The organism is Micromonospora sp. NPDC005194, from assembly GCF_040608335.1.
GTDB lineage: Bacteria > Actinomycetota > Actinomycetes > Mycobacteriales > Micromonosporaceae > Micromonospora.
Genome location: NZ_JBEXIA010000004.1, coordinates 1 through 228,659 on the forward strand (window position 1 = coordinate 1; position 228,659 = coordinate 228,659).

General features: G+C 72.0%; 209 protein-coding genes, 6 tRNA genes and 1 pseudogene (1 of these 216 running past the window's edge). 101 read left to right on the forward strand and 115 right to left on the reverse strand.

Annotated elements, in window-relative coordinates:
* Nucleotides 1-124: 124 nt before the first annotated feature.
* Complete coding sequence (locus ABZU53_RS04365; protein WP_355063804.1) at nt 125-1,180, reverse strand: IS110 family transposase; 1,056 nt, start codon at nt 1,178-1,180, stop codon at nt 125-127.
* Between the two features lie 1,293 nt (nt 1,181-2,473).
* On the opposite strand from ABZU53_RS04365, the gene ABZU53_RS04370 reads away from it, so the two are divergent.
* The 3 genes and pseudogenes from ABZU53_RS04370 (at nt 2,474) to ABZU53_RS04380 (ending at nt 5,454) form a co-directional block, all read left to right on the forward strand.
* Complete coding sequence (locus ABZU53_RS04370) at nt 2,474-4,042, forward strand: replication initiator (RefSeq protein WP_355063806.1); 1,569 nt, start codon at nt 2,474-2,476, stop codon at nt 4,040-4,042.
* Nucleotides 4,039-4,236: an excisionase family DNA-binding protein gene (locus ABZU53_RS04375; protein ID WP_355063808.1), complete on the forward strand. Its 198-nt coding sequence runs from the start codon at nt 4,039-4,041 to the stop codon at nt 4,234-4,236. The genes ABZU53_RS04370 and ABZU53_RS04375 overlap by 4 nt, the downstream gene beginning before the upstream one ends.
* Nucleotides 4,236-5,454, forward strand: a pseudogene (locus ABZU53_RS04380) (tyrosine-type recombinase/integrase). The gene ABZU53_RS04375 and the pseudogene ABZU53_RS04380 overlap by 1 nt, the downstream one beginning before the upstream one ends.
* Before the next feature lie 88 nt (nt 5,455-5,542).
* Here ABZU53_RS04380 and ABZU53_RS04385 read toward each other — a convergent pair.
* Together ABZU53_RS04385 and ABZU53_RS04390 are read right to left on the reverse strand one after the other, a co-directional pair.
* Nucleotides 5,543-5,614, reverse strand: a tRNA-Val gene (locus ABZU53_RS04385).
* A 50-nt stretch (nt 5,615-5,664) separates the two neighbouring features.
* Entirely contained in the window at nt 5,665-6,243 is a 579-nt protein-coding gene (locus ABZU53_RS04390; RefSeq protein ID WP_354863053.1) for a PGPGW domain-containing protein, read from the reverse strand.
* A gap of 273 nt (nt 6,244-6,516) precedes the next feature.
* Between ABZU53_RS04390 and ABZU53_RS04395 the strand changes: the two genes are divergently transcribed.
* Complete coding sequence (locus ABZU53_RS04395; RefSeq protein WP_007457244.1) at nt 6,517-6,948, forward strand: SsgA family sporulation/cell division regulator; 432 nt, start codon at nt 6,517-6,519, stop codon at nt 6,946-6,948.
* Nucleotides 6,949-7,061: 113 nt separating this feature from the next.
* On the opposite strand, the gene ABZU53_RS04400 is transcribed toward ABZU53_RS04395, so the two are convergent.
* On the reverse strand, nt 7,062-7,838 hold the full coding sequence (locus tag ABZU53_RS04400) for an SDR family oxidoreductase (RefSeq protein ID WP_355063810.1): 777 nt from the start codon (nt 7,836-7,838) through the stop codon (nt 7,062-7,064).
* Nucleotides 7,839-8,027: 189 nt separating this feature from the next.
* Here ABZU53_RS04400 and ABZU53_RS04405 point away from each other — a divergent pair, with 189 nt between their 5' ends.
* Nucleotides 8,028-9,020 (forward strand): AraC family transcriptional regulator, encoded by a 993-nt coding sequence (locus ABZU53_RS04405; RefSeq protein WP_354863050.1) that lies wholly within the window; start codon nt 8,028-8,030, stop codon nt 9,018-9,020.
* Between the two features lie 7 nt (nt 9,021-9,027).
* Nucleotides 9,028-9,483: an Rrf2 family transcriptional regulator gene (locus tag ABZU53_RS04410; RefSeq protein WP_007457237.1), complete on the forward strand. Its 456-nt coding sequence runs from the start codon at nt 9,028-9,030 to the stop codon at nt 9,481-9,483.
* A 6-nt stretch (nt 9,484-9,489) separates the two neighbouring features.
* Here ABZU53_RS04410 and ABZU53_RS04415 read toward each other — a convergent pair whose 3' ends face one another.
* Nucleotides 9,490-9,645: a hypothetical protein gene (locus ABZU53_RS04415; protein WP_355063812.1), complete on the reverse strand. Its 156-nt coding sequence runs from the start codon at nt 9,643-9,645 to the stop codon at nt 9,490-9,492.
* A gap of 141 nt (nt 9,646-9,786) precedes the next feature.
* Here ABZU53_RS04415 and ABZU53_RS04420 point away from each other — a divergent pair, with 141 nt between their 5' ends.
* On the forward strand, nt 9,787-9,966 hold the full coding sequence (locus tag ABZU53_RS04420; protein ID WP_030333600.1) for a DUF4236 domain-containing protein: 180 nt from the start codon (nt 9,787-9,789) through the stop codon (nt 9,964-9,966).
* Nucleotides 9,967-10,110: 144 nt separating this feature from the next.
* Here ABZU53_RS04420 and ABZU53_RS04425 read toward each other — a convergent pair whose 3' ends face one another.
* Both ABZU53_RS04425 and ABZU53_RS04430 read right to left on the reverse strand, forming a co-directional pair.
* Complete coding sequence (locus ABZU53_RS04425) at nt 10,111-11,001, reverse strand: hypothetical protein (protein WP_355063814.1); 891 nt, start codon at nt 10,999-11,001, stop codon at nt 10,111-10,113.
* A gap of 25 nt (nt 11,002-11,026) precedes the next feature.
* A complete protein-coding gene (locus ABZU53_RS04430) occupies nt 11,027-11,548 on the reverse strand; it encodes a VOC family protein (protein WP_355063816.1) in 522 nt (173 codons plus the stop codon).
* A 49-nt stretch (nt 11,549-11,597) separates the two neighbouring features.
* Between ABZU53_RS04430 and ABZU53_RS04435 the strand changes: the two genes are divergently transcribed.
* A complete protein-coding gene (locus ABZU53_RS04435) occupies nt 11,598-12,059 on the forward strand; it encodes a MarR family transcriptional regulator (RefSeq protein WP_354855453.1) in 462 nt (153 codons plus the stop codon).
* A 57-nt stretch (nt 12,060-12,116) separates the two neighbouring features.
* Nucleotides 12,117-13,748 carry a tetratricopeptide repeat protein gene (locus ABZU53_RS04440; protein WP_355063818.1) on the forward strand — a complete coding sequence of 544 codons (1,632 nt, stop codon included), beginning with the start codon at nt 12,117-12,119 and terminating at the stop codon, nt 13,746-13,748.
* Nucleotides 13,749-13,773: 25 nt separating this feature from the next.
* On the opposite strand, the gene ABZU53_RS04445 is transcribed toward ABZU53_RS04440, so the two are convergent.
* Both ABZU53_RS04445 and ABZU53_RS04450 read right to left on the reverse strand, forming a co-directional pair.
* A complete protein-coding gene (locus tag ABZU53_RS04445) occupies nt 13,774-15,165 on the reverse strand; it encodes an ATP-binding protein (RefSeq protein ID WP_355064036.1) in 1,392 nt (463 codons plus the stop codon).
* Nucleotides 15,166-15,218: 53 nt separating this feature from the next.
* Complete coding sequence (locus ABZU53_RS04450) at nt 15,219-15,875, reverse strand: response regulator transcription factor (RefSeq protein ID WP_234581645.1); 657 nt, start codon at nt 15,873-15,875, stop codon at nt 15,219-15,221.
* Between the two features lie 95 nt (nt 15,876-15,970).
* Here ABZU53_RS04450 and ABZU53_RS04455 point away from each other — a divergent pair, with 95 nt between their 5' ends.
* Entirely contained in the window at nt 15,971-17,086 is a 1,116-nt protein-coding gene (locus ABZU53_RS04455; RefSeq protein ID WP_354855398.1) for a sigma-E factor regulatory protein RseB domain-containing protein, read from the forward strand.
* A 186-nt stretch (nt 17,087-17,272) separates the two neighbouring features.
* Nucleotides 17,273-19,567 carry an ATP-binding domain-containing protein gene (locus ABZU53_RS04460; protein ID WP_355063820.1) on the forward strand — a complete coding sequence of 765 codons (2,295 nt, stop codon included), beginning with the start codon at nt 17,273-17,275 and terminating at the stop codon, nt 19,565-19,567.
* Between the two features lie 55 nt (nt 19,568-19,622).
* Here the strand turns inward: ABZU53_RS04460 and ABZU53_RS04465 are convergent, their stop codons facing one another.
* On the reverse strand, nt 19,623-20,042 hold the full coding sequence (locus ABZU53_RS04465; protein ID WP_355063822.1) for a hypothetical protein: 420 nt from the start codon (nt 20,040-20,042) through the stop codon (nt 19,623-19,625).
* Nucleotides 20,043-20,360: 318 nt separating this feature from the next.
* Here ABZU53_RS04465 and ABZU53_RS04470 point away from each other — a divergent pair, with 318 nt between their 5' ends.
* Entirely contained in the window at nt 20,361-20,732 is a 372-nt protein-coding gene (locus tag ABZU53_RS04470) for a hypothetical protein (protein ID WP_354855401.1), read from the forward strand.
* Nucleotides 20,733-20,803: 71 nt separating this feature from the next.
* Here ABZU53_RS04470 and ABZU53_RS04475 read toward each other — a convergent pair whose 3' ends face one another.
* The 4 genes from ABZU53_RS04475 to ABZU53_RS04490 all read right to left on the reverse strand — a co-directional run bounded on the left by ABZU53_RS04475 (nt 20,804) and on the right by ABZU53_RS04490 (nt 24,134).
* A complete protein-coding gene (locus tag ABZU53_RS04475) occupies nt 20,804-21,757 on the reverse strand; it encodes a sporulation protein (RefSeq protein ID WP_355063823.1) in 954 nt (317 codons plus the stop codon).
* A gap of 122 nt (nt 21,758-21,879) precedes the next feature.
* Nucleotides 21,880-22,929 carry a HEAT repeat domain-containing protein gene (locus ABZU53_RS04480; RefSeq protein WP_355063825.1) on the reverse strand — a complete coding sequence of 350 codons (1,050 nt, stop codon included), beginning with the start codon at nt 22,927-22,929 and terminating at the stop codon, nt 21,880-21,882.
* A gap of 117 nt (nt 22,930-23,046) precedes the next feature.
* Nucleotides 23,047-23,268: a DUF397 domain-containing protein gene (locus ABZU53_RS04485; protein ID WP_354855404.1), complete on the reverse strand. Its 222-nt coding sequence runs from the start codon at nt 23,266-23,268 to the stop codon at nt 23,047-23,049.
* The gene (locus ABZU53_RS04490) at nt 23,265-24,134 is read right to left on the reverse strand and encodes a helix-turn-helix transcriptional regulator (protein WP_354855405.1); all 870 of its coding nucleotides are present in this window, start codon (nt 24,132-24,134) and stop codon (nt 23,265-23,267) included. Before ABZU53_RS04490 ends, ABZU53_RS04485 begins: the two co-directional genes overlap by 4 nt.
* Nucleotides 24,135-24,467: 333 nt before the next feature.
* Here ABZU53_RS04490 and ABZU53_RS04495 point away from each other — a divergent pair, with 333 nt between their 5' ends.
* From ABZU53_RS04495 to ABZU53_RS04505, 3 genes are all read left to right on the forward strand, one after another.
* Nucleotides 24,468-24,716: a DivIVA domain-containing protein gene (locus tag ABZU53_RS04495; RefSeq protein WP_354855406.1), complete on the forward strand. Its 249-nt coding sequence runs from the start codon at nt 24,468-24,470 to the stop codon at nt 24,714-24,716.
* A gap of 83 nt (nt 24,717-24,799) precedes the next feature.
* Entirely contained in the window at nt 24,800-25,036 is a 237-nt protein-coding gene (locus tag ABZU53_RS04500; protein WP_355064038.1) for a hypothetical protein, read from the forward strand.
* A 22-nt stretch (nt 25,037-25,058) separates the two neighbouring features.
* Nucleotides 25,059-25,589 carry a hypothetical protein gene (locus ABZU53_RS04505; RefSeq protein ID WP_355063827.1) on the forward strand — a complete coding sequence of 177 codons (531 nt, stop codon included), beginning with the start codon at nt 25,059-25,061 and terminating at the stop codon, nt 25,587-25,589.
* Between the two features lie 7 nt (nt 25,590-25,596).
* Here ABZU53_RS04505 and ABZU53_RS04510 read toward each other — a convergent pair whose 3' ends face one another.
* Nucleotides 25,597-26,373 carry a DeoR/GlpR family DNA-binding transcription regulator gene (locus ABZU53_RS04510; RefSeq protein WP_354855408.1) on the reverse strand — a complete coding sequence of 259 codons (777 nt, stop codon included), beginning with the start codon at nt 26,371-26,373 and terminating at the stop codon, nt 25,597-25,599.
* Between the two features lie 37 nt (nt 26,374-26,410).
* On the reverse strand, nt 26,411-28,414 hold the full coding sequence (locus ABZU53_RS04515; protein ID WP_355063829.1) for a beta-galactosidase: 2,004 nt from the start codon (nt 28,412-28,414) through the stop codon (nt 26,411-26,413).
* Nucleotides 28,415-28,700: 286 nt separating this feature from the next.
* Here ABZU53_RS04515 and ABZU53_RS04520 point away from each other — a divergent pair, with 286 nt between their 5' ends.
* The 7 genes from ABZU53_RS04520 (at nt 28,701) to ABZU53_RS04550 (ending at nt 36,144) form a co-directional block, all read left to right on the forward strand.
* Nucleotides 28,701-30,029 carry an ABC transporter substrate-binding protein gene (locus ABZU53_RS04520; protein WP_354855410.1) on the forward strand — a complete coding sequence of 443 codons (1,329 nt, stop codon included), beginning with the start codon at nt 28,701-28,703 and terminating at the stop codon, nt 30,027-30,029.
* 21 nt (nt 30,030-30,050) lie between these two features.
* Complete coding sequence (locus ABZU53_RS04525; protein WP_354855411.1) at nt 30,051-31,007, forward strand: sugar ABC transporter permease; 957 nt, start codon at nt 30,051-30,053, stop codon at nt 31,005-31,007.
* Nucleotides 31,004-31,918 carry a carbohydrate ABC transporter permease gene (locus ABZU53_RS04530; RefSeq protein ID WP_354855412.1) on the forward strand — a complete coding sequence of 305 codons (915 nt, stop codon included), beginning with the start codon at nt 31,004-31,006 and terminating at the stop codon, nt 31,916-31,918. The genes ABZU53_RS04525 and ABZU53_RS04530 overlap by 4 nt, the downstream gene beginning before the upstream one ends.
* A complete protein-coding gene (locus ABZU53_RS04535; protein WP_355063831.1) occupies nt 31,915-34,050 on the forward strand; it encodes an alpha-galactosidase in 2,136 nt (711 codons plus the stop codon). Before ABZU53_RS04530 ends, ABZU53_RS04535 begins: the two co-directional genes overlap by 4 nt.
* A 94-nt stretch (nt 34,051-34,144) precedes the next feature.
* Entirely contained in the window at nt 34,145-34,546 is a 402-nt protein-coding gene (locus ABZU53_RS04540) for a YciI family protein (RefSeq protein WP_355063832.1), read from the forward strand.
* A 3-nt stretch (nt 34,547-34,549) separates the two neighbouring features.
* Nucleotides 34,550-35,815 carry a sigma-70 family RNA polymerase sigma factor gene (locus ABZU53_RS04545; protein ID WP_355064039.1) on the forward strand — a complete coding sequence of 422 codons (1,266 nt, stop codon included), beginning with the start codon at nt 34,550-34,552 and terminating at the stop codon, nt 35,813-35,815.
* 8 nt (nt 35,816-35,823) lie between these two features.
* Nucleotides 35,824-36,144 carry a multidrug efflux SMR transporter gene (locus tag ABZU53_RS04550; RefSeq protein ID WP_355063834.1) on the forward strand — a complete coding sequence of 107 codons (321 nt, stop codon included), beginning with the start codon at nt 35,824-35,826 and terminating at the stop codon, nt 36,142-36,144.
* Nucleotides 36,145-36,197: 53 nt separating this feature from the next.
* Here ABZU53_RS04550 and ABZU53_RS04555 read toward each other — a convergent pair whose 3' ends face one another.
* Complete coding sequence (locus ABZU53_RS04555) at nt 36,198-37,589, reverse strand: cellulase family glycosylhydrolase (protein ID WP_355063836.1); 1,392 nt, start codon at nt 37,587-37,589, stop codon at nt 36,198-36,200.
* Between the two features lie 377 nt (nt 37,590-37,966).
* Here ABZU53_RS04555 and ABZU53_RS04560 point away from each other — a divergent pair, with 377 nt between their 5' ends.
* On the forward strand, nt 37,967-38,929 hold the full coding sequence (locus ABZU53_RS04560) for a TIGR03557 family F420-dependent LLM class oxidoreductase (protein ID WP_354855417.1): 963 nt from the start codon (nt 37,967-37,969) through the stop codon (nt 38,927-38,929).
* Nucleotides 38,926-39,765, forward strand: coding sequence for an alpha/beta hydrolase (locus ABZU53_RS04565; RefSeq protein WP_354855418.1), 840 nt, complete (start codon nt 38,926-38,928; stop codon nt 39,763-39,765). The genes ABZU53_RS04560 and ABZU53_RS04565 overlap by 4 nt, the downstream gene beginning before the upstream one ends.
* A gap of 132 nt (nt 39,766-39,897) precedes the next feature.
* Here the strand turns inward: ABZU53_RS04565 and ABZU53_RS04570 are convergent, their stop codons facing one another.
* The 7 genes from ABZU53_RS04570 to ABZU53_RS04600 all read right to left on the reverse strand — a co-directional run bounded on the left by ABZU53_RS04570 (nt 39,898) and on the right by ABZU53_RS04600 (nt 46,338).
* Nucleotides 39,898-41,016, reverse strand: a complete 1,119-nt coding sequence (locus ABZU53_RS04570; protein ID WP_355063838.1) for a hypothetical protein — start codon at nt 41,014-41,016, stop codon at nt 39,898-39,900.
* 47 nt (nt 41,017-41,063) lie between these two features.
* Nucleotides 41,064-41,852: an endonuclease/exonuclease/phosphatase family protein gene (locus ABZU53_RS04575; protein ID WP_355063840.1), complete on the reverse strand. Its 789-nt coding sequence runs from the start codon at nt 41,850-41,852 to the stop codon at nt 41,064-41,066.
* Between the two features lie 17 nt (nt 41,853-41,869).
* On the reverse strand, nt 41,870-43,360 hold the full coding sequence (locus tag ABZU53_RS04580) for a phosphatase PAP2 family protein (protein WP_354855421.1): 1,491 nt from the start codon (nt 43,358-43,360) through the stop codon (nt 41,870-41,872).
* 71 nt (nt 43,361-43,431) lie between these two features.
* On the reverse strand, nt 43,432-44,433 hold the full coding sequence (locus ABZU53_RS04585; protein WP_355063842.1) for a YihY/virulence factor BrkB family protein: 1,002 nt from the start codon (nt 44,431-44,433) through the stop codon (nt 43,432-43,434).
* Nucleotides 44,426-45,430, reverse strand: coding sequence for a diacylglycerol kinase family protein (locus tag ABZU53_RS04590; RefSeq protein WP_355063843.1), 1,005 nt, complete (start codon nt 45,428-45,430; stop codon nt 44,426-44,428). Before ABZU53_RS04590 ends, ABZU53_RS04585 begins: the two co-directional genes overlap by 8 nt.
* Before the next feature lie 93 nt (nt 45,431-45,523).
* Nucleotides 45,524-46,102 carry a Clp protease N-terminal domain-containing protein gene (locus ABZU53_RS04595; protein ID WP_355064041.1) on the reverse strand — a complete coding sequence of 193 codons (579 nt, stop codon included), beginning with the start codon at nt 46,100-46,102 and terminating at the stop codon, nt 45,524-45,526.
* Nucleotides 46,102-46,338, reverse strand: coding sequence for an HTH domain-containing protein (locus tag ABZU53_RS04600; protein WP_007457155.1), 237 nt, complete (start codon nt 46,336-46,338; stop codon nt 46,102-46,104). Before ABZU53_RS04600 ends, ABZU53_RS04595 begins: the two co-directional genes overlap by 1 nt.
* Before the next feature lie 192 nt (nt 46,339-46,530).
* Between ABZU53_RS04600 and ABZU53_RS04605 the strand changes: the two genes are divergently transcribed.
* The 5 genes from ABZU53_RS04605 (at nt 46,531) to ABZU53_RS04625 (ending at nt 53,719) form a co-directional block, all read left to right on the forward strand.
* Complete coding sequence (locus ABZU53_RS04605) at nt 46,531-47,391, forward strand: universal stress protein (protein WP_354855424.1); 861 nt, start codon at nt 46,531-46,533, stop codon at nt 47,389-47,391.
* A gap of 67 nt (nt 47,392-47,458) precedes the next feature.
* Nucleotides 47,459-49,852 carry a phosphoketolase family protein gene (locus ABZU53_RS04610; RefSeq protein WP_355063845.1) on the forward strand — a complete coding sequence of 798 codons (2,394 nt, stop codon included), beginning with the start codon at nt 47,459-47,461 and terminating at the stop codon, nt 49,850-49,852.
* 10 nt (nt 49,853-49,862) lie between these two features.
* The gene (locus ABZU53_RS04615; RefSeq protein ID WP_355063847.1) at nt 49,863-50,708 is read left to right on the forward strand and encodes a universal stress protein; all 846 of its coding nucleotides are present in this window, start codon (nt 49,863-49,865) and stop codon (nt 50,706-50,708) included.
* A gap of 242 nt (nt 50,709-50,950) precedes the next feature.
* Nucleotides 50,951-51,946 carry a nitroreductase gene (locus ABZU53_RS04620; protein WP_354855427.1) on the forward strand — a complete coding sequence of 332 codons (996 nt, stop codon included), beginning with the start codon at nt 50,951-50,953 and terminating at the stop codon, nt 51,944-51,946.
* A gap of 141 nt (nt 51,947-52,087) precedes the next feature.
* Nucleotides 52,088-53,719, forward strand: a complete 1,632-nt coding sequence (locus ABZU53_RS04625) for a GAF domain-containing sensor histidine kinase (protein WP_354855458.1) — start codon at nt 52,088-52,090, stop codon at nt 53,717-53,719.
* A gap of 15 nt (nt 53,720-53,734) precedes the next feature.
* On the opposite strand, the gene ABZU53_RS04630 is transcribed toward ABZU53_RS04625, so the two are convergent.
* Nucleotides 53,735-54,373: a response regulator transcription factor gene (locus ABZU53_RS04630; RefSeq protein ID WP_234581614.1), complete on the reverse strand. Its 639-nt coding sequence runs from the start codon at nt 54,371-54,373 to the stop codon at nt 53,735-53,737.
* Nucleotides 54,374-54,568: 195 nt separating this feature from the next.
* Here ABZU53_RS04630 and ABZU53_RS04635 point away from each other — a divergent pair, with 195 nt between their 5' ends.
* A complete protein-coding gene (locus ABZU53_RS04635; protein ID WP_355063849.1) occupies nt 54,569-55,543 on the forward strand; it encodes a nitroreductase in 975 nt (324 codons plus the stop codon).
* Between the two features lie 147 nt (nt 55,544-55,690).
* Here the strand turns inward: ABZU53_RS04635 and ABZU53_RS04640 are convergent, their stop codons facing one another.
* The 7 genes from ABZU53_RS04640 to ABZU53_RS04670 form a co-directional block, all read right to left on the reverse strand.
* Complete coding sequence (locus ABZU53_RS04640) at nt 55,691-56,131, reverse strand: hypothetical protein (protein WP_354855429.1); 441 nt, start codon at nt 56,129-56,131, stop codon at nt 55,691-55,693.
* Nucleotides 56,128-62,967: a polymorphic toxin-type HINT domain-containing protein gene (locus tag ABZU53_RS04645; protein ID WP_355063851.1), complete on the reverse strand. Its 6,840-nt coding sequence runs from the start codon at nt 62,965-62,967 to the stop codon at nt 56,128-56,130. Before ABZU53_RS04645 ends, ABZU53_RS04640 begins: the two co-directional genes overlap by 4 nt.
* A 154-nt stretch (nt 62,968-63,121) precedes the next feature.
* Entirely contained in the window at nt 63,122-66,760 is a 3,639-nt protein-coding gene (locus ABZU53_RS04650; protein WP_355063852.1) for a LamG domain-containing protein, read from the reverse strand.
* A 283-nt stretch (nt 66,761-67,043) separates the two neighbouring features.
* On the reverse strand, nt 67,044-68,051 hold the full coding sequence (locus tag ABZU53_RS04655) for an NAD-dependent epimerase/dehydratase family protein (protein ID WP_355063854.1): 1,008 nt from the start codon (nt 68,049-68,051) through the stop codon (nt 67,044-67,046).
* Between the two features lie 132 nt (nt 68,052-68,183).
* Nucleotides 68,184-68,834: a TOPRIM nucleotidyl transferase/hydrolase domain-containing protein gene (locus tag ABZU53_RS04660; RefSeq protein WP_355063856.1), complete on the reverse strand. Its 651-nt coding sequence runs from the start codon at nt 68,832-68,834 to the stop codon at nt 68,184-68,186.
* Between the two features lie 132 nt (nt 68,835-68,966).
* Nucleotides 68,967-69,041, reverse strand: a tRNA-Val gene (locus tag ABZU53_RS04665).
* A 48-nt stretch (nt 69,042-69,089) separates the two neighbouring features.
* Nucleotides 69,090-69,162, reverse strand: a tRNA-Gly gene (locus ABZU53_RS04670).
* Nucleotides 69,163-69,310: 148 nt separating this feature from the next.
* On the opposite strand from ABZU53_RS04670, the gene ABZU53_RS04675 reads away from it, so the two are divergent.
* Nucleotides 69,311-69,583, forward strand: a complete 273-nt coding sequence (locus ABZU53_RS04675; protein WP_007457129.1) for a DUF6458 family protein — start codon at nt 69,311-69,313, stop codon at nt 69,581-69,583.
* Between the two features lie 138 nt (nt 69,584-69,721).
* Here the strand turns inward: ABZU53_RS04675 and ABZU53_RS04680 are convergent, their stop codons facing one another.
* Nucleotides 69,722-70,537 carry an isocitrate lyase/phosphoenolpyruvate mutase family protein gene (locus ABZU53_RS04680; RefSeq protein ID WP_355063857.1) on the reverse strand — a complete coding sequence of 272 codons (816 nt, stop codon included), beginning with the start codon at nt 70,535-70,537 and terminating at the stop codon, nt 69,722-69,724.
* 70 nt (nt 70,538-70,607) lie between these two features.
* Between ABZU53_RS04680 and ABZU53_RS04685 the strand changes: the two genes are divergently transcribed.
* The 5 genes from ABZU53_RS04685 to ABZU53_RS04705 all read left to right on the forward strand — a co-directional run bounded on the left by ABZU53_RS04685 (nt 70,608) and on the right by ABZU53_RS04705 (nt 79,370).
* The gene (locus ABZU53_RS04685) at nt 70,608-71,588 is read left to right on the forward strand and encodes a DUF5937 family protein (RefSeq protein ID WP_355063859.1); all 981 of its coding nucleotides are present in this window, start codon (nt 70,608-70,610) and stop codon (nt 71,586-71,588) included.
* A gap of 202 nt (nt 71,589-71,790) precedes the next feature.
* On the forward strand, nt 71,791-72,723 hold the full coding sequence (locus ABZU53_RS04690) for an ABC transporter ATP-binding protein (protein WP_355063861.1): 933 nt from the start codon (nt 71,791-71,793) through the stop codon (nt 72,721-72,723).
* Entirely contained in the window at nt 72,720-73,439 is a 720-nt protein-coding gene (locus ABZU53_RS04695) for an ABC transporter ATP-binding protein (RefSeq protein ID WP_355063863.1), read from the forward strand. The genes ABZU53_RS04690 and ABZU53_RS04695 overlap by 4 nt, the downstream gene beginning before the upstream one ends.
* A 7-nt stretch (nt 73,440-73,446) precedes the next feature.
* On the forward strand, nt 73,447-76,614 hold the full coding sequence (locus ABZU53_RS04700) for a permease (protein ID WP_355063865.1): 3,168 nt from the start codon (nt 73,447-73,449) through the stop codon (nt 76,612-76,614).
* A complete protein-coding gene (locus tag ABZU53_RS04705; protein WP_355063867.1) occupies nt 76,611-79,370 on the forward strand; it encodes an FtsX-like permease family protein in 2,760 nt (919 codons plus the stop codon). Before ABZU53_RS04700 ends, ABZU53_RS04705 begins: the two co-directional genes overlap by 4 nt.
* Before the next feature lie 76 nt (nt 79,371-79,446).
* Here the strand turns inward: ABZU53_RS04705 and ABZU53_RS04710 are convergent.
* The 3 genes from ABZU53_RS04710 to ABZU53_RS04720 all read right to left on the reverse strand — a co-directional run bounded on the left by ABZU53_RS04710 (nt 79,447) and on the right by ABZU53_RS04720 (nt 79,712).
* Nucleotides 79,447-79,521, reverse strand: a tRNA-Val gene (locus ABZU53_RS04710).
* A gap of 13 nt (nt 79,522-79,534) precedes the next feature.
* A tRNA-Cys gene (locus ABZU53_RS04715) sits at nt 79,535-79,605 on the reverse strand.
* Between the two features lie 34 nt (nt 79,606-79,639).
* A tRNA-Gly gene (locus ABZU53_RS04720) sits at nt 79,640-79,712 on the reverse strand.
* A 421-nt stretch (nt 79,713-80,133) separates the two neighbouring features.
* Between ABZU53_RS04720 and ABZU53_RS04725 the strand changes: the two genes are divergently transcribed.
* Nucleotides 80,134-80,736 carry a TetR/AcrR family transcriptional regulator gene (locus tag ABZU53_RS04725; RefSeq protein ID WP_354855440.1) on the forward strand — a complete coding sequence of 201 codons (603 nt, stop codon included), beginning with the start codon at nt 80,134-80,136 and terminating at the stop codon, nt 80,734-80,736.
* A gap of 81 nt (nt 80,737-80,817) precedes the next feature.
* Nucleotides 80,818-81,399: a TIGR03086 family metal-binding protein gene (locus tag ABZU53_RS04730; protein ID WP_355063869.1), complete on the forward strand. Its 582-nt coding sequence runs from the start codon at nt 80,818-80,820 to the stop codon at nt 81,397-81,399.
* Between the two features lie 4 nt (nt 81,400-81,403).
* Here the strand turns inward: ABZU53_RS04730 and ABZU53_RS04735 are convergent, their stop codons facing one another.
* Entirely contained in the window at nt 81,404-82,537 is a 1,134-nt protein-coding gene (locus tag ABZU53_RS04735; RefSeq protein WP_354855442.1) for an alkane 1-monooxygenase, read from the reverse strand.
* 221 nt (nt 82,538-82,758) lie between these two features.
* On the opposite strand from ABZU53_RS04735, the gene ABZU53_RS04740 reads away from it, so the two are divergent.
* Nucleotides 82,759-85,689, forward strand: a complete 2,931-nt coding sequence (locus tag ABZU53_RS04740; RefSeq protein ID WP_355063871.1) for a M36 family metallopeptidase — start codon at nt 82,759-82,761, stop codon at nt 85,687-85,689.
* 45 nt (nt 85,690-85,734) lie between these two features.
* Here ABZU53_RS04740 and ABZU53_RS04745 read toward each other — a convergent pair whose 3' ends face one another.
* Nucleotides 85,735-86,586, reverse strand: coding sequence for a hypothetical protein (locus tag ABZU53_RS04745; protein WP_354855444.1), 852 nt, complete (start codon nt 86,584-86,586; stop codon nt 85,735-85,737).
* Nucleotides 86,587-86,779: 193 nt separating this feature from the next.
* Between ABZU53_RS04745 and ABZU53_RS04750 the strand changes: the two genes are divergently transcribed.
* Nucleotides 86,780-87,448 carry a 50S ribosomal protein L11 methyltransferase gene (locus tag ABZU53_RS04750; protein ID WP_354855445.1) on the forward strand — a complete coding sequence of 223 codons (669 nt, stop codon included), beginning with the start codon at nt 86,780-86,782 and terminating at the stop codon, nt 87,446-87,448.
* 66 nt (nt 87,449-87,514) lie between these two features.
* Nucleotides 87,515-88,639, forward strand: coding sequence for a cytochrome P450 (locus tag ABZU53_RS04755; protein WP_355064043.1), 1,125 nt, complete (start codon nt 87,515-87,517; stop codon nt 88,637-88,639).
* Here the strand turns inward: ABZU53_RS04755 and ABZU53_RS04760 are convergent.
* A complete protein-coding gene (locus tag ABZU53_RS04760) occupies nt 88,613-88,906 on the reverse strand; it encodes a hypothetical protein (protein ID WP_355063873.1) in 294 nt (97 codons plus the stop codon). The genes ABZU53_RS04755 and ABZU53_RS04760 overlap by 27 nt on opposite strands.
* A gap of 150 nt (nt 88,907-89,056) precedes the next feature.
* Here ABZU53_RS04760 and ABZU53_RS04765 point away from each other — a divergent pair, with 150 nt between their 5' ends.
* Nucleotides 89,057-89,881 (forward strand): polysaccharide deacetylase family protein, encoded by an 825-nt coding sequence (locus ABZU53_RS04765; protein WP_355063875.1) that lies wholly within the window; start codon nt 89,057-89,059, stop codon nt 89,879-89,881.
* A gap of 388 nt (nt 89,882-90,269) precedes the next feature.
* Here ABZU53_RS04765 and ABZU53_RS04770 read toward each other — a convergent pair whose 3' ends face one another.
* Nucleotides 90,270-90,419 (reverse strand): hypothetical protein, encoded by a 150-nt coding sequence (locus tag ABZU53_RS04770; RefSeq protein WP_355063877.1) that lies wholly within the window; start codon nt 90,417-90,419, stop codon nt 90,270-90,272.
* A 174-nt stretch (nt 90,420-90,593) separates the two neighbouring features.
* A complete protein-coding gene (locus tag ABZU53_RS04775) occupies nt 90,594-91,343 on the reverse strand; it encodes a hypothetical protein (protein ID WP_355063879.1) in 750 nt (249 codons plus the stop codon).
* 66 nt (nt 91,344-91,409) lie between these two features.
* Here ABZU53_RS04775 and ABZU53_RS04780 point away from each other — a divergent pair, with 66 nt between their 5' ends.
* Nucleotides 91,410-91,985 (forward strand): hypothetical protein, encoded by a 576-nt coding sequence (locus ABZU53_RS04780; protein WP_355063881.1) that lies wholly within the window; start codon nt 91,410-91,412, stop codon nt 91,983-91,985.
* Nucleotides 91,986-92,315: 330 nt separating this feature from the next.
* Nucleotides 92,316-92,570 carry a hypothetical protein gene (locus ABZU53_RS04785; protein WP_355063882.1) on the forward strand — a complete coding sequence of 85 codons (255 nt, stop codon included), beginning with the start codon at nt 92,316-92,318 and terminating at the stop codon, nt 92,568-92,570.
* 28 nt (nt 92,571-92,598) lie between these two features.
* Here the strand turns inward: ABZU53_RS04785 and ABZU53_RS04790 are convergent, their stop codons facing one another.
* Nucleotides 92,599-92,865 carry a hypothetical protein gene (locus ABZU53_RS04790; RefSeq protein ID WP_355063884.1) on the reverse strand — a complete coding sequence of 89 codons (267 nt, stop codon included), beginning with the start codon at nt 92,863-92,865 and terminating at the stop codon, nt 92,599-92,601.
* A gap of 498 nt (nt 92,866-93,363) precedes the next feature.
* On the opposite strand from ABZU53_RS04790, the gene ABZU53_RS04795 reads away from it, so the two are divergent.
* Nucleotides 93,364-93,552, forward strand: a complete 189-nt coding sequence (locus ABZU53_RS04795) for a hypothetical protein (RefSeq protein WP_355063886.1) — start codon at nt 93,364-93,366, stop codon at nt 93,550-93,552.
* Between the two features lie 24 nt (nt 93,553-93,576).
* Here ABZU53_RS04795 and ABZU53_RS04800 read toward each other — a convergent pair whose 3' ends face one another.
* The 3 genes from ABZU53_RS04800 to ABZU53_RS04810 form a co-directional block, all read right to left on the reverse strand.
* Complete coding sequence (locus ABZU53_RS04800; protein ID WP_355063888.1) at nt 93,577-93,849, reverse strand: hypothetical protein; 273 nt, start codon at nt 93,847-93,849, stop codon at nt 93,577-93,579.
* A 637-nt stretch (nt 93,850-94,486) separates the two neighbouring features.
* Complete coding sequence (locus ABZU53_RS04805; RefSeq protein WP_355063890.1) at nt 94,487-94,609, reverse strand: hypothetical protein; 123 nt, start codon at nt 94,607-94,609, stop codon at nt 94,487-94,489.
* Between the two features lie 52 nt (nt 94,610-94,661).
* Nucleotides 94,662-94,826, reverse strand: a complete 165-nt coding sequence (locus ABZU53_RS04810; RefSeq protein WP_355063892.1) for a hypothetical protein — start codon at nt 94,824-94,826, stop codon at nt 94,662-94,664.
* Nucleotides 94,827-94,975: 149 nt separating this feature from the next.
* On the opposite strand from ABZU53_RS04810, the gene ABZU53_RS04815 reads away from it, so the two are divergent.
* A complete protein-coding gene (locus tag ABZU53_RS04815) occupies nt 94,976-95,764 on the forward strand; it encodes a hypothetical protein (protein ID WP_355063894.1) in 789 nt (262 codons plus the stop codon).
* Nucleotides 95,765-96,641: 877 nt separating this feature from the next.
* Here ABZU53_RS04815 and ABZU53_RS04820 read toward each other — a convergent pair.
* The 3 genes from ABZU53_RS04820 to ABZU53_RS04830 all read right to left on the reverse strand — a co-directional run bounded on the left by ABZU53_RS04820 (nt 96,642) and on the right by ABZU53_RS04830 (nt 99,466).
* Nucleotides 96,642-97,073 (reverse strand): hypothetical protein, encoded by a 432-nt coding sequence (locus ABZU53_RS04820; RefSeq protein ID WP_355063896.1) that lies wholly within the window; start codon nt 97,071-97,073, stop codon nt 96,642-96,644.
* 534 nt (nt 97,074-97,607) lie between these two features.
* Nucleotides 97,608-98,342 (reverse strand): dethiobiotin synthase, encoded by a 735-nt coding sequence (bioD, locus tag ABZU53_RS04825; protein ID WP_355063898.1) that lies wholly within the window; start codon nt 98,340-98,342, stop codon nt 97,608-97,610.
* A complete protein-coding gene (locus tag ABZU53_RS04830) occupies nt 98,330-99,466 on the reverse strand; it encodes an 8-amino-7-oxononanoate synthase (protein WP_355064045.1) in 1,137 nt (378 codons plus the stop codon). Before ABZU53_RS04830 ends, bioD begins: the two co-directional genes overlap by 13 nt.
* A 272-nt stretch (nt 99,467-99,738) precedes the next feature.
* Here ABZU53_RS04830 and bioB point away from each other — a divergent pair, with 272 nt between their 5' ends.
* The 3 genes from bioB to ABZU53_RS04845 are packed head-to-tail and all read left to right on the forward strand — an operon-like array spanning nt 99,739 to nt 101,465.
* Nucleotides 99,739-100,734, forward strand: coding sequence for a biotin synthase BioB (bioB, locus tag ABZU53_RS04835; protein WP_354855452.1), 996 nt, complete (start codon nt 99,739-99,741; stop codon nt 100,732-100,734).
* 1 nt (nt 100,735) lies between these two features.
* Entirely contained in the window at nt 100,736-100,954 is a 219-nt protein-coding gene (locus tag ABZU53_RS04840) for a hypothetical protein (RefSeq protein ID WP_355064047.1), read from the forward strand.
* A gap of 4 nt (nt 100,955-100,958) precedes the next feature.
* Nucleotides 100,959-101,465: a GNAT family protein gene (locus ABZU53_RS04845; RefSeq protein ID WP_355063900.1), complete on the forward strand. Its 507-nt coding sequence runs from the start codon at nt 100,959-100,961 to the stop codon at nt 101,463-101,465.
* A 67-nt stretch (nt 101,466-101,532) separates the two neighbouring features.
* Here ABZU53_RS04845 and ABZU53_RS04850 read toward each other — a convergent pair whose 3' ends face one another.
* Complete coding sequence (locus ABZU53_RS04850) at nt 101,533-104,028, reverse strand: non-reducing end alpha-L-arabinofuranosidase family hydrolase (RefSeq protein ID WP_355063902.1); 2,496 nt, start codon at nt 104,026-104,028, stop codon at nt 101,533-101,535.
* 203 nt (nt 104,029-104,231) lie between these two features.
* A complete protein-coding gene (locus tag ABZU53_RS04855) occupies nt 104,232-107,120 on the reverse strand; it encodes a glycoside hydrolase family 9 protein (protein WP_355063904.1) in 2,889 nt (962 codons plus the stop codon).
* Nucleotides 107,121-107,556: 436 nt separating this feature from the next.
* On the opposite strand from ABZU53_RS04855, the gene ABZU53_RS04860 reads away from it, so the two are divergent.
* Complete coding sequence (locus tag ABZU53_RS04860; RefSeq protein WP_355063906.1) at nt 107,557-109,122, forward strand: aldehyde dehydrogenase family protein; 1,566 nt, start codon at nt 107,557-107,559, stop codon at nt 109,120-109,122.
* Nucleotides 109,123-109,205: 83 nt separating this feature from the next.
* Here the strand turns inward: ABZU53_RS04860 and ABZU53_RS04865 are convergent, their stop codons facing one another.
* Together ABZU53_RS04865 and ABZU53_RS04870 are read right to left on the reverse strand one after the other, a co-directional pair.
* Entirely contained in the window at nt 109,206-110,261 is a 1,056-nt protein-coding gene (locus ABZU53_RS04865; RefSeq protein WP_355063908.1) for a GNAT family N-acetyltransferase, read from the reverse strand.
* 90 nt (nt 110,262-110,351) lie between these two features.
* On the reverse strand, nt 110,352-111,053 hold the full coding sequence (locus ABZU53_RS04870) for an amino acid-binding protein (RefSeq protein WP_354860875.1): 702 nt from the start codon (nt 111,051-111,053) through the stop codon (nt 110,352-110,354).
* Between the two features lie 145 nt (nt 111,054-111,198).
* Between ABZU53_RS04870 and ABZU53_RS04875 the strand changes: the two genes are divergently transcribed.
* A complete protein-coding gene (locus ABZU53_RS04875) occupies nt 111,199-112,278 on the forward strand; it encodes a phosphotransferase family protein (protein ID WP_355063910.1) in 1,080 nt (359 codons plus the stop codon).
* Entirely contained in the window at nt 112,278-113,486 is a 1,209-nt protein-coding gene (locus tag ABZU53_RS04880) for an acyl-CoA dehydrogenase family protein (protein ID WP_355063912.1), read from the forward strand. Before ABZU53_RS04875 ends, ABZU53_RS04880 begins: the two co-directional genes overlap by 1 nt.
* Nucleotides 113,487-113,496: 10 nt before the next feature.
* On the opposite strand, the gene ABZU53_RS04885 is transcribed toward ABZU53_RS04880, so the two are convergent.
* The 6 genes from ABZU53_RS04885 to ABZU53_RS04910 all read right to left on the reverse strand — a co-directional run bounded on the left by ABZU53_RS04885 (nt 113,497) and on the right by ABZU53_RS04910 (nt 120,187).
* A complete protein-coding gene (locus ABZU53_RS04885; RefSeq protein ID WP_354860880.1) occupies nt 113,497-114,543 on the reverse strand; it encodes a LacI family DNA-binding transcriptional regulator in 1,047 nt (348 codons plus the stop codon).
* A gap of 82 nt (nt 114,544-114,625) precedes the next feature.
* Nucleotides 114,626-116,059, reverse strand: a complete 1,434-nt coding sequence (locus ABZU53_RS04890) for a GH1 family beta-glucosidase (protein WP_354860882.1) — start codon at nt 116,057-116,059, stop codon at nt 114,626-114,628.
* Nucleotides 116,056-116,901, reverse strand: coding sequence for a carbohydrate ABC transporter permease (locus ABZU53_RS04895; protein WP_234581704.1), 846 nt, complete (start codon nt 116,899-116,901; stop codon nt 116,056-116,058). Before ABZU53_RS04895 ends, ABZU53_RS04890 begins: the two co-directional genes overlap by 4 nt.
* A 70-nt stretch (nt 116,902-116,971) precedes the next feature.
* Nucleotides 116,972-117,958, reverse strand: coding sequence for a sugar ABC transporter permease (locus tag ABZU53_RS04900; protein WP_355063914.1), 987 nt, complete (start codon nt 117,956-117,958; stop codon nt 116,972-116,974).
* A gap of 110 nt (nt 117,959-118,068) precedes the next feature.
* A complete protein-coding gene (locus ABZU53_RS04905; RefSeq protein WP_355063916.1) occupies nt 118,069-119,376 on the reverse strand; it encodes an extracellular solute-binding protein in 1,308 nt (435 codons plus the stop codon).
* Between the two features lie 265 nt (nt 119,377-119,641).
* Nucleotides 119,642-120,187 (reverse strand): plasmid pRiA4b ORF-3 family protein, encoded by a 546-nt coding sequence (locus ABZU53_RS04910; protein WP_355063917.1) that lies wholly within the window; start codon nt 120,185-120,187, stop codon nt 119,642-119,644.
* 150 nt (nt 120,188-120,337) lie between these two features.
* On the opposite strand from ABZU53_RS04910, the gene ABZU53_RS04915 reads away from it, so the two are divergent.
* The 10 genes from ABZU53_RS04915 (at nt 120,338) to ABZU53_RS04960 (ending at nt 132,027) form a co-directional block, all read left to right on the forward strand.
* On the forward strand, nt 120,338-121,084 hold the full coding sequence (locus ABZU53_RS04915; RefSeq protein ID WP_354860889.1) for a pyrimidine reductase family protein: 747 nt from the start codon (nt 120,338-120,340) through the stop codon (nt 121,082-121,084).
* A gap of 148 nt (nt 121,085-121,232) precedes the next feature.
* A complete protein-coding gene (locus tag ABZU53_RS04920; RefSeq protein ID WP_355063919.1) occupies nt 121,233-122,993 on the forward strand; it encodes an ATP-binding protein in 1,761 nt (586 codons plus the stop codon).
* An 18-nt stretch (nt 122,994-123,011) separates the two neighbouring features.
* Nucleotides 123,012-124,160, forward strand: coding sequence for an exonuclease SbcCD subunit D (locus ABZU53_RS04925; protein ID WP_354860892.1), 1,149 nt, complete (start codon nt 123,012-123,014; stop codon nt 124,158-124,160).
* Nucleotides 124,160-126,634 (forward strand): SMC family ATPase, encoded by a 2,475-nt coding sequence (locus ABZU53_RS04930; RefSeq protein ID WP_355063921.1) that lies wholly within the window; start codon nt 124,160-124,162, stop codon nt 126,632-126,634. Before ABZU53_RS04925 ends, ABZU53_RS04930 begins: the two co-directional genes overlap by 1 nt.
* A gap of 55 nt (nt 126,635-126,689) precedes the next feature.
* Nucleotides 126,690-127,649 (forward strand): hypothetical protein, encoded by a 960-nt coding sequence (locus tag ABZU53_RS04935; protein WP_354863141.1) that lies wholly within the window; start codon nt 126,690-126,692, stop codon nt 127,647-127,649.
* Between the two features lie 16 nt (nt 127,650-127,665).
* A complete protein-coding gene (locus tag ABZU53_RS04940) occupies nt 127,666-128,523 on the forward strand; it encodes a fused MFS/spermidine synthase (RefSeq protein WP_354863142.1) in 858 nt (285 codons plus the stop codon).
* 136 nt (nt 128,524-128,659) lie between these two features.
* Entirely contained in the window at nt 128,660-129,349 is a 690-nt protein-coding gene (locus ABZU53_RS04945) for a sigma-70 family RNA polymerase sigma factor (RefSeq protein ID WP_355063923.1), read from the forward strand.
* Nucleotides 129,346-130,128: a zf-HC2 domain-containing protein gene (locus tag ABZU53_RS04950; RefSeq protein ID WP_355063925.1), complete on the forward strand. Its 783-nt coding sequence runs from the start codon at nt 129,346-129,348 to the stop codon at nt 130,126-130,128. The genes ABZU53_RS04945 and ABZU53_RS04950 overlap by 4 nt, the downstream gene beginning before the upstream one ends.
* A 207-nt stretch (nt 130,129-130,335) precedes the next feature.
* Nucleotides 130,336-130,986 carry a hypothetical protein gene (locus tag ABZU53_RS04955; protein ID WP_354863145.1) on the forward strand — a complete coding sequence of 217 codons (651 nt, stop codon included), beginning with the start codon at nt 130,336-130,338 and terminating at the stop codon, nt 130,984-130,986.
* A 120-nt stretch (nt 130,987-131,106) separates the two neighbouring features.
* Entirely contained in the window at nt 131,107-132,027 is a 921-nt protein-coding gene (locus tag ABZU53_RS04960) for a DNA-3-methyladenine glycosylase 2 family protein (RefSeq protein ID WP_355063927.1), read from the forward strand.
* Between the two features lie 11 nt (nt 132,028-132,038).
* Here the strand turns inward: ABZU53_RS04960 and ABZU53_RS04965 are convergent, their stop codons facing one another.
* Nucleotides 132,039-132,542, reverse strand: coding sequence for a DUF1990 domain-containing protein (locus tag ABZU53_RS04965; RefSeq protein WP_355063929.1), 504 nt, complete (start codon nt 132,540-132,542; stop codon nt 132,039-132,041).
* 299 nt (nt 132,543-132,841) lie between these two features.
* A complete protein-coding gene (locus ABZU53_RS04970) occupies nt 132,842-133,054 on the reverse strand; it encodes a hypothetical protein (RefSeq protein WP_039905709.1) in 213 nt (70 codons plus the stop codon).
* A gap of 135 nt (nt 133,055-133,189) precedes the next feature.
* On the opposite strand from ABZU53_RS04970, the gene ABZU53_RS04975 reads away from it, so the two are divergent.
* From ABZU53_RS04975 to ABZU53_RS04985, 3 genes are read left to right on the forward strand one after another with little or no spacing between them, the layout of a single operon-like run.
* On the forward strand, nt 133,190-134,305 hold the full coding sequence (locus tag ABZU53_RS04975; RefSeq protein WP_355063931.1) for an ATP-dependent DNA ligase: 1,116 nt from the start codon (nt 133,190-133,192) through the stop codon (nt 134,303-134,305).
* 58 nt (nt 134,306-134,363) lie between these two features.
* The gene (locus ABZU53_RS04980) at nt 134,364-135,935 is read left to right on the forward strand and encodes an alpha/beta hydrolase (RefSeq protein WP_354858103.1); all 1,572 of its coding nucleotides are present in this window, start codon (nt 134,364-134,366) and stop codon (nt 135,933-135,935) included.
* Nucleotides 135,936-135,956: 21 nt separating this feature from the next.
* On the forward strand, nt 135,957-136,409 hold the full coding sequence (locus ABZU53_RS04985) for a GNAT family N-acetyltransferase (protein ID WP_355063932.1): 453 nt from the start codon (nt 135,957-135,959) through the stop codon (nt 136,407-136,409).
* Between the two features lie 525 nt (nt 136,410-136,934).
* On the opposite strand, the gene ABZU53_RS04990 is transcribed toward ABZU53_RS04985, so the two are convergent.
* The 6 genes from ABZU53_RS04990 to ABZU53_RS05015 form a co-directional block, all read right to left on the reverse strand.
* Nucleotides 136,935-137,660: an ABC transporter ATP-binding protein gene (locus tag ABZU53_RS04990; protein WP_355064049.1), complete on the reverse strand. Its 726-nt coding sequence runs from the start codon at nt 137,658-137,660 to the stop codon at nt 136,935-136,937.
* Between the two features lie 11 nt (nt 137,661-137,671).
* Complete coding sequence (locus ABZU53_RS04995) at nt 137,672-138,667, reverse strand: ABC transporter ATP-binding protein (RefSeq protein WP_355063934.1); 996 nt, start codon at nt 138,665-138,667, stop codon at nt 137,672-137,674.
* Between the two features lies 1 nt (nt 138,668).
* Nucleotides 138,669-141,374 (reverse strand): FtsX-like permease family protein, encoded by a 2,706-nt coding sequence (locus ABZU53_RS05000; RefSeq protein WP_355063936.1) that lies wholly within the window; start codon nt 141,372-141,374, stop codon nt 138,669-138,671.
* Nucleotides 141,371-144,568, reverse strand: coding sequence for an ABC transporter permease (locus ABZU53_RS05005; protein WP_355063938.1), 3,198 nt, complete (start codon nt 144,566-144,568; stop codon nt 141,371-141,373). The genes ABZU53_RS05000 and ABZU53_RS05005 overlap by 4 nt, the downstream gene beginning before the upstream one ends.
* 142 nt (nt 144,569-144,710) lie before the next feature.
* Entirely contained in the window at nt 144,711-144,929 is a 219-nt protein-coding gene (locus ABZU53_RS05010; protein WP_354858114.1) for a helix-turn-helix transcriptional regulator, read from the reverse strand.
* On the reverse strand, nt 144,929-145,408 hold the full coding sequence (locus tag ABZU53_RS05015; RefSeq protein ID WP_354858116.1) for a DUF2975 domain-containing protein: 480 nt from the start codon (nt 145,406-145,408) through the stop codon (nt 144,929-144,931). Before ABZU53_RS05015 ends, ABZU53_RS05010 begins: the two co-directional genes overlap by 1 nt.
* 81 nt (nt 145,409-145,489) lie before the next feature.
* Between ABZU53_RS05015 and ABZU53_RS05020 the strand changes: the two genes are divergently transcribed.
* Nucleotides 145,490-145,909, forward strand: a complete 420-nt coding sequence (locus tag ABZU53_RS05020) for a barstar family protein (RefSeq protein WP_354858119.1) — start codon at nt 145,490-145,492, stop codon at nt 145,907-145,909.
* A 91-nt stretch (nt 145,910-146,000) separates the two neighbouring features.
* Here the strand turns inward: ABZU53_RS05020 and ABZU53_RS05025 are convergent, their stop codons facing one another.
* Together ABZU53_RS05025 and ABZU53_RS05030 are read right to left on the reverse strand one after the other, a co-directional pair.
* On the reverse strand, nt 146,001-147,251 hold the full coding sequence (locus tag ABZU53_RS05025) for a DUF222 domain-containing protein (RefSeq protein ID WP_355063940.1): 1,251 nt from the start codon (nt 147,249-147,251) through the stop codon (nt 146,001-146,003).
* Between the two features lie 77 nt (nt 147,252-147,328).
* The gene (locus ABZU53_RS05030) at nt 147,329-147,517 is read right to left on the reverse strand and encodes a hypothetical protein (protein ID WP_355063942.1); all 189 of its coding nucleotides are present in this window, start codon (nt 147,515-147,517) and stop codon (nt 147,329-147,331) included.
* Nucleotides 147,518-148,171: 654 nt separating this feature from the next.
* Here ABZU53_RS05030 and ABZU53_RS05035 point away from each other — a divergent pair.
* On the forward strand, nt 148,172-148,711 hold the full coding sequence (locus tag ABZU53_RS05035) for a hypothetical protein (protein ID WP_355063943.1): 540 nt from the start codon (nt 148,172-148,174) through the stop codon (nt 148,709-148,711).
* A 141-nt stretch (nt 148,712-148,852) separates the two neighbouring features.
* Entirely contained in the window at nt 148,853-149,230 is a 378-nt protein-coding gene (locus ABZU53_RS05040; RefSeq protein WP_355063945.1) for a VOC family protein, read from the forward strand.
* A gap of 197 nt (nt 149,231-149,427) precedes the next feature.
* Here the strand turns inward: ABZU53_RS05040 and ABZU53_RS05045 are convergent, their stop codons facing one another.
* The 3 genes from ABZU53_RS05045 to ligD form a co-directional block, all read right to left on the reverse strand.
* A complete protein-coding gene (locus ABZU53_RS05045; protein WP_355063947.1) occupies nt 149,428-151,116 on the reverse strand; it encodes a protein kinase in 1,689 nt (562 codons plus the stop codon).
* Nucleotides 151,109-151,519: a hypothetical protein gene (locus ABZU53_RS05050; protein ID WP_355063948.1), complete on the reverse strand. Its 411-nt coding sequence runs from the start codon at nt 151,517-151,519 to the stop codon at nt 151,109-151,111. The genes ABZU53_RS05045 and ABZU53_RS05050 overlap by 8 nt, the downstream gene beginning before the upstream one ends.
* Before the next feature lie 301 nt (nt 151,520-151,820).
* Nucleotides 151,821-152,846 (reverse strand): non-homologous end-joining DNA ligase, encoded by a 1,026-nt coding sequence (gene ligD / locus ABZU53_RS05055; RefSeq protein WP_355063950.1) that lies wholly within the window; start codon nt 152,844-152,846, stop codon nt 151,821-151,823.
* Nucleotides 152,847-152,893: 47 nt separating this feature from the next.
* Here ligD and msrB point away from each other — a divergent pair, with 47 nt between their 5' ends.
* Nucleotides 152,894-153,298: a peptide-methionine (R)-S-oxide reductase MsrB gene (gene msrB, locus ABZU53_RS05060; RefSeq protein WP_355063951.1), complete on the forward strand. Its 405-nt coding sequence runs from the start codon at nt 152,894-152,896 to the stop codon at nt 153,296-153,298.
* 9 nt (nt 153,299-153,307) lie between these two features.
* On the opposite strand, the gene ABZU53_RS05065 is transcribed toward msrB, so the two are convergent.
* The 3 genes from ABZU53_RS05065 to ABZU53_RS05075 all read right to left on the reverse strand — a co-directional run bounded on the left by ABZU53_RS05065 (nt 153,308) and on the right by ABZU53_RS05075 (nt 155,105).
* Entirely contained in the window at nt 153,308-153,910 is a 603-nt protein-coding gene (locus ABZU53_RS05065; protein WP_355063953.1) for a DUF305 domain-containing protein, read from the reverse strand.
* Between the two features lie 63 nt (nt 153,911-153,973).
* Complete coding sequence (locus ABZU53_RS05070) at nt 153,974-154,720, reverse strand: lytic polysaccharide monooxygenase (protein WP_355063955.1); 747 nt, start codon at nt 154,718-154,720, stop codon at nt 153,974-153,976.
* 109 nt (nt 154,721-154,829) lie between these two features.
* The gene (locus ABZU53_RS05075) at nt 154,830-155,105 is read right to left on the reverse strand and encodes an isoamylase early set domain-containing protein (RefSeq protein ID WP_354858128.1); all 276 of its coding nucleotides are present in this window, start codon (nt 155,103-155,105) and stop codon (nt 154,830-154,832) included.
* Between the two features lie 157 nt (nt 155,106-155,262).
* On the opposite strand from ABZU53_RS05075, the gene ABZU53_RS05080 reads away from it, so the two are divergent.
* The 4 genes from ABZU53_RS05080 (at nt 155,263) to ABZU53_RS05095 (ending at nt 158,364) form a co-directional block, all read left to right on the forward strand.
* A complete protein-coding gene (locus tag ABZU53_RS05080) occupies nt 155,263-155,523 on the forward strand; it encodes a Prokaryotic metallothionein (RefSeq protein ID WP_354858130.1) in 261 nt (86 codons plus the stop codon).
* Between the two features lie 179 nt (nt 155,524-155,702).
* Entirely contained in the window at nt 155,703-156,647 is a 945-nt protein-coding gene (locus ABZU53_RS05085) for a DMT family transporter (RefSeq protein WP_355063957.1), read from the forward strand.
* 24 nt (nt 156,648-156,671) lie between these two features.
* Nucleotides 156,672-157,127, forward strand: coding sequence for a GNAT family N-acetyltransferase (locus ABZU53_RS05090; protein WP_355063958.1), 456 nt, complete (start codon nt 156,672-156,674; stop codon nt 157,125-157,127).
* A 118-nt stretch (nt 157,128-157,245) separates the two neighbouring features.
* Nucleotides 157,246-158,364, forward strand: coding sequence for a lytic polysaccharide monooxygenase (locus ABZU53_RS05095; RefSeq protein ID WP_355063960.1), 1,119 nt, complete (start codon nt 157,246-157,248; stop codon nt 158,362-158,364).
* A gap of 51 nt (nt 158,365-158,415) precedes the next feature.
* Here the strand turns inward: ABZU53_RS05095 and hemQ are convergent, their stop codons facing one another.
* From hemQ to hemE, 3 genes are read right to left on the reverse strand one after another with little or no spacing between them, the layout of a single operon-like run.
* The gene (gene hemQ / locus ABZU53_RS05100) at nt 158,416-159,117 is read right to left on the reverse strand and encodes a hydrogen peroxide-dependent heme synthase (RefSeq protein WP_354858136.1); all 702 of its coding nucleotides are present in this window, start codon (nt 159,115-159,117) and stop codon (nt 158,416-158,418) included.
* Nucleotides 159,114-160,523, reverse strand: a complete 1,410-nt coding sequence (gene hemG, locus ABZU53_RS05105) for a protoporphyrinogen oxidase (protein WP_355063962.1) — start codon at nt 160,521-160,523, stop codon at nt 159,114-159,116. The genes hemQ and hemG overlap by 4 nt, the downstream gene beginning before the upstream one ends.
* Before the next feature lie 7 nt (nt 160,524-160,530).
* Entirely contained in the window at nt 160,531-161,628 is a 1,098-nt protein-coding gene (hemE, locus tag ABZU53_RS05110; protein ID WP_354858140.1) for a uroporphyrinogen decarboxylase, read from the reverse strand.
* A 149-nt stretch (nt 161,629-161,777) separates the two neighbouring features.
* On the opposite strand from hemE, the gene ABZU53_RS05115 reads away from it, so the two are divergent.
* Nucleotides 161,778-162,350, forward strand: a complete 573-nt coding sequence (locus ABZU53_RS05115; RefSeq protein WP_266250991.1) for a DUF3000 domain-containing protein — start codon at nt 161,778-161,780, stop codon at nt 162,348-162,350.
* Nucleotides 162,351-162,377: 27 nt separating this feature from the next.
* Here the strand turns inward: ABZU53_RS05115 and ABZU53_RS05120 are convergent, their stop codons facing one another.
* Together ABZU53_RS05120 and ABZU53_RS05125 are read right to left on the reverse strand one after the other, a co-directional pair.
* Nucleotides 162,378-163,322, reverse strand: coding sequence for a hypothetical protein (locus ABZU53_RS05120; RefSeq protein WP_355063963.1), 945 nt, complete (start codon nt 163,320-163,322; stop codon nt 162,378-162,380).
* 195 nt (nt 163,323-163,517) lie between these two features.
* Complete coding sequence (locus tag ABZU53_RS05125; RefSeq protein WP_355063965.1) at nt 163,518-164,807, reverse strand: trypsin-like peptidase domain-containing protein; 1,290 nt, start codon at nt 164,805-164,807, stop codon at nt 163,518-163,520.
* Between the two features lie 209 nt (nt 164,808-165,016).
* Here ABZU53_RS05125 and ABZU53_RS05130 point away from each other — a divergent pair, with 209 nt between their 5' ends.
* The 4 genes from ABZU53_RS05130 to ABZU53_RS05145 all read left to right on the forward strand — a co-directional run bounded on the left by ABZU53_RS05130 (nt 165,017) and on the right by ABZU53_RS05145 (nt 170,665).
* Entirely contained in the window at nt 165,017-166,342 is a 1,326-nt protein-coding gene (locus tag ABZU53_RS05130) for a ribonuclease D (RefSeq protein WP_354858146.1), read from the forward strand.
* A 109-nt stretch (nt 166,343-166,451) separates the two neighbouring features.
* Nucleotides 166,452-167,648 (forward strand): thiolase family protein, encoded by a 1,197-nt coding sequence (locus ABZU53_RS05135; RefSeq protein ID WP_355063967.1) that lies wholly within the window; start codon nt 166,452-166,454, stop codon nt 167,646-167,648.
* Nucleotides 167,645-169,705, forward strand: coding sequence for a 3-hydroxyacyl-CoA dehydrogenase NAD-binding domain-containing protein (locus tag ABZU53_RS05140; RefSeq protein ID WP_355063969.1), 2,061 nt, complete (start codon nt 167,645-167,647; stop codon nt 169,703-169,705). The genes ABZU53_RS05135 and ABZU53_RS05140 overlap by 4 nt, the downstream gene beginning before the upstream one ends.
* 171 nt (nt 169,706-169,876) lie before the next feature.
* Nucleotides 169,877-170,665 carry a hypothetical protein gene (locus ABZU53_RS05145; protein WP_355063970.1) on the forward strand — a complete coding sequence of 263 codons (789 nt, stop codon included), beginning with the start codon at nt 169,877-169,879 and terminating at the stop codon, nt 170,663-170,665.
* Nucleotides 170,666-170,731: 66 nt separating this feature from the next.
* Here ABZU53_RS05145 and ABZU53_RS05150 read toward each other — a convergent pair whose 3' ends face one another.
* The 7 genes from ABZU53_RS05150 to ABZU53_RS05180 all read right to left on the reverse strand — a co-directional run bounded on the left by ABZU53_RS05150 (nt 170,732) and on the right by ABZU53_RS05180 (nt 176,744).
* Nucleotides 170,732-171,283, reverse strand: a complete 552-nt coding sequence (locus ABZU53_RS05150) for a levansucrase (protein WP_354858154.1) — start codon at nt 171,281-171,283, stop codon at nt 170,732-170,734.
* 36 nt (nt 171,284-171,319) lie between these two features.
* The gene (locus tag ABZU53_RS05155; RefSeq protein WP_355063972.1) at nt 171,320-171,781 is read right to left on the reverse strand and encodes a VOC family protein; all 462 of its coding nucleotides are present in this window, start codon (nt 171,779-171,781) and stop codon (nt 171,320-171,322) included.
* Complete coding sequence (locus ABZU53_RS05160) at nt 171,778-172,080, reverse strand: VOC family protein (protein ID WP_355064051.1); 303 nt, start codon at nt 172,078-172,080, stop codon at nt 171,778-171,780. Before ABZU53_RS05160 ends, ABZU53_RS05155 begins: the two co-directional genes overlap by 4 nt.
* 162 nt (nt 172,081-172,242) lie before the next feature.
* Nucleotides 172,243-173,424, reverse strand: a complete 1,182-nt coding sequence (locus ABZU53_RS05165) for a HAMP domain-containing sensor histidine kinase (RefSeq protein WP_354858158.1) — start codon at nt 173,422-173,424, stop codon at nt 172,243-172,245.
* Complete coding sequence (locus tag ABZU53_RS05170) at nt 173,421-174,089, reverse strand: response regulator transcription factor (protein ID WP_039907546.1); 669 nt, start codon at nt 174,087-174,089, stop codon at nt 173,421-173,423. Before ABZU53_RS05170 ends, ABZU53_RS05165 begins: the two co-directional genes overlap by 4 nt.
* An 85-nt stretch (nt 174,090-174,174) precedes the next feature.
* Complete coding sequence (locus ABZU53_RS05175; RefSeq protein ID WP_355063974.1) at nt 174,175-175,470, reverse strand: PQQ-binding-like beta-propeller repeat protein; 1,296 nt, start codon at nt 175,468-175,470, stop codon at nt 174,175-174,177.
* The gene (locus ABZU53_RS05180; RefSeq protein ID WP_355063975.1) at nt 175,467-176,744 is read right to left on the reverse strand and encodes a PQQ-binding-like beta-propeller repeat protein; all 1,278 of its coding nucleotides are present in this window, start codon (nt 176,742-176,744) and stop codon (nt 175,467-175,469) included. The genes ABZU53_RS05175 and ABZU53_RS05180 overlap by 4 nt, the downstream gene beginning before the upstream one ends.
* Nucleotides 176,745-176,861: 117 nt before the next feature.
* On the opposite strand from ABZU53_RS05180, the gene ABZU53_RS05185 reads away from it, so the two are divergent.
* A complete protein-coding gene (locus ABZU53_RS05185; RefSeq protein ID WP_355064053.1) occupies nt 176,862-178,757 on the forward strand; it encodes a hypothetical protein in 1,896 nt (631 codons plus the stop codon).
* Here ABZU53_RS05185 and ABZU53_RS05190 read toward each other — a convergent pair.
* Both ABZU53_RS05190 and ABZU53_RS05195 read right to left on the reverse strand, forming a co-directional pair.
* Nucleotides 178,754-180,556, reverse strand: coding sequence for a hypothetical protein (locus ABZU53_RS05190; protein WP_354858166.1), 1,803 nt, complete (start codon nt 180,554-180,556; stop codon nt 178,754-178,756). The two genes, ABZU53_RS05185 and ABZU53_RS05190, sit on opposite strands and share 4 nt — an antisense overlap.
* The gene (locus ABZU53_RS05195; protein WP_355064055.1) at nt 180,556-182,271 is read right to left on the reverse strand and encodes a hypothetical protein; all 1,716 of its coding nucleotides are present in this window, start codon (nt 182,269-182,271) and stop codon (nt 180,556-180,558) included. Before ABZU53_RS05195 ends, ABZU53_RS05190 begins: the two co-directional genes overlap by 1 nt.
* A gap of 593 nt (nt 182,272-182,864) precedes the next feature.
* Between ABZU53_RS05195 and ABZU53_RS05200 the strand changes: the two genes are divergently transcribed.
* A complete protein-coding gene (locus ABZU53_RS05200) occupies nt 182,865-184,025 on the forward strand; it encodes a hypothetical protein (RefSeq protein ID WP_355064056.1) in 1,161 nt (386 codons plus the stop codon).
* Nucleotides 184,026-184,149: 124 nt separating this feature from the next.
* Here ABZU53_RS05200 and dxs read toward each other — a convergent pair whose 3' ends face one another.
* The 3 genes from dxs to ABZU53_RS05215 form a co-directional block, all read right to left on the reverse strand.
* Nucleotides 184,150-186,096 carry a 1-deoxy-D-xylulose-5-phosphate synthase gene (gene dxs / locus ABZU53_RS05205; RefSeq protein ID WP_355063976.1) on the reverse strand — a complete coding sequence of 649 codons (1,947 nt, stop codon included), beginning with the start codon at nt 186,094-186,096 and terminating at the stop codon, nt 184,150-184,152.
* A gap of 81 nt (nt 186,097-186,177) precedes the next feature.
* Nucleotides 186,178-187,464: a TRAM domain-containing protein gene (locus ABZU53_RS05210; protein ID WP_355063978.1), complete on the reverse strand. Its 1,287-nt coding sequence runs from the start codon at nt 187,462-187,464 to the stop codon at nt 186,178-186,180.
* Entirely contained in the window at nt 187,457-189,526 is a 2,070-nt protein-coding gene (locus ABZU53_RS05215; protein WP_354862491.1) for an APC family permease, read from the reverse strand. Before ABZU53_RS05215 ends, ABZU53_RS05210 begins: the two co-directional genes overlap by 8 nt.
* Nucleotides 189,527-189,699: 173 nt before the next feature.
* On the opposite strand from ABZU53_RS05215, the gene ABZU53_RS05220 reads away from it, so the two are divergent.
* Nucleotides 189,700-190,365 carry a TrkA family potassium uptake protein gene (locus tag ABZU53_RS05220; RefSeq protein ID WP_266251020.1) on the forward strand — a complete coding sequence of 222 codons (666 nt, stop codon included), beginning with the start codon at nt 189,700-189,702 and terminating at the stop codon, nt 190,363-190,365.
* A 3-nt stretch (nt 190,366-190,368) separates the two neighbouring features.
* On the forward strand, nt 190,369-191,058 hold the full coding sequence (locus ABZU53_RS05225) for a TrkA family potassium uptake protein (RefSeq protein WP_234587936.1): 690 nt from the start codon (nt 190,369-190,371) through the stop codon (nt 191,056-191,058).
* 27 nt (nt 191,059-191,085) lie between these two features.
* On the opposite strand, the gene ABZU53_RS05230 is transcribed toward ABZU53_RS05225, so the two are convergent.
* The 4 genes from ABZU53_RS05230 to dut all read right to left on the reverse strand — a co-directional run bounded on the left by ABZU53_RS05230 (nt 191,086) and on the right by dut (nt 193,541).
* Complete coding sequence (locus tag ABZU53_RS05230; RefSeq protein WP_354862494.1) at nt 191,086-191,772, reverse strand: DUF3159 domain-containing protein; 687 nt, start codon at nt 191,770-191,772, stop codon at nt 191,086-191,088.
* Nucleotides 191,773-191,797: 25 nt separating this feature from the next.
* Complete coding sequence (locus ABZU53_RS05235) at nt 191,798-192,178, reverse strand: OB-fold nucleic acid binding domain-containing protein (protein ID WP_354862496.1); 381 nt, start codon at nt 192,176-192,178, stop codon at nt 191,798-191,800.
* 126 nt (nt 192,179-192,304) lie between these two features.
* Nucleotides 192,305-192,979, reverse strand: coding sequence for a DUF3710 domain-containing protein (locus ABZU53_RS05240; protein WP_354862498.1), 675 nt, complete (start codon nt 192,977-192,979; stop codon nt 192,305-192,307).
* 25 nt (nt 192,980-193,004) lie between these two features.
* On the reverse strand, nt 193,005-193,541 hold the full coding sequence (gene dut / locus ABZU53_RS05245) for a dUTP diphosphatase (protein ID WP_354862500.1): 537 nt from the start codon (nt 193,539-193,541) through the stop codon (nt 193,005-193,007).
* Nucleotides 193,542-193,631: 90 nt separating this feature from the next.
* Here dut and ABZU53_RS05250 point away from each other — a divergent pair, with 90 nt between their 5' ends.
* Nucleotides 193,632-194,159, forward strand: coding sequence for a DUF3093 domain-containing protein (locus ABZU53_RS05250; protein WP_355063980.1), 528 nt, complete (start codon nt 193,632-193,634; stop codon nt 194,157-194,159).
* 19 nt (nt 194,160-194,178) lie between these two features.
* Here the strand turns inward: ABZU53_RS05250 and ABZU53_RS05255 are convergent, their stop codons facing one another.
* Both ABZU53_RS05255 and ABZU53_RS05260 read right to left on the reverse strand, forming a co-directional pair.
* Nucleotides 194,179-194,976: a hypothetical protein gene (locus tag ABZU53_RS05255; protein WP_355063981.1), complete on the reverse strand. Its 798-nt coding sequence runs from the start codon at nt 194,974-194,976 to the stop codon at nt 194,179-194,181.
* Nucleotides 194,977-195,096: 120 nt separating this feature from the next.
* A complete protein-coding gene (locus tag ABZU53_RS05260) occupies nt 195,097-195,393 on the reverse strand; it encodes a DUF4193 domain-containing protein (protein WP_007075406.1) in 297 nt (98 codons plus the stop codon).
* Between the two features lie 435 nt (nt 195,394-195,828).
* Here ABZU53_RS05260 and ABZU53_RS05265 point away from each other — a divergent pair, with 435 nt between their 5' ends.
* The gene (locus ABZU53_RS05265) at nt 195,829-196,347 is read left to right on the forward strand and encodes a LytR C-terminal domain-containing protein (RefSeq protein ID WP_354862507.1); all 519 of its coding nucleotides are present in this window, start codon (nt 195,829-195,831) and stop codon (nt 196,345-196,347) included.
* 58 nt (nt 196,348-196,405) lie between these two features.
* On the opposite strand, the gene ABZU53_RS05270 is transcribed toward ABZU53_RS05265, so the two are convergent.
* A complete protein-coding gene (locus ABZU53_RS05270) occupies nt 196,406-197,227 on the reverse strand; it encodes an inositol monophosphatase family protein (protein WP_354862506.1) in 822 nt (273 codons plus the stop codon).
* A 288-nt stretch (nt 197,228-197,515) separates the two neighbouring features.
* On the opposite strand from ABZU53_RS05270, the gene ABZU53_RS05275 reads away from it, so the two are divergent.
* On the forward strand, nt 197,516-199,132 hold the full coding sequence (locus ABZU53_RS05275; RefSeq protein ID WP_355063982.1) for an RNA polymerase sigma factor: 1,617 nt from the start codon (nt 197,516-197,518) through the stop codon (nt 199,130-199,132).
* Nucleotides 199,133-199,377: 245 nt separating this feature from the next.
* The gene (locus ABZU53_RS05280) at nt 199,378-199,611 is read left to right on the forward strand and encodes a hypothetical protein (RefSeq protein ID WP_234587953.1); all 234 of its coding nucleotides are present in this window, start codon (nt 199,378-199,380) and stop codon (nt 199,609-199,611) included.
* Between the two features lie 118 nt (nt 199,612-199,729).
* On the opposite strand, the gene ABZU53_RS05285 is transcribed toward ABZU53_RS05280, so the two are convergent.
* The 3 genes from ABZU53_RS05285 to ABZU53_RS05295 all read right to left on the reverse strand — a co-directional run bounded on the left by ABZU53_RS05285 (nt 199,730) and on the right by ABZU53_RS05295 (nt 202,565).
* On the reverse strand, nt 199,730-201,463 hold the full coding sequence (locus ABZU53_RS05285) for a DEAD/DEAH box helicase (RefSeq protein ID WP_354863158.1): 1,734 nt from the start codon (nt 201,461-201,463) through the stop codon (nt 199,730-199,732).
* A gap of 180 nt (nt 201,464-201,643) precedes the next feature.
* The gene (locus ABZU53_RS05290; RefSeq protein ID WP_355063984.1) at nt 201,644-202,306 is read right to left on the reverse strand and encodes a trimeric intracellular cation channel family protein; all 663 of its coding nucleotides are present in this window, start codon (nt 202,304-202,306) and stop codon (nt 201,644-201,646) included.
* Nucleotides 202,307-202,346: 40 nt separating this feature from the next.
* Complete coding sequence (locus ABZU53_RS05295) at nt 202,347-202,565, reverse strand: DUF3039 domain-containing protein (RefSeq protein ID WP_007456912.1); 219 nt, start codon at nt 202,563-202,565, stop codon at nt 202,347-202,349.
* A gap of 88 nt (nt 202,566-202,653) precedes the next feature.
* Here ABZU53_RS05295 and ABZU53_RS05300 point away from each other — a divergent pair, with 88 nt between their 5' ends.
* Both ABZU53_RS05300 and ABZU53_RS05305 read left to right on the forward strand, forming a co-directional pair.
* Nucleotides 202,654-203,589 carry a pseudouridine-5'-phosphate glycosidase gene (locus tag ABZU53_RS05300; RefSeq protein WP_354863160.1) on the forward strand — a complete coding sequence of 312 codons (936 nt, stop codon included), beginning with the start codon at nt 202,654-202,656 and terminating at the stop codon, nt 203,587-203,589.
* Nucleotides 203,586-204,485 (forward strand): PfkB family carbohydrate kinase, encoded by a 900-nt coding sequence (locus ABZU53_RS05305; RefSeq protein WP_355063986.1) that lies wholly within the window; start codon nt 203,586-203,588, stop codon nt 204,483-204,485. Before ABZU53_RS05300 ends, ABZU53_RS05305 begins: the two co-directional genes overlap by 4 nt.
* Before the next feature lie 63 nt (nt 204,486-204,548).
* Here the strand turns inward: ABZU53_RS05305 and ABZU53_RS05310 are convergent, their stop codons facing one another.
* Nucleotides 204,549-204,908: a DUF3099 domain-containing protein gene (locus ABZU53_RS05310; protein ID WP_354861180.1), complete on the reverse strand. Its 360-nt coding sequence runs from the start codon at nt 204,906-204,908 to the stop codon at nt 204,549-204,551.
* A gap of 104 nt (nt 204,909-205,012) precedes the next feature.
* On the opposite strand from ABZU53_RS05310, the gene ABZU53_RS05315 reads away from it, so the two are divergent.
* Entirely contained in the window at nt 205,013-205,300 is a 288-nt protein-coding gene (locus ABZU53_RS05315; protein WP_354861181.1) for a hypothetical protein, read from the forward strand.
* Nucleotides 205,301-205,313: 13 nt separating this feature from the next.
* Nucleotides 205,314-205,625 carry a hypothetical protein gene (locus ABZU53_RS05320; RefSeq protein WP_354861218.1) on the forward strand — a complete coding sequence of 104 codons (312 nt, stop codon included), beginning with the start codon at nt 205,314-205,316 and terminating at the stop codon, nt 205,623-205,625.
* Nucleotides 205,626-205,628: 3 nt separating this feature from the next.
* Here ABZU53_RS05320 and ABZU53_RS05325 read toward each other — a convergent pair whose 3' ends face one another.
* The gene (locus ABZU53_RS05325; RefSeq protein WP_355064058.1) at nt 205,629-206,213 is read right to left on the reverse strand and encodes an HhH-GPD-type base excision DNA repair protein; all 585 of its coding nucleotides are present in this window, start codon (nt 206,211-206,213) and stop codon (nt 205,629-205,631) included.
* A gap of 96 nt (nt 206,214-206,309) precedes the next feature.
* Between ABZU53_RS05325 and ABZU53_RS05330 the strand changes: the two genes are divergently transcribed.
* Nucleotides 206,310-207,794, forward strand: coding sequence for a methyltransferase (locus ABZU53_RS05330; protein WP_354861188.1), 1,485 nt, complete (start codon nt 206,310-206,312; stop codon nt 207,792-207,794).
* 28 nt (nt 207,795-207,822) lie between these two features.
* Nucleotides 207,823-208,245 carry a D-aminoacyl-tRNA deacylase gene (dtd, locus tag ABZU53_RS05335; RefSeq protein WP_354861190.1) on the forward strand — a complete coding sequence of 141 codons (423 nt, stop codon included), beginning with the start codon at nt 207,823-207,825 and terminating at the stop codon, nt 208,243-208,245.
* A 91-nt stretch (nt 208,246-208,336) separates the two neighbouring features.
* Here dtd and ABZU53_RS05340 read toward each other — a convergent pair whose 3' ends face one another.
* Nucleotides 208,337-209,125, reverse strand: coding sequence for a sporulation protein (locus tag ABZU53_RS05340; protein ID WP_355064060.1), 789 nt, complete (start codon nt 209,123-209,125; stop codon nt 208,337-208,339).
* Nucleotides 209,126-209,357: 232 nt separating this feature from the next.
* Between ABZU53_RS05340 and sigB the strand changes: the two genes are divergently transcribed.
* Together sigB and ABZU53_RS05350 are read left to right on the forward strand one after the other, a co-directional pair.
* Nucleotides 209,358-210,374, forward strand: coding sequence for an RNA polymerase sigma factor SigB (gene sigB, locus ABZU53_RS05345; RefSeq protein ID WP_355063988.1), 1,017 nt, complete (start codon nt 209,358-209,360; stop codon nt 210,372-210,374).
* Between the two features lie 107 nt (nt 210,375-210,481).
* The gene (locus ABZU53_RS05350; protein WP_355063990.1) at nt 210,482-210,889 is read left to right on the forward strand and encodes a VOC family protein; all 408 of its coding nucleotides are present in this window, start codon (nt 210,482-210,484) and stop codon (nt 210,887-210,889) included.
* Nucleotides 210,890-210,899: 10 nt separating this feature from the next.
* On the opposite strand, the gene ABZU53_RS05355 is transcribed toward ABZU53_RS05350, so the two are convergent.
* Genes ABZU53_RS05355 through ABZU53_RS05365 form a run of 3 tightly spaced genes read right to left on the reverse strand, consistent with a single transcriptional unit; the run spans nt 210,900 to nt 215,561 of the window.
* Nucleotides 210,900-213,455 (reverse strand): GNAT family N-acetyltransferase, encoded by a 2,556-nt coding sequence (locus tag ABZU53_RS05355; RefSeq protein WP_354861196.1) that lies wholly within the window; start codon nt 213,453-213,455, stop codon nt 210,900-210,902.
* Nucleotides 213,456-213,470: 15 nt separating this feature from the next.
* Nucleotides 213,471-214,652, reverse strand: a complete 1,182-nt coding sequence (locus tag ABZU53_RS05360; protein WP_355063992.1) for an acetoin utilization protein AcuC — start codon at nt 214,650-214,652, stop codon at nt 213,471-213,473.
* Between the two features lie 48 nt (nt 214,653-214,700).
* Nucleotides 214,701-215,561: a sulfurtransferase gene (locus ABZU53_RS05365; RefSeq protein ID WP_355063994.1), complete on the reverse strand. Its 861-nt coding sequence runs from the start codon at nt 215,559-215,561 to the stop codon at nt 214,701-214,703.
* 174 nt (nt 215,562-215,735) lie between these two features.
* Between ABZU53_RS05365 and ABZU53_RS05370 the strand changes: the two genes are divergently transcribed.
* Nucleotides 215,736-216,425 carry a metal-dependent transcriptional regulator gene (locus ABZU53_RS05370; protein ID WP_354861200.1) on the forward strand — a complete coding sequence of 230 codons (690 nt, stop codon included), beginning with the start codon at nt 215,736-215,738 and terminating at the stop codon, nt 216,423-216,425.
* Nucleotides 216,426-216,438: 13 nt separating this feature from the next.
* On the opposite strand, the gene ABZU53_RS05375 is transcribed toward ABZU53_RS05370, so the two are convergent.
* Entirely contained in the window at nt 216,439-216,987 is a 549-nt protein-coding gene (locus ABZU53_RS05375) for a hypothetical protein (RefSeq protein ID WP_354861202.1), read from the reverse strand.
* Between the two features lie 99 nt (nt 216,988-217,086).
* On the reverse strand, nt 217,087-217,341 hold the full coding sequence (locus ABZU53_RS05380) for a DUF5522 domain-containing protein (protein ID WP_355063996.1): 255 nt from the start codon (nt 217,339-217,341) through the stop codon (nt 217,087-217,089).
* Between the two features lie 142 nt (nt 217,342-217,483).
* Here ABZU53_RS05380 and ABZU53_RS05385 point away from each other — a divergent pair, with 142 nt between their 5' ends.
* From ABZU53_RS05385 to ABZU53_RS05395, 3 genes are read left to right on the forward strand one after another with little or no spacing between them, the layout of a single operon-like run.
* Nucleotides 217,484-218,770 carry an MFS transporter gene (locus ABZU53_RS05385; protein WP_355063998.1) on the forward strand — a complete coding sequence of 429 codons (1,287 nt, stop codon included), beginning with the start codon at nt 217,484-217,486 and terminating at the stop codon, nt 218,768-218,770.
* An 11-nt stretch (nt 218,771-218,781) separates the two neighbouring features.
* A complete protein-coding gene (locus tag ABZU53_RS05390; protein WP_355064000.1) occupies nt 218,782-219,621 on the forward strand; it encodes an alpha/beta hydrolase in 840 nt (279 codons plus the stop codon).
* A gap of 46 nt (nt 219,622-219,667) precedes the next feature.
* On the forward strand, nt 219,668-220,603 hold the full coding sequence (locus ABZU53_RS05395; RefSeq protein ID WP_355064002.1) for a MerR family transcriptional regulator: 936 nt from the start codon (nt 219,668-219,670) through the stop codon (nt 220,601-220,603).
* Between the two features lie 24 nt (nt 220,604-220,627).
* Here ABZU53_RS05395 and ABZU53_RS05400 read toward each other — a convergent pair whose 3' ends face one another.
* The 3 genes from ABZU53_RS05400 to ABZU53_RS05410 form a co-directional block, all read right to left on the reverse strand.
* On the reverse strand, nt 220,628-221,563 hold the full coding sequence (locus ABZU53_RS05400) for a DUF2332 domain-containing protein (RefSeq protein WP_355064004.1): 936 nt from the start codon (nt 221,561-221,563) through the stop codon (nt 220,628-220,630).
* An 85-nt stretch (nt 221,564-221,648) separates the two neighbouring features.
* Nucleotides 221,649-222,614: a CU044_5270 family protein gene (locus ABZU53_RS05405; protein ID WP_355064006.1), complete on the reverse strand. Its 966-nt coding sequence runs from the start codon at nt 222,612-222,614 to the stop codon at nt 221,649-221,651.
* An 18-nt stretch (nt 222,615-222,632) separates the two neighbouring features.
* Complete coding sequence (locus ABZU53_RS05410) at nt 222,633-223,202, reverse strand: sigma-70 family RNA polymerase sigma factor (protein WP_355064008.1); 570 nt, start codon at nt 223,200-223,202, stop codon at nt 222,633-222,635.
* Between the two features lie 355 nt (nt 223,203-223,557).
* Here ABZU53_RS05410 and ABZU53_RS05415 point away from each other — a divergent pair, with 355 nt between their 5' ends.
* Nucleotides 223,558-224,457 carry a bifunctional 5,10-methylenetetrahydrofolate dehydrogenase/5,10-methenyltetrahydrofolate cyclohydrolase gene (locus tag ABZU53_RS05415; protein WP_355064010.1) on the forward strand — a complete coding sequence of 300 codons (900 nt, stop codon included), beginning with the start codon at nt 223,558-223,560 and terminating at the stop codon, nt 224,455-224,457.
* Nucleotides 224,458-224,688: 231 nt separating this feature from the next.
* Here ABZU53_RS05415 and ABZU53_RS05420 read toward each other — a convergent pair whose 3' ends face one another.
* Together ABZU53_RS05420 and ABZU53_RS05425 are read right to left on the reverse strand one after the other, a co-directional pair.
* On the reverse strand, nt 224,689-224,907 hold the full coding sequence (locus ABZU53_RS05420; RefSeq protein ID WP_355064011.1) for a hypothetical protein: 219 nt from the start codon (nt 224,905-224,907) through the stop codon (nt 224,689-224,691).
* Nucleotides 224,904-225,071 (reverse strand): hypothetical protein, encoded by a 168-nt coding sequence (locus ABZU53_RS05425; RefSeq protein WP_355064013.1) that lies wholly within the window; start codon nt 225,069-225,071, stop codon nt 224,904-224,906. The genes ABZU53_RS05420 and ABZU53_RS05425 overlap by 4 nt, the downstream gene beginning before the upstream one ends.
* 305 nt (nt 225,072-225,376) lie before the next feature.
* Between ABZU53_RS05425 and ABZU53_RS05430 the strand changes: the two genes are divergently transcribed.
* On the forward strand, nt 225,377-226,237 hold the full coding sequence (locus ABZU53_RS05430; protein WP_355064015.1) for a DUF5753 domain-containing protein: 861 nt from the start codon (nt 225,377-225,379) through the stop codon (nt 226,235-226,237).
* Between the two features lie 10 nt (nt 226,238-226,247).
* The gene (locus ABZU53_RS05435; RefSeq protein ID WP_355064017.1) at nt 226,248-226,430 is read left to right on the forward strand and encodes a DUF397 domain-containing protein; all 183 of its coding nucleotides are present in this window, start codon (nt 226,248-226,250) and stop codon (nt 226,428-226,430) included.
* A gap of 799 nt (nt 226,431-227,229) precedes the next feature.
* On the opposite strand, the gene ABZU53_RS05440 is transcribed toward ABZU53_RS05435, so the two are convergent.
* On the reverse strand, nt 227,230-228,659 hold the 3' portion of the coding sequence (locus ABZU53_RS05440) for a TOPRIM nucleotidyl transferase/hydrolase domain-containing protein (protein WP_355064019.1). Its footprint extends 220 nt past the window's final position; only the last 1,430 of its 1,650 coding nucleotides appear in the window; its start codon lies off the right edge, out of view; the stop codon is at nt 227,230-227,232.

Genomic DNA, 228,659 nt, shown 5'->3' on the forward strand with positions numbered 1-228,659 from the left:
GGTCGATTTGCTGTCTTACCTGGAGCCTCGCCCTCATCGATCACCGGGCTACGCACACCGTCCCTGACCTGCAAGATCAGGTTGGAAAAGGCTCACTCGTGTCATCCCGATGCTCCTATGGAGGTCAAGGGGCGAGGGCAGCGAAGTCGGCGCGTAGGGCGGTGTAGACGTCACGGACGATGTAGCGCTTGAGGCAGCGGAGGATCTCTTGCTTGCTGAGGCCTTCGGTGATGCGTCGTTGCAGGTAGGCGCGGGTGCGTGGGTCGTAGCGCAGGCGGCAGAGGGCGATGGTGTGTAGGGCGTGGTTGGCGCGGCGGTCGCCTCCTCGGTGTAGGCGGTGGCGGCGGACCCGTCCGGAGCTGGCGGGGATGGGTGCCGCGCCGCAGAGGTGGGCTAGTGCTGCTTCGGATCGCAGCCGGTCGGGGTTGTCGCCGGCGGTGGTGAGCAGTTGAGCTGCGACGTCGGTGCCGACGCCGAACAGGGCGCTGGTGCGGGGCGCGGCCTGGCGGACCAGGGGCGCCAACTGCCGGTCGAGGGCGGTGATCTCGTCGGTCAGGATGCGGGTTCTCCTGGCGAGTCCAGCCAACGCGGTGGCGGTGGCCTGCTCCGGGTCGTGGATCCGGGTCGGATCGACGGTGAGCGCGGCGCAGCGGTTGACCAGGACGGCGGCGCTGAGTTTGGTCAACTGTGCCCGTAGACCTTCAGGGGCAGCGGCGACCAGGCCGCGCATCTGGTTGATCGCCGCCGTGCGAGCCTTGACCGCGCCCTGGCGGGCCACTCGCAGGGCACGGATGGCCTCGACAGGTCCGCTGCGCGTCTTGGGCGTGCCCATGGCGGTCCCGGCGAGGGTCGCTCGGGCGGCGGCGATAGCGTCGATCGGGTCGGACTTGCCTTTGGTGCGTCGGGTCCTGCGATCCGGTCGGTCGACCTCGACAACGGTGACCTTCTTGCTGGTCAGATGCCGGGCGAGGCCAGCGCCGTAGCTGCCGGTGCCTTCAACCCCGACGGCAATCAGCCGGCCGAACGAGCGCATCCAGGCCAACAAGTCTGCATAGCCGGCGGCGGTTGCGGGGAACTCGGCGTCGTCCAAGAGGCCGCCGGTGCTGTCGATGATCGCCGCGTGGTGGGTGTCGCGGTGGGTGTCGACACCACCGATGACCGATCGCTTCTTCGCTGCCATGCTGGTGAGGTCCGCCTTTCTCGGTCGCGTCGAGAACACGTGGACACGTCACCGGTCAGGCGATGCGGACAACACAGTGGTGGGCGCCTCTCGCACAGGCTCCTATCAAGTCACGACGCCTGGCCGGTGACATGCAGATGTCGGGGCCACCAGGCCGGCCGACGGATCGGGATGAGGACAGCAACCGTCGGTCTGCCGGTGAGTCAGACCAACCCAGCGACCCACCCCACCATCCTCACTGTCCGCCGTCGACCCGCCCTCCTGGGGAGCGGGCCTCCGCCCGGCCCGCCACGTCAAGACGGCCTTGACGGCTCGTTCGGACGCTGGCGGGTCGGGCGGTGGTCTGCTCGGCTCGCCCGGGTCGATGGCAGGCGGGATGGCCTACCGCAACCAACCACGGACCGTGAGCCGCCGACGAAGCCCCGGCCATCCTGGAGCCGGAGCGCCCCCGCCGGAGGCGCAGTGGCCGCAACTCCGGGACCGCCGCCAGCTCGCCGACGCGGCCGGCGTGCGCTCCCTCCCGCCGCGCGGGCTCGTGGCCGCGCGGCCCGGCCGGCTGCCGGCCCACCACCATCCGGTCAACTCCCCTGTCGTTCTGCGGCGGCCCCTTCGGCTTCTCGCTTCCGCGCCAGCGGCCGGGCGTGTTGCGTGGCCGGAGTCGGAGCGCCAGCGGAGCGACGGACGCGCGCCCAGGCGGCGGCGCGTGCGGCCCGTTACGGGCCGCCTTGATAGACGTACAGAAAGTCCTCCCACGCCGGCCAGCAGCCGGCCCTTCCACCCCGGCGCGAGGGGTCACGGCGGGTTGACGTGTCGGCACTCGGTGCTACTCTGACGCTCGTCGAGCACGCCAGCGCGGCTTCCCGCCGGATCGCCGGACTCGACTTCTGAGATGCTGGGCGGCCTTCCTGCCGCTGATATGGGCCACGTCCCGCCGGCTCTCGATCACACCGGCCGCTGCGCCGTTTCCCGAATCCGCTGAGCGGCCCAGCACGGTCTTCCCTGCCGTCCACGATGGCCCGGGTTCGCTTACCTGCACGGGTGGGGCAGCCTGCGGCCACCCGTCGGATGCCGACGTCTCAGGCTCCCCACCCGTGCCGATCCATTCGTCAGGTCCACGAGCGTGAAAGGACATGACCCATCGGCGGGAAGTGGCACGACCACAACTCCGCCCTCCGGCGTCAGCCGCCCTCTCGGCGGTGCCAGGAGACACGACGAACACCACCAGCGGACGCAGGTCCACGGCTGGTGGTGCTTCGTCTCCCCTCCCTGCCACCCCCTGAAGAGGAGACAGCCGTGTCCACCCCGCTCACCATCTGCCGCCCCGGTCTCGCCATCGGCCGGGACGCGCAAGTCCTGCACCGCGCCGCCTCGCCGGAGTTCTCCGGCTGGCTGGAGCACACCCGCCCCGCCGGCGGCTGCTCCCGCCCGATCCGCCTCACCGGCACCATCGCCGCCGTCGACCGGAACACCGGCCGCATCACCCACCGACTGCACACCGACGAGCTGCCCGACCGCACGCTCTACAAAGCGTGCGGCAACCGCCGCGAATCGGTGTGCCCGGACTGCGCCTGGCTCTACCAAGGCGATGCCTACCAAGTCGTCTGTCGCGGCCTGACCGGCGGCAAGGGCGTCCCCGATTCGGTCAGTCGACACCCGGTCGTCTTCGCCACCTTCACCGCACCGTCCTTCGGCGCGGTCCACCACCGGCACGTCGTCCGGCACACCTGCGCTTCTCGGCAGCGCTGCGACTGCCGCCCCGCGCCTTGCCGCGCCCGCAGCACCGCCGGCACCTGCCAGCACGGACAGCCCGCAGCGTGCTTCGCCCGCCACGACGCGAACGATCCGCGGCTGGGCCAGCCGTTGTGCCTTGACTGCTACGACCACGCCCACCAGGTCGTCTGGAACTACTTCTCCGGCGAGCTGTGGCGACGCACCAAGCAGGCCATCGAACGGCACCTCGCCGCGCGCTGCCGTCAACGCGGCATCCCGAAGCTCGGCATCGTCACCGCCTCCAGCGAGGTCCGCTGGGTGCCGCCCGTGCGGGTGTCCCACGGCAAGGTCGCCGAGATGCAATGCCGCGCAGCCGTGCACTTCCACGCCCTGCTGCGCCTCGACGGCGTCGACCCCGACGACCCCGGCGCCCTCGTGCCGCCGCCGGCCGGAATCACCCTCGACGACCTGGAAGACGCCGTCCACGTCGCCGCCCGGCAGATCACCGTCACCACACCCGCGCACCCCGACCGGCCGCAAGGCTGGCTGATCGCCTGGGGCGAGCAGGTCGACGTCGGACGCATCAACAGCAGCGACGGCGAGCTGACCGACGGCAAGGTCGCCGCCTACCTCGCCAAGTACGCCACCAAGGCCACCGAAGCCACCGGCCACTGCTCCACCCGACTCACACCGGCCACGATCGACGACTACGCCGACCCAGGAGGCGACCACGTCGCCCGCCTCATCGACGCCTGCTGGCACCTCGGCCGCCCCACCCCCACCGACATGACCGGCGGCGCCGCAACCGCAGACGACCGTCAAGACAGCCTTGACACCACACCCAACGTCTACAGCGGCTTGCGCCGCTGGGCACACATGCTCGGCTTCGGCGGTCACTTCCTCACCAAGGCCCGCCGCTACTCCGTCACTTTTGTCCAGCTCCGCGACATCCGCGCCACCTACCGGCGGGAGGAGAGCGACGTACCGGCCGACACGATCAGCGTCGGCACCCTCACCTACATCGGGTCCGGCTGGCTCACCGAAGGCGACGCCCTGCTCGCCAACACCGCCGCGAGACATCGACGCGAAAGCAGCCGTGTCGGTCGGGAAGAACTCGCACATGAAGCCTGGCTCACCGGGGCCGCCGCATGAACCACGATCTCCGCCCCCGCTGGTACTCCCCCGCCGAAGTCGCCGTCCTGCTCGGCTTCGGCATCTCCAAGGTCAAGATGAAGATCGCTACCGGCGAGCTGCGCTCTATCAAGGACGGCAAGTACCGCCGCATCCTCCCGGAGTGGGTCGACGACTACATCCGCGAGCAGGTCGCACGCCAGGAGGCTGTCTGATGCCCGCCCGCACGCGCGCCAACGACGAAGGCTCCATCTCCCCCTACCGCAACGGCTTCGCCGCGTACGTCTGGGTCACTAAGCCGGATGGCAGGCGCACCCGGAAGTACGTCTACGGCAAGACCCGCGAGACCGTCCACGACAAGTGGATCAAGTTGCACCAGCAGGCGAAGCAGGGACTGGTAGCGACCAGCGTCCCGACGGTCGGCAGCTTCCTCACCTACTGGCTCAACGAAATCATCCAACCGAACCGTGCGCCCCTGACCTACGCCACAAACGAGACATTCGTCCGCCGCTGCATCTCCCCCGGCCTCGGCGGCAAGCGGCTGGACCGGCTCCAGTCCCGGGACGTGCAGACCTGGATCAACCAGGTGGCCCGCACCTGCCAGTGCTGCGCGCAGGGCAAGGACGCCGCACGGCCCAAGAGAAACGGCGCTGCTGCGCGGTCGGCCGCTGCTGCCAGGCCGCCCCGTTGACGCGGACGGTCAGCGACATCCGGGCCGCGCTACGGGCCGCCCTCACCCACGGCCAGGCCGAAGACCTCATCACCAAGAACCCGGCCGTGCCGGTCACCCTCGCCACCGTCCGCCGACGGCGGGGCAAGTCCTGGTCAAGCGACGAGGCGCGCAAGTTCCTGGAGTCCGCCCGAGCACACGACGACCCGCTCTACGCCGCCTACGCGCTGGTCCTCGTCACCAGACTCCGTAAGGGCGAAGCGCTGGGACTCACCTGGGAGGACGTCGACCTCGATGCCGGAGAACTGACTATCGGCCGCCAACTCCAACGCGTACGCGGCCAGCTCCTGCACCGCGACACCAAGACCCAGGCGTCCGACGCCACCCTTCCCCTGCCCGACATCTGCCTGACCGCCCTCAAGCTCAGACAGCAACAACGCGACGAAGCTGAAGCAGCCGCGGCAAGGCGTGGCACGAAACGGACCTCGTCTTCACCACCCGCTACGGCACACCCATCGAGCCGCGCAACTTCCAACGCTCCTGGCAGACAAGGTGCGAGAGAGCAGGCGTCAGGCCGATCACCGTTCACGACGCCAGGCGAACCTGCGCCACGCTCCTGGCCGACCTCGACGTCCACCCCAGATTCGCCATGCAGGTGCTGAGGCACGCCCGCTTCTCGGTGACGATGGAGATCTACACGCAGGTCTCATCGACAAAGACGAGAGACGCGCTCAAGCGCCTCGGCGACTCCCTGAGTCGCTGACGAGAACTGCTGTACAAAGCTGCTGTACGACAGCAGAAAGGCCACCCCCCGAACCCGGGAAGCGGCCTCTGACCTGCGGAACTGAGAGTGGGCGATGCTGGTATCGAACCAGCGACCTCTTCGGTGTGAACGAAGCGCTCTCCCACTGAGCTAATCGCCCTCAGCACCACTGACTCTACCCGATCGTGGAACCAGACCGGAAATCCGGGGTCAGTGCGTCGCGAGGTACTGCATCGCCTCGGCCACCACGTCGATGCCGAAGCTGAGCTTGAGTGAGAGCCAGACCACTACGCCCACGAACACCAGGCCGACGACGCCGAGCACGAAGCGCAGCGGCAGCGACTGTCGCGTCACCCACTGTGTCCAACCGTGCACGTGCCGGCGGGTGAAGCCGAGCAGTCGGCGGGCCCAGTGGTATTCGACGGCCCAGATGCCGAGGCCGGCGATGACCAGCAGCCAGCCCGGCCCGGGTAGCGGGATCAGGGCGATGCCGATGGTGACCACCAGCGCGCCGGCGATCGAGATGAAGATCTTGAGGGCGATCCGGCCGGTGGGGTTGGCGCGGATCAGGTCGAGGGTGGTCGAGATGCGGTCCCGCCAGCGTGGGCGTCGCGGGGGCTCGCCGACGACGAGGACGCCGCCGGTGCGGCCCGTGTCGGGCGTCGACCGTCCGGGTCGCTCGGGTTGCTCCATCGACACGTCGTACCCCCGCTTTTCGGCTGCTCGGACCGCGACTTTCGGCGGACCGGACGCGGCCACCGGATCCACTGAGGATCGGTTCGTGACCATTTCACCCCCCAGTGTCGCTCGGGCCCGTCACTGCAACGGCCGACTGGACGTTACCGGAGTAAGTCGACGACTGAGCCACCCGACGCCGGGCGGAATCACGCACTGGGCAGAACCGGAAATCCTACATGAATGCTCACATTCACGCGGCCTTTCCGTCCCCCTTCCCACCACTGGGTGAAGTCAGCGTATGGCGGAGCGTAGCCAGGAGTAGCACCTGAGTATGGGAAAAGCGGGACACGCGCGTTCCGCAGCGGTGCCGGGGGGAGAACGTCCATGAGTGTCATCCGACCGACGACCGTAGAGGTCGAGACGTCGCTAAGGCTCGTCGCACCTGACGCCACCGCCTTGCCGGTGCGTGCCAGTCTGCGTTACGACCCTGCTGACCCGTATGCGGTCCATGTCCTGTTCCATGCCGAATCGGCCGGGGGCGAGGCGGTGAGCTGGTCGTTCGCGCGCGAACTTCTGGTCACCGGCCTGGACGAGCCGGCGGGCATCGGCGATGTGCGGGTCTGGCCCTGGGCCACACCACGGGGCGACTTCGTCGCGCTGGCCCTCTCGTCACCGGACGGCAACGCCCTCTTCGAGGTGCCGCGCAGCGTCCTGGTGCGTTTCCTTCGACGGACGTACGTCGTCGTCCCGCGCGGCCGCGAGGCCGAGCACCTGGACGTCGACACGGCGGTGAACCGGCTGCTCGCCGGTCGCTGAGCACCGCCCGAACGGGCAACACCGGCCAGACAGGGCCGCGCGGATCTGCCGAGTCCGCGCGGCCCTGGCACACCCGGGGGTACGCGGGCAGCCCGACCCGGCGTCGCCGGCGCTCAGCCGTGGGTGGTGATGCCGCCGTCGACGGGGATGACCGCGCCGGTGAGGTACGCGCCAGCCCGCGAGGAGAGGTAGACGGCGGTGCCGGCCATGTCCTCGGGGCGCCCGATGCGGCCCAGCGGCACCTGCTGCTCGATGGCGGTCCTGCTCGCCGGGTCGTTGAGGGCGAACGCCATCATCTTGCTCTCGAAGGGGCCGGGCGCGATCGCGTTGACGGTGATCTGCTCGCCGGCCAGTTGGTGGGCAAGGCTGCGGGTGAGCATGTGCACGGCCGCCTTGGTGGCCGAGTACGCGTACACCTCCATGAACGGCACCCGGATGCCGTCGATGGACCCGATGTTGATCACGCGGGCGGGGTCGTCGGCGCTGGCTGCGGCGCGCAGCGCCGGCAGCAGCGCTGTGGTGAGCCGGAAGACGGCCTTGACGTTGACCGCCCAGAGCTTGTCGAACGCGGCCTCCGGGTAGCTCTCCAGCGGAGCGCCCCAGGTGGCGCCGGCGTTGTTGACCAGCACGTCGAGACGGTCGACGCGCTCGCGGACGGCGGCGGCGAGGGTCTCGGCGCCCGCGTCGGTGCCCAGGTCGGCGGGGATCGCCTCGCAGTGGCCCTCGGCGGAGAGTTCCTTGGCGACCGTCTCGCAGACGTCCGCCTTGCGGGACGAGATGATCACGCGGGCGCCGGCTCGGACGAAGCCCTGGGCGATCATCAGCCCGATCCCCCGCGACCCGCCGGTGACCAGGACCGTCTTGCCTTCGACCGAGAACAGCTGCGTCATGCCCATCCCATCGCGTGTCGGCGGGTCCGCCGGGCGGTCGGGCGGACGGCGGGCGCCAGGCGGCCACGGACCGCACAGCGCTACCGCCGGGTAACGTAGCCCGGCCGCGGGGATCGTCACAAGCCTCGGCGCCGCCGCGCACGTTGATCGGGATGCGGTGACCTGCGGTTCGGGCTACCGTCGCAGACGATGGTCTCCACCGATCCCTCCCCCGCGCCATCGATCGGAACGGCGTCACCCGTACCCGACGAGATTTCCACGTTCGCGCTGGCCGACCTGGCCGGTGACCCCGGCTGGCGGCGGCCGGTGTTCGTCGAGCGGGAGCTGTTGATCCTCACCACCCGGGGTCACGGCGACGCCGAGCTGGACTTCCACCTGTTGCCGTGCCGACCCGGCACGCTGCTGCGGGTCCGCGCCGGTCAGGTGCTGCGCTGCGCCGGCCCACAGTTCGACGCGACGGTGGTCGGCTGGACCGCCGACGCGCTGCACGGCCTGGCCGTCGACCCGGACGCCCCGCAGACCTGGCGGCAGTTGGCCGGCGAGGACGAGGACGCGGTGATCAACGAGGTGAGCCAGTTGGCGGTGGACTGCCAGCGGCACGGCGGCGCCCCCGCCGGTCGTGCGCTGCTGCGCCACCAGCTCGCCGTGCTGCTGCTGCGGCTGACGCTGCCCGGTATGGCCCGGTCCGGGCACCGGCCGGAGGTCGAGACGTTCCAGCGGTTCTGCCGGGAGGTCGAGCACGGCTACCAGGTGACCCGGCGGGTCGAGGACTATGCCGCCGCGCTCGGCTGCTCGGTGCGGACCCTGACCCGCGCCTGCCTGGCCGTGACCGGTCGCAGCGCCAAACAGGTCATCGACGAGCGGGTCGCGTTGCAGGCCGCCCGGTTGCTCGCCGCGAGCGACGAACCGATCGCCCAGATCGGCCGTCAGCTCGGCTTCACCGAGCCCACCAACTTCGGCCGGTTCTTCACCCGTGAGATCGGGGTCAGCCCGGGCGCGTTCCGCGCCGCCCGCGATCAGCCGGCCACCGGGCGGGTCGTCCGACCCCGACCGGCGGTCGAGCCGACGGGCGCCAACAGCGGGCGGTTCCGCTCCGGCGCCGCCGTCGAACCGGCCAACGGCGGTCACGCCACGCGGTCCGGGAAGCCCACCGGGTCGGGCGGCGGGATCGGGCGGGCATGATGGCGGGGTGCAGATCTCCGCGCGCGGCGACTACGCGGTACGGGCGGCGCTGAGCCTCGCGACCGCGTACCCCTCGCTGTTGTCCACCCAGGCCATCGCCGCCGAGCAGGACATGCCCCGCAAGTTCCTGGAGGCGGTCCTGGCCGATCTGCGCCGGGCCGGCATCGTGCGCGCCCAGCGCGGCGCCGAGGGTGGCTACACCCTCGCCCGTCCGCCCCGCGAGGTGACCGTCGGCGCGGTGCTGCGCGCGGTGGAGGGCCCCCTCGCGGGCGTCCGCGGCCTGCGGCCGGAGGAGACCCGCTACGAGGGCGCGGCGGAGAACCTGCCCGGCCTGTGGGTGGCGGTCCGCGCCGCCGTGCGGCGGGTCGTCGACGAGGTGAGCCTCGCCGAGATCGTCAGCGGTCGGCTGCCCGCACACGTCCGCAAGCTCACCGCCCTGCCCGACGCGTGGGAGCCCCGCTGACCCTGGTCACCGGGTGTGGATGACGTCGGCCGTGGGCAGCCGGGGCAGCCGCTCGCGCCAGGCGTCCGGGCCGGGGTGGCCCACACTCATCAGCAGCAGCGCCTCGTGCCGCCCGTCGGGAAAGAACTCCCGGGTCACCCCGGCGGCGTCGAACCCGGCCATCGGTCCGGCGGCCAGCCCCGCAGATTGTCGGGTCGTGCCGCGTCACCGTCCACCCGGGACGAAGAGGGGGTTTCGGAATTCGCCCGTTCGGGAATGTTCGATCTCGACACGGCAGGGAACGGTGACGAGGGGAGACCTCCGATGGGCCTCATGTTTCGCAAGCGCAAGAAGTACGGACCGATCATCCTGAACTTCACCGAGAACGGCTTCTCCTCGTGGAGCATCAAGATCGGCCGCTGGTCCTGGAACTCGAAGGCCCGGGCGCACCGCGTCGACCTGCCGGGTCCGCTGTCCTGGAAGCAGGACAAGTCCCGGTCGTAGCGTCCCGGGAGTCGAGCGGGGTGCCGGTGATTCACCGGCACCCCGCTCGGCGTCCACCCGCCCCACCCGCACCTCGTCGATCTTGCGGAATCCCCGGTAGGCCGGGGCAGAAACAGCACGATCGCGGAGGGGCAGGGGTGCGCCTCAGCGCGTGGGCGTGATGATTTCGTCGCCGGCGAGGCGGCCGCTGTCGCGTTCGCGGCGTACGCCGCCCGTCTCGACCAGGTTGGCGAGCGCCCGGTTGGCGTCCGCGGCACGGTAGACGGTCGCGGTGAGAGTGTGCCGGCGCAGCTCGGTGACCGGCCGTGGCCCGCCCCGGCGCAGCTCGGCCAGCAGCTCCCCGGCCAGCGGGTCCAGGGCCGGGTCCCCGGCCACGTCCACCGGCGGGGCCGTCGGGTCGGCGGGGTCGCGGTAGCGCACACCGAATTCCGCCCCGACCGTCCAGAGCGCGTCGCGGAGCGCCTCCAGACTCCGGTCCGAACGGCTACCGAAGGCGACCACGCCGGCCGCCGCGCCATCCGGCAGCACCGGCGCCACCTCGGCGACCAGCGGGAAGCCAGCGGCGACGAGGGCCGCACGGGTGACGCCACCGGCGTGCAGCAGCACCTCGCCGGTGCGGCCGTTGGCGGCGGCGCCGAGCAGGTGCGGGGGCACCTCGCCGGGCAGGTCCAGGAAGCAGAACAGCGGCGACCCGGCCGCGCCGGCCGCCTTCACCGCCACCGGCAGCCGGTCCGGACCGCCGGGCAGCAGGTGCACCGTCACCTCGGCAGGCAACTCCGCCTCGATCGGCCCGAGCCGGGCCGGCAGGTCGGCGGCGCCGTCGGCCAGCACCAGCACCGTCACCTGTCGACCGCGCACCTGGGCGGCGTGGCCGGCGACCACCCGCAGCACCGCCTCCGCTGCGCCGCCGTCGGCGCCGGCCCAGGCCAGCGCGACGGTTGCCCGCCGGGAGCGGTGCAGGGCGGCGGGCAGCCAGGTCGTCACCTGACGGACCAGCAGCTCACGAAGGAAGTCGGTGGTCCGGTTGGTCGGCATCGGTCCGTTCTACCCTATGGCCGGCTCAGGCCGGCACGGAGATCCCCACACCACCGCGGGTCTGCCCGCCGTAGCGCTGCCGCTCGGCGTCCAGGTCGAGCCGGCCGATGCGCTTGCGGGCGGCCAGGGCGGTGTCGTCGAGCAGGTCGGCCGGGATCAGCCAGACCACCTCGAACTCCAGACCGTCCGGGTCCTGGCCGTAGAGGCTCTTGGTGGTGCCGTGGTCGGACGCGCCGACCAGCGCCCCGGCGGCGGTGAGGCGCTCGGCGGTGGCGGCCAGCTCGTCGAGGGTGTCGACCTCCCACGCCAGGTGGTAGAGCCCGACGGTGGCTCGGCCGGCGGTGGACCGGCCGGCGGCCGCGCCGATCTCGAACAGGCCGAGGTCGTGGTCGTTGGTGGAGTCGGGGGCCTGGAGGAAGGCGGCGCCCCGGAAGCCGTCCGGGGTCATCGCCACCGGGCGGAAGCCCAGCACGTCGCGGTAGAAGGCGACGCTGCGGGCGAGGTCACTGACGTAGAGGACCGCGTGGTTGAGCCGGTGGATACCCATGACCCCAGGCTAGCGCCATTTGGTTGAACGTTCAACCATCGCGCGTATGATGGCCGTCATGACCCGCTGGTTGGACCCCGATGAGCAGCGCACCTGGCGGGCGTTCCTCGCCGCCTCCCGGGCGCTGATGGACACGCTCGACCGCGAGCTGCAACGCGATGCCGGCATGCCGCACGCCTACTACGAGATCCTGGTCCGGCTCTCCGAGGCCCCGGGTCGGCAACTTCGGATGAGCGACCTGGCCGATGCGGCGGGGTCGTCACGCAGCCGGCTCTCGCACGCGGTGGCCCGCCTCGAGGCGGCCGGCTGGGTACGCCGCGAGGACTGCCCCACCGACCGGCGCGGGCAGATCGCGGTGCTCACCGACGACGGTTTCGCCACCCTCGCCGCCGCCGCCCCGGGCCACGTCGAGGGGGTACGCCGACACCTGTTCGACGCGTTGAGCCCGGCCCAGGTCGACCAGTTGCGCCGGATCAGCGAGACGTTGGCCGAGCACCTGACCAGATCCTGACCGATCGGCACCGGCGCGGGTCTTGTACTTACCGTCGTCGGATGAGCACGATGGGGCGTGTCCTCCGGCTTCGACGAGTTGACTGACCAGGCGCACCACCTCGTGTCCACTGGCGACGTGGCCGGTGCGCAACGGCTGCTCTCCGACGCGCTCACCGACGCCGACCCCCGCCCGGCCAACGCCACACCCGAGCTGGCCGAGGCGGCCAGCCTCCAGGCGCGGGTGCTCGTCGCCCTCGGCGAGCCGCACTCCGCGCGCGGCTGGGCAGCCTTCGCGTACGCGGCCACCACCCGGTTGCACGGCCGCTCCGACCCCCGCACCGTCGCCGCCGCAGCCACCCTGGCCGCCGTGCTGCACCGGGTGGGCAGCCACTCCCGGGCCGCCCGGCTGTACCAGGAAGTCATCATCGAGCTGACCGCGCAGGACGGGCCCGAGTCGCTGCGGGTGCTTGCCGCACACGCCGACCTGGCCACCGTCGAGTACGCCCGGGGCCAGTGCACGGTGGCCCGCGACCGCCTCCAGGACGCCTGGGAGCTGCACCGTGAGGTGTACGGCGACGGTCACCCCAGCGGGATCAAGATGCTGGCCCGGCTCGGCGCCATGCAGCGCGACTGTGGGCAGTTCGCCGAGGCGCACGACAACCTGGCGCTGGCCCGCGAGCTGTGCCGGCAGCACCTGGCCGCCGACGACCCGCTGGCGCTGCAGGTGGCGGCTCTCGCCCGGGCAGCGGCCAACCCCGACCATGTCTGCGCCGACGACGCGCCCGCCGACCGGGACGCCCCGGTGGTGCCGGCCGCGCGTACCGCGCCGCACAACGACCGGCCGGTCGAGTCCGCCTATCACCCATCCGCGCCCCCGCCGCGCCAGGTGGACCCGGGGATGACCGGTCCGGCCGACCGCGACGACGAGGGCCGGGCCGGGCACGGGGTCGGCTCGGTGCCGAACCCCCGGGTGCCGGCCGACGAGCCGGACGGGTCGCCGGGCTTCCGCTGGCCGCCGGACCCGACCGACGAGCCCGCCCCGCACTCCATCGTCCCGCCGGTGCCCCCATCGGTGGCCGGGTTCACCGCCGGCACCGAGGAGACGTCCGGCGTCTACCGGCTGCACCGCCCCGGCGCGTCGACCCAGCCGGACCAGCCGGCGGAGCCGTACGCGCCGCTGGAGCCGTACACGCCGTCCCGGCTGCTGCCGGTGCCCGTGCACCGGGCGAAGGCGTCGCCGCGCAACCGGCTGGTGCCGGTGCTGGTGGCCGGCGTCGTCGTGGTGCTGCTGGGCACGGCGGCGGTGATCGCCGGGGTGGCGCGGGTCGGCGACGGGGACGACCCGAAAGCCGGGCCGGACAACGGCTCCCCCAGCGCCGGCCCGACCGGCACGGGTGCGCCGGCCGCCACCGGCACGGCAACGCCGGCCGCCGCATCCGGCACCCCGCCCGGCGCGGTGAGCCTGCGCGACAATCGGGACAACATCGCTCTGCGCTGGACGTACCCGGCCGGGGGCGAGGGGCCGGTGGTCGTGTCGGCCGGCCGGGCCGGGCAGGAGAAGACGGCGATCGCCACGCTGCCCGCCGGCACCGACAGCTACATCGTCTACGCGCTGAACCGCGCCAACGACTACTGCTTCACCGTGGCCGTCGTCTGGTCCACCGACACCGTCGCGAGCGCCAACCAGGTCTGCACCCGCCGCCGCTGACATCCCGACCGGCTGACCACCGTCGTCATGGTGTGTCGACCGCCGCTTGCTGCCCGTCGCCGGTCGGCGTCCTCGGGAGCAGCAGACGCACCCGCAGCCCCTGCGTGCCGTCGGCGTCGGTCAGGGTGATGGTGCCGCCCGCGCGGCGGACCAGCTCCCACACGATGGCGAGGCCCAGGCCGGCGCCGCCGTCGTCACGGCCCCGACCGTCGTCCAACCTGGTGAAACGGTCGAAGACCCGTCGCCGGTCGGCCGCCGGGATCCCCGGGCCGTCGTCGGTCACCGTCACCAGGTGGTACGCGGCATCGTCGTGCGGCTCGACGGTGAGGACCACGCTGCCCCGCGCGTGCCGGACCGCGTTGTCGACGAGGTTCGACAGCACCCGCCGCAGCTCGGCCGCGTTTCCGGCCGTCCACAGCGGGCCCGGCGGCGGCACGAGGAGCACCGGCGGCGACGGGTACCGGGCGGCGACCTCGGTCACCAGCGCGCCCAGGTCGACCGGGCCGGTCCCCCGGGCCGGTGGCATCTCGTCCAGGCGGGCCAGCAGCAGCAGGTCGTCGACCAGCCGACTCAGCCGCTCCGTGTCGGCGAGCAGGTTGACGGTCACCGCCGTCCAGTCCGTGCGGTCGGCGAGCCGCTGGGCCACCTCCAGCTCGGTGCGGATGTTGGTGAGCGGGCTGCGCAGCTCGTGGGCCGCGTCGGAGACGAAGGCGCGCTGCCGGGTCCGCGCCGACTCCAACCGGTCCAGCATCCCGTTGAGGGTGACCGCCAGCCGGTGGATCTCGTCGGCGGAGGCGGGCACCGGCAGGCGGCCGCCGCCCGCGCGCCCGGTGATCTCCTCGGCGCCCCGGCGCAGCGCCTCCACCGGACGCAACGTCGCACCGATCACCCGCCACGCCACCCCGGCCAGGATCGCCACCAGCAGCGGGAACGCCACCAGCAGGATGGCGCGTACCACGTGCGTGCTGTGCCGGACGTCTGCCATCGACCGGGCGACCAGGACGGTGAGCGGATCCGCTGCCGTGCCGGCGGGTACGGCGACCACCCGAACCGGGCCGGCGAGCCCCGCTCGCTCCGCCGGCACCACCAGACGCTGACGGCGACCGGTGTCCAACCGCTCGGGGCGGACCATCGGGACCAGCCGGTCCGCGTCGATCGAGGCGGCCCGGATCCGACCCTGCGCGTCGATCACCTGGACCCGGACCTGGCCGCCGGCCACCGGCAGCGGGTCGGGCAGCGCGTCCTCGGCGGCGAGCAGGGCGACCGCGTCGGCGGTCCGGAACGCCTCGGTGTCCACGGTGCGCTGGAGCACGAAACCGAGCGCGCCCAGCAGCACCGCCCCGCCGAGGGCCAGCCCGAGTGTGAGACCGACCACGCCGAGCGCCGTGAGCCGCCCGCGCAGGCCCAACCCGCGCAGACCCCACCCGGGCAACCGGCGGACCCGGCGACCGCCCGCCGGGTCGGCCGGTATCACGTCGCCAGCCGGTAGCCGGCGCCCCGGACGGTCTCCAGCCGGTCCCGGCCGAGCTTGCGGCGCAGATAGCCGACGTACACCTCGACCGCGTTGGGCGCCGTCTCCAGGCTGGCGTCCCACACGTGGTCCAGCAGCTCGATCTTGGAAATCACCTGGCCGGGACGACGCATCAGATAATCGAGCAACGCGAACTCCCGCGCGGTCAACGTCACCTCGGCGTCGGCACGGGTCACCCGTCGGCGGGCCGGATCCAGCCGCAGGTCACCGACCGTCAGCACGGTGGGGCGTTCCGGCGCTCCCCGACGCAGCAGGGCCCGCAGGCGGGCCAGCAGCACCACGTACGAGAAGGGCTTGGTCAGGTAGTCGTCGGCGCCGCAGTCCAGGCCGTCGGCCTGGTCGTACTCGCCGTCCTTCGCCGAGAGCATCAGGACCGGCAGCCAGTGCTGCTCGGCGCGCAGCCGGCGGACGAGCTCGTAGCCGGACAGCCCGGGCAGCATCACGTCGAGGATCATCGCGTCGTACCCGCCGTGCCGGGCCGCGTCCAGGCCGGCAGGGCCGGTCGCCGCCACGTCGACCGCGAACCCCTCCGCCTGCAGGCCGCGTTGCAGGGCAGCCGCCAGCCGGGCCTCGTCCTCCACCACCAACAACCGCACGGTCCAAGGGTGCCACCCGGGTCACAGTCGGAGGTTCGGCGTCCTCAGCGCCTTCACAGCGCCGACCGGGCAGGATGTCTGGCAGGAGGTGCACCATGTCGATCCTGAGAAGCCGCCCCGTCCTGCGCTGGTTGGTCCCGGCGGCCGCTGGCGTCGCCGTCATCGGCGGAGGCGCCGCGATCGGCACGTTCGCCGCCGAGGCGGAGCCGAGCCTGCCGCCGCGTACCGCCGCCCAACTCCTGGTGGATCTTCAGACCTCCCGGCTGGAGGGGTTGTCCGGGACGGTCGTCCAGCGTGCCGACCTCGGTCTGCCGCCGCTGGTCGGGCTGATTCCCGGCAACGACCTGACCACCCTGCTGACCGGCACGCACACCCTGCGGGTCTGGTATTCCGGCCCGGAGCGGCAGCGCGTCGCGCTGATGGACACCCTCGGCGAGCAGGACGTGATCCGCAACGGCCGGGACGTGTGGACCTGGGAGAGCCGGGGCAACACCGCACGCCATCGCACGCTGGGCGACGCGGGCACGACCGGAAAGCCGGGTCCCGCGGCGACGCCGAGTCTCCCCGCCACCCCGCAGGAGGCCGCCGACCTGGCGTTGGGCGCGATCGATCCGAGCACCGAGGTCAGCGTCGGCCGCTCGGCCACCGTCGCCGGTCGGGACGCCTACGAGTTGGTGCTCCAGCCGCGCGACCGCGACTCGCTGGTGCACCAGCTGCGGATCGCCATCGACGCCACGCAGCACGTGCCGCTGCGCTTCGAGGTGCTCGCCAAGGGCAGCGACCAGCCGGCGTTCGAGATGGCCTTCACCCAGGTCGACTACCGGCGTCCCGACGCCGACCAGTTCGCCTTCAACCCGCCACCCGGGGTAGCCGTCACCGAGGAGACCGCCGAGCGGCCGTCCGCGGGCCGGCCCGCGCAGGCCGCACCGGGCGGAGACCCGCAGGTGCGTGCCGTGGGCGACGGCTGGGCCACCGTCCTGGTCGCGCGCCTGGACGGGACCCCGGGCAAGCCGGCCGGCGGCAAGCCGGCCGGCGCGGCGGCGGACGCGGACGTGTCGAAGCTGCTCGGCGGGCTGCCCGCGGTCAGTGGGGACTGGGGCAGCGGCCGACTGCTCACCGGGAAGCTGTTCAGCGTGCTGCTCACCGACGACGGTCGGGTGCTCGCCGGAGCGGTCACCCCCGAGCGGCTCTACCAGGTGGCCCGCGGCTGATTTCCCGAAGCGCTCACGCCGGGTCGACCAGATGGTCGGCCCGGCGTCCGTGGTTGTGTGACTCGAATCAGCCCGGTCGGCTTGGTGACAGCGGGCGGACCGCGCTATCTTCAACAATTCGAGGGCACGAAAAAGAACGGCCTAAAAGCCGTTCCTGCAAAGGATTCTAATCTTAAGGGAGACGGCTTGTCAAGGCACTCCGGCGGTACCGGTGAATTGCCGCTCGACGACGAGATCGGCCGCGAGCAGGAGTACGTCTCGATGCTCTACGACCGGCTGGACGGGTTGCGTGAGCAGGCCACCCACCGGCTCACCGCCGAGCTGCGCAACACCGGCGGCACGCTCCAGGACCGCTCCCAGCGCGACAGCTCCGTGGCGATGTACGCCGACCAGGTCGAGCAGTTCTCCGCCGTGGAGAATGGTCTCTGCTTCGGACGGCTCGACGGCGACGACGACTCCCGCCGCTACATCGGCCGAATCGGGATCTTCGACACCAGTGGCGACTACGACCCGCTGCTGATGGACTGGCGGGCTCCCGCCGCGCGTCCGTTCTACCTCGCCACCGCCGCCAACCCGCAGGGCGTACGCCGGCGGCGGCACCTGCGCACCCGCCAGCGCAAGGTGACCGGGCTCAACGACGAGGTGCTCGACATCGACAGCGCCTCGCCGGGCGGGCACGAGGAGCTGACCGGCGAGGCGTCGCTGCTCGCCGCCCTCAACGCCGGCCGGACCGGCCGGATGCGCGACATCGTGGAGACCATCCAGGCCGAGCAGGACGGGATCATCCGCGCCGATCTGCCCGGCGTCATGGTGGTCCAGGGCGGCCCCGGCACCGGCAAGACGGCGGTCGCGCTGCACCGGGCGGCGTACCTGCTCTACACACACCGGCGGGAGCTGTCCAGCCGGGGTGTGCTGCTGGTCGGCCCGAACGCGACGTTCCTGCGCTACATCTCCCAGGTGTTGCCCACTCTGGCCGAGACGGGCGTGCTGCTGCGTACCCAGGGTGATCTGTTTCCCGGGGTGAGCGCCCAGCGCGTCGAGCCGGCCGAGACCGCGGCGCTCAAGGGCCGGGCGGTGCTCGCCGAGGTGCTGGCGCTGGCCGTCCGGGACCGGCAGTGGGTGCCGGACGAGCCGCTGGAGATCGAGGTGGAGCGCGAGGTGCTGACCCTCGACCCGGAGACGGTGCGTGCCGCCCGGGACCGGGTGCGCCGCACCGACCGGCCGCACAACCTGGCACGGGCGCTGTTCGACGTGGAGATCGTGCACGCGCTCGCCGACCAGGTGGCGGAGCGGATCGGCGCCGACCCGCTGGGCGGGGACAACCTGCTCGACGAGGCCGACCGCGCCGAGATCCGTCGCGAGCTGCGCGAGGAGACGGAGATTCAGGCGGCCCTCGACCGGCTGTGGCCGGTGCTCACCCCGCAGCGCCTGCTCGCCGATCTGTACGCGGACCCGGACCGGATCGCCGCCGCCGCACCGATGCTCACCGAGGACGAGCGGGCCCGGCTGCATCGCGAGCCGGGCGGGTGGACGCCCGCCGACGTGCCGCTGCTGGACGAGGCCGCCGAGCTGCTCGGTGAGGACGAGCGGGCCGCCGCCGCCCGCCGGGACCGCATCCGGATGATGGAACGGGAGTACGCCGAGGGCGTCCTGGAGATCGCTCGGGGTTCCCGCTCGATCGACGTCGAGGACGAGGCCGAGGGCGGTGAGATCCTCGGCGTGACCGACCTCATCGACGCCGACCGGCTGCTGGAGCGGCAGGAGGAGGCCGACCGGCTGACCACCGCGCAGCGCGCCGCCGCCGACCGGACCTGGGCGTTCGGGCACGTGATCGTGGACGAGGCGCAGGAGTTGTCGCCAATGGCGTGGCGGCTGCTGATGCGCCGCTGCCCGAGCCGGTCGATGACGATCGTCGGGGACGTGGCACAGACCGGCGCGCTCGCCGGGACGCCGTCCTGGGCCGATGCCCTCGCCCCCTACGTGGCGCAGCGCTGGCGGCTGACCGAGCTGACGGTCAGCTACCGCACGCCGGCCGAGATCATGGCGGTCGCCGCCGACGTACTGGCCGAGATCGACCCGGCGCTGCGACCGCCGCGCTCGGTGCGCGAGAGCGGCCTTCCACCGTGGGACCGGGCGGTGCCCGACGAGCAACTGCCCGCAGAGCTGGTGTCGGCGGCGACGCGCGAGGCCGCCGGGCTGACCGAGGGCCGGCTCGGCGTCATCGTGCCGGCCAGCCGGGTGGACGCGCTCGGCGCGGCGTTGACCGCCGCGCTGCCGGAGGCCACGGTGGGCGAGCACCCGGAGTTGGAGAGCCGGGTGGTCGTGCTGACGGTCGCGCAGGCCAAGGGCCTGGAGTTCGACTCGGTGCTGGTGGTCGACCCGGACCGGATGGTGGCGGAGTCGCCGCGCGGGCGCAGCGACCTGTACGTCGCGCTCACCCGGGCCACCCAGCGCCTGGGCGTCCTGCGCCCCTGCCGCTGACCGACCGCCGCGCCCCCGCTGACCGGCCGGTCGGCGGGGGCGGGCTCACCGTCGGTCAGTCGGTCGAGCGGTCCCGGATGGACTTGCCCGGCCCGGTGGCGGACGTGGACTGGTCGCTGGTGCTGCCCCCCATCGGGGTGCTCAACCCGCCGGTGGTGGCGTCCCCGGTCGTCGTCGGGGCAACCTTGCCGGGGTGCCGCTCCGGCTGGCGGGCGACCCGCCGCACGCTCGCCGGGCCGGCGGTGCCACCGGTGGTGGTCACCGCACCCTGCCCGCCGACCGGGCCACCGTCGCGCAGCACCTGCGGGTCGACCCGCTCGTGCGCCGGGTCGAGCGGGTCGTCTCGCTGGATCTGGCTCTCGATATCGGTGGGGGGCACTGTGACCTCGTCGAGGGCGCCCTCGCCGTACACGCCGCCGGCGATCCGGTTCTCGGCCTGGCGGGCGGCCTCCTGCCGCATGTCGTCCTCACGCACGTCCATCACCTCGCAGAAGCTGTGGAACTGACTGCGTGCCCGGCCACCCGTCGACCAAACCCGCAGTGCTCAGGTGCCGAGCGGGAAACGGACATCCGCCCCGATGTGCCCCAACGGTGAGACCCGTCCGACGACCGCGCCGACCACTGCGTGGCCAGCCGTCGTCGATTCTTTTTCGAGCCGAGGAGTGTTACCTGGTCGGCGGCCTCGGGTAGTCGGGGGGCGTCCCCGCCGTGCAAGCGAACCGTGCCGTGGCCGACACGCGGTAGCGGGGCGAGGGAATGCAGGTACGACTCATCGCATCCTGAGGAGGACCAGATGAGCACGCAGGCTGCTTCCACCCGGCCGATGAACCGGCCGATGAACGACCCGCAGAATCCCGCAGCGATGCGGGAGACGCAGCAGATGCCGGTCATGCACGACGGGCGTCGCAACGACATGCAGGCACCCGGTACGGAGACCAAGCAGGCCTTCAAGACCACCGAGTTCTGGATCTACCTGATCGCGGTGGCCGCCGTACTGGGCGCGTCGCAGGTCGTCGGGCGGAACTCGGCCGGAGTGGACATCTTCCGGGCCGACAACGCCTGGTTCCTGATCACCCTGCTGACGTTGGGCTACCTCGGTAGCCGCGGCCTGGCCAAGGCCGGCAGCAACTGGCGCAGCAGCGAGGAGCGCAAGGCCCGGCACTGACCGGGTGACAGCACAGCGCACGGTGGCCTCCGGGAGAGTTCTCCCGGAGGCCACCGTCGTCTGTGGAGGCGTTACTCGTCGCCGCCGAAGTCGCCGAAGTCGCCCTCGAAGGCGTCCTCGATCATCTCGCCGGCGATCATGCCGCCGGCGACGCCGAGCGCCGCGCCGGCCACCATGCCGCCCACGCCGCCCATACCGCCGTGCCCGCGGCCATGACCGTGGCCGTGGCCGTACTGGGAGCGCAGGCTGCCGTAGCGGGACGTCGTCTCGCGCAGCCAACCGTCGACGACCTGCGCCCAGTCGACGCGGTCGACGTCGGCGTGCGACACCTGGTAGCGGCCGAACGCGTCGTGCCCGGCGCTGAGGAAGCCGCCCCGCTTGTCACACTCCAGGATCACCTCGACACCACGCTGACTCGTCACGAAGGTCAGCTCGACCTCGTTGATGGTGCCCGCGTACTGCGGGGAGGCGAAGAACTCGATCTCCTGGTAGAACGGCAGCGTCTGCTGCACGCCGCGGATGTGACCGCGCTCCAGGTCGGCGTGCTTGAACCGGAAACCGAGGCGCTGGAACGCCTCCAGGATCCGCTCGTGCACAGGCAACGGGTGCACCGCCACGTGGTCCAGGTCGGTTTTGTCGACCGCGCGGGCCACCGACAGCTCCGTCCGCAGGCCCATCGTCATGCCGTGCAGGCGCTGGCCGTACACGTCGGTGATCGGGGTCTCCCACGGCACCGGGAGCTGGAACGGGATCGACAACTCCTGCTTGGGCGCGAGCTGGAACGCGCCACTGACGGCCATCCGGTGAAACTCCATGGTGCCCGCGTACTCCGTGTCGTGGCCCTCGACCTCGACCCGGGTGACCAGACCGATCACCACCTGCTCGATGGCCGCCGGGCTTTCACCGCCGACGAGGTTGACCTGCCCGTCGAGGGTCAGGCCGGGCCGGGTGTTGGGGTTGGTCAGCACGGTGTCCACACTGGGACCGCCCACACCGAACGCGCTCAACATCTTCTTGAAGACCATCGAAACTCCTGTGCGACAGCCGACCGCTCCTGTGTTGGAGTCGGACGTTGACTCGACGGGCACCCTATCCAGCACCCCTGTGAGATGGCTGTGAGCGCGCCACACCGGCGACCTGGTGTCGATCAGCGTCGCGCGCGGATCATGCCGGGGGTCAGATCCCCGATCGCCAGGTCGGCTGCGCGCTCGGGATCGTAGCCGGCCCGGCGGAGCAGCCCGTCGACACACCAGTGACCCGAGCGGTCGGCGCCATCGGTGACATCGAGATCAAGGTCGAGGTTGCACCGCTCGCCGGCGACGGTGACCTCCCAGTCGGGCCGACGCCGGTGCACCGCGAGCAGTAGCCGCCATGCCAGGTCGTTCCGCCGGTCACGACGCAGCGGATCGCATTCGCGCAGGGCCTCGGCGACGTGGTCCGCGTCGGGATCGAAGCCGTCCAGCAGCGGCAGCAGTGACGGATCTGCCAGGTACGCGGCGGCCCGGATGGTGAACCTGTGGACCTCGTCGTGGGAGAGCATCTCGCGTACCAGTGGAAGTGCCCGTGCGTCCCGCCGCCGGGCCAGCCCTCGGGCACCTTCCGCGCGTACCTCCTGGTCGACGTCGCGGGTACGGTCCCACAGCGCCCGGCGGACGGCGTTCCCGTCGGCGGTGCTCACCCAGCCGAGCCCGAAGGTGGCCCACTCCCGCACGGCGGTATCGGAATCGGTGGACAGGTCGATCAGCACCGCCTCGCCGGCTTCGGCCGGAGGATCGTCGAGGACCGCCGGCACCGCGACAGCGACCTGGAACCGTACGTCGCTGTCGGGACTGCCCGCGAGGGTGACAAGGGTCGGCAGGGCGCGGGGATCGCAGGTCGCGCCCAGGGCGCGAGCAATCGACCAGTGCACCTCGGGATCGACTTCGGTGCTGGCCAGCGAGATCAGGGCCGTCGCGGCGGCCGCACGCAGGTCGTCCCCGTGCACAGCGCTCGCGTAGCCGAGCAGGTCGCACGCCGCCGCGCGTACCACGCGGTCCGGATCAGCGAGTTTGCCGACAGCCAGCTGGAAGGCCACCACGCCCGCGCCAGCCGCCTGCCGGAGCAGCTCCGACCCGTCGTCGGAGTCGCCGTCCTCGACGGTACGCCGCAACCGCTGCACCGCCCGGTCGAACAGGTCCGCCACCTCGTGCGCCTCCACGCTCGACATGGTGCCCCCGGCCAGTCGCTGCCGCCACCAACTTTTGATCGACTCGACATCGCCGATATGGGGCTATCAGCCGGCCGGGACACCCCGACATCGGCGATGTCGAGTCGATCACGGCTCGGTGCGGCCGAACGTGCCGTCTTTGACCCCGTTGACGAAGGCAGTCCAGCCGCTGACGCCGTAGACGAGGGTCGCCGCCGCGCGGTCCTTGCTGTCCCGCACCGCCACCCGACCAGAACCGTCGAGAACAGGCCCCGCTTCGACACAGCTCCCGCCGTTACTGTTGCTGCGAGTGCTGATGTGCCAGGCCACGGCCGGCAGGGCTTCGTTCATGGCAGTTCCTCCGTGATCTTCGCGATCAGCTCGGCCGCCTCGCGCTGATCGAGCGCGACATCCTGCAGGCGATGGTACGCAAGCGCGTACCGTCTCGACTTCGGAGATTCCATGAACCGGCGCCCACCCAGAGTCTCCGCATAGGCCACCTCGGGATACGGCTTCGGCATCCGGAAGAGAACGAATGAGCCGTCCAGCCCGGCGTGCAGGCCGACCCGCGATGGCAACACGCGGACGTCGATGTTCTGCCGTCGCATCAGCCCGGCGAGGTGTTGTAGTTGGCCGCGCATCACGGCCGGACTCCCGACTGGTCGACGAAGAACGCTTTCGTCGATGACCGCCGCTACACGGACGGCGGGATCGCGCGTGAGCACACGCTGGCGGTCGACCCGCAGTTGCAGCCACTTGCGGACCGAGAAATCCGATGCCTGCTCTCCCTCGGCGTTACGGATCACCGCTTCCGCGTAGGCCGCCGTCTGCATCAGCCCCGGCATGAGGAAGGCATCCCACGAGCAGATGTGCTCGGCTCTGGTCTCCAACCAGGGGAAATCGATGAACGAGGCGTCCACCAACTCGTCGTAGTCGTCGTCCCAGCGGTCGGTCCGCCAGGCGTCTTCGGCAAGCTGGAGGAAGCGGTTGCGCTCGCGCCCGTCATGCTCGCCGTAAAGATCGAGAAGCGATTCGACAACGCCTCGGCGGAACGGCCACTCGGCACGCTCCCAGCGGGCGATGGACGAAAAGTCCCGCTCCAGAAACTCGGCCGCCTGCTTGAGAGTGATGCCGCGCTGTTCCCGCAACTGTCGCATCTGCTGGCCGAGCCACTGGGCACGCAATGTCTGGACGAACGATTCACGCCTGGCGGGCATGGGTCCCCTCTCTGACGTCCCTCATGACGAACTTCGTTGGTGTCGTTGCACCAATGCCGGGGCCACTGGAAACGTGGCCCGCGGGTGAGGGTGATCGCCGGCCCCCGGGGAAGCCCGGTGCAAACACGGCAACCGCAGCTGTGCCAACAGCCGAGAAGGTGACGAGAGGCGGCCTCGCGAGTGGCAGTCGCATACCGGCTCTCGTCGGGTCTCAACTAGAGCGTCGGGAGGTACGAATCCCGGCTCCGAACCGACTTGCACGAATACCTACCACGAAGAAGGGCGCTCTCGCGACCCCGACCCACCATCGACCGACGACGACAGAGGTGACCGATGACCAGAGGCACGCACCACGACGGCGGACGGCTGCATCCGCGGCACGTGCGCGACCACCAGTTCGCCACCGTCGGCTTCGGCCGAAGGGGCCTCGACCCCCGGGAGGTGCGGCGGTTCCTGCACCGCGTCGCGCTCGACCTGACCGCGCTGCACCACGACCTGGCGCTGCTCAGCGAGGAGAACGCGCGGGTCAAGCGGGCGCTGCGGGCCCGGCAGGGCGCCTGGTCCGAGGGGCAGCGAAGGTGATTCCGCCGGATCGGGTCTTCGTACCGCTGCCTCGGGCCGCCGTGCTGGCGTTCACCGAGCCGCCCGAACCGCCGCCCCGGCACGTGATCCACCTGCCGGTGGCGGTTGTCGACCTGGCCGGCGCACTGGAATTGGCCCGTGCTCTCGCCCGGTCGCTGACCGCGACGTCACAGATCGACATCGGCGGCATCACCGTGTCGGCCGAGGACGCGCAGCACGTACGACACTGGGTCTTCTGTGACCGGATCATGCCCGATCGCCGGCGATGTGCGCGGCCGGCCGACCACGACGGACCCTGCTCTCCTGTCGAGGATCCCTGACCCACATCTATCCTCGTGGACGATGACAATGGGGAGACGGGCACACGCCGCCGTGCTCGCTGCGGCGGTCGCGTTGCTGGCGGTGGTCGGGTGCGACACGGCAGCGGTTGACGAGACGCGTGGATGCCAGGAGCAGCGGCAGCTCGACGAGGCGAAGGTCCGGGTCAGCCGCTGGGAGCCGCCGGATGAGCTTCCGTTTATCGGCGACTATTCGGAGATTCACTGGCAAGCGCGCGCGTTGGGCAATCCGTGTTCACGGATGCCGGGCCCGACGGACTGGGAATACCAGGGCGTCATCATCCTGCGTCCCGAGGACGCACACCGGTTGGCCGAGCGGTTCGAGTTCGTTTCGTTCACCAACATCGACCCGGCCGAGCTGATCCACTCACACACGCCTACGGACGTGCGACCGGACCTCGCACCGTTCCTCCCGACCAAGCCACAGTGGCTGCACAGTCAGACCTACAACGATGCGCTACCGTCGACACGCTGGCGGGTGGTGTTCCTGGACGTGCAGCATCACACGCTCCTGTTCATGCTGAACGATCATTAGACGAGTCCTAACCGGTCTCCACGACGACCAGTTCGCCTACCTGTTCGCCGATCGTGGTGCGGGCGTCCGCTGGCAGCCCTCGGTCGGTGATCAGCACGTCGGCCGCCTCCAGCGGGGCGATGGTGGCGATGCCGATCGTCTCCCACTTGGTGTGGTCGGCGAGCACCACGAGCCGGCGGGCCGCGCCGATCAGACACCGGTTGACGCCGGCCTCCAGCAGGTTCGGCGTGGTGAAGCCGGTACGCGGGCTGAGCCCGTGCACACCCAGGAACAGCAGGTCGACGTTGAGCGCGCTGATCGCGGCCTCGGCCACCGGACCGGTCAGCGCGTCCGACGGGGTACGGATGCCACCGGTCAACACGACCGTCTGGTCGGCGCGCGGGTTCTGGTAGAGCGCGTCGGCCACCGGGATCGAGTTGGTCACCACGGTCAGCCCGTGCACATCGGAGAGCAGGGTGGCCAGCGCGGCAGTGGTCGTCCCGGCGGACAGCGCGATGGCCATCCCCGGCTCCACCATCGTCGCCGCCCGCTCGGCGATGGCCCGCTTCTCCGTCTGCTGGCGGATCGACTTCGCGGCGAACCCGGGCTCCTCGGCCGAGCCCGGGCCGGCGAGGGTCGCGCCGCCGTGGACCTTGTCCACCAGGCCGCGCTCGGCCAGCACCTCCAGGTCGCGCCGGATCGTCATGTCGGACACGCCGAACCGGCTGACCAGGTGGCTCACCCGCACGCCGCCACGCTGGCGGATCAGATCGAGGATGGCGGTCTGCCGCTGCTGGGCCAGCATCTCAGGGAACCTCCTTCGCGCCGCGCTGGTCGCCGGGTCAGGCCGACTCGTCGGCCCGGTCCTCGCGGACCACGGCCACCTCGCCGGCCGGCACTGTCAGCTCACCCGCACACCGCGTCCCGGTCAACAGCTCGGTGCCGCGCGCCGCGACGCGTACCTCGGTCTCGGTGTGGTTGATCGCGAACAGCCAGGTCCGCTCGCCGTCGCGTCGTCGTACCACCTCCACCCCGGTCGGCGCCTGCGCCGCCGGGCGGACGCCGGCCTCGTCGAGCAGCCGGGCGACGAGCCGGTCGGTGGCCGGTTCGTCCAGCCGGGTGCCGACGTACCAGGCGGCGCCCGCGCCGACCGGCCGCCGGGTCAGCGCAGGCACACCCGGCAGGGGCCCGTCGGTGTACGACGCCAGCACCTCGGCGTCGTCGGCGTGCAGCCATTCGGTCCACACGTCGGCGGTGCTGCCGTCGTCGAGCCGGACCCGCTCGCCGTCGCGCAGCGGGAAGAACTCCTCGGTCCGTACGCCCAGCAGGTCCCGGAAGGCGCCCGGGTAGCCGCCCAGCCGGATGTGGTCGTTGGGGTCCACGATGCCGCTGAAGTAGGTGACGGCCGCCGTGCCACCGGCCTCGACGAACCGGCGCAGCGCGTCGGCGTCGGTGTCGCGGACCAGGTAGAGAGTGGGCACCAGGACCAGACGGTAGCCGCTGAGGTCGGCCGACGGGTGGACGATGTCGGCGGTCACGCCGGCCCGCCACAGCGCGCCGTAGAGGGCGTTCATCCGGTCGGCGTAGGTGACGTCGGCGCTGGGGTGCGAGTCCAGCTCGACCGCCCACCACGCCTCCCAGTCGAACAGGATCGCCACGTCGGCGTCCACCCGGCTGCCGCGGATCTCGGCCAGCGCCTTGAGATCCGCGCCGAGCTGGCAGACCTCGCGGAACACCTTGGTGTCCGGGCCGGCGTGCGGCACAAGCGCGGAGTGGAACTTCTCCGCGCCGGCCCGGGAGGCCCGCCACTGAAAGAACAGCACCCCGTCGGCGCCGCGGGCGACGTGCGCCAGGCTGTTGCGGCGCAGCTGCCCGGGCAGCTTGGCCACGTTGCGCGGCTGCCAGTTGACCGCGCTGGTGGAGTGCTCCATGAGCAGCCACGGGTCGCCGCCGGCGACGCCCCGGGTGTGGTCGGCGGCGAACGCCAGCCCGAGGTGCGCCTGCGGGTTGGCGGCGGTCAGGTAGTGGTCGTTGGACACCAGGTCCACATCGGGGGCCCAGGAGTGGTAGTCCATGTGCTTGACGCCCATGCCGATCATGAAGTTGGTGGTGACCGGCTGGCGGACCAGCGTCGTCAGCACCTCGCGTTCGGCGCGCAGTTGGGCGCGCTGCTCGTCGGAGGAGAAGCGCAGGAAGTCGAGTTGCTGCGTGGGGTTGGCGAAGGTCGGCGCGGTGCGCGGCGGGTTGATCTCGGCCCAGTCGCCGTAGCGCTGGCTCCAGAAGGCCGTGCCCCAGGCGTCGTTGAGCCGGTCCAGGTCGCCGTAGCGGTCCCGCAGCCAGCCCCGGAACGCCTCGGCGCTGACGTCGCAGTAGCAGTGCACGTTGTGGCAGCCCAGCTCGTTCGAGACGTGCCACATGACCACGGCGGGATGCTCGGCGTACCGGCCGGCGACCGCCCGCACCAGCTCCAGGGAGCGCTCGCGGAACACCGGGGAACTGGGGCAGTACGCCTGCCGGCCGCCCGGCCAGAGGATCGCGCCGTCGGCCCGGCGGGGCAGCGTCTCCGGGTGCGCGCGGGCCAGCCAGGGTGGCGGGCTGGCGGTCGCGGTGGCCAGGTCGACCTGGATGCCGCCGTCGTGCAGCAGATCCAGGACCCGGTCCAGCCAGCCGAACTCGAACCGGCCCGGAGCGGGCTCCAGCAGAGCCCAGGAGAAGATGCCGACGGAGACCAGGTTGACCCCGGCCCGACGCATCAGCTCGACGTCCTCCGACCAGGTCTGCTCGGGCCACTGCTCGGGGTTGTAGTCGCCGCCGAAATAGATGCCGTTCCCCTGCCATCGCCGCATGACAGCTGAGGGTGCACCTGCCGCCGCACGGAAGTCAACAGGTTCCAACATCGACTTTGTTTCCAACGTTTACCACGTAACAGCCGTATCACGACTGGGTTATCAGAGGTGAACAGCCCTCTTGACAGCGGCCTATGGAGGGGTAGCTTGAGGCCCCAACTGGCCGATCGTGTTCGCCAATGTGGATTCTCGGTGGATCACGATGCGTATCCACAAGGCCGGACGCGCTCTTCACCACCCCTGACGGCCCTTGGGCGTAGCACCTCTTCATCCGCAGGAGGCACAGATGTCCCGTCCCCGATCCCAAGCCGAGTACCTGGCTCGGCTCGTACCGCCCTCCGTCGCCGGCATCAACCGACGGTCGCTGCTGGCCGGCGCGGCCGGCACGGGCGCGCTGCTCGGCACCGGTCTGCTCGCCGGCTGCGGCGACGACTCCGGCTCCGGCGGGTCCAGCAAGGACGTGTCGCTCGGATCCAACCAGTCCGACCCGAAGCCCAAGGACGTCCTCGCGAAGGTCGCCGACGGGTTCAAGACCGCCTCCGGCGTCCAGGTCGCGGTGAACACGGTCGACCACAACACGTTCCAGGAGAACATCAACAACTACCTCCAGGGCAAGCCGGACGACGTCTTCACCTGGTTCGCCGGCTACCGGATGCGCTTCTTCGCCCAGAAGGGCCTGGCCAGCGACATCAGCGACGTGTGGGGCAAGCTCTCCGGCTACTCGGACGCCTTCAAGAAGGCGTCCACCGGCGACGACGGCAAGCAGTACTTCGTCCCGGCGTCGTACTACCCGTGGGCCGTCTTCTACCGCAAGTCGGTCTGGCAGCAGCACGGCTACCAGGTGCCCACCACGCTGGACCAGTTCACCGCGCTCGGCGCGCAGATGAAGAAGGACGGCCTCATCCCCGTCGCCTTCGCCGACAAGGACGGCTGGCCGGCGATGGGCACCTTCGACATCCTCAACCTGCGGATCAACGGCTACCAGTTCCACGTCGACCTGATGGCCGGCAAGGAGGCCTGGACCTCCGACAAGGTCAAGAAGGTCTTCGACACCTGGGCCGGCCTGCTCCCCCTGCACCAGCCGGACAGCCTCGGCCGCACCTGGCAGGAGGCCGCGCAGTCGCTGCAGCAGAAGAAGAGCGGGATGTACCTGCTCGGTCTCTTCGTCGGTCAGCAGTTCAGCAACGACGAACAGAGCGACCTCGACTTCTTCACGTTCCCCGAGATCGACCCGTCCATCGGCGCGAAGGCCCTGGACGCCCCGATCGACGGCTACATGATGGCCCGCAAGCCCAAGAACGAGGACAACGCCCGCAAGCTGATGGAGTACTTCGGCGGCAAGACCGCCGCGGACATCACGGTCAAGAGCGACCCGACCACCCTGGTCGCCAACACCGGCGCCGACGTCAGTGGCTACACCGCGCTGCAGAAGAAGGCCGCCGAGCTGGTCGGGTCGGCCACCGAGATCGCGCAGTTCCTCGACCGGGACACCCGGCCGGACTTCGCCTCCACGGTGATGATCCCGGCGATCCAGCAGTTCATCAAGAACCCCAAGGACATCGACGGTCTCACGTCGTCCATCGAGAACCAGAAGAAGTCGATCTTCACTGACTGACGGCGGAAGGGGGAGGACATCGTGTCCGACCTGCCCCTGATCCAAGCGGATCGCGCCGTGCCGCCGCCGGCCGCGACCACCTCAACGGGTGGTCGTCGCCGGCGGCTACGGCTCCTGTCCCGCACCGACCGCGTGGTCATCACGCTGATGGTGCTCGTCCCGCTGCTGCTCGTCACCGCCTTCGTCTGGCTGCCGGCGCTGGCGACCGTGGTGCTCTCCAGCACCGACTGGGACGGCATCGGCCCACTGAACGAGATCGACTTCGTCGGCGCTCGCAACTACAGCGACGTCGTGAACATCTACCCGCCGTTCGTGCCGGCGATCCAGCACAACCTGCTCTGGCTGGCCGTGCTGTTCGTGGTCGCCACCCCGTTCGGCATGTTCCTGGCCGTGCTGCTCGACAAGGAGCTGCGCGGCAGCCGCTTCTACCAGACGGCGCTGTACCTGCCGGTGGTGCTCTCGCTGGCACTGATCGGCTTCGTCTGGCAGCTGCTCTACTCCCGCGACCAGGGTCTCATCAACGCCGTCTTCGGCAGCAACGTCGACTGGTACGGCGACTCGAACGTCAACATCTGGGCGGTCATGATCGCCTCCGGCTGGCGGCACGTCGGCTACATCATGCTGCTCTACCTCGCCGGCCTGAAGGGCGTCGACCCGTCGCTGCGGGAGGCCGCGGCGGTCGACGGCGCGTCGGAGAGCCGGACGTTCTTCCGGGTGGTGTTCCCGGTGCTGCGGCCGATCAACATCATCGTGCTGGTGGTGACGGTGATCGAGTCGCTGCGCGCGTTCGACCTGGTCTGGGTCGTCAACAAGGGACGCAACGGTCTGGAGCTGATCTCGGCACTGGTCACCCAGAACGTGGTGGGTGAGGCGAGCCGGATCGGCTTCGGCTCCGCGCTGGCGACGATCATGCTGGTCGTCTCGCTGGTCTTCATCACCATCTACCTGGCGACCGTGATGAGGGAGGACCGGGAATGAGCACCGCGACAGTGACCCGGCGTACCGAGGGTGGCACCGACACCCCGGTCCGCCGCCGCAAGCTGACCCCGGCGCGGCTGCTGCTGCACGGCTTCCTCATCGTCGTCTCGCTGGCCTGGCTCTTCCCGATCGCCTGGGCGGTGCTGACCTCGCTGCGCTCCTACGATTACACGGCCGCCAACGGCTACGTCTCATTCGGCGGCTGGACCTTCGACAACTACGTCACCGCGTGGCGGACAGCGGAGTTCGGCAAACACTTCCTCAACTCGGTCTACATCACCGTGCCGGCGGTGCTGCTGACGCTCTTCCTCGCCTCCTGCGTGGCGTTCGTCATCGCCCGGTTCAACTGGAAGATCAACCTCGTCCTGCTCGGGGTGTTCACCGCCGCCAACCTGCTGCCCCAGCAGGCATTGCTCATCCCGCTGTTCCGGCTGTTCACCGAGGTGCCGCTGCCGGAGTTCATGAGTGACTCCGAACTGCTCTACGACAGCTACTGGGGCCTGATCCTGATCAACGTGGCCTTCCAGTGCGGGTTCTGCGTCTTCGTGCTCAGCAACTACATGAAGGCGCTGCCCCGCGACCTGTACGAGGCGGCGATGGTCGACGGGGCCAGCGTCTGGCGGCAGTACTGGCAGGTCACCATGCCGCTGTGCCGGCCGGCCCTGGCAGCGCTCGCCACCCTGGAGGTGACCTGGATCTACAACGAGTTCTTCTGGGCCACCGTCCTCATGCGCACCGGCGACAAGTTCCCGGTGACCAGCTCGCTCAACAACCTGCGCGGCGAGTTCTTCACCGACAACAACCTGGTCTCGGCGGGCAGCGTGCTCGTCGCGATCCCCACCCTGGTGATCTTCTTTATGCTCCAGCGGCACTTCGTCCGGGGCCTGACCTTGGGAGCCTCCAAAGGATGACGATCCTGCACCTGCGCCGCGCGCGGACCAGCCTGGTGCTCGACGCGCGCGGCCCGGGGCTGCCCCGCGTCGTGCACTGGGGCGGCGACGTCGGCGACCTCGACGACGACGCCCTGCGCCAGCTCACCGACGCGACAGTGCCACCCGTGGTGCCGAGCAGCTTCGACGAGCCGCCCGCGCTGTCCCTGCTGCCGGAGGCGAGCGCCGGCTGGAGCGGTCGGCCGGGACTGGTCGGGCATCGTGACGGGCAGGACTGGTCCACCGCGTTCCGGCTCGACGGTCTCGACGTCGACCAGCCCTCCGACGCTCCGGCGCGGGTCACCGTGCGGGCGTCGGACGGGGTCGCCGGGCTCGGCCTGACCGTCGAGATCACGCTGGACCGGTACGGCCTGCTGACCATTCGCCATCGCCTGCGCAACGACGGCGACGGCGCGTACGAGGTGCACGGGCTGACGCCGGTGCTGCCGGTGCCGGCGGTCGCCACCGAACTGCTCGACCTGACCGGCCGCTGGTGTCGGGAACGCTCGCCACAGCGGCATCCCTGGCAGCACGGCGCGTGGGTCCGCGAGGGCCGGCACGGGCGCACCGGGCACGATGCCACGCTGTTGCTGGTCGCCGGCGCCGCCGGGTTCGGCTTCGGCCACGGCGAGGTCTGGGCGGTGCACACCGCGTGGAGCGGCGACCACGTCACCGTCGCCGAGCGGCACCCCACCGGCGAGTCCACTCTCGGCGGCGGCGAACTGCTGGCGCCCGGCGAGATCCGGCTCGCCCCCGGCGAGGAGTACGACACTCCACTGCTCTACGCCGTCTGGTCCGACGTCGGGCTGGACGGGCTCAGCGACGTACTCCATTCGCATCTGCGGGCCCGGCCCGGACACCCGCGCTCCCCCCGCCCGGTGACCCTCAACGTCTGGGAGGCGGTCTACTTCGACCACGACCTGGACCGGCTGCGGGCCCTCGCCGACCGGGCCGCGCACCTCGGCGTGGAACGGTTCGTGCTTGACGACGGCTGGTTCCGCGGCCGGCGCGACGACACCGCCGGGCTCGGCGACTGGTACGTCGACGAGGGCGTCTGGCCCGACGGCCTGCAACCGCTCATCGACCACGTGACCGGCCAGGGCCTTCAGTTCGGCCTGTGGGTGGAGCCGGAGATGGTCAATCCCGACTCCGACCTGTTCCGCGCGCACCCGGACTGGCTGCTGGCCGTGCCGGGGCGGCTGCCGCCGGCCTGGCGCAACCAGCAGGTGCTCGACCTGGGCCGCCCGGAGGCGTACGACCACGTGCTGGAACGCCTCGACGCGCTGCTGCGCGACCACCCCGGCATCAGCTACCTCAAGTGGGACCACAACCGGGACCTCACCGAGGCCGGGCACCGCGGCCGGCCCGGGGTGCACGGGCAGACCCTCGCGGTCTACCGCCTCCTCGACGAGCTGCGCCGCCGGCATCCCGGCGTCGAGATCGAGAGCTGCTCGTCCGGCGGCGCCCGGGTGGACCTGGCCATCCTGGCCCGCACCGACCGGGTCTGGGCCAGCGACTGCAACGACGCCTTGGAACGGCTCAGCATCCAACGCTGGACCGGTCTGCTGCTGCCTCCGGAGCTGATCGGCACGCACATCGGCCCGGAACGCTCGCACACCACCAACCGCGTGCACGACCTGGGCTTCCGGGCGGCCACCGCGCTGTTCGGCCACCACGGGATCGAGTGGGACATCGCCTCGATCAGCGCTGCCGAACAGGCCGAGTTGGCCGCCTGGGTGGCGCTGCACAAGCGGCTGCGTCCGCTGCTGCACGCCGGCCGGGTGGTCCGCGTCGACCACCCGGACCCGGCCGTCTGGGCGCACGGCGTGGTCGCGGGTGACAAGACCCGAGCGGTGTACGCGGTGGCACGGCTCGCCACCTCGGTGGCGCAGACCCCGGGCGCGGTACGTCTGCCCGGCCTCGATCCGACGCGGCGTTACCGGGTACGAGCGGTGGCGGACGTGCCGCCCCCGGCGACCATCGAGCGGGCCGCGCCACCGTGGCTGGCCTCCGGTGTCACGCTCAGCGGAGCGGCGCTGGCCCGGGTGGGTGTGCAGCTGCCCGCGTTGCACCCGGAGCAGAGCCTGGTGCTGGAGGTCGACGAGGCCAGCTAGAAATTTCTTCCGCCGGAGTGTCGAGAACGGTGACGCGTGCTTCTACCTCAGGGTGAGAGCACCGACCACGGTGCGCGGACGTGAGGGGCGAACCATGAAGTACATGCTGCTGATGCAGTTCAGCGCCACCGGGACCGACTTCCCGAGCATCGACACCTGGACCCCGGACGAGGTCCGGGCCCACATCGCGTTCATGGGCGAGGTCAATGAGAAGCTGACCGCCGCCGGGGAGTGGGTCGACGCGCAGGGCCTCGGTGGCCCGCAGCAGGCGCGGATCGTGCGTGCCGGCGAGGGCGGGACGCCGGTGGTCACGGAGGGGCCGTTCGCCGAGACGAAGGAGTTCCTCGCCGGCTTCTGGATCGTCGACTGCGACAGCCCGCAGCGGGCGGTGGAGGTGGCCGCGTACATCTCCACCGCGCCCGGCCCCGGTGGCCGGCCGCTGAACATGCCGATCGAGGTGCACCCGGTGATGTCCGCACCCACCGAGGAGTTGTGAGGGCTGACCACCGATCCCCAGATCGAGGACCTGCTGCGCGAGTTGGCGCCGCAGGTCCTCGGCGTGCTCGCCCGCCGGTTCGGTGACTTCGCCACCGCCGAGGACGCCGTGCAGGAGGCGCTGCTCGCCGCCGCGACCCAGTGGCCGGCCGACGGGTTGCCCGCCAACCCGCGCGGTTGGCTGATCCAGGTCGGCTACCGCCGGATGATCGAGCTGATCCGCGGCGAGCAGGCCCGGCGCCGCCGGGAGGACCTGGTCGCCCGCCGGGATCCTGACGACCGGCAGTACGCGCCGGCAGCGGACGAGGAGTTGACCGCCGCGCGGGACGACACTCTGGTGCTGCTCTTCCTGTGCTGCCACCCGGCGCTCGCCCCCGCATCGGCGGTCGCGCTGACCCTGCGCGCGGTCGGCGGGCTCACCACCGCCGAGATAGCGCGCGCGTTCCTGGTGCCCGAGGCGACCATGGCCCAGCGGATCAGCCGCGCCAAGCAGCGTATCCGCGCGTCCGGGCTGCCGTTTCGGATGCCGGAGGAGGCGGAACGGGCCGACCGGCTGTCCGCCGTCCGGCAGGTGCTCTACCTGATCTTCACCGAGGGGCACACCAGCACCGCCGGCCCGGCCCTGCGCCGCGTCGACCTCGCGGCCGAGGCGATCCGGCTGACCCGCGCGCTGCACACGCGACTGCCCGACGACAGCGAGACGGCCGGGCTGCTGGCGTTGCTGCTGCTCACCGAGGCGCGCAGCCCGGCGCGCACCGGCCCCTCCGGAGAGTTGATCTCCCTGGCCGACCAGGACCGCAGCCGCTGGGACGCCGCGGCGATCACCGAGGGCGTCGCACTGATCACCCGGGCGTTGCCGCGCGGCCCGGTCGGCCCGTACCAGGTGCAGGCCGCCATCGCCGCCCTGCACGACGAGGCGCCGAGCACCGACGCGACCGACTGGCCGCAGATCCTGGCGCTGTACGAGGTGTTGGAACGGCTCGCCGGCACCCCGGTGGTGGCGCTCAACCGGGCCGTGGCGACCGCCATGGTGCACGGGCCGACAGCCGGCCTCACGGCCCTCGACGCCCTGGGCGACGATCCCCGGCTGGCGGGGCACCACCGGCTGGCCGCCGCCCGCGCGCACCTGCACGAGATGGCCGGCGACCGGGAGCGGGCGATCGCGGACTATCGCGCCGCCGCCGCGCGCACCAGCAGCCTTCCCGAACAGCGCTACCTCACCATGCGGGCCGCCCGGCTCGCCGCCGGTCCACCGACCACCGAGGACTGAGGAACCCTATGGCGTACGTGCTGCTGGGGATCGCCATCCTCGCGGAGGTTCTGGCGACCAGCCTGATCAAGAGCACCGCCGGATTCAGCCGACTCTGGCCGACGCTGGGATGCCTGACCGGGTACGCGCTGGCGTTCCTCCTGCTGGCCCAGGCCGTGAAGGAGATACCGGTCGGTGTCGCGTACGCCCTGTGGTCGGGTCTGGGCACCGCGGCCATCGTGGCGATCGGCGCGGTGTTCCTGGGCGAGTCGGTCGGGCCGGTCAAGCTCGTCGGCATCGCTCTGATCATCGCGGGGGTGGTCATCGTGAACCTGACCGGGGAGCACTGACCGCGGCCGGCGCGGTGGCCGGGCCCGACGCGGGCCCGGCCACCTGGCGTCGGTCAGCTTGCCGTGCAGCTCACCTCCGGCTTGGGGTTGGTGCCGGTCCAGCTGCCGATGAAGCCGAAGCTGGCGCTGGCGCCGGCAGCCAGCCGGCCGTTGTAGTCCACGTTGCGCGCGGTCACCGTGGATCCGCTGCTGGTCACCGTCGCGTTCCAGGCCTGGGTGACGCTCTGACCGCTGGCGAGGGTCCACCGGGCGGTCCAACCGGTGATCGCGCTCGTGCCGGCGGTCACCCGCACCTCGCCCTGGAAGCCACCCTGCCACTGGTTGAGCACCGTGTACGTCGCGGTGCAGCCACCGGCGGGCGGTGGAGTGGTCGGAGGCGGCGTGGTGGGCGGCGGGGTCGTCGGCGGAGGCGTGGTCGGCGGAGGCGTCGTGGGCGGGGGCGTGGTCGGCGGCGGGGTGCCGCCGAAGACGCTTGCCTCGCGGGCGGTCTGCCGGATGCCGTTGGCGCCGTTGAAGACCCGCTGCCCCCAGGTGGTCAGGTTGGCCGGGTTGAACGCGGTGGCCATGTCGAGGTACTCCACGCCACCCCCGTTGCCGCTCCACGACCAGCCCAGCCAGCCGATCCCGTTGGCCTGGCTGTACGCGAGGATGGTGTCCTCGTCCGGGTCACCATCGGAGTGGTTGAAGCCGAACTCACCGACCACGATGGGCAGCCCGGCCGCCCGGAAACGGCCCAGGTAGTCGGTGATCTCGGCGGCGGTGTCGAAGACGCCGTACATGTGGATGGAGAAGACCGTGTTGCGGGCCGGGTCCGCCGCGAAGACCGCGGCGGCGTTGTCGCGCATGGTGAACGACCAGTCCTGCCCCCAGTTCGGGGCGTCCACCATGATCGTGTGGGTCAGCCCACCGGCCCGCAGTCGCTTGATCGCGTTGGCGTTGTCGGTGGCCCACGAGGAGTAGTTCTGGTTGCCGTACGGCTCGTTGCCGATGTTGACGATGACGTACCGTTCCTGGCCGACCAGCACATCCTTCAGGCTGAGCCAGTAGTCGACGGCGCGGTCCAGCGTGATCGCGCCGCTCTGCTCGCCGTAGCCGGTGGTGTCGTGCACCTCCAGTACGCAGATCAGCCGGTTGGCCTTGCACAGCGAGATGACGTTGGCGACGTCGGCGTTGGTGTTGCGGGTCCACCGGTCGCCACTGGCGAGCACCACCCGCACGGTGTTCGCGCCGAGTGCCTTGACGTTCGCGAACGTGCTGGTCTGCTGCGGATACCAGGTGTGGGCGTGGTTCACCCCACGCATGATGAATTGGGCGCCGTTGGCGTCGTACAGCTTGCCGCCCGCGACGGAAAAGCCGGCCGCGGCGTGCGCCGGCTGGCTGAACGCCAGCACGGCGAGGAGCAACGCGAGCAGGGCCGAGCCGGCGGCGGAGAGTCGAGTCTTCATGGCCTTCCTCAGGGAGGACCCCCGGTGCCCGACAGGGGTGGGACGTGACAGGGGAAGGCGGCTGCAGCCCGACAGCCGCCGCCCGGCTCCCGGCGACGCTCGCATCAGCCTAGGGCGATGGATCAGCCCTAGCAACCGGTTCAGTAGCCTGGTCAGGGACGCGGACAGCCGTAACGGCCCGCGTGGAAGCGGGCCGTCACGGGGCAATCATCCCCACCACAGGATGTGCGCCAGACCGTAGGTCTTAACCGGTTAAGACGACCGTAGGCCGGTCGCTGGCATCCGTCAAGCATCGGCCGTCCGAACCGGACGAGAGGGTTGACGGCCGCTGACCTGGGTATCTCGGGACGAACCGTCGGCGAGAAGGAGATACCCGGATGGTGAGCGTCGGCTACACCCTGATGTGCGAGCAGGCCGGTCCGAAGCAGCTGGTGGACCACGCGGTGCGGGCCGAGGCGGCCGGCTTCGACCAACTGGTGATCTCTGATCACTACTATCCCTGGCTCGACGCCCAGGGCCACTCCCCGTACGCCTGGTCGGTGCTCGGCGCGGTCGCGCACGCCACCTCCCGCGCGGAGCTGATGTCCTTCGTGACCTGCCCGATCCGCCGCTACCACCCGGCCGTGGTCGCGCAGAAGGCCAGCACCATCGGGGCGCTCTCGGACGGGCGGTTCACCCTCGGCCTAGGCGCCGGGGAGAACCTCAACGAGCATGTCGTCGGCGGCTGGCCGCACGTGCAGCAGCGCCACGAGATGTTCGAGGAGGCGCTGCAGATCATCCGGCCGCTGCTCAACGGTGAGACGTTGACCTTCTCCGGCAACCACTTCGACGTGCCCGACGCCTACGTCTGGGACCGCCCCGAGCGGCCGGTGCCGATGGCCATCGCCGCCTCCGGCCGGCAGTCCGCCACCCTGGCGGCCGAGTACGGCAACGGCCTCGTCTCCACCGAGCCCGACCGGCACATCATCGAGATGTACGACGACGCCGGTGGCGTCGGCCAGCCCCGCTACGGACAGGTGGCCATCTGCTACGGCCCGGACGAGGCCGAGTGCCGCAAGACCGTGCACGACCAGTTCCGCTGGTTCGGAATGGGTTGGAAGGTCAACGCCGACCTGCCCGACCCGGACGCCTTCGCCGCCGCCACCCAGTTCGTGCGCGAGGAGGACGTCGCCGAGGGCATCTCCTGCGGCCCGGACGTGGACGCGCACGTCGAGGCGTTCCGCAAGTTCGTCGACGCCGGCTTCACGCACGTGGCGATCATCCAGGTCGGCGGCGAGAGCCAGCCGATGTTCCTGGACTGGGCACAGGAGCAGCTGCTGCCCCGGCTGCGCCAACTGTGAGGCTGACGCCCGCCGGCCGCTTCGGGCCGGCCGAGCTGCGGCTCGCCATCGCCGCGCCTCGGCCGGCCGCCGGCTTGACAAGCGAGTGGCGGCTCGTCGACGGGCTGCGTACCCACACCCGGCGTGGCCCGGACCCCGGCACCGGCAACCCGCCCGTGGTCCTGGTGCACGGCCTGGCGGTCTCGCACCGCTACCTCACCCCGCTGGCCGTCGCGCTCGCCCAAACCCATCCGGTGTACGTGCCGGACCTGCCCGGCTTCGGCCTGACCGCGCACCCCCACGGCGCGTACGACGTGCGCCGGCACGCCGCACACCTGGCCGCCTGGCTGGCGGCGTACCGGTTGCCGCCGGTCTGCCTGCTCGGGCATTCGTTCGGCGCCGAGGTGGCCGCCGCGCTCGCGGCGACCCACCCGGAGGCGGTACGCGCGCTGGTGCTGGCCGGGCCGACCGCCGACCCGGCCGGCCGGTCCCGCCGGGCCCAGTTCGGCCGGTGGCTGGTGGACACCCTGCACGAGTCGCCGTTGCAGGCGCCGATCCTGCTCCGGGACGTCTGGAACGCGCGACCCTGGCGGGTCCTGGCGACGTTGTCGCACTCGGTCCGCAACACGATCGAGGCGGACCTGGTCCGGATCACGGCGCCGACGCTTGTCGTCACCGGCGCGCGGGATCCCGTCGCGCCGGCCGCCTGGCGGACCCAGGTGGCCCGGCTGGTCCCGGACGCCGATCTGGTGGTCGTTCCCCGGGCCGCACACAACGTGGCCACCACGGCTCCGACGGCGGTCGCCGACGCGATCCGCCACCTGCTCACCCCGCAGCCCGCACTCACGGACAGGTAAAACCCATGCGTTTCGGTAACACAGAGATCCGCCCGCTCGGTGGTGGCCTGGGCTGCCTCCTGATGATCCTCTTCTCGATCCTGGCCTCGGTGGTGCTGACCGTGCTGCTCAACCTCGTGCTCTGAGGCGTCGTCAGCGGCGCAGACCCAGTGCGCTCAGCACTTCCCGGGACGCCACCCGGGCCGGGTCGAGCACCGCGCGGCGGGTCCACCGGGCCGCCGGCGTGATGGTCGCCCGCCAGACCGCTCGCAGGCTGCGCGCCGCCGGCACGACCGTCACCGACCAGACCCAGCGGATGCCCGACAGCAGCGGACGTACGGTGTGCCGCCACAGCCAGCGCAGCCCCAGCCCGACCGGGCGCAGCAGCAGTCGGTAGACCCACCGCAGCAGCCAGCCGGCGGTCTGCCACGCTCCCACCAGCGCGGCCACGACCAGCCGGCCGAACCCCGCGACGAGCCACCAGACTCCCCGCGCCAGGCCGACCACGACCCACCAGAATCCCCGCGCCAGCGCGACGAGCGCGGTGCCCAACGCCCCGGCGAGCACGGCGACGCCGCGCCACAGCAGCCGTCCGGCGGGGGCGAGCGTCGCGCCCAGCCAGCGCAGCGGCCGCACGATGAGGTGCTCGGCGAGCCAGACCAGCACGCGTCCCAGGGCCACCAGAGGCGGGCGCAGCCCATGGTGGGCCAGCCACACCAGCGGCGACCAGAGCACCGTGCGGACCGTCCAAGCGAGGGCGTACCCCAGCCACACCAGTGGCAACCACACGAGGGTGCGGGCCACCCACGCGACACCCCGCCCCAACCACACCAGTGGCAACCACACGAGAGTGCGGGCCACCCACGCGACACCCCGGGCCAGCCACACCAGGGGCACCCAGACGAGATTGCGGGCCGCCCAGCGCAGGGGACGCCACAGTAGACGGTCGGCGCACCACAGCAGCGGACGCCAGAGCAGCCGGTCCAGGGCCCAGACCAACGGGGCCACCAGCCAGTCGCGCAGGAACCGTCCCACCGGGGTGAGCAGGTACCGGCGCAGCAGCCGGCCGGCAGCCGCGATCAGCTCCCAGAGCAGGCGTACCGGCAGCACGAAGACCAGCGCGACACCGCGCGCGACGGCCGCGACCAGCGGGAGCGCGACGGCGGCCGGCTCCGCCGTGCGGACAGCCGACGGGGCTCGGGCCGCGAGCATCACCGGGGGCGCGGCCGGGTTGTCGGCGGGCGGCGCGGGGAGCGGTGGTTGGTCGGTCACGGTGGGCACGGTAGCCCGGCGACGCCATCGGCCAGGGCCCCGCGCGGTCACAGGTCGATGGTGGCCAGCAGTGGATAGTGGTCGGAGGCCGTGTCCGCTGTTGCACCACGGATCACCTGGCAGCCATGCACCCGCTCGGCCACCGCGCGGCTGCCGAAGAGGTAGTCCAGCCGCATGCCGGCGAACTCGGCCCCGCCGAAGCGGGTGGGCACGGTGAGACCGTCGGCCTCCGGCGCTCGGACGTTGGACGACGGCCACAGGTCGACGAGGTTGGCGGCGAGCAGGCGGGCGATCGCGCGGGTGTCCACGGCGCCACCGCCCCGGCGCACATGCCGTCGCCGGTAGATGGCGCTCAGGCCGGTCAGGCGAGCGGTGTGATCGACCGTCGGGTCGAGCGAGTTGAGGTCGCCGGCGAGCAGCGTCAGCGGCCCCGGGGCGCGGCGCAGCGCCGCCACCAGCCAGTCGACCTCCATCCGTCGGCGTCCGCCGGAGTACGGGTAGAGGTGGGTGCCGAGCACGGTGAGCGGGCCGGCCGAGGTGGACACCACGACGCGGGCGGCGGCGTGGTGGAACGGCCGGCGCAGCGCCCCCGCGGCGAGAACCCGGTACGGCGGCCGGACCAGCACCGCCACCGGCTGCCCGAAGCAGGACCGGGCCAGGTGGGGCGTCATCCCCACCCGGCCCGCCACCGTGGCCATCAACCCGTCCCGGTCGAAGCCGCGCAGCTCCTGCAGGGCCAACACGTCCGGCCTCTGCTGGTCGATGACCTGAACCACCTGATCCAGCCGGTCGGAGCCACCGCGGTCCCGGCCGCCGGTGCGGATGTTCCAGGTCATCACCCGCACGGCAGCGCTCAGTCGGCTCGGCCGGCGCGCGCCAGCTCGTCGTCGAGGGTGTCCACGTCGTCGGACTCGATGGCCGGCTGGTTGCCCTCCGTCAGGTCGGCGTTCGGGCGGATCACGAGGTAGAGCAGCGCGATCCAGAGCGCGGAGAGCAGGATCGCGCCCATGAAGTCGGTCGGGTGGTGCATCCCCCGGTACATCCGCGAGGTCGCCACCCCGGCCGGCATGATCACGGCCAACGCCACGAAGACCCACCGCCACCAGCGGTCGGTACGCGGGAACACGATGAGGGTGATCGCCAGCCAGACGCAGATCGTCGCCGCGATGTGCCCGGACGGGAAGGAGGAGGTGGGCATCTGCCCGTCCAGGTTCTCCACCGGGGGCCGTGGCCGGTCGACCGCACGCGCCGAGGCGAGGAAGAGGGTCAGCTCACCGACCATCGCCAGCGCCACGAACAGCACGGGCCGCCACCGCCGCCACACCGCGAGCACCAGCGGGCAGAACACCAGCGAGATGAGCAGGATCGCGTGGGTGTCACCGAACTTGCTCCACCACCAGCTCACCTCGGTCAGCATGTCGGTGTGCCGGGCGGCGAACCAGCGGGGAACCTCGGTGTCGAGGGTGTCGAAGAAGGTGCCCTTGGCGTGATAGCTGACGTACGTGCCGAAGCCGTACAGCGCGCCGAACACCAGCACCCAGCCGACCAGCAGCTCGGCCACCGCCGAGCGGGGGTGCGCCAGCACGTGCTCCTCGGCCGGGGCGGGGGCGATCTCGTGCCCGGCCTCCGGCTCCAGCCCCTCGCTCAGCGGCGGCACCGGCCGGCCGCGCTCGCGCCGCCACAGCCGGAAGGCGTACGCGGTCACGCCCAGCCACGTGGCGCCGAGCAGCCAGCCGGCCAGCACGTCGGAGACGAAGTGCACGCCCAGCGCGATCCGGGTCAGCCCGATCAGCGCCACCAGCACACCGACGCCGACGATCGCGGGCTTGCGCCAGCGCGGTGCCATCGCCGGCAGGAACACCAGCAGCAGCGCCCCGTACGCGACGAACGAGCCCAGCGCGTGCCCGCTCGGGAAGCTGTTGCCGGGTGCGCTGGCGACCGGGATGTCCACCACCGGGCGGAGCCGGCCGACGAGGGTCTTGAGCGACGGGTCGAGGATCAGCCCACCGACCCCGGTGATGATCAGGTAGACGGCCAGCCGGGGCTGCCGTCGGATCAGCAGCCCGACCACCGCGATGGTGACCAGCCAGATGAGGATCGGCCGGCCGCCCAGGTCGGTCACCGCCTGAAGCACGGTGACCAGCGGGTGGTGCGGGGCGACGAGCGAGTTGAACCACTCGGCGACCGCGTGGTCGGCGTCCTGCAACGGGCTCCACCGCACCCGCACGAGCAACAACAACAGCCCGAAAGCCACGCCGGCACCGGTGACGGCCACCAGGCCGGCGATGCTCCGTTCGGCGAAGTGACCGATCGGACGTCGAGCCACCTCTTTGACCGCGGTCACCCCGCACCTCCCTTGTTGTACCTGGCGAGGCGCTGTACCCGATCCGGGTCAGGCGTACACCCGGGCGCCGCTCAGAGCGCCGTCATGTCCCCGGTGTCGAGCAGCTCGGCGCGGTCGGTCTCGGGCTCCCACAGGTCGGGCTGCGCCGGCTCCTCCACGCCGATGCGCAGCGCCTCCAGCTGGGCGGCGAAGGCCAGCCCACCGAAGAGCGCCATGCCGGTCAGGTTGGCCCAGAGCAGCAGCGCCATCATGCCGGTCAGCGCGCCGTAGGTCTGGCCGAAGCCGTCGCTGAACCGCACGTACGCGGCGAGCAGCAGGCTGGCCAGCCACCACAGGGCCGTGGCGATGCCCGCGCCGAAGAAGAGCCAGGACAGGCCGGGTTGGTTGCGGCGTGGCGCGTGCCGGAACAGCACGGCCACGGCGAGCACGGTCAGCCCGAGGCTCAGCGGGAAGCGGACCACGTCCCAGACGCCGGTGGCGACCTCGCCCCACTCGTAGTGCTTGCGTACCGAGTCGCCCATCGCCCCGCCGCCGACGAGGATCAGGAAGCCGGCCAGCGCGGGCAGGCCGGCGGTGACGGCCAGGACGGCCGCCCGCAGGTATTTCGGCAGGGCCGGGCGATCCCGTTCGACCCCGTAGATGCGGTTGGCGCCCCGCTCGATCTGGGCCATCGTGGTGGTCAGCGCGACCAGCCCGGTGAGCAGACCGAGGGTGAGCGCCAGCTCACCGGCGTCCTCGACGCGTTCGCCCTCGCCGAGCAGCTCGCCGACCACCTGCGCGCTCTGGCCCGGGGTGAGCGCCAGCACGGTGTCGGCGACCACCTGGCCGCCCTCCTCGACACCCAGCTTGCTGATCAGACCGGTGAGGGCGATCAGGAACGGCACCACGGCGAGGCAGAGCTGCAACGCGAAGGCGCGGGAGTGGCTGAACCCGTCGCCGTAGCGGAACCGGATGAACGCGTCGCGCAGCAGGTGCCAGCCGCCCTTGCGGCGCAGTGTGTGCCAGGCGTCGTCGGCCGACAGCTCCTCGTTGGCCATCAGCCGGGTCTCCGGCACGATCCGGGTGCTACTCACGGCGCGCTTCCTCGATCAGCTGCTCGCCCCGCTCCCCGGCGCCCTGCGCGTCGACGGCCAGGTCGGGGGCGTCCTCGGGTTGCGGGACGCAGAGCCAGAGCGCCTGCGGTCGGATCTCGGCGTGCAGCCGCCGACCGGGGGCGATGAGGTCGCCGTCGAGCTCCCGCGGCTGCGCCCGGTCGCTGCTGACCACCACCGTCCGGCCGCGGAAGACCTCCATCTGCGGCACCTGGCCGCTGCGGCGGATCACCGCCCAGCCGAGGGCCAGCCAGTGCCGCAGGTTGCGCGGGGTGAGCACGGCGACGTCGAGCCAGCCGTCGTCCGGCTCGGCCTCGGTGAGCAGGCGGACCCCGCCCTGGAGCCGGCCGACGTTGGCGATCAGCACCGAGCGGGCCCGGCGGCGCACCGGCGGGCGGTCGTCGATGCGGATCTGCACCCGCATCGGCCGGTCCCGCAGGTGCCGGGCAGCGCCCATGACGTACGCCGGCCAGCCGATGCGGGCCTTGGTGGTCTCGTTGGTGGCGGCGAGCATCTGGGCGTCGAAGCCCATGCCGGCCATGACGGTGAAGTACTGGTCCTCCACCGCGCCGACGTCGAGCAGCCGCCGGCCGCGTTCGACGGCGACCTGGAGCCCCGCCGCGAGGTCGGTGGAGAGGCCGAGGTTGGCGGCGAGCAGGTTGCCGGTGCCCTGCGGCAGCACGGCGAGGGCCACGTCGGTGCCGACGAGCCCGCTGACGCAGGACATCACTGTGCCGTCGCCGCCGCAGGCGAAGACCAGGTCGACGCCGGCCTTGACGGCCTGCTCGGTCTGGCCGCGGCCGGGATCGTCGACGGTGGTCTCGAACCACTGCGGCTCGGGCCAGCCGGCGGCGCTCAGGGCGTCGTTCACGGTACGGCGCAGCTCGTCGAGATCGTCAACCTTGGCCGGGTTCACCACCACGGCGGAGCGCAGCCCGCCGTCGCCACCCGAGGGGCGCCTGTCCTGTCCAGCATCCACGGCGCAAGTGTGCAGCACCGGGCCGCCTTCAGCGACCCGATGACCGGCCGGCGTCGGAAGTGCCACAGACAGGTTTCAACGCGTACGCGTGCGTCACGCCGCCGTCCGCAGCGCGGTCTCCACCCGTCGGCGCAGATCGTCGAGGTCGACGCCCGCTTCGGTGAGCACCAGCGCGCCCAGCCCCTGGCCCTCGCGCAGCACCCCGAGCAGGATGTGCTCGGTGCCGATGTGCTTGTGACGCAGCCGCAACGCCTCGCGCAGCGACAGCTCCAGCGCCTTCTTCGACCGGGGCGAGAACGGCCCGCCGAGGTAGCGTCGACGCCGCCAGCGGCGGCGCGGCGCCGGGACGGCCTCGCGCAGCGCGTCGGGGCCGAAGGACTGCTCGACGCGGGCCACGATGGCGGCTAGGTCGATGCCGATCTCGCGCAGCGCCGCCGCGTCCGCGTCGCCGAGGCCAGCGCCTCCGCCGCTGGTGTGCCGCCGGACCCGCTCGCGCAGGTCGTCGGCGCGCACCCCGGCGTCGGTGAGCACCCGGCTGGCCAGGCCGGCCTCGTCGGCGAGCAGGGCGAGCAGCAGGTGCTCGGTGCCGACCGGCCGCTGACCCTCGGCCCGCGCCTCCTCCAGCGCCTGCCGCACCACGCCGCGCGCCCGCTCGGTGAACCGTTCGAACATCACGCCTCCCAGGATGAGTTGACCGCCGGTCGCCCAGCGTGTTTCTTGTGCACCGCCTGCCGGCTGACCTCGAGCGCGTCGGCGATCTCCTGCCAGGACCAGCCCTGTCGACGGGCGTTGTCCACCTGGACCACCTCGAGTCGCTCGAGCAGCCGGCGCAGCGCGCGGACGGCGCGCAGCCCGACCCGGGGGTCGGTGCTGCCGGCTGCCGCCGCGAGTTCCGTCGCCTGACTCATGCCGTCAACATACGTTGACACCACCACCGCTGTCAACCTTTGTTGACGTCCGGTCGCGTCGCCCCCCGATGCGCGGACCACCGCAGGCCCGTCGGTGCGGCCCGAACCGGCCCGCCGCCGCGTCCACCCGACTACCCTCAGTCAGGAGACAGCGCGGTCGTGCCGGGCGCGACGCCCGGGAGGTGATATCGGATGGCGGTATCCGCCGACGCGGAGGTGCTGGTCGGCCTCGGCTCGGACGGTGACCTTCCGGTCGTGGAGCAGGCCGCGCAGGAGGCCGCCGGGCACGGCCGACCGCTGCACGTCGTGCACACCTTCGACTGGCACGCGGCCTTCGAGGCGGCGACCGTCGCCGCGCCGCGGAACGAGGCCGAGAACCTGATCACCCGGGCCGCCCAGCTCGCCCACCAGGTCGAACCCGGTCTGACCGTACGCGCCGAGATCGTCGAGAGCGGCCTGCTTCCCACCCTCATCCGCCGGTCCGAGACGGCCTTCCTGCTGGCGGTCGGCGACAGCGGAATGGCCGGCAGCGGCCAGTGCGTCCCGGCCGAGACGTCCGCCGTGCAGTTGGCCGCGCGAGCCAACTGCCCGCTGCTGGTGGTCCGCCGCGAACCGCCGCCGCAGGGCCCGGTCCTGGTCGGGGTGGACGGCTCGCCCAGCTCACACCTCGCCCTGCGGTGGGCCGTGGACTGCGCACGCAGGCGCGACGCCCGCCTCGTGGCGCTGCGGGTGGCGGAGAGCAACGAGGACACCCACGCGGTCGCCGAGCAGCTCAGCGAGGCCCTGGCCCGCCACACCGACCGCCACAGCGGGGTGCCCACCGAGTGCCGGGTCGCCCGCGGCGACCCCGGGCAGGTGCTCGTCGACACGTCCCGGTCGGCCCAGCTGGCGGTGGTCGCCGCCCGGGGCGACGAACCGGGACGAGCCATGCTCGGCGCGGTCGCCCAGTCCCTGCTCTACCACTCCCCCGCCCCGGTGGTCGTCGTACGCGGCCTGGCCGAGATGCCGCTCACCGAGCCCGACGCCCGCCCGACCCGGGACCAACGGCCCTGACCGGCCGCGTCGGCGGCGGCGAGGCTGGACGCCGGACACCCGCCCCCTACCCGCGAGAGGCAGCACCATGGACATCGCTCTCGACGTGCAGCGCGCACTCACCGACGAGGAGCTGCGCCGGCTGGACGCCTACTGGCGTGCCGCGAACTACCTCACCGTCGGGCAGATCTACCTGCTGGGCAACCCCCTGCTGCGCGAGCCGCTGACCCCCGACGACATCAAGCCACGGCTGCTCGGACACTGGGGCACCAGCCCCGGACTCAACCTGATCTACGCGCACCTCAACCGGGTGATCGTCGCCCGCGACCTGAACGCGATGCTGGTCACCGGCCCCGGCCACGGCGGCCCGGCCATCGTGGCCAACACCTGGCTGGAGGGCACCTGGTCGGAGCGCTACCACGACGTGGCGCGCGACGAGGCCGGGATGGCCCGGCTGTTCCGGCAGTTCTCCTTCCCCGGCGGCATTCCCAGCCACGTCGCGGCGGACGTGCCGGGCTCGATCCACGAGGGCGGCGAGCTCGGGTACGCCCTGAGCCACGCCTACGGCGCCGCGTTCGACCACCCGGACCTCGTGGTGGCCTGTGTGGTCGGCGACGGTGAGGCGGAGACCGGGCCGCTGGCCGGCAGCTGGCTCTCCAGCGTCTTTTTGAATCCGGCCCGCGACGGCGCGGTGCTGCCCATCCTGCACCTCAACGGCTACAAGATCGCCAACCCGGCCGTGCTGTCCCGGATCCCCGAGTCCGATCTGCTCGACATCATGCGGGGTTCGGGCTACCAGCCGTACGTGGTGTCCGGCGACGACCCGGCAGTGGTGCACCGCACGCTCGCCGCGACGATGGACCGGGCGCTGGACGAGATCGCCGAGATCCAGCGGCGGGCCCGTTCCGGCGGTGTCGTCGAACGCCCCCGCTGGCCGATGATCGTGCTGCAGACGCCGAAGGGCTGGACGGGCCCGCGCGAGGTCGACGGCACCCAGGTGGAGGGCACGTACCGCGCACACCAGGTGCCACTGTCGGGCGTCCGCGACAACCCCGCCCACCTGGCCGAACTGGAGCACTGGCTGCGCAGCTACCGGCCGGAGGAGCTGTTCGACGCCACCGGCGCTCCGGTCGACGAGCTGCGCACGCTGCCGCCACGCGGTGACCGACGGATGAGCGCCAACCCGGTCACCAACGGCGGAGTGGTCCTGCGCGACCTGACCCTGCCCAACTTCCGCGACTACGGCCTGGACGTCCGGGAGCCGGGCCAGCCGATGGCCGGCGCGACCGGGGTGCTCGGCCCGTGGATCCGCGACGTGATCACCGCCAACCCGCAGACGTTCCGACTGTTCGGCCCGGACGAGGTCGCGTCCAACCGGTTGGGCGCCGCCTTCGAGGTGACCGACCGGGCCTGGATCGCCGGCACGGTCCCCGGCGACGACCACCTCTCCCCCGACGGCCGGGTCATGGAGGTGCTCTCCGAGCACCTGTGCCAGGGCTGGCTGGAGGGTTACCTGCTGACCGGCCGGCACGGCGTGTTCACCAGCTACGAGGCGTTCATCCACATCGTCGACTCGATGGTCAACCAGCACGCCAAGTGGCTGAAGGTGACCCGGGCGATCCCCTGGCGGCAGCCCCTCGCCTCGCTGAACTACCTACTGTCCAGTCACGTGTGGCGGCAGGACCACAACGGTTTCTCGCACCAGGACCCCGGCTTCATCGACCACGTGGTCAACAAGAAGGCCGAGGTGGTGCGGGTCTACCTGCCGCCGGACGCCAACACGCTGCTCGCCACGATGGACCACTGCCTGCGCAGCCGGCACTACATCAACGTGGTGGTGGCCGGCAAGCAGGCCGCGCCGAACTGGTTGACGATGACGGAGGCGATCCAGCACACCCGGCGTGGCCTGGGCATCTGGGAGTGGGCCAGCAACGACGGCGGCAGCGAGCCGGACGTCATCCTGGCCTGCTGCGGTGACGTGCCCACCCTGGAGACGCTGGCCGCCACCGAGCTGCTGCGCGAGCACCTGCCGGAGCTGAAGGTGCGGCTGGTCAACGTGGTCGACCTGATGCGCCTGCAGCCGGACACCGAACACCCGCACGGCCTGCCCGACAAGGAGTTCGACACCATCTTCACCGCGGACCGGCCCGTCATCTTCGCCTACCACGGCTACCCGTGGCTGATCCACCGGCTGACCTACCGCCGCTCCAACCATGGCAACCTGCACGTGCGCGGCTACAAGGAGGAGGGCACCACCACCACCCCGTTCGACATGGTGATGCTCAACGACCTGGACCGCTTCCACCTGGTCATCGACGTCATCGACCGGGTGCCCGGCCTCGGCGCCCGCGCCGCGCACCTGCGCCAGGACATGGTCGACGCCCGGCAGGCCGCCCGCGACTACACCCGCGAACACGGCGAGGACGACCCCCGGGTCGCTGAGTGGCGCTGGGTCCGCGAGACCGACCCGACCAACCCCTGAGGAGGACGACGTGCGGGACGCGGAGATCCTGGTCGGCTACGACGGCTCCACCGACGCGTCGGTGGCCCTGGACTGGGCGCTGGTCGAGGCCGAGCGCAGCGGCCAGCCGGTGCGGCTGGCGTACGTCTTCGAGTGGCTGACGGTGGCCAGTTGGGTCGGTCCGGGCGTGGCGCCCGGCGTCTGGCCGGACGACACCGCCCGGAGACAGGCGGACGACCTGGTTCGCAAGGCCGCGGCGGACGCCGCCGCCGCGCACCCCGGCCTGACGGTCACCGGCGAGGTGTACGACGGGCCGCCGGCCCTGGTGTTGCAGGAGCGCTCCGCCGACGCGGGGTTGCTGGTACTTGGCAGCCGCGGCCACGGAGGGTTCGGCGGGCTGCTGGCCGGGTCGACGGCGGTGGCGGTCGCCGCGCACGCGCACTGCCCGGTCGTGGTGGTCCGCGACGGGACCGCCAGCGGACCGGAAGCCCCGGTGGCGGTCGGTGTGGACGGTTCGGAGCCGTCGCTGGTGGCGCTCGGGTTCGCGGTCGAGCGGGCCGCCCAACGCCGGGTGCCGCTGCGCGTGCTGCACGCCTGGACCCCCGGCCCCGAGGCGGCGGCCGGGACGCCCGACGAGCAGGCCGCCGTCGAGGAGGCGCTGGAGCCGTGGCGGCGGACGTTCCCCGAGCTGGACATCACGCTCGACCTCGTCGCGGGCAGCCCGGCGGGGACGCTCATCGAGTCGAGCCGGTCCGCGCAGTTGGTGGTGGTCGGCAGTCGGGGCCGGGGTGGGCTGGCCGGGATGCTGCTCGGCTCGGTCAGCCAGCAGCTGATCCAGCACGCCGGCTGCCCGGTCGCGGTCGTCCGGGAACGCTGAGGCCGCGCCCGCTCGACTGCCCGCGTCGGCGGGTGGCGCGACAGCAGCGCGTCCCGGTGGCTCGGCGCATTCGCCGGCACCCGAGCCGGCCGCCGGTCGAGGCACCAGGTGGGCGCAACGACCCGCCGATTCGGGACCTGCGGCCCCTGCCCGGCGTCCGGGATTGCCCCACGATGGAGCGGCAACACACCGTGCGACAGCGCCAGGTGAGGCACGATGGCTAAGACGGAAAGGTCGTGACGATGAGTCAGGACAGTCAGCTGACGACCGCGCTGACGGAGGCCGCCACCACCGCCGGCCAGGCCCCCTCGGTGCACAACACGCAGCCGTGGCGGTGGCGGGTGCTCCCCGACGCGCTGGAGCTGCGTACGGTCACCGACCGGCAGCTCGCGGCCAGCGACCCGGAGGGGCGGCTGCTCACGATCAGCTGCGGCGCGGCCCTGCACCACGCCCGGCTGGCGCTCGCCGCCGAAGGCTGGCGCGCGGTGGTGCAGCGCCTGCCCGACCCGGGCGACACCGACCTGCTGGCCCGGCTGACCGACCTGAGCCGGACCGCGGGCGACCCGGACGCCATGCGGATGGTGCAGTGCATGTCGGTGCGGCACACCGACCGGCGGCCGGTCAGCGACGAGCCGGTGCCGACCGCCGCGATCGGGGAGATCGCCCAGGCGGTCACCGCAGAGGGCGGCCGCCTACAGATCCTGGACCGCGACCAGGTGCTGGAGCTGGCCGCCACGGCCGGGCACGCCGACACGGTCGAGGCCGAGGACCCGGAGCTGCGCGCCGAGCTGGCGTACTGGACGAGCCGCGCCGACAGCGGCACCGGTCTGCCCCCCGAGGTGCTCCCCGAGCAGCCGCCACAGACCACCGTGCCCGGCCGTGACTTCGGCCGCCCCGGCAGCCTGCCGGTCGGCCCCGGCCACGACCGGGCGGCGGTGTACGCGCTGCTGCACGGCGACGAGGACGAGCGGGACAGCTGGCTGCGCGCGGGTGAAGCGCTCTCCGCCGCCTGGCTGACCGCCACCCGGCTCGGCGTGTCGGTGGTGCCGCTGAGCGCGGTGGTCGAGGTCCCGGGCACCCGACAGACCCTGCGTCAGGTGCTCGCCGGCATCGGCTTCCCGTACCTCGTGCTGCGTCTGGGCATCGCGGACCCGGCACACGCGGGCCCGCCGCACACCCCGCGGCTGGCCAGCGAGCAGGTGGTGGACACCTCCGCGGTGCGCGGCGAGCGGGCCTGACGGGCGATCGACGGTGTACGCCGACGCTACGATCGCGCGGTGACCAGCAGCGTTCCGCAGCCCCGCCCGGAATCCCCGGTGACGCCGTCGCTCGGGCTGAGCCCACTGTCCCGGGTCCGCCTCGACGAGCTGTTGCAGGAGATGCTGGACCGCGTCGGCGAGGTGATGACCAGCCGGGAGCGGCTACGGGCGCTGCTCGACGCGGTCGTCGGCATCGGCACCAACCTGGATCTGCGCACCACCCTGCGACGCATCGTGCAGGCGGCCTGCGAGCTGGTCGGCGCCCGGTACGGCGCGCTGGGCGTGGTCGGCCCGGACCGGCTGCTGCACGACTTCATCGTGCACGGCATCACGCCCGAGCAGCACGCGCAGATCGGCGACCTGCCGCACGGGCGGGGCGTGCTCGGCCTGCTCATCGACGATTCCCGCCCGCTGCGCATGCCGGACATCACCCAGCACCCACGCTCCTACGGCTTCCCCGCCAACCACCCGCCCATGCACAGCTTCCTGGGCGTGCCGGTGCTCATCCGGGAGCAGGTGTTCGGCAACCTCTACCTGGCCGAGAAGCAGGGCGGCGCGCAGTTCACCGAGGACGACGAGGAGATCGTCGTCGCGCTCGCGGCCGCCGCCGGCGTGGCCATCGAGAATGCCCGCCTGTACGCCCTGGCCCACCGGCGGGAACGCTGGCTCGCCGCGACCGCCGAGATCACCACGGTGCTGCTCGGCGAGGTGCGCCGCACCGACGCGTTGACGCTGGTCGCCCGCCGGGCCCGGGAGGTCGCCGAGGCGGAGCTGGCGCTGGTGCTGCTCCACGACAGCGAGACCGCCCAGTTCACCGTGGAGGTCGTCGACGGCGTCGACGAGCGGGCCCGGGCGCTGGTCGGCGCGGTCCTGCCGGCCGCCGACACCAGCTTCGGGGCGGCCGTGGCCGAGGGTCGGCACGACCAGGTGGACGACCTGGCACACGCCGCGCCGTGGCCGGCGCTGCTGCACACCGGGCCCGCGATCGTCTCACCGCTGGCCACCGCCGACACGCTGCACGGCGTGCTGATCGTGGCGCACCGGCCGGAGCGCGGCGGCGGTGCCAGTGCCGAGGACGTGGCGCTGCTGGGCAGCTTCGCCGGTCAGGCGGCGCTGGCCATGGAACGGGCCCGCGGCCAGGAGGAACGGGAGCTGCTGGTGGTCCTGGAGGACCGCGAACGGATCGCCCGCGACCTGCACGACGTGGTGATCCAGCGGCTCTTCGCCACCGGCCTGCAGTTGCAGAGCGCCGCGCCGATGATGGCCCGCCCCGAGGTGGCCAAGCGGATCAACGCGGCCGTCGACGACCTCGACGCCACCATCCGCGACATCCGGCGCACCATCTTCGAGCTGCGGACGCCGATGACCGCCGCGCTGCGCACCGAGATCCGCGAGGCCATCGAGTTGGCCGCCGAGTCGCTGGGCTTCAAGCCGCACCTGGAGGTGACCGGCCCGGTGGACAGCGCCGTACCGGACGCCCTCCGCCCGGATCTCACCGCCGTGCTGCGCGAGGCGCTGTCCAACACGGTCCGCCACGCGCAGGCCACCCGCGTCGACGTGGCCGTACGCGTCGACGGCGGGCAGGTCAGCGTGACGGTCACCGACAACGGGGTGGGCTGCGACCCGGCCGCCGCCCGAGGTGGCCTCATCAACCTGCGGGAACGCGCCGACCGCCTCGGCGGCACCTTCACGATCCGCCCGGTCGAGGCGCACGGCACCGAGCTGTGCTGGTCGGTGCCCCTGCGCGACTGACCGGCGCGGGTCGGCTCAGGGCGTTTTGCCCAACAGACGGGTGGCCAGGACGGCGGCCTGGGTGCGGCGCTCCAGGCCCAGCTTGGCCAGCACGCTGGAGACGTAGTTCTTCACCGTCTTCTCGGCGAGGAACATCTTTCCCGCGATCTCCCGGTTGGTCAGCCCCTCGGCCACGTACTCCAGGATCCGCCGCTCCTGCTCGGTGAGCGACTTCAACTCGCGCGGCTGCTCGACGCCGTTGCGGATGCGTTCCAGCACCCGGGTGGTGATCGCCGGGTCGAGCAGGGACTGCCCGGCTGCCACCCGACGCACCGCGTCGACCAGGTCGGTGCCGCGGATCTGCTTGAGCACGTACCCGGCGGCCCCCGCCATGATCGCGGCGAACAGCGCCTCGTCGTCCTCGTACGAGGTGAGGATCAGGCCCTTGATGGACGAGTCGACGGCCCGGATGTCGCGGCACACGTCGATGCCGTTGCCGTCGGGCAGCCGGGCGTCGAGGATCGCGACGTCGGGCCGCAGCGCCGGGATGCGGCGGGACGCCTCCTGCGCGGAGCCGGACTCGCCGACCACCTCGATGTCACCGCTGCTCTGCAGCAGGTCGGCCAGGCCACGGCGGACGACCTCGTGGTCGTCGAGGAGGAAGACGCGGATCATCCCTCGTTTCTACCCGCGCCGCTCGGCAGGCGCACGGGCCGAAGGTCCCGACCGGAGGGACCGACTGTCGGTGGGGCGGTCGGGCCCGGTGGATCGGGACGTCCGGCCCTGCTCGGCGCCCACCCGGCGGGCGGACCGTGGGGGTGCGCCGGCCGCCGCGACTCGACGACCGGCCCACCGGAAGGGAGCACCGCCATGCACATCGGCTACACCACAGCCCAACTGCGAGCCGCCGCCGCGGACGCGGTCCGCGCGCCGTCGCTGCACAACACGCAGCCGTGGCGGTTACGGCTACGCGACGGTGGGATCGAGGTGCTGGCCGACCCGGCCCGGCGGCTGCCGGCGACCGACCCGAGCGGTTGGGGCGTACGGATCGCCTGCGGTGCAGCCCTGTTCAACCTGCGGGTCGCGCTGGCCGTGGCCGGCGTCCCGGCCCGGGTACGGCTGCGCCCCGACCCGGCCGAGCCGGACCTGCTGGCCCGGCTGGTGCCGGACATCCCGCGCCGGCCCACCCCCGCCGAGCAGAGCCTGCACGCGGCCATCCCCCGCCGGTTCAGCAACCGGCTGCCGTTCCGGCCGGACCCGGTGCCGTCCGACGCGCGGTGGCGCCTCGGTGAGGCGGCCCGCGCCGAGGGGTGCTGGCTGGAGTTGCTGATCGGGGTGAGCGCGGTGACGGCATTCGGGGAGATCGCCCGCAGCGCGCACCGGGTGCTGGAGCGCGACCCGGCCTACCGGGCGGAACGCGAGCGGTGGCTGCGCCGGGAGCCCGCGCCGGACGGCGTACCCGCCTCGGCCGGCGGCCCGCAGCACGAGCCGCAGGACGTGCTGCCGACGCGCGGCTTCGGCGGGCGCGACCGGGCGCCGGGACGGGACTTCGAACCCGAGCCGCTGGTGGGGGTGCTCGGCTCGGTCGGCAACACCGCCATCGACCAGGTGGTCGCCGGTCAGGCCCTGCAACGGGTGCTGCTCACCGCCACCGACTCGGGATTGAGCGTGTCGATGCTGTCCCAGCCGATCGAGGTGCCGACCGCGCGGGAACAGCTGCGGGTGTCGCTGGGGCGGTTCGGCGCGCCGCAGATGGTGCTGCGCATCGGGTACGGCCAGCCGGGCCGCCCCACCCCTCGCCGGGCGGTTGAGGACGCCTTGGAATTGCCGGTGATCTGTCCGTGAGCAGATCCCGGTCCGACCAGGCCCGCGCCGATCAACGTCGAATCTGGCCGACCGGGTGGACCTCTCGTTCCGAGAAGCCCACCCGGTCGCTGTCAATTATTCACGACGTTGCTGAGTACCACTTATTGATCAACCACGTCAACCGCTTCAGCCTGAATGTTCGGGCGGTCGGCGGAAGCTGGCCTCCTCTATCAGCCAGACCTTCGTCACAACATCGAAGTCCCTTGAGCTCACTACCAGAGTCGGCCGCTCCGCAGTCTCCAAGGCAGCATCAACTGCAGATACCACAGCAACGGCGTCAGGCCGCTCACCGAACGGCCAGATCAGCGGCAGTCGCGAGTCCGCCGCTACTTGCAGCAACTGCCGTTCTGCCGAACGCTCGGTGAGCGCGGAGAACAAGAACAACCTCTCACTGAGGTCCTCGCTACTGGGCAGTTCCGCGAAGAGCTGGAACTTCCAAAGCCCCTTCCCGGCCGACAGCAGAGCCAATCCTTCGATAGGGCCATCTCGCCAGTCCACGACAACCACTGCCTGGAGCTTCAGCGCACCGCTACGCGCAGATTCCAGAAGATCGTCGACCTCACTCATCGACGCCTACCGAAGACTGTGTTGAACGCTCTCGCAACACCTGAGTCGACAGGCTTGGGAAGCTCAAGCGTATGGTGCATCGCATCATTTCTCGTCGGCGTGTATCTGAGGCTGAAGCCTGCAGCTTCTACCTCCTGTCGAGTTGCCGTGCTCGCGCCTTCCGCAGTACGAGTTGTCACCGAAACTCCGTGACCGAACCGTTCGCTCGCCTCTGCGGCAGCAGCCGATCGCTCAAGGCGTCCCGTGCTTTCCCAACTGGTTCCAAGTCGAGTAAAGCTCTGATCCGCACTACATGTGCACGGAGTACCGAATTCCTGCCCAGGCCCACAATTGTGAACCAGGACGGGCGTGGAACCGGCCACCACATAATACGTGTGGATGTCGGCGACCGTCAGGTCGTACATCGCTTGCAGGCCGGCGTACGACCGGACGGCCTGGACCGTGATCGCCGTGCCGTCGAGCGCCCGCAGCGCCTCACCGACCTGGACGTCGGCCGCGTCGATCCAGTCCTGACGATCCTCACTCCAGAACGGGTGGTGCTGGGTGGTCTTGATGACCGTCGCCTCGGCGCCGTCGGCCTTGACCGTGAGGTCCGTCAGGTCCGCATCCTCGTTGCGGTGCGTCCTGGTGACCTCGCGAGCCTCGGTCTTTCCGGTCTCCGGGTCGGTGGCGAGGACCAGGTCACCCTCGCGCAACTCCTCGATGGCCTTGTAACCGCCGCCGGCCAGCACCACCTTCGTCCCTGGCGCGAAACTGTGCCGTTTTACCAGACAACTCTCGGCTGCCTCGAGGACGTCGTCAGCCCACTTCGTCTCCTGGCTCCACTTCAACAGCGCCTTACCGGCCCTGGTGATCGTCTTGGCCATGGGCTTGGCCTTGCGGAGGAACTGGAGGGCCTTACCCACGGGCAGCATGCCGGCGAGCGTGAAGGCACAGGCCATCAGATCGCCGTGGATGCAGTCCAGGATGTCGTTGATGCCGAAGAAGTCGAGCAGGAGCTTCCCGCCGGCCTGGATGATGATCGAGACGGCGTTCTGCTTCTTGACCTCCTTGGCCCGCTTGATCTCCTCGTCGGTGGGGCCACCGTTCTTGCCGCCACCCTTGCCACCGCCGCCACCGTTGCCGCCACCGGCTTCGTGCGCCGCGCGGGCCTCGGCCCAGTCGTCGTCGCCACAACTACCACCGCAGCCGTCGTTGTCGCCCTTGACCTCGACGTAGTTGCCGTACATGTCCTCGTAGTCGGCGCCCGGACCGCAGGCGTCGTCGGAGCAGGCCCGCAGGCCGCTCGGGTCGGAGAACGTGATCGGGTTGTTGTTGCTGTAGGCGTACGCGTTCCACTGCTGCGGATCGGCGAGGTCCTGCACCGGGTCGACGGAGATGAACCGTCCCAGAGCGGTGTCGTACTGCCGGGCTCCGACATTGGTCAGGCCCGTCGGATCCTTGTCGCCGCCGACGAAGCCCTTGTTGTTCGTCCACTGCGGCTGGGTGCCGCGGGGGTCGCCGTACGGTGTCTGTCGGCGGACGGTGACCGCCTGGGACGCGGCGTTGATGCCGGTCTGCTGGGTGCCCTGGTGGTCCGAGTAGAGCCAGGTCAGCGCGCTGGGCGTACGGTTGGCGACCATCCTGCCGGCGAAGCTGTAGTAGCGGGTGCCGGTGACGATGGAGTTGTTGTCGCGCCGGATCTCCTGACCCGGCAGGTAGAGCGTGCTCCCGCTGGAGTCGCGACGGATCAGACGCGCGCCCTCGGCGTCGTAGATGTTGGTTTCGACGGTCTGCCCGCCGACGCTCACCGAGGCGAGCTTGCCCTCGGTGTTCCACTTCAGCGTCTGCGAGTTGGTCCCGTTGGCGCAGTTGTTCGCCGTGGTGGCCGCTGGCCGGCAGGTCATGTTGCCGACATTGTCGTAGGCGTACTGGGTAGTGACGGCGGCCTGGCCGGGCGCCTCGGTGAGGACCGAGGTGACCGCGTGCGGTCGTACGGCGTCCTTGCCGCTGGCCGGCGACGTGTACGTGCGGGTGGTGTCACCCGCCGCCGTGTGCACCTTCTCCGTGCTGCGGTTGCCGACCGCGTCGACGGTCCACTCGTGCCAGTACGGGGCCGGGCCGCCCAGGTTCGACCCGCTCGGATCCGTCTTGCACTCGACACCCGCCTTGGGCGTCCACGCGTTGGTCATCCGGCGCAGGTCGTCATAGCGGAAGCACTGGGTGTCCGCCGTGCCGACCTGCGGGGTGTCCTTGATCCAGAGGATGTTGCCGACGGCGTCGTGTTCGTAGTCGGTGTCCACCACCGTTCCGGCGGCGGTCTCCGGCTTGACCGTCATCCGGTCGACGCGTCGGGTGGTGAGGTCGTAGTAGGTGTTGTCCTCGACGTACACGCCGCCGTCGGTCTTGCGGGTGGTGAGCGTCGGCTCGCCGTACTGGGTGTACTGCTGGCCGATCACGTAGCGACCCACGTTGATCAGATTGGTGGACAGTTCGGTGGGTAGCCCGGTCGTCGAGTCGTACGTCGTCTGGACCTTCTCGGTGGTCAGACCACCGCCGGCCGGATAGGTGACCGCCGTCGGACTGCCGTCGTAGGGCGAGTACTCGTAGCCATAGACCCAGGTGCCGGCGAGATTCGCAGCCTCGTTGGTCGGGATGACGTAGTTGGTGCCGGTGGGTTGGTAGCGGTCGCTGAAGCCGCGCACCTGCCACTTGTAGGCGTTCGACGATCCGGCCGACTCGTAGCGGATGCTCTCGGTGAGCTGACCTCGGACGGTCTGACCGGTGTAGAGCTTGTCGTACTTCCACTCGGCCAGCTTGTTCGCGGCGCCCACGCTGCCGGCGTAGAGACCCTTGCGCCGCCCCAACGAGTCGTACTCGTTGACGAGCACACCGTTGGCGTCGGTGACCGTCTCCACCTGGTCGTACTGGGTGAAGGTGGTCGTGGTGGTGCCCTTGTCCGGGTCCTTCGCGCTGGTCTGGCGGCCCTTGACGTCGTACGTGTTGACCCACTCGTTCTGGGCCGTGTCCCGGACGAGGGTGAGCTGGCCCTTGCGGTTGTAGGTGTAGGTCGTGACGTGGTCCGGCGTTACCTGCGTCCGGTCGGTCTGCTGGCGCAGCTCCACCGTCCGGCCCTGCACGTCAGTCTTGGTGGTGGTGACGGTGCCGCCCGGCGGCGGGGTCACCTTCGTGGTGTCGCCGAGGTACTCGGTCCTGGTGCGCCACTTCTCGATGAGGTTGGTGACCCCGTCGGTGCCGAAGAACACCTGGTCGGTGGGCCGGGAGGCGTTGTCGTAGAGCGCCTTGGTCAACGCCGGCACCGACCACTCGGGCTCCCACCAGAGCGCGCCGTCGGGCGTGCCCGGCTCGGCGTGGGCCTGGTAGGAGGTCACGGCCCGACCGGTCGCGTCGTAGAGGGTGTCGGTGACGACCCGGCCACCGCCCACCCCGGCTGCCTGCGTCTGGCGAGGCCGCAGGAAGGCGTCCATGATGTCGTACGACGTCAGGTACCCGCCGCCGGCGTGGAGGACCCGACTCTTCGTGTACGGGTAGGCATCCCGGTTGGGCGCGTAGTAGTAGGTGTACTCGACCGACGGGCTGTTCGGGTGATCCGCCTGCGGCCAGCCGACCTTCCAGCCCTTGGCGAGCCGCCCCATGGGGTCGTACACCAGGTCGGACTGCTTGCCGTTGTAGTCCTTGGTGCTGACCGGCTGGCCCCAGTAGGGCCGCACCTCGATGCTGTTCTCCCAGTCGACGGTGCCGCCGTTCGGATCCGGCGTCTGGGTGGTCACCTTCGTGACGGGTCCACCGGTCGCGGGGGTGTACACCGTCTTCACCGTGCGGCCACGGGCGTCGGTAGCGGTCGCCGGCCGCCCGTAGGCGTCGAAGGTGGCCTGGCTGATGGTCTGCCAGACCGTGCCACCGGCGACGGACCAGTCCTTGAGCCGGTCGATCCGGGTGACCTCACCCCGGGTGGGTTGAGCGTCGATGCTGGTGGCGCCGTCGTAGAACTTGCGCTCGTCCGCCACGATGTCGTCCTGGCTGGCGGGCGCGGTGGCACAGGGCAGAGCCTTGACGGTGATCTGCTTGACCGTCCCGAGCAGGTTCGCGTCGGTGTTGCGGTTGTAGAGGTAGGTGGTGCAGGTCTCGTCACCGGTCTTGCCGACGTCGCCGTCGGACTGGATCGACTCGGTGCTGCCGTAGTCCTCGTTGAAGGCCGACACCGTACGCGAGGTGCGCCAGCCGGATGCCCCGTTGACCCCCAGCGCCACCGCGTTGTAGGTGACCCGGGTGTTCGTGAAGTGGGCCGAGACCACGTCCTTGTTGATGGTGCGGGTCGCGAGCGCCTTCGATCGCCACGGCACGTTGACCGTCTTGCTGACCGGCTTGCTCTCGACGCCGTTGTAGACGACCTGCTCGCGGACCATGCCCGCGAACTGGTCCTCGTCGTACACCGTCTCGCCACCGAGCGAGGCGCCGACGGTGACGTCACGGGTGCCGCCGGACGGAGCGAGCCGGTCACCGTGCATGCCGCGCAGGAAGGTCGTGCGGGTCAGTGTCTGGGCCGGGGCGTCGCCCTTGCGGACCTCCACCTGCCCGAAGCCGCGGAACTGGTTCCACGTCTTGCGCTTCGGCTGCACCAGCCCGTTGTCGTCGGCGTAGTGCCAGGCAGGGTCGCCCACGTAGTCGTAGTAGGTGTTCTGCACCGGCTGGCCGTGGTCCGTGCCGCCGGCCATGACCTTGATGTCCGACTCGGACACCTGCTTGACGACGTACTTGTGCCAGTACTCGGTGAGTTCCTTGCCCGGCTCGTACGGGTCGGGCCCCACCACCGGGTAGCAGAGGCGCGTATTGGTGTTCGGGGCGGACGGAAGGCTGTTGCTCTTGCAGTCAGGCAGGCTGTACGTGACCTGGATCTGCCCCCCGGTCTCGGTGAAGATGTTGCCGATCCGCATCCGGTTGTTGCTGGTGTTGTTCTTGCTCAACACCCGGTTCGCCATCGACACCGGCTCGAAGGTCACCGGCGGCATGACGACGGTGCCCCCGACCAGGCCCTTGTGCACCAGCGAGGTAAGCCACATTCCGGCGTGGTCACTGCCGTCACCGACGGGCGGATAGGTGTGACCCAGCGTCCAGGAGTCCACCGGCTGCCAGCCCGGGGTGGTCTTGGTGGTGTCCCAGACCTGTGTGGTGACCGTCGAGAGCCGCTTGGTCGTCCAGAACGTCGGACCGTAGTTCTCCTTGCAGTCCGCCGCGGCCGCCGTGCACTCCTGGTCCCAGGGGACGTCCTTCCAGTTGCCCCGGTTCGAGCAGTCGGTCACGCAGCGGTCCGCGATGTCGAGGACGACCTGGGCCAGGGGCTTGACCGAGCGGTCGGTGGAACTGCGGTCCCAGGTGCCGTAGTCGATCCGCCGCAGCGATCCGCCGCGGACGTAGGACGCCTTGTTGGTGGAGGTGGCGAGCTTGGCGTAGTAGTTGGATTCCTTCTCGTACCAGTACGACAGGGTGTTGCCGCGCGGATCGACGACGTAGTCGAGGTTCCACCGCCAGGCCTGGTTGCAGAACGACGAGGCGAACGAGGAGCCGTTGCACGGTTCGTTCGCGTGGTTGCCGGCGACCGGGACGGTCCAGGCGGACTCGGTGGTGGCGCTCTGACCGGGCAGCGTGTTGCGGCCGAAGAAGTACTGCGTGCCGTCGGGCGTGGTCGCCTTCCAGTACTCACCGTCGTCGTCACCGTTGGCGGTGCCGGTCAGCTTCTCGATCTTCGTGCCGTCCTCGTTGCGGCTGTGCCAGCCCTTGCCGGCCTCGAAGATCAGTTCGCCACCCCGACCGTTCAGCGACATCGTCGCGTTCTCGGAGCGCCAGCACTGGTCCCCGGTGCGGTTGGAGCTGTTGTTGCCGCCGCTCATGTCGTCGGCGCACGGGACGTAGCTGCGCTCGATGTAGCCGGACCAGAGGCTGAAGCCCTCACCGACCCACGACGGCTGGCTGTTCGAGGCGTCGGACTGGCCGTCGACCGCGTCGGACGTGTAGGAGAGGCCGAGGCTGGGTGCCGGGCCGCCGATCGCTGGCGGCATCCGCATCGGGTACGACCAGGAGAAGCCACCGGTCGACGTGCCCGCCGACCAGGTGGCGCTGGCCGACATCGGGGTCGCGGAGAAGTCACCCTCCGGACCCGAGCTGCCCGCGGCGAGCGCGACGAGCGTCCCGGCCTGCCCGGCGGTCCGCGCCGCCGCGCTGTCGGCGGCCACCGGCACCTCGGCGGTCACCGAGGTGCCGTCGTTCCTGGAGATCAGGGGCTTGGCCGCGCACTCGGCCCGCTGCGGGTCGCGCAGTCCGCACTCGGGGACCTGCCAGAGCCGCAGCCGAGATGCCCAGTCGCCACCGAAGGCGTCCCGGAAACCGCGGTAGTCCACCGAGACGGTGGCCGCGCCGGGCTGAGCGGGTGTCGTGGACCGCGCGGGCGCCTGACCGGCGTCGTCGATCCGCAGCATCAGTCCGTCGCGCCACCGGGCCGGCACGGCCGCGCGGTCCAGCAGTTGGACCGAGACCGCCGAGGTTCGGGCGCCTGCCGTGCCGGTCGCCCGCTGGACCGACACCGGCAGCGCACCAGCGGGCACCGCCGAGGACGAGGAGCGGCGCTGACCGGCCGCGCCTGCCGCGCCGTCCGACGGCAGGGTCACCGTCGCCTCGCCCGGGGCGGGCCACACGGGCGCGGCGGGCTTGGCGTTCGGTACGGCCTTCGTCGGCCGGGCACGACCGAGGGCCGGGCCGCCGTCCTTGTCGAGCTTCTCTCGCTGACCGGTCCCGGGCTTGGAGCCGCCCGGCGCGGCCTGCGCCGGGACCGACAGCCCCATGGTCAACAAAGCGGCGCTGAGCAGCCCCGCCAGGAGGGCCTTGCCGGAATTACGGGGCTTTCGAAGGGTTTTACGGAGAGTTTTTGAGTAGGGGTTCACCATGCCTCCACGGACGAGGTCGACGTGCGGGGTTCGGTCAGGGGCTGCGGAGCGGTCAGTCCTCGGGTGCTTCCACCGACTCCGGCGACTCCGCGTCGAAGAGCGTCTTGACCGTCGCGTCGGTCAGTGCACCCTGATAGAGGCCGAGCTTGTCGATGTCGCCCCGCCAGAGGTCGACCCACCGTGTCGTTCCGCCCACTGGGGTGAAGCGGGCAGCGCCGACGACGAGCGGACCGGTCGCGTCGAAGGCGCCGGTGAAGGTGCCGCTGCTGAAACCCTTGATCCCCTCCTGCTTTCCGTTGACATAGAGCCGGATCTCGCGCCGGGACGCGTCGTAGACGGCGACCAGATGCGTCCACCGGGCCCAGTCGTCCTCCGTCAGGACCCCCGACGTCATCGGAACCGCCACGGTCTGACCCGTGGTGTCATCGTCGTCGACGCCGAAGACGCTGACACACCACCGGTACTCGGTCGTGGTGCCCACCGTGAAGGCACGCTGGCCGAGGTAGAAGGCCGACTGTTGCGTGCCGGCCTGACTGACGGCGGTCATGGTGCCCAGTGCCTGTGCGTCAGGTCGCACCCAGACGGACACCGAGAAGGACTGATCCGTACGCAGCACGCGGCCGTCCTGCCAGACCGGGTTCTGCGGCTCGGCGAGATTGTCCTGTGAGCGCCCGTACTCTGTCGTCAGCTGGGCCGGATCCTCGATGCCCTGACGGTCCAGCGTCAGGAACTTGTCGTCGGAGAGAGAGCCGAAATCGGCGCCCGCCGTCAGAGCCAGCCTGCGGCCGAACTGACCGTCCTCCGGCGCGCTGCACAGGGTGGGGTCCGTCGACTCCACGTAGCACGGCATGCCGTTGCCGAAGCCCCAGTCACCCACTTTGACCGCCGACAGCATTCCCGGCTCGTCGAAGCCTCCGGAGTCCGGATCCTCGGCGAGCTGACCGGTGAAGTCGTGGTCGACCAGCACCCGGTCGTACACCTGCACGTCGGCCAGGTTGCCCTTCAGCCAGTTGGCCGGCGCGCCCGAGGTCCAGCCCCGCCCGACGCTGAACGGGCCACCGGCGCTCCACGCGGCCGCGGTCCGATCCGTCTCGGCGGTGAGTTTGCCGTTGACGTAGAGCCGGATCTTCCCGGCGGTCTTGTCGTAGACACCGGCGATGTGCGTCCACCGCCCGACGTCCGCCGTTGTCAGGGCGGAGCTGACCGCTGCTCGGGTGGAACTGGATTGCAGGTCGGTGTCCTTCATCAGGAACGACCAGCGCGGCGTCAGCGGGGAACCCTCCAGCCGGGTACCCAACACGAAGCCGGCCGTGCTGGTGCCGGCCTGGGCGGCGACCGCCATGTCCGCCGTGGTGGGAAGCGCCGCCAGGCGTACCCAACCCGCGACACTGAACGACTCCGTGGTGTCCACCACCGGCCCGGTTGTGGCCAGGCTGGACGAGGTGCCGTTGAACGAGGCGGTCTCGCCGCGAATCAGCCGCAGATCTCCGGTCCACGAGACGCTGCCCGAGGACAGCGGGGTCCTGCCCGAGGGGGGCGACTGCTGCGTGTCGTCGAGTGCCTGCGACGCCGTGACCCCGGGGTAGGTCTCCAGACCCCAGCGGGCTGTCGCCGGTGTCGGCCGTAGGGCCGTGAACTCCAGCGAACCGTAGCCGATGTTGCCGGCACCGTCTTTTGCCGCGACATAGAGGGTGTTCAACCCGAACTTGGGCACCACGAGCGACACCAAGGCCTGCTTCACGACTGTGCCGGTCAGCGGCGGGTACAACCACGCGCGACTCACCGCAGTGACCTCGGTGACGGGCGGATCGACCCAGCCGTACCGGATTTTGGTCACCGTGGTGTCGGTCGACATGACCGCAAACGTCGCCGTGCTGCCCGGCTCCGCCGACCCGGAGATCAGTCTCGCGGTCACCGGCGGCACCCTGGTGTCCGCCATGAACTTGCACCAGTCCGACCAGACGCTCGTCCGGCTGTAGGGAGCGGGGTCGGTGGCCTTGGCGCGGAACGCGTACGTCACGCCCTCGCTGGCGGTCACGGCGGCCGTCGTCGATCGGCCTCCGGCGGGGACCGATGCCCCGCCGGGAGGCGACCGGCGTGGGGTCGACGCATCGATCACGCCGTTGCTGGGCACCTGGACCCACTCGTACCCGGTCGTCAGCGCCTGCGTACCGTCCGCGTCCGGGAAGATCGCGGAGAACGTCGGCTTCAGGGTGCCGATGACCAGCGTCGTGCTGGCCGAGCAGGCAACGCCGGCCGCCTGCAGGTTGTTCGGCTTACCGGGGATGGAGTCGAAGTCGACCACCAGCTTCGCGTTGCCCGGGAAGAACTTCTTCCACCGGTCGGTCGTGGACTCGCCCGACCCGTCGGTGGCGCTGCACGCGCAGAAGCCGAAGGTGATGTTGGTGGCACTGCTGGTCGCGGAGGACTGGATCACGCTGGTCACCGCGGACCCGGTGAAGTTGACGGTCATGTCCGGCTGTGGCGAGTCGGAGCACCCGGAGCCCTCGTTGGCGTGCGAGCTGGCCGAGGACTTCAAGCCGATCAGCTTCGGCGCCCAGTTGGTACGCGGAGTCGAGGCGATGCCACCAGAGTGGTACATGTAGGTCGGCGTGTTGCCGCACGACCAGGAGTGATCCAGCTTCATCTGCACATACGCGGACTCGATGTGCTTGCCCCGCACAGTGGTCAACGGGAAGTCGAAGTAGGACCGGTACAGCTTCCCGGAGTCCGGGTCCCGGCCCACCCGGGCCACCGAGGTGTCCGTGTTGTTGCTGTTGTTGTTCGTCGAGTACGCCCATCGGGACTTGCCGGTGGACCAGGCCGGGTCGATGTAGACCGGGAAGGTCGCGCCGGCCGGCGAGAGCAACGCGGCGTCCGGGCGGAGGACCAGGTCACCGTCGGCGACCTGGACATCGACGGCGGCGACACGCGCTCTGTCACCCGGCGCCGCCGACGACGAGAGGTCGGACGACGACCCACCCGCGGACGCGGCGTCCCCGGCCGAGGCCGTCGCCGATCGCTGGCCTGACGTTGCGACACCGGCGTGGGAGTCCCACATGACGGCGCTGTCGGCGGCGGCGAGGACCTCGTCGCCGGCGAGCGCCGACAGGCGACCGTCTCGACCCCGCACCACCCGCGCGTCGCCGCCCAGGTCGAAGCGGAGTTCGCGCAGACGCGGGTTCGCCGCTGCCTCCGGCGTCTTGACCACGAGGACGTGGGTGAACCCGGTCCGGGTGGCCCGCAGCACCAGGTCCGTGCCGGGCAGCACGTCGGTGTAGGTGGCCGAGTCACCGGACACCGAGGGTCGGGGTAGACCACCCGGCCAGGACAGGGAGAACGACCGGCCGTTGCGGGACAGGACCACCGCGGCGGCATCGCCACCGTCGGAGAAGCGCACGTCCGCAACCGACGCCGTCGGCCGCCAGCCGTCCGCACCCCGACGTAGCGCGAGGTCGACGACCGCCCACGAGCCGTCGGGGCGCTTGACCTGCTGCGGCACCACGGCCAGTTCCGCCGTGAAGCCCCCGGACGGGTTGGCGAACACCTGGGTCAGTTCGGTACGCGCCGACGCGACCTCCACCCGCTTACCGGAGCGGCGCGCGGCGGCGGACGCCGAGGCGGGGTCGGCGGTCTCGGAGATGGCGGTTGACGGTTTCGACGCGGCAGCCGGCACGGCCTGTGCGGGCACCGCGACGGATGTGCCGAGAAGCGCGACCGCGCTTCCGACTACGAGAAGGGAACGTCTCTTTAGGAGCGCGGGCAGCAGCCAGCGGCCAGTGGTCATCAAAAACCCCCGTGCTGATGAGAACTAGTCGGCCGAACTGTAGGGCTGGCTTACAGGTTTGTCTATGTCCGCTACCGCCCGTGATAACAAATGGGGTACCAGCCCGCAATGATGACTACGGCCGCACCCGCCGTCACCGGTGAACGGCTGTCCGGCGCCTCCACGTGAGTGATCCGGCGGCCGCCGGTCAGCCCGCCGCCGGCTGGGTGGCGAGCAGTGCGGCCTCCCGGGCCGGGTCCAGGCCGACCGCAGCGCGGCGGGGCCTGCCGGCGCGCGGCGGAACCGTGCCCACCTCCCGCAACCACCGCCACGTGTCCGCCACGGTCTCGGCCACCGGCCGGCAGGTCAGCCCCGCCGCGTGGGCCCGGCTGGTGTCCCGCTCCAGCAGCCAGCGGTACGGATGCCCGAGCGGCAGCCAGATCGGCAGGTCGCTCCACGGCTCCACCCCGGCGGCGAGGATCGACTCGGGGTCGGTCCAGCGCAGCCGAGCGTCGGAGCCGGTGACCGCCACGCACTCGTCGAGCAGCTCACCCATCGTGCTGTGCCCGGGGCGGCTGACCGCGTTGAACGTCCCGCCCCGCGCTCGGGCGCCCTGGTCCAGCATCCAGCTGGCCAGGTCGCGCACGTCGATGCACTGGATCGGCAGCTCGGCCGGGCCGGGGGCGAGCACGTCGCCGCCCCGCGCGATGCGGCTCAGCCACCAGGGCAGCCGGCCGATGTCCTCCCCCGGCCCGAGGATCAGCCCGGCCCGGGCGATCAGCGCCCGGTCACCGAAGACCTCCCGCACCGCCCGCTCCGCCCCCGCCTTGAGCTGCTGGTAGTCGCCGTCGGCAGCGTCCGGGTCGGCGTCGGCCACCGGCGCGGTCTCGTCCGAGCCGGGCGCCACCGGGTCGGCGTAGACCGACCCGCTGGACACGTAGGTGTAGTGCCCCACGGTGTCGACCAGCGCACGGGCAGCGGCGCGCGCGGCGCGCGGCGCGCCGTCCCAGGTGTCGACCACCAGATCCCACTCGCCGTCCGCGAGCACCGCCAGGCCGTCCGGCGCGCTCCGGTCACCCCGCAACCGGTGTACGCCGGGCGGGACCGACCCGTGCAGCCCTCGGTTGAACACCGTCACCGACCAGCCCCGGCGAACCGCCTCGGCGACCGTCGCACCGCCCACGAAACCCGTACCGCCCAACACCAGCAATCTCATGTGCTCCACCCTGGCGGATGGGTGTGGCGGATTGCGCTCTTGTTCACGGCGAGCGGATCTGCCCTCGGCAGAACCCCCGCACCGACGCCCGCGCGCAGCCGGATCGGGCCGGTCGACTGGGGATCGGGCCGGTCAACCGGCGAGCAGCCGGTCCAGCGGGCGGGGCACGGCACCCGGCTCGAGAGCGCGCACGAGCGCCCCCGCGTAGCGGGCCTTGCGGCCACTCATCGTCCCCAGGAAGCGGCGTAGTTGCCGCTCGACCGGGCGCCCACGCTGGGCGGGCTGGTTCTGGAACACCCGCAACCGGGCCAGGTCCCCCTGCTCGGCGATGACCCGCTCGACGCCGTCGCTGCCGAGCGCGCGGATCAGCTCGTCCTCCAGGTCGGTCACGCAGACACCGAAGCCGAGCTCCTCCATTGCCGACCGGGTCAGGCCGGCGCCGAGACCCACCTGCTCCAGGCCACGCCGGAAGAAGCCCTCCTCGGCCTCGTCACACAGCCCCCGCACGGTCACGGCGAGGCCCTGCGCGCCGAAGAGCCGCAGGTACCGACCGACGCTCATCGCGCCTCCGAGCGGCACCACGCACACGCCCTCGGCGGCCAGATCGCGGCGCCGTCGCTCAGCCAGCGCCTCCACCGCGAACTGGTCGCTGACCCCCTCGACGAGCACGACGGTACGCAGGCCGGCCGCCGACTCCCGGGCCGCGTCGGCGGCGGTCGCGGCGTCCGGACCGCCGGCCGCCCAGACGCGTACGGCGGCGCGGAAGCGGTCCGGCTCAGGCACGGGACCGAGTCTCGCAACGACCAACCCGTGTCACAACCGGATTGTCCGCGGTCTGCCGGGCGTCGGGATCCCGGTGGTGTCACCACGGCAAACGGCTCGTCACCGAGAATGCGGTGACGAGCCGTTGCGAACTGGTGGGCGATACTGGGTTTGAACCAGTGACCTCTTCCGTGTCAAGGAAGCGCGCTCCCACTGCGCCAATCGCCCGTGGTTTCCGCCCGACCCGGACGCTCAAGCCCGTCGAGGCGAATCGCGAGCGGACGACGGGATTCGAACCCGCGACCCTCACCTTGGCAAGGTGATGCGCTACCAGCTGCGCTACGTCCGCACGTCCCCGACGAACGCCGGCGACGCGGCAAACTCTACCCGATGCCAAGATCGGCGGGCGCGCGACCCTGGGCGGCGGCGATTGCGCTGGTCGCCACCGGGGTACTGAGTGACCTCGACAGCGCACCACACCCCCTAAGGAGGCTGTCGTGGGTATCGGCACCAGCATCTTCCTGATCGCGCTCGGCGCGATCCTCACCTTCGCGCTCGACGCGAGCGTCGGCGGCATCAACCTCGACGTGGTCGGCTGGATCCTGATGGGCGCCGGCGTGCTCGGCCTGATCATGACCACGCTGATCTGGGGTCGCCGCCGCCAGGCGGTCCCCGTCGCCACCGAGCAGCCGGTGGAGTACCGCCGGGTCGAGGAGCCGGTCGAGTACCGCCGGGTCGAGGAGCGGCGGGACATCGCCCCGCCGCTGTGACACGACCATCGGCCACCACTGACGGAACTGGCGGAGCACCCGGGCCCGGCCACCTCGACAGAGGCGGCCGGCCCGGCGTTTCGTGGCCTGCCGCGCCACGGGAGGCACCGGCTGCGAGCGTGACGCAGCCCGCCCCGCTCACCGCATGAGGGCGTTGAGCGTGCCGTAGTCGAGGGCGTCCGCCAGCGCGTCGTACGTGCCCGCGCCGAGGGCCTCGTCCGCCGCCCGGCGGGCGACCGCGTACGCGGCCTGCGCGATCGACGAGCCGAGGCTCACCCGGGCCACCCCCAGCCGGGCCAGGTCCCCCACCGCCGGGGCGCCCGGCCCGGCGAGCACGTTCAGCGGCGCCGGCACCGCCCGCACCAGCTCGCGGATGGTCACCGGGTCGACCACCCCGGGCACGAAGATGCCGTCCGCGCCGGCGGCGAGATAGGCGGTGGCCCGGGCCAGGGTCTCGGCGACGTCCCCAGCGCCAGCGAGGAACGTGTCGATCCGGGCGTTGACGAACAGCGGCAGACCCGCAGCGTCGGCCGCGCCTCGCACCGCGCCGATCCGGGCGCACTGGTCGGGCACGTCGCGCAGCGGTGGGCCGCCCTCGCGTCGGGCGTCCTCGATGTTCACGCCGACGGCACCGGCGTCGAGCACCGCGCGTACGGTCACGCCGACCTCCGCCGGCGTCGCGCCGTACCCGGACTCGATGTCGGCGGTGACCGGCAACGGCACCGAGGCGGTGATCCGGCGGACCAGGTCGACGGCCGCGTCGCGGCCGAGGATGTCACCGTCGGGCTCCCCGAGACTCCAGGCGACGCCGGCGCTGGTGGTGGCCACCGCGCGGGCACCGGCGGCGGCCACGACGCGGGCGCTCGCGGCGTCCCAGGCGTTGACCAGGACCAGCGGCGACCCGGGGGTGTGCAGGGATCGGAACAGTTCGGCTCGGGTGTGGTGTTCGCTCACGCGGCAAGTCTCGGCCGGCCCCGCAGCCGCCGGTAATGTTTTAGCGCCAGCTGAAACCATCGGGGGTGCCGTGGTCGCCATCAGCATGTCGGCGGGCGCCGTCGCCCGCATCCGGTTCGCCGTCTCCTGCCTGTGGGAGGTCGTCGCGAGCGTCCGGGTGCTGCGCGACCCCGGAGACCACGCGGTCCACCTGCCCTGGGTACGCCGGGTGCGTCAGCCGCTGGTCGAGGCGGGTGTGATCGAGTCGGACGGCGGTCTGCTCTGGCAGCTGGTGCCGGCACCGCCCGGCTACCTGGCCGACTTCCTCACCCCGCCGCCGGCCAACCTCAACCCCGATCTGGCCGCCGAACTGACGGCCCTGCGCGCCACCGGGGCCGACACCGTCCGCGCCCACCTGGACCTGTACCCGGGCGACCGCACGCCAGCACTCGCCGCCCTGTACGCCGACCCGCCGGCCGGGCTGCGCCGCCTCAGCGAGGAGATCGAGGCGTACTGGCGGATCGCCCTGGCCCCGCACTGGCCGCGGCTGCGGCTGCTGCTCGACGCCGATGTCACCGCACGCGCCCGCCTGCTCGCCGAGGACGGCGCGGCGGTGCTCCTCAACGATCTGCACCGGCAGGTCCGGTGGGAGGGCGACACGCTGGTCGTCGCGCAGCGGCACTGCCTGGCCCCGGACGTCGCGGACGGTCCGGGCCTGGTGCTGGTCCCGTCGGTCTTCGTCTGGCCGTCGGTGCTGAGCGTCTCCGCAGGGGACGCGCCGCAGCTCGCCTACCCCGCCAGTGGGCTGGGCACCCTCTGGGAGCGGCCGAACGGCGTCCCGGACGCGCTGGCCGCCGTGCTCGGCCGCGGGCGGGCCCGGCTGCTCACCGAACTGATCGGGCCGGCGAGCACCACCGAACTGGCCCGCCGCAGTGGGATGTCACCCGGCGGCGTCTCCCAGCACCTGACCGCGTTGCGCGCGGCCGGTCTGGTGGTGACCCACCGCCGGGGTCGGGCCCTGCTCAGCGCCCGCACCGACCTCGCCGAGGCGCTGCTCTCGGCAACGGCATAGCCGACATCGGTGCGCCCTCACCTCGTCACCCATCGCCGAGGCGGTCTACCGCCGCCGCGGCTTCCCGCCGTGGGCGAGTTCCGGCTGCTGACCTTCTGACCGGAACACCCGCCGACACGTTCAGCGGCAGATCCTCGGCGGAACGCAGAAAGGCCGTCCGGGGGCATGGTCAACGAAGCCGCGGATTGCGAAACTGCTGGCAATGTCCAGCACACCGCTGTCCCTGCCGCAGCCATCCGCGCGGGCGCCCGAGTTCGGCCGGGACGCGCTCATCGTCTGCGAGAACCTGGTGCGGATCTACCAGACCGGTTCGATCGAGGTGCAGGCGCTGCAGGGACTGGACCTGGCCGTGCAGAGCGGTGAGCTGGTCGCCGTCGTCGGCGCCTCCGGGTCCGGCAAGTCGACGCTGCTCTCCATCCTGGCCGGCATCGACGCCCCCACCGCCGGGCGGGTCCGGGTCGGCCAGTGGAATCTCCTGGCGATGTCCCGCGCGGACCGGGTGGACTACCGGCGGCACACCGTCGGGTTCGTACGGCAGCAGACGGCGAGCAACCTGATCCCCTACCTGACCGCACGGGAGATGGTGGACCTGCCGATGACGGCGGCCCGTACCGCGAAGAAGGAGCGCCGGGAGCGCGCGGCCGAGCTGCTGGACAGCCTCGGTGTCGCCGACTGCGCCGACCGGCGCCCCGGGCAACTCTCCGGAGGTCAGCAGATGCGGGTCGCGATCGCGGTGGCGCTGGCCAACCAGCCGCGGGTCCTGCTCGCCGACGAGCCGACCGGCGAGTTGGACGCCGCCACGTCCGCGGAGGTCTTCGGCGTGCTGCGGGACGTCAACCGGCGGTACGGCGTCACGGTCGTCGTGGTGACCCACGACCCGGAGGTCAGCGGCCAGGTCGAACGGACGATCGCGATCCGGGACGGGCGCACCAGCAGCGAGGTGCTGCGCCGCACCACCACGGACGCGGAGGGCGACACGCACGTGATCGCCGAGGAGTACGCAGTGATGGACCGGGCCGGCCGGGTCCAGGTGCCCCGCGAGTTCCGGCAGGCGCTGGCGCTGACCCGACGGGTCCGGCTGGCCCTGGAACCCGACCACATCACGATCCGCCCCGATTCGGGAAGCGGCGAATGAGCAGCGAGCCGCTGCTGCGCGTACGCGGCGTCCACCGGCGCTTTCGCACCGGGCCGACCGTCGTGCACGCCCTGCGCGGCGTGTCGTTCGACGTGGCCGCCGGTTCCATGGTGGCGCTCGTCGGCCGGTCCGGTTCGGGCAAGACCACCCTGCTCAACGTCATCGGCGGACTGGACCGCCCGGACGCCGGAACCGTGCACGTCGACGGCGCCGACGTCGGCGCGCTCGACGAGGACGGCCTGTCCCGGCTGCGGCGCGAGAAGGTGTCGTACGTCTTCCAGAGCTTCGGACTGATCCCGGTGCTGTCGGCAGCGGAGAACGTCGCCGCCCCGCTGCGGCTGGCCCGCGTCGCCCCGGCCGAGCGCGAGCGGCGGGTCGAGTTGCTGCTGAATCTGGTCGGCCTGGCCGACCACGCCCGCCAACGGCCGGCCGAGCTGTCCGGCGGCCAGCAGCAGCGGGTGGCGATCGCCCGCGCGGTGGCCGCCTCGCCCCGGCTGCTGCTCGCCGACGAGCCCACCGGGCAACTGGACGCCGAGACAGGTCTGTCGGTGATGGCCCTGCTGCGCGGGATAGCGGAATCCGAAGGCGTCACCGTGCTGGTGTCGACGCACGACGCGGTGATGATGGCCCTGGCCGACCGGGTGATCCGCATCCACGACGGGCACCTCGACGAACAGGCGACCGGGCCGTACGGGCCCGTGTCGGACGCCGGGTGACACGACGATGCTGAGGCTGGTCAGCCGGCGCGCCCGCGCGCAGTGGCCATTGCTGGCGGCCCTGCTCGGGGTCGTCACGATCGGCGCGACAGTGCTGGGCACCTGCACCCTGCTGGTCACCCGCACCGCCGAGCGGGCGCTGGAGGTCGCCATGGCCCGCGCCGCCCCCGCCGCCGTCGACGTGACCGTCTACACCGGCGCCGTCGAGGGCCGGGACGCGTCGTCCGTCGCCGCCGACACCCGCACCGTGGTGGCCTCCGCGCTCGCACCGTTCCCGGTGACAACGACCGCGCGGGCGTCGACAGTGCTGCGGGCGCTGCCGCCCGCGCTCGCCCCGGGCACCACGGTCCCGGCCCAGGCGTACCTGTCGGGGCTGGACGATCTGCCGGCCCGAGCCGAGCTGATCACCGGACGCTGGCCACAGCACCCTGGCGACGCGGTGCTGCTGGAGTCCACCGCCGGACTCCTCGGCCTCACCCCCGGTAGCCGGGTGCGCCTCGGCGCCGAGCTGGCCCACCCGCCAGTCCCGGCCATCGACGTGACAGTCGTCGGTGTGGTACGCCCGCTGCCCGGGCGCGGCTGGGACCGCGACCCGCTCGCCGCGGCCGGCTCCGCCACCGGCTACCGGGACGGCCGCTTCCTGCAGCCGGTCAACGCGTACGGCCCGTTCCTCGTCGACCTCGCCGACCTGGTCACCACGGGCGCCACCGTCGACCGGCTGGAGGTCACCGCCCATCCGGACCTGTCCCACCCCAACCGCCGCGACCTGGAGACCATGGCCGGGGCCGTCCGCAGTGCCGACCGTCGGCTGGCCGGCACCCTCGGCGACCGCGTCACGCTCGCACGTGTCTCCTCCGACCTGGCGCTGACCCTGCGGGCCGCCGACGACCAACGGCACGTCACCGCGGCCGTCGTGCTCGCCATCGCCGTCCTCGGCGGTGTTTTGGCCGCGACGGCACTCGTCCTCGCCGGCCGGCTGACCGCGGGCATCCGCGCGGACGAGACCGCCCTGCGGTCCGCCCTGGGCACCAGCCGCCGCCAACTCGCCGCCACCGCGACACTCGAGGCCGGGCTCGTCGCCGCCGTCGCCGCGGCGCTCGCGATACCGGCCTCGTCGGTCCTGCACGCCGGCCTGACCCACCTGCCGCCGCTGGACGACGCCGGCCTGACCGTCCGGCCGGCCATCACGAGTGCCCAGGTTCTCGCGGTGGTCGGCGGTGCGCTGGTGCTCACCGCTGTGCTCACCGTGCTGGCGATCCGGCCCGTCGGGGCACCCGGCGACCGGCGCACCCGCCGCGAACTGCTGGCCCGCTCCGGCGCCGACCTGATGCTCGCCGTGTTCGCCGCCGCCGGATGGTGGCAGCTGCACGCGCAGCCCACCGCCGCCAGCCCACGCGCCGACGCGGTCCGGGTGCTCGCGCCGGCGCTGCTGCTCACCGCGGGCGCCGCCCTGGCGCTCCGGGTGGTACTGCCCGCGCTGCGCGGCGCCGACCGACTGGCGTACCGCGCCCGCGGGTTGGCGCTCCCGCTGGCGGTCTCCGAGAGCGCCCGCCGGCCCCAGGCGGTCGCCGCCGGGCTGCTCGTCGGGCTGGCCTGCGCGGCCGGAACCTTCGGCCTCGCCTTCGACGCCACGTGGCACCAGTCGCAGCGCGACCAGGCCGCGCTCTCCGTCGGCACCGACCTGGCACTCACCCTCAGCACGGCGCCAGCACCCGGCGACGGCGCGGTCGTCAGCGCGGCCACCGCGGGGGCGGTGAGTCCGGCCCTCGACCGTGGTACCGCAGTCGGTCAGTGGCTCGGCACCGCCGGCGATGCGCCGCGCCTGGTCGCCGTCGACACCACCCGAGCCGACGCGCTGCTGCGCGGGCCGGTGGACAGCGACCGCGGATGGGCGGACGTGGGCGCCACGCTGGCACCACGCACCCGGGTCACCGGCCTCGCCGTTGCGGCCGGCGCCCCGCTCGTCCTGAGCGGGACCGCGGCCGGCGGCACCTCCCTCGCCGTGACGCCCCGGCTGCTGCTGCAGGACGCCACCGGCCTGCGCACGTCCTGCACCGGTCCCGCCGTACCGCTCGACGGTCGGGAGTTTCGGCTGCCCGCCTGCGCGACGGCTGACGGGCTGCGCCTCGTCGCGGTCGCCCTGCCGGTCACCGCCGACCCGGTCGGCGGACCCGTCGCCGTAGCCGTCACGCTCACCGTGCCGCCCGCCGGGTCGGCGCAAGGGTCCACCGACGGGTCGGACTGGACCGCCACGTCCGCGCCGCCGGTCCCGAGCAAGGTGCGCGAGCTGAGCGTCACGCTGTCTCCGGTACGGACGGGAACCGCGCTGCGGATGGCCGCGACAGTCGACCTCGGCGGCGCAGACGACGCCGCCCGGACTATCGTCGCCACCGCCTTTCCGGACCCCGGGCCGGTGCCCGTCGCCGTCTCCGCCCGCTTTGCCAGCGAGGTCGGTGTCGACAGTGGCAGCCAACTCAGCGTCACGGTCGGCACCACGCCCGTCCCGATCGTCGTCACCGAGGTCGTGCCGACCGTACCGTCCGTCCCCGGCGCCGTCGCCGTCCTGGCCGACCTGGACACGCTGTCCCGCGCACGCGCCGTCACCGGCGACCTGACGTTCCCGGTCGACGCCTGGTGGGTCGGCCACCCCGCCGGTCCCGGCGCCGCCGAGCGGGCCACCGCCCTGCACCTGGGCACCGTCACGAACCGCGAGGCGGAGACCGCCCGCCTCACCGGCGGCCCGCTGCGCGCCGGGCTGCCGGCCGCGCTCCGGCTCATCGTCCCGGCCGCGGCCCTGCTGCTGCTCGCCGGCGTCGTCCTGCACGTCACCTGCGATCTGCAGGTCCGCGCCGTCGAGGTGGCGCGGCTGCGCGGCCTGGGGATGTCCCGGCGCGGCATCCGGGCCGTGCTGCTCGGCCAGCACGTCGGCGTTCTGCTGCCCCTGCTCGCGGCGGGCGCCGCCGTCGGCGCGCTCGCCACCCGCATCGTCGCTCCCCTGCTCGTGCGCTCCGACACCGGCGCCGCGCCCGTCCCGGCCGCCCAGCCACAGTGGCCGTGGCCAGCCGAGGCCGCACTGCTCGCCGTACTGCTGGCCGGATGCCTGCTGGCGGTCGCCGTTGTGGTCACCGTCCAGGTCCGTCGGGCCGACGCCGCGCACCTGCGGGTGGCGCCGTGAAACGGTGGCTGACCCGCCGGTGGCCGACGCCGCACTGGCCCAGCGTCCGCGGCCGGGGCCGGACCGACGCCGGACCGCTGCTGCTCACCGCCGCCGTCATCGCGGCCGTCGCGCTGCTCGCCGGGGCCGTGCCGGCGCTGCTGGGCGCCGCCGCCGACAGCGCCGTCCAGGACACGGTCCGCCGCGCCGGTCAGGACTCGAACGTCCTCGTACGCGCCGACTGGGAACGCGACGACGGACCGACCGGCGGGCGGGTCCGGACAGCCCGCCTCGCCGATGACGTCGACGACTTCCGCGCCCGGGCGGCCTACGCGCTCGGGCCCGACCTGGACGCCGCGCTGCTCCCGCCCATCGCCGTTGTCAACGGTCCGATCCTCAGCATCACCGACGGCAGCGCGCCGCGTACCTTCCAGTTCACCTACCTGGCCGGCGATCTCGGTGGCCCGGACGTGACCTGGGTCTCCGGCAGCGCGCCCGGCCCCGCCGTCACCGACGAGTTCGTCGAGACCTCCTACAACGGACCGCCCTGGCCGGTGCAGGTCGGCATCTCCGAGGCGGAGGCCACCTCGCTCCACCTCGGCCCCGGCGATCGAATCCCGGTCAAGGACGGTCAGGGTCGCGACCGGGACGTCCGGATCAGCGGGATCTACCGACCCGCGGACAGCGCCGACCCCGCCTGGCGACTCGCCCCGGCGCTTCTGCGCCCCGTGCCCGGCGCCGACGGCGTGGGGACCACCCGGTTCGCCGGCCTGCTGTCGGCCGAGTCGTTACCGGACGCCCGGCTCGCCGTCGACGAGGACCAACTGCGACGTACCATCCATTTCGCACCCGTTCCCGACGCGCTCACCTGGGACACCACCGCGGCACTCGCCAGCCAGGTGGTCAAGCTCAAGGCAGCCTCCGGCTCTTCCGGCGCCCGCGACGAGTCCCTGAAGTGGGAGTCGCAACTCGACACCACCCTGCGCGCCGCCCGTACCCGGATCGGCGCCGTTGCCGTGCAGGCCGCCGTCCTGCTCACCGGGGTGCTGACCGCCACGGTGCTGGTCCTGCTGCTCGCCGCCGACCTGCTGGTCCGCCGCCGTACCCCGGCGCTGAGCGCCGCCCGGCAGCGTGGGGCGGCGCTACCCGACCTCGGTGCGGAACTGGCCATCGAGTCCACCGTGGTGTCCCTGTCGGCCGCCGCCGTCGGGCTCGCGCTCGCCCGCGCGGCGGCTCCCGGCGTCTCCTGGGCCTGGGCCGTTCCCGCTGTCCTGGCCGGCGCCGTCGCCGGGCCGACGTTCGGCATCCTCGCCGCCGCCCGCGCCAGCCGCGACCGGCGTCAACCCGCCAACCGGGCCGCTCGGCGCTGGATCCGGGCCACCGGCCAGCTACGTCGCGCCGCCGTGGAGGCCGCAGTCCTGATCGCCGCGGTCGCCGCCTTCGTCACCCTGCACCAGCGCGGGCTCCTGTCCGTCGCCTCCGACGGCGACACCGGCGCGCTGACCGGCGACACGATCCTGCCGATCAGCGCCCCCGCTCTGGGCGTGCTCGTCGGCGCGCTCGTCCTGCTCCGGCTGCTGCCCCTGGGGGCGCGGTTCGCGCTCCGGCAGGCGCTGCGCTCGCGCCGCCCGCTGGCCGTGTTCGGTGCCGCCCGGGCGGCCGCAACGGCCGGGCGCGCGCTGCCGCTGCTGGTTCTGGTGAGCGCCACGGCGCTGGCGTCGTTCGCGCTCATCCTCGGCACCACCGTCACCCGGGGCCTGGCCGACGGCGCGTGGAGCAGCGTCGGCGCCGACGCCCGCCTCGACGTCGGCGCCGAGGCCGGGGTCGCCACGCCCGCGGTCGCCGAGCGCATCGCCGCCGCACCCGGGGTCGGGCAGGTCGTCGTCGCGCAGGTGACCGACTCGGCGCGCGTCTTCAGCGATTCGACACTGTTCACCCCACGCCTGGTCATCGTGGACGCCGACGCGTTCCAGCGCCTGCTGGCCACCACCCCGCTGCCCGACGCGCCGGCGCTGGCCCGGCTCACGACACCCGGTCCCGGCCCCGGGGACGTCCCAGCGCTGGTCCGATCGAGCGACGGCGAGCTGCGGACCGGCACGCGGTTGCAGCTACCCCGGGGCGACGCCCCGGCGATCCCTCTCACCGCCGTCGGTACCGCGCCCTCCGTCGGCGGCGCCGGTGACGTCGTCATCGTGGACGCCGCGGCCCTCGCGGGCGCCGGGCTGCCCGCCGTTCCCAACACCGTCTGGGTGACCGGCCCCGGCGCGGCGCGGGCCGTGTCGAACAGCGGCGTCGCCGCCGACGTCGTGCTGCGCGCCGACGTCCTACGGGCGCAGCGAGTGGCCCCGCTGACCGCAGGGCTGGTACGGCTGGCGTGGACGGCCGCCGCGGTGCTGCTGGCGCTGGGGCTGCTCGGCCTCACGCTCGCCGCCGCCGCAGGCGCGTCGGAGCGGTGGCAGACCCTGACCCGGCTGCGGACCCTCGGCCTGCGGCCACGCGACGCCCGCTGGGTCGCCGCCGGAGAGGTGCTGCCGCCGGTCGTGGTCGCCGCGGTGTGCGGCCCGCTGCTCGGGGCCCTGCTCGCACGCCTGACGCTCGGCCCGCTCGACCTGCGGCTGCTCACCGGCCAGGCCGCCGAGCCGGGGGCGGTCCCGCCGTGGTGGCTGCTCGGCCTGGTGAGCGTGGCGCTGCTGGCGGCGGCCGCCACGGTCGTACCTGTGGAGTCGGCCCTGCGGCGACGCGACCGGCTGAGCGAGGTGCTCCGCGCCGGCGAGTAGCCGGCCGGCGACCGGTGCAAAAACGAGGCCCGTTACCGGATATCCGGTAACGGGCCTTCTGACCTGCTTGTACAGCTGGTGGGCGATACTGGGTTTGAACCAGTGACCTCTTCCGTGTCAAGGAAGCGCGCTCCCACTGCGCCAATCGCCCGTGCATAATGCCGAGGTGGGGACGGGATTTGAACCCGCGTGGACGGCTTTGCAGGCCGTTGCCTCGCCTCTCGGCCACCCCACCGAGGTTGCCCCCGTCACGCGTGGCGGCAGCTCCGAGCGGACGACGGGATTCGAACCCGCGACCCTCACCTTGGCAAGGTGATGCGCTACCAGCTGCGCTACGTCCGCACGCCCCCGGCGTTCCCGGGTGACGGATGAGAACTTTAGCCGAGCCGGTGAACGACTGCCAACTCGGGGGTCTGTGTCGGCGCGTCCCCTCCCGCCCGGGAGCCCGAGCGGGGGCCGCGTGCCGGGTCCCGGGGAGGGTCGGACTCACTCGCCGCAGGCTTCCTAGGGAGCTGGCCTGGTTTCTCGACTGACTCCCGACCGTCACACTCCGGCATCGTGCGACGCCCGCTGTCGCCACCGGGACGACGGCCCCTCGCCCGGCGGCGACGCGCGCCCGCGGCGAGCGGCGGACCTCGACGAACACCGCCGGGAGACCGAACCGCGGCACCCCTGGAAAGTGTCCGACTTCCGACTCTTAGCCCACGAAACGGACGGTAGCGGTAACTGTTCGTGTTCGGGTGGATGGGCTACGGTAACGGTCGTGACGAGACGTGCGGCCGAGATCCGCCTGGATGCCCTGCTGCGCACGGCCTGCGACGTGATCGTGGAACGCGGTCTGGCCAACACCCGGACGGCGGACGTGGCACAGGCCGCCGGTGTGAGTCAGGCCCTGGTGTTCTACCACTTCGCCACCAAGGAGCGATTGCTCGCGCAGGCGTTCGCGTACGCCGTCGAGCAGGATCTGGCCCGCCTGGACGCGGTCACCCGCTCCTCCGCTCCGCCGTTGACGAAGCTCCGCCGGATCCTCAAGCTCTACACCCCGGCCGGTCGGGCGACCTCCTGGTCGATGTGGATCGACGGCTGGTCCGAGTCGCTGCGCACCCCCGAGCTGGAGAAGGTGTCCCGGCGGCTCGACCTGCGCTGGCGGCAGGATCTCGCCGCCGTCATCTCCGCCGGGGTCGCCGACGGCACCTTCCAGTGCGCCGACCCGCAGGGGGCCGCCTGGCGGATCAGCGCCGTGATGGACGGCCTCGCCGTGCAGCTCGCCGTGCACGACCGGGTGATCTCCCGCCGGCAGCTCGGGGAGTGGGTACGGCTGGTCACCTCACGGGAGCTGGGCCTGGCCCCGGCCGACCTGGACTGAGCGGCGACGGCGGAACGGCACCGCAGGTCGGGCCGGGCAAAACGGGCTCGGGCCACCGCGCCGAGGAGAACAATCGACGGCATGGACCTGCTGGAGGCGTACCGCCGGAGCCTGGCCGAGTTCGTCGACCGGGTGGACCAGGTCGGGCCCGGCCAGTGGGCCGAGGAGACACCGTGCCCGGACTGGGACGTCCGCACCCTGGTCAACCACGTGGTCGGCGAGGACCGGTGGAGCGTTCCGCTGCTCGCCGGACGCACCGTCGACGAGGTCGGCGACCGCTTCGACGGTGACCAGCTCGGCGCGGACCCGGCCGCGACGGCGCGGGAGGCGGCCACGCAGGCCGAGATCGCTGTCACCCATCCCGGCACGATCGACCGCACCGTGCACCTGTCGGCCGGCCCGACCCCGGCCGCGGAGTACGTCCAGCAGCTCCTCGCCGAACACCTGGTGCACGGCTGGGATCTGGCGGTGGCGATCGGCGCCGATCCGCGGCTCGACCCGGACGCGGTGCGCGTGTGCGCCCGCTGGTTCGCCGGGCGGGTCGACGACTACCGGCGCGACAAGCTGGTACGCGACGACGCGCGGCTGCCCGCCGACGCCGACGAGCAGGACCAGCTGCTGGCCGCCTTCGGCCGCGACCCCGACTGGGCCCCGGGCCACTGAGCGGTCAGCGTCGGGGCCGCGTGTTGGCCAGTCCCCGGTCGCCGCCGTAGTGCGCGAGCACCCGGTGGTCCATCACCCGTCGCCACAGCGGCGGGACCAGCGCCACGACCACCATCGTCGCGTACCCGGCGGGCAGCTGCGGTGAGGTGTCGAAGCTGCGCAGCGTCTGGTAGCGGCGCAGCGGGTTCGCGTGATGGTCGCTGTGCCGCTGGAGCTGGAAGAGGAAGACGTTGGTGACCGTGCGGTCGCTGTTCCAGCTGTGCCGGGCGTCGACCTTCTCGTAGCGTCCGGCGGCGGTGCGCTGCCGGGCCAGCCCGTAGTGCTCCAGATAGTTGACCACCTCCAGCAGGGAGAAGCCGACCACCGCCTGCAGGACCAGGAACGGCAGCACCACCGGGCCGAAGACCAGGGTCAGCGCCGCGTACAGCACCAGGGTCATGGCCCACGCGTTGAGCACGTCGTTGCGGTGGGTCCACGGGGACCGGCCGCGGATGCGGAACCGGCTGGTCTCCAACCGCCAGGCCGAGCGCAGGCTGCCGAGGACGGTACGCGGCCAGAACGCCCAGAAGCTCTCCCCCAGTCGCGAGCTCGCCGGATCCTCCGGCGTGGCGACGCGGACGTGGTGGCCGCGGTTGTGCTCGACGTAGAAGTGCCCGTACGCGGCCGGCGCCAGGGCCACCTTGGACAGCCACCGCTCCACCCGCTCGCGCTTGTGGCCCAGCTCGTGGGCCGTGTTGATGGCGATGCCGTTGACCACCCCGACGGTGGCCACCAGGCCGGCGGCACCGGCGAGGGAGAGGCTGTCGCGGGCCCACACCGCGCAGCACAGCACCAGTGCCGCGTACTGCGCCGGCAGGTAGAGGTAGGTGAGCCAGCGGTAGTAGCCGTCGGCCGCCAGCCGGGGCACGGCCTCCTCGGGAGGGTTCTGCCGGTCGTCGCCGAGCAGCAGGTCGACCACCGGGATCAGGCCGAAGACGACGGCCGGGGTGAGCCACCACGCCCAGGCGCCGCCGCCGGCCCGCCACAGCGCGAAGCCGACGAAGGGCAGCGCCGGCACCAGGAGCGCCAGCGGCCAGAGCGGCTTGCGACGGTCCCGCCAGGCGGCGGGCTCGACGGTCGGATCGGCATCGACGGTCATGGCCAACCTCCGGTCTCGCGTTCTGACATCGACAGTGACAGCCATCACGTTCATTTACAAGAGCGTACGTTTTGTAAAGTCGATTTATCTCGATCAGTCGGCGCGTCGGCGGTCGGGGGCCTTGCCGCGCCCCCGGTCGGCTGATATCCACAGATGCGCATGCGTCACCGCGCTGCGTCGGTCGGCAGCCGCCGGCCATCCCGCTCCCACGAGGAGGTCCCGTGCCACAACCGGAGTGGTCACCCCCGATGAGCCGGCGTCGACGCCGGCTCATCGCCGTCCTGGCGACGACCGCGACCATCGCCGCGCTGCTACCCACGGGCGCGAGCACCGCGGCCCCCGCCGGGGCGCCGTCCACGCAACGCTCGTCCGGGCCGTTCGCCGAGGGCAACCACGAGCCTGCCGACCTCGACAACCGCTCCGGTACGGCGGCACCCGACGCCCGCCAGCGCGGCCTGGCCCGCGCCGCTGATCCCGACGTGCGGTGGAACCGGTTCGGCACCCCGCAGGCCCTCGGCCCCGGTCGTACCCCGCTCGCCACCGGGCTGCCAGGCGACCCGGAGGCCGCCGCCCGCGCCTACCTGAGGGCCAACCGTGACCTGTACGGCATGGACGCCGCGACGGTCGCCGACCTGGAACGGGTGCTGGTCCGACCGATCGGCAGCGGTGCCGTGGTGACCCTGCGGCAGCGCTTCGGCGACCTGCCGGCCGGGCCCGACGGCCTGGTCACCCTCGCGGTCCAGGGCGGCTCGGTGCTCGCCGTCAACTCCTCGCTGGCCCGCGACACCAGCGCGCCCGCGCCGGCCACCCGCACCGCCGAACAGGCGTACGCCGACGCGCTCGCCGACGCCGGGCTGACCGCGACGGCGGTGGCCAGCCACACCGTGCGCGCCGTGGCCGTACCCACCCCGCTGGACGGGCCCCGGGCCGCCTACGAGGTGACCATGATCGGTGCGGACGCCGACCACCCGGCGGCGTTCACCAGCTACGTGGACGGCAGCACCGGAAAGGTGCTGGTCCGCGAGGACCTCGTCGACTTCGACTCGGACAACCCGAGCTGGGCGGTCTTCCCGGCCACCCCGCCCCGCGACCTCGCGGCCGGGCAGGACCCGCGGGTGCGCTGGTGCGGTGACCCGGCCCCCGGCTGCCAGGTCGCCCAGCGGGACCCGGCCACCGGCCAGCCGTGGGACGTCGACGCGGCCACCGGCACCCCGACCTTCACCTCGCGCGGCAACTCGGCCAACACCGTGCTCTCCTGGGGCAACAACACCCCGATCGTCCCGGCCACCCCCAGCCCGGAGCGCCGCTACGAGTACCCGTTCACCGACCAGTGGCACCAGGCGAAGTGCAACCCGGCGGTGTTCACGTCGGCGCAGCGCAACGACGCGGACGCGGCGATCGCCAACCTCTTCGTCATGCACAACCGCATGCACGACTGGGCGTACCAGTTGGGCTTCACCGAGTCGGCGTGGAACCTCCAGGCGGTCAACCTCACCCCGTCCGGGCTGGGCGGCGACGCCGAGCAGGGCCGCGCCCAGCAGGGCGCGCTGACCGGCAACCGCAACAACGCCAACCAGGGCACCGGGCGCGACGGCCTGCCGCCGACCACCAACATGTACCTGTGGCAGCCGCAGGCCGGCGGCCCGTACCCGCCGTGCGTGGACGGCGACTACGACATGACGGTGATCGGCCACGAGTACACCCACGCCATCACCAACCGGATGATCGCCGGCCCGGACAGCGGGATCAGCGGCCACCAGGGCGGGGCGATGGGTGAGTCGTGGGGCGACCTGCTCGCCGCCGAGTACCTGTACCAGAACGGGCTGCGCGCGCCCGGCGAGTCGCCCTTCGTCACCGGCGGCTACGTCACCGGCAACCTGGTCAGCGGCATCCGCAACTACGACCTGAGCCGCAGCCCGCTGAACTACTCCGACATCGGCTACAACACCGGTGGCCCCGCCGTGCACGCCGACGGGGAGATCTGGGGCGCCACCAACTACCGGGTCCGCTCGGCGCTGGTGAAGCGGTACGGCCTCGGCACGACCCAGCGGCAGCTGGAGTGCGCGCAGGGCAAGGTCACCGCCGACAAGTGCCCGGGCAACCGGCGCTGGTCGCAACTGGTCTTCGACTCGTTCCTGCTCCAGGCCGCAAGCCAGGTCAGCATGCTCGACATGCGGGACAACATGCTCACCGCCGACCTGCTGCGCTTCGGGGGCGCGAACCAGGACCTGATCTGGGCCGAGTTCGCCCGCTCCGGGATGGGCCGGGACGCCGCCACCAACGGCGCCGCGGACACCGACCCGACGCCGAGCTTCGCCTCGCCGCGTGGCGGCAACGCGACGCTCACCCTGCGCCCCCGCGGGGACAGCGCCGACGCGCCGATCCGGGTGTACGTCGGGGCGTACGAGGCACGGGCCACGCCGATCGCGGACACCGACCCGGCCACGCCGATCCCGGACACGGTGGAGATGGTGGCCGGCACGTACGACCTGCTGGCCGTCGCGCCCGGCTTCGGGCACCAACGGCTCAGCGTGGTCGCCGACGCCGGCCGGACCGGCTACGTGGACCTGCGGTTGAGTCGCAACCTCGCGTCCACGGCCTCCGGTGCCACGATCAGCGGCGACGGGGTCAACCTGGACCGGGTCGTCGACGACACCGAGGCGACGAACTGGGCCTCCCTGGACGGGGTGGCCGGCCGGCAGCTCACCGTGGACCTGCCGGGCGACGGCCCGCAGACGGTCAAGCGGGTGAACGTCAGCGCCATGCTGCGACCCGCGATCGTCGGGGACCCCGACACCGGCAGTCAGAACGCGCTCAGCGCGCTGCGCTCGTTCGCGGTGTCCGCGTGCGACGCGACGACGACCGACTGCGCGGACCCGACGCACTGGCGGCGGATCTACACCAGCGCGGGCGACGCGTTCCCCGGCGGGGCGTACCGGGCGTACAGCCGCGACATCAACCTGCGGACGTTCGCGGTGCCCACCACCCTCGCCACCCACCTGCGCCTGGAGGTGCTGGCCAGCCAGTGCACCGGCGGCCCGCAGTACGCAGGTGAGCAGGACGACGACCCGGCCACGACGACGGACTGCGCGACCGCCAGCCCGGCCCGGGCCCAGGTCAGGATCGCCGAGTTCCAGGCGTTCACGAAGTGACACCGTCGGGGCCGGCGGTCCTCCGCCGGCCCCGACAACCCCCGATCAGCGGCGGGCCGGTCGCCAGCCACCCGCCGGCGCCGGCCGCTCCCAGAGCCGGTCCACCGGCGGGTCCTCGGCCTCGGTGGTGGCGGCCCGGGTCAGGTGACGCAGCCGCAGCAGCAACCCCACCCCGAGCGAGAGCAGCAGCCCACCGAGCAGGAACGCGGCCTGCACCATGCCGAACCCACCGGCCTGTGAGACCGGACGGCCGGCGGCCGGCGGCGCGGCGTCGATGGGCTGGTCGGCGACCGGTTCCTCGGCCGGGTCGCTCTCCTGCGCCGGTTCGCTCGGCGGATCGCTGGGCTCGGCCGGAGTCGCGCTCGGCGTCGGCGTACCGGTCGGCCTGGCCCCCGCCCCCACCACCGATCGGGTGGCCGTCTGGCGGGCCAACAGGCGCAGGTTGGCGTCGTACGCCTCGGCGGCGAGGGTGACCCGTCCCTGGGTGACGTCCTCGGCGAAGGCCACCCGGTAGCGGGCGGTGACCGTGCGGCCCGGGCAGAGCGTGCCCGGGTCGAGTTGCCGATCGGTCAACCGGGCCACGTCACCCTCGGTCTGGACCTCCAGCGGGAAGTCGCCGTTCTCCTCCACCCGGTCCATCTTCACCTGGTCGAGCCGGATGCCCTGCACGCGGAGCACCATCGACCAGCGCACCTTCGCGCATCCGCCGCGCCGGTCCGTCTGCGAGACCACCGCCGAGATCGTGCGCACCTGGTCCCCCGCGCTGAACCGGGCCGGCAGGCCGCTCATCTCGGTGGCGAAGGCCGCCTGTGCCGGCGCGGCCAGGGTCAGCACCGCCCCGGCAACGCCGGCAACCAACGCTCCGAGCCGCAGCGCGTACCGCCACACGATCACCACCACCTCGCTCCTTCTCGTCCCTGGAGGGAAACGCTAGGAGGAAACGGGCGGGCCGGACAGAGGGGTGTCTTCGCATCGGATGCCAAGCAGGAGGGGTGATTTCACCGAGAGTGGTGAACCCTTCACGCGTACCCGCGATCCCTCGACCACCTCCGTGCGTCGCCGGGGCTGACCGGTGCGCGAGAATCGCCGGGTGTCCGAGCTCTCCAGCACCTTCGTCCGGCTGCACGCCCGGCTGGCCCCGGTCCCCTTCGTTCCCGAGGTGCGCCTGCACCAGGCGGACGAACCGATCGGGCTCTGGGAGCTGACCGAGGGCGAGTTCTCCAGCGACCGGCCGCCGCCGTTCTGGGCCTTCGCGTGGGCCGGCGGGCAGGCGCTCGCCCGCTACGTCACCGACCACCCGGAGCTGGTCGCCGGCCGCCGGGTGCTCGACCTCGCCTCCGGCTCCGGCCTGGTGGCCATCGCCGCCGCCCGGGCCGGCGCGGCGTCCGTGCGGGCCGTCGAGGTGGACGAGCTGGCGGTCGCGGCCGTCGCGCTCAATGCCGAGGCCAACGGGGTACGCGTCGACGCCGAGTTCGGCGACATCCTCGACGGCGACGCGGGCGACGCCGAGGTGGTGCTCGCCGGGGACGTGTTCTACAGCGAGGCGATGGCCCGGCGGGTGCTGCGGTTCCTGCTGCGCGCCACCCGGGCCGGGGCGCCGGCGCTGGTCGGTGACCCCGGCCGGGCGTTCCTGCCCCGGGACCGCTTCGACGAGCTGGCGACCTACGACGTGCCGGTGCCGGAGGCCCTGGAGAGCGTCCGGGTGAAGCGCACCACCGTCTGGCAGTTGCGCGCCGGCCTGCCGAGGGCTGCCGGCTAGCGTGTCGACGTGCTGTTCTCCGGCTGGGCGTCCGAGGTCGAGGCACCCTGGCCGGACGTCGCCGAGGTGACCGACCACGTCGGCGTACGTCACCTCGTCGTCACCCGGCACGCGCTGGTCCGGCAGGTCCTCGCCGACCCGGTCCGCTACCGGCCGGACAACGCCCTGGACGCGGTGACCCCGATGCCGGTGACCGCGCTGCGGGTGCTCGCCGGGCACCGGTTCCGGCTGCCGCCGACGCTGGCGAACAACTCCGCCGCCAGCCATCCCCCGATCCGGGCGATCGTCGCGGACGCGCTGCACCCGACGCGCGTGGCGGCGCAGCGCCCCTGGCTCACCGCTCTGGTCCGGCAGCGGGTGGCCCGGCTGCGCGCCGCGCTCGACGCCGGTGCGCCGGTCGACCTGTACGCGGACCTCGCCGCCGACCTGCCGCTGCTGGTGCTGGCCCGGCTGGTCGAGCTGCCGGCCGCGCCGGTCGGCGCGGTCAAGGAGTTCGCCCGGGCGGCACTGGAGCTGTTCTGGGCGCCGCTGGACGCCGACCGGCAGCTGGCCCTCGCCACCGAGGTGGGCCGTTTCCACGGCGTGCTGCGCGAGATCGCGGCCACCGGTGGCGGCCTGGCCGCCGAGCTGCGCGCGGGCGGCCACCCGCCGGACGTGGTGGTCGGCGCGCTCTTCTTCCTGCTGGTCGCCGGCCAGGAGACCACCTCACAGTTCCTCACCCTGCTGCTGCACCGATTGGCCGTCGAACCGGCGGTACGCGCCGGCCTGCGCACCGGCGACGTCGCGGTGGCCGACGTCGTCGAGGAGGGCCTACGCCTCGAACCGCCCATCGTCACGTGGCGGCGCGTCGTGGCGGTGGACGGCACGCTGGGTGGGACCGCCGTGCCGGCGGGCACCAGCATCGTGCTGTGGCTGGCCCGCGCCGGCCGGGACCCGGCGATCGTCGAGTCCCCCGACGAGTTCCGCCCGGGGCAGCGCGGGTCGCGCCGGCACCTGGCGTTCGGGGCGGGCGCGCACCGCTGCGTCGGGGACGTACTGGCCCGGATGGAGGCGGCCGTGGTGGTGGCCGAGGCGACGCCACTGCTCGACGGGGTGAGCGTGGTCCGGCCGCCGTGGTGCCCGGACAACCTCACCTTCCGGATGCCGGACGCCTTCGTGGTGCGGTCAGTCGAGCGGCCCGCTGACCAGTAGCACGATGCCCCCGATGACCGCGGCGACACCGAGGAGCAGGGCACCACCGCCGACGAGGAACCGCGCGACGTTGAAGCCGATGTCCTGCCGCAGCTCGGCCGGATCACGGTCGGGCGCTCCCCACACGCGGTTCCACGGGTTCCTCGACAGCCGGCGGGCCTCCGCGTCGGCGTACCCGAACAGGTTGAGGGTCATCGTCAGCCCGATGAACCCCAGCAGCGCGCCGAAGCCGACGGCGGCGAGTATCTGCATGATCCACCGCACCATCGGCCGCCTCCGCTTATCGAATCGACTCCGATCCAAGGCTAGGCAGCCCGGGCAAGACCGCCCGGGGAGATCGTCACGGGGCGCGGCGCCTGACCGTGACCCGCTATGTTTCCGGGCGTGTCATCAGCCCGCCCGCGCCCCATCCCCGCAGTGGTAACGCTTCTGACCCTGCTGGCGCTGAGTGCCTGCGCAGCCGGACCCGCGTTCCACGCCCGGCAGATCGCGTCCCAGCCGAGCCCGTCCACGCCCGCGCCCACCCCGTCGGCGTCTCCGTCCCCCTCGGCGTCTCCGTCCCCGACCGCCCGGCCGACGCCCGGCAGCCTGGACTGGTACGTGTCGCAGGCGCCGACCTTCCCCGCGGCGCCGCCACCGCAACCGGTGCCGCTGCCGGTGACCGGCCCGATCCCGTTCTGGCACCGCCTGCCGACCGACCAGAAGGTCGCCTTCATCACCATCGACGACGGTGGGCTGGCCCGACCGCCCGCGGTGGCCGACTTCATCTGGCGCGCGCACATCCCGGTCACGATGTTCCTGAACTCGCCGGCCGCCGAGGAGCACGACGTCTACTTCCGCCAGATCCAGGTCGCCGGTGGGGTCGTCGAGAACCACACCATCCGGCACAACTCACTGGCCGGCCGGTCGTACGACTACCAGAAGCAGGAGATCTGCGGGGCGGCGGACAAACTTCAGACGCTGTTCGGCAAGCGGGCGACCCTGTTCCGCCCACCGTTCGGCGAGTACGACAGCACCACGCTCCAGGCTGCGCAGGACTGCGGCGCGAAGGCGGTCCTGCACTGGTCCGAGACGGTCCACGAGGGCAAGGTGCGCTACCAGACCCCGGAGAAGGTGGTCCAACCCGGCGACATCCTGCTGATGCACTTCCGGCCGGCGCTGATGGACGACCTCCTGGCCGCGTTGCAGGCCATCCACCGGGCCGGACTCACCCCGGCGCTACTGGAGGACTACATCCGCTGACCCGGGCGGCCTGACGAAAGTCAGTGCTGGTGGGTGCCGTTCGGGCGGGGAGCGCAAGCTACGGGGGTTCAGCAACGGCAACGCCAGGAAGTACGAGCTGTCGGGTCTGGTGTTCTGCGCCGGGACGATGAAGGACAGTTCAACCCGTGGACGAGTAATGGTGTCGATGACCAGCACCCGGGTTGTGCGCGGTAAGCGGGTGCGTCGGGTGTCGTTCGTCTGCAACCAGTTGGCTACCGGCGGATGCGGCAGCATGAGAATCGAGATGGCGCATCTTGAGCGGTGGATCGAACAACTGCTCTTCACCCGAGCTGACTCCCCGGAGCTACGCACCGCCATGTCTGTGCAGGCCGACGACATCAATGAGGCCGAACAAGCCTTGCGGAAGTCACTGGCTGACGGAGAACGCCGACTTGAGCGGGTCGAGGACGAGTACGACGCCGAAGAGATCACGAAGGTTGAGTACCGCCGACGCCGAGCCAAGATCATGAAGCAGGTAGACGCGACCGGGCAGCGCTCGCCAAGGCCACGCGGTCACGAGTCCACACCCGCCTGCCGTCCGGCACCGAGCTGCGCAGGGTGTGGAACGACAGGGACAACACCTGGAAACGCACCATCATCAGCTCGGTCATCGAGCGCATTGAGGTATCCCGGCATCCGGCAGGCGTGGCTACCAACCTGACCCCAACCCGAGACGAAGACCCCGAGGCGTTCAGTCAGCGCCTCGACCTCCACCGGGCGCAGGTGCTCCGTCAACGGGTATTCGTGCAGTGGTGGGCGTAGCCCGTCCTTTCAACAGATGGCCATGCTTGCGATTGAAGACTTTTCTTCGCATGTGCGACTCAACCTTGTGCCTGACTATCTGATGCCACTTCCGCATCCAAGCCGCAGCGCCTGAAAGCGGCCAAAGATACTGCCACACCAGTCCAGAAAGGCCCGGCTCAAGATCAAATGGGTCAGTCACTCTGACCGGGTGCTCACTACCCTTCCTATCCCAGTTGAGACCGGCGGCATCAAAGAAGGCGACTGCGGCCCACATGTGGCTCCGCCGGACACGGCGCGATGGCCAAGACTGATCGAAGACTACCCGGCCATACCCAGTTTCACCGGGTTGCAGAATCTCGATCGACTTACTTGAAGCGCCCTTGAACATACCCGCATGATCTAATTGCCAGTTCGTCACGTACAGATATACGTCGAAGACCGGAGCACCACTGTGGTTCACGACAGCCACTTCCGCGCCAACGACCTGGCCACCCTCCCTCACAACTTCCGTGATAGTCGCAATGATCAACCTAGCCTGTGTCGCTTCGTTGTCACGCCGCTCCTCACGGCGTACGCGGATCTCATGACGGAACAGCAGACCGGCGAAGAGGACGGCGGCTGTCGACATCATCAGACCGACCAGACTCCCCCACGCCTGCATCCAGTCGGTGATCTTCGGAGCCTCAGCAGCGAGCACCCGACCAGGGTACGACCGCCGATCCAGACCGAGGCTCCTTTGTGGTGACCACCTACGATCCCTGCCGTGGGATGGCTCGAAGCATCAGTGAAGATCGTGACAGCCTTGGCCTGGCCAGCGGTCGCCATGGTGGCGGTCATACTCCTACGACGCGAGATCGGTCAGGTGTTCAGACGGCTCAATCGTTTTGCGGGACCGGCTGGCATTGAGGCCGAGTTCAGGGAAGAGGTAGCTGCAACTAGCGAACTTGCCGAGGTAGCTGCACCGGACAAGCCAGAAGAACTCTCCCTACCAGCCCCACAAGGCGGTGCTGCCCATCTAGCGCCGAACCCCACTCTCAGCGATCTTGTCGAAGAAGCGGAGCGACACCCCGTCGGTGGCGTCATGCGAGCGTGGCACCTGGTGGAGGACGCACTGAACCCACCAGGGACGGGCAGGAGGTTAGTTTCCAGCTACCAGCGAATGACGGAACTACACCGCGAAGGCGTCATCAACGACGACCTCTTCGCTCTCGGACGACGACTCCAAGAGCTGCGGAACAAGGTCGCCCATGGGCGCGTGATTCCTGACGACCATGAAGTGCGAGAGTTCGTGATCAGCACTTGGCGTTTGGCTGCCGCTCTGAACAAGGTTGCGACCTAGGCGACGCTCCCACCATTCCGGGCCCTAATCTCAGACTATGTGGGAAGGGTATTAGGACTGACCAGGAGTCCTCTTACGTTGGCTTCGCTCCACTACGGAGCGTGATCACCGAGGAGTACACCACGACCGAACTGACCAAGCCTGCCGCCACCACCGCGAAGGCCAACGAAGGCGCCACCCGCAAGACCCCGGCCAAGAAGGCCACCGCGGCTAAGCCCGAGTTCGCGCCGAAGGTTGGAGAAACGGCCGCCTTGACCACGCGGAGTGCGGACACCGCCATGACCTCAAGGGCCGGGCTGCCTGTCGGGCGAACCACGCCAAGGCGGCGAAGTGAACGCCGACATGCTCGCCGCGTTCGATCGACTCAGGGTGCAGGTTGATCGGGCCTACGAGGCGACGAGGGACTGCCTGACCCTCGGCGACCTCACCGGCGCTCAGAAACTGTTGGCTCGCCTGGGCGACACCCACGCCAAGGCGGCCCTGTTGCTGGGACAGGCCCTTCCCCCGTGCGTCACCTGCGCCAAGGACGAACACGACGGGACCGAGGATCACCCGATGGCCCGCACATACACGGGGAGCGATTGACCCATGCGGGGATACCCGCCAATACGGCTTAGGCCCGTACGCGCGAACTGGACCACCTCGGTTGCACACCCGCCGGGGCGGTTCGCCGTTGGATGATCAGCCCGGCCTTCATGACGTACACCTCGCGCTTGGCGGTGGCGTTGCCCCTCGCGTCGAGCACGTACCCGGTTAACCAGATCCAGTCGTGGTACGGGTCGGTCTCGCCGACCGACACGATGCGCAGCCTCAGCGCCCGGTTCCCGGTGAACTGCGGCGAGCAGGCAGCCCCGACCAGCACCACGTCTCCGGCCTTCATGCCAGCCACCCGAGGAACCGGCGGTATACGGCGTCGGCGGGAGCCCAGGCCATGTCCTGCGTAGCCGCCGCCAGGTGCGACCCCATGTAGATCCGCAGGGCTACCGGCGAGGCGGCGTACTCGTTTAGCAGCTCAAGGCGGCGTGTGGAACAGGGCCAAGGGCGTTCGCACACCTCGCACAGCCACAACGGCAGGACCGGCCCGTGCGTGGCCATCAGTTCTCACCCGGCCAGTGACCCCGGTTGATCGGGATCTTGTGTCTGGCCCGGAAGGGCAGCTCGTTCCCGCACTTGCACACGTTCCGCCACTTGATCCACGACCACACCGGCTTGTGCCTGCGAGCCAGGGTCATGGCTACGGCCGTCAGATACTCCGCAAAAGTAACGCGTCGGGTCATTCATCCATGACAACACGCGGGGTTGCACGAGGGCAACCCCCTAAAGCGTTGTACGACCCGGTAGCCCCTAGAGCAAGTCCCAGGGCTCCTACCGTCGAGACGTGGAGTTGCTTGGGCTCGATGAGATCCGCGACCTGCTTGGGGGCATCAGCAAGCAGCGCGCCACGATCATCGTGGGCCGCAAAGGTTTCCCCGACCCGCTCGCCACCTTGAGCATGGGCCGCGTCTGGGACGGCAAGGCCGTACGAGCGTGGATCGCCAAGAACCGCCCCGCTCCGGCCGACGACTGACCAGAGCGCGGCGAACCCCGCCGATCATCGACGCTTCTTCCTTGAGAGTTGCCCCGGCAGCGAGGGTTGGTCGTCCGACTCGGGTCCATCCGCCACCTGCGGATTGAACGGGCGCAGCCCAGCGAGACTGTCAAGGATGGCAGGCCGCTCATTTGGCTTGGTGTCACGCAGCGCCATCTCGGCTAAGGCTCGGTCCCGGTCAGCCTTGATCTTGAAATGCAGCAGTCTGGCACCCGCCAGGACGACGGCCGAGATGCTTGAAACGGCTACCCAGAGCCCCAGGTCTTCGAGCCCCACTGCTTGCCTCTCCTCACTCTGGTCGAGTGAGGCACGCAGGGCTCAGCTCGACCAGCACGCAATGACTGGTGAAGCCAAGGTCCTGCGCCGACTGAGCAAGATCTCAGATGTTGCTTGGCACCTTCGAGGCGCCTATTTATCGAGGGCTAGGGCGGCTGTATATGGGCAACTCTGACCCGACGAACGGCCTGTCGGCTGACCACGTCAGGGCGCAAGCCGCTGCAATGAGCAGCAAGTCACCTGCGCACTCCTGGTCTGGAGTGTGAAGTCCCGTATGACGTTCTCTCCAGGGGAGACGTCGACGAGTGTAGCTGAACGTGCAACTCGTTCACTGGGCCAACACCCCCCGTCCGTGTGGATGGGAGGCGTTGGCTAGGGGTGTTCAGTCGGCCGCAGAGACGACGACGGGCGCGGTCGGGGGTACCGGTCACCCCCGGCGCGTTCAGTACGGCTGCACGATCATCTGCCGGTTGGCGAATAGGGCCGGTCGTGTCGGACTGGTACAGCGCCCGGAGGGTTTCCGAGGCGGTCGGCTCGTGCGGGTACGGCTGCGCCAGTCCGGCCACACCGCCGAACTCGCTTTCATCCATGCGGTCCATGAGCGAGGAGAGGTGGTCATCCGCCGAGCGGTAGGGGTTCACGACTTGCTCTCCACTGCGGGCCAGCGCTTGAGGTCGGCGGCCTGCTCATCGCCGTCCGCCGGCTCCCCCGCAGTCCGGTACGCCTGCCGGGCCCTCGCCTGCAAGATGGCGTCCTCCACCTCGGTGATCGTGCGATGAAATAGACCCAGCGCGGTCACGCGCCCCTCTTCGTCAGCCCTCTCGTGCGGCATTCTTCACTCCTTCGTCAGTCATGCGGTTTTCCCATTCCTTGTCCACCAGCCAGCGAACGGTTCCCGCCAAGGAATCGTCACGTCGAGCGGCAAGGCTTTTTGAACGGAACCGCTGCGACTCCGACTTCGAGACATTCAGCAGCACCGGGAACTCCGACAGCTTTCCCCGAGCGCCCATTAGCGCCCTTTCCAGTCCGCCAATACGTTTGTGGAACCATTTTCCGGCAAATCCGAGTGTTTGTCAGGTTTAATCGCCTAGCGTTCTGACGTGCCCACGCTGTACGGTGTCCGACTGTGACCATCACCGAAGAAGACCGCACGCACATCAACCAGATTTTTAGCCACCTGCGGACGGCCGAGCAATGGATGAACGAGGAACCGCTTCATGTTCAATCCGGCAGCTCGATGGCTACCGACAACGCACGAACCGACCCGCATCAACTCGGCCATGCGGTGCTCTTCACCCTGGGCGTCGCTGTAGACCACCTGCACTCAATGCGGATGGCGCTCACCGGTGCTGGTGACGGGAAGCTCGGGCTCCACACCTTCGCGCCGTTCACGCTAACCCGGGGCGCACTGGAGAACGCGTCAACGGCAGTGTGGCTACTGACGGGGGCCAGCCGGACCGAACGCTATACGCGGCTTCTACGACGCGAGTGGTGGAGCGTCAAGAACTTGGCTGAACTGCTCAAAGAAGCCGGCTACCCCGAAGAGCAAGGCATCCAGAGGCGGTTTGACCGCGTGACGGATATTGCGGACCGGCTGTACATTCCACGCACGGACCTCAATAAGAAGCCTTCGTACAGCGAGGTAGTAAAAGCAGCCGGGAAATGCGTCGACATGCAAGACGGTGAGAATAACTTGCTCTTCGTCTACTGGAAGCTATGCAGCGGAGTCGCTCACGGCGACAGCGGGGTACTCGGACTCTTGGAACATGAGGTCTTGGGAACTGCTGAACCTGGGGTATCGATCGTCAAGCTAACTGCCCCGTCGGCCCTGTTGGAGGCCGGCACGCGTGCTGCCGTGCTTCTCGTTGACCACGCGCGTCAACTCTACTCTCAGCGCGTAGTTAAGCACATCTAAGGAACATCACAAAACGCATTTCGTTGTATCTTGCGCTGTTGGGCGGTCGATCTAAAATCACCCTATGGAAGATGCAGCTGCATGGGTAGGCGTAGGCGCCTCCGTACTGATGTCCGCCGGAGCGCTGGTCGTGTCCGTTCGGTCCCTGAGGGAGTCGCGTCGGGCAGCGGATGCGTCCGAGCGCCAAGCCGCCGCAGCAGAGGAAGCCCTCGCTCCTCCACCCCCGTCTGTTAAGTGGCAGATCAGGCCAGGTCCGGGTCGGGACTCCTACGTCCTGAGGAACGTGGGTGACGCAACAGCGGCGGGCGTCGCCTTCGATCAAGCCTGTTCGAGCTGGACCATGAGCAAAGCACCTTCGAGCCTGGTCAGGCACTAACCTTCTGGGCGGCGGCGATGGGCGGCGACGACATGATGTCTGAACTGTGGCTCAAGTGGGAGGACCGCCCCGAGTGGGTCGCGGTACCGATGCCGTGATGACGCAGCGCCCGACGACTGGACACGTCCCTCCATACTGAGTCCCACCTCCCAGTAGACAGCAGCGCTACGCGGGAGGCGTTGGCCACACCCAACCCGGAATATGCTGCCTGGTGGCTCACGCAGCCTGCGAAGAACCGCTATGTGCTGCGGAACATCGGCACGAAGACCGCTCGCAACGTCGAGATCGACGAGTCTCGCATCAAGTGCGTATTGAGGGGCGACACACGGGCCGACGAAGTGCCTCCGCAAGCCTCGATAGAGCTGCTTCTGATCCCCATGTTCGGAGCACCAAAGCCAAACGAGATTTGGATGCGATGGGATGATCACCCCGAGTGGGCAGCAGTACCGCTCCCGTGAGTGCAGCGCCGTGACCAGAGCTGTCGTAGTGATGAACAGGGATTTACGGCAGCGGCAACCTGGTCCAGTCGCCACTGCCCCGCCACCGAACCTTGATCTCATAGATGTCTGGCAGTTCGTCGGCTGTGAAGATCCAGAAGCCGATCGCCTGGTTGGGCGGCAACTCCGGTACGGCCAGGGCTCCAGGCTCGACAGGAAACAGCCTCCCGTCCACGGCATCGACCTCAACCTCTAGCGCGGGCTCCGAGCCCACGTTGCGCAGCAGGAAAGTCGCCTCGCTCCTGCGGACTACCTTCCAGTCGACAGGCGGCGGTGATGGAGGGACGGCGGCCTCTGCTGCTGCCGCCTGCCGTTCTGCTGCGTCTGCCGATCGCTTCGAGGCATCCGCTGACAACTTCGAGTAGCGGGCGCTGACCACCGACACCACGAATGCTGCGAGGGCGATCCCCAGCGTCGCTATGTTCTCCCACGCCATGACTGGAAGCTACCGGCTCGGATCAACCCCGTCGACGCCGAGAGCCTCCGCAGCATTCTTGACCGAAACGGTTCAGATTGCCGCAGAGCCGGCCCGACGGTTCGGCCCCGTACCGACCCACACCACCCAACGTTGGGTGGCCTCTGTCGACGACCGGAGACGCTTCCCGCACTTGCTGGGGGCCGGACGGGTGGGTGGTTCCCTCGCTGTAGCCACGCCAGTCGAAGTCGCCCCTGTTCTTCTCCAGGAGTTGATCGCCACCTACGAAGCGACCCCACGCTCGCCGCTGAGCATGAGGGCCGCTCCGATGACGCCGTTCCCGTTCCCATCCCATACATATCCACCGTGGGAACGGTTTCGTTCCCCACGGGACGTAGGTTTTGCCCGTTCCCCGACGCCGTTCCCTGGGGAACGAGCTAACGTCCAGGCAGAATGCGACGCCGTTCCCGTGTCCCGGGACGGGGGTGGGAACGCCGTTCCCTGGACCCCGCCGGACCCCCACGCCGTTCCCTACCCCAGTTCGTCGACAGGTGTTCAGCTGCTCTCCTCGGCCCAGACGCGCCAGTCGTCGAGCACCCCGTGCAGCGCCGGAGTGAGCCAACCCGGCGCCGACCGCCGGAACACCCCCGGGTCCATCGCACCGGCGCCGGCCGGCACCGCGCCCAGCAGGTTCGGCACCAGGTCGGTGAGGTTCGTCCAGTGCACCAGCTCCGGCGACGCCGGCCAGGCGCCGATCACCACGCCGGCCGGCACCGCACGACGGTCCAGGGCCTCCAGGGTCAGCGCGGTGTGGTTGAGCGTGCCCAGCCCGGCGCGGGCGACCACCACCGCGGGCGCGCCGAGCGACACCGCCAGGTCGGCCATCGTCCACGGCTCGCCGGACGGCCGCAGTCCCATCGGCACCAGCAGGCCACCGGCCCCCTCGACCAGGACCAGGTCGTGCTTGTCCGCCTCCTCGCGGACGGCGTCCACCGCCGCGTACAGCTCCAGCGGCGGCAGGTCCGCGACCCGGGCCGCGGCGAGCGGGGCGAGCGGGTCCGGAAAGCTGGCCAGCGTGCGACCGGTCAGCGGAGCCGCCAGCCGATTGACCACGTCCACATCGCCCGGCTCACCGCCGGCCGTGCCGGTCTGACCCGGCTTGAGAACCGCCACCCGCAGACCGGCGGCCTGCGCCGCCGCCGCGATCGCCGCGGTGACCACCGTCTTGCCCACCTCGGTGTCGGTGCCGGTGACCAGCACCGACCCCTCCCACGCGCTCACGGCGCGCACTCCACGATGACGTCCAGGGCCCGCTCGAAATCCGCCCGGGGCACCCCCGCGCTGACGGTCAGGCGCAGCCGGGAGCGGCTGTCCGGGGTGGAGGGCGGCCGGAAGCAGCCCACCGCGACTCCCCGGTCCCGGCAGTCGGCGGCCCAGGCGGTCGCCGCCTCCGGGCCGGGCGCCGCCACCGAGATCACCGCCGCGTCCGGCGCGGAAACGGCCAGCCCGGCCGCGCCCAGTCGACCGATCGCCAGCGCCACCCGGTCGGCCACCTCGGCGCGGAGGTCGTCGCCGGCCCGGGCCAGCCGCAGCGCGGCGTGCACACCGGCCGCGACGGCCGGCGGCAGCGCGGTGTCGAAGATGAACGTACGGCCGGTCTCGACCAGGTGTCGGACGAACTCCGCCGGGCCGGCGACCACCCCACCCGCCCCGCCGAGCGCCTTGGAGAGGGTGGCGGTGATTACCACGTCCGGCTCGCCGGCCAACCCGGCGGCCGCGACCGCGCCGGCACCGGACGGACCGGTCACGCCGAGCGCGTGCGCGTCGTCGACCAGCAGCAGCGCGCCGTAGCGGCGGGCCACCGCGTGCAGGTCGGCCAGCGGCGCGAGGTCGCCGTCGACCGAGAAGACCGACTCGGTGACCACCACCGCCGGACGTCCCGGCGCCACCGCCAGCGCGGCGGCCACCGCCGTCACGTCGGCGTGCGCGCTGACCACCGTCTCCGCGCCGGAGATCCGGCAGCCGTCGATCAGCGACGCGTGGTTGTGCGCGTCCGAGACGAGCAGGGTCCGGGGCTGGACGAGGGCCCGCAGCGCGCCGAGGTTGGCCAGGTATCCGGAGGAGAAGACGAGAGCCCGGTCGGTGCCCAGCCACTGCGCCAGCTCGACCTCCAGGGCCTCGTGCGCGTCGGTCGAGCCGCGCACCAGCCGCGACCCGGTCGCCCCCAGCCCGTACGCCGACAGTGCCGCCGTGGCCGCGGCGGTGACCTCCGGGTGGGTGGCCAGTCCGAGGTAGTCGTTGCCGGCCAGGTCGGTCATCCGGTCGTCGGCGGGACGCGGGTGCAGCCGACGGGTCAGGCCGGCCTTAGCCCGCAACTGCGCGCGACGATCGAGCGCCGCCAGCCAGTCCGCCACCGTCACCCCTTCACCGCCGTCCGCGCCGGTCACGCCGACACCCGCCGGGCGAAATTACCACCCGCCGCCACCGACCCGACGAATCCACTCGGCAAGCGGGGGCCGACCGGCGGCGGATGTCGACGACGATCGGGATCCGAGGCGACCATCACCACGTACCGTCAATGGTCGGTCACCAGCGGTCGCCACCGGCGTGCGTCGATCTCCGCGGCGGAGATCGACCGGACGGCAGGTCGTACCCGGCTGGCCGGGGGCCTTGTAGGGTACGAGCCATGCCAGAGATCCTCGACCAGGCCCGCACCCAGGTCCTGGGTGACGGCGTCGGCCTCGACCAGGCCGGCGTCCTCGCCGTGCTGAACCTGCCCGACGAGCACCTGCCCGCCGCCCTCCAGCTCGCCCACGAGGTGCGGATGCGGTGGTGCGGCCCGGAGGTCGAGGTCGAGGGCATCGTCTCGCTGAAGACCGGCGGCTGCCCGGAGGACTGCCACTTCTGTTCGCAGTCGGGCCTGTTCACCTCCCCGGTGCGCTCGGTCTGGCTGGACATCCCGTCGCTTGTCGAGGCCGCGAAGCAGACCGCGCAGACCGGGGCGACCGAGTTCTGCATCGTGGCCGCCGTGCGCGGCCCGGACGACCGGCTGATGAAGCAGATGCGCGAGGGCGTCGCCGCCATCAAGGCCGAGGTCGACATCCAGGTCGCCGCGTCGCTGGGGATGCTCTCCCAGGAGCAGGTCGACGACCTGGTCGACATGGGTGTGCACCGCTACAACCACAACCTGGAGACCTGCCGGTCGTACTTCCCGAACGTGGTCACCACCCACTCGTGGGAGGAGCGGTGGGAGACGCTGCGCATGGTCCGCGACTCCGGCATGGAGGTGTGCTGCGGCGGCATCCTCGGCCTCGGCGAGACCGTCGAGCAGCGGGCGGAGTTCGCCGCGCAGCTCGCCGAGCTGGCCCCGCACGAGGTGCCGCTGAACTTCCTCAACCCGCGCCCCGGCACCCCGCTCGGTGACCGCCCGGTGGTCGAGGGCAAGGACGCGCTGCGGGCCATCGCCGCGTTCCGGCTGGCCATGCCGCGCACCATCCTGCGGTACGCGGGCGGCCGGGAGATCACCCTCGGTGACCTGGGCACCCGCGACGGTCTGCTCGGCGGCATCAACGCCGTGATCGTCGGCAACTACCTGACGACCCTGGGCCGGCCGGCGACCGCCGACCTCGACCTGCTCGACGAGCTGAAGATGCCGGTCAAGGCCCTCTCCGCGACCCTCTGAGCTGACCGGTGAGGACGACGTGACCGAGCTTGTGGCAGCGCAGCGTTGGTGTGACCGCTGCGGCGAGGACGCGTCGGCCGCCGGGCACGAGTCGTGCGCGGCGGCCCGGACGCTGGAGCCGCCGCGCTACTGCCCGCGCTGCCGACGCCGGATGAAGGTGCAGGTGCTGCCGGTCGGCTGGTCGGCGGTCTGCGTCGAGCACGGCGAGAGCCGAGGCTGAGCCGATGCTGCGCGGGCGTGCGGTGACCCTCCGACCGGCGACGGTCGCGGACGTGCCGGCCCTCGCGGCCATCCGGGCCGACCCGGAGGTACGCCGGTGGTGGCGCGGCGGCGACGACCTGGCCGCGTCCGTCCAGGCCGACCTGAACGACGACGACCTCGCCCTGTACGCCATCGAGCACGACGGCCGGGTGATCGGCGCGATCCAGTGGTACGCCGAACCGGACCCGGACTACCGGCACGCCAGCCTGGACATCTTCCTCGACCCTGCGGTGCGCGGCGAGGGCCTGGGCGGGGACGCCATCCGCACCCTGGCCCGGCACCTGATCGACGAGTACGGCCACCACCGGTTCACCATCGACCCGGCCGCGGCGAACAGCGCGGCCATCCGGGCGTACGCGAAGGTGGGCTTCCGGCCGGTGGGCATCATGCGCCGCTACGAGCGGGGCGAGGACGGGCGCTGGCACAATGCCCTGCTCATGGACCTGCTCGCGGAGGAGCTGGCCGACTGAACCGGGCGGGCGTGCCCGGCACCCACGGTGCCGGGCACGCCCCGGTTCTGCGCGAACGGATGTGCGCCTAGCGCTGGAGAGTCAGTACACCCGGCCGCCACGGCAGCAGGTTGTAGTCGCCTCCCGCACTGGGGTTCTTGCCCTGGTACAGGAACTGCAGGTTGCAGGCGTCGACGGTCTTGGTCTGGTCGGGGTTGGTGCGGACCAGGTCACCGTGGCTGATGTCGTTGGTCCACGTCGCGCCGCTGTTGGCCTTGCCGGCGAAGGGGTTGCTCTCGCTGGCGGCCTGCGGGGTCCACGAGCCGCTCAGGCTGGTGGACGTGAACGACCGGAAGTAGCGTCCCTGGCTCCCGATCGCCTCGACGATCATGAGGTACTGGTTCTGGCCCTGCACCTTGTAGACCTCGACCGCCTCGAACAGATTGTTCGTCGAGTCGGTCATGATCGTCGTGTAGGTCGAGCCGAAGCTGCCCGGGAAGTTCCCCAGCGGCATGCTCGACCGGTAGATCTTGCCGTTGTCCCCGGCGAAGAACAGGTACATGTTCTGGTCGTCGCCGATGAGGGTCTGGTCGATCACCCCGTAAGGCGCGTCCGAGAGGGTGGCGGTGGACAGCGTCTGTGCCGAGGACCAGCCGTTGGCGTTCGTCGGGTCGCTCGACGTCTTGTAGCTGAACGAGGTCGGTCCCCACTGGTACGCCAGCACCCAGATGTTCTTCGGGGCGAAGTACAGCAGCGTGGGCGCCACCGTGCCCTGGCTCATTCCGGTCTGGCTGGCCGAGGCCATGTCGGACCAGTTGGTGAACGTGCTGAAGTTCATCGAGCCGTACTGGCCGCTGCTGTTGACGTTCGACCCGTAGACCAGGTGCTTGCCGTTGTAGACCACGTTGGTGAAGTCCTTGAGCGAGACCCAGCCGTTCTGCGGGTTCGTCAGCGCGCCGGTCGACGACCAGCGGTAGGTCGACGGAAGCGCGCAGCCGCTCGGCGGACTCGTGGTGGGCGGCGTCGTGGTCGGCGGTGCCGTGGTGGGCGGCGCCGACGTCGGCGTGGTGCCGCCGAAGTCGGTCCGCCACTGCTGGTTGGTCTGCCCGTGGCAGTCGTACAGCTGGATCTGCTGGCCGTTGCCGGTGCCCCAGACGTCCAGGCACCGGCCGGACTGCACACCGGTGATGGTGCCGTTGGAGTTGATGTTCCACTGCTGGTTCGCGCCGCTGTTGCAGTCCCAGATGATGATTCCGGTGCCGTTGGCGGTGGCCGCGCCGTTCGCGTCGAGGCACTTGCTGCCGTAGACCCGCAACTGCTTGCCGGAGGTGTACGTCCACTGCTGGTTCGACTGACCGTTGCAGTCGTAGAGCTGGACGCGGGTGCCGTTGGTCTGCGTGGCGTTGGGCACGTCGATGCACCGGCCCGACTGCACCCCGACGATCCGGCCGGCGCCGCCGCTCGGCGGCGGGCTCGTGGTCGGGCTCACCGTCGGGCTCACGGTCGGACTCACCGTCGGGCTCACGGTCGGCCCCGAGGTCGGGGGGGCCGCGTTGAGCGCGTTGAGGACGGAGTTGTAGGCGGCCTTCTTGTTGCCGCCGCCGTCGAAGAGCAGCGGGCTCTCGTTCGAGCGCCAGGAGTCGCTGTCGCGTACGCCCCAGACGGTGATGCCGATGCAGCGGGGAACGTTCAGGCACGCCTGGGTCAACCCGGCGTACTGGGTGGTGGAGGAGTTGGTGACGTCGACCTCGGTCAGCGCCACGTCCACGCCGAGCGCGGCGAAGCTGGACAGCGTGGTCTGGAAGTTGCTCGGCAGCGAGCTGCCGCCGGTGAAGTGGGTCTGCAAACCGACGCAGTCGATCGGCACGCCACGGGACTTGAAGTCCTGGATCATGCGGTAGACGCCCTGCGTCTTGCCGTACGACCAGTTCTCGATGTTGTAGTCGTTGTAGCAGAGCTTGACCGACGGGTCGGCCGCCCGCGCGGTGCGGAACGCCACCTCGATCCAGTCGTTGCCGGTGCCCTGGAGGTTGGAGTTGCGACGGCTGCCGTCCTCGTTGAAGGCCTCGTTGACCACGTCCCAGGCGGCGAGCTTGCCCCGGTAGTGGCCCATCACGCCGTTGATGTGGTCGATCATCGCCTGACGCAGGCTGCTGCCGCTCAGGCTCTGCATCCACCCCGGCTGTTGCGCGTGCCAGGCCAGGGTGTGCCCACGGACCTTCAGGCCACGCTGGGTCGCCCAGTTGTAGATCTGGTCACCGGAGTTGAAGTTGAACTGGCCCCGCTGGGGCTCCGTCGCGTCCGGCTTCATCTCGTTCTCGGCCGTGATCATGTTGAACTCACGTGCCGCGATCGTGCTGTACGTCGAGTCGCCGAGCCGGCCCGCCGCGATGGCGGTGCCGAAGTACCGGCCCGACTGCGCGGCGGCCGCGCCGAGCGTGGTCGCGGCGGCGTTCGCCGAGGGCATCATCACCGCGACGGCGGCGACAGTCACGACGCTGAACGCGCCGGCGAGCAGCGCTCGGACGGCGGGTGATCGCCGTCGCCGAGTCCCGCCGCGATGAACGGATGGGCTCATTGCCATCTCGGCCTCCTTACTGGCCAACACCCGGGCCGCCGAGGGGGCACGGCCGGACGTCTTCGATTGGGGTATCAAACTCGATCGATGCTAACCACGCGTCGGTCCAGACAATCGAGTTTTCGGAAATGTTTCGGAAATGTTTTGGCCTTGCGCGCGCGGCGTGGCCGGTCGCCCGGGTGCGGTACCGGCCACGCCGCGTCGATGAGTCAGGAGACCGTGCAGGCGGCGCCGTTCAGGGTGAAGGCGGTCGGCCTGGTGGTGCTGCCGGTGTGGGTGCCGTTGAAGCCGAAGCTCGTCGACGCACCCGGCGCCAGTGTCCCGTTGTAGGACAGGTTCGACGCGGTCACCGCGGTGCCGGTCTGGGTCACGGTCGCCGACCAGGCCTGCCCGACCTTCTGCCCGCTGCTTCCGAACGTGAACGCGAGCGTCCAGCCGTTGATCGCCGTGGTGCCGGTGTTGGCGATCGTGATGTTCGCGGTGAACCCGGTGTCCCAGCTGTTCGACGTCCAGGTCACCGCGCAGCCGCCGCCGGCAGGCGGGGCCGTGGTGGTGACCGTGACGCCGGGCGACGCGGCCGAAACGTTTCCGGCCGCGTCCACCGCCACCACCGTGAACGTGTACGTGGTGGAGGCGGTCAGCCCGGTCACCGCCAGCGTGGTGCCGGTGGCCGAGCCGACCAGAACGTTCCCGCCCCGGTAGACGCGGTAGGCGGTGACGCCCACCGCGTCGGTGGACGGGCCCCAGGTCAGGGTCAGGCCGGTCGGGCCGATCGCGGAGGCGGTGGGCGTACCGGGTGCGGTCGGCGCTGTGGTGTCCGACGCCGGGCCGGCCGGCGTGGTGACGGTGAGCGCGGCCGATGCCGCCGAGCGGTTGCCGGCGCCGTCGAGCGCCCGCACGGTGAACTGGTACGTCCGCTCGGGCGCCAGCCCGGTCACGGCCAGGGTGGCCCCCGTCGAGGCGGTGACGACCGGGTCGGCGCCGGCCGAGGTACGGGTCACCTCGTAGCCGGCCAACCCGCTGCCGCCGGTGTCGGTGGACGCGGCCCAGGTCAGCGTGAGCCCGCTGGACGTGACGGCGGACGCGACGGGCGTGCCGGGCACTGTGGGCGCGGTGGTGTCCGGGGTGGCCGGTCCGGGCTCCTCGCCCCAGACCCGCACCCCGCCGGAGTAGAGCGGAACCTTGCGGTTGGGCCCGGCGGTCACCTGGTACGACGGGTCGTTGGTCGGGTCCCAGGTGCCACCCTCCGGCACGCCGATCTTGAACTGGACCTCCATCCGGTGCTGCGACTGCCCGGCCGGGGCGATGGTGTAGCCGGTGCAGTCCACCTCGACGTACCAGATGTCGCCGCTGAACTGCTTGGCCGTGGTCGGCGACGGGCAGCCCTGGGTGTAGCCGGAGGTGACCTGGACCGGACCGGTGCCGTCGGGCCGGAAGTAGTACCGGAACTTGCCGGTGGTCAGGGCCCGGGCCGGGAACGCCGACTTGTTGTAGATGATCGCCTTGAGCCCGGTGGCCCGGGGTTCGGCCTGCATCACCGTGGTCTCCACGGTCAGCTCGTCCATGTCGGGCGTCTCGGCGACCGGAAAGTTGGCCAGCGCCGTGCCGCCGTACTCGGAGGTCAGCCGGACCAGCGCCGAGGTGAAGCCGGCGTTGTAGTCGGTGGCGACCTCGTTCATCACGTAGTCGGACCGGCTGTCGGTGTACGCGTCGTTGGCCGAGGACGGGCCGCCGACCAGCGCGCCGTAGAGGGTGTGCCGGGTCTCGACGGGCACCGTCTGGCTGTCCCACCAGGACCCGTGCGCGGTGCGGTGGTGCGGGTTCTTCGGTGCGTTGGCCCCGAACCCGATGACGTAGCTGGAGTTGCGCGGGTTGTCGCCGAGCGCGTAGTTGATCTGCCGGACGGCGAAGTCGTGGTAGCGCGCCTTGCGGGTCGTGTCGGTGGTCTTGTCGCTGTAGACCAGCGCGGCGAAGGAGGTGTTGGCCGCGTAGCGCAGCGCGCCCCAGGAGTCGAGCACCGCCATCCCACCGGGCGAGTACGGCACCCGCTGCCCGTTCACCCCGACGGTCCAGTAGTCCAGCCAACGGTTGGCGTCGTCGACGTACTTCTGCTTGCCGGTCAGGTTGGCCAGCAGCACGTACGCGCCGAACTGCTTGTTGTCCCAGGCAATGGTCCACTTGTAGGAGCGGGTGGTGGACTGCGGCTCGGTGCCGAGCTTGTCGTACTCACTCTCGGCCTTGGTCAGGTAGCTGGCGTCGCCGGTGGCCCGGTAGAGCCAGATCGCGCCCCAGACCAACTCGTCCTGGTAGCCGCTCCACGACTTGTAGAAGGAGGCCGCGTCGGTGATGCACTCGCTGTAGGACTTCCGCACCGTGTCGGCGAACGTGTAGAGCTGCCGGGCGTGGGTGAGCAGCTTGTCCGCGTAGGTCGCGTCGGTGGGCCGGAACACCATCGAGGAGGCGGCCATCGCGGCCGCCGTCTCGCCGGCGAGGTCCGCGCCGCCACAGCTCGCATCGATCTTGTACGCGGGCCGCGCCATCGGCAGCACCTCGGCCGGGCCCCACCACTTGTGGTCGTCGTCGCCCTTGCCGACCTGTCCATAAAGAACGTTGGCCGACGGGTGCGCCTTGATGAAGTAGTCGTTGACGAAGCGCAGGTTGTTGAGCAGGTGCGGCAGTTGACCGGAGGCCGTGTAGCCGCTGCGGTACTCCACCGCGCCCCACGCCAGCATGGTGGCGCTGAACGCCATCGGGAAGCCGAACTTGACGTGGTCGCCGGCGTCGTACCAGCCGCCGGTGAGGTCCAGCCCGGCGGCGGCGCCGTCGGTGAGCGCGGAGTCGCCGCGCCAGGAGACCCGGTTCCAGTCCGGCAGCTTGCCCGACTGCTGCGCTTCGTAGAAGAACAGCGACTTCTGCAATGCCTCGGCGTAGTTGAAGGCCGGCGCGGCGGACGCGGGCCCGGCCGGCGGCGCGGTGACCGCGAGGGACAGCCCGGTGAGCAGGGCGACGCCGGCGGCCAGCAACCGCCGGGGCCAGGGCTGGTCGGCGACCGGCGACCGGCCGGGGTGGCCGGTGGACGGCCGGGTCAGGTGGCGCATGAAGGGCTCCTGTCGGAGGCGCCGCCGGCGGTCGCACCGACGCGGGACGGCGTGGGGGCGGCACGGCCACCGGCGACAGCGGGGTGGCGGTGTGACCACGGGGAGGCATGGAAGCGCTCCCATGGATAATCGACAATGTAATGGGCGGGCCGTCGGTTGGGAAGCCTGCCGGCCGGAGCCGAGCCGCGGGGGCCACTTCCGTACTCGCGGGTAACCACTGCGGACCATCTCACACCATCGATGCATTTCGATTAATGCTTGATGTTTTCGCAGCTCACGGCGTGCGCTTCTGGAAAGATCCTCGCACCGCTCGGACGCGTCGGCGGCCAGCCAGACAAGCGTACGGTTGCTGACCCACTACCGGGCGCGAGACAGTACCGATCATCAGCGGTGCCGTCGACGCCGCCGCTCCCCGGTCAACCCTGAGGAGAACGCGATGGCACTACGACTCGCTGACGGCACCGCCTGGTCCGACGCCCTCGCCCGGGCGGTCGCCGCCACGCCGGAGGCGTTCGGCGTTGAGGTAACCGGCGTCACCACGCTGCACAACCTCATCGAAGGTGACTGGCGGGCGGTCGGCCACCCGGCGCCGGTCCGCACTCCGGTCGACAACAGCGTCGTCATCAACCTGTCCCGACTCGACGCCGACACCGCCCGCGCCGCGGTCGCGCACGCCGCCGCCGCGCACCGGGCCTGGGCGCGTACCCCGCTGGGCGATCGCAAGGCCCGGGTCTGCGACGCCGTGGACGCCCTCACCGCCCACCGTGACCTGCTCGCGCTCCTGCTCGTCTGGGAGATCGGCAAGCCGTGGCGGCTGGCCTGCGCCGACGTGGACCGGGCGCTCGACGGCGTCCGCTGGTACGTGGGCGAGATCGACCGGATGCTCGCCGACGGCCGCGAGCCACTGGACGGTCCCGTCAGCAACATCGCTTCCTGGAACTACCCGATGAGCGTCCTCGTGCACGCCGAGCTGGTCCAACTGCTGGCCGGCAACGCGGTCATCGCCAAGACCCCGTCCCAGGGCGGTGCGGTCTGCCTGACCGTCGCGCACGCGCTGATGCGTCGCGCCGGCCTGCCCGCCACCCTCGTCTCCGGCGGCGGCGAGGAACTGTCCGAGGTGCTCGTCCGGGCGCCCGAGATCGGCGCGGTGGCGTTCGTCGGCGGCCGCTCCAACGGCGGCAAGGTGGCCGCCGCGCTGCTCGACAGCGAGAAGCGGCACTTCATCGAGCAGGAGGGCCTCAACGCCTGGGGCATCTGGAACTTCTCCCAGTGGGACCTGCTCGCCGCGCACCTGAAGAAGGGCTTCGAGTACGGCAAGCAGCGCTGCACCGCGTACCCCCGGTTCGTGGTGCAGCGCGACCTGGTCGACGAGTTCCTCGACATGTACCTGCCGGTCGTGCGTTCGGTCCGGTTCGGTCACCCGCTGGCCGTCGGGGACGACTGGACGGCCGGTGACCCGCTGCCCGAGCTGGACTTCGGGCCGCTGATCAGCGCCGCCAAGGCCGACGAGCTGCACCGCAAGGTCGACGAGGCGGTTCGCGGCGGCGCGGTGCCGCTGCACCGGGGCAAGCTGACCGGAGCGCCGTTCCTACCCGGGCAGGACACCTCGGCGTACGTGGCGCCGTCGGTGCTGCTCGCCCCGCCCGGCCGCTCCCGGTTGATGCACGCCGAGCCGTTCGGCCCGGTCGACACGATCGTCGTGGTGGACACCACCGACGAGCTGCTGGCCGCCATGAACGCCTCCAACGGCGCGCTCGTCGCGTCGCTGGCCTGCGACGACACCGACGAGGCCGGCAAGCTCGCGGTGGACCTCCAGGCGTTCAAGGTGGGCATCAACAAGCCGCGCTCGCGCGGCGACCGGGACGAGCCGTTCGGCGGCCGGGGCGCGTCCTGGAAAGGCGCGTTCGTGGGCGGCGACCTGCTGGTGCAGGCGGTCACCGTGGGCGGCGAGGGCCGCCTCTACGGCAACTTCCCCGACTACAACAGCTACCCCGCCACCTGACCGCCGTACCGGGAACGGCCCCTCGTCGACGCCTCGTGCGGGGCGAGGGGCCATTCTCCACGGCGGGTGACCAGGGCTCGTCCCTACGCGCCCGACGGGACGGACATGCCCTTGCGATCCGCGGCGAGCGGAACGGTGAGGGTGAGCAGGGTGCCGTCGCGCTCCGTTGAGCTGGACCGGTTCAGCCGGCGCAGCGTCCGCAGCATCGGCGCGTTGTCCATCTGCACGTGCAGCACCAGGGCCGCGTAGCCGGCGTCGTCGGCGTGCCGGACCAGCCGGCGCAGCAGCGCCGAGCCCAGGCCGCGGCGCTGCCAGTCGTCGCGCACCAGCAACGCCACCTCGGCCTCGTCGCCCTCGCCGACCAGGTTCGCCATCGCGACCAGCGCGCCGTCCCCGTCGGTGGTCGTGGCGACCAGGGTGAGCCCTCGGCTCGGCTCCAGCAGGCGGCGCAGCCGGGCCGGCTGCGGCAGTGCCGCACCACCCAGGTAGCGCCGCTGCCGGCTGCGCGGCGAGCAGCCCTCGTGCAGCTCCAGGACGCTCGGCAGGTCATCGACGCAGGCGGGACGCGCGATCAGCTCGGCCCCGTCGGGCAGCACCAGGGTGACCTGTTCGGCGGCCCGACGGGTCACGGTGGCGGCCACCTCGACCAGGGCCTGTGCCCGGGCGTACTCCGCCGGGGTGAAGGCGGGCGCGGCCCGGCGCAACGCGAACGAGCCGCCCGCCGGGTCGGCCAGCAGCATGGTGGTGGCGGTGCTGCCCCGGTCCACGGCGGTCGACGCCGGCCGCCAGCTGACCGAGTCCGCGCCGAGCAGGGTCCGCAGCGCCTCACCCGCCGCGTCCGGGTCACGCACCAGCCGGTTGGCCAGCCCGAGGACCCGGGTCGGCTGATCGGCCAGGCCGCGCGCCTCGCTGCGGGCCACCCAGCAGTTCCGCCCACGACCCCGCTCGACGGCCGCGACCAACTCGGCCTCGTCGAGCGCGTCCGGAGCGTCGACCAGGAAGTCGTCCACCGCGCCCTGCTCGGTGGGCTGCACCTGCACGGTGAGGATGTTGACCCCACGCAGCGCGAGGCTCGCCGTGAGAACCGACAGGTAACCCGGCCGGTCGTCCACGGTGGCCCGGATCCGCCACAACGTCATGGTTGGCTCCCTTCCCCACGTCAGAGCCTCGCCCCCGGCTGTTGCGGCCCGGTTGCCCGGCCGTGTCGGCCCGGGAACTCCCGGGGCCGCTCAGGGGCCGGCGACGACCGGTGGTGCGCCGACCAGGTCCAGTCGGTCGCCGAGAATCACCGCGCTGGCGCGGACGAGCTGGGTGAGCCGGTCGACCTCCGTGCTGTGGAAACCCGCAGCGCTGAGGGTGTCGCTGTGCTCGCGGGCCACCACCAGCACCAGGCCGGCCCGACCGAACGGGGCGATCGCGTGGTGGGTGCCGTCGGGCGTGGTCATCGAGCGGCCGCGTAGCGGGGTCACCTCGGGCAACCGCAGGGGTACGGGAGCACGCCAGCTCGCGTGGCCCACGGTGGCGCCACCGCCCCCGGTGCGCGACGCCCAGTCCACCGGAACCACCGCGGCGACCGCCCAGTCGGCCGCCAGCAGCCCCGGCACCGCGTCGACCAGGGTCGCCAGCCCGTCGGCCGGGTTGGCCGCGACCTGCGCCAGCAGCTCCGCGTCCTGGCCGGTGGTGGTGGGCGCGCCGATCGCCCGCCACACGCCGTCCACCCGTACGCCCGGAATCGCCGCGAGGCCGGCCAGCAGACGCTCGACCCGAGCGGCGCCCGGCCACACCACAGTGAAGTCGTCCACCGCGCGCCCGCCGAGACGTTCGAGGACCACCACCTGGACGATGTCCGCGCCGGAGACACCCAACGTGCGGGCGACCTGGCCGAGGGTGCCCGGACGGTCCGGCAGGGTGACCCGAACTCGCAGCAACATGTCTGTCCCTCCGCTCGGCGGGCCGGCGACGGCCGGCAGGCTGCTCACAGCCTGAATGTTGACCATTTCGTCCCTGTTGCAGAGGCATGTCCCGAGGGGAAAATCTGACCTTGACAACGTGAGCGGGCTGCCATGAACTAGTCGGATGACCGATCCGGCCGTCAACGCGCTCCGGCCGGGCGTTGTTCCGGCGTCCCCCGCCGGGCTGGACCTCGATCGACTCGCCGGCTATCTGGCGGCGCACCGACCCGAGCTGGCCGTGGGACGGGCGCGGGCCGACCTGATCGCGGGCGGCAAGTCCAACCTCACCTACCTGCTGCGCCTCGGCGACCGGGAGGTCGTGCTGCGCCGGCCGCCGCTGGGGCACGTGCTGGCGACAGCCCACGACATGGCCCGCGAGTTCCGGGTCATCTCGGCGCTGGCGCCGACCGAGGTGCCGGTGCCGGGCGCGCTGCTGCTCTGCACCGACCCCGAGGTGATCGGCGCCCCGTTCTACCTGATGGAGCGGATGCCCGGCGAGGTGTTCCGCACCCGCGCGCAGACCGACCCGCTCGGCGACGAACGACGACGGGCGCTCGCCATGGCGATGATGGACACTCTCGCCGCGCTGCACACCGTCGAACCGGCCGCCGTCGGGTTGAGCGACTTCGGCCGCCCCGAGGGCTACCTGGCCCGGCAGGTCCGCCGCTGGGCCGGGCAGCTCGACCGCTCGCGCAGCCGCGACCTGCCCGGCATCGACGAGCTGCGTGACCTGCTGGCCGCGACCGCCCCGGAGGGCGCGAACGCCGGCCGGATCGTGCACGGCGACTACCGGCTGGACAACCTTCTCGCCTCGGCCGACCCGGTGGCCGTGCACGCCGTCCTGGACTGGGAGATGGCCACCCTCGGCGACCCCCTCGCCGACCTGGGGCTGCTCCTGACGTACTGGGATGTCCTCGGCGGCAGCGAGACGGCCGAGGGCAACCCGGTGGCCGACGGGCTCGGGCCGCGCGCCGGCTTCCCCACCGGCGCCGAGCTGATCGACCGGTACGCCGGGCGCAGCGACGTGGACGTCGGGCCGCTGCACTGGCACGTGGCGCTGGGCTGTTTCAAGCTCGCGGTGATCTGCGAGGGCATCCACTACCGCCACACGCTCGGGCAGACGCTCGGCGAGGGCTTCGACCGGATCGGCGAGATGGTGGCACCGCTGGTCGCGCACGGGCTGACCGCCGCCAGGGAGCGGTGATGGACTTCTCGTACGACGCCCGGACCGAGGAGCTGCGCGACGAGCTGACCCGGTTCCTCACCGAACACGTCTACCCGGCCGAGGCGGTGCACGCCGAGCAGGTCGCGGCCGGTGACCCGTGGTCGCGTACCCCCGTGCTGGCCGAGCTCAAGGCCGAGGCCCGCAAGCGCGGCCTGTGGAACCTGTTCCTGCCCGACCCGCGCTACGGCGCCGGCCTGACCAACCTGCAGTACGCGCCGCTCGCCGAGCTGACCGGGCGCAGCCCGCACCTGGCGCCGGAGGCGGTCAACTGCGCGGCGCCGGACACCGGCAACATGGAGCTGCTGGCCGAGTTCGGCTCGGAGGCGCAGCAGCAGCGCTGGCTGATGCCGCTGCTGGAGGGCGAGATCCGCTCCGCGTTCTGCATGACCGAGCCGGACGTGGCGTCCTCGGACGCCACCAACATCGCCACCCGGATCGTCCGCGACGGCGACGAGTACGTCATCAACGGCCGCAAGTGGTGGTCGTCGGGCGCGATGGACCCGAGCTGCGAGATCTTCATCGTGATGGGCAAGACCGATCCCGACGCCGATCGGCACCGCCAGCAGAGCATGGTGCTGGTCCCCCGGGACACCCCCGGGGTGCACGTCCGCCGGGGCATGACCGTCTTCGGCTACACCGACGGCTCACACGGCGGGCACGCCGAGATCGACTTCACCGACGTCCGGGTGCCGGCGGAGAACCTGATCGGCGCCGAGGGCAGCGGCTTCGCCATCGCCCAGGCGCGACTGGGCCCGGGCCGGATCCACCACTGCATGCGATTGATCGGAATGGCTGAGCGGGCATTGGAGCTGCTCTGCAAGCGGGCGCTCGAGCGGGTCGCGTTCGGCCGGCCGCTCGCCGAGCAGGGCGTGGTCCGGGAGTGGATCGCCGAGTCCCGGGTGCGCATCGAGCAGGCCCGCCTGCTGGTGCTCAAGACGGCCTGGTTGATGGACACCGTCGGCAACAAGGGCGCCCACACCGAGATCCAGGCCATCAAGATCGGCACGCCGGCGATGGCGGAGTGGGTGATCGACAAGGCCATCCAGGGGTACGGCGGCGCCGGCGTCAGCCAGGACACCCCGCTGGCCGCCCTCTGGGCGCAGACCCGCACCCTGCGCCTCGCCGACGGCCCCGACGAGGTGCACCGCAACTCCCTCGCCAAGCGCGAACTCCGCCGCTGGGCCTGACCCCCGCCGCTCAGGCGGAGGCTCGGTGCACCAGTTGGGTGTCCAGGAGGATGTGCGGGGCGGGTAGGTCGTCACCGCGGATGCGGGCCACCAGCAGGCGGGCCATCTGTCGGCCCATCTCCTCCACCGGCTGGAAGACCGTGGTCAGCGGCGGCTCCGCCTGTTGGGCGATCGTCGCGTCGTCGAAGCCGATCACCGCGACGTCCTCGGGGACACGCCGGCCGGCCTCGCGCAGGGTACGCAGCGCACCGAACGCCATCAGGTCGGACGCCACGAAGACCGCGTCCAGATCCGGGCAGGAGTCCAGTAGCCGGCGCATGGCGGCCGCGCCGCTGCCCTCGCTGAAGTCGCCGTACGCGATCAGGTCGGGGTTGACGCCGCCCCCGGTGGCCTTGACCGCCTCGGTGTAGCCGGCCAGGCGGGCCAGGCCCGCGCCCATGTCCTGCGGGCCGGCGATGGTGCCGATGCGTCGACGCCCCTGCCCGGTCAGGTATTCCACCGCCTGTCGGGCCCCGCCAACGTTGTCCACGTCGACGAACCAGGCCGGCTGGGCGCCGGGTTGCAGCATCCGGGCGGGCCGACCGCCGAGCACGGCGGGCAGGCCGCGCTCCTCCAGCAGGGTCGGCAGCGGGTCGGAGTCGTGCAACGACAGCAGCAGTACGCCGTCGACGTGCTGGTTGGTCAGGTGGTGCTCGACCCGCTCCCGCTCGACCGGCGACTGGGCCATGGCCAGCCAGAGCTGCATCGGTGTCTCGAGCAGCGCGGAGCTGATGCCCCGCACGATCGAGGCGAAGAACGGCTCGGTGAAGACCCGCTCGCCGGACTCGGACACCACCAGGGCGACGGAGTCGGTGCGCTGGGTGACGAGCGCGCGGGCCGCGCGGTTCGGCACGTACCCCAGGTCGGCGATGGCCTGCTGGACCGCGGCCCGGGCCTCCGGGCTGACCTGGGGCGAGCCGTTGACCACGCGGGAGACCGTGCCTCGACCCACGCCGGCGCGCGCCGCGACCGCGTCGAGGGTCGGGCGCCCGAGCGACCGGGTGCGCTGCGTTGTCATCGTCTGCTCCTCCGACGGCGGGCGGGCCCGGCGCCACCCGAGAAAGGTGGACGCCGGGACCGCCCTGATGGCTGGCCCGAGCCTATTGTGCGGCCAGACCGTTGCGTCGGATCACCGAGGCGTACCACCTGGCGCTGGACTTGGGGATGCGAAGCTGGCTGTCGTAGTCGACGTGGATCATGCCGAAGCGCTTCGTGTAACCCCAGGCCCACTCGAAATTATCCATCAGTGACCAGGCAAAGTATCCCCGCAGGGGCACGCCCGCGTTGATCGCCTCGTGGCAGGCGCGCAGGTGGGCGTCGAAGTAGGCCAGCCGGTCTGGGTCGTCGACCTGCCCGTCGACGACCGCGTCGACGAACGCGGAGCCGTTCTCGGTGACGTACAGGGGCAGGTCGGTGTACTCCTCGTGCACCCGCCGCAGCGTCTCGACCAGGCCCGGGGCGTCGATCTCCCAGTCCATGTCGGTGACCGGGACGCCCCGGGTGACGAAGCGGACGTCCTCGCTGCCCGGCCAGCAGGACGGTTCCCGCCAGTACGGCTCGGGCTCGGCGCCCTCGACCGGCGCGGCGACCACGTGCCGGCTGTAGTAGTTGATCCCGACCAGGTCCAGCGGCGTGGCGATGGTCGCCAGGTCGCCGTCGCGGACGTGGTCGAAGTCGGTCACCGTGCGCAGGTCGGCCACCAGGTCCGCCGGGTACGACCCGCGCAGCAGCGGGTCGAGGAAGAAGCGGTTGGCCAGCCCGTCGATCCGCCGGGCCGCGTCGATGTCGGCGGGGGTGTCGCTGGCCGGGTCGACCGGGTACAGGTTGACGGTCACGCCCACCTCGGCGGTGGGTCGCGCGGCCCGCAGCGCCTGCACGGCCAGGCCGTGCCCGAGCATCAGGTGGTGCCCGGCGCGGACCGCGTCCGCGCCGTTCGACCGGCCCGGGGCGTGCACTCCGGAGCCGTACCCGAGGAACGCCGAGCACCAGGGCTCGTTCAGCGTCGTCCAGTAGCGCACCCGGTCGCCGAGCGCGTCGGCGACGAGCGTGGTGTAGTCGGCGAAGCGCGCCGCGGTGTCCCGCGACGGCCAGCCGCCGGCGTCCTCCAACTCCTGCGGCAGGTCCCAGTGGTAGAGGGTGAGCCACGGCTCGATGTCGTGGGCCAGCAGATCGTCGACCAGCCGACGGTAGAAGTCCAGACCCTGTGGGTTGGCCGCGCCCGAGCCGCCGGGCTGCACCCGGGGCCAGGAGACCGAGAAACGGTACGACTTCAGGCCCAGCTCGGCCATCAGGGCGACGTCGTCACGGACCCGGTGGTAGTGGTCGCAGGCCACGTCACCGGTGTGTCCGTTGACCACCAGGCCCTCGGTGTGGCTGAAGGTGTCCCAGATCGACGGGGTGCGGCCGCCCTCGGCCGCCGCCCCCTCGATCTGGTACGCCGCGGTCGCGGCGCCCCACAGGAAGCCGGGTGGGAAGGTCAGCCCGGGGCGCTCGTCGAGGACGTCGACGGCGGGTGGGCTGGCGGGGTTGCTCACGACTTGACGGCACCTTCCATGATCCCGCCAATGATCTGGCGGCCGAACAGAACGAACACGATAAACAACGGAAGGGTCGCGATGAGCGTACCCGCGAAGATCTGAGAATTGTCCGCGAAGTACGCGGTGTTCAGACTGCGCAGTGAGATCTGCACGGTCGGATTGGCCGGGTCGGCGAGCACCACGAATGGCCAGAAGAACTGGTTCCACTGCTCCATGAAGGTGAGCAGCCCGAGCACGGCCGCGGCGGGTCGCAGCGCCGGCACCACCACGTGCCAGTAGACCCGCCAGGTGGAGCAGCCGTCGACCCGGGCCGCCTCGATCAGCTCGTTGGGCACCGCCTGCTCGGCGTACTGGCGCATCATGAAGATGCCGAAACCGCCGATCAGGAACGGCACGGTCACCGACGGCATGGTGTTCAGCCATTCCAGTTTCGCCATCAGGATGTACAGCGGCAGCACGCCGAGCTGGATGGGAATCATCATTGAGGCCAGGATGATCAGCAACAGCGCGTTCTTGCCGCGGAAGCGCAGTTTCGCGAACGCGAATCCGGCGAGCGAGCCGAAGAACACGGTCGCCACCGTGATCGTGCCCGACACCAGGAACGAGTTCATCAGGCCCTTGACGATGTTCGCGTCGCCGTTGTCGAGCACCCGCTGGATGTTCTCGCCCAGCTTGCCGCCGGGCAGGAAGGGCGGCGGCCAGGAGTTCGCGGCGTCGCTGGTCCGCGAGGCGATGACGATCATCCAGTAGAACGGGAAGAGCGACAGGATCACGCCGAGGACGAGCCCGAACCAGGTCAGTGGGCTGGCCGTCCAGAGCTTCTCCGCCCGGTGGCGGATGCCGGTGCGCCCGGCCGGTGGCCGGACCGCCGGCGGTCGCAGAGTGGTACTGGTCATGGGTGGGCCACCCTCACTTGTCGGAGCTGATTCGGCGGGCCAGCAGGTAGTTGAGGAACGAGACGGACGCGATCAGCAGGAAGAGCACCAGGGCGACGGCACCCGCGTACCCCCACCGGAACCGCTGGTTCATGACGTCCAGCAGGTACATCGTGATCGTCTGGAACTGACCCTCCGTGCCGCCGGAGAGCGCGCCCGAGCCGCTGGTGAACATCAGCGGCTCGGTGAAGAGCTGCAGACCGCCGATGGTCGAGATGATCAGCGTGAAGATGATGGTGGGACGCAGCTGGGGGATGGTGATCGACCAGAACTGCCGGCGCTGGGAGGCGCCGTCGAGGGCGGCCGCCTCGTACACGTCCTTGTTGATCGACTGCATCGCCGCGAGGTAGATCAGGGCGTTGTAACCCACCCACCGCCAGTCGACCATCGTGGCGATGGCGAACCAGGAGGCGAAGCGGTTGGCCCGCCAGTCGATGGGGCCGACGCCGACCAGGTCGAGCAGCCAGTTCATCAGGCCGAACTCGCGGGCGTAGATCATCGAGAAGATGAGCGCCACCACGGCGGTCGAGGTGATGATCGGCATCGCGATGGCCAGCCGGAAGAACATCTGACCGCGGATGCGCCGGTTCAGGGCGTTCGCCAGCAGCAGGGCGATGATCAGCTGCGGGATGGTGGAGAGCGCGAACATCCCGAAGGTGTTCACCACCGCGTTCCAGAACTGCGGATCGTTCGTGAACAACTCGACGAAGTTGTCCAGACCGACGAAGCTGATCGTCGCGTTCATCGGTGACCGGTCGGTCATCGCGATCCAGAACGTGTAGACGATCGGGTAGACGCCGAAGATCGCGAACAGCACGAAGAACGGCAGGACGAAGACGTACGGGGTGAGGCGCAGGTCCAGCCGGTTCAACTGCCGGCGGCGCGTCGGTGAGTGCCGCGGAGCGGGACGCGACCGGCGGGCCGACGCACCCGGTGGCGCGGGGGTCTTCAGGGAGCTCATGAGCGGTCCTTCACACTCGGCGACGCCGTCGTGGGCGCCGCGGCAGGGCGTTCCGACGCGGGTTCACGGGTGGTGCCTGAGCGGCACCACCCGTGAGCGCGTCACAGCCGTTACTTGCCTGCTGCCTGGCCGTTCTTCACCGCGTCCTGCCAAGCGGCGTCGGCGGCCTTGCCCTGCTCGATGCTGCGCAGCGCGTTCTCGACCGCGTCCCGGACCGCCTGGTTCTTCGGGCCGAGGTAGACCGGCTTCAGCTCCTTCGCGCCGGCGGCGAAGATCTTGCCGATCGGTGCGCCGCTGAAGTACTCGTTGGTGGCGGCCAGCACGGCCGGGTCCTCAAGAGCCTGCGGCGACGAGGGCAGGTTGCCGACCTTCTTGAACGCCTCGGTCTGGCTCTTGGCGCTGGTCAGGAACTTGGCCAGCTCGGCGGCTTCCTTCTGGTGCTTGCTGGCCTTCGGCACGGCCAGCCAGGAACCGCCCCAGTTGCCGCCGTTGCCCGGCGCCTTGGCCACGTCCCACTTGCCGGCCGCCGCGTCACCGGCCTGACCCTTGATGACACCGGTCATCCACGCCGGGCAGCCGATGGTGGCGAAGCTGCCGTTCTTGAAACCGGCGTTCCACTCGTTGGAGAAGCTCCGCAGGTTGTTCGACAGACCCGCGCTGATCATCTTGGTGGTCTGCTGGAACGCGGACTGCACGTCCGGGTTCTCGCCGACGACGAGCTTGTTGCTCTTGTCGAAGTAGGTGTAGCCGCTGCCGGCGCCCGCCGTCTGCATCAGCACGATGTTGTAGAAGTTGGTGGCCGAGTCGACGAACTTGTGCTTCTTGTCGGCGGCGGCGAACTTCTGGCCCTGGGCGATGAACGCGTCCCACGTCGGCCAGAGGGCGCCGACCTGCTCGCGGTCGGTCGGCAGGCCGGCGGCCTTGAAGAGGTCGCTGCGGTAGCAGACGGCCATGCCACCGACGTCGGTGCCGAGACCGAGCACCTTGCCGTCCGGCGTGAGGCCACCCTCCCACTTCCAGGGCAGGAAGTTGCCCTTGAGGTCGTTGGCGCCGTGGTCGGCCAGGTTCACGAACTTGTCGGCCTGCGCGAAGAACTGCACGATCGTGCCCTCTTCGAGGGCGACGACGTCGCCGGCGCCCGCGCCGGCGGTGATCTGCTGCGTCAGCCGGGTGTTGTAGTCACCCAGGCCGAGACCCTTGCCGCGCTCCTGGATGGTGACGTTCGGGTGCTCAGTCTGGTACTGCTTGTAAAGATCTTCGTATCCGAAGCCCTGGTCGCCGAAGACGTCGACGACCAGGGTGACCTTGCCGCCGTCCGAATCGGACGACGAGTCGTCGCCGCAGGCGGTCGCCGAGGCGAGTACGGCGACGGACGCGAGCGCGATCGCCGCAAAGCGACGACGTGAGGTGACGCTCATCCTGACCCCTCTCAAGTGGTGAGGCTTGGTGTGTCGTGCGTGGTGGGGGGTGCTGCAGCGCCCCTGCCGCCGCCGGACCGGTGGTCGTGGACGATCTGGGGAGAGCTGTGAAGGAGACTTCCGCCACTCCCCGGGAGCGCTCCCATGAGATTGCCGGGGCGCTACCAGGGTGTCAATAGACCAATGGGAGCGTTCCCAGATCGTTACCGCCCTGTTTCAGACCGGCACCGCTAGTGACGGACGTCGACCCGTACGCCAGGCGGGGTCAGCAGAAGCGACGCAGCAGTGTGGTGGCGACGGTGGGGTCGAAGAACGTCGGATCGAAGCCCTCACCGACCCAGCCCCGCAGCACGGCCCGCTCCGGATGGGTCGGGTCGGCCAGGGCCGCGAGCAGCGCCTGGTAGCCCGACGGCCCACCGATGCCCTCCGGGGGGCAGGCCCGCTGGCCGTCCAGGCAGACCGGGTACCGCTCGTCCTGATCGGCGGTCAGCGCGTCCTCGACGACGAGGTCGTGCTCCCACCAGTCACCGAAGTCGTACGTGTAGGAGAACCTGCTGCCCTTGCCGAGGACCGCGTCCAGCCGGACGTCCAGCTCGTCGTGCAGCGCCAGGCCCCCGTCCGGGTCCGGCTCGCCGTACGCCACCGCGTCGATCTCGAACGAGTGCAGGTGGCAGTCCCGCCAGCCCATCGCGTGCTGGGCGACCCGGTGCAGTCGGTCCAGCGTGTAGCCGGCCGGAACGAGCACCCGGCGCCACACCGGCGGACGTACGCCGGCGAGGGACATCTTCAACTGGAAGATCTGACGCGGCATGCTGTCCTGTCCTTGAGCGGCTTAGGCTGCGAGCATGATCTGCCGAGCGTGCCGGGCCCGGCGGCACGATGACTGCCCGGGCCGGAACTGGTGCGACTGCCAGCACCGTACCGCCGAACCGACCCCTCCGGTCACCGGTCCGGCCGGCGAATGACGGTCGGAATCCCGATCCGGCGACTCTGGCCCGAGCCGTCCACCCAACCGCTCGACGACGCCACGCTGACCGCGCTCTACCAGCGCGCGGACCAGCCCCGGCTGCGGGTGAACTTCGTCGCCAGCCTGGACGGCGCGGTCAGTGTGGACGGCTACTCCGCCGGCCTGTCCGGCGAGCCGGACAAACGGGTCTTCGGCCTGCTGCGGATGGTCTGCGACGCCCTGGTGGTGGCCGCCGGCACCCTGCGACACGAGGGTTACCGCGCGGTCCGACTCGACGATCCGCGACGCGCCTGGCGGCGGGCGAACGGGCTGGCCGCGTACCCGACGCTGGTGGTCGTCTCCGGCTCCCTCGACCTGGACCCGGCGCAGACGGCCTTCGCCGACGCCCCGGTCCGGCCGATCGTGCTCACCCGCGCCGACGCCGACCCGCCGCCCGGCCTGACCGACGTCGCCGACCTGCTGCGCTGCGGGACCGACCGGGTCGACCTCGCCGCCGGCCTGGCCGAGCTGCACCGGCGCGGGCTGACCCAACTGCTCTGCGAGGGCGGCCCGCACCTGCTCGGCGCGCTCACCGCCGCCGACCTGGTGGACGAGCTGTGCCTCACCGTCGCGCCGCTGCTCGCCGGCCCCGGCGCGGGCCGGATCACCGCCGGCGACGCCAGCGCGCCCCGGCACCTGCCGCTGCGGCACGTGCTCGCCGCCGACGACGGCGTCCTCATGCTCCGCCACGCCCGCCCGTGACGAACCGTCGCCCGGTCACACACCGAGCGTCGCGAGTGTGACCGGGCATCGTGTCCTCCGCCGCGTCGCGTGGCGACCTGTCGTACTCCTCGGGCAGGATGCAGGGCATGTGCCCCGACCGCGTTGCCCGACCGACCCACCCCGCCCGATGAGCGACGCCGACCACGACGGCCTGGCCGGCCCGGGCCAGCCGGTCGGCCGGGTGCTCGGCACCGCCGACGCCACCCCGTTGCAGTTCTGGACGGCCGTGGCGCCCGGCAGTTACCTCCAGCTCGACGACGTGGTGGTCACCCGCCGCGAGCTGCCCGACCGCGAGCCGGTGACGATCGCCGGGGTGGTCACCCAGGTCCGGGCCCGGCACGAGGGCGCCCAGTTCGACTCCGACGTGTTCGCCATCGCCGACGGCACACTGCCCGCCCAGGTGCAGGAGGCGGCCGAGGTGACCACCACCCGGGTCGACCCGGAGTTCTACGTGCCGCCGACCCCGGGGGCGGTGGTGCACCGGGCCGAGGGCGACGCACGGGCTCGGGCGCTGCACTTCGACCGGATGGAGCGGCGCATCCCGATGGGCATGGGTCGCGACGGGGTGCCGGTCTACCTGAACGCCGACTTCCTCGACGGCAGCCGGGGCGCGCACGTCTCCATCTCGGGCATCTCCGGGGTGGCCACCAAGACGAGCTTCGCCACCTTCCTGCTCTACTCGGTCTTCCGCTCCGGCGTCCTGGGCGGCGACGCGGTCAACGCCAAGGCGCTGATCTTCAACGTCAAGGGCGAGGACCTGCTGTTCCTCGACCACCCCAACACGCGCCTCGACGAGCCGACCCGGGCGGCGTACGCGAAGCTGGGCCTGAGCGCCGGCGCCTTCCCGGACGTGCGGGTGTACGCCCCGCCCCGGGTCGGCGACGCGGCCGGAACCCCGGACGTGAGCAGCCGGCTCACCGGCGTGGACGCCTTCTACTGGACGCTGAGCGAGTTCTGTGCCGACCGCCTGCTGCCGTACGTCTTCGCCGACGCCGACGACGAGCGCCAGCAGTACACGATGGTCGTGCACTCGGTCACCGCGCACCTGGCCCGCTACGCCCAGCCCGCCGACGGTGGGGTGAGCATCGACGGGGTCCGGCTCGGCTCCTACGGCGACCTCGTCGACCACATCGTCGAGGCGCTCAACGACGACGAGACCCGCTCCGACTGGGCGGGCAGCGCGGTCGGCCTGGGCACCGTCAACGCGTTCGCCCGCCGGTTGATCGGCAGCAAGAAGGATCTCGCCCGGCTGATCCGTGGCGACCTGGCGACCCGTCGCCCGCACTCGATCAACACGAGCGAGTCGGCGCAGGTGACAGTGGTCGACCTGCACAACCTTCCGGACCGGGCCCAGCGCTTCGTCGTCGGCGTGACGCTCAAGAGCGAGTTCGAGCGCAAGGAGAAGTCCGGCACCGCCAAGCCGTTGCTGTTCGTCGTCCTCGACGAGCTCAACAAGTACGCGCCCCGGGAGGGCTCCTCCCCCATCAAGGAGGTGCTGCTCGACATCGCCGAGCGGGGGCGGTCGCTCGGGGTCATCCTGATCGGCGCCCAGCAGACGGCGAGCGAGGTGGAGCGGCGCATCGTCACCAACTCGGCGATCCGGGTGGTCGGCCGGCTCGATCCGGCCGAGGCGTCCCGCCCGGAGTACGGTTTCCTGCCGCCCGCACAGCGGCAGCGGGCGCTGCTCGCCAAGCCGGGCACCATGTTCGTCAACCAGCCGGACATCCCGGTGCCGCTCTGCCTGGAGTTCCCGTTCCCGGCGTGGGCGACCCGGGTCTCCGAGGCGGGCCGCGCCCCCTCGGAGACGCTGCGCTCGATCACCCAGTCCGCCGACCCGTTCGCCGTGGTGGGCTCCGGCGGCGGCACCGACGACGACATCCCGTTCTAGGTAGGGGCCGGTGCAACTGTGAAGATCCTGCACACCTCCGACTGGCACGTGGGCAAGGTGCTCAAGGGGCAGTCCCGGGCCGAGGAGCACAAGGCCGTCCTCGCCGGGGTGATCGACATCGCCCGTGCCGAGCAGCCGGATCTGGTGATCGTCGCCGGTGACCTCTACGACACGGCCGCGCCGACCTCGGAGGCGACCCGGCTGGTCACCCGGGCGCTGACCGCGCTGCGTCGGACCGGCGCGGACGTGGTCGCGATCGGCGGCAACCACGACAACGGCCCAGCGCTGGACGCGCTGCGGCCGTGGGCCGAGGCCGCCGGCATCACGCTGCGCGGGGGCGTCCGCGAGAACCCGGCCGAACACGTGATCGACGGCACCACGGCCGGCGGGGAGCGGTGGCAGCTGGCCGCGCTGCCGTTTCTGTCCCAGCGGTACGCGATCCGCGCGCTGGAGATGTACGAGCTGACCGCCGCGGAGGCCAACCAGACGTACGCCGACCACCTGGGCCGTGTGCTGGGCCGCCTCACCGAGGGCTTCGCCGAGCCGGACCGGGTGCACCTGGTCACCGCGCACCTGACGGTGACCGGCGCGGCGGCCGGCGGCGGTGAGCGGGACGCGCACACGGTGCTCGGCTACGCGGTGCCGGCCACCGTCTTCCCCGCGACCGCGCACTACGTGGCGCTGGGCCACCTGCACCGGGCGCAGCGCGTCGAGGGCCCGTGCCCGGTGCGCTACAGCGGCAGCCCGCTCGCCGTCGACTTCGGCGAGCAGGAGAACGTGCCCTCGGTGACGGTGGTCGAGGTGACCGCCAGCACGGCCGCCCGGGTACGCGAGGTGCCGGTGACCGCCGCGAGCGCGCTGCGGACGGTGCGCGGCACCCTGGCCCAGCTCGCCGAGATCGAGGCGCCGGACGCGTGGCTGCGCGTGTTCGTCCGGGAGCAGCCCCGCGCCGGCCTGCGCGAGGAGATCCAGGAGCTGCTCCCCCGGGCGTTGGAGATCCGGATCGACCCGGAGCTGCTCGCCGCGCCGGGCAGCGGCGCGCGCATCGCGCAGCGGTCGGGGCGTTCGCCACGGGAGCTGTTCGCCGACTACCTGGACAGCCGGGGCCACGCCGACGAGGGCGTGCGGGAACTCTTCGACGAGCTCTTCGAGGAGGTCGAGCACTGATGCGGCCGATGCGGTTGGACATGGCCGGCTTCACGGTCTTCCGGGACGAGACGACAGTCGACTTCACCGACGCCGACTTCTTCGCGCTGATCGGCCCCACCGGCTCGGGCAAGTCCACCGTGCTGGACGCCATCTGCTTCGCGCTCTACGGCACGGTGCCCCGCTGGGGTGGCGCCCGCGGGCTGGCCAACGCGCTGGCGCCGTCGGCGACGGAGGCCCGGGTGCGGCTGGTCTTCGAGTCCGGCGGCGCCCGGTACGCGGCGACCCGGGTGGTGCGCCGGGACGGCCGGGGCAACGTGAAGACCGCGAACGCCGGGCTGCAGGTGATGCCGGCCGGCTTCGACGTGACCAAACTCGACACCGGGTTGAGCCCGGACGACCTCGGCGAGGTGATCGCCGGGACGCCCGCCGAGATGGAACAGGCGGTGCTGGAGGCGGTCGGGCTGCCGTACGAGCAGTTCACCAGCTGCGTGGTGCTGCCGCAGGGCCAGTTCGCCGATTTCCTGCACGCCAAGCCGGCGACCCGGCAGCAGATCCTGGTCAACCTGCTCGGCCTCGGCGTCTACGAGGACGTGCAGAAGCGGGCGACGGCGCGCGCCGCGCAGGCGGAAGCCCGGCTGGACGCGGTCGATCAGGTGCTCGCCGGCCTGACGGGGGTGGACGACGAGGCGTTGGCCGAGGCCGACGCCCGGGTGGGCCGGATGGCCGAGCTGGCCGACGCGGTGACCGGGGCCATGCCGGAGCTGGCGGCGGCCCGGGCACGCGCGCGGGAGGCGGCGGCTGCCCTGACCGCGCTCGACGACGAGCTGGGCGTGCTGTCCGGAGTGCGTGCCCCGCGCGGGGTGGCCGAGGTGGCCCGCGCGGTGAGCGCGGCGCGGGCCGAGGCCGACGCCGCGGCCACGGCCGTGTCGCTGGCCGAGGAGCGGGAGGAGAAGCTGCGCGGTGAGCTGGCCGGCGCCGGTGACGAGAGCGCGCTGCGGTTGCTGCTGCGGGCGTACGACGATCGGGATCGGCTGACCGGCGAGGCCGACACGGTCCGCGCGGCGGTGCGCGCGGCGGACGAGGAGCACGCCACGGCGGTCGCGGCGCTGGCCGCCGCCCGCGCGGACGCCGAGCGGGCCGACGCCGAGTTGGAGGCGGCCTTCCGGGCGCACGAGGAGGCGAAGGCCACCGACCTGGCGGTCAGCCTGCGAGTGCACCTGCATCCCGGTGCGGCCTGCCCGGTGTGCGAGCACCCGGTGGCCGAGGTGCCGGCGGTTCCGGCCGACTCGGCGGTGGCCGCCGCGACGGCCGCCGGCAAGGCGGCGCGGGCCGCCACCAAGGCGGCGCAGGCGGTGGTGCAGCAGCGGGACGCGGCGGCGCGTGACCTGGAGCGGCTGCTGGTGCAGGCCCGCGCCCGGCAGGAGCAGGTGGACGCCCGGCTGGCCGAGCTGGACGGGCAGCTCACCGGAGCGGCCGAGCCGGGGGTGCTGCGCCGGGAGTTGGCCGAGCACGCCCGGCTGCGACGCGCCCTGGAGGAGGCGGCGACCGCCGTGCGGGCCGGCCGGGACAGCGCCCGACAGGCGCGCGCGGGTGTGGACGCGGCCGAGGAGCGCCTGCGGTCGGCGTGGCGGGGCTTCGACACGGCCCGCGACGCTCTGGCGCGGTTCGGTCCGCCGGCGGCTGATCGCGACGACGTGGCGGCCTCGTGGGCGGTGCTGACCGACTGGGCGGCGGCCGAGGCCGAGCGCCGCCGCGCCGACCGGGCCGGCCGGGCCACCGTCGTCGCCGACGCCGAGGCGGCGGCCGACGCGGTGCAGCGGCAGATCGCCGACCGCTTCGCCGCCGCCGACGTGCCCGTCGGCGAGGACCCGGTGCACGCCGCGACGGTGGCCGTGGAGCGGGCCGAGGCCGACCGGCGCCGGCTGGCCGAGCGCCGCGAGCAGGCCGGCACGTTGCGCGAGCAGCGGGCCGGGCACGAGCGCGAGGCGCAGGTGGCACGGGCCCTCGCGGGGCACCTGCGGGCCAACAACTTCGAGCGGTGGCTGCTGGCGGAGGCGTTGGACCTGCTGGTCGACGGCGCGTCGGGGATCCTGCGGGAGCTGTCCTCGGGCCAGTACGAGCTGGTGCACGACAAGGGCGAGTTCTTCGTGGTCGACCACCACGACGCGGGGCTGCGCCGGGGGGTGCGCACCCTCTCCGGTGGCGAGACGTTCCAGGCGTCGCTGGCGTTGGCGCTGGCGCTCTCCGAACAGCTGGCCGGCATGTCGACGACCGCGGCGAGTCTGGAGTCGATCGTCCTGGACGAGGGTTTCGGCACGCTGGACGCGGCCACGCTGGACACGGTGGCCGCGACCCTGGAGAACCTGGCCGCCCGGGGTGACCGGATGGTCGGCGTGGTCACCCATGTCGCGGCGCTGGCCGAGCGGATCCCGGTCCGCTTCGAGGTGCGCAAGGATGCCCGCTCGGCGCGCGTCGAACGGACGGGCCGGTGAGCGCGAGGAGTGCGGCGCAGCGGAGCCCCGCAGTCGCGAACGGAAGGTCGGCCGGGTGAGCGACGCCGCGTTCTTCGTCGACTCGTGGGATCCGGCGTACGGTGCGTCGTTCGAGGCGTCCGCGTCCGGGCCGGCGACGCCGAGCAGCGCGCAGGTCGACGCCGACGTGGAGCTGCCGGCCGTCGACTGGCGGGCGATCGGGGTACGCGCGGACGTGCGGGCCCCCGACGTGGTGTTGCTTGTCGACGGGGTCCGCCGGATCGACGCGAGCATCTGGACGGCCGAGGCGGACGGCGGGTCCTTCCCGGGGCTGGCGGCGTCGTACGCGGCCGGGGTGGTCCGCTGCGACCTCGGTCGGGGCGCGGCCCAGTTGGCTGGCACGCGGGTGGGCCGGGGCCTGTTCACGGCGAGCCCGTCGGCGCAGGACGTGGTGGCGGGCGCCATCCGCTACCCGGTGCACCGGGTGGGCGGCACCGGCGAGCTGGCGAAGCTGCCGGCGGCCGTGCAGGGTCCGTTGACCGCGCTGGAGGTGGCGGTGTCCGACGCCGCCCGGGTCGACGGCGACCTGTTGGTGGTGGACGGCCCGTTGCGCAGTCGCCGCCAGTTGCCGCGCACGCTCGGCTACATCAAGACCCAGCACAGCCAGTACCTGGACGCCCGGCTGACGGCTGTGGTGACCGGTCTGGCGTCCGGTCAGCGGTCACCGGTGTTCCGGCTCGGCACGGCCTGGGGCGGGTGGTCGTGGTATCTGCGGCTGCCGGTGGCCGTGGGTGCGCCGTGGGCCGGGATCGTCCGGGTGGAGTGCTCCGCCGACCTGCCCGTCGAGGCGGCGATCGACCTGGCCGACCTGTCGCTGGTCACGCTGCCCCGGTTCGCGTCGACTCCGTACAAGGATCCGCGGGCGCCGCAGAACCTCATCCCGATCGCCGGTCTGGAGCGCCGCCTGCGGGCGTTGCTCGGCGATTCCCGTCTGCTGCACCGCGCGTTGACCACCGCGGCGCGCGTAGGCCGCTGAGCGGGAGCGGGTCGCGGTGGGACGCAAACGAGCGGATGACCGGGTGGTCGAGCAGGTGGACACCGGGCGGGCCGAACTGGTGCCGTCGCCGGACCGGGCCGGTTCGTGGACGCTGCTGTTGGACGGGGCGCCGCAGTCGCACGTCGACCTGACCGATCCCACGCATCTGGAGTTCGAGTACGTCCGGCGGCTGGCCGCCGCACTGGACCTGGTCGCGCCGCCCGGCGAGCCGCTGCGGGTGCTGCACCTCGGCGGTGGCGCGCTGACCCTGCCCCGCTACGTGTCGGCCACCCGGCCCGGGTCCACCCAGCGGGTGTCCGAGGTGGACGGCGCTCTGGTGGAGCTGGTGCGCCGCGCGTTGCCCTGGCCGGCGGACGCCCGGCTGCGGGTTCGTGTGCAGGACGCGCGGGCGGTGCTGGCCTCGACGCGGGACGCCAGTTACGACGTGGTGGTCGCCGACGTCTTCGCCGGTGCCCGCACGCCGGCGCACCTCACGTCGGTGGAGTACGCCGCCGAGGTGGCGCGGGTGCTCCGCCCGGCGGGCTGGTTGCTGGCGAACCTGGCCGACGGCCCGCCGCTACGGTACGCCCGTGGCCAGGTCGCTACGGTGCGCTCGGTGCTGCCCCAGGCGTGCCTGGTCGGTGACGCGGCGGTGCTGCGCGGTCGCCGGTACGGCAATCTGGTGCTGGTCGCCGGGCGGACGACTCCCCCGGTCCCCGCGTTGACCCGGCGGGCGGCCGGGGACTGGTTCCCCGGCCGGGTGGTGGCCGGCGACGAGTTGGACCGCTTCGTCGGTGGCGCGGCGGTGGTGCGCGACGCGGACGCCACCGGCTCGGATCCGCCGCCGCCGGGGTTGTTCTCCGTCCGCCGCTGACTGGTCGATCCGAGCCCGCCGACCTCTCCGTCGAACTTTTTTCGCGGTTTGTTGATCCGCTCGGGGCGGCGCTGCGTACCACCGGGCGGCCCGCCTTGTGGGGGCGGCGTTGGTCACGGACATCCCGGAGGTCTGCATGCATGCGGTGGCGGCCGGTTGGCATGGCGACGCGGTTCGCGCGGACTGGTTGTCCGCGCGGTCGTCGCGGCCGACCTCGTCTGCCCGGGGGGTCGACGCCCGAGCCATGTCTCGCCAAAATGGTCCGGTGACGCCCCAACCGGCGCCCGGGCGCCACCAGGCGACGACAACCGAGGCCAGCCACTCCGACCAGTTGATCCGGCTGCTCTACGCCGAGCACGCCGGCCCGTTGCTGATGTTCGTCATGCGGCTCACCGGGGGGGACCGGCAGCGCGCGGAGGACATCGTGCAGGAGACGCTGCTGCGGGCCTGGCGTAACGCGCACCGCCTCGGTGCGCAGGGGCAGGGTTCGCTGCGGCCGTGGCTGGTCACGGTGGCCCGTCGGATCGCCATCGACGAGCACCGCAGCCAGGAGGCCCGGCCGCCGGAGACGTACGACCGGGACCTGACCGCGTTCGCCGAGGCGGACAGCACCGACCGGGTGCTGCGCACGATGACGGTGGCGGACGCGCTGCGTACGCTGAGTCAGTCGCATCGGGAGATCCTGATCGCGACGTACTTCCGGGGGCGGACGGTGCCGGAGGCTGCCGAGGAGTTGGGGCTTCCGCTGGGCACCGCCAAGTCGCGGGTCTACTACGCGCTGCGCGCGCTGCGCACGGCTCTGCAGGAGCGGGGGGTGACAGAATGAGCCGGCCAGACCATATGGACGTCGCCGCGTACGCGCTCGGCGTGCTCGACGAGCAGGACACTGAGCGGTTCGAGGAGCATCTCGCCGCGTGCTGGGCGTGCGCGGCCGAGCTGGAGACGATGGTGCCGGTGGTGGGGCTGCTCTCCGGCATCGACGGCGAGACGATGATGGCGCTGGAGCAGACCGCCACCGATCCGGCGCTGCTGGACCGGACGTTGGTAGCGGTCCGGGCCGACCGACGGCGTACCCGGTTTCGTCAGCTGCTCGCGACCGCCGCGGCGGTGGTGGTCTTCGGCGGGTTGACGGGTTACGGCTTCGTGAGTGTGGCCGGGGACGAGGCGCCGGGGCTTCTCGCGGAGCCGACGACGAGCGCCGCCGCCAACGACCCGCCGACGAGCGCGCCGACCGCGCCGCCGAGCGGCCCGGGCGTCGGCGGCACCGAGGAGGAGGGCGACCAGGTCGACGCCACGGACCCGACGACGGGCGTGCAGACGACGATGTTCCTGGTCGAGCGGGAGTACGGCACCCGCATCAACTTCAGCCTGCGGAAACTGCCCGGCCCACGCATCTGCCGGTTGATGGTGGTGCGCACGAACGGCACCACCGAGGTGATTTCGACGTGGTCGGTGCCCGATGGCGGTTACGGCACGAACAATCGCCCGCAGGGTCTTGAGCTGAGCGCCTCGACGTCCGCGTTGGCGAGTGACATCAAGCAGCTCCAGGTGCAGTCGGTCGACCGCAACGGGGTGGCCAGTCCGCTGGTCACGGTGCCCATGTAAGGGTCGCGTACCATCCTCGACGCCGGTCATTGTCTCAATGGCCGGCGTCGATCCGTTGTGTGACCGAAGGTCCCGTGTGGAGGGCCATACGGATGGAAGCTCGATTTGGTTCAATACATTCGCGTGAAATTGACCACTGTTACTTCTTCAACCTTGACAGCCTGCCCGCCGTACCTATGGGTGAACTGCCAAGAATGAGGAGGGCACGTGGCACAGATGAAGCGGACCGTCATCGTCGCGAGCGCGATGGTCGCACTAACGGCCTGCGCTCCCGCGGGTTACGACGGGGCGAACTCGAGCGCGGCCGAGCCGGTCGCCGTCGCCGCGGCCGAGCCCACCGCGTCGGCTGAACCCGAGGCGTCGGCATCCGCGGAGGCGCCGGTCGCCGACGCGCCGCCGCCCGCGGACGTCGACCTGACCGAGCAGTTGATCGGCAAGAAGATCGCCCGGATGGGCAACGTCGTGACCGACCAGGACGGCTGGGTCCTGTACCGGTTCGACAAGGACACCGCCGACCCGCCCGCGTCGAACTGCGTCGACAAGTGCGCGCAGGTGTGGCCGCCGGCGTTGACCGACGGCAACCCGCAGCTCACCGGCCTCTCCGACGACAAGGTCGGCAGCGTCACCCGACAGGACGGCACCCGACAGCTCACCATCGGCGGCTGGCCGGTGTACCGCTACATCGGCGACAAGAAGCCCGGCCAGTGGAAGGGCCAGGCCGTCGGCGGCACCTGGTTCGTGGTCGACCAGAACGGCAAGAAGAACCTGACCTGCCTGCCCACCTCGACGCCGAAGGCCGTCGCGCCGCCGGCGGACAGCGGGTCGAGCGACGCCGGCGGTTCGGGTTACTCGTACTGATCCCGATACGCCAGGGCACGGTGGCCGGTCGCAGCCGGGGAGGGCGCGACCGGCCACCGCCGTGCCCGCGGGCGGCTGGTCGACGACCGGCGCCGTACCGCGACCTGGCAGAGTAGCGGGGTGACCGAGACCGAGCCTGCCGCGACGAGGGTGCTGCACCCGCCCGTCGGCTACCGGCTGGCCGCGTCGGTCCGCGGCCTGACCTTCAGCCCGTACGACCCGTGCGCGCGCATCGCCGCCGGCACGTTCTGGTGGGCTACCCGCACCCCGGACGGGCCGGCCACCCTCGCGCTGCGGCCGGCGGGCGGTGAGCTGCTCGCCGAGGGCTACGGACCGGGCGCCGAGCACGTGGTGGCCCGCGCCGACAAGATCGCCGGGCTGCACGACGACCTGACCGGCTTCGCCGAGTTGGCGGCGGCGCACCCGCTCGTCGCCCGGCTGGCCCGGGAGCACCGGGGGCTGCGGATGCCCACCACCGGGCAGGTCTTCCCCCGGCTGCTGCGCGCGGTCTTCGAGCAGAAGGTCACCGGCAAGGAGGCGTACCGGGCGTACGCGGCGACCGTGCGGCACTTCCGGGAGCCGGCGCCCGGCCCGCTGCAACCCCTGCTGCTGCCGCCCGAGGCCGCCGCGGTGGCCGCCACCCCGTACTGGGTGTTCCACCCGTTCGGCGTGGAGCAGCGCCGGGCCGACACGCTGCGCCGCGCCGCCGCGCTCGCCGATCGGCTGGAGCGCTGCGTGGACGCCACCGAGGCCACCCGGCGGCTGACCGCCATCGCGGGCATCGGCCCGTGGACCGCCGCCGAGGTGGTCCGGATCGCCTACGGTGACCCGGACGCGGTCAGCGTCGGCGACTACCACATCCCGAACACGGTGGCCTGGGCGCTCGCCGGCGAACCGAGGGGTGACGACGCTCGGATGCTGGCCCTGCTGGAGCCGTTCCGGGGGCATCGGGGTCGGGTGTGTCTGCTGCTGGAGGCCGCCGGCATCCAGGCGCCGAAGTACGGCCCGCGCGCCCCGATCCGCTCGTTCGCCCGCTTCTGAGGCCGGTCGGGTCAGCGGCCGGCGCAGAGCCGGCGCAGAGTGCGACCGAGCCACCAGGCGTACGCGTGCTGCACCGCCCGGACGGCCGGGCCGGCCGCGCGGGTGAACCAGCGGTCCGGGAGGCTGAACGCACGTACCTCGAACCAGACCGCGCCACTGTCGTCCTGGCCGACCACGAACGCCTCCTCGCCCCGCTCCGGGTGACCGGGGAGGGTGCCGTAGCCGAAGCCGGCGAGCGTGGGCGACTCGTCGCTCCAGACCACCCGGCAGGGCCCCCACACGCGGACCGACCCGACCCCGAGGCCGGCCGTGACCAGCGCACCCTCGGTGGCCCGTGCCGCGTCGGTGCGCATCCGGACCCCGGCGGCGCGGTGCAGCCGCCAGCTCAGCACCGCCTCGGCCGCGGTCTCGAAACAGCCGGTCGGCAACGGGGTCCGGTGGCGCAGGTGGTGGTATCCGCCGGGCAGCGCGCCATGCCGGGTCCGTCCCACCTCCGGGTACGTCAGCTCGGCCACTCGGCTGGGTCAGGCGGGCGGTGGCGCCGACCGCGAGGGGCCCCGACTCACCCCGCTCGGCCCGACTCACCGAGGCCGTCCACTCTGGCCACCGCGCCACGTCGACAAGCAACGCCCAGACCCGCTCGGCGTCCGCGCCGACCTCCGTGTCCGCTTCGAACCGCATCGCGTCCCCTTCCCGGCGGCGCCGGCCGGCGCCGCCACGCCCTGCCGACGACGCTGCCCGGCGGATCGTGACGGCGGCATCCGCCGGCCGGTCCGATCGTCGATTGGGCCGTGGGTCCGCCGGCCGCGCGGGATCAGGCGGCTTCGCGCAGGTCCGCCAGGCTCAATGGGGTACGCCGACGCAGCAGCTCCTCCAGCTCCGCCACCGAGCCGACCTCGCCGAGCACGTTGCGGCCACCGCCGAACCGCTGCGGGTAACGGCGGGTCAGCCGGTAGCGGTAGCGGCCCCGGATCAGCTCCACGCTCACCCGCCACCGCCCGCAGCAGTCACAGACCCACTCGGACACTCCGCGAAACTAGCTCTGACCTGCGGTTATCTGATTCGCCCAGGCAGGACGAGCGGCGCGCGGGCGGACACGCCACCGCCGCACCCATGGTGATCTGCCTCACGACTGTCGGCCCCGTCTGATTGACTGGTCGCCGTGGACCTGCCGATCAACCCGCCCGTCGAGCCGATGCTGGCCAAGAGCGTCCCGAGGCTGCCCACCACCCCCGGGGTCACCTACGAGCCCAAGTGGGACGGGTTCCGGTGCATCGTGTTCCGTGACGGCGACGAGGTTGAGCTGGCCAGCCGGGGCGGCAAGTCGATGACCCGCTACTTCCCCGAGGTGGTCGAGCAGGCCCGCCGTCAGCTGCCCGAGCGGTGCGCCGTCGACGGCGAGCTGATCGTGATCCGGCGGGACGGGCCGTCCGGCCAGCCCCGGCTGGATTTCGAGCTGCTGGCCCAGCGCATCCACCCGGCGGCGTCGCGGGTGAAGCTGCTCGCCGAGACCACTCCCGCCGACTTCGTCGCCTTCGACCTGTTGGCGATCGGTGACGAGGCGCTGCTCGACCAGCCGTACCCGCGCCGCCGGGAGCGTCTGGTCCAGGCGCTGGCCGGGGTGCGTCCGCCGGTGCACGTCACCCAGGTCACGACCGATCCGGAGACCGCACGCCGCTGGTTCGACGTCTTCGAGGGCGCCGGGCTGGACGGGCTGATCGTCAAGCCGGCCGACCTGCCGTACGAGCCGGGCAAGCGGTTGATGTTCAAGGTCAAGCACGCCCGTACGGCCGACGCGGTGGTGGCCGGCTTCCGCTGGCACAAGTCCGGCCCGGTGGTGGGTTCGCTGCTGCTCGGCCTCTACGACGACGCGGGCGTCCTGCACCACGTCGGGGTGAGCGCGTCGTTCAGCATGGCCCGCCGCGCCGAGTTGCTCGACGAGCTGGCCCCCTACCGGGACACCGGCGGCGAGCACCCGTGGGTGCACGGCGATCACGAGCGTGGCCAGCGCATCCCGGGTGGGGTGAGCAGGTGGACCGGCACCAAGAACCTGGAGTGGGAGCCGCTGCGCCCGGAGCTGGTGGTCGAGGTGGGTTACGACGCGATGGAGGGCGAGAGGTTCCGGCACACCGCCCAGTTCGTCCGCTGGCGGCCGGACCGCGACCCCCGCTCCTGCCGCTACGACCAGCTCGACCGCCCGATCCGCTTCGACGTGGACCAGGTGCTGCGCGGCGATCCGGCGGTCACCCTCGATCGGGCCGCCACCGGTCCGGCGTAGCCTGGCCGTCGACCCGACCCCGGAGGATCACGTGAGCTGCACCGCCGACCAGCCTCGGATGGCGACCAGTCGCCGGGTCCGTCGCAGCCTCGTCGCCTTCGCCGTGGCGGCGCTGCTCACCGCCGGCTGCACGCTGCCGGCGTTCGCGCCGCGCACCGACGTGGAGGGTGCGGCGGCGCCGGCCGGCTCGTCGGCGACCTGGCGGGCCTGCCCGGAGGCTGCCGAAGACCTGGTCGGGCGGGGCGCTCCGGACATGCGCTACGAATGTGCCCGGATCACGGTTCCCCGGGACTGGGGCACCGGCGGCGGGGCGACCGCCGGGCCGGGCGTCGGCCAGACCTTCGAGATCGCCCTGCTGCGGGCCCGGTCCACCAAACAGCGGGACCGGATCGGCTCACTGGTGGTCAACCCCGGCGGCCCGGGCGGCTCCGGTGTGGACACCGCCGTCTACCTCTCTTTCGGCCCCCAGTTCGGTGGGCTGCCCGCCTCGGTCACCGAACGCTTCGACATCGTCGGCTTCGACCCGCGCGGTGTCTCCCGGTCGAGTCCGGTGAAGTGCATCTCCGACGCCGACCTGGACGCCAGCTTCGGCTACGACCCGGATCCGGCGAGCCAGGCGGCGTTCGACGGCTTCGCCGGGTTGAGCCAGCGCATCGGGCGCGGCTGCGGGGACCGCTACGGCGACCAGTTGCCGCTGTACGGCAGCGAGCAGGCCGCTCGGGACATGGACGCGGTCCGCGCCGCGGTCGGCGACGACAAGCTCACCTACCTGGGTTACTCCTACGGCACGCTGCTCGGCGCCATCTACGCCCAGCTCTACCCGCAGCGGGTGCGCGCGCTGGTGCTCGACGGCGCCGTCGACCCGCAGCAGCGCCTGATCGCCGGCTCGGAGAGCCAGGCCCGCGGGTTCGAACGGGCCTTCGACAACTTCACCCGCTGGTGCGCCGCCAACGCCGCGCGCTGCCCGATCGCCCCGGACGCCCGCGCCGCCGTGACCTCTGCCATCGACAAGGCCAAGGTCTCCCCGGTCCGCGGCGACGACGGGCGGGAGGCCACGGCGGGCTGGGTCTTCTACGCGGTCATCTCCTCGCTCTACACCGAGGCCGGCTGGCAGGAGTTGGCCCGGGCCATCGACCGGCTGGCCGAGGGCGACCCGAAGGACGTGTTCCGCCTCGCCGACTCGTACGCCGGCCGGGAAGGCGACGGGCACTACTCCAACCTGTTCGACGCCAACCTCGCCATCAACTGCGCCGACGAGACCGAGAAGCCGAGCCGGGAGCAGATCCGTCAGTTGCAGTCGCAGTGGCGGACGAAGTACCCGCTGTTCGGTCCGGCGCTCGCGGTCGGCATGTTGAGCTGCGTCGAGTGGCCGGGTGGTCGGGACCCGTACCCGACCGGGCGGGCCAACGGCGCGCCGCCGATCGTGGTGGTCGGCACGACCGGCGACCCCGCCACGCCGTACGAGCAGACCGGCCGCCTCGCCTCGATGTTGGGCGTCGGCCGGGTGCTCACCTGGGAGGGCGAGGGGCACACCGCGTACCCGCAGACCTCCTGCATCACCAGGGCCGTCGACGCGTACCTGCTCGACCTGACCGTGCCCCGGGAGGGCCTGCGCTGCCCGGCCAAGTGACGCTGTGCCAGGCTGACCGGCATGACCGACATGATCTTCCGAGAGGCGGTACGGGCCGACCTGCCCGCCGTCATCTCCCTGCTCGCCGATGACGTCCTGGGCAAGACCCGCGACTTCACCGAGGTCGATGAGGCGTACGAGCGTGCGTTCGCCGACATCAGCGCCGACCCGCGCAACCTGCTGATCGTCGCCGAGCAGGGCGGCGATCTGGTCGGCTGCCTCCAGATCACCTACATCCCGGGGCTCGGCCGGCACGGCGCCGAGCGGTCGTTGATCGAGGCGGTCCGGGTCCGCTCGGACCGGCGCGGCCAGGGGCTCGGCCGGGAGTTGATGACCTGGGCCATCGACCAGGCCCGGCACCGAGGCTGCGCCCTGGTGCAGCTCACCACGGACAAGTCCCGCGCGGACGCGCACCGCTTCTACCTGGGGCTCGGCTTCGTGGCCAGCCACGAGGGCATGAAGCTCCCGCTCTGACGCCGCCGACGGCGTCGGCCCGCCAACGTCGCCAGCCCGCCAACGTCGCCAGCACCGTTGGTGGCGCCGGCGCTGTAGCGCCTCAGGGTCCCCAGGTTGCCCCTCCGGCCCTGTAGAGCTGCCCCAGATCTGGGGCAGCGAACAACGGCGGTGGCGGCGGGAAGGCCACGCCCGCACGAGTACCACCCAACACACGGCCCGCATGCCCACCCCAGCACGCCCAGCACAAGTCCCGCACACCCCCGCCCAGCATGCTCAGCACAAGTCCAGACGCCGTCGCCCTGCACGAGGCCCACACGCCCCGCCCAGCACACCCAGCACAAGGCCGCACGCCTACCGCGCGGCCCATATCTGGGGCAGCTCTACAGGATGCGAACAGACCACAGCCGGTCCCCTCTGATCGAGCCCGCGCGGCCCGCGGCACGCAGCCTGTGGTCCGCCGGCTGCCGACCGCCGACCGCGCACCACCGACCACCGATCACGGGCCACGGACCACGGGCCACCGACCACGGCCGGGGGCAGCGGTCAGCCGTCGACCAGGCGGCCGTCGCGCAGGACGAGCACCCGGTCGGCGAGGTCGATCAGGGCCGGGTCGTGGGTGGCGACCAGGGCCGTCATGCCACGGGCGTGCACCACCGCGCGCAGCAGGTCCATGATGGAGCGGCCGGTCTCCGAGTCCAGCTGTCCGGTGGGTTCGTCGGCGATGAGCAGGTCCGGCTCGTTGGCGAGCGCGCGGGCGACCGCCACGCGCTGCTGCTGACCGCCGGACAACTCGTACGGGCGCTGCGCCGCGTGCCCGCCCAGGCCCACCAGCTCCAGCAGCACCGCCACGCGCTGCTCCCGCTCGGCGGCCGGCACCTGTGCCAGTCGCAACGGCACACCCACGTTCTCGGCGGCGGAGAGGATCGGCACCAACCCGAAGGTCTGGAAGACGAAACCGACGGTGCCTCGGCGCAGCCGCAGCAGCTCGGCCTCCCCGGCCGAGGTCACCTCGTGCCCGACCACCACCACCTGGCCGCTGTCCGGCCGGTCCAGCCCGCCGATGATGTTCAGCAACGTGGTCTTGCCGGCGCCGGAGCGACCCCGGATGGCGACCAGCTCACCACGGTTGGCGCTGAACGAGACGTCCCGTACCGCCTGCACGGCGTGCTCACCGCGGCCGAAGGTCCGGCTCACGCCGCTGACCCGCACCACCTCGTCCGCAGGCGTTCCGGAGCCACCGCTGAACCCGGCCGCTCCGGCCACCACCATGTCCTGAGGGCTCACGCCCGTGCCTCCCGCTCGTCCGAGGCCCGGTCACCGGGCCGTACCTGCACGTGGTCGGGCTCCAGATCGAGCCGGACCCGCTCTTTCAGCGACAGCGCGTCGACGAACGCGGCCGGCAACTGCATCCGGCCGTTGCGGTCCAGCACCGCGTACTCCTCGCTGACCAGTTCGGTGTTGCCGTCCGCGCCGACGCGCGCGGTCCGGCGTACCTCGGAGGCGGTTCGGCCATCGCGGATCGCGACGGTCCGGCGGACCTGGGTGGCCACGGCGTGGTCGTGGGTGACGACGACGATGGTCACGCCCAGTTCGGCGTTGATGGTGCGCAGCGCCGCGAAGACCTCCGCGCCGGTGGCCTCGTCCAGTTCACCGGTCGGCTCGTCGGCGAAGAGCACCTCCGGGTCGTTGGCCACCGCCACCGCCACCGCGCACCGCTGCTGCTCGCCGCCGCTGAGCTGACCCGGCCGGCGGTCCGCGCAGTAGCCCACGCCGACCATGTCGAGCAGCTCCCGGGCCCGGTCCCGGCGGGCCTTGCCGCCCCGCTTGCCGGCCAACTGCATCGGCAACTCGACATTTTCCAGCGCGGTCAGGTACGGCAGCAGGTTGCGGCCGGTCTGCTGCCAGACGAAACCGACCAGCTCCCGCCGGTAGCTCAGCCGCCGCTTGGCCGACAACGAGAGCAGGTCGTAGTCGGCAACCCGGGCGATGCCGGCGGTCGGCGTGTCCAGACCGGAGAGGATGTTGAGCAGGGTCGACTTGCCCGAGCCGGACGCGCCGACGATCGCCACCAGCTCACCCCGGTCGATGACCAGGTCCAGACCCTGCAGGGCGACGACCTCCACCCCCTCGGTCTTGAAGATGCGCACCAGACCGTCGCAGACGATGTGTCCGCGCAGTCGGTCCTGCCCGCCGGCCCGCTCGGCAGCGCGTTGCGCGGCCCTTAGCTGCAGGGCGGCCAGGTCGGGCACCAGTGGAGTCTGTGCGGTAACGGTCATCTCAGCTCTCCTCTCCGAGCCGGAGCACCTCACCGAGGCGCAGCCGGCGGTTGTTCAGGGCCTCGACGGCGACCGCGAAGCCGAGGGCGACCGCCCCGAGTGCGAACACCGCGACGACCAGGCCGGGTTCGAACGCCACCCGAACCGGCATTCCGCCGGTGAACGCGGACAGGCCGAGCACCGGATTGAGCACCAGCGGGAGCACCGCGCCGACCAGCGCGCCGGTCAGCACCGACACCCCGACGAGCGGGGCCAGCTCGACCAGCAGCAGCCCTCGCCACTGTCGGCGGGACAGGCCGAGGGTGCGCAGCCGGGACAGCACCTGCCCCCGGGCCCGCGCGCCGGCCAGCACGGTGAACGCGATGGCCAGCAGTCCGAGCACGGTGCCGCCGGCGGCGCCGGCCACGAACCCGAAGGCCAGCACGCCGTTCGCGCCACCGTCACCGAGGTCCCGTCGTACGCCCGCCCGGGTGTCGACGGTGACCCGGAGCGGCCGTTGCCGGCCGGTCACCGCACCCTGCTGCTGGTACCGCAACTGGCCCTGGTCACCGGCCTGGCGCAGCGCCGCCACGTCGAGCCGGTCCCCGGCGACGAGCAGGCTGGTCGGCACCGGCGTGGTGTTCCGCGGCGGCAGCGCCTGCCAGGGCAGGATGACGAACCGGCTGGTGCTCGCCGCCAACACCGGGAAGCTGTCCTGCGCGCCGGCCACCCGGAACTCGTACCGCTGCCCCTGCACCGACACGAACGCCGAGCCCTGCAGGCCCGTCCGCGACAGGTCGGCGGCCACGGCCGGGGACACGATCGCGGGCAGCGGCCCCGGTTCGGCCCGGGCGGAGCGCAACGCGTCCGGCACCGTCACGTCCACCTCTGCGTCGCCGGCCACCCTGGCCAGTCCGGGACCGTCGACCAGCAGCACCGTGGTCTGCCCGACCCGCGCGTCGGTGCCGACCTCGTCGGTCGCCAGCCGCTGGTCCGGCTCGATCAGCACCGGGGTGGCGGCCTGGACGCCGGGCAGACCGGCCAGTGCCTCGACCGTGTCCGGGGCGAAACGTTCCCCCCGGATCACCGCGTCGGCGGGAACGATCCGCTCCACGGCCCGATCGCGGCTGGCGTCGACGCCGGCGGCGACGACCGCGCAGAACGCCGCGGTGCCGATCGCCAGCACCACGACGACCAGCGGCGCGGCGACGGCGGATCGCCCGGCCCGCGCGGTGCCGAGGAATGTCACGCTGCCGCGCGTCCGCGCGGCCAGCCGGCTGACCAACCGCAACGGCCAGGGGTACGCGCGCAGCGCGAGCACCGCCGCAGCGACCGCGAGCAGCACCGGCACGGACACCAGCAGCGGGTCCACCTCGCCGAGGGTGAGCCCGCGTCGGCGCAGCAGCACTGCGGCGAGCCCGGCCAGCAGCAGCAGGAAGACCTCGACGGTGAGCCGGCGCGCCGACGGGCGCACTCGGACCAGGTCCCGGCGAGCGACACCGCCGCCCTGCACCGCCAGCGTCGCCAGCGGCAGCGCCAGGGTGACCAGCACGGTCGCCGCCGCGGCGTACCGGGCGGTCGGATCCGGAGCGCCGGGGAACAGGGTGCCGAGCAACCAGCCGACCAGGGCGGCGACCGGCACCACCAGCAGTGACTCGGCCAGACTGCGCCGGGCGCCGGCGGTGGCGGCGCCACCACGGGCACGGATCAGCGCGAACTCCGAGCGGCGCCGGCGGGTGGCCAGGATGGCCGCGAGCACGATCAGCCCGGCCAGGGTGGCCAGCACGCCGGCGCCGATGACCGCGAGCAGGGTACGGGCGGCGTTCACCTGGGCGGCGAACGCCCGCAGCGGAACGTCGACGCCGATGGTCAACGTGAAGCCCGCCGGAACGTTGCGCTGCATCTCCTGCAGGCCGCCGATCATCTGGTCCAGACCGCGTGCGTCGATCCGGTCGACGCCCAGTCGGTACCGCCACTCGGACTGGATCGGCCAGCCCTCCGCGGCGCGCTTGTTCATGGCGGATTGAGCGATCACGCCCGTGATGGTGAACGGCTGTCCGTCGCCGACCGGTTCGATGACCCGCAGCAGCTGCGGCAGTCCGTCCCACATCCCGTCCGCGCGGTCGATGGGCCGGAACAACCCGGACACCACCACAGGTTTCGGGTCGACGAAGGTGCCCGCGAGGTCGACGGTGCCGATGCGCAGCCGGCTGCCGGCGCGCAGGTTGAGCTTGTGGGCCACGTCGACGTCCAGCGCCACCTCGATCGGCCGGTCCGGGACGTAGGTCTCACTCGGCCAGGCGCCCTCGACGAGGGCGCCGGCGTCCTGAACCCCGGGCATGGCCCGCAGGCCCAGGTCGACAAGCAGGTTGCGGGCCGCGAGATCCGGCCCGACCAGGCGGGTCGGGGGGAGGTCCACCCGGTGCCACCGCTCGGTGACCGCCGAGCGCACCTGCGGCGGCATCGCCGCGGCCAGGGCGTCGGATCGCTCCTGCGCTTCCGCCATTGCCGTCTTCGTCGTGGGAACGGCGGAGTTCGACGTGTACGAAAGGTCCCGGCGGGCGGCGGGCTCGCTGGCGAGCTGCGACCGCAACCCCTGTTCCGCGAGCCGGTTGACGAGTCGGGGCACTCCACTGACCAGCAGCGTGACCACCAGGGTCAGCACCGCCAGAAGCAGGAACTGCCCGCCGTACGCCCGGACCCGGCGGGCGGCCGCGCCGACGCTCATCGTTCTCCCCCGATTCGCAGCTGCACCGCCGCCACCCGCTGACGGATGCCGGCGGCGATGAACGCGCTGAAGGCGAGCGCCGCCAGCAGCAGGCCGACCGCGGTCAGGCCGATGGGCACCCAGGGCAGCGCGAAGGCCGCCGGGGGCACCGGCCGGCCGGCGGCCGGGGTGAGGATGACCAGCGGAGCCATGGTGGCCCCGACCGCGGCGCCGAGCAGCAGCCCGACCCCGACGCCGATGCCGGCCAGGAAGGTCTGCTCGGCCAGCAACGCCCGGGCCAGCACCCGCGGTGTCGCGCCGAGGGTGTGCAGCACCGCGAACTCGCCGAGCCGGCGCCGGGCGGTGGCCCACACGTCGACCATGAGACCGACCAGGGCGAGCAGCACCGCCCCGAGCGCGGCGGCGAGCATCCCCGTCCGCGACCCGCGCCAGTACGGGTCGTCGGCGGCGGCCTCGATCACGGCACGCCGGTCGAGGACGGTGACGCCGGCCAGCTCACCGCTGGCGCGGGCCGCAGCCGCCGGGTCGTCGGCGCCGATCCACCACTCCGGCACCGGCCGGATGGTTCCGCCGGAGCGGATCAGCGCGTCGACCGCCGTGGGCAGGTCGAGCAGCACGCCCTCGCCGGTGGTGGTCGGCACGGAGTCCAGTTCGCCGAGCAGTCGGGCCGGCACGGACGCGCCGGAGAGGGTCAGGTCGAACGTGTCGCCGGTGTGCAGGCCCAACGCGTCACGTACTCCGGCGGTCATCAGCACCGGGACGGGTGCGATCTGCCCGGCGGGCACGATGGCGAACCGGGTGGGCGGTTGGTAGGCGAACTGTCCGCCGGGGATCACCTCCACCGGGAAGCTCGCGGCGATCCCCGTCGCGGTGGCCTGCGCCGCGGCGGGCGCCTGGTTGTCCGCCTGGCGGCCGGTCGTCGTGCTCCAGTCCCCGGTCAACTCGGCGGGTCGCGTCGTGCCGTCCGCCCCGACGAGCGTCAGCCCGTCCACCTGGAGCCGGTACGAGTTCCCGGCCGCCGCCCCGCCGTCGGCCTCGAAGCCGGCGAGGCGCAGCCGCGCCGGGCCCACGTCGGGCAACCGCACGGTGAACGGCGCGGCCCGTCCGTCGCTGGTGGCGCTGACCGCCGGCAGCCGGAAGGCCAGCCCGTCGGTGCTGGTGACCAGCAGCGCCACCGCGATCTGCTGTGGCCGGACGGCCTGGTCGACGGGGGTGCGAGCCGTGCCGGTGATCGCACGGGTGCCGACGGGCAGTTCGACGCCGGCGGGGGCGCCGCGCGCGGCGACCATCCGTTGGTACTGCGTCGACACCGGCTCGTCGCTGAGCCGGTCGGCGAGCCGGACGACGCCTGTCGCGCTGGCCGGGTCGAACCCGATCACGGTGACGGGCAGGTCCGCACGGCCGATGCGTACCTCGTCGCGCCACGCCGGCACCGCCCGGTGCACGCCCGGCAGCGCGGCGAGCTGACCGGCCCGAGCCGGCGGGGCGGAGCCGGCCCGCTCGGTCACCCGCAGGTCGGCGCCGACCGTGTGGCCGGCCTGCTCGACCTGGGACCGCTCCCCCGTGCTGATCAGTGACCAGGCCAGGGTGCTCCCGCCGACGGCGAGGGCGAGCAGCAGCACGGGCCCGGCGTGCGGACGCCGGCCGGCCTGCCACATGCCGAACATGGTGGCCGTCCACGGCCGCCGGTCGACGAACCGCTCGGCGAACCGGGTCAGCGGCGGGAGCACCCGCAGCGCCAGCACGGCCCCGGCCAGCACGCCGAGGGTCGGGGCGGCCACCAGCAGCGGGTCGAGCCCGAGACGGCCGTTCGAGCCGGCCAGCGGTGAGGCGTACCGGCGCAGTTGCACCCAGGCGAGCACGGCGAGTGCGACCAGCACCAGGTCGACGCTGGCCCGCTGGATGCTCGCCGACCGGTTTGGTCGGGACCGGGCGGCCATGTCGGCCACGTACGTGCCGGCCCCCCGCAGCGTCGGCGCGACCATGGCCACCAGGCATCCGGCGGCGGTCGCCGCGGCAGCCGCCCAGACCAGGGTGGTGTTGCCGCCGGCGGCGGACAGTTCCGCCGCCCCGCCGGGCCGGACGAACCGCAGCGCCTCCCCGGCGATCACCGGCCCGAGCAGGGCGGCCGGCGCCACCACGAGGGTCGCCTCCCGGGCGGCCAGGCCCGCCAGTTGCCTCCGGGCGGCGCCCCGGGCGCGCAGCAGCGCGGTCTGTGGACGACGGTCCTCGTGCAGCAGGGCGGCGACCAGCACCAGCGCGTACCCGCCGAGCACCAGGATGAGCAGCAGCGGGGTGGCCAGTGCGGAGCGTCCCACCAGGTCGGCGCGGCCGATCCGGTCGAGCAGTTGGTCCATCTTCGTCAGGGACTGCGCCGAGCTGCCGAGTTGGGCGGCCTCCGGCACCGCCGTCGAGGCCGCGTTCACGGCAGCCCGCACCGCGGGCAGGTCACCGGCGTCGACGCCGCCGAGGTCCGGTTCGGCCAGCCAGGACGCCGTCACCGAGCCCGGGAAGGCGGTCGCGAAGTCGGCCGGGTCCAGCGCGAACGGCCCGTACGAGGTGGCCGACCCGGCGCTGCCCGCACCCACACCGGGGGCCAGCAGCCAGTACACCTCGGTCGGGTCGCGGGGCCGCCAGGTGCCGGCGAGCACCACCTCGCTGGCCTTCTCGGTGGAGCGGTCCCGCAGCGGGATCCGCTCGCCGGTGGTCAAGCCGAGTGTCGTGGCGACCCGTTCCGGCAGGCTCACCTGGAGGGGTTTCGCTCCGGGACGCGGCCACGCTCCGCTGGTCAGCTCGGCGTGCGCGGCCAGGTCGTCGAGGGTGGCCAGGTTCGCGAAGATCGGCTCGTCGCCCGTACGCGGCACCGAGCCGAGGTCGCCGGTCAACTCCCGGCCGGTGCCGTACCGGGCCCCGGCGACGGTGACCGGGACCCCGGCGAGCCCGTCGGCGAACTCGGCCCGTGCCGCCTGGTCGCGGGTGGCTAACTCGGCGGCGTCACGCCCGCCGGCGCCGCTGATCAACAGGCCGCGCTCCTCGGCCGGCGACGCGGCGACCAGCGCCCGCTGCCCGGCGTCCACCGCCCGGCGGTTGTAGTCGGACAGGCCGGTGACCAACGCTACGGCCACCAGGGCGGCGATCACCGCGGCAACCAGCAGACCCCGCGCCTCGCGGGCCCGCCTCCACACCAGCTTCATCCGACGCCTCCCCTGGCCCTGGTGGGCCGACGACCTTCAAACAGGTCACCCACGGGGAAAGGTTCGCGCCCGTTACATGATCGTTATTACGAGCACGGCCGGTGCGGTCACGTTCCGCACAAGACAGCGGCGATGACGTACCTCATGGGGTTTCCTCCTCCTCGACCCACTCGAGCAGATCTCCGGGCTGGCAGTCGAGCACTCGGCACATCGCTTCCAGGGTGCTGAAGCGGACGGCCTTGGCGCGGCCGTTCTTCAGCACCGCCACGTTCGCCGGGGTGAGCCCGACGCGCTCGGCGAACTCGCCGACGCTCATCTTGCGCTTGGCCAACTCGACGTCGATGCGGACGATGATGGGCATCAGATCACCGCTTCCATGTCGGTCCGCAGCGTGGTGGCCTGCCGCAGCAGCGCACGCATCACGACCATGAGGAGCCCGAGCACCGTCACGCCCATCGTCAACAGGAACAGCAGGATCGGGCCGCCCGGGTCGTCCGCGTTGAATCCGACGTAGAGGAAGACGCCCACCAGCACCAACCAGCCCGCACCGATGGCCCACACGATCAGGTCGACCCACCTCAGGGACGCCTCGGTGAAGATCCGGTCGTTCTTGACCAGGCTGAGCAACTGCCAGGTGCACACGATCACCACCTGGACGCACAGCACCCAGAACACCGTCACGGCGGTCAGCGGCCACCGCAGGTAGGCGTGCTCCGGCGACTCCTGGGCCATGTGCGCGAACTGCCCGGGCAGCGAGAAGGTCTGAAATCCGATCAGGACCACGAACAGCACCACAAGGACGACCCTGAGAGCGGCTACCGCTCGACGTTCAACAGCCATGCATCGAGTTTCGCTCGTTACCTATCGAAAGTCAATCGGTACGGGATCCGCGCCATCCGGGTGGACCCGCATACTTGGACCGTGACCAACCAGAGCGACGCCCTCCCTGTGCTGACGATCGACGGCGCCTCGTTCGTCGACTTCGCCGGCTTCGTACGCGAGTTCTCGCGGCTGCTGCCGCACGCCACGTGGAACGGAAACCTCGACGCCTTCAACGACATCCTGCACGGCGGCTTCGGCACCCCCGAGACGCCGTGGGTGCTCAGGTGGCTCAGCTCCGACGCGTCGCGGGAGGCGCTCGGTCATGACGCGACGGCCCGATGGCTGGAGCAGATCCTGCGCACCTGCCACCCGTCGAACCGCGCCGGCATCGAGGCCAGGCTGCGCAACGCGCGACGCGGCCACGGGCAGACGCTGTTCGACATGATCGTCGAGATCATCCGCGACCACGGCCCACGCGGCGAGGAATCCGAGAACGGCATCATCCTCGAACTGCTCTGAACCGCGGCGGACGAACCAACCGCACCGTAACGATCTGGTCGGGATCAAGTCCGCGGTTGGCTGGCGAGAAGGGAACCCGGGTGCCGATCGCCTACGTTCGCCGGTGGTAGTGGTTGCGGCGCGGCAGTTGCTCCGGGTCGAGCCAGGCCGGCGGCACGAACTCCGGGTGCCCGTCGCCGCCGAGGCGGACAGCCCAGTCGCTCTGATGGACGTGGCGGTGGTGGTGGCCGCAGAGCAGGACGGCGTTGTCGAGGCTGGTCGGGCCACCGTCAGCCCAGTGGCGGATGTGGTGGGCGGCGCACCAGCGCGGTGGTCGGTCGCAGCCCGGGAACGCGCAGCCGCCGTCCCGGAGGACCAGGGCTCGACGCAGCGGACCAGAGATGAGACGGCGCTGTCGACCCACATCGAGAACCTGGCCGGCACCGCCCAGCACGGCAGGCAGGATGGCGGCATCGCAGGCGAGCCGACGCACCGTGTCGGGGGTGAGCCGCAAGCCGACATCGAGCGCGCCGGCGCCCAATTGCCGGGTCAGCCCGTCGAAGCTGGTGGTGACGACGAGCTGGGCGGGATCGCCGCCATGTTCGGGCAGCTCACCGGTACGCAGGGCGAGCCGGCACACGTCGGCGAGAGCATCGTGGCGGCGCTGACCGGCACAGCGGGTGTCGTCGGGGCCGGAGGGCGCGCTCAGCGGATCGATGGCGGCGCGCAGCAGCGCGGCGGCCTCCGCGTCGAGCGTGCCGGCGACACGCAGCCGACCGCCGGTCTGCTCGGAGATGGTGACGTGCCGGTCGCGGGCGGCTCGGGCGGCCTCGGCCTTCAAGGCCGCCTCGGCGGCGGCATCGGCGAGGTCGGGGGCGACGTGGTCGAGGATCCGAGTGCCCATCTTGCGCAGCAGGATGGGATCGAACTGCTCGGCCCACTCCACCAGCACGCCGACGGCCTTGTCGGCGACCTCGGCGCCCGCCGAGGCCGTCACCGTGGCGGCCGTCTCGGCGATGACCCGGGCCTGCTCGACGCTAACCGCCCCATCCGCCAGGGCGGCCCGCACGCCGGGCGGTGCCACGTCGAGCGACGCAGCGAGGCCGACCAGCCGACGGGCGGCGGCGACGTCGAGGCGCAGGCGGTGGCGCAGCCACACCGCCGTCGAGGACGCGCCCTGCGCAACCGCGACGCCTCGGCCGTCCAGCTCGCGCACCGCCGCCACCTGCACCGCGGCCAAACGTTGTTGCAGCCGGTGAGTGGCATCGATCGTCGCGATCAGGTCATGCTCGGAGAGGGCCCAGGCGGCAGCGTCGGCGCAGGCCGCCACCGCATTCTCCGCCCGCGCCAGCTCATCGATCACACACGAATTTTAGAACGGGTGTACGACAACTTCGGGTTCCTCGCAGGACCACATGCCACCCGAGCAGAGCAAGGTCCTCAGCCGTCGGCCAACTCCGGCAGATGCTCCCTGATCCAGGCCATCACGTCCGCCTTCCGCCAGACCTTTCCCTGCACCAGATCCGCCACCGACTCCGAGAAGTTCCGGTGGCTGGTGACGACGTGCACCCGCTGCTTGCTGATGCCGCCGAGCATCGCTCGAATCTCCGCAGCGCCCACCAGCTCCACACGGCGGACGCTAGAGAGTTGCCCTAGCTCCTTCACTCGGGGCAACGCCCCGGTCACCGTAAAGGGCATGTCTACGTCGGACGCGCCCATCCCTGGTCGATGCCGTTCGCGTTACGCCTCATCGACCGGCGCGCGGCGCTGAAGGCACCTGCAGCCAGTGCGGGCGATTCCGCCCCGTCCGCAAGACGCCTCACAGCGGGTTCCGTTGCGAGGGCTGCCTTCCACGTCCACTGCGTCATTGCGCCGGCTGCCAACGACGGCGCACCGTTCAAGCCGTCTGGCCGATCGGCCCGGTCTGCTCGTCCTGCTGCAACACCATCCGCAACCACCCAGCGCGCTGCCCGAACTGCGAGAAGACCCGCGTGCTGGCCGGCACCGACGCCGGCGGCGGTCGGATCTGCGGCCCGTGCGCCGGAGCACGCGACTACACCTGCACCGGATGCGGACGCCCCGGCCACACCTACGCCGACCAGCGCTGCGCCTGGTGCCTGCTCGACGAACGCGTCAGCGACCTCCTCACCGGTGATCACGGCACGATCGCGGCCCAGCTGCGACCGCTGCGCGCCCGCACTCACCAACACCGACCGCCCCGAATCCGTCCTCACCTGGATCCGCCGGCCCCGCACCGAGCTACCCCCCGAGCACCGTCAGTTCGTGCAGCCGTTCGGCCTCTGGCACGTGCTGCACCGCGCCGGGCGCCGCTCACACCAATTCGGCCCGCGCACCGCCCAAGCCGCAGCCAAAGACCGCCGCTACATCCACACCGCCGCCGCGTTCCTCGCCTGGGTCGCCGGCGCCCTGGTCCTGCTCTTCGGCATCGCACTCGCACGTGTGCTCCACCTGACCACGACCGACGTCACCTTCAGCAAGGACGTCCCCTCCGGCATCACGTTTGGCAAGCAACCAATCCCGCTGCCACCGAAGATCGCGGCGGTCGTCGCCAAGCTCATCAACGACCGCGGCCGGCCAGCCACCACACCGATCACCCTGCAAGCACTCAGCCAAGCTCTCACCCGCAACGGGATCACAGCCCACCTCGACCGCACCGCCGCCATGCTCGACCTCGCCGCTGACATCCCCGCCGCCGTGCTCGCCGACCTCCTCGGCATGAGCGCCGGCACCACCGACAAGTGGAACCGCCTCACCAGCCGCGACCGGACCCACTACCTCGAAGCCCGAACCGACACGACATAGCCCTGCTTGTCGGCTTACGGTTCCGGCGACGCATGTCTGATGCTCACGATGAGTAACCGGTGGACGTGGGTGTCGCCCGAATCGCGGCAGATGAGTGCACGACCAGCATGCACCGATCGGGGACACCTATGCTGTGCGGTCATGGTGTCCTTCATCCGAAATGTTTCGTTCGACTGCCCTGATCCCTACGCCTTGGCGCAGTTCTGGAGCGAGGTGGTCGGCCACCCTGTAGACCCGGATTTCGTTCCCAGCGACACCGAAGTCGTCATCGAACCACCGGGAGGGCCCCGGCTGTTCTTCCAGGCCGTTCCCGAGGACAAGACTGTGAAGAATCGCGTGCATGTCTGCCTCCAGCCGGGTGACCGGGACCGCGACGCGGAGGTCGACCGCCTCCTGGCGCTGGGCGCGAAGGTCCTGGACGACCACCGCACGTCGGGCGGCGATGGCTGGGTCGTTCTGCTCGATCCAGCCGGGAACGAATTCTGCATGACCCGCTCGGCCGCAGAGCGCCAATCCTGAGCAACGTGCCGCGATTCCCCTACGCTCTCACCTCGGCATGTGCGTATGCTCACCTCGGCATGTGCGTATGCCGGCCGAGTCAGCACTTCGTGACGCCGCGTAGGGCGCGGATCGCGGCATGAGCGCGCACGTGGTCGAGGTCGCTCGCCGGGCTTACCGTCGTGGTAGAAGGTTACCCATGTGACGTTGCTGAATCATCACCAATGAAACTCAAGATGGCTTGGCGACCGAATAAGTTCTACCATCTTGTCAAAGCCAGCGGATCGCTTGATAGCATCCGGCGCAAAGGCAAACCGCGCCAGACCGACGATCATTTTGGAATAGGCAGTTTCCGGGGAGAGCATTTCGCACACTTTGGCATCAGTCAGAGCTCCGGCATTGTCGCCGAGCAAAAGCTTGCTCCTGGCGAGCAAAAAGCGCACGTAACTGTCATGCGGCGCAACTTCTACGGCTCGAATGTACGACTCGTGCGCTGGGTTTCCCATAATCTCTTGCGTAATTCCGAGGTTAGCCCAGATGCGAGCATCCTCCGGATACTTTCGAGTTGCCGCGATGAAAATTTCTAAGCCCAGCTCTGGCGCATTGAGCTCCTTTACCAGCGATGCTGCCAGGCCGTTTACCTCCTTGGCCGACGTCGCGGATTTGCGAAGGCCACGCGCTAAGCGCTCAACTCGGACCTTATCGCCTAGGTGGGCAGCTCGTTGCATCTGCATTATTTGAACTCCTCGGTCCTTCGGATCGATTTCGTGTGCTCGATCCAAATAGTGGTCGAGGAGGTCCAGTCGACCCGTCTCACTGTATAGGCCGATCAACACCGAATGCGCCCGAAGGTCGTTCGGGCAGTTTTCTAACGCCTCTATCGCATATCTTTCTGCTTCCTCGAAGCGTCCCGCCCGACGTAGGGCTGTACTGTAATTGATCCTCAGCACGTCACTGATCGCTCCGCCTTCGTCGTAGACGATGCCATTCCCTCCTGATATCTTGAGCGCTTTCTCATGGAGCTCCAATGATTCCTCATGACGACCCATGCGCGATAGGCTAGCCGCGCGCGCAGAAAGCTCTCCAAAGGTTGGCTTCTTTGCTTCGTAATGCGTTCGGACATGAACAGCAAGCAGCGATGCGACTCTAGCCGCCGATTCGCGCAAGTCAGGAGATGCGGCAAGAAGTGAGGCCAGTGCTGCCGCAATCTCAGGACCTACGTGCGGGCGCACTGCTGATGCCAGATCCTCGGACCTTGTGTTCGCCACTTCTGACGGCCGTAGGCCGGCGAGGAGCTCGAAGGATAGTACGCCGAGCGCGAAGGAGTCTGAGCGCTCATCAGGCATTGTGCCGGCAACCGTTTCGGGCGCCATATACGGCAGGGTTCCCCCCAATGCGACCGGGCTTGATTGCTGGCTAGGACCCACAGAGCGCGCGAGGCCGAAGTCAGATAACTTGGCGTTGAGATTGGCGTCGAGCAGAACATTTTCGGGCTTAAGATCACCGTGAATTACATTGTTATCATGCAGGAATGCCAAGCCGGACGCTACTTGAGTGAGAATGGTCAACTTGCGGGCTTGATCAGCTCGATCTACACGAAGGAAGTCGCGAAGGTCCCCGCCGGGGACGAACTCGAGCGCTAACTCTGGCGGTGAGGCCCTGGGCGTATAACCCAGAATCTGAACTACACATGGGTGCGGAGGCAGCAGGCAAAGATGTGCCGCTTCGTCGTCGAATCGCTCCCTCGCCCCACTTCGCCATTGCGCATTCTTGTCTAATGATTTTATCACTATCATATAGCCGTCTTGGCGGGCACAGACGTATACCGTACCCATCCCTCCGTGCAGAATTTGTTTCACATGGAATCCGCTGTCGATATGCTCACCCACCCGGTAGCGGTCAGGCATTAGCAATTCGCTCCTTTGGCGCCGGGGGATCGGTCGATTCTATTCCCGAGCCTTCGTCGGTTAGCTCCTTAAGGATCTCGCCCGATCGCCACGATTTGATCAAGTCTCCCGACTCCCGGAGGGCCTTCACCGACGTGAGTACCTGTATTCGTGCAATTCTTGCTAGGTCCTGGAACTCCTCAACGGAGACCTTACGCCTTTTTGGGATCTGAATGGCCGCATTAACTGTTGCGAACGCCGCTTCGAGTGAATCGGCTGCAGAATCCATTTTCTGACGCACCACGGCCAGGTTTGCCTTCTCTCGATCTTTCCGTCGCTCAGACAGGTAGAGCTGCCAAACCGCAAGCAAAAAAGAAACGACGGAAATGACGCCTAACACCAAGTCCACAGCGTTGTACTTCACGCGGCTTCGCCTCCACGATTCCGGAAGGGCACGGTTATAGCGTACGAGAACCGGTCAAGGCTTGGTAGAAACGATCATCCGATACCTATCCGCTCATCGGCAGATCCGGACGCCGCCGGGTCGACCAACATGACTGGCTGTAGTTGATCGTTGCAGAGCAAGCTCGGCCGTGAGCCGCAGCCGCACTCATAGATGTCGATAACTGCCGTGCGCTCGGTGGCGATCCGGCGCCCGATCCGACGGAGCTGTTCACCCGGGTTCTGGCGTGGACCGCCCAGCCATCCCCGTGAGGCAGGGCCGGTCAGGCGCTCTCGCGCTTGGCGCGGCTGGGCTGCACGCGCTTGGGTTCGCCGGGCATCTTGGGGTGGTCCGGCGGGTACGGCAGGTCGCCCTGGCCGGCCGCGGCGTCGCGCTCGGCCCACTCCAGCAGGGGCGTGATGTCCCACGGGGAGTCGTCGATGCCGGCGTGCGGGTCGCCCTGCTCGGCGAGGCGGGTCGGGACGCTGCGCAGGTCGAAGTCGTCCGGGTCGACGTCGGGCAGCTCGTCCCAGGTGACCGGGGTGGAGACGGTGGCCCGCGGGTTGGCCCGCAACGAGTACGCGCAGGCGATCGTCCGGTCCCGGGCCATCTGGTTGTAGTCGACGAAGACCCGGGTGCCGCGCTCCTCCTTCCACCAGGCGGTGGTCACCAGGTCGGGGTTGCGGCGCTCCACCTCCCGGGCCAGCGCGATGGTGGCGCGACGCACCTCGGTGAACGTCCAGCGGGGCTGGATGCGCAGGTAGACGTGCACGCCGCGCCCCCCGGAGGTCTTCGGCCAGCCGGTCGCGCCGAGCTCGTCGAGGAGCGCGCGGACCTCCCCGGCGGCGCGCGCCGCGTCGGCGAAGTCGGTGCCGGGCTGCGGGTCGAGGTCGATGCGCAGCTCGTCGGGGCGATCCACGTCGGCGGCGCGCACCGGCCACGGGTGGAAGACGATCGTGCCCATCTGTGCCGCCCAGGCCACGTGCGCCAGGTCGGCCGGGCAGAGTTCGGCCGCGCTGCGACCGCTCGGGAAGGTGATCTGGGCGGTGGTCACCCAGGGCGGCACGCCTCGGGTGGGCACCCGCTTCTGAAAGAACGCCTCACCCTCGATGCCCTCGGGGAAGCGTTGCAGCGTGGTGGGCCGGTCCCGCAGGGCGCGCATGATCCCGTCGCCGACCGCCAGGTAGTAGTGGAAGACGTCCGCCTTGGTGAACCCCCGCTGCGGGAAGATCACCCGGTCCGGACTGCTCAGCCGTACGCTGCGCCCGGCCACCTCGACCTCGGCGACCGCTGCCTTGGTGCCACCCATCCCGCGACCATATGCCACGCCCCCGACGTTCGACGTACCGTTGACGGGTGAGTCTTGACGACAACAACCTGCCCAAGACCGAGGACGAGTGGCGTGTCCGCCTGAGCCCCGAGGAGTTCCACGTCCTGCGGGAGGCCGGCACCGAACGCCCGTGGACCGGCGAGTACGTGGACACCAAAACCCAGGGCGTCTACCACTGTCGGGCCTGCGGTCTGGAACTCTTCTCCAGCGACACGAAGTTCGACTCGCACTGCGGGTGGCCGAGCTTCGACGACGCCATCCCGGGTCGGGTCAAGGAGATCGAGGACCGCAGCCTCGGCATGGCTCGTACGGAGATCCGCTGCGCCCGCTGCGACAGCCACCTCGGGCACGTGTTCCACGACGAGGGCTTCACCCCCAAGGACACCCGGCACTGCGTCAACTCGATCTCGGTCCGGCTGGAACCGCGCTGACGGGCACGCTCAGGGCGTACCCCTGAGCAGCTCGACCTCGGCGCTGCGGGACTGGTCGATCCGCCGGGCCAGATCGCGGACCCGCTCGTTGCGGCCGACGCCGACCTGGGCCCGGGCCAGGTCGGCGGCGGCCCGCTGGTGGTCGGCGAGGACCTCGCGCAGCACCCGGTCGACGTCGGCGTCCGACGCGGCCCGCAGCCGGTCGAGCGCGGTGTCGTCGCCGTGCCCGGCGTGGTCGTGCCCGGCCGCGCTGACGCCCGGCCCGGTCGTGGGCAGCCAACCGCGCATGGCCGACAGCTCGTCGGCCTCGGTCGCCTCGATGGCGGCGGCCAGGGTGCGCAGCGCGTCGTCGCGCAGCCGGTCCCGGGCGAGCCGGACGATCTGCACCGTGCGTTCGCTGTGCCCGATCATCGTGCTCAGGAACACCACGTCGATGCCGCTCATCTCGGCTCCGGCCGGCGGCGCTCCGGCCGGCGGTGCTCCGGCCGCCGCGGGCCCGGCCGCCGCCGACGCGGCCGGGGACGCGGGAGCCGGCGGGCCCTCCGACGGCCCGGCGCAGGCGGTGAGCAGCGACGCGGCGAGCAGGCACGTCAGCAGGGTTGCGCGGGGCATGCCGGGGGCTCCGATCATCCGGGGACGGCGACACGGGTGCGGCCGGGGCCGCACCCGTGCGGGTCAGACCTGTTGCCAGAGCGCCGGCACGTTCGGCGGCTCCCAGCCGGGGATCGCCGTGTGGGCCTGCCGGCAGCGGTACGTCAGTCCGCCGTAGGTGACCTGGTCGCCGACCTGGTACGCCCGGCCGGCGGTCCAGGTGCCACCCGTCGGGGGCGGGGTCGTCGGCGCCGTGGTCGGGCTGGTGGTCGGCCGCGGCGTGAGTGAGGTGGTCGGCGTGGGGGTGGGCGTCGACCCGCCGCCGCCGATCTGCACGTCGATGCAGGAGTAGAACGCGTTCGCGGTGTCGGCGATGTTCCACACGGCGAGGATCTTCTGGCGGCCGGAGAAGCCACCCAGGTTGACGGTGTGCGAGACCGTCGCGCCCGGCTGCTGCCCGTTGCCGTTGACCACGCCGACGCGGGTGTTGCCGATCCAGTACTCCCAGTTGCTGGTGGCGTGCCGGGCGGTGTTGACCCAGGTGAAGGTCAGCGAGCTGCCGACCGACGTGGCCGGCCAGCCCCGACTGTCGTCGTTGAGGACGGCGAACTGGGCGATGCCGGCGTTGCAGCTCTTCAGACCCTTGGGCCCTTCGACGCTCTGCGGCTCGTACTTGATCTGCCCGCAGTCGGGCACCCGGCCCTGCGCGCAGAGCGCCTGCCGGCTCGGTGGGGCGGAGACGTAGCCGTGCGCCTGGGCGGGCGCGGCGACGGTGAGGGTGGCGGCGACAGCGCCCGCCGCCACCAGCGGGACGGTGATTCTTCGACGCATGGGGGCAGCTCCTTCTCCAGGTGCGGTGAGGTGCCCCCAAGGTAATTTAAACTTTATTAACAGTAAAGGCCGTGGTCGATAAATACATCGATGGTGACGACTTCGCTCCTCAGAGTCGCAGCAGGCTGCCGCGGTCGTCGACCACGTCGGCCGTCTCGTCGTCGAGCCAGACCCCGCCGCTGGCGAGATAGCGGAACCGGTACTCCCCCGGGCTGAGCTTCACGGTCACCGTCCGGGTGCCGTCGCGGCGGGCCACCAACTCGTGCCGGCCGGGCTCCCAGTCGTTGAAGGAGCCCACGACGCTCACCGGGCCGGGCGGGGCGTCCCGTGGGAGGCAGAACGTCACCCGGGTCTGGCTGCCGAAGAGCTTGTTGCGTTTGATCATGGCGATCCTCCGGGGGTCACGGCGGTTCATCGGGCCTAACGGACGACACGCCGGAGCCGACACGCCGCCCGGCCCGACCAGCTGGCGGTAATTCGCCCGCCGCCACCCTGCCCTGAGGCACTCTGGTGGCACATGTCCTGATACGGGGGGTTTTTCGGTGGCAACCTGCGAGGTCTGCGGCAACGACTACTGGATGGCGTTCGAGGTGCACACCGTCAGCGGTGACGTGCACACCTTCGACTCGTTCGAGTGCGCGATCCACCGCATGGCACCCATCTGCGAACACTGCCAGATCAAGATCGTCGGGCACGGCGTGGAGGTCAACGGCCGGTTCTTCTGCTGCGGGCACTGCGCCCGCGCGGTCGAGGGCACCGAGGGCGCCGAGATCCGCGACGCCGTCGGCGCCCGCCCCGCCTGACCGCGCGCCCTGCGGTACGGTCGCCCGATGCGGCCACTGCTGGGCGTCCTGCCCCCGCCGCGCTCCTGAGCGGAGCGCCGCGCCCCACACCGACCGGGTGACCGACCCGGGCCGGCCAGTTCGCCGTACGCGCTCCGTCGACGTCGTCCCCGTCAACGTCACCCCACCGGAGCGCACCCGTGTCCACGTCCCGTACCGCGCCGCCGGCCGCCCCGGCCCCGGCCGCCCTGAAGGCCCGCACCGGCCTGATCCAGATCACCGTCACCGGAGTCCTGTGGGGCACCACCGGCGTGGCGGTGCAACTGCTGCGCGAGGGCACCGGGCTCAGCCCGGTGAGCATCGGCTTTTTCCGCCTCGCGATCGCCGCGCTCGTCCTGCTGGCGTGCACCGCCGGCCGGCTCCGCACGCTTCCGGCCGCCCTGCGCGCGGCACCCGTACCGCTGCTGCTCACCGGCGTCGGCCTCGGCCTCTACCAGGCGCTCTACTTCGCCGCCGTGGCGCTCGCCGGGGTCAGCGTGGCCACCGTGGTGAGCCTGGGCCTGGCGCCGGTGCTCGCCGCGACCTGGGAGTCGCTGCGGGCCCGCCGGCTCCCCGGCCCGGTACGCCTCGGCACCCTGGTCACCGCCGTGGCCGGGCTCGCCCTGATCACCGGGGCCACCGCCGAGCCCACCACGGCCGCGCCGGCCCCGCTGCTGGGCCTGCTCGCGGCCGCCGGGTCCGGCCTCGGGTACGCGGTGACGACCCTGATCAGCCGCCAGGTGTCGCAGCACACCGCACCGATGACACTGACTACCATCTCCACTGTGGTCGGCGCGCTGACCCTGGCGCCGATGGCACTGGTCGCCGGCGTCGCCGTCGACGTACGCCTCGACACCCTGGCGCTGTTGCTGCACCTCGGCGTCGTCACCACCGCCGTGGCGTACGCGCTGTTCTACGCCGGGCTGCGCACGACCGCGGGCAGCGTCGCGGCCGTGCTGACCCTGCTCGAACCGCTGACGGCGGCGGCGCTGGCCGTGGCGCTGCTGCACGAGCCGCTCCCACTGCCGGTGCTCCTCGGCGGCGCGCTGCTGCTCGCCGCCGTGGCCGCCACCTACCTCGCACCGACCCGTGGGGACGCCGCGTGAGCCGGCCCGGCCTACCATCGGTGGGTGTCCCAGCAGACCACCGAGATCCGGGTGGCGTCCTTCGCCGACCTGGACGCCCGCACCTTCCACGACCTGCTCAAGCTGCGCATCGACGTGTTCGTGGTGGAGCAGAACTGCCCCTACCCCGAGCTCGACGGGCGGGACGTGGAGCCGGGCACCCGCCACCTCTGGTTGACCGACGGCGGGGCGCCGCTGGCGTACCTGCGGATCCTCGCCGACCCCGACGGCGCCGCCCGGATCGGTCGGGTGGTGGTGGCCCCGCAGGCGCGCGGCGGCGGGCAGGCGGGCCGGCTGATGACGGCTGCGCTGGATCTGGTCGGCAACCGGCCCTGCGTGCTGGAGGCCCAGTCGCACCTGGTCGATTTCTACGCCCGGCACGGCTTCGCGGTGAGCGGCCCGGAGTACGTCGAGGACGACATCCCGCACACCCCGATGCGCCGCAAGGTCATTGACGTCTGACGATCGACCTGGCATCGTGCCGGGTAGAGCCAGCGCGGGAGCAACGCAGTAGGCACGGGAGCGGGCAACTCCCGGCTGTCCGGGTGTCGTCGTCCGACCTCATCCCCCCGGGGGCTCCATGTCCACTCTCGCCCGATCACCACGCGTGCTCCGGCCACTCGCCATCGCGGCGGCCGCCACGCTCCTGCTGACCACCGCGCTGAGCGTCGCGCTGGTCCAGCCCGCCTCCGCGCACGGCTCGGTCGTCGACCCGGCCTCGCGCAACTACAGCTGCTGGCAACGCTGGGGCAGCGACTTCCAGAATCCCCGGATGGCCACCGAGGACCCGATGTGCTGGCAAGCCTGGCAGGCCGACCCGCAGGCCATGTGGAACTGGAACGGGCTGTTCCGCGAGGGTGTGGCCGGCAACCACCAGGCCGCCGTCCCCAACGGCCAACTGTGCAGCGGCGGACGCACACAGAACGGTCGCTACAACGCCCTGGACACCGTCGGCGCGTGGAAGGCCACCCCGGTGTCGAACAACTTCCGGCTGCGCTTCTTCGACCAGGCCAGCCACGGCGCCGATTACATCCGGGTGTACGTGACCAAGCAGGGCTTCAACTCGTCGACCGAGGCGCTCGGCTGGGACGACCTGGAGCTGGCCGGCCAGATCGGCAACACCCCGGCGTCGCAGTGGAACCCGGACACCGGTGGCGTCTCCATCCAGATCCCGGTCAGCGCGCCGGGCCGCACCGGACGGCACATCGTCTACACCGTCTGGCAGGCCAGCCACCTGGACCAGTCGTACTACCTGTGCAGTGACGTGGACTTCTCCGGCGGCACGAGCACGCCGCCGCCCACCACGCCGCCGCCGACGACCCCGCCGCCCACCACGCCACCGCCCACCACCCCGCCCCCGAGCACGCCGCCGCCGAGCACTCCCGCGCCGGCCGGCGCCTGCTACGCGACGTACACGATCACCGGTCAGTGGGCTGGCGGCTTCCAGGCCGAGGTGAAGGTGACCGCGGGGGCCAGCTCGCCGACGCAGAGCTGGTCGGTGAGCTGGAACTTCAACAACGGTCAGAAGGTCGCGTCCGCGTGGAACGCCAACGTCACCACCAACGGCACACTGGTGACCGCGCGCAATGTGAACTACAACGGCGTCCTGGCCGGCGGAGCGAGCACCACGTTCGGCTTCCTCGGCTCGTGGACCGGCAGCAACCCCGTTCCCCTGGTCTCCTGTACGAAGACCAGTTGATCCCCGTCCGGCGCCGCACCCGGGCGGGGGTGCGGCGCCGGCCGGCGGGGATCAGACCAGGCAGTTGACGATCTCGGCGACCGACCGGCGGCGGCCCGTGTAGAACGGGACCTCCTCGCGGACGTGCCGGCGGGCCCCGGAGGCGCGCAGGTCCCGCATCAGGTCGACGATCCGGTGCAGCTCGTCGGCCTCGAACGCGAGCATCCACTCGTAGTCGCCCAGCGCGAACGAGGCGACCGTGTTGGCGCGTACGTCCGGGTAGCCGCGGGCCATCTTGCCGTGCTCGGCCAGCATCTCGCGCCGCTCGGCGTCGGGCAGCAGGTACCACTCGTACGAGCGCACGAACGGGTAGACGCACAGGTAGGGGCGGGCCTCCTCGCCGGCGAGGAACGCTGGGATGTGGCTCTTGTTGAACTCCGCCGGCCGGTGCAGCGCCATCTGCGACCAGACCGGGGTCAGCGCCCGGCCCAGCGTGGTGCGGCGGAACCGCAGGTACGCGTCCTGCAGCGCGTCGCTCGACGCGGAATGCCACCAGATCATCACGTCCGCGTCGGCGCGCAGCCCGGAGACGTCGTACACGCCCCGGATCACCACGTCCTTGCCGGCCAGCTCGTCGAAGAGGGACTCGACCTCACCGGTGACGTTGTCCCGCAGGGACGGCAGTGGGGCGCTGGCCCGGAACACCGACCACATCGTGTAACGGATGCTGTCGTTCAGCTCCCGCAACCGGGCCGCGTTGGTCTGCTCGGTCATCTCGCCGATCCTCCCAGTGCTGTGATGATCTCGTCGGCCGCCGTCTCGCCGGAGCGGACGCAGACCGGTATGCCGACACCGTCGTAGCCGGCGCCGGCCAGGGCCAGGGTGGGATGCGCGGCCCGCAGCGCCGTCCGCGCGGCGGTCACCCGGTCGGCGTGCCCCGGGGTGTACTGGGGCAGCGCGCCGCCCCACCGCTGCACGTGCCCGTCGACCGGGGCGGGCAGCGGGGCGCCGAGCACCGCCGACAGCTCCCGGTGCACGGTCGCGGCCAGGTCCGCGTCCGGGCGTTGGAGCTGCGCCTCCTCGCCGTAGCGGCCCACCGAGGCGCGCACCAGCGCCAGCCCGTCCGGCCGCCGCAGGTGCCCCCACTTCGTGGTGAAGAACGTGGCCGCCTTGATCAGCAGCCCTTCGGTGCTCGGCACCAGGAAGCCGGACAGCTCGGGCAGCAGCGGCTGCGGCAACGCCAGGGTGACCAGCGCGACGCTCGCGTAGTCCAGCTCGCCCACGGCCGAGGCGGCCACCGGGGCCGGGCCGGCGAGCAGCCGGGCCGCCGGCCGGGCCGGCACAGCCAGCACCACGGCGTCCACGTCGACCAGCTCAGGATCGCGGGTCGGGCCGACGGTGAGCCGCCACCCCGTGCCGGTGGGCGTGAGGTCACGCACCGCGGCGTCCCGTCGTACCGTCGCGCCGCTGGCCGTCACCGCGGCCTCGACCAGGGTGCTGAGCCCACCCGCCAGGGTGCCGAAGACCGGGGCGCCCGGCGCGCGCGGCGCGGCGGCCTGCGCCGCCCGGACCGCGCCGACCAGGGTGTGCTCCACCCGCGCGGCACGGGCCAGCGCCGGCATCGTGGTGACCAGCGACAGGTCGTCCGCGCGGCCCGCGTACACGCCACCCAGCATGGGGTCGACCAGCCGGTCGACCACCTCGTCGCCCAGACGGGACCGGACCAGCGCGCCCACCGAGACGTCCGCGTCCGGCCCGACCAGCGGCCGGCCGCCGTCGGTGTCGGCGTCCGCGGCCGGGCGCGCGACCGTGGCCACCCGCTCCAGATCCCCGGGTACGCCCACCAGCGTCCCGCCCGGGATGGGGCGCAGCCCTCCGTCGACGACAAGCGCGGCCTGCCCGACGCTGGGGTGCACGATCTTCTCGGCCAGCCCGAGCCGGCGAGCCAACGCCACCGCCGCGCTCTCGGCCCCGGTCGGGTCGCGCATCAGGAACGACTCGGCGCCGAACTCCACCGGCGCGCCGGCCAACGTCCCGGTGCGCAGCTTGCCGCCCACCGCGCCGGACTGCTCGTACACAGTGATCTCGGTGCCCTCCGGCGCGCGGTCGCGCAGCCGGACCGCGGCGGCCAGCCCGGCGATCCCGCCGCCGACCACCGCCACCCGCCAGGGCTGCCGCATCGCCGTGTCAGCCCTGGTCGGCCCGGCGGCTGGAGACCTCGTGCACCAGCGCGACCACCCGGGTCAGCACGTCCGGGTCGGTCTCCGGCAGCACACCGTGGCCGAGGTTGAACACGTGCCCGGGGGCCGCCCGCCCCTGCGCCAGGATCCGGCGCACCTCGGCCTCCACCACCGGCCATGGCGCGAGCAGCACGGTCGGGTCCAGGTTGCCCTGCACCGCCTTGTCCGGGCCGATCCGGTGCGTGGCCACGTCCAGCGGAGTACGCCAGTCGACGCCGACCACGTCGGCGCCGGCCTCGCCCATCGCGCCGAGCAGCTCGGCGGTGCCGACCCCGAAGTGGATGCGCGGCACGCCCGCGTGCGCCAGCCCGCTCAGCACGGCCGTCGAGTGCGGCAGCACGTAACGGCGGTAGTCGGCCTCGGAGAGCGCGCCCGCCCACGAGTCGAACAGCTGCACGGCGGACACGCCGGCCTCGATCTGCACCCGCAGGAACGCCAGCGTCACCTCGGCCAACCGGCCGCAGAGCGCGTGCCACAGCTCGGGATCGCCATACATCAGCGCCTTGGTCTTCGCGTGGGTCCGCGACGGGCCGCCCTCGACCAGGTAGCTGGCCAGGGTGAACGGCGCGCCGGCGAAGCCGATCAGCGGGGTGTCGCCCAGCTCGACCACCAGTTGGCGGACGGCCTCGTCCACGTACGGGACGTCGTCGCGGCCGATCGGGCGGATCCGCTCGATGTCGGCGGCGGTACGGATCGGCTCGGCCACCACCGGGCCGGTGCCCGGCACGATGTCCAGGTCGATCCCGGCCGCGGCGACCGGCACCACGATGTCGCTGAACAGGATGGCCGCGTCGACCCCGTGCCGGCGCACCGGCTGGAGGGTGATCTCGGTGACCAGCTCCGGGCGACGGCAGGACTCCAGCATCGGCACGGTGGCCCGGATCTCCCGGTACTCCGGCAGTGAGCGGCCAGCCTGGCGCATGAACCAGACCGGGGTGTGCGGGCCGGGCCGACGCCGACAGGCCCGGATGAAGGGCGAGTCGGCCGGGCCGCCGGGGCGCGGGTGTCCGTCTCGGGCGGCAGTGCCCGTGGTGTCCGTGGTCATCGCCGCAATCGTGCCACGCCGCCCGACCCCAGCCCGCCGCGGGTGAACGGAAGGGGACGCACCTAACGTCCGTCGCGCGGCCGGGCGGTCGGGGTACGTGTCGGCGCGCCGTCGAAGCGGGTGGGCCGACGGCGGCATAGGCTGCCGACATGGCCCCCCCGATCGCGCTCCCGGAGACCTTCGCCCGCGCGGTCGCCGGGCTGCGGTCGCCGGCACCCCGACCGGAGATCACCCTCGAGGAGGTCGGCGCTCCCCAGCGGCTCGCGCCGTTCACGTTCGCGCTCTCCGCGACGGTGCTGCGCGACGGCGACGAGGTGGCCACCGGCCGGCTGATCCTCCTGCACGATCCGGCCGGGCACGAGGCCTGGCAGGGCACGCTGCGACTGGTCACCTACGTGACGGCGGAGTTGGAGGTCGACCTCGCCGCCGACCCGCTGCTCCCCGGGGTCGGCTGGACGTGGCTGACCGACGCCCTCGACACCCAGGACGCGGGTCACCGGGCGATCGGCGGGACGGTCACCCAGACCATGTCGACCCGGTTCGGCGACCTCGCCGGGCCACCGACGGCCGGCGACATCGAGATCCGCGCCTCCTGGACGCCCGTCGACGACGACCTCGCCCCCCACCTGCTCGGCTGGTGCGCCCTGCTCGCCTCGACGGCCGGCCTGCCCCCACCCGGGGTCACCGCCCTGGCCGACCGCCGTCCGGCCGCCACCGCCTGAAACCCCGGCGGCGGCCGGCACAGCGGATCAGAGGTAGTTCTCCGCCTCGTCGCACACCTTGTCGAGGCCCTTCATCGCCGCGTCGTACGCGCCCTTGTTCCCCGCCGCCGCCGCACCCAGCGCGGTGGTCAGCTTGTCCAGGCAGCTCGCGATGACCTTCTTCTGCCGGGCCTGCTCGTCGCGGTCGTTGCGGGTGCCGGTCAGATCCTGCTCGGTGTTGTCGAGCTTGTCCTGCATGGCCTGCAGATCGGTCTTGAGCTTCCCGATCTCGGTGGTGTTGGCCGCGATCGTCCCGTCGCGCTGGCTGACCTGACCGGTGAGGCGCTTCTCGGTCCGGTTCAGCTCGTTGTTCTTGGTCACGAACAGCCCGGTCATCACCCCGCTGAGCACGAAGAGCAGCGCGGCCACCAGGGCCAGCACCAGCACCGCGCGACCCCGCCGCGGAGCCGCGGCAGCGCCGTACGGCACCATCCCGGGCGGGCCCGACATGGGCTGCCCGTACGCCGGGCCGGAGACCGGCGGCGCGGACATCGGCTGCCCGTATGCCGGACCGGAGACCGGCGGCGCGGACATCGGCTGGCCGTACGCCGGACCGGAGACCGGCGGCGCGGACATCGGCTGGCCGGCGTAGGGCGGGGCGCTGGCCGGGTAGCCCGGCGTCTGCGGGGTGCCGTACTGCGTGGGCGCGGCGGCACCGTACTGCGGCGCGGCCTGACCCGGCCCGTACTGCTGCGGCGGTGCCGTCTGACCCGGCCCGTACTGCTGCGGCGGCGTGGGCTGGCCCGGCGCGTACTGCTGCGGCGCGGGCTGCCCGGCCGGGTACCGCACGGTCGGGTCGGTGCCGGCCGCGTGCTGCACCGTCGCGTCGGGGTCGGGCGCGTGCTGCACCGTCGCGTCGGGGTCGGGCGAGCCGGCCGGCGGAGTCGGGGTGGCGGGCGGGAGACCCTCCGGCCCGGTCGGTGGCTGGGACATGTTCTTCCTCCAGGTGAGCAGGTCCTCCGCCGGTAGGCGCGACGGACCAGGTGCAGCGGCGGGATCGTCCGGGACCGAGGACCCGGATGGGTCGGGGACGGCCGGGGAGGCCGTCAGGCGCGAGCGGCCGGGGAGGCCGTCGGTGGCGGGAGCGGCCGGGCGGCCGTGGGTGGCGCGAGCGGCTGGGGCCGCAGGTCAGCAGATCTTGAAACCGTCGCAGGCGACCTTGATCGGGATGGCGAGCCCGATGCCCTCGGCGTCACGAGCCTTGGCGGTGGCGATGCCGACCACCTGCTTGCTGCCGTTGATCACCGGGCCGCCGGAGTTGCCGGGGTTGATCGGGGCGTCGAACTGGATGGCCGGTCCGGAGCCGCCCTGCGCGGCGCGCAACGCGCTCACCACACCGGTCGTGACGCTGTCCTCCAGGCCGAGCGGAGCACCGACGACGATGATCTGCTGCCCGGACTTCACGGCGCTGGGTGCGGTGACCAGGCCGGCGAACTTGCCGGTCGCCCGCAGGTGCGCCACGTCGTTGGCCTTGTCGACCTTGACGATGGTGGCCGGGAAGCGCTGGTCCGTGCGCTCCAGGAAGACCTGCCGGCCGCCGCTCTCCCAGATCGACTCGACCACGTGGAAGTTGGTGAACAGGTTCGTGCCGCCACCGGCGGCCGGCTTGCCCACCGCGAACGCGGTGCCGGTGAACTGGCCGGCCCGCACCCGGAAGACGCTGGGCAGCACGGCGCTGGCCACCGCCTCGGGGTTGAACGCCGCCCCGGCCTGCTTCTCCAGCGCGTCCGTGCGCTGTTCCAGGCCGTCGAGGCGGGTGCCGTCGCCGTCCTGGGCCTGGGCCAGCCGGCGGTCGGTGGCGGCGAGCCGGTCGCCGAGCCGGTCGAGCTGGTACGCCTGCAGGCCGGCCACGGCGGCCAGCGCGACGACGAGCAGCACGGCGAGCACCACTGGCCAGCGACGCCGGGTGGGTCGCGCAGGCGGGGTGACGCCCGGCCAGCCGGGCTGACCGGGGTGACCCGCGGTCGGGAACGGCGGTGCGCTGGCCAGGTCACCGGCGGGCGGATAGCCGCCGGCGCCGTAGGACGTGGGAGCGCCCGGGGCGTACGGTCCGGCGCCGTACGGCACCGGACCTGCCGCGTACGGCGCTGGCCCAGGTGCGTACGGCGCGGCCGTGCTGTGTCCAGCGGCGGGGCCCGGCGCAGCGGCCGTGGTGTGCGGGCCGGCCGGCACGGGCCCCTGGGGCGCCGCGCCCCACTGGCCGGCGTTGGGTGGGGCCGCCCAGCCGGCACGGGGGGCCGGGACGGCGGCGGAGGGCTCGACCCCGGGGCCCGGTGCACCGGCCCAGGTGGCGCCGACCTCCGGGTGCGGTTCGATGCGCGGCGGCAGGGGGCCCGGCCGTTCGGCCGCCCGCCCGCTCACGTCGTCAGGCTCGGCGCCCGTTGGCCGTGCGTCCCCCGCACCGAAGCCAGCCGTCATGATCGTCTTGCCCTTCCCCGTGGTCGTGCGCTTGCGGCCACGGCCCAGGATCACCCGAGCGGGGCCGGCGGCTCGATGGACCGTACCTGCGCGAACGGGCTTTGTCTCCCCCAATGTCCGGCATCCGAAGGGACACCTTGCGGACACCTGACCGACACACGCCGGACCGGCTGCACACGCCGGATCACGGCGCGCACTAGGGTTGGCAGGTGACCGACGAACCACCCCTGCGCCGTCGGCCCACCGAAGAACTCCCGGGACACGCACCCCAGCACCCGCCGTCGGCCCAGCCGCAGCCGGCGGGCGAGGGGCCCGACCCGACCGACGGTGGGCCCGTTCCGCTGACCGCCCCCCGCGACGGCACCCCTGATCCGGTGACCACCCCGGCCGAGCTCGCCGAGGTCGTGGCCCGGTTCGCAGCGGGCACCGGCCCGGTTGCCCTGGACGCCGAGCGCGCTTCGGGGTACCGCTACAGCCAGCGCGCGTACCTGGTGCAGCTGCGCCGCGAGGGCGCCGGCACAGCGCTGATCGACCCGCTGCCGCTGCCCGACCTCAGCACGCTGGACGCGGTGATCGGCGAGGCCGAGTGGGTGCTCCACGCGGCCAGTCAGGATCTACCCTGCCTGGCCGAGGTGGGGCTGCGTCCGCGCCGGCTCTTCGACACGGAACTGGCCGCTCGGCTGGCCGGGTTCGAGCGGGTCGGCCTGGCCGCGCTGACCGAGCAGCTACTCGGATTCACCCTGGAGAAGCATCACTCGGCGGCCGACTGGTCGAGTCGGCCACTGCCCGAGTCGTGGCTGACCTACGCCGCGCTCGACGTGGAGATGCTCACCGACCTCCGCGACGCGCTCGACGCCGAGCTGGCCCGGCAGGGCAAGTCGGCCTGGGCCGCGGAGGAGTTCGCCGCCCTGGTCCGGACCGGCGCCCGGCCGCCCCGGGTCCGCGCGGAACCGTGGCGGCGCACGTCGGGCATCCACCGTGTGCGCGGGGCGCGGGCCCAGGCCCGGGTCCGCTCGTTGTGGTACGCCCGGGACCAGATCGCGGCCCGACGGGACGCCGCGCCCGGCCGGGTGCTGCCGGACTCGGCCATCGTCGCCGCGGCCGAGCTGGACCCGAAGGACGAGAAGACGCTGCTGACGCTGCCCGGCTTCGGGGGGCGGTCGGTCCGTCGGCTGGCCCGTACCTGGCTGGCCGCGCTCGACGACGCCCGGGAGCTGCCGGACGACGCGCTTCCGGTCATCCCGGCGGTGGAGGGCCCACCACCACCGCACCGGTGGGCCGAGCGGGACCCGGTGGCGGCCGGTCGCCTGGCCCGCTGCCGGGAGGCGGTGGTCCGCATCGCGGGCGAGCACAACCTGCCCCCGGAAAATCTGATCACCCCGGATTCGGTACGCCGTCTGGCGTGGAGCCCGCCGGAGGAGGTCATCGAGGACACGGTGGCGGAGTCCCTGCGCGGCTTCAACGCCCGCGAGTGGCAGATCGCCCTGCTGACCCCCGACCTGACCCAGGCCCTGGCCCCCAACCCCATCCCCTGACCTGCCCCCGCTCTCTGGTGTGGGGTGTGCCACAGCGGGGGGCGGGCGGCAGGTTGGTTACTGGCGAGTAGCATCCGGGGTAACGTGCCCGTTCGGCTAGGAGGCTCAAGTGCCCCGTGAAGTTCGGGATGTCGTCTTCGTCGACGGCGTCCGTACCCCGTTCGGCAAGGCGGGTGGCATGTACGCCAACACCCGCGCCGACGACCTGGTGATCCGCTGTATCCGTGAACTGCTGCGCCGCAACCCGCAGCTGCCGCCGGAGCGGGTCGAGGAGGTCGCCATCGCGGCCACCACCCAGATCGGTGACCAGGGCCTCACCATCGGCCGTACCGCAGCGCTGCTGGCCGGTCTGCCCAAGACCGTTCCCGGCTTCGCGATCGACCGGATGTGCGCCGGCGCGATGACCGCCGTGACCACCGTCGCGAGTGGCATCGCCATGGGCGCGTACGACGTCGCCATCGCCGGTGGCGTCGAGCACATGGGCCGCCACCCGATGGGTGAGGGCGTCGACCCCAACCCGCGCATCATCGCGGAGAAGCTGGTGGACCCGTCGGCGCTGGTCATGGGCGCCACCGCGGAGAACCTGCACGACCTGGTCCCGCACATCACCAAGGAGCGCACCGACGCGTTCGCGCTCGCCTCGCAGCAGAAGACGGCGAAGGCGTACGCCAACGGCAAGCTCCAGGACGACCTGGTGCCGGTGGCCATCCGCGACGCCGAGGGCGGCTGGGGTCTGGCCGGAGTGGACGAGGCCCCCCGCGACACGTCGCTGGAGAAGCTGGCCACCCTGAAGACCCCGTTCCGCCCGCACGGCAAGGTCACCGCGGGCAACGCGGCGGGCCTGAACGACGGCGCCACCGCGAGCCTGCTCGCCGACGAGGCAACCGCCCGCGAGCTGGGCCTGCCGGTCGCCATGCGGCTGGTGTCGTTCGGTTTCGTCGGGGTGGAGCCGGAGGTGATGGGCGTCGGCCCGATCCCGTCGACGGAGAAGGCCCTGCGCCTGGCCGGCCTGACCATCGACGACATCGGACTGTTCGAGCTGAACGAGGCGTTCGCCGTGCAGGTGCTCGCCTTCCTCGACCACTTCGGCATCGCCGACGACGACCCGCGGGTCAACCCGTGGGGCGGCGCCATCGCCATCGGCCACCCCCTCGCCTCGTCCGGCGTACGGCTGATGACCCAGCTGGCCCGCCAGTTCGCCGAGCACCCCGAGGTCCGCTACGGCGTCACGGCGATGTGCATCGGCATCGGCATGGGCGGCACGGTCATCTGGGAGAACCCGCACTGGACGGAGGGCGACAAGTGAAGGCGCCGAACGAGGTCGTCACCAGGGCACTGCTGCGCTCGGTGACCGTACCGGGGCTGGACCGACCCGCCGCCCTGATCACCCTGGACAACGGCTTCGACCACACCAAGCCGAACACCTTCGGCCCGGCCGGTCTGACCAGCCTGGACGAGGCCATCACGGCCGCGCTCGCCGCCGACCCGGCGTTCATCGCGGTCACCGGCAAGCCGTACATCTTCTGTGTGGGCGCAGACATCGTCGGCCTGCCGCAGCTCGCCGACCGCGCGCAGGCGCTGGAGATCGGCCGGCTCGGCCACCGGGTCTTCGCCCGGCTCAAGGACAGCACCGTGCCCACGTTCGCGTTCGTCAACGGCGCGGCCATGGGCGGCGGCCTGGAGCTGGCGCTGCACTGTCACTACCGGACGCTCTCCGGCGGCGCGGCGGCGCTCGCCCTGCCCGAGGTCTCCCTCGGTCTGGTGCCCGGCTGGGGCGGCACCCAACTGCTGCCGAACCTGATCGGCATCCCCGCCGCCACGCAGGTGATCATCCAGAACCCGCTCATGCAGAACAAGATGCTCAAGCCGAAGCAGGCCGCCGAGCTGGGCATCGCGGACGTGCTGCTGGAGCCGGCCGACTTCCTGGAGCGGTCGCTCGAATGGGCCGCCGGCGTGGTGCGCGGTCAGGTCACCGTGACCCGGCCCGAGGTCGACAAGGACATGTGGGCGGGCGTGCTCTACTTCGCCCGGGAGACGCTGAACCAGCGGCTGCACGGCGCGGTCCCGGCCGCGTACAAGGCGCTCGACCTGTTGGAGACGGCGAAGGACGGCGACTTCGCCGCCGGCACCGCCGCCGAGGACGAGGCCCTCGCGGACCTGGTCTTCTCCGAGGAGCTGCGCAGCGGCCTGTACGCCTTCGACCTCGTGCAGCGGCGGGCCAAGCGGCCGGCCGGCGCACCGGACAAGGGCCTGGCCCGCCCGGTCACCAAGGTCGGCATCGTCGGCGCCGGCCTGATGGCCAGCCAGTTGGCGCTGCTGTTCGCCCGCCGCCTCCAGGTGCCGGTCGTCATGAGCGACCTGGACCAGGCCCGGGTGGACAAGGGCGTCGGCTACGTGCACACCCAGATCGAGAAGGCCGTCACCAAGGGCCGGATGGACAAGGGCACCGCCGCCAAGCTGTACGGCCTGGTCAGCGGCACGGTCGACAAGGGCGCCTTCGCGGACGCCGACTTCGTCATCGAGGCGGTCTTCGAGGACCTGGGCGTCAAGAAGCAGGTCTGGGCCGAGCTGGAGAAGATCGTCTCCCCGGAGGCGGTGCTCGCCACCAACACCAGCTCGCTGTCCATCACCGAGATGGCGGCGGAGCTGGAGCACCCGGAGCGGGTGGTCGGCTTCCACTTCTTCAACCCGGTGGCCGTGCTGCCGCTGCTGGAGATCGTCCGGGGCGAGCGCACCGACGACGCCACCCTCGCCACCGCGTTCGCGGTCGGCAAGCAGCTCAAGAAGTCGAGCGTGCTGGTCAAGGACGCCCCGGCGTTCGTGGTGAACCGGCTGCTCACCCGCTTCCTGGGCACCGTCTTCGCGGCCGTCGACGCCGGCACGCCGCTGGACGTGGCGAACAGCGCACTGGACCCGCTGGGCCTGCCGATGCGCCCGCTCGCCCTGCTCCAGCTCGTCGGGCCGGCCGTGGCGTACCACGTGGGCGGTACCCTGCACGAGGCGTTCCCGGACCGGTTCGGGGTCAGCGAGAACCTCAAGCGGATCGCCGACTCGGGCCAGCCGATCGTGGTCGACGACCAGATCAACGACGAGGTGGCCAAGCTGCTCGTCGTCGGTGACCGGCCGCTGACCGCCGAGCAGGTACGCCAGAACGCGCTCGACGCGCTCGCGCAGGAGATCCGGCTGATGCTGGACGAGGGCGTGGTCGCCGAGGCGCAGGACATCGACCTGTGCATGATCCTGGGTGCCGGTTGGCCGTTCCACCTGGGCGGCGTCACGCCGTACCTGGACCGGACCGGCACCAGCGAGCGGGTCACCGGCCGGCGGTTCCTGCCGCTCGGAGCGGCGAGCCTGCCCGCCTGACACGACCCCAGCACCACCGTCGCGGTGGCCGGACCGTCCCTCGTGGACCGGGCCGGCCACCGCGCTCGTTGGCGACCGGCCCGGGAGCGCGCGGGACCTGCGCGGGGGCCACGCTGGGGCGATCGCCGGGTTACGATCACGCGCTTTGCACACCCATCCTGGAGCTGACTGATGTCCCAGCCGCCGGCCAACCCCTTCGGCCCGCCGCACGATTCCCCTCCCCCGCCGCAGCAGCCGGGCCAGCCGGCCGTGCCGCAGCAGCCGGGCCAGCCGCAGCAGCCCGGCGGTTGGCCGCCGCCGCAGCAGCAGGGCTTCCCGCCGGCTCAGCCGGGGCAGCCGTACGGCGACCCGAACCAGTTCGGCGGCCCGCCACCGGCGAAGAAGTCGAACGTCGGCAAGATCATCCTGATCGTGCTGGCCGTGGTGCTCGTGCTCTGCCTCGGCGGCGCGGCGATCACCTGGTTCGCGGTCAAGGACGAGGTGGGCGACGTCGTCGACGCCACCAAGACCCGGGTGGTCGCGCCGGCCACCCTCGCCGGCCGGGCGAAGAACACCGACCCGCAGTTGCAGACGATCGCCGACCAGATGGTCACCGAGATGAAGACCGAGGTGCAGAACGAGACAAGCACGATCGGCGCGTTCTACGGCGACCCGGCCAAGCAGGACCTGATCATGATCACGGCGGTGTCCGGCGTGATGGCCGACCCGAAGAAGGAGCTGGACGAGGCCGTCACCGGGCTGTCCAGCGAGCTGTCGGTGACCAACATGGCGGTGGTCGAGGCGGGCCCGCTGGGCGGTGACGCGCGCTGCGGCGACGGCAAGACCGAGGGCGTGCCGCTCGGCGTCTGCGTCTGGGCCGACCGGGGCAGCGTGGGCCTGGTGGTCATGTACTTCAAGTCGGCCGAGGAGACGAAGGCCGAGTTCGTCACCATCCGGGGCCAGATCGAGCAGCGCTCCTGACCCGTGCACGACCGGGACCCCGGCCACCTCACGGTGACCGGGGCCCCGCCGTACGTCACGGACCGCTCAGGCTCCGGCCACCGGGAAGTACGCGTTCAACTTGCTCCGCAGGTGGGCCGCGTAGATGAAGCCGAGCGCCGGATTGCCGCGGTACGCGCTGGCCGTGCCGCTGCCGGCGTCCACCGCCACCGGACGGGCCACCGCGGCGAACTTCATCTGCTGGCCCCCCTGCGCCCACGCCGAGGCCGCCGGCTCGACCTGAGTGCCGACCAGGGCGGGGAACACGGCCACGCCGTTCTGAAAGCCACGCAGCTGCCCCTTGCGGGCCAACACGTAGTCCATCGCCGTGGCGGTGAACCTCTGCAGGGCGTCCGCCGTGACCAGCGTCGTCGGCGCGGCCACCGTGAACAGGTGCAGCTTGGTCGCCATCCACCGCATCCTGAAGTCGCCCCGGTAGCCGATCAGCACCGGTACGCCGCCCCAGTCCTCGGTCCGCACCTCGCAGCCGTCGGCCCGAAGCCGCTCGCCGGTCGCGGTGAGGTACGCCTGCACCGGCTCGGTCGCCGTCGTGTCCATATCTGCCCACACATCCTTCATCTGGCTGCTGTGGTCGCTCATCCAACACCACGCCAACCTGTTACGCCGTCCCGTGGATCACGGCGACGCGACAGGATCCCCGGCGGCCGTCTCCAGCGCCTGGACCGGCTCGACGTCACCCGTCGCCGCGACGCCCGCCGGTGACGCGGCCCGCTCGGCCGCGCTGCGCAGCACGCAGAACTCGTTGCCCTCCGGGTCGGCGAGCACCACCCAGCCGGAGCCGTCCGGCCGGATCTGGTCCGCGACGTGCACCGCGCCGATGCCGAGCAGCCGCTCGACCTCGTCGGCCCGCGACCGGTCGGCCGGCTCCAGGTCCAGGTGCAGTCGGTTCTTCACCGCCTTGCCCTCGGGCACGGCGATGAACAGCACCTCCGGCCCGCCCGGCGGCAGGAGCATCGCCTCCGGGTCGCCTGGGAAGTCGTCGGGCTGCCGGGGGCAGTCGAAGACCTGCGACCAGAAACCGGCCAGGGCGTACGTGTCGCGGCAGTCGAAGCTGATGTTGTGGATCGTGGAACTCACGGTTGGTCCTCCACAGTGGTGATGGCGACACGTTCCCCGGCGCTGCGCAGCACGCAGAACTCGTTGCCCTCCGGGTCGGCCAGCACCGCCCAACCCGTCCCGTCGGCATGCCGCCGGTCGGCGACCATCGTGGCGCCGAGGCCGAGCACCCGCTCGATCTCCTCGTCGCGGATTACCGCCTCCGGATCACCCGGGACGTCCTCGCTGTGCCGGGCGTAGCCGAGCACCGCCGACCAGAAGCCGGCCAGGGAGTACGTGTCGTGGCAGTCGAAACTGATGTTGCGGATCCGTGGATACACGGGTGGTCCCTCCATGCTCGGATGGGGACGCTCCGCTGCCCGGGGTCAGCCGGCGACGACCCGGGGTGCGGAGCCCTGACTGGTGGACATCGACGTACCCCCCTTCGCCTCCGAGCTGACGGCGTGATCTTGCCACCGGCCGAGCGCCGTGTGCAACCCCGTTCAGCCGGTGGTGGTCACCGCACCGGTCACCGCCGGGGCGTCCGCGGTCGGCAGGGTGACCGTCACCTCCAGGCCGCCGCCGGGCTGGGCGATCACCCGGACGGTGCCGCCGTGCGCCTGGCAGACCGCCCGGACGATGGACAGGCCCAGGCCGGAGCCGCGCGCCCCGGTGCGTTCCCGGCCACCGCGCCGGAACGGCTCGAACAGTCCGGGCACGTCGGCCTGGTCGACCTCGAAACCGGTGTTGCCCACCACCAGCCACGAGCGGTCGCCGTCGGTGCCGGTACGCACCCAGAGCCGACCGTGCAGGTGGTTGTAGCGGACCGCGTTCTCGATCAGGTTGCCGGCCAGCCGGTCGAGCAACCCCGGATCGCCGACCACCGGCGCGGATTCCAGCGACGTCTGCACGCGCAGGCCGATCCGCTCCACCTCGCGGCGCATCGCCGACAGCGCGTTGGCGGTGCCCGTCGCGAGGTCGCACTCGGTACGCCGGCCCAGCCGCCGCCCGGCCTGCGCCTCGCTGCGGGCCAGCACCAGCAGCGCGTCCACCAGGCTGTTCGCCCGCTCCGAGGCGTCCCGGACGACGGTCGCCATCCGGCGGTACTCGGCGGCGTCCGCGTCGTCGTCGCTGAGCGTCACGTCGATCTCGGTCCGCATGACGGCGAGCGGGGTCCGCAGCTCGTGCGAGGCGTTGGCCACGAAGCGCTTCTGCGCCTCGAACGCGGACGCGATCCGGTCCAGCATCGCGTCGAACGTCTTGGCCAGCTCGGCGACCTCGTCGTCCGCGCCCGAGTAGCCGATCCGCTGGTCCAGCGTCGCCTCGCCGAGCCGCTGGGCGGTCGCGGTCACCTGGTGCAGGGGCCGCAGGGCGCGGCCGGCCACGGCGTACGCGCCGGCCACCCCGACCACGCTGATCGCCAACAACGCGACCAGGCCCTTGGCCAGCAGCTCCCCGGAGGCGGCGTCGACCAGCTCCCGCTGCCACTGGGCGGCGTCCATCCGCCCACCGTCGGAGAGCAGCACCGTCGTGCCGGGCAGCAGCTCGTCGGTGGGCCGCAGCGCGTCACGGACCAGCAGCCAGGCCAGCAGCACCAGGATCGCGCCCGCGCCGACCAGCAGCACCCCGTTGAGCAGCGTCAGCCGCAACCGCAGAGTGGGTCGCAACCGCCCCGGCCGGCTCACGGCAGGACCTCGGCCGTGCGGTAGCCGGCCCCCACCACCGTCTCGATCAACGGCGGGTCGCCGAGCTTTCGACGCAGCGTCATGACGGTCACCCGGACGATTGTGGTGAACGGGTCGGTGTTGGCGTCCCACACCCGCTCCAACAGCTCCTCGCTGGACACCACCGCGCCCCGGGCCTTGAGCAGCTCACTGAGCACTCCGAACTCCTTGTTCGTCAGGTCCATCGGCACACCGGCGCGGGTGGCGACCCGGCGGGCCGGGTCCAGCACCAGGTCCGCCAGTTCGAGCACCGGCGGCGCGGCCGGGGTGGCCCGCCGGCCCAGTGCCTGCACCCGGGCGACCAACTCGTCGAACGCGAACGGCTTGGGCAGGTAGTCGTCCGCCCCGAGCTGCAACCCCTCCACCCGGTCGGCCACGGTGCCGCTCGCGGTCAGCATCAGCACCCGGGTCAGCGCCCCGGAGGCGGCGAGGTCGGCGCAGATCTGGTCGCCGTGCACGCCGGGCAGGTCGCGGTCGAGCACCACCACGTCGTACCGGGTGACGAACGCCGCCTCGTGGCCGGCGTCGCCGTCGTACGCCACGTCCACCGCCATGCCCCGCTTGCGCAATCCACGCGCGATCGCGTCGGCGAGGTTGCGTTCGTCCTCCACCACCAGTACCCGCATCCCGGCCTCCTCGCTGCTGACCACCGACAACCTAGTGCCGGCGGGCAACAATCCTCCCTCGCCGCCCGCACCGACCCGGCGGTGGTCAGCCAGGCAACCGCCACAGCCCGTACGCGCTGTCTCGGCGCCGGCAGAGCAGTCGCCCGGTGAGGGCCTGACAGTCCCCGGTCGCGTCCCGCAACACGTCCAGCATCCGTGCCCGGCCACCGGCGACGTCCAGCTCGGCGACGAGCAGGCCCCCGTCGGGATGGCGGCGTACGCCGATCAGCGGGTCGCCGAGGGCGAACCGGGCCAGCTCCCACCGACCCAGCTCGGCCAGCACCCGGCCGGTCGGTGGGTCGAGCACGACGAGTTCCTCCGCGCCCGGCCCGGCGCTGCTCACCGTGGTGGCCACCAGCCGACCGGCGTAGGGCCAGACCCACCCCCAGCGGTCGCTCCCCCAGAGGTCCCGACCGGTGGCGGTGTCGAGCGCCCGCAGCCCGCCGGAGCGGGTCTGCACGCAGATGACGACGCCGCAGCCCGACGCGTACAGCGCCTCGCCGGCGGGCACACGCCACCGCTGGCGCAGGTCGTCGAGCCCGTACGCGGTGATCGTGGCCGACGGACCGCCAATGGTGAGCAGCAGGTCGTCCGCCAGTTGCACGGACAGGCTGGACCCACCGCCGGAGGCGCCCAGGTCGGTGCGGGCCAGCACCGCGCCGGTGGTCGCGTCGCGGACCTCGGTCGACCCGCGCAGGCGGACGACGACCACGCGGTCCACCCCGTGCTCGCCGTCGTGAAAGACGAACTCACCGCCGGGGCTGATCGGCACCTGCCAGCGCACGGTCCCGCAGCACGGGTCGACCCCGCGCAGGGTGCCCAGCTGGTCGTCGCTGCCGGCGGACCACATGAGGATGTTGCCGTCGGGAAGCGCGGCGGGGTTGCCGGGCTGCTGCCAGCGGTACGCCCCGGTCCGGCGGTCCAGCGCCATCGTGAGCGTCCCCTGACTGTCCGGGCCGACCTCGTGGCCGGTGACCAGCAGCGTCTCGCCCTGCTGCGCGACTCCCCAGTACCGGCCCTCGGTCGGCAACGGCACCTGCCAGGCCGGCTCGCCGCCGGGCAGCCAGGTGGCGGTGATCCGCCGCTGCCCCGTGCGGCCGAGCGGCTCGACGAGGACGAAGAGGTCGTCGGAGACCAGCGCGTCGGCGCCGAGCTCGGCCTGCACCGTCACCACCTCGCGCCGGTGCAACGGCCCCGAACCGGCGAGGCCGGCGAGCACCAGCAGCAGGACCAGCGCGCAGCGCAGGGACCGCTGCCGGGCCAGCGGCGGGCGGGGCAGCCGGACGGTGTCGGGGTCCGGCCCGTGCCGCAGCTCCCCGAGATCGATCACCGGACCGGTCACCGGGGCAACCGCCACAGCGCGGTCGAGCCGTCGAGGCGGCGGCAGAGCAGGACGGGCAGCGCCGCCTGGCACCCACCGACCACGCCCGGCAGCACGTCCAGGATCCGCGTCCGACCGGCGGTGAGGTCCAGCTCGGCGACGACGAGCCGGCCGTCGGGCGTCGGGCGTACGCCGACCAGCGGGTCGTCGCGGCGTAGCTGGTCCACCAGCTGCCACCGGCCCAGCTCAGCGCGTTCCCGCCCGGTCTGCGCGTCCCGCACCGCGTACCGTTGCTCGGGCGCGGCCACCAGCAACATGTCCCGCCGGACGTCGACCAACGTGTCCGGCCCCGGGTCCGACCAGCGAACGGCGCCGGTGGCGGGGTCGATGGTCTGGATGGCGCCGGTCTGCTGGACCGTGCAGAGCAGGTCCGCACACGGGACCGCCCAGGCCACCAGCGGCACCGACGACGTCCACACCCGGTCCAGTCCGGGCAGCCGGAAGGCGACCAGCCCGGTGCTGCCGGGCGGGACGAGCAGCACGAGGTCGTCCACGACCTGCACCCGCTGGAACGCCGACCGGGCACCGGGCAACGTGTCGACGCTGCGCAGCAGGTCGCCGCTGCCGGCGTCGTACACCTGCAGCTCACCGGTCGGCTGGACGAACACGATCTGGTCGACCTGACCCGCCGGCCCGTGGTAGTCGGGGCTGCCGGACGGGATGGGCACCGACCAGAGCACCCGGCCGGTGTCGGGCACCACCCGGCTCACCGTGCCCGGCCCGTCGCCCAGGTCGTTCGCGAGGAGCAGGCCCCCGTCGGCCGTTCGCCTGGCGATTCCCGGCTGGCGCCAGCGCCGCTGGCCCGTCCCGGCGTCGAAGGCGGTGGTCTCCAGCACCCCGTTCGCGGTGCTGGCACCCACCGCCAGCAGCATCCCGCGGTCGCCCCAGACCGCCAGGAAGTCGCCGCTGCGTTCCAGCGGTGCGCGCCACCGGCGCCGCACGCTGTCCCCGCCCCTCGGCCCGGGACGGCCGTAGGCGGTCAGGTACCGGTCGCCGATGGGAGTCGACGTGTCGACCACGACGATGGCGTCCTCGGTGAGGTACACCGAGGCGCCCGGCGAGGCCGGCACCGACGTCACGATCCGTTGCCGCACCGGGGTCGCGCTGGCCAGCGTGACGAGGGCCAGCAGCAGCACCGCCGCGCTGCGCAGCCGACGGCCGGCGGCGCGCGGTCGGCGGGCCGTCGCCCGCGACTCGGGCTCGTCCCGGACCTCGCCCAGCTCGATGATCGACAACGGCCGTCCCTCCATCGCCGGTCGGGTCGGCCGGGGGCGGCCCCGGCAAACCGGCCGTGGGCGTACCGGCCCGGCAAAAGCGACGCATCCTCGCCTGTACGATGGCGCGTCGTGGCTGTGCCGGTGGTAGACCCCTCGCTGAATCCCGTGACCGACGCCGAGCCGGCCGAGGCCGAGCCGACACGGCGGCCTCGACGCCGTCCGGCCCGAGCCGACCTGTTGGCCCTCGGAGCCTATGTGGTGCTGGGCGTCTTCGTCTGCCTCCACTACTGGGGGGACGTGACCGGCCGGGTGTCCTCGCACCTGCCCACCGACCACAGTTGGTTCGAGTGGCTGTTCGCGCACGGCGCGTACTCGGTGCAGCACCTGGAGAACCCGCTGTTCACGGCCCGGCAGAACGCCCCGGACGGGGTGAACATGATGGCCAACACCTCGCTGCTCGGGGTGACCCTGCCGCTGTCGCCACTGACGATGCTGTTCGGTCCGCAGGTCACGTACGCGCTCTATCTGGGTGGGGCTCTGGCGGCCACCGCCGGCACCGCCTACTGGATGCTCTCGCGGCACCTGGTGCGCTCCCGGGCGGCGGCCTTCGTCGGCGGGGCGTTCCTCGGCTTCGCGCCGGGCATCATCCACCACGCCAACGGCCAGCCCAACTTCGTGTCCAACTTCCTGCTGCCGTTGATCGTGGTGCGGGTGCTGCGGATGGGCGAGCCGGGCCGGTGGCGGCGCAACGGGCTGGCGCTCGGGGTGCTGGTGACCTACCAGATCTTCATCAACGAGGAGATGCTGCTGCTCACCGCGCTGGCCTGCCTGGTCGTCGTGCTGGCGTACGCGGTGCAGCGGCCACGGGCGACGCGCGCCGCGGCCGGGCCGTTCCTCGCCGGGATGGGCGTCGCCGGTGGGCTGGCGCTGCTGCTGGCGGCGTACCCGATCTGGTTCCAGTTCAACGGCCCGCAGTCCTACCGCGGGCTGCAGGGTGGCGTGTTCCACAACTGGGGCGAGGACCTGGTCGCGTTCGTGACCTTCGCTCGGGACACCTGGGCGGGCGACCCGGCGGTGGAGCAGACGATCGGCATGACCGAGCAGAACACCTGGTTCGGCTGGCCGCTGGTGCTGCTGTCGGTGGTGGCCCTCGTGCTGCTGGTGCGCCGTTCGCTGGCCGCCCGGATCGTCGCGGTGCTGATCGTGGTCTTCACGGTGGCCGCGATCGGGCCGCGGGTGCGCTTCGACGGCGTGGAGACCGGGGTGCGCGGCCCCTGGTCGTACGTGCCGGACGACCTGCCCCTGGTCGAGATGATGATGCCGACCCGGTTGACCCTGGTGGTCGCCGCCGCGGTGGGCGTACTGCTGGCGCTGACCTGGGACGCGGCGCACCGACAGGGCCGCCCGGTGGCGGCGCCGGGCCGCGTGCCGGCACCGCGCGCCGGGGAGCCGGCGACGTCCGACGAGCCGGCCGCGGCCGCGCCGGTCGCGCCGCGTCGCCGGTGGCTGCGCCCGCTGGGGTACGCGGCGGTCGCCCTCGCCCTGCTGCCGCTCTTCCCCCGACCGCTGCCGGCCCAGCAGATCGACCCGCCGCCGCACTTCATCACCGCCGGCGGCTGGCGACCGTACGTGCCGGAGGGCCGGACCCTCGTGCCGGTGCCGATCCCGAGCAACGTGCACGGCCTGCCCACGCTGCGCTGGAGTGCCCTGACCGGGCAGGAGTTCCCCGTCCCGGGCGGCTACTTCATCGGCCCCAACGAGCTGGGCGAGGGCGTCTTCGGCGCACCGAACCGGCCCACCAGCAGCCTCATCTACTCCACGATGGACGCCAACGCGGTCCCCGTCCTCACCGACGAGAACCGCCGCCAGGCCGTCGAGGACCTCCGGTTCTGGCGGGCGTCGGTGGTGGTGCTCGGCGCACACCCGCGCGAGGCGGTGCTACGCGAGCTGGTCACCGCACTGATCGGGCCGCCGCAGCGGGTCGACGACGTCTGGGTCTGGGATGTCCGCGCGCTTGTGGATCAGCGCTAGCCGACCAGCGTCCGGACGTCCCACAGCCACCCGCCGTCGACCGGGCGGCCGGGGCCGAGCAGCTCCTCGACTGTCCGGCGGACCGGTTCGTCGTGCGTCGACCGGCCGAGCACCACCACGGCGGCCCGCCAGTGCCGCAGGTCGTCGACGGCCTGGCGGCGGTCGGCCTCGGTGAGCACCGGCACCGCGCCGGTCTCGGCGACCCGGCGCAGCAGCACGGCGGTGGGCCGGTCCGGGGCGCCCCAGCGGGCCGCCGGGTCGTCCGGACCACTCGGCCCGATGAAGTACCCGCCCGGGGCGCGGAACGCCAGGCCGGTGCGGGCGGACCAGAGCATCACCGGGCTCAGCGCGGCGCCGGTCACCGGGGGCACCGCCACCACGGTCCGGCCCGCAGGCACCAGCGACCGCCACCCGCCGTCGGCGACGAACCCCGGCACCGGCGCGACCGGCACCGCCCGGATCGGCGTCGGCGTCAGCGGCAGCAGCGCGGCGGCCACCGCTCCCGCCCCCAGCAGTCGTACCGGCAGTCCCGGCACGGCCGGTGACCGGCGAGCCGCCCGCACCCGGTCCACGAAGAGCGCCACCAGGACACCCAGCACCGGCACGCAGACCAGCGCGAACCGGGCCGGCACCGCGAGGTCGAGCAGCGGCAACCCGGCGACCAGCCGGTACGGGCCCGCGACGCCTGTGGCGTTGCCGTCCACCCGCAGGTCGGTGCCGAGCGACAGCAGGGCGAAGACGACACCGCAGCCGGCCAGCGCGCGGACCAGCGGCCGTCGCCACAGCCAGATCACGATGACCACGGCGAGCACCAGCAGGCCGGGGCCGAAGAACGAGTTCTCCTCGGTCGGGTTCGGTGAGAGCAGCCCCGGCAGCCAGTCGTCACCGAGCACGGTCTGCCGGGCCGACGCGGTGAACGACGCGGCGTCGAGCTGGAAGCCGTGCGCGGCGAAGGCCATCCCGGTGTAGTGCTGCGGCCCGTGGAACTGGAACCACAGTGGGTACGCCAGCAGCGTCACCGCCACCACGGCCGCCACCGCGAGTCGACCGAGCAGGGCCGGCGCGAGGCGGCGGGCCGCGGCCCGGTCGGCGAGGGCGTAGCCCAGCGCGAACACCCCGGCGGCGAGCGCCAGGAAGACGAGCACCTCCTCGCCGATGAACACCTGCCACACGAGCAGCAGCCCGAGGCCGACACCGGGCCGCCACACCCGGCGCGGGCTCGACCCGGGACGGAACACCAGGGCGAGGATCGCCGGTAGCAGGAACTGGGCGGCCACGTGCAGATGCGCCCCGGCCTGGGCGATCATGCCGGGGGCGAAGCCACAGACCAGCCCGCCGAGCGCCGCCGCGGAGCGGGCGGTGACCAGTCGACGGCGCAGCAGCGCGTACCAGGCCGTGGCGGTGCCGGCGAGGCAGCCGACCACCGCCACGCAGAACGCCGCCTGCGAGCCGAACAGCAGCGTGACCGGGGCCAGCGGGACACCGAGGCCGAGCACCGAGGTGTTCGCCATCAGGTTGACCCCGTCCGGCGCGTTCAGGGCGGTGCTGAAGAGCGGGTTCTCCCCCGCGACGACGGCGTGTGCCGCGTGGGCCAGCATCCACTCGAAGAGCACCTGGTCGCCGGCCTGGTGGAACAGCCGCCCGGGGTGGCCCCACTGGGCGCTGGTCAGCAGCACCGCCAGCCCCAGGTAGCCGGCGATGACCAACGCGTCCGGCAGCCACGCCGGCCGGGGTGGGCGCGCGGTGGGCGGACCGACCGTCGCCGTCTCCGTCGGCGACGACGTCGTTCCGGTGGACATCAGACCGAGCGGTCGGTCAGCGTCCGAACGTCCCACACCCAGACGTCCAGCTCCTGGCGACCGGGGCCGACCAACTCCTCGACGGTACGCCGCAGCGGTTCGACGTGCTGCTGACGAACCGGCAGCACCAGGATCGCCGCGTGCCAGTGCCGCAGCTCGTCGGTGAAGCGCCGACGCTGCCGGTCGTCCAGCTTGGGGGTCCGGCCGGTGGTCGCCACCTCCTCCAGCAGTTGGCCCACCCCGCTGGGCCGGCCGCCGAACCGACCGGGGTCGCCGGTGTTGCCGTTGCGGGGGGCGAGGAAGTAGCCACCCGGGATCTTGAAGTCGAGGTTGGTGGCCGCCGCCCAACGCATGCCGTGGGTGTTGCCCATGCTGGGCACCGGGATCGGCACCAGCGTCTGGTCCGGGCCGACGTACGCCCGCCAGCGGTCGGCGGTGATGAACTCCGGCACCGGCGGCCGGGACACCATCCGCAGCGGCATCGGGGCGATCGGCAGCAGCGCGAACGCCAGGCCGGCGGCGGTGAGCGTCCGGACGGTACGCCGGTCGGCCGGGCGCAGCTCCCAGGCCCGCTCGACGGCGAGCGCGAGCAGCAGACCGATGACCACAGTGGTGATCAGGCCGAACCGGGTCGGCACGACCGCGTCCAGCAGGGGCAGGTGCACCAGCAACTCCCACGGCCCGGTGATCAGCTCCCGGTCCCACCAGGAGATCCGCTCGCCGAGGGAGAGCAGGGCGAAGAAGCCACCGGTCGCGGCGAGCGCCCGCACGACCATCTCCCGCCGCAGCCACACCACGACGCCGACGGCGAGCAGCGACAGGCTCCAGCCGAAGAAGGCGTTCTCCTCGGAGTAGTTCGGGGCCAGGTTGACGTTGGCCCGCTGGTTGCCGCCGAGGGTGGCCGAGCCGGGGGCGAAGAAGGCGGCGATGTCGTTGCCGTAGTCCTGCACGGCGTCGCTGAGCCCGTGGTACGCCATCGGCCCGGCGAACTGCACGTACAGCGGGTACGCCAGCAGCGCCCCGGCCAGCAGCGCGCAGGCGGCGAGGCCGGCGGCCAGCGGTCGCCACGCCGCCCGCCAGCGGGCCGGCTCCTGGGCCACCACCGCGAGCAGGAAGATCCCGCAGGCCAGCGCCGTGAAGAGCAGGATCTCCTCGTTGATGAACGCCTGCGCGGTGACGAGCAGGGCGAGCAGGGCACCGTCGCGGACCGGCCGGCGCGAGCGGGTGAGCACCAGCACCCGCCAGACGATGAACGGCAGCAGGAACTGGCTGATGATGTTCGGGTGCCAACTGGCGTGCGAGAGCATCGCCGGGGAGAACCCGCAGAACCAGCCGCCCGCCGCGGCCGCGAGCGGCGTACGCACGACGTGGCGGCGCAGCACGAGGTACCAGGCCATCGCGGTGCCGGCGAGGCCGAGCGTCACCAGCACCACGAAGGACACCGCCGGCCCGAACAGCAGGGTCACCGGCACCATCGGGATGCCCAGCGCCAGCACCGCCGTGTTGGCCATCAGGTTGACGCCGTCGGGGTAGTTGAACTGCTCGGTGTAGAACGGGTACTCGCCGTGCAGCACCACCCGCACCGAGTGGGCGAGGAAGAACTGCACCTGGGCCGGGTCTCCGGTGTAGAGCGACGCCACCCGGCCGGCCGGGTCCAGCCAGATCCGGCTGGTCACCCAGAGCGCGGCGAGCAGGAACAGCGCGCCGACCGCCAGGTGCTGCCGTCGCCGGGTCCAGCGGGCCCACCGACGTCGGCGCGGCCCGGCAGTCCCCTCGTCGCCGTCCCCGTGCGCGGGTACGCCAGCCGGGGTGACTTCGACGGGTACGCCAGTCGGGGTGGCTCGGGCCGGCGGCGCTGCCGGAGTCTCGACCGGCGCTGCCGGTGGGGCTTCGGCCGGCGCGGCGGCGACCGCAGTCGTGGCCGGTGCGGGCTCGGGCTCGCGCTGAACGGTGCCCACGCCGGCACCGGCACGGGCGGCCGGAGCAGCGGAGCCGCCGGGAGCGCCGACGGCCCTGGCCCGGGAAGCGGTGGGAGTGTGGTGGCTCACTGTCTCGTCGGGGCCGGCCGCCTCCGGGTGCGGCGCGGACAGGGCGCGGGACTCGGCAGGCGTCACAGTCGGCGGAGTCTACCCGAGCGGCGAAAAGGCACTAAAGCCCCGGTGACGTCCATTGTGGTGGGTGCGGGGCCGGCCAGCGGCAGCGTCGCGTCGGACATCTCGTACTATGGCGCTTTCCCACAACGACGGCGAGGCGATCGGGGGCGGATCAGGTGACTCCGGGCCGCCGGCACGGCAGGGCGCTCAGCGTCCTGCTGACCGCGCTGTTGACCGCCACCGCGTGCGGTCCCGTGGCGGAGCGCACGCCCCGCGACCTGCGGGTGGGGTACGACAGCCTCGACGGCACGCTGGCGGTGTGGCCGCCCCGGGGCGACCTGGCCGGTGACGCGGCGGCGACGGCGGCGGTCACCAGGGCCGTCCGCGACTGGCGCTCGCCGGCCGACGACCGGGCGCACCTGCCCTCGTCCGGCATCCTCTTCTCGGGCCGGGTCGACGGGGCGCCGGTGGCCCTGGTCGCGGCCGACGTGCCCGGTGAGAGCGCCTCCTGGCTGCTGCAACTCACCGGCGACGACGGCCGGTACGCGATCGCCCGCGCCACCGAGTACACCGACCCCGGCTACCTGGTCTACTCCGACGTCCTGCCGGTGCAGACGGCAGGTGGTCGGCGCTACCTGGTCTCCGCCCGGGTGCAGCAACTGCTCGGGCCGCAGGGCCGGGCGCTGACCGTCGCCGACGGCCTCAGCGCCCCGGTCGACGTGCCGGCCTGCACGGCGGTCGGCGTGACGGCGACCCTGCGGGCCACCGAGTCGCTGCCCCGCGGGCGGGCCGCCGACCGGCTGCTCGACCTGGGCACCGGCACGACCGACCCGCGCTATCCGCTGGTTCGTGACGAGTCCGGCGCGGGCCGGCGGGCGCTCACCGGCCTGGACACCTGCGTGCTGGCCGGCGAGCGGGGTCCGTTCGGCAGCATTCCGCGCCGGATCGGCGACCGGGACGCGCCGAAGTCGGTGCCGACGTCCTGGCCGATGGCGAAGCTCTCGGTCCGCTCGCTCGGTGAGGTGGCTCTCGGCGGCGGCGAGCCGGCCGAGTTGCAGCAGCTCAGCTGGGACACCGACGCCGGCACGATGACCGCGGTCGTCTACCGGCCGGCGGACGGGAGCGCGCCGGTGGTCTCACCGGCCGACCGGGCCACGCCGTTGCAGACGTACCAGCTGCCGGTGCCCGGCCAGCCGCTTGTGGTGCTCAGCTGGCGGGCCACCCGGGACAGCTCCCTCTCGGTGCCGCCCGGCACCCCGCTGCTGGTGGAGCGCCCCGGCCTGGTGGTCGTCCCCGAGCCGGCCAGCACCCAGACCTACAGCCTGGCCAACACCGACAAGACCCACTACCGCTCCGTGTCGCCCCGCTCCCGCTAGCCCTCGCGATCGTGCACTTTCTGCCCCGCACGGCGACCGGAAGTGCACGATCGAGCTAGGCGGGAGGGCCGCACGCCGACGGCGGGCGGGCCCGTAGGGGCCGCCCGCCGTCGGTCGAGCCGGGTCAGTTCTGGGCCGGGGTCTTCGTGGGAGTCAGCCGGTCCGGGGTGGCGTCCAGGCCGGAGATCCAGCCGGTGACGTTGCGGGCGACGTCCTGGGCGGTCAGGCCGAGGTCGGCGAGGATCTGCGCGCGGGTGCCGTGCGGGTGCCAGTCGGCCGGTACGCCCAGGTCCTTGAGCGGCACCCGGACGTCGGCGTCCCGCATGGCCTGGCCGAGAGCGTCGCCGACTCCGCCGACGCGGACGCCGTCCTCGACGCTGACCACGAGCCGGTGCCGGGCGGCCAGCTCGACCAGCTCGGCCGGGACCGGGCGGACCCAGCGGGGGTCGACGACTGTGACGCCGTAGCCCTGCTCGGCGACCCGGGCGGCGACCTCCATGCCCAGCTGGCCGAAGGAGCCGACGGCGACGAGCAGCACGTCGGTACGCGCCGACTCGGCCAGCACGTCGACCGGGCCGACCCGGCGCAGCGCCGGCAGGTCCGCGGCGACCGCGCCGGTCGGGAACCGCACGACGGTCGGGCCGTCGTCGGTGGCCAGCGCCTCACGCAGCTCCTCGCGCAGCGTGGCGGCGTCCCGGGGAGCGGCGATCCGCAGGCCGGGAACCACGCCGAAGACCGACATGTCCCAGATGCCGTAGTGGCTGGGGCCGTCCGGGCCGGTGATGCCCGCCCGGTCCAGCACGAAGGTCACCGGCAGCTTGTGCATCGCCACGTCCAGCAGGACCTGGTCGAAGGCGCGGTTGAGGAAGGTGGCGTAGACCGCGACCACCGGGTGCAGACCGCCGAGCGCCAGGCCGGCCGCCGAGGTGGCGGCGTGCTGCTCGGCGATGCCCACGTCGTACACCCGCTCGGGGTACTTGCGGGCCAGCTTGGCGATGCCGGTCGGCTCGGCCATGGCGGCGGTGATGCCCACCACGTCCGGCCGCTCGTCGGCCACGGCCAGCAGCTCGTCGGCGAAGACGTGGGTCCACTTCACCGAGGGGGCGGCCAGCAGCGCGCCGGTCTCCACGTCGAAGGCGCTGCCGGGGCCGTGCAGACAGTCCGCCTCGTCCTCCTCGGCCGGGCGGTAGCCGTACCCCTTGCGGGTGACGGCGTGCACGATCACCGGGCCGCCGAAGTTCTTCGCCGCGCGCAGCGCCGACTCGACGGCCGCCACGTCGTGCCCGTCCACCGGACCGACGTACTTGATGCCGAGGTCCTCGAACATGGCCTGCGGGGCGACCGCGTCCTTGATGCCCTTCTTGACCGCGTGCAGCACCTCGTACATCGGCTTGCCGACCAGCGGCGTCGAGCCGAGAGCGTCCTTGACCGTGTCGAGGACCTTCTCGTAGCCGGGGTTGAGCCGCAGCGAGGAGAGGTGGTCGGCGAGACCGCCGATGGTCGGCGAGTAGGACCGGCCGTTGTCGTTGACCACGATGACGAGGGAGTTGCCGGCGGTGGCGATGTTGTTCAGCGCCTCCCAGCACATGCCGCCGGTCAGCGCGCCGTCGCCGACCACTGCCACGACGCTGCGCGCCTCGCCCCGCAGGGCGTACGCCTTGGCCAGGCCGTCGGCGTAGGAGAGCGCGGTGGAGGCGTGCGAGTTCTCGATGAGGTCGTGCTCGCTCTCCGCCTGGCTGGGGTAGCCGGAGAGGCCGCCGCGCTGGCGGAGCTTGTCGAAGCCGGCCTGGCGCCCGGTGAGGATCTTGTGCACGTACGCCTGGTGGCCGGTGTCGAACAGGAGCCGGTCCCGGGGGGAGTCGAAGACGCGGTGCATGGCCAGCGTCAGCTCGACCACACCGAGGTTGGGCCCGACGTGCCCGCCGGTGCGGGAGACCTTGGCGATCAGGAAGTCCCGAATCTCCGCGGCGAGCACATCCAGCTCCTCGCCCGACATCCGCTTGACGTCCTGCGGACCGCGTACCGTCCCCAGCAACCGACCGTGGTTGGCCGTGTCCTCTTCAACACTCATGACCGGAGAGTCTATCGGCCGTCCGACACTCCGCAGCCTGGCCCGAGCCGCGCGCACCGCAGCGGGCGGCTGAGCGCCTGGTCAGGGCCGATCCACAACGGGCGCGTCGGCCGGCAGCAGGAGCCCCACCAGCTCGACGTGCTGGGTCATCGGAAACAGGTCGAAGCCGCGCAGCGCGGCCAGCCGCCAGCCCAGCTCGGCGAAGGTGCGCACGTCCCGGGCGAAGGCGGCCGGGTCGCAGGCCACGTACGCGACCGCCCGCGGACCGGCGGCGGCCAGCGCGCGCACCACCGGAGCGCCGGCGCCGGAGCGCGGCGGGTCGAGCACCACCACGTCGACCGGGCCGGTGATCCGTCGACGGGCCAGCGCGGTCTCCACCCGGGCCGCCACCACCTCCACGCGGGGCAGGTCGGCCAGGTTCTCCCGGGCGGCGGCGACGCCCTGTTCGGCAGCCTCCACCAGGGTCACCCGACCGGACGCGCCGACCCGGGCGGCCAGCCCGGCGGCGAACAGCCCGGCGCCGCCGTAGAGGTCCCAGGCCACCTCGCCCGGACGCGGGTCGAGCAGCTCCAGCACGGCCGTGGACAGGGTGTCCGCCGCCGCCGGGTGCACCTGCCAGAAGGCGGACGCGGGCAGCGCCCAGTCCCGCCCGGCGGCCACCTCGCGGACCTCGGTCGGCCCGCTCACCGGCGTGGCCACCCCGTCGCGGACCTCGGCGACGCTCACGTCCCCGCCGGTGCTGGCGACGGTCTCCACCGCCTCGGCCGCCGGCCAGCGCGTGCCGGTCGGGGTGAGCACCGGCAGCTGCTGGATGGCCGGGTGGGCGATCCGGCAGCGGTCGATCGGCACGACCTCGTGCGAGCGGTGCTTGAGCAGGCCGGCGCGGTCCGCGGCGTCGACCGCGTAGCGGACCCGCGAACGCCAGCCCAGGAGCCCGCCCGGCAGCGCCTCGACCTGGACGCCGAGCAGGTCCAGCTCGGCGTCGGTGAGCCCGCCGAGGCGGACCAACTGCTCGCGCACCACTGCGGTCTTCCAGGCCAGTTGCGCGTCCGGGGCGACGTGTTGCAGATCGCAGCCGCCGCAGGCGCCCGGCCTCGCGTACGGGCAGGGCGGCTCCACCCGGTCCGGTGAGGGCTCCAGCACGGTCACGGCGTCGGCCCGGACGAACCCGCGGTGCACCTCGGTGACCTCGGCGATCACCCGCTCGCCGGGCAGCGCGTGCCGGACGAACACCACCTGCCCGTCCACCCGGGCCACGCAGTGCCCGCCGGGGGCGACCGCGTCGACGGTCAGCTCGACCCGCTCCGCCTCCGCCAGGCCACGTTCGGCCCCGACGGGTGGCGAGGCCGCCGCGGTCCGCTCAGTCACGGCCGTTCCCGACCGTTTCGCTGTCCACCGGGCCGGACTCGTCCGGCGGCGGCGCGGTGACCGCGGCAGGCACGGTGCCCCGCGGCCCGCGCGCGGGGGTACGGGAGAGCGTGGCGTCCAGCCGGTCCAGGTTCTTGCTCGCGGTCGAGGCGAGCTGCCACGGAACGCTGACCACCATCACCCCCGGTTCGAAGAGCAGCCGGCCCTTGAGGCGCAGCGCGCTCTGGTTGTGCAGCAGGTTCTCCCACCAGCGTCCCACCACGTACTCCGGGATGAAGACGGTGACGACGTCGCGCGGTGACGTACGACGGGTCGAGGCGACGAAGTCCAGGATCGGCCGGGTGATCTCCCGGTACGGCGAGTCGACCACGGTGAGCGGGATCGCCATCTCCCGCCGCTCCCAGTCGGCCTGCAGGTCGCGGGTGTCCTTCTCGTCCACGTTGACGGTCACCGCGGTCAGCGTGTCCGGCCGGGTGGCCCGGGCGTACGCGATGGCCCGCAGCGTCGGCTGGTGTAGCTTGCTGACCAGCACGATCGCGTGGTTCCGGGCGGGCAGCACGGCCCGGCCCTCGTCCGGTGGGGTCAGCTCGGTGGCGACCCGGTCGTAGTGCCGGCGGATGGCCAGCATCAGCGCGTAGATCACGGCCATCGCCGCGATCGCGATCCAGGCGCCGAGCAGGAACTTGGTGATCAGGACGATCACCAGCACCGTGCCGGTCAGACCCATGCCGAAGGTGTTGATGGCCCGGGAGCGGTGCATCCGCTTGCGCGCCTCCGGGTCCCGCTCGGTGCGCAGGCGTCGGTTCCAGTGTCGGATCATGCCGGCCTGGGAGACGGTGAACGAGACGAAGACGCCGACGATGTAGAGCTGGATGAGGCGGGTCACCTCGGCCTGGAACCCGACGATCAGCACGATCGCGAAGAGGGCGAGAAAGGTGATGCCGTTGGAGAAGGCCAGCCGGTCGCCCCGGGTGTGGAACTGGCGGGGCAGGTAGCGGTCCTGGGCGAGGATCGAGCCGAGCACCGGGAAGCCGTTGAACGCGGTGTTCGCGGCCAGGAAGAGGATGAGCGCGGTCATCCCGGCCACCACGTAGAGCAGGAACGAGCCGGAGCCGAAGACCGTCTCGCCGAGCTGGGTGGTCACCGTCTTCTGCACGTACCCGTCGGGGCCCGAGACGATCTGCAGGGCCGGGTCCTCGACGAACTGCAGGTGGGTCAGCCGGGCCAGCCAGATGATCCCGACGAGCAGGCTCACCGCGATCGCGCCCAGCAGCAGCAGCGTGGTGGCGGCGTTGCGGCTCTTCGGCGCCTTGAACGCGGGCACGCCGTTGGAGATCGCCTCGACACCGGTGAGTGCGGCGGCGCCCGAGCTGAACGTCCGCAGCAGCAGGAAGACCAGCGCGAAACCGGTCACGCTGTGCTCGGCCTGGATGACCAGGTCGGCACTGGGCGCACGCAGGTCGTCGCCCAGCACGAAGACGCGGAACAGCCCGGTGAGCAGCATCGCGCCCATCACGATCACGAAGCCGTACGTGGGGATGGCGAACGCGGTGCCCGACTCGCGCAGCCCGCGCAGGTTGACCGCGGTCAGCAGGATCACTGCGAGCACCGCGATCATGACCTTGTGGGTGGCCACGAACGGCACCACCGAGCCGAGGTTCGCCACGCCGGAGGAGACCGACACGGCCACCGTGAGCACGTAGTCGACCAGCAGGGCGCTGGCCACCCCGACCCCGAACTTCGGCCCGAGATTGACCGTGGCCACCTCGTAGTCGCCGCCGCCGGAGGGGTAGGCGTGCACGTTCTGCCGGTAGCTGGCCACCACCGTGAGCATCACCACGACCACCGCGAGGGCGATCCACGGGGAGAACAGGAACGCCGACGCCCCGGCGATGGACAGGGTCAGCAGGATCTCGTCAGGCGCGTACGCGACGCTGGACAGCGCGTCGGAGGCGAACACGGGCAGCGCGATGCGCTTCGGCAGGAGGGTGTGCTGCAGTCGGTCGGACCGGAACGGTCGACCGAGCAGCAGTCGCTTCAGCAGCGAGGTGGGTCTGGCCACGAACGCCAAGGGTACGACCACCACGGTGAGAACGCGGGGGTGGGCGATCACCGTCGGCCGACAGGACGCGGTACGGTCGGTCCCGCTGTCGACCCGGACGTGGCAGGCTCGAACTCGGAGCCACCGGCGGCGAAAGGGCCAGCGGCAGCGGTACGCACCTTGGGAGGGACAGCGTGCACGTCGTGATCATGGGATGTGGCCGGGTCGGGTCGACCCTCGCCCACAGCCTGGAGTCCCGGGGGCACTCGGTGGCGGTGATCGACCAGGACGCCGACGCCTTCCGCCGGCTCGGCCCCGACTTCGCCGGGATCACGGTGACCGGGGCGGGCTTCGACGGCGAGGTGCTGCGTCAGGCCGGCATCGAGCGCGCGGACGCCTTCGCGGCCGTCTCCAGCGGCGACAACTCCAACATCATCTCGGCGCGGTTGGCCCGTGAGACGTTCGGCGTGTCCCGGGTCGCGGCCCGGATCTACGACCAGCGCCGGGCCCAGGTCTACGAGCGGCTGGGCATTCCCACTGTGGCGACGGTGCGCTGGACGGCCGACCGGATGCTGCGGCACCTCGTGCCCGAGGGCAACGTGGAGATCTTCCGCGACCCCACGAGCACCGTGTCGATCGTCGAGGTGCCGGTGCACAAGGAGTGGATCGGCCGGCCGGTGCGCGTCCTGGAGGAGGCATCCGGTGCTCGGGTGGCCTACCTGATCCGCTTCGGCATCGGCACGCTGCCCACCGCGTCCACCGTCGTACAGGAGGGTGACCAGGTGTTCATGCTGGTCAGCGACGACATCGTGGCGACGGTCACGTCGGTGGCGGCGACCCCGCCGGAAGGGGGGCACTGAGCCATGCGGATCGCCATCGCGGGCGCCGGCAACGTGGGCCGCTCGATCGCCCAGGAGCTGATCGAGAACGGCCACCAGGTGATGCTGATCGAACGGCAGCCGAAGATGCTCCGGCCGGACCGGGTGCCGGCCGCCGAGTGGGTGCTCGCCGACGCGTGCGAGGTGGCCAGCCTGGAGGAGGCCAACGTCGCCGGCTGCGACGTGGTGGTCGCGGCCACCGGTGACGACAAGACCAACCTGGTGCTGTCGCTGCTGGCCAAGACCGAGTTCGCGGTGCCCCGGGTGGTGGCCCGGGTCAACCGGGCGGAGAACGAGTGGCTCTTCACCGAGCAGTGGGGCGTCGACGTCGCGGTGAGCAAGCCCCGGGTGATGGCCGCCCTGGTCGAGGAGGCGGTCACCGTCGGCGACCTGGTCCGGCTGATGACCTTCCGGCAGGGCGAGGCGAACCTCGTCGAGATCACCCTCCCGCCGACCGCTCCCTACGTCGGTCAGCCCCTGCACGCGGTGCCGCTGCCCCGCGACTCCGCCCTGGTGGCGATCCTGCGCGGCAAGCGCGTCCTGGTGCCCAGCCCGGACGACCCCATCGAGGCCGGCGACGAGCTGATCTTCGTCTGCACCGCCGAGGTGGAGGACGATGTCCGCGCGGTCATCCTCGGCCCGGACAGCGTCGAGCGGACCCGCGGCTCACACTGAGCCGTCGGGCGCGGGCGGCGCGGTCGCTCAGGCGCCGGGCAGCGGGGTCGGTTGCGGCTCCCGGGTGACCCGGCGCACTGTCCAGACGGTGATGAGCAGCAGCAGCGCGTACGGGGGGTAGCCCAGCGCCAGCCGGGCCACGCCCAGCGCGGTGTCCTGGTGGGCCAGGTAGAGCCCGGCCTGCACGCCCACCTTGGCGAGCCACACCACGCCCCAGAGCACGGTCAGCCGGGTGAAGACGTGCACCAGCTTCGGGTCGGCCCGCCACTCGGAGCGGCCCTTGGCGACCAGCACCGACCAGATCCACCCGACGAGGGGCTGCCGGATGGCCGCCGAGATCAGCAGGGCGATGCCGTAGCCGATGCCGTAGAGGATGCCGGGAAGGTAGAAATCCCGCTCGTCACCGGTGCGCCAGGCGATGGCGGCGCCGATGCCCACCCCGAACAGCCCGTTGACCGCGTGCCGGATCGGCCGGCGCTGAGCCAGCCGCAACCCGGCGATCAGCAGCGCGACGGCCACCGAGGCGATCACGGCGGGCCGCAGGTCGCCGATGATGTTGGCGAGCACGAAGACGACCACCGGGATGCTGGACTCGACCAGCCCCCGCCAGCCGCCGAGCTGGTCGGCCATCTGCTCGGCGATCGTGGGCAGCGGCTCGTCGTCCTGCGGAGGATCGGTCTCCGGCTGTGCTGCCCGGTGCTGTCCCGTGGTCATGCCCGGCCTTCCGTCCGCGGTGCCGTCACTTCGGCGAGTCCAGCTCGTAGTACGGGTTGTAGATGACCTTGCGGTCGTCGCGCATGGCCACCCGGCCGCGCGCGGTCAGGTGCCGCCCCGGCTCGATCCCGGAGATGTGCCGCCGGCCCAGCCAGACCAGGGTGACGACGTCGCTGCCGTCGTACAGGTCGGCCTCGAGGGTGGGCAGGTTGGTGCGCGGCGTGTAGACCACGGTGCGCAGCCGACCGGCGACCGAGACCAGCTGGCCCCGGGAGCACTGCTGGGCCAGGACACCGCCGCAATCGGCGCTCTCCTGCCGCAGCTCCTGCGCGTCGATCTCGGCCTCGCTGGCGGTGAACCGTTGCAGGATGCGCCGCAGCGACACCCGGCTCTCGTCGGTCTTCATGACCTCCGCGTCACCCTCTCCACGCTCGCCGGCGCTGGCCGGCACCGGCCCAGCTCCGGCGACGCCGGAACCGTCCCGCCAGCGTACGCCGACGGGGCCGGTTCCGGCGGGCCGGTGGGCGCTCGGTCAGACCTGGCGGGGCTCGGCGGCGGCGGACGTGTCCCCGCCCTCGGCGTCGGCCTGGTCGGCGATCTCGCGGGGCAGTCGCAGCGGCAGCGGCTCACGGACCGGTTTCGCCTCCTGGCCACGGTCGACCACCAGGCCGTCCAGGCACTCGGCGAGCGGGCCGGCGCTGGCCGGGTCGGTGGCCACCGGGCCCTGGAAGACGCCCCGGACCATCCAGCGCGGCCCGTCGACGCCGACGAACCGCAGGTTCGTCGGGCCGTCCGGGGTGCGCACCTGGGCGTGCAGCTCCGGGCCGTACTCGCCCTCGACCTCCTGGGCGGCGGCGCCGTCGCTCAGCAGCGACTGTCGGATCTCCTCGCGCACCTCGTCCCAGATCCCCTCGGACCGGGGGGCGGCGAAGACGCCGAGCTGCAGCGCGTTGTCCCCGTGCACCAGCACCACCTGCTGGATCACGCCCTGCGGGTCGGCCTGCACCCGCACCTCCACCTCGGCCACCGCCGGGATGTGCAGGCTGCCGAGGTCGAGTCGCTGCACGTCGTCGTCGACCTCGGAGATGTCGTACGGCCCGCGCACGAGCGCCGGCGCCGACGTCCCGGTGCCCTCGTCGAGGACCTCGGTGGTCCGCTCGTCGCGGGTGTGCCGCCCGGCATCGGCCCGCTTTCGGGAGAAGATCACTGCGCCCACCCTCCGCTGTTCACAATCACCCTGCCACCTCTTCCGTCTGCCCGTGGCCCGGCTCGGCCGGCCGCTGGTCGGCCCACTCCTGGCCGGCCGGTGACGGCACCAGCCCGGCGTGCCCGCCGGTCGAGCCGTGCCCGCCGGCCCCGCGCGAGGACCCGGGCAGCTCGGCCACCGGCTCGAACCGCGCCCGCGCGACCCGCTGGACCACGAGCTGGGCGATCCGGTCGCCACGGGAGATCTTCGCGGGCGTGTCCCGATCATGGTTGATCAGGTTGACCATGATCTCACCCCGGTAGCCGGCGTCGACCGTACCGGGCGCGTTGAGCACCGTCACGCCGAGCCTGGCCGCCAGGCCGGACCGAGGGTGGACCAGGCCCACGTAGCCGTCCGGCAGGGCGACGGCCACGCCGGTGGGCACCAGGGCCCGACCGCCGGGCGGCAGCTCCACGTCCGCGGCGGCCACCAGGTCGGCCCCGGCGTCGCCGGGATGGGCGTACGTGGGCAGCGGCAGCTCGGCATCGAGCAGCCGTACGGGCACGGGTACGACGTCGGTCACGGGTCCCCTCTTCGTCCGGTTGTCTCCGGTGACCCTGCCATCCTGCCGGTTGGCCGGCCCGCCGTGCGCCGTACCCTCGCAGGAGTGAGCATGTCGCCCTCCCCGTCCGCCGATCGGCCGCCAACCCCGGCCCGTCCGGCGTACGCCGAACGGCTGGACCTGCCCTGGTGGCTGTGGCTGACCGGGCTGGTGGCCGCCGCGCTGCTGGCCGTCGAGATCTGGATGGGCGGCCCCGGCGTCCGGGCCTGGCTGCCCTTCGCGGTGCTGCTGCCGGTCACCGCCGCCGGGCTGTGGTGGCTGGGCCGGATCCGCGTCGCGGTCGCCGACGCCGAGTTGCGGGTGGACGACGCCCGGCTGCCGGTGCGCTTCGTGGCCGACGTGATCCCGTTGGACGTGGCCGGCCGCCGTGAGGTGCTCGGGGTGGGCGCGGACCCACTCGCCTTCGTGGTGCAGCGGCCCTGGATCGGCGGCGCCGTGCAGGTGGTGCTCGACGACCCGGCCGACCCGACCCCGTTCTGGGTGGTGAGCACGAGGCGTCCGGTCGAGTTGGCCGAGACGGTGCTGGCCGCGCGGGACGCCGGCCGGCCGGCCGACCGTACGGCCGGCGAGCCGGGCTGACCGACGCCGACGACCCCGCTCAGGTGCCCGTCGGCGGGCCGGGCAGGGCCGGCGGCGGCGCCGGCCGGGCGATGCCGCGACGGCGCAGGTCCACCTGGAGCTGGTCGGCCATCTGCCGGGTGGCCCGGCGGTTGAGGAAGCTGGCCACCGCCGCGCCGGTCAGGAACGGCCCGAGCGTGGTGAGGTTGCGCCCGAATCGGCGCAGCAGCATGTCCCGCATCTCCTTGCGGGCGGCGGTGCCGAGCACCGCGCCCACGCCCACACCGGGCACCATCGGGTTGACCCCGCGCTGGGTGGCCCAGGAGTGCACCAGGGCCACCGCTCGTTGGCTGCCGGCGCTTGGCAGCGACACGCCGTGGATCTCGTGCAGCTCACCGATCAGTTTCAGCTCCACCGCCACGACGGCGACCGTCTCGGCGGCGAGCAGCACGGGCGCGGAGAGCAGCGTGGGCGCGACGGTCCATTCTACGGCGGCGACTCCCCCGCCGGCCGCGCCGATCCCGGCGGTGGCGCGGGAGGCGTTGCGGATCAGTCGCTCGGCCAGGGCGGCGTCGTCCAGGCCGGGAAAGTGTCGACGCAGGGTGGCCAGGTCCCGCACCGGTACGTGCGGGGCGATCTCGGCCACCGTGTCGGTCATCCAGCGCACGGCGGCGCGGGGCTTGAACAGGTCGGAAATGCCTCGGCTGCGGGCCTGCCCCATTATCCGGGTGAGCAGTTGCCGCCGCCGGGCCGGCTCGATGTCGTCCGCGGTCAACGCCGCGACGGTGGCGCCGAGATCGTCCGCGCCGTCGTCGGTGGTGTCGCCTCGATCGCTCATGGGTCGGACCTCCCGGTGGTGTGGCTACCCGCTACGAGTCAAACAGGTACCCACCGGCGTCGCACGCCTACACCGGTAGCGGCGGCCCCGATCAGGAGGCCGCCGCCGGTGTCGTGAGTGTCAGACGCACTCTCGGCAGATCAGCTCGCCGTTGCGCTCGACCGCCAGCTGGCTGCGATGGTGGACCAGGAAGCAGCGGGCGCACCGGAACTCGTCCTGCTGCATCGGTAGCACCTTGACAGTGAGCTCCTCGTCGGCCAGGTCGGCACCGGGCAGCTCGAAGCTCTCGGCGACCTCGGCCTCGTCGACGTCCACCGCGCCCGACTGTGAGTCGACGCGCCGTGCCTTGAGCTCTTCCAGGCTGTCCTCGCCGAGGTCGACCTCGTCGCGACGCGGGGCGTCGTAGTCGGTGGCCATCGGATGTCACTCTCCCATATCGATGTTGTCGCTTCCGGTTGTAACGCCGGACGACGCTGTTTCGGTTCCGCTGGCCGGCAACCACTTGTGTCGGGCACCCGACCCGCGGGACCGTACGGGTCGGGACCGCTGGGGCCACTCCCCTGCGAGCGCGGAACCTTACCCCCCCTTGGGCGAGGCATGTATACCGCCCTTGCGGCTGAGATGTACGCCCCCGCACGCGAAGTTGTTCCCAATGTGATTCAGGCGACACGAAGATAGGGGTAGTAGTACCCGGTTCAGGGTCGGCGCGCCGGCATGTCGGACTGTTTCCACGCGACGGCCGGACAACCGTTAACCTCAGCGGCGTATTCGACGGCCGGCGGTCAGTGCGATCGTTGGCGGCCGCCGCCACCCACCTGAGGTCCCGGGAGCGCCCAGATGAGTTTTGCGCGAGTGCGAGCACTCGTCGTCGTCGGCCTGCTGGGGGTCCTGGCCCTGGCGTTCGTGATCACCGCGATCGTCCGCGACAGCCAGGGCGAGGCCGGCGCGGCGGGCGGCTGCCCGGACGGTTGGCCGTTGGCCGACGTCACCCTGCACGAGCCCAAGGACGTCAAGATCAACGTCTTGAACGCGACCGACGAGCCGGGCCGGGCGGGCGCCGTCGCCGACGACTTCCGCAACCGCAAGTTCCAGGTCAAGAAGGTCGGCAACGCGCCCAAGGGCATCGACGACGTCGCCGTGCTGAAGTTCGGCCCCAAGGGCGTCAGCTCCGCCCACCTGCTCAAGGCGTACTTCCTCAACAACGCCGAGCCGGTCTACGACGACAAGCGCACCGACGACACCGTGGACGTGGTGTTGGGCAACGGCTTCCAGCAGCTCGCCACCACCACCGAGGTCAACCAGTCCCTCGGCGACCTGGGCCCACCGGTCGCGCCGGCGGGCTCCTGCCCGTCCCCCGCCGCCAAGAAGTGACGGCGTAACCGGGCCGTCCGCCCCGCGCCGAGCATCCGGGTCCACCCCGGCGGAGCGGTCAGGGGCCGCCGGAGGCGTCCAGGGCGGCCAGCCGGTCGTGCAGCCCGGCGAAGAGGGCGGGCGGGGCCGCGATCACCAGGTCCGGGCCGGGCGGGCGACCGGCCAGGCCGGAGACCCGCACGCCCGCCTCGGCGGCCACCAGCCCGCCGGCGGCCAGGTCCCAGGCGGCCAGGCCCTTCTCGAAGTACGCGTCCAGCCGCCCCTCCGCCACCAGGCAGAGGTCCAGGGCGGCGGCGCCGAGGCGGCGGATGTCCCGCACCGACGCGATCAGTCCGGCCACCACCGACGCCTGGTGCGCCCGTCGGCCGGCGTCATAGCCGAAGCCGGTGCCGACCAGCGCCTGCCCCAGATCCGTCTCGCCGGAACAGCGCAGCCGGACGCCATCGCGCCAGGCGCCGCCACCAGCGGTGGCGGTCCACTCCTCGCCGGTGTGCACGTTGCGCACCACGCCGGCGACCACCACCCCGTCCACCTCGGCGGCCAACGACACCGCGCTGTACGGCAACCCGTAGAGGTAGTTCACGGTGCCGTCGATCGGGTCGACGATCCACCGCACGCCGCCCGGCTCCGCCGGACCGGTGTCCTCCGTGCCGTACTCCTCGCCCAGGACCGCGTCCCCCGGCCGCAGCGCGCGCAGCGCGTCGAGGACCTGCCGCTCGACGGCCCGGTCGGCCGCCGTGACCACGTCGGTGACCGTGCTCTTGGTCGCCGCCACGGAGACGCCCTCGACCCGCATCCGGTACGCGGTGGCGGCGGCGTCCCGCGCCACGTCGAGCGCGATCGCCAACAGTTCCCGCGGTGTCGGCGCCGAACGGTCCATTCCAGGGTCCCTTCCCGTACGACCGGGGCGTTCCGGGCCGTGCGCGAGTATCATCCTTACAAAGTCCACATCTGCGCCGAATCGGCGGTCCCGCTGCCGTTACGCCGTGCGGCGCAGGATGATCGCCGCAGACGGCGTTACAATTCACCCCTGCCCACGCGCCACGGACCGCCGACCACCGGCCGGCCCGGGACACGGGGGTCCCTCAACCACATCGCCCGGCCCGGTTGCCCCACGCTGTGCCGGACGACCCGGCCGTGCCCGCTCTTCGCCTCCGGAAGGTCATTCGTGACAGAACCCCGCCAGCCCGGCGCCGACGTTCGCTCGCTCACCGACACCCTGATCGCCCACGCGCAGAGCGCCGGTGGTCAGCTCACGTCGGCCCAGCTCGCGCGCACCGTCGAGACCGCCGAGGTGACTCCGGCCCAGGCCAAGAAGATCCTGCGGGCGCTCTCCGAGGCGGGAGTGACCGTTGTGGTGGACGGCTCGGCGAGCACCCGCCGCCGGGTCGCCGCGGCCCGCTCGACGACCCCCGCGTCCCGGGCCACCACCGCCAAGACCACCAAGAAGGCCGCCGCGCCCGCCCCGAAGCAGGCGCCCGCCTCCGACGCGGCGCCGCCGGCGCCGGCGCCGCGCAAGGTGGCCGCTCGCAAGGCCGCCGGCAGCACCGCCGAGGTCGCCGCCGCCGCGGCCACCCCGGCGAAGGCGACCAAGTCCACCCGCGCCACCAAGGCGACGGTCGCCGCGGCGGCCGGAGCCAAGCCGGTCAAGGCCGGCGGCAAGGCCAAGGGCGAGGGCGCCGAGGGTGAGATCGACCCCGAGGAGCTCGCCGCCGTCATCGAGGACGTGGTGGTGGAGGAGCCGGCCGAGCTGGCCCAGGCCGCCGAGACCGACGCCGCTGCGTCGGCCACCGACAACGACTTCGAGTGGGACGACGAGGAGTCCGAGGCGCTCAAGCAGGCCCGGCGCGACGCCGAGCTGACCGCCTCCGCCGACTCCGTCCGGGCGTACCTGAAGCAGATCGGCAAGGTCCCGCTGCTCAACGCCGAGCAGGAGGTGGAGCTGGCCAAGCGGATCGAGGCCGGGCTCTACGCCGCCGAGCAGCTGCGCGCGGCCGACGAGGGCGAGGAGAAGCTCGCCCGGGAGATGGTCCGCGACCTGGGCTGGATCTCCCGCGACGGCGAGCGCGCCAAGAACCACCTCCTCGAGGCGAACCTCCGTCTGGTCGTCTCCCTGGCCAAGCGGTACACGGGGCGCGGCATGGCCTTCCTGGACCTCATCCAGGAGGGCAACCTCGGCCTCATCCGCGCGGTGGAGAAGTTCGACTACACCAAGGGCTACAAGTTCTCCACGTACGCCACCTGGTGGATCCGGCAGGCCATCACCCGCGCCATGGCCGACCAGGCCCGCACCATCCGCATCCCGGTGCACATGGTCGAGGTCATCAACAAGCTCGGCCGCATACAGCGCGAGTTGCTCCAGGACCTGGGCCGCGAGCCCACTCCCGAGGAGCTGGCCAAGGAGATGGACATCACACCCGAGAAGGTGCTGGAGATCCAGCAGTACGCTCGGGAGCCCATCTCGTTGGACCAGACCATCGGCGACGAGGGTGACAGCCAGCTCGGTGATTTCATCGAGGATTCCGAGGCTGTGGTCGCCGTCGACGCGGTCTCGTTCTCGCTCCTGCAGGACCAGCTCCAGCAGGTGCTTCAGACGCTCTCCGAGCGTGAGGCGGGTGTGGTACGCCTGCGCTTCGGCCTGACCGACGGTCAGCCGCGGACGCTGGACGAGATCGGTCAGGTCTACGGGGTGACCCGGGAGCGGATCCGGCAGATCGAGTCCAAGACGATGTCCAAGCTGCGTCACCCGTCCCGGTCGCAGGTCCTCCGGGATTACCTGGACTGAGCCGGTTTCGTCAACCGGACGTGTCGTTTTGATCACCTGGTGTGCAACACCAGATGGTGATCGTCCGGATGCACGAATGTGATCGTTGACGTGGCACCCTGGGTTCACGGCACACTGTCCCTGCCATGTGTGACCTCGGTCCCCCGCGGGCACACAGGGAAGGCAGTGCCCGGCACGGGTGTTGCACGATAGGTGAGCAACGACCGAAGAGATTGTTCATCGGTGACGACCAGAGGAGGAAGGCGATGAACTCGACCCTCACGCCGCCGCCCGAGACGGTGGTTCCCCCAGCCGCCGATGAACGGTGCGACCGCTGCAATGCTGCCGGCAAGCTCCGGATCACCCTGGCGGGTGGGAGCGAACTGGTGTTCTGCGGGCACCACGCGAACAAGTACGCGGAGGATCTCGTGAAGATCACCGAGCGGTTCGCAACGGAGCCCGACTTCAGCTGGCGTGGCGCCGATCTGATGGCGAACTAAATCCGCAAACCGACATAGCCGGCCGGAGGCACCCCACGGGGCGCCTCCGGTCGGCTTTTCACTTTCTGCCCAACCGCGCCCCGCGACTCACCGGCGTCGCACGCTCGGTGCACGGGGGCTAGAGGGTCTGCACGGTGGCGATGCGTTCCTCGAGCTGCTCGATGGTGGCCTGGGCGCTCGGCGGGCCGCCGCAGAGCCGGCGCAGCTCGGCGTGGATCTTGCCGTGGGGTTGGCCGGTGCGATGGTGCCGGGCGGCCACCAGAGCGTTCAGTTGACGCCGGAGCGCCACCCGGCGTTGGGCGGCACTCATGGGTACCGGCGGTGCCGCGGTGGCCGCAGCGGCCGGCTGAGCGGCCCGCTCGGCGGTACGGCGGCGCTGGGCGGCGAGTTGGTCGGCCTGCCGTTTGGTGAGCAGCAGGGAGACCTGGTCGGCGGTGAGCAGGCCGGGCAGGCCGAGGTACTCCTCCTCCTCGGGGGTGCCGGCCTGGGCGGCGGTCCCGAACGACGCGCCGTCGAAGATCACCTGATCCAGTTCGGCGGTGGCCGAGAGCGCGGCGAACCGCTTCTCCAACTCCCCGCTGGCCTGGTCGTCACGCTGTGCCCGTTCCAGCAGGTCGTCGTCGAAGCCGTCGGAGTCCTTGGGTTTGCCGAGGACGTGGTCCCGCTCGTTCTCCATCTCGCTGGCCAGCCCGAGCAGGTGCGGCACGCTGGGCAGGAAGACCGACGCGGTCTCGCCGGGGCGGCGGGCCCGCACGAACCGGCCGATCGCCTGGGCGAAGTAGAGCGGGGTGCTGGCGCTGGTGGCGTAGACACCGACCGCCAGTCGCGGGATGTCGACCCCCTCGGACACCATCCGCACCGCGACCAGCCACCGCTGGTCGGACGCCGCGAACGTCGCGATCCGCGCGGACGCGCCCTGGTCGTCGGAGAGCACCACGGTGGCCTTCTCGCCGGTCACCTGCTCGATGAGCTTGGCGTAGGAGCGGGCGGTCTGCTGGTCGGTGGCGATGATCAGGCCACCGGCGTCGGGCATGCCGGCGTTGCGCAGCACGGTGAGTCGGGCGTCGGCGGCCCGCAGCACCTGGGGCATCCAGTCCCCCGCCGGGTCGAGGGCGGTACGCCACGCCTGCGCCACCAGATCCTGGGTCATCGGCTCGCCGAGGCGGGCCGCCAACTCCTCCCCGGCGTTGGTGCGCCAGCGGGTCTCCCCGGAGTACGCGAGGAAGAGCACCGGCCGGACAACTCCGTCGCGCAGCGCGTCGGCGTAGCCGTAGACCGAGTCGGCGTGGGAGCGCAGCAGCCCGTCACCGCCCCGCTCGTAGGTGACGAACGGGATCGGGTTGTCGTCGGAGCGGAACGGCGTACCGGTGAGCATCAGCCGGCGTACGGCGGGCTCGAAGGCGTTCTTGACGCCGTCGCCCCAGGAGCGGGAGTCGCCGGCGTGGTGGATCTCGTCGAGGATGACCAGGGTGCGGCGGGTCATGGTGCGCCGCCGGTGCACCTGCGGGGCCATCCCCACCTGGGCGTAGGTGACCACCGCGCCGTGGAAGTCGGCCGCCGAGTGCACGTCGGCGTTGCGGAACGCGGCGTCGAGCTGAATGCCCACCCGGGCCGCGGACTCGGCCCACTGGTTCTTCAGGTGCTCGGTGGGCGCGACCACGGTGACCGCCTCGACGGTGCCGTCGCCGAGCAGTTCGGCGGCGATCCGCAGGGCGAAGGTGGTCTTTCCGGCGCCCGGCGTGGCGACCGCGGTGAAGTCCTCGGTACGCCGTCGCAGGTACTCCACCAGGGCCTTGCGCTGCCAGGCACGGAGTGCCGGGAACGTCTCGAGCACCGGCGTCCGGGCTGCCACGCGAAAGCTCCTCTCCGACCGCACGAGGGCGGACACCGGGCGAGGGCCACGAGTACCGCCGCCCATGAAAACGCCTCCGCGCAGAAGCTGCCGCGAAGGCCGACTCAGCATAACCAGCGCGGGCCCGCGGGCCCAGGCGACACCACGCCTGTCACATTCACCACCGGAGCACGGTCAGCCTCACCACTCCCGGTCGGCGCGCGGATCGGCCCCGTTCGCACGCGGTGGCCGCAGCGTCGCCACCGGGGCGGACCAGCGGCGGCGCAACGCGATCAGGCGCAGCCCGACCACCCCGACAGCGGCGGCGGTGAGTGGTGCCGGCCCGGTGTGGCCGGTGACGTACAGCAACGCCACCGCGACCGATCCGGCCAGGGCGGCCACCGCGTAGATCTCCCGGCGCAGCACCACCGGGATCTCGGCGGTCAGCAGGTCCCGGCCGAGCCCGCCGCCGATCGCGGTGAGCATGCCGATCAGGCAGGCGCCGACCGCCGGCACCCGGGCGTCGAGCGCCTTGAGCGTGCCGGTGACGGTGAACAGACCGAGGCCCGCCGCGTCGAGCACCAGCACCGTGCTGCGCAGTCGGGCGAGCTGTGGGTGCAGCCAGAAGACGGCGAGCGCGGTGATCGCCGCGGTGGCGGCGTACCGCCAGTCGGCGAAGGCGAGCGGCGGTACCTCGTCGATGACCAGGTCGCGGAGGATCCCGCCGCCGAGCGCGGCCACGAAGCCGACGAACGCGACGCCGAACAGGTCGAGTCGTTTGGCCACCGCCGCCGAGGCGCCGGAGGCGGCGAAGACCGCCACTCCGGTCAGGTCGGCGAGGAGCAGGGCGGTGGAGGTGGTCACCGCCGCAGGCTACGTCGCCGGCCGGAGCGCCGGCCGGGGTTCACTCGCGGTACGAGTCGTAGATCTCCTTGCACTTGGGGCAGACCGGCGAGCCCGGCTTGGCCGCCTTGGTGACCGGGAAGGTCTCCCCGCAGAGCGCGACGACGAAGGTGCCCATGACGGCACTCTCGGCGATCTTCTCCTTGCGGACGTAGTGGAACATCTCGGGACCGGTGTCGGCGTCCTTCAGTTCCGGACGCTCGAGAACCTCTGTGCTCACGTCTGCACCTCCAACCGTCAAGTTTGGCAGGTCATCACGGCCGGGTCCACTTGAGCCCGGTCGGGGTCCCACCCCGTACCGTGCCGGTGTGACTGACTTTCGCATCAGCTACGGCACCGAGGTCGCCGAAGCCCTGCGCGACGGCCGGCCCGTCGTCGCCCTGGAGAGCACCATCGTCTCGCACGGCCTGCCCCGTCCGCAGAACCTGCGGGTGGCTCGGGAGATCGAACAGGCGGTCCGGGACGCCGGGGCGGTGCCGGCGACGATCGGCATGATCGGTGGCGAGCTGGTGGTCGGCCTGGACGACGCGCAGCTGACCCGGCTGGCCACCGTCGATGGCGTGACGAAGCTCTCCGTCCGCGACCTGGCCGTGGCGGCGGCGACGGGCGCGGACGGCGCCACCACCGTGGCGGCGACCAGCGCGGTGGCCGCCGCCGCCGGGATCGGGGTGTTCGCGACCGGCGGCCTGGGCGGGGTGCACCGGGAGGCGGCGCACACCTTCGACGAGTCGGCGGACCTGGTCACCCTGGCCCAGACCCCGATCACTGTGGTCTGCGCCGGGGTCAAGTCGATCCTCGACGTGGGCGCGACGCTGGAGCGCCTGGAGACCCTCGGGGTCGCCGTCATCGGCTACCGCACCCGCCGGTTCCCCGGCTTCTATCTCACCGACGCGGGCTTCGACCTGGACTGGTCGGTGGACTCGCCGGAGCAGGTCGCCGCCGTGCTGGCCGCCCGGGACGGGCACGCCGTGCACCTCGGAGGTCTGCTCGTCGCCAACCCGCTGCCGGTCGACGAGCAGCTCGACCCGGAGCTGCACGACCGGACCCTCGCCGAGGGCCTGGCCCTGCTGGAGCGGGACGGGGTGACCGGCAAGGCCGTCACGCCGTACCTGCTGGCGCACTTCCACTCGGCCACCGAGGGCGCGAGCCTGGCGGTGAACGTCCGGATCATCCTGCGCAACGCCGACCTGGCCGCGCGCATCGCGGTCGCCGCGGTCGCCCGCACCTCCGCCGTCCCGGCATGACCCGTCCGGCCCGCGTGGTCGTCGTCGGGGACGTGATCACCGACGTGGTGGCGGTGCTGTCCGGGCCGCTCGCGGCCGGTTCGGACACCGGGGCCGAGATCAGTTTCGGCGGCGGCGGGCAGGCGGCCAACACCGCCGCCTGGATCGCCGCGCAGGGGGTGGCCGTCACGCTCGTCGGCGCGGTCGGCGACGACGACGCCGGGCGCGACCGGATGGCCGAGCTGGACCATGCGGGCGTGGACTGCGCGGTCGAGCGGGTGGTGGACGCCCCGACCGGCACGGTGATCGTGCTGGCCGCCGACGGCGAGCGGACCATGGTCACGTCGCGGGGCGCGAACCTCGCGTTGAGCGCCGAGCACGTGGAGAAGGCCCTCGCGGCAGTGCCCGACGCGGGGCATCTGCACCTGTCCGCGTACACCCTGTTGGACGCCGGGTCGCGCGGCGCGGGGTTGCGGGCGCTGGCCGCCGCCCGCGAGCGCGGGCTCACCACAAGCGTCGACGCGGCGTCCGCGGCGCCGCTGCGGCGGGTCGGCGCGCGGACCTTCCTGGGTTGGGTACGCGACGTCGACCTGCTGCTGGTCAACGCGGACGAGGCCACGGTGCTGGCCGGCGGGCTGGACCCGGCGGCACAGGGGCGCGCGCTGTCGGCGACGGCTCGGCGGGTGGTGGTCAAACGTGGCGCGGCGGGAGCGGTCTGGGTCGACCGCACGACGCCGGTCTGCACGGCTCCGGCCCGCCGGGTGGCGGTGGTGGACGTCACGGGCGCGGGCGACGCCTTCGCGGCCGGCCTGCTCACCGCGTGGCTCGCCGGTGCCAGCCCGACCGCGGCACTGAGCCGCGCCACCGACCTGGGCGCGCTGGCCGTCTCCACAGCCGGCGCACGGCCGCAGCCGTAAGAGCCGGCGCACGGCCGCAGCCGCAGCACGGCCGTGACGGTCGAGCCCTGGCCCGCTCGCGGGTCAGGGCTCGACGTCGATGACCTTGTGCGGGCGCTCGTCGGCGGTGAGACTCATCGGCGGCGCCTCGTCCTGCCGCCGGGGATGGAACCGATTGGCCAGCCGGTGCTCCTCTTTCGGCGGCCGGTCGTTGGCCAGCAGCACGGCCAGCCACGGAATGAGCACCATGCCGAGGGCGCACAGCGGCAGCCAGACCCAGAGCAGTGGGGCGTTCGCGCCGACCAGGATCGCGCCGGCGATGATGCAGGCCACCCGGATGCCCATCATGAGGACGTAGCGGCGTTGACGGCTGGTGAGCTGATCATTCTGGCTGCGCGAGGCATCGGTGATCAGAATCGGCTGGTACGCCTGACGCTTCACCATGGACCTCCTCGAAGGGATTACGCCCCATCCTGTCACCACCGAAGCGTGATCAGCGAAAATTGACCCAGCCCGGTACGTGTTACGCGCGTGGTACGCTGCGCGGTGTGGGCAGCAGGTTCAGCTTCACCGACGAGGCGTTGGCCAACCTGAGGGTCTACGACGTCACTCCCGGGGAAGTCTGGGAGGCGCTGCACAGCCCTCGGCGGGTCATCCGCCACCTGGGCGACGACGTGATGGTGGTCTACGCCGCCGCCCGGCGGGGCCGCCGCCTGGCGGTGCTGCTCGCCGAGGCCGACGGCACCGACAACGACTGGGACATCCTCTCCGCCCGCGAGCTGAGCGACGTCGAGTCGAAGCGCTACGACGAGGCCGTGCGGAGAGATCGCCGATGAGGAGGCCGTGACGATGCACCGTAACGACGCGACCAAGCAGTTCCACAGCGGCGACGACCGGCTCGCCGACCTGATCGACGACAGCCCGGCGGTGGACCTGCCCACCCCCGACACCGACGTGCCGATGGTGAGCCGATCGGTGCGGCTGCCGCTGGAGACCTACGAGCGGGTCCGCACCGCCGCCGACGCCCGGGGCATCGGGGTCACCACCCTGATGCGGCAGTGGATCGAGGCCGGCCTGGCCGACCTGGACGACTCCGCCACCGTCTCCCTCGCCGACGTCCGGCGGGCGCTGGCGTCGCTGGCCCACCCGACCGCCGCCTGAGCGTCAGCCCCCCGCAGCCTTCGCCGCCGCCTTCATCTGCTGCTTGTACTCCCGCACCCGGCGCAGCGAATCGGCGTCGGCGACGTCCGCCACCGACCGGTACGCGCCGGGATCGCCGTACCCGCCGGCCGCCTCCCGCCAGTTCTGCGGGTTCACCCCGAACCGCTTGCCGAGCAGGGCCACGAAGATCTGCGCCTTCTGCTTGCCGAAGCCGGGCAGCCCGGCGACCCGCCGCAGCAGCTCCGGCCCGTCGGCGACGTCGGCCCAGAGCAGCGCGGCGTCCCCGTCGTAGCGCTCCACGAGCACCTGGCAGACCTCCTGCACCCGGGCCGCCATCGCCTTCGGGAACCGGTGCAGCGCGGGCGGCTGGGCGAAGATCGCGACCAGGGCTTGCGGGTCGTAGCCGGCCAGCTCCGCGGCGTCCAGGTCGTGGCCGAGGCGCTGGGTGAGCACGTACGGCGAGGAGAACGCCTTCTCCATCGGCACCTGCTGATCCAGGGTCATGCCGATGAGCAGGGCCAGCGGACTGCGCTCCAGCAGCCGGTTGGCCTCCGGATCGATGGGCAGCACGAGCGTCATACCTGCCATCTTGCCTGGCGCGCCGATTCGGGCAGACACCGACGCTCCGGCAGTCGTCCGGCGGGTGCTGCCGACGCGGGGCGGGGCGAAAGGCAGGATGAGGGCGTGGACGAACACGACATGCTGCTCTCCCCCGCCGGCGTCGACGCGCTGCGGACCGCGCTGACCCGAACGGGGTTCACCAGCCACGGCATCGCCGAGCGGCTGGGCGCGCAGGCCACCGCTGCGGTCTCCCGCAACGACTACCGGGCCGCGCTGCGCGCCACCGAGGACGGCGACCCGCTCGGCACCCTGATCCGGGTGTTCATCTGCGACCAGACCGAGCCGGAGGCCGCGGTGGCTGCCGCGCTGGCGCCGCTGCGCCTTGCGGAGGCGCTGGCGGGCGGGCTGGTCGAGCGGTACGGCGGCGGTCTGCGTGCCGGCGTCGACCTGGAGCCGTACGGCGACGACTGGTGGGTGCTCGCCGACGTGCCGGCCAGCGCCCGGCCGGGTCGTCCGCTGCACGCCGAGCACGTGCTGGGCATCGGCGGCGCCACCCAGACCCTGATCGGCGCGACCGTGCGCCGGCGGGTGGGCAGCGCGCTGGACCTGGGCACCGGCTCCGGCGTCCAGGCCCTGCACCTGGCCACCCACGCCGACACGGTGACCGCCACGGACCTCTCCGAGCGGGCTCTGCGCTTCGCCGCGACCACCGCCGCTCTCAACGGCCAGGACTGGGAGCTGCTGCGGGGTGACCTGGTCGCCCCGGTGGCCGGCCGTCGCTTCGACCTGGTGGTGAGCAACCCACCGTTCGTGGTCGGTCCGGGCACCACCACGCACGTCTACCGCGACTCGGGCCGGGTGGGTGACGCGATCGCCGCCGAACTGGCCTCCGCCGCCCCCGGCCTGCTCACCGAGGGCGGCACCATGCAGTACCTGGCGAACTGGGTGCACGTCGCCGGCGAGGAGTGGGACGAGCGGGTGGCCGGCTGGTTCGCCGGCACCGGCCTGGACGCCTGGGTGATCCAGCGCGAGGTGGCCGACCCGATGGCGTACGTCGACCTGTGGCTCACCGACGTCGGCGAGGGCGCCGACCCGCAGCGGGCGGCCGTCTGGCTGGACTGGTTCGACGCGCACAAGATCGAGGCGATCGGCTTCGGCATCGTGTCTCTGCGCCAGGGTGGGCACGCCGACCCGGTGGTCCGCGTGGAGGACCTGCGTCAGCGGGTCCAGCCGCCGCTGGGCGACCAGATCGGCGCCTGGTTCGACCGCCAGGACTTCCTGCGGGTACGCGACACCGAAGCGCTGCTCGCCGAGCGCTACCGGGCCACCGACGGCCTCCAGCTGCGTCAGGAGGCCACCATGGGCGACGAGGGCTGGGCGGTGGACCGGCAGGTGCTCGCGATGCCGCACGGCCTGCGCTGGACCGAGGAGATCGACCCGCTGGTGCTGGCACTGGTCGGTGGGGCCGACGGCCGGCTGCCGCTGCGCGACCAGCTCGCCCTGCTCGCGGCGGCCCACGACGTCGAACCCGCGGAGATGGCCGAGGCCGCCGGCCCGATCGTCGCGCACCTGGTGGAGCGCGGCTTCATCGAACCGGTGACCACGTGATGCCAGCGATGTGCGCGGTGGCACGCTGATGCGGGCGGTGGTGCAGACCGTCGGGCGGGCCAGCGTGACCGTCGACGGCGAGGTGGTCGGCGCGATCGAGAACGGCCTGCTGGTGCTGCTCGGAGTGACCCACACCGACACCGCGCAGACCGCTCAGACCATGGCGCGCAAGGTGCACGAGCTGCGCATCCTGGACGGTGAACGGTCCGCCGCCGACACCGGCGCGCCGATCCTGCTGGTCAGCCAGTTCACCCTCTACGGCGACGCCCGCAAGGGCCGCCGTCCAAGCTGGACGGCGGCAGCCCCCGCCGAGGTCGCCGAACCCCTGGTGACAGCGGTGGTCGACGCCCTACGCGAACGAGGCGCCAAGGTCGAAACGGGCCGCTTCCGAGCCCACATGCTGGTGGAAAGCCTCAACATAGGCCCCCAAACCCTCCTCCTAGACCTCTAACCCCCGCCCCTCTTCCCGGTGATCAAGAGGTTTGCGTCAGAATCCGGCCCCAAGGTGACGCAAAGCTCTTGATCACCGGGGCAGCCGGGGGTCAGGAGAAGAGGCCTCGGCGGGACAGGGACTGGCGGAGCCAGGTGTCCAGTTCGGCGGTCCAGTCGGTGTTGTCGGCGGTGGCGTGCTCGACCGTGAACCGGCCGAAGGCGTCCCGGCCCTCGGTGAAGACGCCGCCGCGTTTGTCGACCTCCAGCACCACCTGCATCTGTCGCGCGTCGGCGATGAAGGTGACCTCCAACTGGTTGATCGAGCGGGCGTACTGCGGTGCCGGGCTGAACTCGATCTCCTGGTAGAAGGGCAACGTCTGCCGTACGCCGTAGAGGTGTCCACGCTCCACGTCGGCGCGCGCGAACCGGAAGCCCAGCCGCAGCAGCGCCTCCAGCAGCCGCTCCTGGGCGGGCAGCGGGTGCACCGACACGGCGTCCAGGTCACCCGTGTCGACGGCGCGGGCGACCTCCAGCTCGGTCCGCAGCCCCATCGTCATGCCGTGCAGGTGCTGCCCGTACAGCTCGGTGACGGGTGTCTCCCAGGGCACGTCGAAGCGGAACGGGAGATCGTGGCGCTGCCCCGGCTCCAGCCGGAACGCACCGGTGACCCGCTGGCGGTGGAACTCCTGGGTGGTGTCGTAGTCGTTGCCGCCGCTCTCCACCTCGACCCGGGTGACCAGGCCGAGCGTGACGTCGTCGATGTCGACCTGATGGTCGCCGCCGAGCACCTGGACGTGGCCCTCCAACTGCCCGCCGGGGCGGCAGTTCGGGTTGGCGAGCACCGTCTCGACCGAGGGGCCGCCGACCCCCATCGCCTTCATGAGCCGCTTGAAGACCACACCGTCCTCCATCGTCGGACCACGCCGACCCGGGGCGGCCGACCGTCCGCAACGTAGCCGGGCCGGGCACGCAACCGCCGGGATGACACACCGCGGCAACGATCCGGCCGGATTCCTGTCGGGTGCCCGATCGCCTCACTCCCGTTTCACGCTCTGCCCGCCAAGCTGTGTGTCACACCGGCACCACTGGGCCGGAGACACGGCACAGACGTGGACACGGGGAGAGACAGAGATGGTCCTGCAGATGACGGAACACCGGACGCGCCCGGCCACCAGCACCGAGACCAACGGGGCCGCCGAGGCCCTCACCGACCTGGACGCCACCGACGAGCGCGGCATCTCCACCGACCTGGTCCGGGCGTACCTGAACGGAATCGGCCGGACGAAGCTGCTGACCGCGGCGCAGGAGGTCGACCTGGCCCGGCGGATCGAGGCCGGCCTGTTCGCCGACGAGAAGCTCGCCACCTGCACCCCGGTCTCCGAGGAGCTGCGGGCCGACCTGGAGCTGATCGTCGCCGAGGGCCGCGCCGCCAAGGACCACCTGTTGGAGGCGAACCTGCGGCTGGTGGTCAGCATCGCCAAGCGCTACACCGGACGCGGGATGGCCTTCCTCGACCTGATCCAGGAGGGCAACCTCGGGCTCATCCGGGCGGTGGAGAAGTTCGACTACGCCAAGGGTTACAAGTTCTCCACGTACGCCACCTGGTGGATCCGGCAGGCGATCACCCGTGCCATGGCCGACCAGGCCCGCACCATCCGCATTCCCGTGCACATGGTCGAGCAGGTCAACCGGATGGTCCGGGCCCGCCGGGAACTGGCGGTGACGCTGGGTCGCGAGCCAGGAGTCGCCGAGGTCGCCCGGGCCCTGGACATCCCCGAGTTCCAGGTCATCGAGCTGATCTCGTACGACCGCGAGCCGGTCAGCCTGGACCAGGCCGTCGGCGACGACGGCGAGAGCGCGCTCGGTGACTTCGTGGCCTCGGTGGACCCGCGCACCGACCCGGGCGAGGGTGCCGCGCAGGGCGAACTGCGCAACGAGGTGAGCATCGTGCTGGCCACGCTGTCGCAGCGGGAGCAGGCGGTCATCCGGCTCCGGTTCGGGCTGGACGACGGCCGGCAGCGCACCCTGGACGAGGTCGGCCGCGAGTTCGGCCTGTCCCGCGAGCGCATCCGGCAGATCGAGAAGGTGACGTTGCTGAAGCTGCGCGCTCCGGAGCGGGCGCAGCGCCTGGAGGCGTACGCCTGCTGACGCACCGGATGAGCAGGAAAGGTCCCGGCGGTTCGCCGGGACCTTTCCTGCTGTCGGGGTGCTTGACTGTGGCGCCGACCGGCGCCGCGACGAGCGAGGAGAGTGCCATGAACTGGACGTTGGAAGTGGTGATCGTGCCGGTCTCCGATCTGGACCGGGCGAAGACGTTCTATGCCGACCAGCTCGGCTTCGCCGTCGACCACGACACGGTGATCAGCGACGAGGCCCGCATCGTGCAGTTGACCCCGCCCGGCTCGGGCTGCTCGATCGTGATCGGCAAGGGCGTGGTCCCGGAGATGCCGCCGGGTTCGCTCAAGGGCCTGCAACTGGTGGTGCCCGACCTGAAGCGGGCCCACGCGGAGCTGGTCGCCCGTGGCGTGGAGGTCAGCGACATCCAGGTGGTGGGCCAGAACCCGAGCCCGGTGCCGGACCCGCTGGACAACGTCGGCTTCATCTTCTTCGCCGACCCGGACGGCAACACCTGGGGCGTCCAGCAGATCTCCAGCCGCGCCTGAGCGGCCGCGGTCAGAGGCGCCGGGGGCCGGTGTCCGGGCGGGCGGCCACCCCGCCCACCCGCACCTGGGCGTGCAGGACCGAGATGCCGTCCGGGCGGGCGAGCACCGGGTTGAGGGTCACCGAGCGCACGCGGGGCTGCTCGTCGGCCAGCTGACCGACCCGCAGCAGCAGGTCGGCCAGCGCCGCCCGGTCCACCGGCGCGGCGCCCCGGTGCCCCCGCAACAGCGGTGCCGCCCGGGGTTCGTCGACCAGCTCGGCGGCGTCGGTGTGGGTCAGCGGCACCGCCCGCCAGGCCCGATCGCCCAGCAGCTCGGTGGCGACCCCGCCGAGGCCGAAGCCGACCACCGGCCCGAACGCCGGATCTTCCACCAGCTCCACCACGCAGGCCACACCGGGCGGGACCATCGGCTGCACCAGCACGTCCGCGCCGAAGCCGGCGGCCATGTCGGCGTACGCGCGGCGGACGCTCGCCTCGTCGGGCAGATCGAGGCGGACCGCGCCCAGGTCGAGCCGGTGTCGCAGCCCCGCGGCGGCGGCCTTGAGCGCCACCGGGTAACCCACCCGCGCCGCCGCGTCGACCGCCGCGTCGACCGAGTCCACGGGCACCGACGCGACGGTCTCGATGCCGTACGCGGCCAGCAGCGCCTCCGCGTCGGTGCCGTCGCCGCGCAGCGCGGCCGCTGCGGCGTCCCGGTCGATCCCGGGCAGCTCGGGCGCGACCCCGGGTGGGCGGCGCAGCCACTCGGCGTACCGGTGTACCCGGGCGAGCGCCCGGACGGCCTCCTCCACGCCGGCGTACGCCGGCACCCCGGCCGGCAATCGACCGACCAGGAACGTCGCCACGGTCGGCTTGCCCAGGGCGAGGGCGGCCGGCAGCGCGGCGGTGACATCGGCGTCCACCTCGGTGCGTTGGCCGGGCAGGGGCGGGGCGAAGACCACGACGAGCGCGTCCACCCGGTCGTCGGCGGCCGTCTCGGCGAGGGCGGCGGCGAACTCGTCGGCGCCGGCGCTCGGCGCGACGTCGCGCGGGTAGCCCTCGGCGACGGTCAAGCCCTGCCCGACACAGGCCGTGGCGGCCAGGCCGGTCAGCGCCGACGAGTTGCCGACCACGCCGACCCGGCCGCCGGCCGGCAGCGGCTGGTTGGCCAGCAACACCCCCACGTCGAGCAGCTCCGGCACGGTGTCCACCCGGATCACCCCGGACTGGGCGAACAGCGCGGCCACCGCCACCTCGTCCGGGCCGGCGGTGTCGCCCACACCGGCCGGGCGGGCCGGCGAGGCAAGCGCCACGACCGGTTTCGCCCGGCCGATCCGCCGGGCCAGCCGGGCGAACTTGCGCGGATTGCCGAACGTCTCCAGATACAACATGATCACGTCGGTGCCCGGGTCGTCCTGCCAGTACTGCAGCAGGTCGTTGCCCGACACGTCGGCCCGATTGCCGGCCGACACGAAGCTGGACAGCCCGAGGCCACGCCGGTCCGCCTCGGCGAGCAGCGCCACCCCGAACGCGCCGGACTGGCTGAAGATGCCGACCCGACCGGCCGGCGGCAGCGCCGGGGCGAGGGTGGCGTTGAGGCGTACCGTCGGGTCGGTGTTGGCCACGCCCAGGCAGTTCGGGCCCACCACGCGCATCCCGGCGGCGTGCGCCGCGCGGACCAGCGCACGTTGCCTGGCCGCGCCCTCCGGGCCGGCCTCGGCGAAGCCGGCCGAGATCACGACCAGGCCGTGCACCCCGGCGGCGGCCGCGTCCGCGACCACCGCGGTCGCCGCCTCCGGCGGGACCGCCACCACCGCCAGGTCCACCGCGACCCCGGCGTCGACCGCCGAGGGGTACGCAGGCAGCCCCGCCACCGTCGACGCGCTCGGGTGCACCGGCACCACCGCGCCGGTGAACCCGCCGTCGCGCAGGTGCCCGAGCACGGCCGCGCCGACGCCCTGGCCGGTGGCGCTCGCGCCGTAGACGGCGATGCCTCGCGGGGCGAGCAGCCGGGCGATCGAGCGGGCCTCGGTGCGGTGCTCCCGGCCGCGCTGCACCTCCAGGGTCGCCTCCGTCGGGGCGATCGGGAAGCTCAGGTGCACCACCCCGTCGGCGTACGCGCGCTGCACCTGGTAGCCGAAGTCGGAGAAGACCCGCAGCATCGTCCCGTTGGCCGGCAGCACCTCGGCGACGAAGCTCAGGATGCCGTTGCGCCGCGCGGCGTCGGCCAGGTGCTCCATCAGCACCGGGCCGATGCCCCGGCCCTGGAAGGCGTCCTCGACCACGAAGGCGACCTCCGCCTCCGGCGCCTGCGGGCCGAGCCGCTCGTACCGGCCGACGGCGACGAGCCGGTCCCCGGCCAGCACCACGAACGCCTCCCGGTCGTGGTGGTCGACCGTGACGAACCGGATCAGATCCCGCTCCGGGATGCGCGGGTACGGCGAGAAGTAGCGCAGGTAGCGGGTGCGCTCGGAGAACCGGCTGTGCATCGCCACGATCGCCGGCGCGTCGTCCGGCCTGATCGGTCGCAACTGGACGGTGCTGCCGTCGCTGAGCAGCACGTCCACCGGCTGGTCCACGGTCGTCACAGGAAACGGCCCGGCTCAGTCCCGCGGGTCGTACGGGTCGAGCCCGAGCAGCGGGAAGACAGTCTTGCGAGTCGCCGCGATCGCCCGGTCCACCGCGTTCGGCTCGCCCGTCGGCTGCCACGGCTCGTACGACGGGTCCGCGTCGTCGGTCATCCGCAGCGGAATCTCCCGGCCCGGCCGACGGGCCGCGGCCAGCTCACGCCAGCCCGGCGGGGTGAGCGTCGCCGGGTCGATCGGGTCACCGGTCGCCACGGCCAACAGGTGGCTCCAGGCTCGGGGCACGACCTCGACCAGCGCGTACCCGCCGCCGCCGGTGGCCACCCAGCGGCCCTCGCACAGCTCGTCGGCGAGCGCCCGCAACGCCAGGTAGGTCGCGCGCTGCCCGTCCACCGTCAGGTTCAGGTCGGCCAGCGGATCCAGTCGGTGCCCGTCCGCGCCGCACTGGCTCACCAGCACCTGCGGCCGGAACGCGCGCAGCACCGACGGCACGATCGCGTGGAACGCCCGCTGCCAGCCGGTGTCGTCGACGCCGGGCGGCAGCGGCATGTTCACCGCGCTGCCCTGCGCGCCCGGCCCGCCGGTCTCGTCCGGGAAGCCGGTGCCCGGAAAGAGCGCGAGCGGCGTCTCGTGCAGGCTGACCGTGAGCACCCGGGGGTCGTCCCAGAAGATCTGCTGCACCCCGTCGCCGTGGTGCACGTCCACGTCGACGTACGCGATGCGCTCGGCGCCCAGATCCAGCAGGCGGGCGATGGCCACCGCCGGGTCGTTGTAGACGCAGAAGCCGGACGCCCGGGCGGGCATCGCGTGGTGCAGCCCACCGGCCACGTTCACGGCCCGGCGGGCGTCACCGCGCCAGACCGCCTCGGCCGCGGTCACGGTCGCGCCGGCGATCAACGCGCTGGACTCGTGCATCCCCTCGAAGACCGGGTTGTCGGAGGTGCCCAGCCCGTACCCGGCGAACAGCGGGTCACGCGGCGCGGCCCGCACCGCGGCCAGGTAGGCCGGGTGGTGCACGCGGGTGAGCAGGGCGTCGTCGGCGGGCTCCGGCTTGACCACGCGCACCCCGGGACGATCCAGGATGCCCAGCTCCCGGGCGAGCGCGACGGTCAGCTCCACCCGGACCGGGTCGAGCGGATGGTCACCCATGTCGTAGGCGAGCAGCGAGGGGTCCCACACCACTACCGTGTCGTCGGACATGAGCTCATCGTCGCACGAGGACCGTCGTCGGCCCACCGCACGCGCTGGTCAGCGGCCGGGTGTCGGCCCGGAGGCGACCGGCCGGGCCGGGTCGGCGACCCAGTTGCTCCACGAACCCACGTAGAGCGCGGCGTCCGTGCGGCCGGCCAGGTGCAGCGCGAGGACCGCCTGCGCGGCGGTCACCCCGGAGCCGCAGTACGCCCCGACCGTCCGCGCCCCGGTCGCGCCGACCGCGGCGAACCGCTCGCGCAGCACGTCGGCGGCCGGGAAGCGCCCGTCGGCGCCCACGTACTCGCCGGCGGGCAGGTTGGCCGCGCCGGGCACGTGACCGGCGACCGGGTCGATCGGCTCGACCTCGCCGGCGTAGCGGGGCGCCGCGCGCACGTCGAGCAGCACGGCGTCGTCGGCGGCAGCCAGCGCGGCGGCCTGCCCGGCATCCAGCACCGGAAGATCACCGGGGCGCACCTCGACGTCGCCGTCGGCCGGGGCGGGCGCGGTGGTGGAGACCCGTCGTCCGGCGGCGACCCAGGCCGGGAAGCCACCGTGCAGCAGGCGCACCGGCCGGTGCCCGGCCCAGCGCAACGTCCACCAGGCGCGCGCGGCGGCCAGGCCGTCGCCGCCGCCGTACACCACCACGGGGTGACCGGCGCGGACGCCGGCGGCCCGCAGCGCGGCCTGTAGCGCGCCCGGATCGGGCAGCGGGTGCCGGCCGCCGACCCCGGGCGGCCCACACAGCGCGGTGTCCAGGTCGACGAAGACCGCGCCGGGCAGGTGACCGGCCAGGTAGTCGTCGTGGCCGGGCGGGCCGGTGAGCCGCCAGCGGACGTCGAGCAGGGTGGGCGGGTCGGCGTGGTCGAGTTCGGCGGCGAGCCGGTCGGCCTCGACGAGCAGCTCCTCGGTACCGGACATGGCGACCATCCAACACCATCCGGATCACCACCACGCGATTCGGCGGCGGTCGCTCGCCGCGCGGCGGGGTAGCATCGAGCATCGGAGGGCCGCTTACCTTATGAAGTCTCACGATCTGGTCGACACCACTGATCGCGAAGCTACCTTCGCTACCTTCGGACAAAGGGGGCGAAAGTGAAGAGCCATGATCTAGTGGACACGACCGAGATGTACCTGCGCACCATCCTCGAGCTGGAAGAGGAGGGGGTGCCGCCGCTGCGCGCCCGGATCGCCGAGCGCCTCAAGCAGAGCGGCCCCACCGTCAGCCAGACCGTGGCCCGGATGGAGCGCGACGGCCTGCTCACCGTGGAGGGCGACCGGCACCTGACGCTCACCGCGCTCGGCCGGGGCAGCGCCGTCTCCGTGATGCGCAAGCACCGCCTCGCCGAGTTGCTGCTGGTCAACGTCATCGGGATGCCCTACGAGGAGGCCCACGAGGAGGCCTGCCGCTGGGAGCACGTGATGAGCGACGCCGTCGAGAAGCGGGTGTACGACCTGCTCAACCGGCCGACTCGCTCGCCGTACGGCAACCCGATCCCGGGTCTGGAGGAGCTGGGCTCCCCCGAGGCCCAGGCCAGCGAGGCCGGCGAGGGCGAGCGCAACCTGGCCTTCCCCGGGCTGTCCGGGCCGGTCGTGGTCCGCCGGATCTGCGAAAGCGTGCAGACCGACGCCGACGTGCTGCGCCAGCTGCACGCTGCCGGCGTCGACCCGGGTGCCACGGTGACCGTGGCGCAGGAGCGCGACGGGGTGTCGATCGACCGCTCCGGCGACCGGGTGCGGCTCCCCCGCGAGGTCGCCTCCCGGGTCTTCGTCGCGGCCAGCTAACCGACCTCGGGCGTCACAGCGCCCGCGTGTCCACCTTCTTGGCCAGCCCGACCAGGTCTCCGGCCAGCTTGTCGGCGGCCGCGCGGTCGGCGGCACGGGCCCCCGTCCAGGTCAGCGTGGCCAGGCGTCCGTCGGTGCCCAGCCAGCCGACCTCGGCGACCGGGCCGTGCCCGCCGGTCGCGGCGGTGGTACGCCGGTACGCCTGCTGACCCAGCCCGGTCACCTTCGCCGCCTTGTCGGGCATCACGTCCGCGCCGAAGGTCGTCTTGTCGATGGTGGTCTCGGACACACTGAGCATCAGCTCCGGCAGCGCCGCGCGCTCGGCCCGGACCACGCACGTGTGCGTGTCACCCCGCTCGCTGGCCGCCGCCACGTCGAAGCGCACCTTGACGAGCTGCTCGATCACCGCGAAGTCCAACAGCCGGCACGCGCCTCCTGAGGAGGCCGCCGACACGTCCAGGGCGACCGGCGCCTGCGGCGGCACCGCCACCGGCTCGGCCTCGGCGGCACAGCCGCTCAGCAGCAGGCCCGCAAGCCCGGCGACCACGATCCGCCCGCGCACGCTCCACCCTCTCGCCGACCGACGGCGGAGGGGGCCCCGCCGGATGTCCGTCGGACACCGTACGGGGTGTGCGGGTCGGGCGGAAGTCCTCGTGCACGCCTATTCCGACGGTGGATCGTCCACGTACGGGCAGTGCCGGCAGCCCCGGCCGCAGCACGCGCCGCGGCGGGCGAGGAAGCCGGCGCTGAGCACGAAGAGCCCCGTCGCCGGGTCGGGGTAACCGGCTTCGCCGGCGGCCAGCGCAGCGGCGTGCGCGGCGAGGATCCGGGCCCGCTCGGGGTGCTCGGACGGCAGCCGGGACGGGTGCGGCTCGGCGAGCGGCCGATCCGCCAGGGGTCGTCGCTCTCCGCTCACCCGCAGCAGTCTAGGGAGGACCCGTCGGCGGTGGCCCAGCCGTGCCGGGCGGGCGGAATTGCGGTGCCGGGTGGGGTTGCGCCTCGGTAGAGTCCGCGGGCCGCCGGCCGGCGGCGCTTACCCGCACGGACAGGCGGCGACGGTGAGTCAGCAGGTGCAGCGGTCCCCGGCGGTCGAGGCGGTCGAGGCGGGGGCGACCCCGTCGCTGTGGCGCAGCCGGAACTTTCTGCTGCTCTGGGGCGGTCAGACGGTCAGCGAGCTGGGCACGCGGATCGCCAATGTCGCAGTGCCGCTGCTCGCCGCCGACACCCTGCACGCCAGCGTGTTCCAGGTCTCCCTGCTGACCGTCCTGGCCTGGCTGCCGTACCTGCTGTTCTCGCTGCCGGCGGGCATCGTCGCCGACCGGCTCGACCAGCGGCGGCTGATGATCGCGTGCGACCTGGGTCGGGCCGCGCTCCTGCTGTCCCTGCCGGTGGCCGCGCTGGTCGGCCACCTCACCCTGCCCTTCCTGTACGCGGTGGTCGGGCTCGGTGGCGTGCTCACCGTGCTGTTCACCGTGGCGTACAAGACTCTGCTGCCCCGGCTGGTGCCGGCGGACCTGCTGGTGGACGGCAACGCCAAGTTGACCATCAGCCAGGACGCCGCCGAACTGGTCGGCCCGACGGTCAGCGGCGCGCTGATCGGGCTGGTCGGCGCCGCCCGCACCTTCCTGGCCAACGGGTTCGCCTTCCTGGTCAGCGCGCTGACGCTGATCCTGATGCGGCAGCCACCGGTACGCCGCGAGCCGGCTCCCCGCGTACTCCTGCGGGTGGAGTTGACCGACGGGCTCGGCTTCATCCGGCGGCAGCCGATCCTGGTCAGCATCCTGGCCTGCACGACGTGGTCGAACTTCTGGGTGATGACGTCCGCCTCGATCGAGGTGACCTTCCTGGTGCGGGAGCTGCACGCCGCGCCGGTGCAGGTGGGTCTGGTCTTCTCGGTCAGCGCCGTCGGCGGGCTGGTGGTGGGGGTGCTGGCCGCCCGGCTGTCGGCCTGGCTCGGCTCGGCCCGGGTGATCTGGGTGGCGATGACCGCGCCCGGCCCGTTCTATCTGCTGATGCCGTTGGCCCGACCCGGCTGGGGACTGCTGCTCTACGGAGTCGGACTGGCCGCGTTCTCGGCCAACGCGGTGCTGTTCAACGTGGCGGCGATGTCGTACCGGCAGCGGATCACCCCGCCGGCGATCCTCGGCCGGGTCAACGCGGCGTTCCTCTGGATCTGCTTCGGGGTGATCCCGCTGGGCGCGCTGACCGGCGGCGCGCTCGGCACCACGCTGGGGCTGCGCGGCGCGCTCTGGGTCTGCGTACTGGGCACCTGGGCGGCGTGCCTGTTCGTGGTCTGCTCGCCGCTGCGCCGGATGCGGGACACGCCGGCGGACGTCGGCGTCTGAGAGGGTGGGGCATGCCCACCTTCGCCGCCTCGGACGGCACCACGCTCGCGTATCGGAGTCTCGGCGGGGGCGACCCGCTGATCTGCCTGCCGGGCGGGCCGATGCGCGACTCGGCGTACCTCGGTGACCTGGGCGGCCTGTCCTCGCATCGGAGCCTGGTTCGGCTGGACCTGCGCGGCACCGGCCGGTCGGCGGTGCCGTCGGACGCCTCCTCGTACCGGTGCGACCGCCTGGTCGCCGACGTCGAGGCGCTACGCGTGCACCTGGGGCTCGCCCGGCTGGACCTGCTCGGGCACTCCGCCGGCGCGAACGTGGCGCTGCAGTACGCGGCCCGACACCCCGACCGCGTGGGCCGGCTCGCGCTGATCACGCCGAGCACCCGGGCCGTGGGGCTGGAGGCGACCGCCGCTCTGCGCCAGGAGGTCACCCGGGCCCGCGCCGATGAGCGGTGGTACCCGGAGGCCGCCTCGGCGCTGGAGTCCATGGTGACCGGACGGGCCACCGGCGACGCCTGGCAGGCGATCGCGCCGTTCTTCTACGGCCGGTGGGACACGGCGGCCCGCGCGCACCAGGCGGTCGAGGCCGCCCAGCGCAACCAGGAGGCCGCCCGGATGTTCGGCGCCGACGGCGCTTTCGACCCGCCGGCCACCCGCGCCGCGCTCGCCGCCCACCCACGCCCGGTGCTGCTGCTCGCCGGTGAGCTGGATCTCGGTGCCCCGCCGGGCCTGGTTGCCCAGCTCGCGGAGCTGATGCCCGGCGCCGAGCTGGTCGTACAGCCCGGCGCGGGGCACTACCCGTGGCTGGACGACGCCGACCGGTTCACCGCCACCGTCTCGGCGTTCCTGCGCTGATGCGGTGGCTTGAGTCTCCACCGGGGGGAGACGCGAGGGTGGGGGCATGAGCGGTGACGAGCGGTACACGATCGGCGACCTGGCCCGACGCACCGGGCTGAGCGTCAAGACCATCCGGTACTACGCCGACAGCGGGATCGTGCCGCCGACCGACCGGAGCCCGGCCGGCTACCGCCAGTACGGCCCGGAGGCCGTCGCGCGACTGGAACTGGTCCGGACGCTGCGCGACCTGGGCGTGGACCTGGCCTCCATCCGTCGGGTGGTGGACCGCGAGGTGCCCCTGCACGAGGTGGCCGCCGCGCACGCCGAGGCGCTGGCGGTGCAGATCCGGGTGCTGCGACTGCGCCAGGCCGTGCTGACCGTCGCGGCGAGGCGGGAGGCGGGCCCCTCCGAGGTGGACGACCTGCACCGGTTGGCCCAGCTCACCGCCCACCAACGGGGGCAACTGGTGGACGACTTCCTGGACAGCGTCTTCACCGGCGACCCGCCGACGTACCCGGGCGTGCTCGTCTCGATGACGCCGGACCTGCCCGACGACCCCACCGCCGAGCAGGTGCAGGCGTGGGTGGAGTTGGCCGACCTGTGCCGGGACCCTGCCTTCCGGGCGAGCATGCGGCGGCTCGCTCGCCAGCACGCCGCCGACAACGACGTGCCCGGGCTGCCCCGCCCGGACGCCGTCGCCATGGTCCGGGACGGGGTGGCCAACGCCCTGGCCGCCGGTCTCGATCCGGCCGGACCCGAGGCCGGGCCGGTGGTCGCGGCGGTCACCGACCGGTACGCCCGCCTGCACGGCCTCCCCGACGACGCCGACCTGCGCCAGCGGTTGCTCGACCGCCTGGTGCTGGCCAATGACCCTCGCCGGGACCGTTACCTCGACCTGCTGTCGGTGATCAACGGCTGGTCGGGCGGTGGCGCGGTCGCGCCGGCGGCGGACTGGTTCATCCGTGCCCTGCAAGCCCGGACGCCCGCGCCGAACCGCTGAACCGGCCGGGTCGGCGTCGGAACGTCAGGCGAACCAGGTCAGCGCCTGGCCGTGCCCCCGGGCCCAGGCCAGCGGCTTGCCGTCCAGCGCGAGGACGTTGTGCAGCGCCGCGTCCGGCGAGTCGGGCAGCCCGTCGTAGGGCAACACCTCCGGGGCCTCGTTGGCGATCCAGTGCCCCGGCAGCTCACGGACGAGCCGGACGAACGCCTCCCGACGGGCGACGGGCACCTGGTAGAGCACCGAGGTGTGGAAGATGACAAGCGTCGCGCCGGCCGGGGCCCGCGCGGCCAGCGCCGGCAGGTCGTCCACCAGGTCGCCGCGGATCAGCAATGGCGGATCGGCCGCAGCGACCGCCGCGGCGGCGCGCAGACGGGCCCGCCGGTGCGCGTGCTCCGGCCAGATCAGGGCGTCCAACCACGACACCGCGTCCGCGTCGGTCACGTCGAGCGGGTTCAGGTCCAGGCCGGCCCGCCACACCACCTGGGGTACGCGCTCAGGCGGCACGAATCCGCTGGCCGCGCACTCCAGGACCGGCTCGCCGGACCCGATCCGGTGCTCCCCGTAGCGGTAGGCGTACCGGTCGGGGTAGAGGCAGAGCCCGGCGGACGCGCCGACCTCCAGCAGGGCCAGGGGCTGCGGCAGCGCGGCGAGCACCGGCAGCAGGACGGCGCAACGGCCGGCCTCGTTCGTCTGGGTGGCCCTTCGTCGTAACTCCGTCTCGATGACCGGCCAGTGCGTCACCGCGTAGTCGTGAAACGCGGCCGGGTCGTCGACCGGGCCACCGAGCCAGCGGACGACGCCGAACAGCAGGTTGGGCTGTCGCTTGGCCGGCGGAAGCGCGTCGAGGAGAGCGAGTAGATCGGGGTCGGCGGCCACCGCGTACGACAGCCGCTCGTACGTGGGCGACACGCCGTGTGCCTCGCGGCGAGCAAAATCGACGTACGCCTCGGCGGTTGTCATGCCCTCATCGTCGCAGCCCATTCCTCGGTGGGTCAGCCCCCGTGCCTGTGCGCTGACCCACCGGCCTTCTCGAGCCCGGCACCGCTCAGGGCAGCTGGCCCGGTCGGTCGACGATGGCGATGCGCAGTAGCGCGACAGCGTTGTACAGGGATTCCTTGCCGTCACGCACCACGGAGTTGCGGGTGCCGAGGTAGACGTGGGAGTCCCGATCGAAGATGAGGTCCAGGTTTCCACCGATCACCCCGGGCATCCGAATCGCCACCCCATGGCGGCCGGCGGCGTCCACCACGTCACCCGAGATGACGACCGCTCCGGGTTGCCGTGCCAGCAGTTCGAACAGCGCCGCGAGCGCTCGGGGTGGCACGTATCCGTCGAGCATCGACCACGCGGTGGTGTACGCCATGCTCTCGTCCCCGTAGACGGCCTCCTCATCGGCGCCTTCGGGTAGATGCAGGTCGACCGGGTGCGCCCGAAGGTAGCGCAGCAGCTCGTCCGGATCGGTGGGTAGGTCGCCGTGGTACGCGGGCGGCTGGAACGCGTCGAGCTCCTTGTCGGGATCGGCGGGATCATCGATGCGGAGCACCTTCAGTTGGCTCCACCCGTTCGGATCGGTCTCCGGTCGATACCGTGCCTGCGTATAGGCGACGCCACCGGCCGACTGCCACAGTTGGTTCCGAATCGTCCGGTACGGACCGCTGTTCGGCAGCTCCCGTATCGTCGCCAGGGACTCCGTGAAGACGTACTGGTCGGGGCGGGCGGTGAGCTCCGGCTGCTGCCGGGCGACGTCGGCCGCCAGGTGGAAGACCTCCGACGCGGTGGCCGTGGGCGGCGACTGATCGCCCATCTTCATGGTCTGGACCGCCAGCGCACCGGCGGTCAGCGTCACCGCCATCCCGACCGCTCCGGCGAGACGCCAACCGCGCAGGAACGGGGTACGGCGCCCGGCCGGACGGCCCGCCGACGCCAGCTCGGCCCGTTGGGCAACGTGTGCGCTCAGGTCCCTGAGAAGCTGCTCCTCGAAACCCTGCGGCGACCGTTCAGTCGTGTTCATCGTCAGCTCCGTCTCATCTCAGGCGAGGGTGGCGGCCGGGTGGGCGAGCACGGCACGGACGACGCGACGGGCACGATGCAGGCGGACCCGAGCGGCGACCGGCGACATCCCGAGCACGGTCGCCGCCTCGGCGACGGTGAGGCCGTCCACGGCGACGAGTTCGACAAGCGTGCGGGTGCCCTCGGGTAGCTCGCTCAATGCTCGATAGGTGCGGCGGGCCGCCGACTCGGCGTCGATCCGCTCCTCGATGCGGGCAATGTCATCGGGGCCCAGGTCCCGTCGTCCCGCCAGTCGGCCCGTCACCCGCAGCCGTTGGGCCGCCCGACGTCGCTCGTCGCCGATGACGTTGCGGGCCACCCCGAACAGCCAGCCGATCTGGCTGCCCCGGTCCGGCCGGTAGCCGGCCGCCGATTCGATCACCGCCAGGAACACGTCGGCGGTCAGATCGGCAGCGAGGTGTGGGTCGTCGACCCGCCGCGCCACGAACCGACCCACCGCCTCCAGGTGCCGCCGGTAGAAGGCCGCGAAGGCCACCGGATCGGCCCCGATGCCGGAGATGTCGTCATCGGATCGGCTGGTCTCATTCACGCGGGCCGTCCTCTCTCGCGCGTTCACACCTCTTCTTCGTTCGGCGGAACACCTGTGTTACGAACCCCGATTGAGCCCTCGTGCTGGCCTGACCGACGCCATCGGCGGCACCAACCCCGGCGAGCGGTATACCTCAGAGTCATGAATATGACTCTGAGGTATGTCGGCGATCGGCGGCATGCCCCGGGGGCGAGTCTGCCCGGCGCTGACGGCGACGCCGCTGGTCCGACTAGGCGGCCGCCCTGGTGATGCGGCATCATCGGACCACCGGCGACTGGCGGCACGGGGATGGTCAAACCATCGGGGAGCCTCTCGCGGGCGTCGACCGCCTGGGCGCCTGCGCCGAGGGACCGTCATGACCACGACCAGCGAATCCGCAGAACACCACACCCCATCGGGCACGGCTCGGCTCCTGCCGGGCGCACCCGTGGCCGAAGCCGTCCTGGCCGAGACCGCCGCCGCAGCAACCCGCCTGCGCAGCCGCGGGATCACACCGAGTCTCGCCACCATCCTCGTCGGGGACGACGACGCCAGCGCCGGCTACATCGCCATCAAGCAGCGTCAGGCCGCCGCGCTCGGGTTCGCCTCCCCGCACGTGCATCTGCCTGCGACCGTCGCCCAGATCGATCTGCACCGGGCCATCGCCCGATTCAACAGCGATCCGGCCGTGCACGGACTGCTCGTGCAGTACCCCGTTCCGGGGCATCTGGACTACGACGCGGCACTGCAGACGATCGACCCTGACAAGGACGTCGACGGCATGCATCCGCTCAACATGGGGCGTCTCGCCGTCGGCCTGCCCGGCCCGCTGCCGTGCACACCCGCGGGCATCGAAGCCCTCCTGGCGTACTACGAGATCCCGGTCGCCGGTCGTGAGGTCGTCATCCTCGGCCGCGGCGCCACCCTCGGTCGTCCCCTGGCGATGCTGCTCGCCCAGAAGCGCCCAACCGCCAACGCCGCCGTCACCGTCGTCCACACCGGTGTGCCCGACTGGGCGCGCTACACCCGCCGCGCCGACATCCTCGTCGCCGCCGCCGGCGTACCCGGCATCGTGCAGCCCGAGCACGTCAAGCCCGGCGCCGTCGTCATCGGCGCCGGCGTCCGCTACGACGGGCGGCGCCTCCTGCCGGACGTGGACGAAGCGTGCGCCGAGGTCGCTGGCGCCATCACGCCACGGGTCGGAGGGGTCGGTCCGACCACGGTCGCGATGCTGTTCCGCAACGCCGTGCGCGCCGCCGAACGCGCGACCCAGTAGCCCGGTCGCCGAGATCACTTGATGCTGAGTAGTCAGAGCGGCTCGGCCACAACTATTCAGCATCGAGTGATCGAGCCGGCTTCCTGCGTTTGGAGATCTCCTCCAGGTGCTGGAGTTGGTGCTGCCGAACCATCTCGTCCCATACCTCCTGGTCGTAGTCCGGGTCCGGCGGGATCCACTTGTGCGAGTTGTCGCTGTAGTGGAACCGTTCATCGCCCCGCCGGATCAGACTCACCGGACCCAGCCCAAGAAACGCCGGTGCAGCAGCCCGGCGGGCACCCAAGTCAGATCCTCAGCCGCCCAGACCAGGTAGGACCCCATGTAGAGGGCCAACGACAACGGCGCGCCGTCGAACTCGGCATGCAGCTCGGTGCGCCGGGTCCGGCAGGGCCAGGGCGCGTCACATCCGCCGCAGGTCCACACCGGAAGGACCGGGCCGTGCGTGGTCACCGCAGGCCGTCCAGGAAACGCCAGGTGGCGACGCGGGCGTGCCAGCAAGCGGCCCATTCCGCCTGATAACAGGGGTACGGGGACAGCCGCGCCCACCACCAGCGACGGCCGGCAACACCAGGCAGGCGCACCGCCATGATCTGCCCGGCCTGATCGTCGGTCACTCCCGCTCCTCCCCTGGCCAATGGCCTCGTCGGATCGGGATGCGATGCCGGGCACGACAGGGCAGATCCGCGCCGCAGCGACAGATCCGACGCCACCGCCGCCACGACCAGACCGGCCTATGCCGCCGCGCCAGAGTCATCGCCACCGCCAGCACGTAGTCGTCGTACGGCACACGCGATCCCATACGGCTCCAAAGTTGGACTCCTATTTTGGAAGTACAACCAGGCTAGATTTGGACTCCTAAATTGGGAACCTCTTCGCGGCGTGTCGCGGTGACCGGCTACGGCCGCGCGATAATCAGCCGGTGGTGAACCCGACGATCCAGCGGCGGCGTCTCGGTCTTGCCCTCAAACGGGCTCGTGAAGGTGCAGGCAAGACGCAGGACGAAGCGGCTGCTGTCATCGACGCAGCAGCGAGCAAGATCAGCAGGGTCGAGCTTGGACAGTCGGGCATCAAGCTCACCGACCTGAACCTGCTACTCGATCTCTACGGGGTCCGAGGCGATGACGCCGATCCGCTACGCGACCTTGCACGAGCAGGGCGACAACGCGGGCGCTGGAGCACCTACCGAAACGCCGTGCCGGACTGGTTCCGCCAGTACCTAGACCTCGAAGGCGACGCGTCAGAGATCCGCTGGTACCAGCCAGAGGTCATCCCCGGAGTCCTTCAAATCGAGCCTTACATCCGCGCCATGAACGCGATCGCCCACCCACGCCCGCCCACCGATGAGGTCGACCGGCAGGTTGCCGTGCGCATGGAACGGCAGTCGATTCTGCAGCAGGACGACGGGCCCGACCTGAGCTTCATCCTCAGCGAGTCGGCGCTGCGCCGAAGCATCGGTGACGCGACGACGATGCGCAAGCAACTCCTGCACCTGGCAGAGGTCAGCGAGCAGCCCAACGTCACCCTTCAGGTGTTCCCGTTCAACGCACAGACCTACGAGACCGCATCGTTCAGCTTCATCATCCTGCGTTTCGGGGACGACGCGGCATCGGACGTGATCTACGTCGAGACCTTCACCGACGCCGATTACCTTGACCGGCCGGACGCCGTACGCGCCTACACTCGACTTTGGGACCGACTCCGGGCTGCCGCTCTCGGGCCGGTAGAGTCGCGCAAGCTCATCCTGAGGATGGCGGACGACGTGGAGCGCCAACAGACCTGAGAGAGTGATCATGGAGACTTCGGATCGCCTGGTCTGGCGCAAGTCGAGCTACAGCGACAACAACGGCGGCGCGTGCGTCGAGGTCGCCGAACTGGGTACAAGCATCCTGGTGCGCGACAGCAAGAATCCCAGCGGATCGAACCTTTGCTTCACGAGAGGCGCGTGGACGAGGTTCCTACGGAGCATTCGATAGCCCAAGATCCAAGGTTCGAAACACCTGCCGCCAGCCGAACGCCCGGGCAGGCGAGCGCATTGGCGCAAGAACATTCGCCGAACCAGCTTGCCCGATCTGATCGCCCGCCCGCTCGCGACGACGTTTTGGGTACGGACGATATAGATATCTCAGGGTCTCAATGACAGGAGGGCCTGGGCACGCCCGGCAGGCCCGGAACTCCGTCCACTCCCTCGCTGGCGGTGGAGACAAGCCGCCCCTGGATGAGCGCGGCAAACGCGGCCGCACCTATGAGCTCACCTCTTGTTGATCGCGCCTTCGCGGGAACGAGAGCGCACTTCATCAATCCATGAGGCGCAATCGATCTCCTCTGCCTTCGGCTCGGGGCAGCCAAGGTCGGAGCGACGCCGTTCATCCCTGCCCGCCACAGCCAACGACGATGGAGCAAAGTTGGGCGGGTCTGCCGTTCAGCACGTCTATCCGTAGCGCAGGGACCATTATGGGAGATTGTGACGATAGTCCGTTTGCGCGGATCGCGACCGTTGAGTCGAGAGTGGCCTTGACCAGGCCGTTTTCCAGGGGCCGGCTAGAAACTGTCGTACAACCGTGCGATGGTATGAGCAGCTGCGGAGGGAGGGGCATGATGTCGTCTTCCGCGCACCGCGTGCGCCATACCGTCCCGCCCCAACCCAACTCCTGCCGCTGGTGCGGGACTCCTGAACGCGAGCATGCCCAACGGTGGACCCCTTCGAAGGGATGGCACAGGTGGGAGGTCCCGACTGCCGCTCAACGGCGGGCGCGGATGCTTGCGCGGCGAACATTAGGAATCAAGGGCAGCTAACTTCTCCAACTGCAGAAAGGTGTCGCGAAGTTCTGCCGGAACCTCTGCGGGCGTCTTGAGACTTCGCGCCATCTCGTACATCATTGACGCCTTCGAGTTGGGCCCGCTATCGCTCCCCTCCTTGAACAAGTTCAACAGCAATGTGCTGAACTTGCCAGCCCGCAGCGATTCGATCGATTCCGGATCCCAAGGCTTCCCGTCGTTCCGGGGCCACACCAGGTTCGCCACATTGCACCACTGCTCGTTCGTAAAGATGCACTCCAACTCTTTATCCGGCGTCCCCATCAAGCGAACGTGATTGACGATGTCGATACCCTCCTTCGCCAGGTTCGCATCACTGAAGACTCTGCTGTTCCTTCGACTGTCAGCATCAATGATTAGCATCACCTGCCGCTTCGACCGGGCCAGATACCCGACGAACTTTAAGGCGCCTTCGTTATTATGGCAACCGACGATCACTATCCCTGCCGCGTGTACTGGCCGGCCTGTAGTGAGGCGGAAAAGCAACGGGAAAGACAACTGCTCCGTTACGCCTTCTACGCCTACGAAGCATCGCTCGTGAAGCAATACCGTGTTGCGCAACCCCAGGGCGATGGCAATATCGGCGAGGTATCGCCCGTTCGCGTCGTTATCCAAATCGGACAGCAGCCGATTTATTCGGGTGCGCTCACCCTCAAGCTTTAGATGAACAATGTCCTCGATGGCTGCACCATCGATCAGATTCATGGAATGTGTAGCTATCACCATCGAGACACCAGGCACCGAGCACTGCTCGCGTATGAGTGCCATTACACGCCGCTGCTGAAGGTAGTCAAGGTGGGTGTCAGGTTCGTCGTACGCCAAGACGACGTGCTGCTGGTCGTCAGGGAAAGGATTATTCTCAGCATCGCGTTTAAGGAGCTCGCTCGCCCACTCCCAGACGGCAAGGCTGATACGGCGGTTTCTTCCTGCCCCCACAGTGCTGAGACTAACCGTTTCACCGCTGGTGCGAGCCAGCAGCAGCCTGGTAGATCGTAGGCCAGAGGTGAAGGACACATTCGGCTCGACGGCGACGCGGACCAGGTCGGGGCACCGTTGTTGAATGTGTTCGACGAGCCCCTGCGCGTCCTCACGAACTCGACGGCCGAGTTCCGCCTCCAAATCTCGCACTCGCTGCTTGAGATCCTCGTCCTCAAGGTGGGACCTATAGCGACTGTTCAACGCCGCCTTAATCGCGGCTTCGGCTGATTCAGCATCGCCGAAGAGTAGAAACTTCGGCAGCGATGCCCTGATTTCCTTACTGGCCGCGATCCAGGCCTGCGTTCGTGGCCGAGTGGCGGCGAACTGGTCCAATGCGATCATCCAGCTACTTCTGGACCTGGCGTCAGCAGCAGCAGCGACCCCATGTCTGCCTGCGATGCGTTTCAGGT

Coding starts and splice junctions, on each gene's coding strand:
- ABZU53_RS04365 (WP_355063804.1), bottom strand. CDS start 1,180: ATGGCAGCGAAGAAGCGATCGGTCATCGGTGGTGTCGACACCCACCGC.
- ABZU53_RS04375 (WP_355063808.1), top strand. CDS start 4,039: ATGAACCACGATCTCCGCCCCCGCTGGTACTCCCCCGCCGAAGTCGCC.
- ABZU53_RS04390 (WP_354863053.1), bottom strand. CDS start 6,243: ATGGTCACGAACCGATCCTCAGTGGATCCGGTGGCCGCGTCCGGTCCG.
- ABZU53_RS04395 (WP_007457244.1), top strand. CDS start 6,517: ATGAGTGTCATCCGACCGACGACCGTAGAGGTCGAGACGTCGCTAAGG.
- ABZU53_RS04400 (WP_355063810.1), bottom strand. CDS start 7,838: ATGACGCAGCTGTTCTCGGTCGAAGGCAAGACGGTCCTGGTCACCGGC.
- ABZU53_RS04405 (WP_354863050.1), top strand. CDS start 8,028: ATGGTCTCCACCGATCCCTCCCCCGCGCCATCGATCGGAACGGCGTCA.
- ABZU53_RS04415 (WP_355063812.1), bottom strand. CDS start 9,645: ATGGCCGGGTTCGACGCCGCCGGGGTGACCCGGGAGTTCTTTCCCGAC.
- ABZU53_RS04420 (WP_030333600.1), top strand. CDS start 9,787: ATGGGCCTCATGTTTCGCAAGCGCAAGAAGTACGGACCGATCATCCTG.
- ABZU53_RS04425 (WP_355063814.1), bottom strand. CDS start 11,001: ATGCCGACCAACCGGACCACCGACTTCCTTCGTGAGCTGCTGGTCCGT.
- ABZU53_RS04430 (WP_355063816.1), bottom strand. CDS start 11,548: ATGGGTATCCACCGGCTCAACCACGCGGTCCTCTACGTCAGTGACCTC.
- ABZU53_RS04435 (WP_354855453.1), top strand. CDS start 11,598: ATGGCCGTCATGACCCGCTGGTTGGACCCCGATGAGCAGCGCACCTGG.
- ABZU53_RS04455 (WP_354855398.1), top strand. CDS start 15,971: ATGTCGATCCTGAGAAGCCGCCCCGTCCTGCGCTGGTTGGTCCCGGCG.
- ABZU53_RS04470 (WP_354855401.1), top strand. CDS start 20,361: ATGAGCACGCAGGCTGCTTCCACCCGGCCGATGAACCGGCCGATGAAC.
- ABZU53_RS04475 (WP_355063823.1), bottom strand. CDS start 21,757: ATGGTCTTCAAGAAGATGTTGAGCGCGTTCGGTGTGGGCGGTCCCAGT.
- ABZU53_RS04485 (WP_354855404.1), bottom strand. CDS start 23,268: ATGAACGAAGCCCTGCCGGCCGTGGCCTGGCACATCAGCACTCGCAGC.
- ABZU53_RS04490 (WP_354855405.1), bottom strand. CDS start 24,134: ATGCCCGCCAGGCGTGAATCGTTCGTCCAGACATTGCGTGCCCAGTGG.
- ABZU53_RS04495 (WP_354855406.1), top strand. CDS start 24,468: ATGACCAGAGGCACGCACCACGACGGCGGACGGCTGCATCCGCGGCAC.
- ABZU53_RS04505 (WP_355063827.1), top strand. CDS start 25,059: ATGACAATGGGGAGACGGGCACACGCCGCCGTGCTCGCTGCGGCGGTC.
- ABZU53_RS04510 (WP_354855408.1), bottom strand. CDS start 26,373: ATGCTGGCCCAGCAGCGGCAGACCGCCATCCTCGATCTGATCCGCCAG.
- ABZU53_RS04515 (WP_355063829.1), bottom strand. CDS start 28,414: ATGCGGCGATGGCAGGGGAACGGCATCTATTTCGGCGGCGACTACAAC.
- ABZU53_RS04520 (WP_354855410.1), top strand. CDS start 28,701: ATGTCCCGTCCCCGATCCCAAGCCGAGTACCTGGCTCGGCTCGTACCG.
- ABZU53_RS04530 (WP_354855412.1), top strand. CDS start 31,004: ATGAGCACCGCGACAGTGACCCGGCGTACCGAGGGTGGCACCGACACC.
- ABZU53_RS04535 (WP_355063831.1), top strand. CDS start 31,915: ATGACGATCCTGCACCTGCGCCGCGCGCGGACCAGCCTGGTGCTCGAC.
- ABZU53_RS04540 (WP_355063832.1), top strand. CDS start 34,145: ATGAAGTACATGCTGCTGATGCAGTTCAGCGCCACCGGGACCGACTTC.
- ABZU53_RS04550 (WP_355063834.1), top strand. CDS start 35,824: ATGGCGTACGTGCTGCTGGGGATCGCCATCCTCGCGGAGGTTCTGGCG.
- ABZU53_RS04555 (WP_355063836.1), bottom strand. CDS start 37,589: ATGAAGACTCGACTCTCCGCCGCCGGCTCGGCCCTGCTCGCGTTGCTC.
- ABZU53_RS04560 (WP_354855417.1), top strand. CDS start 37,967: ATGGTGAGCGTCGGCTACACCCTGATGTGCGAGCAGGCCGGTCCGAAG.
- ABZU53_RS04575 (WP_355063840.1), bottom strand. CDS start 41,852: ATGACCTGGAACATCCGCACCGGCGGCCGGGACCGCGGTGGCTCCGAC.
- ABZU53_RS04595 (WP_355064041.1), bottom strand. CDS start 46,102: ATGTTCGAACGGTTCACCGAGCGGGCGCGCGGCGTGGTGCGGCAGGCG.
- ABZU53_RS04600 (WP_007457155.1), bottom strand. CDS start 46,338: ATGAGTCAGGCGACGGAACTCGCGGCGGCAGCCGGCAGCACCGACCCC.
- ABZU53_RS04605 (WP_354855424.1), top strand. CDS start 46,531: ATGGCGGTATCCGCCGACGCGGAGGTGCTGGTCGGCCTCGGCTCGGAC.
- ABZU53_RS04610 (WP_355063845.1), top strand. CDS start 47,459: ATGGACATCGCTCTCGACGTGCAGCGCGCACTCACCGACGAGGAGCTG.
- ABZU53_RS04620 (WP_354855427.1), top strand. CDS start 50,951: ATGAGTCAGGACAGTCAGCTGACGACCGCGCTGACGGAGGCCGCCACC.
- ABZU53_RS04625 (WP_354855458.1), top strand. CDS start 52,088: ATGCTGGACCGCGTCGGCGAGGTGATGACCAGCCGGGAGCGGCTACGG.
- ABZU53_RS04630 (WP_234581614.1), bottom strand. CDS start 54,373: ATGATCCGCGTCTTCCTCCTCGACGACCACGAGGTCGTCCGCCGTGGC.
- ABZU53_RS04635 (WP_355063849.1), top strand. CDS start 54,569: ATGCACATCGGCTACACCACAGCCCAACTGCGAGCCGCCGCCGCGGAC.
- ABZU53_RS04640 (WP_354855429.1), bottom strand. CDS start 56,131: ATGAGTGAGGTCGACGATCTTCTGGAATCTGCGCGTAGCGGTGCGCTG.
- ABZU53_RS04645 (WP_355063851.1), bottom strand. CDS start 62,967: ATGGGGCTGTCGGTCCCGGCGCAGGCCGCGCCGGGCGGCTCCAAGCCC.
- ABZU53_RS04655 (WP_355063854.1), bottom strand. CDS start 68,051: ATGAGATTGCTGGTGTTGGGCGGTACGGGTTTCGTGGGCGGTGCGACG.
- ABZU53_RS04690 (WP_355063861.1), top strand. CDS start 71,791: ATGTCCAGCACACCGCTGTCCCTGCCGCAGCCATCCGCGCGGGCGCCC.
- ABZU53_RS04695 (WP_355063863.1), top strand. CDS start 72,720: ATGAGCAGCGAGCCGCTGCTGCGCGTACGCGGCGTCCACCGGCGCTTT.
- ABZU53_RS04700 (WP_355063865.1), top strand. CDS start 73,447: ATGCTGAGGCTGGTCAGCCGGCGCGCCCGCGCGCAGTGGCCATTGCTG.
- ABZU53_RS04730 (WP_355063869.1), top strand. CDS start 80,818: ATGGACCTGCTGGAGGCGTACCGCCGGAGCCTGGCCGAGTTCGTCGAC.
- ABZU53_RS04735 (WP_354855442.1), bottom strand. CDS start 82,537: ATGACCGTCGATGCCGATCCGACCGTCGAGCCCGCCGCCTGGCGGGAC.
- ABZU53_RS04760 (WP_355063873.1), bottom strand. CDS start 88,906: ATGGTGCGGTGGATCATGCAGATACTCGCCGCCGTCGGCTTCGGCGCG.
- ABZU53_RS04790 (WP_355063884.1), bottom strand. CDS start 92,865: ATGAAGGCCGGAGACGTGGTGCTGGTCGGGGCTGCCTGCTCGCCGCAG.
- ABZU53_RS04820 (WP_355063896.1), bottom strand. CDS start 97,073: ATGGCGTGGGAGAACATAGCGACGCTGGGGATCGCCCTCGCAGCATTC.
- bioB (WP_354855452.1), top strand. CDS start 99,739: ATGCCAGAGATCCTCGACCAGGCCCGCACCCAGGTCCTGGGTGACGGC.
- ABZU53_RS04845 (WP_355063900.1), top strand. CDS start 100,959: ATGCTGCGCGGGCGTGCGGTGACCCTCCGACCGGCGACGGTCGCGGAC.
- ABZU53_RS04850 (WP_355063902.1), bottom strand. CDS start 104,028: ATGGCAATGAGCCCATCCGTTCATCGCGGCGGGACTCGGCGACGGCGA.
- ABZU53_RS04855 (WP_355063904.1), bottom strand. CDS start 107,120: ATGCGCCACCTGACCCGGCCGTCCACCGGCCACCCCGGCCGGTCGCCG.
- ABZU53_RS04860 (WP_355063906.1), top strand. CDS start 107,557: ATGGCACTACGACTCGCTGACGGCACCGCCTGGTCCGACGCCCTCGCC.
- ABZU53_RS04865 (WP_355063908.1), bottom strand. CDS start 110,261: ATGACGTTGTGGCGGATCCGGGCCACCGTGGACGACCGGCCGGGTTAC.
- ABZU53_RS04870 (WP_354860875.1), bottom strand. CDS start 111,053: ATGTTGCTGCGAGTTCGGGTCACCCTGCCGGACCGTCCGGGCACCCTC.
- ABZU53_RS04875 (WP_355063910.1), top strand. CDS start 111,199: ATGACCGATCCGGCCGTCAACGCGCTCCGGCCGGGCGTTGTTCCGGCG.
- ABZU53_RS04880 (WP_355063912.1), top strand. CDS start 112,278: ATGGACTTCTCGTACGACGCCCGGACCGAGGAGCTGCGCGACGAGCTG.
- ABZU53_RS04885 (WP_354860880.1), bottom strand. CDS start 114,543: ATGACAACGCAGCGCACCCGGTCGCTCGGGCGCCCGACCCTCGACGCG.
- ABZU53_RS04900 (WP_355063914.1), bottom strand. CDS start 117,958: ATGAGCTCCCTGAAGACCCCCGCGCCACCGGGTGCGTCGGCCCGCCGG.
- ABZU53_RS04905 (WP_355063916.1), bottom strand. CDS start 119,376: ATGAGCGTCACCTCACGTCGTCGCTTTGCGGCGATCGCGCTCGCGTCC.
- ABZU53_RS04910 (WP_355063917.1), bottom strand. CDS start 120,187: ATGCCGCGTCAGATCTTCCAGTTGAAGATGTCCCTCGCCGGCGTACGT.
- ABZU53_RS04915 (WP_354860889.1), top strand. CDS start 120,338: ATGACGGTCGGAATCCCGATCCGGCGACTCTGGCCCGAGCCGTCCACC.
- ABZU53_RS04920 (WP_355063919.1), top strand. CDS start 121,233: ATGAGCGACGCCGACCACGACGGCCTGGCCGGCCCGGGCCAGCCGGTC.
- ABZU53_RS04930 (WP_355063921.1), top strand. CDS start 124,160: ATGCGGCCGATGCGGTTGGACATGGCCGGCTTCACGGTCTTCCGGGAC.
- ABZU53_RS04945 (WP_355063923.1), top strand. CDS start 128,660: ATGCATGCGGTGGCGGCCGGTTGGCATGGCGACGCGGTTCGCGCGGAC.
- ABZU53_RS04950 (WP_355063925.1), top strand. CDS start 129,346: ATGAGCCGGCCAGACCATATGGACGTCGCCGCGTACGCGCTCGGCGTG.
- ABZU53_RS04980 (WP_354858103.1), top strand. CDS start 134,364: ATGGCGACCAGTCGCCGGGTCCGTCGCAGCCTCGTCGCCTTCGCCGTG.
- ABZU53_RS04985 (WP_355063932.1), top strand. CDS start 135,957: ATGACCGACATGATCTTCCGAGAGGCGGTACGGGCCGACCTGCCCGCC.
- ABZU53_RS04990 (WP_355064049.1), bottom strand. CDS start 137,660: ATGGTGGTGGCCGGAGCGGCCGGGTTCAGCGGTGGCTCCGGAACGCCT.
- ABZU53_RS04995 (WP_355063934.1), bottom strand. CDS start 138,667: ATGACCGTTACCGCACAGACTCCACTGGTGCCCGACCTGGCCGCCCTG.
- ABZU53_RS05000 (WP_355063936.1), bottom strand. CDS start 141,374: ATGAGCGTCGGCGCGGCCGCCCGCCGGGTCCGGGCGTACGGCGGGCAG.
- ABZU53_RS05005 (WP_355063938.1), bottom strand. CDS start 144,568: ATGAAGCTGGTGTGGAGGCGGGCCCGCGAGGCGCGGGGTCTGCTGGTT.
- ABZU53_RS05010 (WP_354858114.1), bottom strand. CDS start 144,929: ATGCCCATCATCGTCCGCATCGACGTCGAGTTGGCCAAGCGCAAGATG.
- ABZU53_RS05015 (WP_354858116.1), bottom strand. CDS start 145,408: ATGGCTGTTGAACGTCGAGCGGTAGCCGCTCTCAGGGTCGTCCTTGTG.
- ABZU53_RS05040 (WP_355063945.1), top strand. CDS start 148,853: ATGGTGTCCTTCATCCGAAATGTTTCGTTCGACTGCCCTGATCCCTAC.
- ABZU53_RS05045 (WP_355063947.1), bottom strand. CDS start 151,116: ATGCCTGACCGCTACCGGGTGGGTGAGCATATCGACAGCGGATTCCAT.
- ligD (WP_355063950.1), bottom strand. CDS start 152,846: ATGGGTGGCACCAAGGCAGCGGTCGCCGAGGTCGAGGTGGCCGGGCGC.
- ABZU53_RS05065 (WP_355063953.1), bottom strand. CDS start 153,910: ATGCCCCGCGCAACCCTGCTGACGTGCCTGCTCGCCGCGTCGCTGCTC.
- ABZU53_RS05070 (WP_355063955.1), bottom strand. CDS start 154,720: ATGCGTCGAAGAATCACCGTCCCGCTGGTGGCGGCGGGCGCTGTCGCC.
- ABZU53_RS05075 (WP_354858128.1), bottom strand. CDS start 155,105: ATGATCAAACGCAACAAGCTCTTCGGCAGCCAGACCCGGGTGACGTTC.
- ABZU53_RS05095 (WP_355063960.1), top strand. CDS start 157,246: ATGTCCACTCTCGCCCGATCACCACGCGTGCTCCGGCCACTCGCCATC.
- hemQ (WP_354858136.1), bottom strand. CDS start 159,117: ATGACCGAGCAGACCAACGCGGCCCGGTTGCGGGAGCTGAACGACAGC.
- hemG (WP_355063962.1), bottom strand. CDS start 160,523: ATGCGGCAGCCCTGGCGGGTGGCGGTGGTCGGCGGCGGGATCGCCGGG.
- hemE (WP_354858140.1), bottom strand. CDS start 161,628: ATGACCACGGACACCACGGGCACTGCCGCCCGAGACGGACACCCGCGC.
- ABZU53_RS05115 (WP_266250991.1), top strand. CDS start 161,778: ATGGCCCCCCCGATCGCGCTCCCGGAGACCTTCGCCCGCGCGGTCGCC.
- ABZU53_RS05120 (WP_355063963.1), bottom strand. CDS start 163,322: ATGTCCCAGCCACCGACCGGGCCGGAGGGTCTCCCGCCCGCCACCCCG.
- ABZU53_RS05125 (WP_355063965.1), bottom strand. CDS start 164,807: ATGACGGCTGGCTTCGGTGCGGGGGACGCACGGCCAACGGGCGCCGAG.
- ABZU53_RS05145 (WP_355063970.1), top strand. CDS start 169,877: ATGTCCCAGCCGCCGGCCAACCCCTTCGGCCCGCCGCACGATTCCCCT.
- ABZU53_RS05150 (WP_354858154.1), bottom strand. CDS start 171,283: ATGAGCGACCACAGCAGCCAGATGAAGGATGTGTGGGCAGATATGGAC.
- ABZU53_RS05170 (WP_039907546.1), bottom strand. CDS start 174,089: ATGCGGGTACTGGTGGTGGAGGACGAACGCAACCTCGCCGACGCGATC.
- ABZU53_RS05190 (WP_354858166.1), bottom strand. CDS start 180,556: ATGTCCACCGGAACGACGTCGTCGCCGACGGAGACGGCGACGGTCGGT.
- dxs (WP_355063976.1), bottom strand. CDS start 186,096: ATGAGTGTTGAAGAGGACACGGCCAACCACGGTCGGTTGCTGGGGACG.
- ABZU53_RS05225 (WP_234587936.1), top strand. CDS start 190,369: ATGCGGATCGCCATCGCGGGCGCCGGCAACGTGGGCCGCTCGATCGCC.
- ABZU53_RS05230 (WP_354862494.1), bottom strand. CDS start 191,772: ATGACCACGGGACAGCACCGGGCAGCACAGCCGGAGACCGATCCTCCG.
- ABZU53_RS05235 (WP_354862496.1), bottom strand. CDS start 192,178: ATGAAGACCGACGAGAGCCGGGTGTCGCTGCGGCGCATCCTGCAACGG.
- ABZU53_RS05250 (WP_355063980.1), top strand. CDS start 193,632: ATGTCGCCCTCCCCGTCCGCCGATCGGCCGCCAACCCCGGCCCGTCCG.
- ABZU53_RS05255 (WP_355063981.1), bottom strand. CDS start 194,976: ATGAGCGATCGAGGCGACACCACCGACGACGGCGCGGACGATCTCGGC.
- ABZU53_RS05260 (WP_007075406.1), bottom strand. CDS start 195,393: ATGGCCACCGACTACGACGCCCCGCGTCGCGACGAGGTCGACCTCGGC.
- ABZU53_RS05270 (WP_354862506.1), bottom strand. CDS start 197,227: ATGGACCGTTCGGCGCCGACACCGCGGGAACTGTTGGCGATCGCGCTC.
- ABZU53_RS05280 (WP_234587953.1), top strand. CDS start 199,378: ATGAACTCGACCCTCACGCCGCCGCCCGAGACGGTGGTTCCCCCAGCC.
- ABZU53_RS05305 (WP_355063986.1), top strand. CDS start 203,586: ATGACCCGTCCGGCCCGCGTGGTCGTCGTCGGGGACGTGATCACCGAC.
- ABZU53_RS05310 (WP_354861180.1), bottom strand. CDS start 204,908: ATGGTGAAGCGTCAGGCGTACCAGCCGATTCTGATCACCGATGCCTCG.
- ABZU53_RS05320 (WP_354861218.1), top strand. CDS start 205,314: ATGCACCGTAACGACGCGACCAAGCAGTTCCACAGCGGCGACGACCGG.
- ABZU53_RS05325 (WP_355064058.1), bottom strand. CDS start 206,213: ATGGCAGGTATGACGCTCGTGCTGCCCATCGATCCGGAGGCCAACCGG.
- dtd (WP_354861190.1), top strand. CDS start 207,823: ATGCGGGCGGTGGTGCAGACCGTCGGGCGGGCCAGCGTGACCGTCGAC.
- sigB (WP_355063988.1), top strand. CDS start 209,358: ATGGTCCTGCAGATGACGGAACACCGGACGCGCCCGGCCACCAGCACC.
- ABZU53_RS05350 (WP_355063990.1), top strand. CDS start 210,482: ATGAACTGGACGTTGGAAGTGGTGATCGTGCCGGTCTCCGATCTGGAC.
- ABZU53_RS05360 (WP_355063992.1), bottom strand. CDS start 214,652: ATGTCCGACGACACGGTAGTGGTGTGGGACCCCTCGCTGCTCGCCTAC.
- ABZU53_RS05365 (WP_355063994.1), bottom strand. CDS start 215,561: ATGTCCGGTACCGAGGAGCTGCTCGTCGAGGCCGACCGGCTCGCCGCC.
- ABZU53_RS05390 (WP_355064000.1), top strand. CDS start 218,782: ATGCCCACCTTCGCCGCCTCGGACGGCACCACGCTCGCGTATCGGAGT.
- ABZU53_RS05395 (WP_355064002.1), top strand. CDS start 219,668: ATGAGCGGTGACGAGCGGTACACGATCGGCGACCTGGCCCGACGCACC.
- ABZU53_RS05400 (WP_355064004.1), bottom strand. CDS start 221,563: ATGACAACCGCCGAGGCGTACGTCGATTTTGCTCGCCGCGAGGCACAC.
- ABZU53_RS05405 (WP_355064006.1), bottom strand. CDS start 222,614: ATGAACACGACTGAACGGTCGCCGCAGGGTTTCGAGGAGCAGCTTCTC.
- ABZU53_RS05415 (WP_355064010.1), top strand. CDS start 223,558: ATGACCACGACCAGCGAATCCGCAGAACACCACACCCCATCGGGCACG.
- ABZU53_RS05435 (WP_355064017.1), top strand. CDS start 226,248: ATGGAGACTTCGGATCGCCTGGTCTGGCGCAAGTCGAGCTACAGCGAC.